The sequence below is a fragment of the Opitutus sp. ER46 genome (assembly GCF_003054705.1).
Lineage (GTDB): Bacteria > Verrucomicrobiota > Verrucomicrobiia > Opitutales > Opitutaceae > ER46.
In genome coordinates this window covers 57,672-288,357 of sequence record NZ_QAYX01000019.1, presented here as the reverse complement: position 1 = coordinate 288,357, position 230,686 = coordinate 57,672, and the positions used below count along the sequence as shown (strand labels likewise).

Genomic DNA, 230,686 nt, shown 5'->3' with positions numbered 1-230,686 from the left:
GGTGATGAACTACTACATGTTCCGCATGGCGGCCGGTTCGAAATACCCGGCCTCCTATGTGGCTTTCAACGCGTCGGTGATCTACACGAGCTACATGCTGTTCGGCATGATCAGCGGGATTTGCCAGGAGTGGCTCGGGTATCCGCTCCTCTTTATCCTGAGCATCGTGGTTTCCCTGCCGGCGTTCGCCGCGATCCCATTCCTGAATTACGCGCTTGATGAGCGGAAGGAATAGGGCGCCGTGCCGCTCGCGGTGGCTGGTGGGTGGCCGGCGCCAGGGACGCTGGTCCCTTTCGGGGACCGGGAAGTTGCATTTGAGCGGAACGGTCGCCGCGGTTCGTCTCTCGCCCGCTTCAGAGTCGGGCGAGATCCCGCCCGCGCCAAAACGTCCGATCCCCTCGGAGCACCCCTTACGTCATGACCAGCCCATCGCACCCCAATCACCGCGGCCTCGCGCTCAACTCCCGTTTCACGGTTCCCGCCATCGCGCTTCTGGCCGCGCTGGCCGGTACGCCGTCGATCGCGCAGATGGCTCCGACTCCCGCTCGGACGAGCGAGCCTGATGAGACCATCGTGCTTTCGGAGTTCACAGTCCGGGCGGACGCACCCGACAGCTACACGGCGTCCGAGACCATCACGGGTTCCCGCGTGGCGGAGAAGATCATGAACCTGCCGTATACGGTGAACGTGCTGACGGCCGAGTTCATCGAGGATTTCGGCTTCTTCGATTTCGATGACGACTTCGCGTACACGAGCTCGTTCGGCGGTTACGATTCCGGCGGCGGCAGCGCAAACGTCCGCGGCCTCGCGGTCGGCAAATCGCTCCGGAATGGCTTTATGCGCATCGGCGTGGTGGATCGCGGTAACGTCGATCGCATCGAGGTCATCAAGGGGCCTTCCGCCGCGGTCTACGGCGAGGCCTTGCCCTCCGGCCTGATCAATATCGTGACCAAGAAGCCGAAGCTGCGGCCGGGGTACCGACTCTCGGTCACCGGCGGCACCAACGACCTGGCCCGCGTTGACGTGGACGCCACGGGCCGCCTGGGCAAGTCGGGCAAGACTGCCTATCTGCTGAACGGCTCGTTCTACGAGACGGGTTACGACCAGCCGTATGCGAAGATGCGGACGAAGATGCTGTCGGGCGCGATCTCGCACAAATTCCGGCCGACGACCACGCTGCTGCTCGAGTACGAGTTCATTGACCGGCACAACAACCCGATCGCGTTCGTGCCCGTCGCGCGACGCACGGTGGGCGGCAACTATCATGGGCGACTCGCGACCGAGATTGCAGGTTTCAACTGGTACGGTCCCGCGGAATCGACCGATCGCTCGGTGCGGACGCTCACCGGCACGTTCGAGCACAAGATCAGCGACGTCTGGTCGCTGCGGATGTCGGGCAACTGCTTCAACCGAAACGTCGTGGGCGTCTCCAACAACGTCACCGGCGGCGTGTCGCCGCATTACCAGATCGACGGCACCAATGCCGGGAAACTCATCGATCGGCTGCCGGCCTACGGCATCTCCATCGAGGATGGCGCCGGCTTCCAGGCCGACGTGGCGGCGCGGTACTGGCTCGCGAATCACCGGATCGAGAACCGCACGCTGCTCACCTTTGATTTTTCCACGTACTCGCGGCAGAACCCGCAATGGCGGGCGGCGGCGGGTACGGCGCTCACGGCGTCCGGCTTCGCCCGCATCATGGATCCGAAGAACCCGGTGTATTTCTGGCCGAGCCCGCAGGATTTTCCGGCGCTGTATCCGCTGTATCGCTGGGACAACAACCGGACGGACATCTACGGCCTCTTCCTCCGGCATCAGACGGCGTTCTGGAAGGGCCGCGCGATCGTGGTTGGCGGCGTGCGTTACGACCTGGTGAAAGAGGATCTCCGCCGGGAGACCGAGCAGCGCAAAGGCACGGGTCCGCTGAGCACGCTGGTGCGCGACCAGGACCACTACACGCCGAATATCGGGGTGAATGTGGGCGTCACCAAGAACGTGCGCGCCTATGTGAACTACGCGAAGTCGTTTTTCGTGAATTCGCAGAGCAACACGGCGCCGCAGGCCGGCGACGAGGTCGATGCGGTGAACGAGACCGGCTTTGGCTGGGACTACGGCATCAAGGGCGGATTCTTTGAGGAGAAACTCTCCTTCACGCTCGGCGGTTTCTACATCGTCCGGGAGAACATCAAGGTCACTGACGAGAACGGCGACTCGCGCCGGGTCGGTTCGATCCTCTCCCGCGGGGTTGAGCTCGATGCCAACTGGAACATCGGCATGGGCTTTAGCGCGCTGTTTGGCGGCGGCTACAACAAGGCCGTCTATACGGAAGCCGGCCGTGATCTCGATCTCGTGGGCCGGCAGATGGCCAGTGTGCCCGAAGAGAGCGCCTACCTGGCGCTGCGGAAGACCTGGTCGAGCGGTTGGCTCAAGGGCCTGAAGGCCAACCTGGGGGTGACGTACACGGGCGAGACCCATCCGTTCCCGGACCGCGGTGGCATCCTCACCAAGCTACCTGATGGCTCGCAGGTCACGATCAGCCATAGCGGTTACCGTGACATCCTCATTCCGGCCTACTACTCGACGCGCGCCGGCGTTTCCTATTCGTGGCGGCCAAAACGCTCCAAGTGGACGCACAGCGTGGCGGTGAACGCGACGAACCTCCTGGACGACGATGCAATCCTGCGGAGTCGCCGGGTGATGGAGTCGTTTGGGGCGTCGATCACGTACACGGTGAAGTACTAGAAGAGAAGGCTGAAGGCCGGAGGACGGAAGCCAGAAGCCAGAAGCCAGAAACCGGAAGGCGGAGGACGGAAGTCAGATGCCGGAGGTCAGAGGCCAGAGGCCAGAAGTCAGAAGTCAGATGTCAGAAGCCGGAAGTCAGGTGACGGCGGTCGTATCAAGGGGACGGACGCGATGGAGCGGTTGGTGGCGACGGGCAGCCACACGGATACGCCGGTATGACGCCAGTGGTCGCAGCGGCGACCGGACCTTTGTCCTGCTTTCTCTCCGACATTCACCCTCTATCACCATCACTCTCATGATCCCGCGTTCTCTTCTCCGACTATTGGTCGGACTGATTGGTGTCGTTGGCTTGGGCACCATCGTGGCCGCCGCGCGTGGTGTGCCTACGACGGTGCCGCGGGAGCGGATGCAGGCGGTATATGAGGAGCTGAAGACGCCCTACAAATGGGGGCCGGTGCTGAATGGGCCGAATGGAACCCGGGTCGATAACCCGCGCGTGTTCCGGGCGAAGGACACCTGGTACATGACCTACAACCATGTGGAGGGATCAGGTGGCTATGAAGGTTGGCTCGCCACCAGTGACGACCTCGTGCGTTGGACGCTGCGTGGGCGGATCCTGGCAAAGGGCAGCGGCGGATGGGACACCGGAAGCGTGGGTGTGTACCTCGGGTTGCAGTCACTTGACGTCGATCGCGCCTACCTGCCCGAGACGTTCGAGGGGCGGTATTGGCTGTCGTACATCGGCGGGCGCAAGGACGGTTTCGAAGCTTACCCGCTGAACATCGGGCTGGCGTCAACGGACGATCCGGCCCGCGTGGACGGCTGGCGTCGGCTGCCGGAAAACCCGATCCTGGCGGTGGACAATCCCGACGTCGGCTGGTGGGAAAACCGCGTCCAGTTCGCGAGTCAGCTGGTGCGCGACCCGGCCCGTAAACTCGGCTATGAGTTTCTGCTGTTCTACAACGCGAAAGGGCGGCGGGATAACGTGGAGCGAATCGGAGTGGCGGGTTCGCATGACCTGCGCCATTGGCAGCGACCGCTGCGCGACCCAATCGTGGCCGGCGATCCAGACTTCCGCATCAGCGGGGATCCCCAGCTGCTCCAGATGGGCGACCTGTACGTGCTCCTGTACTTCCGCGGCGTGCCGGCGCAGGAGGAGGTGGGCGATCACGAGACGTTTGCCTGCTCCTACGACCTGGTGCACTGGACGCCGTGGACGGGAACGGGGCTGACGCGGGTGCGGGAACCCTGGGAGGGGCGGTCGGCCGCGCACAAGCCATGGGTGTTTCGCTGGCAGGGCGTGGTGTACCACTTCTTCAATTACACGCATGTGATCGACAAGAAGCCGTATGGCGGCATCGGCCTCGCGACCTCGCGGTTCATCGGGAAGAGCTACCAGTGCGAGGAACTGGAGATCGACCGCGCGGATGGCGGCTATGTTGTCGTGCCCGGGATGAAGCTGGCCGGGTATCGCGGCGTGGAGTTCCGCGGCCGCCAGGCCGGAGACGCGATCCGCTTCGTCGTCGAGGTGCCGGAGGCGGGCGAGTACGACCTGCGACTTGGCCTGCTGGCCGAAGGCAATGGTCCCCGTTTTCGTGCCCTCCTAGACGACGCGCCGCTCGGGGGCGTGCTCCAGCCGGCATCGGAGCCGACGATGCGCACCGAGTGTGGACTCGGGGTGGCGAAGCTGGATCGGGCTGGTGCGCACCGGCTGACGCTCGTGCTTGAAGACGACGCGCTGAGGTCGGGTGGCGGATACCTGGTGCTCGACAGCATCGAGTGCAGGAAACGCTGAGGACGGCGCGGGAGGCCGGAAGCCGGAGGCCGGAAACGGGGGACGCAGGACGGAGGCCGGAAGCCGGAAGCCGGAGCCCGGATGCCGGAAACTGGGGGACGGAGGCCTGAAGCAAGACCGGACCGGTCAAGGGTGAAACCGGCAACTGAAGTTCGGAGGCTGGGACGGAAGGCGAGGTGTAACCACGAATGAACACGAAGGGACACGAATGAAGAATGGGGCCAGTCAACGGGGCATAGGGTTTAGGTCTTGCTGGATGCTCAGCGTGATGGCACTGGGAGCGGTCGTCGGGTGGGCGGGACCGGCGAAGGCACCCCCGGTGGGCTCGATCAACACGCAGATCGTGAATCTCTGGCCGGACGGGAGCCCGAACAATCCCGAGGACGGGCCGCGTCCGGCGATGGAGATGTTCCTGCCGTTCGTCGACGGGCAGGACGCGACGATCGTGATCCTGCCGGGCGGCGGGTATGGGAGCCTGAGCCCGTACGAGCGGCTCTTCGCGGAGTATTTCCGCGGGCTCGGCTACCGCGCGGCGGTGGTGCGGTACCGCGTGGCGCCGCATCGGTATCCGGCGCCGTACGCCGATGCGGCGCGGGCGATCCGGCTGTTGCGCCAGGGCAGGTCGCCGGAGTTCGCCGCGGCGCGGAAGCTGATCCTGATGGGCGGGAGTGCGGGAGGCCACCTGGCGGCGCTGGTGGCGACGCGCCCGGAGCTGTACCGGGATCCTGGTGACGACCTCGCGATGAAGGTGTCGGCGCGACCGGATCGGCTGGTCCTGGCCTATCCGGTGATCTCCGCGGTGGAGAACTTCGCGTCGCCGTTGTCGTTTTCGCGGCTGCTGGGCGACAACCCGCCCGGGGACCTGTGCGAGGCGGTTTCGCCGGAGCGGCACGTGACGGCGGAGAACCCGCCGGTATTCCTCTTCCACGCGGCGGACGATCGGCAGGCGTCCGTTGAGAACAGCCTGCTCTTTGCGCGCGCGTGTTGGCGGGCGGGAGTGCCGGCGGAGCTGCACGTGTTTCCGCGGGGTGGGCACGGCCGGTTGTTTGCCTACGGGCCGGACGTGAGCGGGCGCTGGCGGGAACTGCTCCAGCAGTGGCTGGCGCAGGAGCTGCGTTAGCTCGTCACGGATGGCGAGGCGGGCGGACCGACGGAAGCGCCGCGCACGAAGTCGGGCATGATTCGCACCTCGAAGCGTTCGGCGTGGCCCTGACTCTGGATGCGTTTGATTGCCTGGTGCAGCGCGGCGGCGAACTTGACCGGGCGGATAGCGTAGCGCGTCGGGACCGGATGGAGGTGGGAAAGAAACGGCTCTTCGTCGCGGGAGATGAGCGAGACCTCGTGCGGCACCCGGCGACCCTGCTGGGCGAGGGCGCTCAGCACGGTGAGATAGGAGAAGGAGTTGGAGAGCAGGAACCCGGTGGGCGGCGTGGGCAGCGCCTGGAGCCGGCGGAGTTCCCGCATGACGGCGGCGGGACCCTTGGCGGGCCGGCAGATCAGCGGGGCGGCGGCATCGGCAGAGGTGGCGACGCCCTCGCGGAAACCGCGCTCGCTGTTGTCGTCACCCGCATGGCCGGCCTGTTCGAGGAACAGGGCGAGCCGGCGGTGGCCCTGGCGCAGGAAGGTGAGGGCGGCGTGGCGGCAGAGGGCGTGGTGGTCGATGTCGACGCTCGGCAGCGCGATGCCGGCGTGGGCGGAGCCGGCCACGACAGCGGGCACGCGGTTCTGTTCGAACCATTGCTGGAGGGTGCGGTGGGACCGGGCGAGGATCCAGCAGCGGGCGGGGTGGGAGTCGACGAGGCGGCGAAGGGAGCGCCCGGCGCGGGAACCGAAGAATTTCGACCCGACGATCACCTCGAGGGGCGTGCCGCTCTCATGCAGGAGGGCCATGAGGTGGTTGACCCAGAGGACGGTAAATGGGCGCGCGCCCTCGAGCGGCTCGGGCAGCAGCAGCGCGACTTTGGGCGCGGGCGGGCGCGGGGCGGCCCGGTCCGGCTGGGCGAGGGTGCTGGCACGGCTGCGCGCGGTGTGCACGAGCCCCGCGCTGCGGAGCAAGGCCAGTGCACGTCGGATCGTCTTGCGACTCACGTTGAGCCGCTCGGCGAGCTGGCGCTCGCCGGGGAGGGAACGCCCCCAGGTCCCGGCCTCGATCTCGCCGCGGAGCACGTCGGCGACCTGCATGGCAATGGATTGGAACGCGGGCACGGCGGCGGAGCCTCGCGCCGGAGCGGGATTTGGCAACGCCGGATCGAGTGGTCACCTCCGGGGACCAGGAGGCGAGCATTGGCCCGGGGACCGGCCGGCCGTTTCGTCGCGGCGCTGCGCTGACGGCTTCGCGAATCCACCCCGTTGGTGGGAACGCGCGGGCCGCGGGAGCACTGCCCATGACCGCCCTTTCGCCTCAGAACCACGCGCTGGCCAAGCTGCGGGCCAACGAGCCGGTGAAGCTGTATGTGACCGGCAACTTCGCCACGCCACGGCACATCGATTTCATCTGCCGCTCCGGCGTCTTCGACGCCATCTGGCTCGATCTCGAGCACTTCGACCTGAGCACGCAGGACGTGGCGGTGTTGAACCTCGTGGCGCGGGCATTTCCCGTGACGATGATCGCGCGCTTCAAGGCGGCGGACTACCAGACCGTGATGCGGATCCTGGAGACAGGCGTGGGCGGGATCATGTGCTCGATGGTGAACAGCGCGGAGGAGGCGCGACAAATCGTGCAGTGGGCGAAGTTCAACAACCCGAATCCCGCTCCGGGAGAGGTGACTGGCGCACGCGGCTGGAACGGCGGCAACATCGATGGGGCGTACGCGACGCTGCCGGCGCTGGAGTACATCCGGCACCAGAACACGCAGACGATGATCATCTGCCAGATCGAGACCGAGGCCGCGGTGGCGGAGGCGGCGGCGATCGCGGCGGTGCCTGGCGTGGATGGGCTTTTCTTCGGCCCCGGCGACTATTCGGTGGCGGTTGGGCGGCCGGGGCAGATCGACCACGAGCTGGTGCGCGCCGGCATGGCCAGAGTCGCTGAGGCGGCGGCGGCAGCCGGCAAGTGGTGGGGAACGGTGGCGGTGGGTCCGGCGATGTGGGAGCGCGTGCGCGGACTGGGCGCGCGGCTGATTTCGCCCGGCGGCGACATCAAGGTCATGCAGTACGGCATCCGCGAACTGGCGAAGACCTTCGGCGGCGTGCCGGCGGTCTCGACGACCCCGCCGCCCGCACCTGGCGGCGCGCGGCTGGGCTACTGAGCGAACGGAGTCGCGACGATGGAAACCCTGACGGCGGATGTGGCGGTGATTGGCGGAGGCGTGGGCGGCTGCGCCGCCGCGCTTGCGGTGGCCGAGGCCGGGCGCACCGTGGTCCTCACCGAGGAGACGGCGTGGATTGGCGGCCAGTTCACTTCGCAGGCGGTGCCGCCGGATGAGCACGGCTGGATTGAGCGCTTTGGCTGCACGCGCAATTACCGGCGGTTCCGGGAAGGCGTGCGGGCGTACTATCGGGAGCACTACCCACTGACGCCGGAGGCCCGGGAAAATCCGCGGCTCAATCCGGGCAACGGTTGGGTTTCTCCGCTGTGCCATGAGCCGCGGGTCGCGCTGGCGGTGCTGGAGGCGATGCTGGCGCCGCATGTCTCCAGCGGGCGCGTGCGGGTGCTGCGTCACCACCGGCCGATCGCCGTGCGCGGCGCCGGTGCCGACCGGATCGAAGCGGTGGTGTTGCGGGCGGGACGCAGCGGTCGGGAGACCGTGGTGCGGGCACCCTATTTTCTGGATGCGACGGAGAATGGCGACCTGCTGCCGCTGGCGCAGGTGGAGTACGTCACGGGTGCCGAGGCGCGTGCGCAGACGGGAGAGCCAAGCGCGCCGGAGGAGGCGGCCCCGCGCAACGTCCAGGCGTTCTCGATGTGCTTCGTGCTCGAGGAGCATCGCGGCGAGGACCACGTCATCCCGGCGCCGGAACGCTATGATTTCTGGCGGACGTATGTGCCGCGGCTGTCACCGGCGTGGCCGGGGCCGCTGCTCGGTTGGGCGGGACTGAACCCGAGGACGATGCAGCTGATGCGGTACAACTTTGACCCGCATCAGGAGAAGCCGGGGCTGTTCTCGGGACTCTGGGCGTTTCGGCGCATCATCGACCGCGCGCAGTTCGAGGCCGGGGCGTACGCGAGCGACGTGTGCCTGGTGAACTGGCCGATGATCGACTATCTCGAAGGCGACCTACTCAGCGTCGACGACGCCACCCGGGCGGCGCGGATTTGGGATGCGAAGCAACTGAGTCTTTCGATGGTGCGCTGGCTGCAAACGGAGGCTCCGCGTCCGGATGGCGGCGCGGGTTGGCCGGGGTTGCGGTTGCGGCCGGACCTGCTCGGGACTGATGATGGGCTGGCGATGGCGCCGTATATTCGCGAGGCGCGGCGCATTCGTGCCGTGAAGACGATTGTGGAGCAGGACGTGTCGGCCCGTTTTCGGCCCGGCGAGACACTGGCGGAGCGATACCCGGACTCGGTGGGCATCGGTTACTATCGCATCGACCTGCACCCATCGACCGGCGGCGACAACTACATCGACGTGCCCTCGCTGCCGTTCCGGATCCCGCTGGGGGCGTTGATTCCGGTGCGGGTGGATAACGTGCTGCCGGCGGCGAAGAATATTGGCACCACGCACCTCACCAACGGCTGCTATCGGCTGCACCCGGTGGAGTGGAACATCGGCGAGGCGGCGGGGGCGCTTTGCGCGTACTGCCTGGAGCGGGGGCTGACTCCGAGAGCGGTGCAGGCTGATGCCGAACGCACGCGGGCGTTCCAGGTCCACCTTGAGGCGCGGGGCGTGGAACTGGTGTGGCCTGAGGACGTGAATCTCGACGACGGCGATCCGCATGCGCATGCGCGATGAGGATTGGAAACGCGGGGCAGGCGTCCGTGCCGGCCTGATGCCGTGACTTCGTTTTCGGCGTCAGGCTGCCCTCTTCGCGCCGCGCGAGTCGCCGGCGGCGGTCTGGCCATGGTGCTCTTCCTCTTTATGCTGCCGTCTACGTTCTCCTCGTCGCCCGAGCTTCTGGTGCCTCATCTGACCTGGCGGGAGATGGCGCCCTTGCCCGACCCGGTGGGGCGCAAAGGCATGTATGCGGGCGTGACGGGCGGGCAGTTGGTGTTGGCGGGCGGGTCCAATTTCCCCGTCGCACCCCGTGCAGGGGGAATGAAGACCTTTTACCGCAGCGGGTTCGTGCGTCCCGTCGGCGGCGCTGATCAATGGAGCTACGTGAGCGACCTGCTGCCGGTGGCGGCAGGTGAAGGCGCGACGGTGCAGACCGAGGCGGGCGTGGTCTGCCTCGGGGGGCACAACGGCACGACGCCGATCGCCGACGTCCGGCTGCTGACGTGGAACCCGGCAGAGGGACGGTGCGCGGTGCGCGTGTTGCCCCGGCTGCGGGTCGCGGTGGCGAACGCGGCTGCGGTGCTGGCGCGGGGTTGGATCTACGTGGCGGGGGGCGAATCGGCGCATGGCACCCTGGCGACGCTTTGGCGGTTGAATCTGGCGAATGCGCTCGTTGACCCGGCTGTGGTGTGGGAGTCGCGCACCGGCTGGCCGGGCTTGCCACGGCACGGTTGCTTCCTGGCGGCGGTGACGACGCCGCTTGGCGAACGGCTCGTCCTCGGCGGTGGCATCGCCGGTCCGGCCCGAAAGCAGGCGGACTACCTGCGGGACGTGTATCAGTATGATCCGGACGAAGACGCATGGACGCGGGCGACGGTGCTTCCGCGCGGTGCCGTGCTCGGCGCGGTGGTGCCAATGACACCGGACCGATTCCTGCTCCTGGGGGGATCGGACGGACACGATTTCGAACGCATCAAAGAACTGGGGGAGCGGTACCGGTTGCCGAGTGAGATCCTGGCGTACGACAGCGGCACCGACCGCTGGACGCGGGCGGGCGAGATGCCGCTCGGCGTGGTGGGAGCCAGCGTAGCGGAGATCCCGACAGGATGGGTGATCGCCGGTGGCGAGTACTCGCCCGGTCGGCGAACGCAGCGCGTTTTCGAACTGCGTCTCGTAGGAAAGTGATCCGGAGACGAGGCCGGCGATGAGGGCAGCGGGAAGGGGCGCCGAGCAACGAACGGACCGAGCCGACGGACGAGACGGCTTTGCGGCGGCTGGCTCCAGTTCGAGGCCTTAGCCTACTGACGCTGGAGCATGACCGCGTCGGCGATGAGAGGGCCGGATTCCGCGCGGCGGAGGACGATCTCAAGGGTCCCGTTGGCCTCGACCGGCACGGTTGCGAGGTAGCGCCACGTGGCGGTCTCCTTCACGAGGCGAATGGACTCGCTGTGGCGGACTTCGCGGCCGACGCGGATGTCGACGGTGGCCTCAGCGGCGTCCGCCACGGCGGGCCAGCGGAGGAATACCTCATAGTTGCCGCCGCTCAGATTTGTGGCCGACCACGTCGCCTCGGCGGTGGCGGCGGTGGCCTCATGATGGTGGCGGCCATACGCGCCGGGCGCGCCGGCGACCTCACGCCACTCGCCGGAGGTTCGAAAACCGGCATCACCGTCATCGATGACGATGGTCGGCGCGGCGGCGCCGGTGGCCCACTCGACATTGAAGCGGGCAAGGTACACGCGGTCGCCCATGAAGTCCGAGCCGTCGGCGCCGTAGATGCAGTAGATGTTGCCCTCGGAGTCGCGGGTCAGGTCGGAGTAGGTGGCTTGCCCGCGCTGCAGGAGCTTGGGCGCGCCCCAAGTGCGGCCGCCGTCACGACTCACGGCGATGGCGAGATCCTGCCGCTGCTGGGCCGATTTGGCGTCGCTGGAAGGGAAGGAATAGAGGTGGCACGTATCGCTGAAGCGCAGCAGCCCGCCATCGCAGACCGTGCCGCGGAGGTCCTCCTGCGTGACCCACGCGGACCAGCGACTGCCGGAAGGCGTGCCCTCGGTGCGCGCGCGGAGCTGGTTATTGCCGGCCGCCTGACGCGCCATCAGGTAGAGCGAGCCGTCGACGCGTTCGGCGAGCCGGGCCTCGTTGGTGCCGCGGCCGGGAACGATCGGAGGCTCGCCGGCGATTTCCCAGCCATTGGGGGTGAGGCGAAGGACGTCGTTGCCGTAGCCGCGCTTCGTGGGCGGCAACGCGACTTGGCCACGGTGATGAAAACCGATCAGCACCATGCCCCGGTGAGGTGGCTTCAGCTTCTTGATCCCGTGGCCGATGCTCGAGTGCTGCGTCCAACCGTGCGGGTTGCCGTCCCAGAGCGAGGTGATTTCGGTCCGCTCGCTCCACGTGAGCCCGTTGTCGGTCGTGGTGCGGTAGTACACGCGCCCGATATCGGTGTTCACCGTGTACGCGTAGAACAGATACGTGGTGAGCCCGTCGGTGACGAAGGTGGGGTTGCTCCAGCTGTGGTGGTCGTCGCGACCCTCGATGACGACGTCATCGGACCAGGTGCGACCGTGGTCCGTGCTGCGCTTGAGGAGAAGATCCTTCTCACCGGCATCGGCGCCGGCGACGCGCGCCTCGCAGCCGACGAGGATCGTATCATCCCAGGTTACGCCGATGCCGTACACGAAGTGGGACGTGTAGCCCTTATCCTTGCGGTCCCAGAGGACGGTTTTGGTGCACTCCGGGGCGGCCAGCAGAGCGATGGGGGCGAGGCAGACGGCGACCGCGAGGGGCGGCCAGCGGCGAAGGAGAAAAGAGGGCAACGAAGAGCCAAGACGCATGGTCGGAAAGGGGCTGGTGGGGAAATGACTGAAAAACTGAGGAGCTTAAGGGCTGAAGCTGAGGCCGCGAGGTGGGAGCGGTGTAGGGCGGGGCGGGGAAGAGAGTGCGTAAGGCCGCTGGTCTGGGTCGTGGAAGAGAGATGTGCTGGTATCTGGGAGGGACCACCGGACGCCGCGGCGGAAGGACTGAAAGGCTGAAGGGCGGAAGGGCTGAAGGGCGGGAAGGCTGACGCCGGGGGAGGAAAACCGAGGGACCGCTGGCGGGGCGAAGTGTCTTTCTCTTACTCTTCCTCTTTCTCTTTCTCTCCGTTTTGAGCGGGGAGGCCACGGGGACGGACTGGGACGGAGGGGGGGAGAAAGAGGAAGAGGAAGAGTAAGAGAAAGATTTTTCCGGTCTCCGGGGGGGACCGGAACGCGGTCCTTTCCCGAAGTGGTCACGTGCGTTGGCTGGGGCCGGCACGTGAACGTGCCGGCGGTTCGCGGGAAGTCCGCGGCGCCCACTGACACAACCCCAGTCCGTGATCATGACCTCCAAACGTCCCCTCCTCCTGCTCGCTGCGCTCCTCGCGGCGGAGCTGTCGGCCCAGACTGCGCCCACCTCCCCCACACCCACTGCGGCGGAGGAGCCGGTCGTGCTTTCGCCCTTTCTGATTCGCAGCGAGCGTGACCGCGGCTACGGCGCGACGACCTCGCTGGGCGCTTCGCGCGTGGCGCTGGACATGAGCAACATCCCGGCGTCGGTCGTCAGCCTCAACGAACAGCTCTTCGCGGACATTGGCGCGGTGGACGCGCTGGAAGTGCTGCCGTACGCGTCGGGCGTGCAGCGCGTGTCCAACGGCGCGCCCGGGCAGGAGGCGTTCTCGCTGCGCGGGTTCGCGATCACGGGACTGCGGATTCGCGACGGGCTGCCGGAGGTGATCGAGGGCGTGGATCAGCCGTACGACGAGTCCTCGGTCTATGAGCGCGTGGAGATTCTGAAAGGTCCGGCCGGCACGCTGTACGGCACGACGAGTATGGGCGGCATCGTGAATAAGATCAGCAAGTGGCCGCGGTTCAAAACCCGGCACCAGATCGAGCTCCAGGCGCAGTCGTACGACGAGTTCTACCGCGCGATGGTGGATTCGACCGGGCCGCTGACGGAGAACACGGCGTATCGGGCGGTGATCTCGGAGCGTACCGGCACGCGCTACTACGCGAAAGGTGATGCGCCGAACGACTTCACCAACCTGCTGCTGGCGTTCACGCATCGCTTCGGGCGCGGGCGGCAAGGGAAGGTCTGGACGCGGCTGCAGTACCTGAGGGTGGAACTCGATACCGAGGCGGGGCCGCAGTACGCGACGGGCTATCTTGATCCGCTGCAACCGACGCGGGTGCCGGTGGTGAGCAATCCGAAGTTTGCGGTGCCGGTCGACGCGAACCTGTATCCAGAGGACGATGTTTCGATCGCGAACGTCCGAGCGGCGGAGGCGGGTTACGAGCAGACGTGGGCGGGGCCGTTGAGCGGCCAGTGGACCCTCCGAGTGGTGGGCCGCTACAGCAAGGGACGCGGCGACAAGAGCCCGTCCTTCGCGGCGGCGCGGCCCGTGCCGATCGCCGCGAACGGCGCGATCGTCACGTACGTGAACGCCGCCGGGAAAGTGGTGAACGGCGACTCCCGGTACATAGGGGCCGACGATCCACGTGTCGCAGATTGGCGGGCCACGATGACCGTGCGGGACTTCGCCGGGTTCAACTCGGGCGGCGGGGCGTTCGTCGATCTGGTGGGCGATTTCGCGACAGGATTCCTGAAGCACAAGCTCGTCCTGAACGCCCAGCTGACGAAGAGCGCGCGCGAGCGGGCCTTTTACTTCTGGGACGTGCCCAACGCGGCGAACACGAGCGCGCTGGCGAACTCGTTCTCGATGGTGAATCCCGATTACGCGGGTTTCAGCGTGGCGCAGGTGAAGGCGACGATGCCGATGAAGTTCAATGCCTTCAACGGGCACACGGAGAGCAAGGGCTTCGCGGCGGGGTTCCAGGACAACATCAGCCTGTGGGACGAGCGACTCGTCGGGGTGGTGGGGGCGCGTTTCGACAACGTCCGCGCGACGAGCTCCGCGTTTGACGCGACGCGCAGCATCGCGGAGCGGCGGTTTGTGAAGGACGCCGCGAGCGAGCGGACCGTTTCGAACCACGACTGGACCTTCAAGTATGGCTTGGTCGGCAAGCCGCTGCCGGGCGTGAGTGTGTTCGCGCAGCTCGCCGAGACTTACATCCCGATCAACTCGGCGGATGCGACCGGCCGGAAGCATCCGAACCAGGACGGCGAGATTCAGGAAGTGGGCGTGAAGCTCGATCTGCTCGGCAACCGGCTCGTCGCGACGGCGTCGGTGTTCAAGATGGAGCTCACAAACGTGCTGATCTCGGTGCCGAATCCACCAGAACTTGGCGGCGGCATGGTGACGGTGCCGGCCGGCACACAGAACACCGACGGTTGGGAGATGGATCTCGCTTACGAGCCGGTGAAGGGCCTGAACCTGCTGCTGGCGTACAGCGACATCACCTCGACGAATGAGGCGGGGAACAGCTTTCGCGGCGTGGCGATCGATCCGACCTGGTCGGCGTTCGCGAAGTACCGCTTCGATCGTGGACCCTTGGCGGGGGTGTTCGTGGGCGGCGGCTGGAAGCACTACGGCCGCTCGGCGGGCGACCCGACGAACACCTTCTATCTCGACCGCGCGAATACGTTCGACGCGTTCGTGGGCTACGGGCGGCCCCGTTGGAGCGTTCAGGTGAATGTGTACAACGTCACCAACGCCGACGACGTGATCTCCACCGTGGGCGATACGGCGATGTTTCGTCCGCTGGAGCGGATGTACCGGATGACGTTTCGGTACACGTTCTGATCAGCGCCATCACGGCACGCCTTTCTGCCCACCGCATCATGTTTGCCCGCATCCTTGCCGAGTGCCGTCGCGCCGCCGATCGTGCGACCGCCCGAAGGGATCGATCCTCCTTATGAGCATTACCGACAACGCCATCGCCGTCGCCGACGCCAAGCACCGCGTGCTCGCCCGCGGCTGGAACACCTGGGACACCCGCAGCGTGCTGCGGCATGTGCACCTGCCCGACGGACTGGCGCTGAGCCTTGGGTTCGCGGCACTGGACAAGCTGGTCTGGCTCGAGCAGGCGCAGTTCGGGCGTCAGACGGCGGGGCGGACGCCGGGCACGAAGCTCACGAGCACGGACAAGACGCTGCCGATCGCCAACACGATCGAGGTGCTGCCGGGGATCCGGGCGTATGACGGTAGCTACACCTCGTTGGAGGTGAACCTGCGGGGCGCGCGCTATCGCGTCGAAACCGCGGCCAACGGGGAGGACTGGATGGCGCTGGTGACGCCGCTGCAGGACGAGCCCTGGACGCGGGTGCTGACGGTGCACGTCGGCTTTGTCTGGAACCGCCCCGGCCACGCCATGCGCGACAGCGAGCGGCGGATCACGGCGCAGGCGCCGGAGCGGACCGCGGCCGTGCACGCGATCGGCGAAACGATCGAAGAGCCGAACCTGCCGGCGATGACGCCCTATCTGGCGCTGCGGTTGAGTGGGCCGGTGGCGGTGTGCGTGGGGCAGTCGTTGTCCCTCGCCGAGGTGCGCCGCCGAATCGGCGCGGCGCGTGCGACGGTGGAGCAGCTGCACGCGAGCTACGGGGCGTTGAAAGACGGGCATGAGGCAATGCAGAGCAGCCTCGCCTGGAACATCATTTATGAGCCGAAGCACCGGCGCGTGTTGTGCACCGTGGCGCGGGACTGGAACTGTCTACGCGGCGGGTACGCGGTGTTTTGCTGGGACACGTTTTTCACCTCGTGGATGATCGCGCAGGACAATCCGGCGCTCGGGTACGCCTGCATGCTCGAGGCGTTTCGCGAGCTGATCGACGACGCGTTCGTCTCAAACGTCGTGCAGGGGACAGGGCGGCAGGCACGGGACCGATCGCAGCCGCCGGTGGGCGCGATGTGCGTGCTGGGCATGTATCGGAATCGGCCCGACGCCGAGGCGCTGGCGGCGGCGTGGGGACCCTTGCTGGCGTGGAACCGCTGGTGGCACCGGGCACGGCGGAACCCGCGCGGCTCGCTCTCGCTGGGCTCGAATCCCTTCAAACCGCGCGCGGGAGATCCGGCGGAGTTCGTGCAGCCGAACACGGCGGCGGGCGCGGCCCTGGAGGCGCTCGACAATTCGCCCATGTACGACCAGGCGCCGTTCGATGAGACGACGCACCTGATGCAAATCGAGGATGTGGGGCTCAATGCGCTCTACGTGGCGGACTGCGAGGCGTTGGCGGAGATTGGGACGATCCTCGGCCATGGCGATGAAGCGGCGAAATTGCGGGAGCGGGCGAAAGAGTACGGCGCGCGGCTGCAGGAGCTGTGGCACGCGGAGCAGGGGATCTACCTCAATCGCCGGCTCGACACGGGCGCGTGGAGCACGCGGCACTCACCGACGTCGTTCTATCCCCTGTACGCCGGGGTCGCGACGCCGGCACAGGCGGAGGAGCTGGTGAGGAAGCATCTGCTGAATCCGGAGGAGTATGCCGGCGAGTGGATGATCCCGGCGGCGCCGCGGAACGATCCAACCTTTAGCGAGCAGTTGTACATGCGGGGGCGCATCTGGCCGCCGCTGAACTTCCTGGTTTACCTCGGACTGAAGCGCTACGGCCAGGACGAGGCGCGAAAGCGTGTCGTGGAGAAATCGCTGGCGCTGCTCACGCGCGCCTGGCGCGAGCACCGCGTGGCGCCGGAGAATTTCTCGGCGATTGACGGCTCGGGTGGGCTTGGGGCGCACACGCATCCGCTGCTGACGTGGAGCGGGCTGCTGGCGTTCATCAGCATGATCGAGGATGGGAGGGTGACGGCGCCGCTCGGGCGGCTAATGCAGAAGGCAGAATGAAGAATGTGGAATGACGGGGGCGCGGTCAGGAGGTCGCGTCCCCAGGGGAGGGTGTGGGCGGCGAGGTGGGGCGTCCGCCGAGGAGGAGATGAAGCGGAGCGGAGGAGGAAGACAGACAGATGCGAGAACGAGAACGATCTAGAGAACGAGAACGATGCTGAGTTTCTCAAGCCCCCGAGAGAAAGAGGAAGAGTAGGAGTAAGAGAAAGAGCCCAAAAAAGGCCGCCCCGGTTAAGGGGGCGGCCGAAAAGAGCCTATAGCTTAGCGCTTACTGCTTGCTGCTCAGCTCGCGCTCACTTCTTCAGCGCGGACATCACCTGCTCGGTGAGTTTCTGGACCATGCTCTCGAGCTCGGCGTTGGTCATGGTGTCGACCGAGGCGGCTTTGCCGGCGGGCGTGGCGCAGGCCTGCGGGCGGTCGCCGATCTGGTCCCACGGATCGCAGTCGCAGAGCTGGGCGGCCTTGAGGCCATGGCGGGCGTCGGGAAGGCCCATCTTCTCCTTCATGTCGAGGAGCTTCTTGACCTCGTCCGGCGGGATGGTGGTGCGCTTCGTCGGGAGCTGCGCGGCGACCCAGAGCGTACGGCAGTAGGAGTCGGTGATCTCCATCTTGAAGTACGCGTCCTCGACGGAGGTGCCCCAGGTGATCACGCCGTGGTTGCCCATGAGGATGGCCTGATGCTTGGGCGCCAGCTTGCCGAGGATCTCGCTCATCTGCGGGCTGCCGGGCGTCTTGTACTCGGCGACCGGGATGGTGCCGACGAAGACCTCGACCTCAGGGATGAGGCACTGCGGCGGCTCGATGCCGGCCATGGCGAAGGCGGTGGCGTGGATCGGGTGCGCGTGCACGACGGAGGCCGCGGCCGGGACCATCTTGTAGATGCCCAAGTGGGACATGATTTCGCTCGTGCGGCGCCACTTGCCGTTGCCGGCGACCTGGTTGCCGTCGATGTCCACGAGGCAGATCATCTCCGGCTTCATGAAGCCCTTGGAGACGAGCGTCGGCGTGCAGAGGAAGTAGTCGCCGAGACGGGCGGAGAGATTGCCGCCGTTGGCGTCGTTGTAGTCGCGCTGCCAGCAACGCCGGCCCATCTCGCAGATCTCCTCCTTGAGCCGCTTGGCCTCGGGGGAGTTGAAGAGCGCCTGGACGTCGACCTTGCCGCCGGAGTAGGCGGGCGTGGCGGCGGGGGCCGCGGCGGCCTCGGACTTCGCCGGGGCGGCGGGCGCGGCGCCGGTCGGGACGGAGGCATTGGCGTCGAACACGACCTTGATGCCGGCCTCGATCAGGACATCGCGGGCGCCGGGCGTCAGGCGGATGTCACGGTTGAAGCGGAACTCCCGGGCGCCGGTCCTCACGAACGCGGCGGCGTCATTTTGAGCGAAGAGTTTCATGGAGCGTTAAAGTTGGGTGTTGGAGCTGGAGGAGGCGTTCAGACCGCGTGCGGGTCCTCGGCCTGGTAGAAAATGTCGTCGAGAATGGCGGCCACGTAGGCGTCGCAGGGCGTGGGTCGGTCGAAGGGGCGCGTCGCCTCGGTGCTTTCGCTGAGGGCGACCTTGTCACCGGGGGCGGCGCCGAGATCGTCGTAGGCCACGATCGAGTACTCGTGGTCTTTGCCGGTGGCGCCGGTCTTGGCGCTCCACGGCAGCACCACGAGCAGTCGCTCGCCCCGGAGCGAGTGGTGGCGGACGGAGAGGGTGACGCGGCCGATGACGTTGGCGATGCGCATGGTCAGGAGGCCTTGGCCGGGGCGGGGTCGACGATGCCCATGACCCACCAGCGGGTGGGGCTGCGCGGGTTCTCGAGGTACTCGCGCACCCAGCTGCCGTCGGAGCAGATCAGGACCTTCTGGTGGATGCCGGCGCCGTGCGGATCGAGGACGATCTGCGGGCTGCCATCGGGCTTGTCCTCCAAGTCCACGGGCTGCGCGATCAGCAGGCGGCAACGCTCGAGGCTCGGGTGTTTCACCGTCGAGGTCACATAGCCGCGGATACGAGCGAGGCGCATGCGGAGTTACAGGTTGGAAGGTTGGAAAGTTACCGGTGAGGAGTTACAGGTTGGAAGGTTGGAAAGTGGCAGGTTGCGGAGACACGGATCGGGAGCCTGCAACGTGTGAACCTTCAAACCTGCAACTTGGAACTCCGGTTAATACAAGTTGAGTCCTTCCACCATGACGCACCGGCGGGAGCGGGTGAAGGTCATGGGGGTGGTGACGCCCTCGCCGGTCGGCGTGGCGATCGAGTAGGAGAGGAAGCCTTCGCCGCCGAGGCCGAGGCCGGTCATCGACGGGCCGTTCTTGATGAAGAGGGTCGTGTCGGCCGCCTGGGCGAACTTGGTGAGGTTGCTGATGTTCTGGCTATGCATGATCGCCGTGTGGCGATAGCCGTGCTCGGCCTTGATGGAGGCGGCGATGGCGGCATCGACGTCCTTCACGCGGACGATCGGAAGGAAGGGCATCATTTGCTCTTCCTGGACGAACACGTGGTTTTCCTCGGTTTCGCCGAAGAGGAGCTGGGTGGCCGGGGCGACATCGAGGCCGATGGCCTTGGCGAGGACGGCGGCGTCGCGGCCGACGAGGTCGCGGTTGACCGGAAGGTGGCCGCAGGTCGTGGCGCTCTTCCCCTCGGGGATGCTGAACGCCTTCTTGGCGAGGGCGTCGATCTGCTGGGAGTTGAGCTGGACGGCGCCGGCGCGCTTGAGGGCGGCGATGAAGGCGTCGGCCACGGAGGCGACGACGAACACTTCCTTTTCGCCGATGCAGAGCAGGTTGTTGTCGTAGGCGGCGCCCTGGATGATGCAGCGGGCGGCGCGATCGAGGTCGGCGGTCTCATCGACGACGACGGGCGGGTTGCCCGGGCCGGCGCAGACGGCGCGCTTGCCGGTCTTCATGGCGGCGGCGACGACGGCGGGGCCGCCGGTGACGCAGAGGAGCTTCACGTCGGAGCTCTTGCAGAGGATGTCGAAGGTCTGGAGCGTCGGCTTGGTGACCGTGGTGAGGAGGTCGGGAATGCCGGTCTCCTGGTAGATGGCCTGGTTGTAGGCGCGGATGGCGACGGCGGCGACCTGGCAGGCGGCGGGGTGCGTGTTGTAGACGACGGCGTTGCCGGCGGCGATCATGTTGATCGCGTTGCCGGTGAGCGTCGGGACGCTGTGCGTGGCCGGCGTGATGGCGCCGATGACGCCCCACGGGGCGAAGTCGATGACGGTGAGGCCGAAGTCGCCGCTGAAGGCGGTGCGCTCGAGCATTTCGACGCCGGGGACGAGGTCGGCGCAGATGCGGAGCTTTTCGATCTTGGCGGACAGGGCGCCGATCTTGGTCTCGGCGAACTCGAGTTCGCCCCAGGCCTTGGCGTTCTGGGCGCACATCCGGCGGATGGCGCCGATGGCCTTCTTGCGGGCGGTGACGCCGTCCTCGCGCAGCTTGAGGAAGGACTTCTGGGCGGCGGCGATGGCGTCCTCCATTTTCTCATAGACGCCGAAGCCGCTCTCGCCGTTCTGCACGACAGCCTGCTGCTGTTGGAGACGGGTGAGGACCTCGCTGACGACGCGGGCGATAAGTTGTTGTTGGTCGACCATGGCGGTGGAGGGGGGCGCGGGTATTCAGGCCGCGCGGGTGAGTGAAAAAAAGGCGGCGCTCAGTGCGCGCGGTAGACGATCTGCTTGTTCACATCGACGGTATCGACGATGCCGATGACGACGGCGTCGAGCGGGGTGTCCTTGTCCTTGGCGCCGAGGCGCGCGGAGGACCCCTGGGCGATGAGCACGATGTCGCCCTCGCCGGAGCCGAGCTCATCGACGGCCACGAGCGTGCTGTTGCCGCTCTTGAACTGCTGCGGGTTGGCCGGATCGACGAGAAGCGGCCGCACGAAGAGAAACTTCGAGCCCGTCATCTTCTCGGTCTTCTTGGTGGCGACGACGGTGCCTTCGACGCGGGCGAGGATCATGGGTTGAAAAAGGCTGAAGGAAGAAAAGGCTGAAGACCGAAGGCGGAAGGGCTGAAGGGCTGAGAGGCCGTGGCGGCGAGATCAGGTTCGGGTTCGGCTCTTCGGGACTTTGAAGCACGCTGCGCGCGACGGCCGGGACGCGGAGCGCGGCCCGGGCCGGGGGGGGAAGTCGGCCGCAGGCGGGCTGCGGCCGGACGAGTTATTTCTTCGCGACGGGGGCCTTCGGCAGCACGGTGGCCAGCTCGTTGTGCGGGCGGGCGATCACGCTGACGGAGACGACTTCGCCGAGGGACTGGGCGGCGGTGCGGCCAGCCTCAGTGGCGGCCTTGACGGCGGCGACGTCGCCGGTGACCACGACGGTCACCATGGCGTTGCCGACCTGCGTCATGGGCCCGACGAGCTCGACGTTGGCGGACTTGAGCATGGCGTCGGTCGCCTCGACGAGAGCGATGAGGCCGCGGGTTTCGATCATTCCGATGGCTTGTTGCATGGAGGTACTAGTTTGGAAGTGAGGAGTGAGAGTGAAAGTGAGAGTGGAAAAGGACTGAGGGCGTGAGTGGGACGGGAGACGGAAGAAAGGGAGTGAGGGAAAAAGGCGGGCTAGAGTTTGCCGTGGAGTTTGGCCCAGGCGTTGCGGGCGATGACGATCTCCTCGTTGGTCGGCACGACCCAGACCTCGATCTTCGAGTCGGGCGTGGAGATGCGCGTCTCGGTCGCGTGGGTGGCGGCGTTGAGTTTCGCGTCGAGCTTGAGGCCGCAGAAATCGAGGTTGGCGCAGACGGATTCGCGGAGTTCGGTACGGTTTTCGCCGATGCCGGCGGTGAAGATGATGGCGTCGGCGCCGTTGAGCGTGACGAGGAACCGGCCGATGTAGCCGCGGATCGCGTTGGTGAAGACGGCGAGGGCGGTGCGGGCGTTCTCGTTGCCCTGGGCGGCGGCCTCGACGAGGTCGCGAACGTCACCGGTGGGCAGGCCGGACATACCCTTGAGGCCGGCGTTGGAGGAAAGCTGTTTCTCAACTTCGCCGAGTCCCAGACCGAGGTCCTTGGCGAGATAGAGGGCGGCGAAGACGTCGAAGTCGCCGACGCGATTGCTCTGCGGCAGGCCGCTCTGCGGGGTCATGCCCCAGCTGGAGTCAACCGCGTAGCCGTGGCGCACGGCGCAAATGGAGGAGCTGCCGCCGAGGTGGCAGGAAATCAGGCGCAGGTCGGCGCGGCCCTTGATCTCGGCGAGACGCTCGGTGACGTAGCGGTGGCTGGCGCCGTGGAAGCCGTAGCGGCGGATGCCGAGCCGGTTTTGCCAGTCCAGCGGCACGGGGAACCGGGTGCTCTCGACAGGCAGGCGGTCGTAGAAGGCGGTCTCGAACGTTCCGATACAGGGCAGCTCCGGGTAGAGCTGGCGGAAGGAGCGGACCGCGTTGACGTACGGAGGGTTGTGGGCGGGGAAGAGCGTGTAGAGCGCTTCCATCGCGGCGAGGACCCGGTCGTCGAGGACCTGGGTGCCGGAGATACCCTGCGCCATAACGGGCTTGAAGCCGACGGCGGCGAGGTCGCGGAAGCTGCCGATGACGCCCTCCTTCAGGGCGGATTCAAAATGGGCGATGGCCGCGCCGTAGTCGGCGAAACGCGTGGTTCCGCTGACCGGCGCGCGGCCGGTGATCTCGAGTTTCCACGGACTCTCGCTGGCGCCGATCCGTTCGGCGCCGCCTTTGGCCAGCAGCTGCTCACCCGGCATGTCGAACAAGCGGAACTTGAACGACGTGCTGCCGATATTGGCGACGAGAACCTTACCCATGAGTGGAGGTATTCGAGAGTCGGCCGCGCGCCTGTCCGGAACGCCGATCACGCGGGCGGCGCTCCCGAAGGAGGTTGCCGCTCGTGGGCCGGCGCGACGGAAAGTCGCGGACGAGGCGGATTATTTCCCGGCGGGCGCGGCGGCCTTGCCGAGGAACTTGCCGAGCGAGGCGAGATCCTCGTGCGGGCGCGGGATGACGTGCACGGCGACGACCTCGCCGATCGAGGCGGCGGCGGTGGCGCCGGCTTCGGTGGCGGCCTTCACGGCGGCGACGTCGCCGCGGATGAAGGTGGCGACATTGCCGGAGCCGACCTTTTCCCAGCCGATCAACTCGACGTTGGCGGCCTTGAGCATGGCATCGGTCGCTTCGAACTGCGCGACGAGGCCTTTGGTTTCAACCATTCCGAGGGCTTGTCCAGGCATGGAGAGTATTTTTGAGAGTTACGTTGAAGGGTGGCGCGTCGTTCAGGGCGCGAAGAACTCGACCAGGCCGGCGGCCGGGCGAGCGATGACGTGGGCGGCAACGAGGTTGCCGACGCGCTGCGCGGCTTCCTTGCCGGCGTCGACGGCCGCTTTCACGCTGCCGACGTCGCCTTTCACGATGGTGGTGACGAGCGCCCCGCCGATCTGGATGTTACGCACCAGAGTCACGTTGGCCGCTTTCACCATGGCGTCGCTGGCCTCGACGAGGCCGACGTAGCCGCGGGTTTCAATCAGTCCGATGGCTTCACTCATGGGTTATCGATGTTGAGTTGATGGTTGAGAATGAGGGCTGGAGGCCCGGGGGAGGAGAGGGGATCAGGCCTTCGGGTTGCGGATCAGTTCGCAACGGCGGGCGTGCGCAAGGTCGCAGGCGTTGGCCTCGTCGGTGTCGATGTGCACCTCGAGTTTAAAGGTGGGGTCGACGCGCACGAGCATGTCGTCGAACCGCGTCGTGCACTTCTCGGCCTCGACGACCATGGTCATGTACTCGCCAGCCTTCACGCCGTAGAACGCGGCATCCTTGGGCGACATGTGCACGTGGCGCGCGGCGCGGATGATGCCCTCCTTCATTTCGACGACGCCCTTGGGGCCGATGACCACGCCGCCGGTCGTGCCCTTGATGTCACCGGAGGAGCGCACCGGCACGGGCAGGCCGAGGTAGACGGAGTCGGTGTAGGCCAGCTCGATCTGGGTGAGGTTGCGGCACGGGCCAAGGATGCGGAGCTGCGGGATGATGCGGTCGCGCGGGCCAACGAGCGTGACGGTGGCGGTGGAGGCGAACTGGCCTTCCTGATACAGCCACTTGTGCACCTGCAGCTGGTAGCCTTTGCCGAAAAGGATCTCGAGGTTCTCCTGCGTCACGTGCATGTGGCGCGCCGAACTGTTTACCACCAGCGTGGGCGGCTGCGTGGCCGCCTGAAACTCGCGGCCAATCTGCGTGAACAACGTCTGACGGACGAGGGACTCGACCAGGGAGCGGCTCAGGGCAGGAGCGGACATGGAGCGTGAGGGTGGCTAAGATTTAAATGACGGAGTTCCGTCATAAAAGGGAGGTGGGGAGCGTCAAGCTCGAACTCTCATCCGGTTCATCGTCGTCGCTTGCGGCGGGCGCGGTTGCAGCGGCGGAGGTGCGGGCGAGAACTTGGGCGGCGATACGATTGGCGTCCGCCAAATCGGCCGGGATACCCACCGAGGAGAGGGTTGCGGCGGAGGTGTCGGTGAGGAGCCCCGAGAGGGCGTCCCAGCCGCAGAAGAACTGCGGGGCGGAGCGGCCGAGCTTGCTGGCGTCGAGGAGGGCGATGGTGGTGCGGGCGCGAGCGGCGACGGCGCGTTGGAGGGCGACGACGGCGGCGTCGGAGTTCCAAAGTCCCTCGCGGGTCATGCCCTCGGCGCTGAGGAAGGCGATGTCGAAGGTCCACTGTTCCGCCGCGCGGCAGGCGGCCTCACCGAGGAGGACGGACTGGCGGCGGAGGAACTGTCCGCCCAGGAGGTGAACATCGAGGCCATCGACCTCGGAGAGGAGGTCAGCGACGGGCAGGTTGCCGGTGACGCACGTGAGCGGCCGGATGGGGGACTGGCGCAGGGCCTCGGTGAGCGCGAAGACGGTGGTGCCGTTGTCGAAGAAGACGGTCATCTCCGGCCGGAGGAGGGCGAGCGACTGACGGGCGATCCCGTGCTTCGCCTCGGTGGCGACATTGCGGCGCTGACGGAAGGACGGGAAGCGGAGGTTGAAGTCAGCCAGCGCACCGCCGTAGGTGCGGGTGACGAGGTGGCGTTCCTCAAGGTGCGCGAGGTCGCGGCGCATGGTGGCCTCCGATACGCCGAACTCCTTGCATAAATCCGCCAGCACAATGTAGCGGTGCCGTTGCAGCAACTCGGCGAGACGGCGCCGGCGGGCATCAACGATATGACGGGGCACACGCATGCCCCGCTGATATGACTTAAATGCGCAGGTTCAATCATAAATTCGTTTTCGCCGGAACGGCGAAAACGAATTCTAGGGGGCAGGCGCGCGGCCGCTGGCGCGGGGGGCGGGATGCTGACGCTAAGGGTACCGTCGGGGCGCCGCGCGGAAGCGGGGGCGCGGATGGAGGCGGAGGGCAGGGATACGGTGGAAACGGAAGGGGGGAGGCGGCCGCGAGACTACCGGGGGAGGGAGCGGAGGCGGGAGTAGAGGGCGGCGAGTCTCGGCATGGGGAGGGTGGCGGCTTCGGCGCGGCGGAGGGGTTCGCCCCAGATGGCCTCGACCTCGACTTCGCGGCCGGCGCGAAAGTCGACGAGGCTGGAGGGCTGGTAGGCGCCCATGGGCGGGGTGACGTCGAACTGCTGCCGGAGAAAAGCGTCGGGAATGGAGTAGCCGAGCGCGGTGCCGGCCCGCTGGACCTCGTGCATGAGGGCGCGCACCTCGGCGGCGAAGGCGGGATCGGCGCAGAGGACGTCGGTCGTGACGTTGTTGGCGACGGCGAGGCCGTTGAACGGGATGTTCCAGACGAGTTTCCGCCAGCGGGCCTCGAGGAGGTTGTCGACGACCTGCATCGTGACCCCGGCGGCGGTGAACTGGGCGGCGAGCGCGTGGGTGCGCGCGGCGGCGGGTCGGTCGAGTTCGCCCAGGGTGATGGAGCCGGGGTGATAGCACGTGACCTCGCCGGGGCCAGTGCGAGTGGAGGCAATGAAGGCGAGACCGCCGACGACGCGCTCGCGCCCGAAGAGCGAGGCGAGGTACTCGTCGGAGCCGAGTCCGTTCTGGAGGGTAAGGATCGTGGTCGATGCGCCCAGGAGCGGCGGGAGCAGTTCGGCGAGGTGGGTGTTGGCGGTCGACTTGAGTGTGACGAGGACAAGGTCGACGGGCCCGATTTCGGCGGTGGTACCGAAGACAGCGGCCGGACGCAGTTCGAGGGTGCCGTCCTTCTCATGGATCACCATGCTGCCGCGCGCGCGCACCGCCGGGAGGTCGGAACGCAGGAGGAAGCGCACGTTGGCGCCGGCGCGGCCGAGCCGGGTACCATAGTAGGTACCCAGTGCCCCGGAACCGACGACGGCGATGGAAGGAAAGGCGAGTGGCATCCGAAAGTGAAAGTGAGAGTGAGAGTGGCCGGAGGAGTGAAGGTGAGAGTGAGGGTGAAAGTGGGACAGATGAGGCTGGGGGCGGCGGGTCTTGCTCTCCATCCGACGAGCCGCGCTCACTGGCCGCCGAAGAGGTGACGGAAGTTGGACTCGAGTTGCTCGGCCAGGGAGGCGACGGAGCACTGACGAAGTTGGGCAAGGCCTTCGTAAACAGCGCCAATGTTCGCCGGGTGATTGATGGTGCTGCCGTCGGCGAGGCCCGGCAAGGTGTGGGTGCAATGGTCGGCAGGAAGTGGCATGGCGGGCGCGTCGGTCTCGGCCAGGAGACGGTCGGCCGGGAGTTCGGCAAAGACGGCGCGGCGCGCGGCCTGACGTTCCGCGAGGAAGGAGCCGTTGAAGGAGAAGTAGGCGCCAGCGGCGGCGAACTCGTCGGCGAGTTCGGGGGAGCCGCCGTAGGCGTGCAGGAGGAAGCCGCGCTCGGGCATGAACCCGTCGCGGACGATCTCCGCGAGGGCACCCCAGGCGTCGAGGCAATGGATGGTCACCGGGCGATCGAGCCGGGCGGCGAGGTCGAGTTGCCAATGCAGCGCGTCGACCTGCTCGTCGAGCGAGGCGCGCCGGAGGCCGGCGAGCCTGGGATCGTCCGGGCGGGCGCGATTGAGAATCCAGCGGTCGAGTCCGATCTCGCCGATCGCGGCGTGGGGCGCGGCGAGGAGGCGGGCCTCGAGGGCTTCGCGCCATTCAGGCGTGGCGTTGCCGACGTTCCACGGGTGCAGCCCATAGCTTGGGCGGACGAACGCGTGCGCTCTGGCGAGCGCGGCGACATCGGCCCAGTCGCCCTCGCAGGTGCCGTTCACGACGGCGGCGTGCAACGGCAGGGCAGCGAGGTCGGCGAGCACCTGTTCGCGATGAGGTGCGAGCCACGCATCCTGCAGGTGATTATGAGCGTCGACGAACGCGGGCACGGGGAGCGGGACGTAGTTACCGAGCTCAGACCGGGTGTTCCTTCGTAGCCGGAGCGGGGGAGTTATACTTAGCGGCGAACTCGCGGATGGTTCGGCGCGCCGCGGCCAGACCGTTGCGGCGGGTCGGTGACAGATTGCGCGTGATGCCAAGGGGTTCCAATGGATCGGGGTCGACCGCGAGAATCTCGGCCGGGGTGAAGCCGCTGTAGAACTCGCACAGGAAGGCGACGAGCCCGCGGACGATGGGAGACTCGGCTTCGCAGCGGTAGAAGCAGCGCCCGTCGCGGACTTCGCCGACGAGCCAGACGAGCGAAACGCAGCCGGTCACCCGATGGGCGTCGATGCGCGCATCCGCCGGAAGACCAGGTAACTTGCGTGCGCGGTCGACGAGCAGGGCGAGTCGCTCCTGGGGGTCGTCGATCACAGAGAGGTCGTCCACCATCTGCTTCAGTTTCCGGGTGAGAGGCACGGCCGGACCGTAGGGGCGCAACACCCCACCGGCAAGAGCGACACGCATGGACGCGGGTGCTGTCGATGCTCCTTCAGCAGGAGGCGGAACGCGCCGTTATCGGCGCTGAGCACCAACCACGGATGGCCATGAACGACAATTTCCTGATTCCACTGACCGGGTTTGAACTGCCCCCGGACTATCCGTGGCGCGTCGGGTTCGTCGGCCTCGTCAACGAGCAACTGCGGCGCTTGCGGGCGACCGGGTACTTCGTGCCGTCGCGGTTCTTCGGCTACTATTTTCAGGGCAACAACCCGATCGGCGTGAGCGGCAACTGGACGGTTTCGCTGGAGCCGACGCAGCCGGTCGCGCTGCTGCCGGAGATGGTCGGGCAGTACACCGGCGGCAAGTTCAGCATCAGCAGTACCGGCCGCGCGATCGTGCCAGACTACATGTTGGTGCACGACCGGCTGGATGGCGCATGCTGGCTGTGGAGTTTCACGGAAGGCCTGCAATTCGTCGAAGCCGTGGAGCCGACGAATGAGGACGGCGGCTGGGACAACGCCGAGCAGTCGAAGCACTTCTAAGCACCCTGCGGACTGCGACCACAAGCACCCTGCGGACTGCGTCCACAGGCTGCTAGGCAAACTGGCTGCGCCAGTTTGGGACGTGGCGGGGGAACCAAGGCACGAGCACCGCTGGCGCGGCTGAGGCCAAAGTGAGCGGGAACGAATGTCGTCCTGAATCGACGGATGGATGGGTGGTGTGGAACCGCTGGACAGGTGCGCGTGCGGACAGGGTGGCACTGCGGGGAAGGGAGAACGGACAGCAGGCACCGGAGAACGATTTCGAGAACGAGAACGAGCGAAGGGCGGCTACGATATTCGGCGGTCACCCTCAATCCCTCAATCCCTCAATCCCTCAATCCCTCAATCCCTCAATCCCTCAATCCCTCGAGAGAAAGAGGAAGAGGAAGAGAAAGGAGTAAGCGGAGAGGGGCTGAAGGCCCCTCAAGACATCGGGACGGTCATGCGGGAATGGGCTTGGCCGGCGGGGCGGCGTTTGCAGTGTGCGGGCGAACCCCTCCTTCGCCCCATGCGTTCCCCCCTTGGCCTTGCGATGTTCGTTCTTGGTGTCGCGGCGGTTTCAGCCGCGGATTATCCCGTCCAGCCCGTGCCCTTCACGGAGGTCCGCCTTACGGGCGGGTTCTGGCAGCAGCGGCAGGAGGTAAACCGCACCGTGACGGTGCCGTTCGCGCTGCAGCAGTGCGAGGAGTCCGGGCGGCTGCGGAATTTCGATCTCGCGGCCGAGACGATGCGGCGCCGCGCGGCGGGCGAGAAGACCTTCCAGCACCAGCCACCGACGATCTATCCGTTCGACGACACCGACGTGTACAAGGCGATTGAAGGCGCGGCGTACGTGCTCAGCATGCAGCGCGACGCGGCGCTGGAGGCGAAGCTCGATGCTTGGATCGCGCGCGTCGGCGCGGCGCAGGAGCCGGACGGTTACCTGTATACGTTTCGGACGATGCATCCCGACTCGCCTGGGCACAAATGGGTCGGGGCGCAGCGCTGGGAGAAGGATCCGGAGCTGAGCCACGAACTCTACAACTGCGGCCACATGTACGAGGCGGCGGTGGCGTACTTCCAGGCGACCGGCAAGCGCACGTTCCTGGACATCGCGTTGAAGAACGCGGAGCTGCTCTGGCGGGACTTTGGCGACCGTCAGCGGCGGATCGCGCCGGGGCATCAGATCGTGGAAATGGGGCTCGTGAAGCTGTATCGGGTGACTGGTGACGCGCGCTGGCTGACGCTGGCGCAGATATTCCTCGAGGCGCGCGGGCCGACCGGGCCGGAGTACAACCAGCGGCATCTGCCGGTGGTCGACCAGACCACGGCCGTCGGGCATGCGGTGCGCGCGAACTACATGTACGCCGGGATGGCGGACGTTGCGGCGCTGACGGGCGACCAGCGCTACCTCAAAGCGATCACGAAGATCTGGGAGAACGTCGTGACCAGGAAGCTGTACCTGACCGGCGGCGCCGGGGCGCTGGCCAAGGGCGAGGCGTACGGGGCCGACTACGAGCTGCCGCACGACGGGTACAATGAGACCTGCGCGACGCTGGCGCTCATGATGTGGAATCACCGGATGTTCCTGCTGACGGGCGACGCCCGGTACATGGACGTATTCGAGCGCGCGGCGCACAACGGCTTCATCAGCGGCGTGTCGCTCTCGGGCGACCGGTTCTTCTATCCCAACCCGCTCGAGTACGACGGCGAGAAGCAGAACAACCACGGCCATGCCGGCCGGGCCCCGTGGTTTGGCTGCGCATGCTGCCCGCCGAACCTCATGCGCACGCTGGCCTCGCTCACCGGCAGTTTCTACGCGACGCGGGGGGCCGAACTCTTTGTGAACGTATATGCCGCGAGCGAGGGTACGGCGACGGTGGCGGGGACCAAGGTGACGCTCACGCAGGCGACGGACTATCCCTGGAACGGCGCGGTGAAACTGACCGTGGCGCCGGAAACTCCGGCGACCTTCACGCTGCGGCTGCGGGTGCCGGGCTGGGCGCAGGGCCAGCCGCAGCCATCGGACCTGTATGTGTACGCGGATACGCAGCCCGCGCCCACTTGGACCGTGCGCGTGGCGGGAGCGCCCGTGAAGCCCGAGTTGCAGAACGGCTACGTCACGGTGTCCCGCGAGTGGCGGGCCGGCGATGTCGTCGAACTGAATTTCCCGATGCCGGTGCACCGGGTGCGCGGCCATGAGAAAATTGCGGCCACGCAGGGCCGAGTGGCCTTCGAGCGCGGACCGATCGTGTATTGCGTGGAGGACGTCGACCGCGCGCATCCGCTGGAGGCGCTGGTCGTGCCGGCAACCGTCACGATGGCGCCGGAGTCACGGCCGAAGCTCCTCGGCGGCGTGACCGTGCTTACGCTCGACGGCGCCACGCAGCAGGGCCACCCGGTGGGCCCCCTCACGGCGATCCCGTACTTCGCCTGGAACAACCGCGGCCTCGCCCCGATGGCGGTCTGGCTGCGCACCGCCGCAGACCCGCGCTGACGGGCGGTGCCGGCGCGGCACTGCCTAGAACGCGATCCGGGGGTTGTTCTCGAGGTACTCGGCGATGGCGTCGGCGAAGGTTTCGCCGAACTCGGCGCGCTTCTTCTCGCCGATGCCGGGGATGCCCTCCATGGCGTCCACCGTCGTCGGGTAGGAGCGGGCCATGGCGCGCAGCGTGTTGTCGCCGAATACGATGTAGGCGGGCACGCCGCGCTCGTCGGCGAGTTCCTTGCGCACGCCGCGCAGCCGGTTGAACAGCAGCTCGTCGCATTCGATGTCGCCCTCGCGCCGGGTGGACACGCGCCGCGCCTTGGGCATGACCATGGGCTTGGTGAGCGTGATCGGCTCGCGCGTGCGCAGGACGTTCATGCCCTCGTCGGTGACGTCGAGCGTGGCGAACTCGCCCTCGGCGACGGCGACGTAGCCGAGGCGCAGGAGTTCGCGGCCGACGGCGGCCCACTGCGGCCGGGAGAGCTCGCCGCCGATGCCGTAAGTGGTGAGCCGGTCGTGCCCCCAGCGGCGGATCTTTTCGGTGTCGGCGCCGGTGAGCACCTCGATGAGGTGGTTCATGCCGACGGTGAACCCGCTATTCTGCCGGATGCGGTAGATGCAGGAGAGGAACTTCTGGGCGACGACCGTGCCGTCGTAGGTCTCGCGCGGCTCGAGGCAGTTGTCGCAGGCGCCGCAGTTATCCAACGGGAACGTCTCGCCGAAGTAGGCGAGCAGCTCGTGGCGGCGGCAGCCGGCGCTCTCGGCGTACTGCACCATCTGGCGCAACTGCGCGCGGGCGACCTTCTGCTCGGCCTCGGCGGTGATCTCGTCGATGAAGTGCGTCTGCTTCGCGATGTCGCCGCCGCTGAACAGCAGGAGGCAGTCGCCGGGCAACCCGTCGCGCCCGGCGCGGCCGGTCTCCTGGTAGTACCCCTCGATGTTCTTGGGCAGGTCGTGGTGGATGATCCAGCGGACGTTCGGCTTGTTGATGCCCATGCCGAACGCGATGGTCGCGCACACGATGCGGGTGTCATCGCGGAGGAACGCCTCCTGGTTGCGTGCGCGCTCGTCGGCGTCGAGGCCCGCATGATACGCCCGGGCGGCGAAGCCCCGGCCGGCGAGCGCCTCGGCCACGCGTTCGGTGGTGGCGCGGGTGGCGCAGTAGATGATGCCGCACTCGCTTTCGCGCTTCCGGACGAAGTCGATGATCTGCTTCAGCGGCTGGTCCTTGGGGACGACGCGGTAGGTGAGGTTGGGCCGGTTGAAGCTGGCGACGAAGATGGCCGGGTCACGGAGCTTCAGGTGGGTGACGATGTCGGCCCGGACGCGCTCGGTCGCGGTGGCGGTGAGGGCGATGACGGGGACGTCGGGCAGCTGCTGGCGCAGCCGGGCGATCTGGCGGTATTCGGGGCGGAAGTCGTGGCCCCACTCGGAGACGCAGTGCGCCTCGTCGATCGCGAGGCAGGAGACGTTCCACTTCTGCAGGTTCTCGGCCCAGCCCTCGAGCATCAAGCGCTCGGGCGCGACGTAGAGCAGCTTGAACTCGCCCCGATGGAGGCCGCGAAAACGCGCGCGGGACTCGTCGGCGTCGAGGGTGGAATTCATGAACGTGGCCGCGACGCCGCTGGCGCGCAGGGCGTCGACCTGGTCCTTCATAAGCGCGATCAGAGGCGAAACGACCACGGTGAGCCCGGGCCGCGCGAGGGCGGGCAGTTGGAAGCAGAGCGACTTGCCGCCGCCGGTGGGGAGCAGCGCGAACACGTCCCGGCCCGCGAGCGACGTTTCGCAGATTTCGCGCTGAAGCGGGCGAAAACTGCCGTAGCCGAAGGTGGACTTGAGCAACTGCTGGAGGGCGGGCACGAGGAGCGGTGGAGAAAGGCGGGAAGGAGGGCGGAGGCGAGGAGGATCGGAGGAAAGCGGAGAAGCCGGCAGCGAAAAGGATGAAATCAGGCCGGTCTTGCCAAAAGTCGTCCGTGTGGCGATGGAAGGACGTGCCCGTGAGACTCCCCCGGCCCCTCCGTGATTCGGCTTTGGTTGCGCTGGCTGCGCTGGCGCTGGCGACGGGCCGCGCGGAAGAGGAGGCGCCCCGGCCCTTTGTGGCGGTGGGGGCCACGAAGCAGGACGTGTTGCGTGTGTACGGCTGGCCGAGTGGCACGGCGGTGACGGGCACGCGCGAAATTCTCAATTACCCACAGGGCCAAGTTATTTTGGAGAACGGTCGCGTGGAGCGCGTCACCTTTTCGAAGGACGTTCCCTGGACACCCCCGCGACCGAAGCCGCCGCCCCCGACGGCGTCCACCCGCAAGCCGGGAGCCGCCGCGACGGAGCCCGCGGCCGCGGAGGCGGCGCCGGCGGCGCCGCCGCCCGAGGCCGCACCCGCGGCGGAGCCGGCGCCCATGCCGTCGGTCGTGGAACCGGTGAAGCCGCAGCCCGTTGAGCCCGCTGCCACGGTGGCGGCAGCGCCCGCGGTGAAGGCCGGCGCAAGGGGCGCGGACACGGGTGACACGGCAGTTTCCCCCGCGGCGCCAGCGCTGTGGAGCGCCTGGCAGTTGGTGGTCGCGGCGCTGGCCGTTGGGGCGCTCGCGGCGGCGCTGGTGTTGTTGTGGGTGTGGCGCAAGCCGCGGACGCGCAAGGCCAAGTCGACGCTCATCATCGCCGACCGGATCGATGCGGCGGCGGGCGGGATGCCCTCGATCGCGGAGATGCGCGACTGGCCGCGCGAGAAGTTGCGGGCGGTGGTGGCGGCGCTGGCCGAATCGGACGGCTATCTGGTGCACTTGCGGCCGCTCGGCGGGGACATGGATGTCGAGCTACGGCGGAAGCAGGAGGAGAAACCGCGCGTGCTGGTGTGTTGCCTGCCGGGGCGCGATCCGGTGCCGATGAGGCGGCTGCGAGACGTCTTTGGCAGTCTGGTGGCAGACGGCGTGGCGCAGGGCTGGGTGGTGGCCCCGGGCGGCTTTGGGCCGGAGGCGGCGGCCTATGCCGAGTCGCACCGGCTGGCGTTGGTGAACGGTGACGGGCTGCACGCGTTGATGCGCGAAGTGCCGCCGGTGCTGCTCCCGGCGGTGTTGGCGCGGACCTGACCGGGCGGCGCGATCGAGCCGGTGCGAGCGTTTCGCGGCGCGGGCTCAGGACCGGAGTCCGAGCCAGCCGGCGAGCTCGCGGAGTGCGCCCTGGGTGGAACAGCCGCGGCGGACCGAACGGGAGGCGACGACGAGTTTCCCGGCCGCCCGATCGGCTTTCGGTTCCACATGGCCGACCAGTTCGGTGCCGGCGAGAACGGGCAACGCGTAATGGCCGCGCACGCGCTTGGCCACGGGCGTGTAGGCTTCCCACGTGTAGTCGAAGTTCCAGAGGGCGGCGGTGACGCGGCGATCGTAGATGACGGGATCGAGCGGCGCGAGCAGGCGGACGGCGGACGCGGGCGTGGCCGCGCCGGGTTCGGCGTCGGGAGCACGGACCGCGGCATCGCAGGCCTGAAGCAGCGGGACATCGTCGCGCAGGCAGGCGAGGGACGGCAGGCCCGCGATGTGGACCTCTTGGACGAGGTCGTCGATGCCGCGGCGCTCGTCGCGTTTCAGCCAGGCGAGCCGGCGCTGGCGGAGCTTGAGCTCGGCCACCCAGCGGCTGGTGTCGGCCAGGGTGGCGGCGGGTTGGGCGAGCACCGCGGGCGGGAGGACGCGCTCGGGCAGATCGTAGAGGCGGCGCTGGTTGCGGCGGCGGCCGATGAGCACTCGGCCGTGAAAGAAGAGCTTCTGGAGCGTGCTTTTGACGAGCGAGGCCTTGCCCCAGACGGGGCGATGTGCGCGCCGATCGTCAGCGAAGTCTTCGCTGCTGAGCGGACCGCGGGCGGCGATTTCGGCGAGCAGTTGCGGGACGAGTTCGCGCTCGCGCGGGGTGAGGCGACCCGACCAGGCGCTGGTCAGCCGGGTGCGAGCCTGCATGGCGCCGAGGAGGTGGGGCCAGGCTTCGAGGGGAAAGGCGACGAGGATATTGGTGGTGGGGTGGTGGTGTTCGAAGGCGACCCGGGGCGGAGCATCGGGCGCGGGCGAGCGGGTGTCGGCCTCCGCTTCGCCGTGGAGGTGGCGCATGAGGTCGCCCTCGCGGTAGCCAGCGACGCGGGGGCGGAGGATGAGGTCGTGCATGCGCCCGCAGATGTTGAGCGGATCGATCTGCACGTAGCCAAGGTGGGTCAGGGCGGCGCCGACGCTCGCAAAGGGTTGGTCGAGTCCGGTCGCGTGCAGGACAAAACGCCGCGCACCGGCGACGGAGACCTTCAGGGCAGGAGGCGAGGACGGCGGGCGCTTGGCGTTGGCGGTGGTGGTGGCGCGGGGCGAAGTGGGAGCGCGGCGAGGCACGGGCGCGACTGAAGGCAAGGCGCGGGCGAAGCGGAAACAAAAAAGAGGCCGCGCCACATCGGGTGGCGCGGCCATGGGTGCCGGGAAATCTGCCTTGGCGAGATGTCGAAGCGCGGAGCGCGGGCTTCGGCGACGGCGTCAGGCGCTCGCGATTTCGAGGCGACCGTTGGACCGGTTGGGCTCGAACCAGTCGGCGGGCGCGGCGTCGGGGGCGAACTCCGGGCAGGCTTCGGCGAGGAGCGCGCGGAGATTGCCGCGGGCGCGGGCGATGCGGCTCTTGACGGTGCCCACGTTGATGCCGAGGGCCTGCGCGATCTCGTCGTAGGAACGATTGAGCAGGTTGCGCAGGGTGAGGATCTCGCGGTGGCGGGCGTCGAGTTTCTCCATGCAGACGGTGACCAGCTGGGCGAACTCGTCGGTGGCGGCCTCGCGCGCCGGGTTGGGCGCGCTGGTGGCCACGAGGTCGGCGAACGTTGCCTCGCTGTCGTCGCTCAGGGCGCAATCGAGGGAGAGCGTGGCGTGGCGGCGGCGGCGGAAAAAGTACCAGTACCGGTTGCGGGCGAGATTGACCGCGATGCGGTGCAGCCAGGTCGCGAGGGAGGAGTCGCCGCGGAAGCGGCCAAGGCCGCGGTGGGCGCGGATGAAGGTGTCCTGCGCGATCTCCTCGGCGTCGGCGCGATTGCGCAGGAGCGCGAGCGCGACGGAGAATATCTTCTCGCGATAGCGGTTCATGATTTCGACGAACGCTTCCTCGTCGCCGGCGTTGAAGCGTCGCACCAGCTCGGCATCGTATTCGGCTTCCTGTTGCGAGGCGGCGGCGCGGGCGGCGCGCTCCGAGGCACTGCGGTTGGTCTTGGGCGTGGGAAGGGGGGAGTACGTCATGGTATGGGTGGGTTGTGGGTAGCCGGATTTGAAGCTGGCCCCCATTAACCTCAGATCGTGCCAAGCGGTCGCGGGGAGACGTAAGCAGCGCGTCTAATGAGGTTTATATTTTCGTCCGGAATTCTCCCCATCGCCTGCTCGGGGAGTTGTTTCGTGCAGGCTGCGCGACGCCTGGCGGGCCGCCGTGCAAGATGCATCGCGACGGTGCGACGCGCGCAAAGGTGCGGCCGGGTGGCGCGCGGGTTGCTGAAGACGCGCCGTCGCACCTCACCCGCAGCGCTTCTGTTACGGGTGTGCGACGATGCGGGCGTGGGGGGAGGTAGTCCTTGACTGCGAAAATCCTCCCCGATTCGCTCGCATCCTACGTAAGTGCCGTCGGGTTCGCCGACACTCTACCGGAACCAAGCTACAACTACCTCACATGAAACGATCCTCGCATATTACGCGGGTGCTGGCGGCGCTGTTTGCGCTTAGCTTTGCATTCGCTTCTGCCGCGTTTGGCCAGGGCATCACGACTGCGGCCCTGAGCGGCTCGGTGTCGAATAAACAAGGGACGCCAGTGGCGGGTGCCACGGTGACCCTGGTGCACGAGCCGTCGAACACGACTGTGACGACGGTCACGCGTGCGAACGGCCTGTACGACTTCTCCGGTCTCCGCATCGGTGGTCCGTACACCGTGACGGCGAACGGCGAAGTGCGCCGCGACCTGTTCCTCGATCTGGGCCAGACGGCGGAAGTGAACTTCCCGCTGGATACCGAGATCGTGAAGATGCAGGCGTTCAGCGTCACCGGCGAGCGCGACACCGCGTTCGATTCGAACCGGATGGGCGCGGGCTCGAACTTCACCGACGAGCAGATCCAGAATCTCGCCTCGATGCGCAGCGACGTGCAGGACATCGCACGTCTCGACTCGCGCCTGCTGCTGACCTCGCTCGACCAGGGCGGCCAGCTGAGCGCGCAGGGCCAGAATTTCCGTTTCAACTCGTTCTTGATCGACGGCGTCGAAGCGAACGACCCGTTCGGCCTGAACAGCAACGGCGTGTCCTCGCTCCGCGGCCCGATCCCGCTGGAAGCGCTGCAGGCTCTCAACATCGAGCTGAATCCCTACGACGTCCGTCGCTCCGGTTTCACCGGCGCGCTGATGAACGCCGTGACCAAGAGCGGCACCAACCGGTACGAGGGTTCCGCCTACTATGAGTTCACCGACGACGGCATGCGCGCGAAGAATCCCCGCACCGGCGATAAGGAGTATTTCGAAGAGCGCCGTTGGGGCGTGACCGTAGGCGGCCCGATCCTCAAGAACCGCCTGTTCTTCTTCTTCAGCTATGACGACTTCCGCCGTGACTCCTCGGCTCCGGTCGCCGGCTTCAAGTTCAGCGCCGAGTCCCTCGCGCTGATCGACCAGGTGCTCGCGAAGGTGAAGTCGATGGGCTATGACGCAGGTTCCTTCGCCGGGGCGGAGAACATCGCGACGCAGAAGACCTACCTGGCCAAGATCGACTGGAACATCTCGAAGGAGCACCGCCTGAGCTTCACGTACCGCAAGAACGAGGGCACCACCCCGGTGTTCTCCGGTGTCACCAGCACCTCCGGCAGCTCGCTCAGCAACTACTGGTACGACACCCCGCGCACCACCGAGAGCTACACCGCCCAGCTGTTCAGCCAGTGGACTCCGGACTTCCGCACGGAGGTTTCGTGGAGCCGCAGCGACTACAATGCGTCGCCGAAGAATCGCGGCACGCCATTTCCGGCGGTCGGCATTGGCGATCTGACCGGCACGCGTACAGACACCGGCGCGGCGGCGACGGGTTACCTGAACTTCGGTACCGAGTTCTCCCGCCAGCTGAACGAGCTGAACACGAAGGAGATGATCTCGAAGATCACCGGCGAGTATTCGCTGGGAAATCACGTCATTGCCGCGGGTGCGGAGGTTAACTCGACCAAGTACGACAACCGCTTCCTCCAAGCCTACTACGGCAGCTATACCTTCCGCAGCACCAAGGCTTGGGGCACCACTCCGGCCCGCAGCTCGGTGGAAAACTTCCTCCTTGGCCTGCCGACGTCCTACACCGATGCGCAGCCGTTGGCTGGCTACACCATCGACAATGTCTTTGCCCGCTGGACCTACGATGCCTACGCGTTCCTGCTGCAGGACACCTGGCGGCCCACGCAGCGCCTGACTCTCACCGGCGGCCTGCGCTATGACATCCCGACCGTTGACCAGGCGCCGCCCTACAATGCGGCGTTCGATGCGGCGTTCGGCATTCGCAACGACTACACCATCGACGGCAACTCGACCCTGGCTCCCCGCCTTGGCTTCAACTATCGCGTGCCGGCGTCCCGCCGCACCGAAGTCCGCGGTGGCGTTGGCCTGTTCCAGGGCCGCAATCCGGCTGTCTGGCTGGCAAACGCCTACCAGAACGCTGGCACGGCCAGCTCGATCACGGTTAACGTGAATGGTCAGAACTCTAACGGCACGCTCCAGCCGACGCTGCAGTTCCAGCCTGATGTGACCAAGCAGCCGATCCCGGCGGGCACTGCGCCGACGCCAACGATCAACCTGACCGCCGACGGCTTCAAGATGCCCTCCATCTGGAAGGGCAACCTGGCCGTCGATCACGAGTTGCCGTTCTGGAATCTGGTCGCCACCGCCGAGGTGACCGCGACCCAGGTCGAGAAAGGCCTCTTCATCGACTTCCTGAACTACAAGGAAGCCGGGGTTGGCACGGTCATGCCCGACGGTCGTATCCGTTACGCCGGCACGATCACCCCGAACATCACGGGCACGCCCTCGACGAGCACCGGTGGCCGTCGCCGCGTTTCGACCTTCGCCGACGTGTATCGGATCAACAACACGAGCAAGGGTGAGTCGCACGACTTCACCCTCGCGCTGCGGCGCCCGATGAAGAACCACTGGGCCGCCAGCGTTGCCTGGACTCGCGGTCACGCGACCGAAGTCAGCCCGATGACCTCCTCGACGGCCGGCTCGCTCTACACGACCCGTGCCGTGTTCAACCCGAACGAGGAAGTTGCCTCCACCTCGAACACCAATGCCCGCGACAAGATCGTCGCGCAGTACACCCGCCAGTTCGACTTCTTCAAGATCAAGGACACCCGCACCACGCTGACCCTCGTCTATGAGGGCCGCACCGGCCACCCCTACAGCTGGGTGTTCAAGGGTGACGCCAACGGCGACGGCATCGCGGACAACGACCTGTTCTACATGCCGACGGGCCCGGATGACTCGAAGGTCACCTGGAAGAACACGGCCGAGCGCGACGCGTTCTTCGCGTTCGCCCAGACCTCGACGCTGAGCAAGTACTACGGCCAGGTCCTGTCGCGTAACAGCGAGAGCTCGCCCTGGACGCAGACGGTCGACCTGACCCTGCGGCAGCAGATCCCGGTGTTCCGCCGGGTCCGCGCCGAGGCGTACTTCCAGATCATGAACCTGTTCAACCTGCTCAACGACGAGTGGGGCCTGCTCGACGAAGTGCCGTTCACGTACAAGCGCCGCGTCGCCGGTACCGAGTACGACGCCGCCGCGAACAAGTACGTCTATTACTTCAACAGCAACACGCTCGATGGCGTGCCCACCGTCGCTGACGAGACCCAGGCGTCCCGCTGGCAGATCAAGGTCGGCATGCGGATCACGTTCTGATCTGAGCGTCCTGTGACTTGCGAGGCGGCTGCCCCCGGGCAGCCGCCTTTTTTGTTCCCGGAGGACGGCATTTCGGTTCACCTCACACCTTCCCGCCGCTGCCTCCTCCGCTGTGAACGCCCCCGCTCCGCATGCTGGTTCCGTTTCGTCCCGCGCCCTCTGGGCGGCGGGCGCAGGCCTGGTGCTGGCGTTGCTCGCGGCGTACCACAATGCGTTCACGACGCCCTTTGTGTTCGATGACGTGCCGAGCATCGTCGAGAACACGACCCTCCGGCGACTCTGGCCGCTGACCGACGTCGTCTGGCCGCAACAGCCCGGTGGGCTCACCACGAGCGGCCGCCCGCTGGTGAATCTCTCGTTCGCGGTGAATCACGCGATCAGCGGGAACGAGGTCTGGAGCTATCACCTCGCGAACTTCCTAATTCACGCTGGGGCCACGCTTGCTCTGTTCGGACTCGTGCGGCGAACGCTGGCGCGACGCGGCGACCCCGCGGCCCTGACGGTTAGCTTCCTGGTCGCCGGGCTCTGGGGGCTGCATCCGCTGCAGACAGAGTCGGTGACGTACATCGTCCAGCGGGCGGAGGCGCTCGCGGGCCTGGGCGTGCTGCTGACCCTGTACTGCTTCGTCCGGGCCGTGGACGGCGCGGCGGCAGGTGGGTCGCCCGCGTGGCGCCGCGGTTGGGCCGTGGGCGCGGTGATCGCCTGCGCCGGCGCGATGGCCAGCAAGGAGGTGGCGGTCGCGACTCCACTGCTGGTTTTGCTCTACGACCGGACCTTTGTCGCGGGGAGCTTCGGCGCGGCGTGGCGCGCGCGGCGGGGGTTCTATCTCGGGCTGGCTGCGACGTGGGTGCTGCTGGCGGTGCTGGTCGCGGGCACGAGTGGCCGAGGGGGAACGGCAGGCTTCACGGCACTCGTGACGCCATGGGCGTATGCCCTGACCCAGTGTGAGGCGATCGTGCGGTACCTCTGGCTGGCGGTCTGGCCGCAGGGGCTGACCTTCGATTACGGGACAGGGACGGTGCAGTCCCTGGGGGCGGTGCTCCCACAGACGCTGTTCCTCGTGCTCGTGATTGCGGCGACGGTGGTCGCGCTCAAGCGCGCGCCGGTCCTTGGCTTTCTCGGCGCATGGTTCTTCGCGCTGCTGGCGCCGAGCTCGAGCTTCGTGCCCGTGGTGACGCAGACGGCGGCAGAACATCGGATGTATCTCCCGCTGGCGGCGGTTGTCGCATTGGTGGTGATCGCGGCGCTGCGGCGTTGGCCGCGGGCGGCGCGTTGGCCGCTGGCCGCGCTGATGCTGGCTGCCGTGGCCGCGACGGCGGCGCGCAACCAGGACTACACCAGCGAAGCGAGCCTTTGGGCCGATACTGTGGCGAAGCGGCCGGGCAATCCGCGGGCGCACAACAATCTCGGCCAGGCGAGGTATCGGGAAGGCCGGCGTGCGGAGGCGGAGGCCTGTTACCGCCGGGCGCTCGCGCTGAAGCCGGATTATCCCGAGCCCCACTACAATCTCGGGGTGGCCTTTGCCGATCGCGGCGCGGTGGACGAGGCGATCCAAGCCTACGAGACGGCGCTGCGCCTCCTGCCGGCGTACCCCGAAGCGGAGAATAATCTCGGCAACGCGTTGGCCAAGCGCAGCGACCTGACCGGGGCGCTGAAGCACTACGAGGCGGCGCTGCGGCTGAAGCCGGACTTTGCCGAGGCGCAGAACAACGTGGGCAACGCGCTTCTCGGGCTGGGCCGGCCGGCGGACGCGCTGCCGTACCTGCAGCGCGCGCGGGAGCTCCGGCCGGGGTACGCGGAAGCTTCCTATAACCTGGGCAATGCGTGCGCGGCGCTGGGCGACATGCCCGGAGCATTGGCGCAGTACCGGGAGGCGCTCGCGCTCAATCCGAAGTACCTCGATGCCCATGTGAACGCCGGCAACGCGCTGCTCTCGCTCGGGCAGCCGGCGAATGCGGCGCGGGAGTACGAGACGGCGCTGACGATCGACCCGGCACGCTGGGAGGCGCGGCAGAACCTTGGATTGGTGCTGGTTGAACTCGGCCGCTTTGACGATGCCGTGCCGCCGCTCGAGGCGGCGGTCCGTGCGACGCCAACGGCGGCCGACGCGCGGCGCGCCCTCGGTTTTTCGCTGTTGCGACTCGGGCGCGCGGCGGAGGCGATTCCGCACTACGAGGCGTACCTGCGGCTGGTGCCCGGCGACGCCGAAGCGCAGGCGGAACTCGCGCAGGCGCGGGCGCTGCGGCGCTGACGCGCGATCGGGCTTCGGCCCGCGCCGGCACTGCGGTCAACGGCCGAGAATCTGCCGGACCTGGTCGAGGTGGCGTTTCGCCTCCGGGTAGTCCGGGGAGAGTCGCAGCGCGGCCTCGAACTCGCGTTCGGCGTCCCGCCAGCGCTCGAGCTGGGCGTACGCGGCGCCGAGGTTATGGTGGGCGGCGGCGTCGTCCGGCGTCAGCCGCAGGCAGGCAATGTAGTGTTCGATCGCGGCGGGAAGCCGTCCCGCTTCGAGCAGGGCATTGCCGAGCTTGAAATGCGCGCCGGCGTGGGTGGGCTCCTGCTGGAGGACGGCCTCGAAGCAGGCGATGGCCTCGGTTTGGCGATCGAGCGTGGCGAACGCTTCGCCGAGTCCAAAGCGGGCGGAGACCAGGCGCGGATTACGTTCCACCAGAGCCTGAAACGCGGCCGCCGCGCGCTCCGGCTGTCCGGCAAGGAGCAGGGCGGTGGCCTGCATCACGCGGGTGTCGACGTCGTCCGGACGGAGCCTGAGCGCCGCGGCGTAATCGGCGAGCGCCGCCTGCGGCTGGCCCAGGCGGAGCCGGACGGCGCCCAGGTTGAAATGCACGTCGGCGTTGTCCGGCTGGAGTTGCCGGCTGCGCTCGAGCTCCGCGCGTGCCTCCGGGAGGCGTCCGCTGCGGAGGAGGGCGATGCCGAAGTTGTAGCGAAACTGGGCATCATCGGGTTTCAGCCGCACCGCGGCGGCGTAGTGGGCGAGCGCGGCCTCGCCGCGACCGGTCGCGCCCAGCGCGATCGCGAGATTGTTGTGGGTGTTGGCCTCGGTCGGCTTTAGCCGCAGCGAGTACTCGTACTGGAGAATGGCCTCCGCGTGCCGGCCGCGGCGGGCGAGCGCGAGACCGTAGTTATAGTGGTACCACGACTCCTGCGGATTGAGACGGACGGCCTCGGCGCGGTGCTGCATCTCCTGCTCGGGTTGGCCGGTGTTGGCGTACGCCTCCGCGAGCCAGTCGTGCGCGCGGGCGTTGCCCGGACGCTTGGCGACGGTGTCCTGCCACAGCGCGAGATCACTGCGGTAGTCGTGATTGCGCACGTGGGTGAGCAGCGCGGCGGCAACAACGGCGCCGGCGAGCGCGAGCTGGCCGGCTTTGCCACCGAGCCGGGCGACCGCGGCGACGAGCACTGCAAGCAGGGCGGCGAGCGGCAGGTACGTGCGGTGCTCGACGATCATCTGCAGTGTGCCGGGAGTCAGGGAGCTGGGGGCGAGGACGGCGAAGAAGCACGCGCCGCAGAAGCCGACGGCGGGGACCTTGCGCCACGCGACCGCGATGGCGCCCACGAGGGCGAGCACCAGCAGCGCATAAGGCAGCAGCTCGGTGGTGCGCGCGACCCAGAAAGTGCCGTATTCGAAGACGAGCGGGTAAGGCCAGAGGCCGAGCGCGAGGTAGCGCGTCACGGCCTGGAACTGCGTGAGGCCGTAGGCCCACCACGGCACGCCGGTGCCGAAGCCCGCGGTGCCGCCGCGGTTGGCGCCGGTGCTGAGGACGAGCCAGGCGAGCAGCAGCCAGGTGGCGGCCAGGGCGGCGTAGTACCCGCGCCGCCGGGCGAGCGCGGCCCGCCAACTGCCGACGACGAAGGTGCGATCGAAGAGCAGGACGACGAGGGGCGCCGTGGCCATGACCTCCTTGGTGGCCATGCCGAGGACGCAGGCGGCCACACTGACGCCGAGCCAGCCACGGGCGGCGCGCGGCGACGACACGCCTGAATCCGCAATCGTCCCGCGCGCGAATGCGTAGAGCGTGAGGAGGTAGAAGAACCCCATCAGTGACTCGGCGCGCTGGACGGTGTACGTGATCGCCTGTGTCTGCAGCGGGTGGAGCGTCCACAGCGCGGCCGTCAGGAACGCGACGGTGGCGGCGTCGCGCCGCGGGAATGGCGCAATGACGTCCCCCGGGCGCGGGCGCAGGAGCGTACGGCGGACGAGGCCGAAGAGCAGGAGGCCGGCGCCGGTGTGGATGAGCACGTTGGCCAGGTGGTAACTCCACGGGGCGGTACCGCTGACGGCGTAGTTGAGCGCGAACGAGAGATTCAGGACAGGGCGGCCGCTGACGGTGAGGCCGCCGTTGGCCTGCGGGGCGAGCACCTGGCCGAGGTCATCGAGTCGGCGGATCGTCGGGTTCTGCGGGATGGCCAGCAGGTCGTCGAAGACGAACGGCGCGTGGAGGGTGTTGGCGTAAGCCAGGAGCGTCGCCACGACCAGCAGCGCGCCGGCGACCCACGGGCGGGAGGGCAGGGCGAGCAGGCGGAACGCGGGCGGTCGCGAGGACATCACGGCGACGGGGTGGAGCGCTGGAGCACGGCGCGCAGGCGGGCGAGGTTGATCCGGGCGGCCTCGAAATCGGGTTTGAGCCGAAGGCACTCCTCGTAGTGGGCGACGGCATCGGCGGTCTGGCCGAGGTGTGCCAGAATGTTGGCCGTCTCGGCGTGGGCCGCGGCATCGTCGGGCGTGAGCTCCAGCACGCGGCGGAACTCACGCAAGGCGTCCTGCGGCCGCCCGAGGCCGATGAGCGTGATGCCGAGGTTGAACCGCGCGTCGTGATGGCGTGGATCGAGTGCGAGCGCGGCGGAGTAGTCGCGGACGGCGGCGGCGTAATCGCGGCGGGCGTAGTGGGCGTTGCCGCGATTGAAGAGCGGGTCGGGAAATTCCGGCGCGAGTTCGGCCGCCTGCGTGTGCCGTTCGATGGCCTCGTCGAGGCGGCCGACTTGCGCGAGCGCGCTGCCGTAGTTGGTGAGGATGTCGGCGGAACGTGGGCGCGCGCGCAGCGCGAGTTCGAAGTGGGGCAGGGCGTCGCGGCTGCGGCCGACCTGCATGAGCGCGTTGCCGAGATTGTTGTGGGCGTCGGGGTAATCGGGCTGGAGCTGGAGGGCGGTTTCGAAATGCGCGGTGGCCTCCATCACGGCGCCGGCGGGCAGGAGGACGCCGCCGAGATTGTTGTGGGCGCGGGGATTGGCGGGCGCGCTGGCGACGGTGTCGCGCCAGATGGAGGTGGCACTCTGGTACACCTCGTTGCGCCGCCACGTAAGGCTCCCGCCAAGCACGGCGACCGCGAGCAGGACGGCGAGTCCGAGCCGGCCGAGCCAGGCGGAGGCGACCAGGGCGACGCCGGTGAGCACGGCGGCGAGCGGCAGGTACATCCGGTGCTCCGCCATCGTCTGTGACGCCACCGGCACGAAGCTGGAACTCGGGGCGAGGAGAAGCAGGAAGGCGAGGCCGAGGAGTCCGGCCAAGCGCCCGCGCCAAGCGGCGAGAATGGTGGCGATCGCGCCGGCAGTGAGCAGGAAGAACGGTGGCCAGACCTCGGCAAAACCGCTGGCGAGCCGGGTGCCGTAGTCGAACACGAGCGGCGACGGCCAGAAGACCAGCCGCAGGTAGTGGGGAATGGCTCCGGCCTGCGTCAGGAGGTACGACCAGATGGAGACGTCGGTGCCAAGGCCGGCGGTGCCGCCGCGGTTGCCGGTGCCGAGGACCAGCAGCGCGACGACGATCCAGCTCGCGGCCAACGCGGCGTAGTACCAACGCCGCTGGCGCAGCGCGGAGGCGAAGCCGCCGGCGCCGACAGCCCGGTCGAGGAGCATCACGAGCACGGGGGCGACGGCGGCGGTCTCCTTCGTGAGGACACCCAGCACCGTGGCGGCGGCGCTGGCGGCGAGCCACGCGGCGGGGCGTCGGCTGGTCAGGGCACGCACGAACGCGTAAAGCGTGAGCAGGATGAACGTGGCGGCCAGCGACTCGGCCCGTTGGGCGAGGTAGGTGACGGACTCGGTCTGGAGCGGATGCAGGGCCCAGAGCGCGGTGATCGTCGTGGCGAGCAAGCGCGGGTGCGCGCAGCGGTTCTGCGCGAGCCGGCCGACGAGGCCGAACAGCAGCAGCGCGCTGCCGACGTGCACGGCGAGGTTGACCGCGTGATAGCTCCAGACGGCGGACCCGCTGAGCGCGTAGTTCAGCGCGAACGTGAGGTTGAGCAAGGGGCGCCCGCCGACCGTGGCGCCCAGGGCGGAAGGGGGCTGGAGCACCTGGCCGAGCTGGCCGAGGTGGCGGATGGTCGGGTTGCGGACGATCGCCAGCAGGTCGTCGAAGAGGAACGGGACGGTGAAGGAATTGGCGTACGCGGCGACGATGGCCGCGCCCAGGAGCAAGGCGGGGACGACGACGCGCCAGCGGGAGGCCGATGGGGCGGAGTCGGGACGGACCATGCGCGGCAACCGGGACGACGCGGCTACAGCAGCGAGCCCTGTTCACCGCCGGCGAGCGGCTTGAGTCCGACGGCGGCGTACCCCTTGGCGGTGAGGACGCGGCCCTGCGGCGTGCGCTGCAGGTACCCCTCCTGAATGAGGAAGGGCTCGTGCACCTCCTCGAGGGTTTCGGCCTCCTCGCCGACGGCGACGGCGATCGTGCTCATGCCGACCGGTCCGCCGCGGTAGTTTTCGGCCATGGCACGCAGCATGCGCTTGTCCATCTCGTCGAGCCCGGACGCGTCGATCTCGAGCAGCTCGAGGGCGCGGGCGGCGACGGGCTGGGTGATGGCGCCCTGGGCGCGTTCCTGGGCGTAGTCGCGGACGAAATTGATGAGGTTGTTGGCGACGCGCGGGGTGCCGCGGGAGCGCGAGGCGATTTCCTCGGCGCCGCCGGCATCGACGGGGACCTTGAGGAGGGCGCAGCTGCGCTGGACGATGCCCATGAGCGTCGGACGGTCGTAGTAATCGAGCCGTGTCTGGAGGGTAAAACGCGAGCGCAGCGGCGCGGTGAGGAGACCGGCGCGCGTGGTGGCGCCGACGAGGGTGAACCGCGGGATGCTGAGCCGCACGCTGCGCGCGTTGGGCCCCTGGTCGATCATGATATCGAGCCGGAAGTCCTCCATGGCGGAGTAGAGGTACTCCTCGACGGTCTTCGGGATGCGGTGGATCTCGTCGATGAACAGGATGTCGCCCTCCTCGAGATTCGTGAGCAGGCCCGCGAGGTCGCCGGCCTTCTCGACGACGGGGCCGGAGGTGACGCGGACGTTCTTGCCGAGCTCGTGGCCGAGGATGAAGGCGAGCGTGGTCTTGCCGAGGCCCGGGGGCCCGGAGAGCAGGATGTGGTTGAGGGCGTCGCCGCGGCGCTTGGCGGCGCCGACCATGACCTGCAGCCGCTCGATGGTCTTGGGCTGGCCGGCGAAGTCGCCAAACGTGAGCGGCCGGAGGGCGGCCTCGGCGGGCGACACGGGGGCCGCGAGCGCGTTGGTGATGTAGCCGAGCCCGGTCGCGGAGGGCGAAGGGACTCCGGACTCAGGTTTCGAAGGGCGGTTATCTTTCTTCACTGCGGCAGGCGAAAAGTTGGCGGGAAGGTCCGGGAGCCGCGACGGCGGTTCGGGCCGGCGGGAGGTGGGGAGCATCGGGAGCGCCCCGCGGTTCCGCAACCCGCATTCCGGGAGCGTGGGCTAGTCCTTCCACTCGACCTCGGCGCCGAGGGAGCGGAGGTTTTCGACGAAATGCGGATGGGCGCGCTTGATGGTGTCGGCCGTGCGGACGACGGAGCGGCCGGGAATGCTGGCGGCGACCATGTAGAGGCCGACGGCGGCGCGGATGATGTAGGGGGCGTCGACCGTGGTCGGGCGCAGCGGCCGGTCGCCGAAAACGATGATGCGGTGCGGGTCACTGACGACGACATGGGCGCCAAATTTCGCGAGTTCAGGCATCCAGGTGAAACCGCCCTCGTACACTTTGTTCCAGAACTGGATGGCGCCGCGGGCGCGCACGGAGAGCGCGATCATGCACGGCAGCAGGTCGACGGGAAAGTAGGGCCACGGCGCGGCCTCGATCTTGGGCAGGAGGTTGCTGGTGAACGGCGGCTCGATGACGAGCTCCTGGTTGGCGCGGACGATGGCGGTGTCGCCGCGGTGCTCGACCTTGACGCCCAGTTTTTCGAACTGCCGGGTGATGAGATCGAAGTGGTGCGGGAGGGAGTGGCGGACCTTGACTTCGCCGCCGGTGATGGCGCCGAGGGCGAGGAAGGTGACGACCTCGTGGTAGTCGGTGGCGATGCGGAATTCGCCGCCGCAGAGGCGCGACACGCCTTGGACGGTGAGCTTGCTGGTGCCGACGCCGTCGATCTTCGCGCCCATGCCGAGGAGCACGGCGCAGAGGTCCTGGACGTGCGGCTCGCTGGCGGCGTTGATGAGGACGGACTCACCCTCGGCGAGGGCGGCGGCCATGAGGAAATTTTCGGTGGCGGTGACCGACATGTAGTCCGGCCAGTGGCGGGCGCCGCGGAAGGCGCGCGGCAGGCGCATCGTGAGTTCGCCGTTGCGGGAGATCTTCGCGCCGAGTTTGGCCAGGATCTCGAGGTGGGGATCCAGTTCCCGAATCCCGAGCGAGCAGCCCTTGGCGTTGGCGGGGATGGTGATCTTCCGCATGCGCTGCAGGAGCGGGGCGAACAGGAGGACGGCGGAGCGCATGCCGGCGGGCAGTTCGCCGCGGAGCCGGGCCGGGTTGAACGAGGAATGATCGATCTCCATCGTGCCGGTCGCCTTGTCCCACGCGATGTGGGAGCCCTGCTCGGTGAGGAAGGCGACGAGCTTGTCGACGTCGGTGATGGCCGGGACGTTGCGCAAGGTGACCTTCTCGTCGGTGAGAAGGGACGCGCACAGGATCGGCAGCATCGAGTTCTTGTTGCCCGACGGCGTGACCGTTCCGGAGAGCGGTTTGCCGCCGTTGACGATGAGATCGGACATGGACGGGAGAGAGGCTTAAGGCTGAAGGCGCTGCGCGGGCGGAAGAGTGCCGCGCGAAGCGCGCATGCGCACGTTTCACCGCGGCGGAGGAACGTTCAATCCCGAAGCGTGCGCGCACAAAAAAGGCGTCCGCGGAAAGCGGACGCCTTGAAAGCTGTGGGAGGAGGACGGCTCAGATGGCGCCGCCGCCCTGCTGGCCCTCGGGACGCGGATCGCGATCGCCCTGGAAGCGACCCCGGCCGCCGCGACGACGGCGACGACGACGCGGGCCGAAGTCACCTTCGCCGCGCGGCTCGCCACCCTCGCGATCGCCCTGGCCCTCGGGACGAGGACCACGGTTGTCGCCCTGGTAGCCACCCTGATAACCACCCTGGTAGCCGCCACCGTGACCCCGACCACGACCACCGCGGTGGCGATGGCGCTGGCCCTGATCACCCTCGCGGCGCGGCTCGTCGCTGCGACCGGAAGACGGCGTGGGCTCGGCGGGCTTCTCGCCGCCGAACAGGCCCTTCAGCCAGCCCACGAAACCGCCGGACTTCTTTTCCGGCTGGGGCTCGGGGCGACGTTCCTGGGCCTCCTGAGGCTGGCGCGCTTCGAAGCTGCGACCATCGCGACGCTCGCGCGGCTCGCGGTTCTCGCGATTCTCGCGGGGCTCACGACCTTCACGCGGTTCGCGACCCTCGCGGGGTTCACGACCTTCGCGGAAGTCACGGCCGCCTTCGCGAAAATCGCGACCACGACCACGACGTTCGCGGTCGGGCTGGAAGGTGGGACGCTCCTCGCGCCGGTTCTCGGCGGCGGGTTCGCCCTCGGGCGTGGCTTCCCAACGCACGGCAGCGCGCTTGGTCTCTTGGGGAGGAAGAATCTTCAGCTCGGGCTTCTCGTCGGACTCGGGCTCCGTCGGTGTGACGGAAGCCGCGGGCGTTTCCGCGGCCGGAGCCACGGGAGCCTCGGCGACCGGAGCGGGCGCGGGCGCCTCGCTCGGAGCGGGCGTGGTCGCGACAGGCGCGGCAGGAGCGGGAGCGGGGGCGGCCTGCGGGGCAGGCTCGTTGGCACGGGGCGTATTCACCGAAGTTTCTCCGGTGAACGGGTTCTTGTACTCAGTCTGCGGGACGATGACCTCGATGGAGGTCGGCTTGTAGCCCTCGGGAGCGGCAGACGAGGCGGAGGGCGAGGACGTGGCCGGGCGCTTGCCGCGGGCAAGGCCGGAGCCCCGCGTTTTGCCGAACGATCCGAACCCTGGCGCAGCGCTGGCCGGAGCGGCCGCGGCGTCGGTGTTCTCCGCTTTCACCGGCGCCTCGGCGGGCGCGGGGGCGGGTAAGTCGGCCGCGCCCGAAGCGGGCTCGCCTGACTTTTCGTTATCTGACATGTGTTTATGTGTTTTGAAGGCGCTCATCCTGCGGCGCAGGAGAGCAACCGGTTGGTTGTACACTCGGAGCGCGGGGGCGCTCGACGCGTGCATGAAGGCCTCACGATCGTGGCGGATGACGCCTGGAGCAACTGAATTTTCCGCCAGCCGGGCCCGCAGCTCTTGGGCGAAATCTCATAGTCCTCTTAATTGCAACAAGATGCGAGGACGGCGCGCTGTGTGATCGCGGTGGCGCTTGGGGATGCGGGCTTCGAGGCGGCCAGAACCTCTCGCTTGCCAGCGCCCGGGCGGGGACGTCAGCCTCCGGCGCCATGGACAAGCTCGAAGAAATCTTCCGGATGCAGGATGCGCTTAACCGTCGGATCGGCGTGAACCTGCCGCCGGCCTCCGAGGAGGAAAAGGCGAAGTGGATTCTGAACTACACGCGGGCGCTGCAGCAAGAGACGGCCGAGCTGATCGACAGCGTGCCCTGGAAGTGGTGGGCGAAGTACCAGAAGTTCGACGAACAGAACGCGAAGGTCGAGGTGGTTGACCTGTTCCACTTTCTCGTCTCGCTCGCGCAGACGCTCGGGATGTCAGCTGACGATGTGTACCAGGCCTACCTGAAGAAGAACGCGGTGAATCACGCGCGTCAGGATTCCGGGTACGTCCAGAAGGACGCCTCGGATTCGAAGCACATTTGACCTCGGCTGAGGGCGCCGGCGACGCGAACGGGCCGCCGGTTCGCCGCAGAGCGCGGCGGGCTCAGCGAGAAACGACGAACGCGGCGGTGACGTCGACGGCGACGGCGCCGTTCTCGACGATCGAGGCCTTGAGCTTGAGCTTGGCCTTGCCGTAACGGTCGAGGGCGTCGCGAAATTCGGCGATGGCCGCCTGGGCGGGACGCTCGCAGATGGCCCGCAGGTCGCCGAGGACGGGACGGCGGTACGCCGCCTTGCTCTCCTTCACGACGATGCTCCAGCTCGCCTTCTCGGCGCCCTTTTCGCTCTTCATCAATTCCCACATGACGCCGTAGCCGGCGAGGGTGGCGAGGGACACGAGGCTGCCGCCAAACGCGGTGTTCAGCGAATTCTTGTTCTGCTCCTTGGGGGCATGGAGCACCAGCGAACGGTCGTCGCTCAGCTCCACGCCCACGCCCATCGCCTTGGCGAGGGGGATCATCTCGTGCAGGAAGAGCTCCAGCGCTGGAACCTGGACCGATTTCATGATTGGGCCGGCAATTTGGTTGTTTTTCCAGCGCGCGTCAAAGCCTCTGGGGCACGCTGCGTAATTTTCGCCCATTGGCGTTTAGTTTTGCGGCGCCGTGCCGACGCCGGGCAGGCGCCAAGAGACCTGGAGCCGGATCCACCCTCGGATCAGCCGCTTAGGTCGGGTGCGTCTGTTCCGGGAGACAAAAACCCGTGCCCCCGGGGAGGGGCACGGGTCGAAGAAATCAGCAGCGGCGGCAGATTACTTGGCGGTGTCCTTTGCCGGCATGGTGCCGGCCATGACGCGCACCATGCGGTCGGGGTGCAGGTACTTGCGGATGGCTCCGTTGACCTGCTCGAGGGTGAGGGCCTCGATGCGGCGCGGGTATTCGTCGACCCATTCGGGGCCGTAGCCGCGCTGCAACGCGTTGAGGAGCACGGCGGCGAGGCCGCCGGTAGTGGAGAGCGTGACCTTGTACGTGCCGGTGAGCGTCACCTTGAAGTTCTTGAGCTCGTCGGCGGTGATGCCCTCGGCGTGGAACTTCCGCAGCTCGCGCTCGGTGGACGACGCGCCCTGGGCGAGGAGCGTCGGGCCAAACGTGCCTTCGATGTACCAGGAGCCGTCGGCAAACGTATCGTTGGCCAGGCGTGCGCCGATGCCGTAGGTGAGGCCTTCCTTGTTGCGGATCGTATCCAGCAGGCGGGCACTGAAGAAGCCGCTGCCGAGGACGGAGGTGGCGAAGTTGAGCGCCGGGTAGTCCGGGTCGGCGTAGCGCAGCGTGGAGGGCTGGCCGATGACGTAGGTCACGCTGGTCTTGCCGGGCATGGCGACAACCTGTTCGCCGGCGGAGACTGGCAGCGAGGCTTTCGCCATGGCGGGGAGTGCCTTGCCGCCCTGCCAGCCAGTGAAACCTTTCGTGAGGGTCTGGTCGACGGTGGCGTCATCGACGTCGCCGACGAGGACGATGCGGAAGGCGGCCGGACCGTAGTTGGCGGCGTGGAAGGCCTTCACCTGATCGAGGGTGGCAGCCTCGACGGCGGCGAGGTACGCGGCGGCCTCGGCCGGACGATTCGGGTGACCCGCGGGGAAGATCGCGCGTTCGAACGCGAGCTCGGCGCGGAAGTTGGTGTCCTCGAGCGCGCGCTTGTAGCGGCCGACGAGCTGCTTCTTCAGTTTGGCGAACTCGTCCGCGTCGAAGCGCGGCGTGCGCAGTTGTTCGGCGAGGAGCCCGAGCACGAGCGGCAGGTCCTGGCGCAGGCACTTGCCCGCAAAGTTCAGGGTGTGCGTGCCGGTGCTGAAGCTGAGGGTCGCGCCGGCCTGTTCGAGCAGTGCGGCGAGCGCGAACTTGTCGTGCGCGGCGGTGCCCTTGTCGAGCATCGCGGCGGTGAGGTCGGCGATGGCGGGATTCTCGGGCGGGTTGAACACATCGCCGCCGCTGAGCGCGCCGCGGATCGTCACGACATCGCGGATACTGGTCGGCAGCGTGAGCACGTCGAGGCCGGCCACCTGGCGCCGGTGCACGCGCGGGGCGATGGCGGCGGACTCGCCCGCGGCGCCGGCGGCGGCGCCCGCCTCCGCCCGCGCGAAACGGGCCGGATCGGTCGCGGCGGTGGTGGCGGGATCGCGGTAGAAGACCGGGTGTCGGGGCGCGCGGGCGGGCACCACGGTCGCCGGCGTGGCGGCGGCGGTGTCGCCCCCGCGGCGGCGGCCCACGGCGGCGGCGGCTTCGCCGGGCAGCGGGATGAACCAGCCGGTTGTGCTCTGGTCTTCGTTGAGGTACTTCTTCGCGACGCGGAGGACGTCGGCGGCGGTGACGGTCTTGATGCGCTCGGGGCCGCGGACGTAGTACGTCCAGTCGCCGATGGCGATGCACTCGTTGATCTCGCCGGCGATGGCGAACGAGCCGTCGCGGCGGTAGGCGACGCTGGCGAGGATCTGGTTGACGGCGCGGCTGACCTCCTCGGCGGTGACGCCTTCGGTCTTCACGCGGGCGATCTCGGCGAGGAGCGTCTGCTCGACCTTCTCGTGCGTGACGCCGGGCGCGAGGAGCGCGTTGAGCGTGAAAAGGTTGGGGTCGGCGAAAAAGCCCTTGGCGGCGCTGGCGTGGATGGCGAGGTTGCGATCGATGAGGGCGCGGTAGAGGCGGCTGGATTTGCCGTCGCCGAGGATCGTCGCGAGCACGTCGAGCGGCTCCTGGTCGTCGTCGAGGCTGCGCGGGGCCTTGAAGGCGATCTCGATGGCGCCGACCTCACCAGGCCGGCGGACGGATACGCGGCGGGCGCCGGTTTGCGGCGGCTCCTCGGTGTAGACCGTCGGAATGGGATGCGGGGAGCGCGGGATGGCGCCGAAGTACTGCTGAACGAGCGCGAGCGCCTGGGCGGGCTGGAAGTCGCCGATCACCGTCACGGTGGCGTTGTTCGGCCAGTAGAACGTGTCGTAGAACTCGCGCAGCTTCCCGATCGAGACCTTTTCGATGTCGGAGCGCCAGCCGATGGTGGAGTGGTGGTAGGGGTGGGCGAGGAACGCGGCGGCCATGACCTCCTTGTCGAGGGCCTCGGACGGATCGTTTTCGCCGCGCTCAAACTCGTTGCGCACCACTGTCATCTCCGGCTGCCGGTCCTCGTCGCGGAGGAGCAGGCCGCGCATGCGGTCGGCCTCCATCTGCACGGCGAGTTCGAGCTGGTTGCTGGGCAGGTTCTCGTAGTAGTTCGTGCGGTCGAGCCAGGTGCTGGCGTTGTTGATGCCGCCGACGCGGTCCATCATCGTATCGAAGCTCTTGCCGATGCCGGCGTGGAAGTTCCGGCTGCCCTTGAACATCAGGTGCTCGAGGATGTGGGTGGCACCGGTGGTGCCGGTGACCTCATTGCGGGAGCCCACGCGGAAGGTGACCATGAACGTGAGCACCGGGGCGGAGTGATCCTCCAGGAGCAGCACGCCGAGGCCGTTGGCATCGAGCGTGTACTCGGCGATGCCGCCGACGGTCTTGACCGCGGTGTAGCCCGCGATGGGGGTGGGAGTGGACCCGGCCGCAAACGTCGGCAGGGCCAGCAACCCGAGGGACAGCAAGGCAAGGAGTCGTTTCATAGGACGCGGAGTGGAAGTCGGGCAGCATGCGCAGATTCGAGAGGAGCGCCAAGCCGGTTGCGACGAATGGCGAAACCGGCGGGACGAATGGTGGGACGCCGAAGTCGCCCAGCGCCGGATCCCCCGCGCCCGGAAAACCTGACAAACTGACGTTCCCTGCCCCCTCGTATGTAAGAATGTGACGCGGTGACGCCCTGACCCCGTCCCGGGAAGATGGGGTCAGGGCGTCACCACGTCACATGATACTTCGAAGCGCGTCCGGGGGCAGGCCGTCAGTTGGCGAGGTCCGCAAAGGGGCGGCGCAGCCGGGTGTACGTTCTGTTGGACGTCCGGCATTGGCCATGCATGGTTGCGCGACCATGCAGTCCCTTGCCCCGCGTATCCGGGTGGCTCTGGCCACCGCATTCCTGGCCTGCGCCGGCCTCGCCTCGGCCGCCGACGCCGCTCCGGCGCCGTCCCGCGCCCTCCAGCTCGAGGACATGTTTCGCTTCCGGCGGGTGTCCGATCCCCAGGTCTCGCCCGATGGCCGCCAGGTGGTGTTTGTCGTCACCGAAGTGGTGAAGGAGGAGAACCGGACGAATGCCGATCTCTGGCTGGTGGCGGCCGACGGTTCCGGCACGCCGCGCAAGCTGACCCACTCGCCGAAGCACGACCGCAATCCCCGCTGGTCGCCGGACGGCCGCTGGATCGCGTTTGAGTCGACCCGCGATGGCACGCCACAGATCTTCCTGCTCCCCGTCGCCGGCGGCGAACCGCGCAAGGTGACCACGCTGTTCACTGGCGCGTCGCAGCCGCGCTGGTCGCCGGACGGGCGCACACTGGCGTTCGTGTCGTCGGTTTATCCCGAGTTTTCCAGCCGACCCTTTGCCGAGTCGGACCGGCTCAACCGCGAGAAGGGCGAGGCGCAGGAGAAGAGCAAAGTGAAGGCGCGAGTCGTGGACCAGCTGCTGTTCCGGCACTGGGACAGCTGGGTGGAGGGCCAGCGGCAGCATGTGTTTGTCGTGGCGGTGAATGCCGACGGCGCCGCCATCGGCCAGCCACGGGATGTCACGCCCGGCGAGAACGACGGCGTGCCGAATTCGATGACCTTCAGCGAAGGCGACGACTTTGTGTTCTCGCCCGACGGCAAAGAGATCGTGACCGCGCTGCCGCCGCTGCCGACGCGCGAGCAGGCGTGGACGACGAACTACGACGTCTGGTCGATCAATCTCACGACCGGGGAACGGCGGAACCTGACGGAGGGCAACCGGGCCGCGGACAACGCGCCCCGCTTCTCGCCGGACGGCCGCTATCTCGCTTACCGGGCGCAGGCGGTGCCGGGCTTCGAGGCGGATCGCTGGCAAATCTGGGTGCTCGATCGCACCAACGGCCAGCGCCGCAGCCTCACCGCGAACTGGGATCGCTCGGTCGGCAACTTCTGCTGGACGCCGAACGGCGCGGCGTTGCTCGTCGAGGCGGAGGAACAGGCCATCGGGCCGATCTTTCGCGTCGACGTGACCAGCGGCGCGGTGGCGCCGGTTGTCACGGGCGGCGTGAACACGGGCATGTCGCTCGCGGCCGACGGCCGCTGGTTCGCGTTTCTCCACCAGGAGATGACGCAGCCGCCGGAAGTGGCGCGGCTCGACCTGGGCCAGACCGTGGCGAAGCCGCTCACACAGATGAACGCCGCGCTGCTCGAGCCGATCGCGTTCACGCCGCCAGAATCCGTCACGGTGCAGGGCGCGGGCGGCACGCCGGTCCAGATGTGGATCGTGAAGCCGCCGCACTTTGACCCGGCACGGAAGTATCCCCTTGTGTTCTGGGTGCACGGCGGACCGCAGGGCGCGTGGACGAACGCCTGGTCGACGCGCTGGAATGCGCAAATCTGGGCGGCGCAGGGCTACGTGCTCGCGCTGCCGAATCCGCGCGGCAGCACCGGCTTCGGCCAGCAGTTCACCAACGAGATTTCGCGCGACTGGGGTGGCAAGGTCTTCGAGGACCTGAAGGCGTGCCTCACGTTCATGCAGCAGCAGTCGTACATCGACGCGACGCGCATGGCCGCGGCCGGCGCGAGCTACGGCGGCTTCATGATGAACTATTTCCAGGGCCACCTCCCGGGCGTGTTTCGCTGCATCGTGAACCACGATGGCGTGTACAACTTCAACACCATGTACACGACGACCGACGAGCTGTGGTTCGACGAGTATGAGCACGGGCTGCCCTGGACGGATCCCGAGTTTGAAAAATTCTCGCCGCACCGCTTTGCCGCCGCTTGGTCGACGCCGATGCTGGTCGTGCATGGCGAGCTGGATTTCCGCTGCCCGGTGTCGGAAGGCCTCGCCGCCTTCACGACGCTGCAGCGCAAGGGTGTGCGCTCGAAGCTCCTGCTCTTCCCGGACGAAGGTCACTGGGTGCTGAAGCCGCAGAACAGCGAACTCTGGCACAAGACGGTCTTCAGCTGGCTCGGCGACTACCTGAAAACGAACTGAGATCGGTGCGCGCGGGCGGCCGAAGTGCGGTCGCCCCACGGGGCGTCAATCGGTCTCGCGCCGCCGCTTCGGCGGCGGTCGCGTCTTGGTCTCGCCGCTGCCCTCGTGCCGTGCAGGCCCGACCGTGTCGGCGGCGAACGCCCCGCGCTGGCCGAGTGGGCGGGGCGCGCCCTCGGTGGTGTCCTTCACGGTCTGGCGTTCCATCTCCGCGTTGAGCTCGGCGCCGAGTAGGACCACGTATGCCGAGAGGTACGTCCACAGCAGGAAGACCACGATCGCGCCGAGCGAGCCGTAGGTTTTGTCGTAGCTGCCGAAGCGCGAAACGTAGACAGAGAAGCCAGCCGAGCCGGCGATCCAGAGCAGGCTGGCGACGACGGCGCCCCAGCTCACCCAGGCCCAGCGGGCTTCGTCGCGGCTCGGGGCATAGCGGTAGAGCACGGCAAGCATGGCGGTGAAGCCGACCACCAGCAACGGCCAGCGGGCCCAGTTGAGCACTTGGTCGAGGGCGGGGCCGAGGCTGAGGTTCTCAAGCAGCGCGGGGAGGACGGCGACGAGCGCGAGCGCGATGACGCCGGCGGCGATGGCGCACGCGGTGAGCAGCAGGGCGATCGCGTTCAGCCGGAAGAAGCCGCGCTTCTCCTCCTCGCCGTACGCGATGTTGAGGCCTTGGATGACGGCCTTTGTGGCTTTCGCGCTGCTATAGAGCGCGACCAGGACGCCGACGATGGCGCTCAGGCTGGCAACTTCGGCGTTGGCGGTGATCCGACTTAATTGGTCTTCGAGTACCGGGAGAATCTCGCGCGGCACGACGCCGGCGAGCGCGTTGACCTGGTCGCGCACCTGACCGGGGTCGGAGATGAGCCCGTAGATGCCGATCAACGCGGCCAGCGCGGGGGTGACCGCGACAAACGCGTAGAACGCCACGCCCGCCGCGACAATCGACAGGTTGTCGCTCGCGATCTGCCGCTTGGTGCGGACGAGAATGTCGAGCCAGCCGCGGTGCGGCACCTCGTGCGGCTCCTCCGCCTCGCGGCCGTGACCGGCTTCGTGCGGGGCCGGGGGATACACATTGCGCTTGCGATCTGCGGGGCGGGGCATGGCGACGAAAAGGGAGGCGGCCGGTCCCACGCCGCGGGGACCGGCCGCCGCGACCTACATGCCCGGTCGCGTGAGCGAAGGATCGGCGGCTCCGCCCATCACCGTACCCGGCGTGCCGGCCATGCCCGTATCGGCCGGCAGGGGCGTGCTCGTCGGGGCGGCGGGCGTGGCGCCGTTTTCCTTTTTGCGCTCGGTGGCGAGGCCCTGGGCTTCGGCCTCGTCGCGGGCGGCAGTGGTGGCGGCGGACGCCGCGGCGCGCACGACATGGCGGCCTTTCTCGACGGCTTCCCGGCCGGCGTCGCGGGTTCGGCTCTTGAGCCGATCCATCGTGGTGCCGGCGAGCCGGTTCACGGGCGCGGGCGTCGGCAGCGCGAGGCCGATGAGCATGCCGGCGGCGAGGCAGCCCAGCCCCACGCCCAGCGGGTGTTCGTCGACAGCCTCGGCGACGCGGTCGCGCGAGCGTTCGTACACCTCACGGGTGTGTTCGCGCGCGTCCTGGCCGAGTTCGCCCATGCGTTCGCGGGCGGACTCGAACTTGCTGCGGGCGCCCTCGCTCAGGTCGGACCATTTCTGCTTCAACTGCTCTTTCGCGCCGGCGGCCTTCTCGCCGACGGTGTCGCGCAGGTGTTGAAAACGGGATTCGTCGCCTTCTTCGCCCGTCGATGCGAAGGACTCGCCGCCGGTGGGATAGTGGATGGGGCGATCGAAGTGCGTGTCGGGGTCGAAACGCTCGTTTTCGTCGGAGGAGAGGTCGGCGTCTTCGCGCCGGCCGCGGCTGATTGAGTACGCCAGCCAGGCGGCCCCGGCGGTCATCAGAAGGATGGGGAGTGGGTTCTTTTTCACGGTGTCTACAACGGCGTGCGAGGCTGTGCCGGCCGACTTGGCGATCATCTCGCGGACTTGCGCGCCGCTGGCGCTGGCGTCGCCGCCACGGAAGAAGCCGATGATTTCGTCGAGCAGATGGCGCCCCTGGAAACGCTCGGTGAGCGCGTCCATGGTGTCATCCATGCGCTGGCGGGTGAGCTCGATGTCGGAGCGGAGGGCGTCGACCTCGCGGTTGGGATTGGGATTCATGCGGAGTGGGGAAGTTTGCTTTGGGCCCAGTCCTTGTCCTCGCGGAGGGACTGGAGCGTCTCGCGGGGGGCAATCTGATCGGCGGCCAAGGCGCGTCGGGCGCGGGCGACAAGGCTCCAGCCGATGAGGGCCACCGCGGCGCCGATGGCGGCGGGGGCGAGCCATTCCGCCAGGTCGGGGTCCAGCCCGGCGCGAACGAGCAGCGAACTGCCGAGCAGGCCGAGGCCGATGAGCAACACGATGAGTCCGGCGTAGGCGACGAAGCCACCGATGGCCATCTGGACCGTGTGCTGGCCGACGCTACTGGCATTCTGCTTGAGCTCGGCCTTGGCGAGAGCGACCTCCTGGCGGAGCAGGGTCGTGGTGTCGTCGCGCAGTTCCCGCAGGAGCGCGGGCAGGCTGTTGGGGTGAGGCATGTCCGGGGTCATCACGCTTCCCGTTATGCGCCGCTGGGGAAGGCGGGTTCGCTGACGGAGAGCGCTTCGCTTCCGCGGGCGTTGCCGGCTTCCCTGCCGGTGAGTTCGTCGGTGGCGGAGCGTGGCGGGCGGGCCTTGATCAGGTTGCCCACGACGAAGCCGCCGAGGAAGAGCCCGCCGAAGAAGGCGACCGGGTGCCGCCGGGCGAAGTCCTCGACGTCCATCCGCAGCTCGCCGAGATCGCGCTCGCGCAGGTAGTCGGAGAAGCGCTCGACGCGATCGGCGAGCTGGTGGGTGGCCCAGGCGATGTTGGGGTCTTGTTCCTCGAACGCCTTGGCGGATTCGTGCATGGCGGCGCCATAGCCGCCGAGCCGGCTGGCGGTGTCCTGCCGGGACTGGTCGGCGACGCGCTGGGCCTCGGCCTTGGCGCGGGCGGCGGTTTCGCTGGCGGCGGATTTCACGCTGGCGGCGGTGGAACTGAGCTTCTGCTTGGTCTGGCCCAGCACACCGGGTTCGCCGCCGCCGGGAGTCTCGTCGCCGAGCGGCGAGTGGGGAGTCTGCCGAAGAATGAGTGGATTCATGGGTCTCGGGTCGCGGTCGTAATTCGTTCCTCTGCTGGCGACCGGACAGACAGGCACGACCCGGTTCGGAGCGCCGGCGGGACGAAGAAAAACGGCGGACCTCGGCGTCCGCTCGGACCCGATACGCGGGGCCGGGAAAGTCCTGGGCGCGGTCAGTGATGTGCGCCGTGCAGGCGCGAGGGGCGGAACGGACGGCTCAGGTCTCGCCCTGCGCCTGGCGCTGGCGGGACACGCGGTGGAGCTGCCAGGAGTTCCACACATTGTGCCAGACGACGTAGCAGGTGGGCCCGAGCGCGATGAGCGGGCTGGCGTAGGCAAGCGCGAGGTAGATCGTGAACGTGGTGTTCTTCTGACCGAGCGCCTGGCTGGCCTCGCGGCGGAATGCGCGGCCGCCGATGAGGTAGCCGAGCCCGAAGTTGGCGGCGCAGATCGCGAGGGTGATGCCGGCGATGCGCAGGAGCACGTGCAGAGGAGTGTCGACGGAGCGGATGAACGCGGAGGCGTTGGCGCAGATCAGGAAGAGCGCGAGCACCCACATGCCGAAGGAGAACGTGCGGAGCTTGGCAGGCCACTCGGTGGCGCGGGGATGGACGCGGCGCACGATCCAGCCGGCGAGCATGGGGCCGAAGACAACGAGGCCGACGCTGCCGAGCACGTTGCCGAAGACCTCGGGCGTGGCCTGGCCGAGCACGATGGGCAGGAAGACCGGGAGGAGGGCGGCGATGATGACGTTGGTGAGGAGGAAGGCGGCGACGACGTAGTCGACCTTGCCGCGCAGGAAACTGATGACGACCGGAGCCGCGGTGGCGGTGGGGGTGATGCCGGCGAAGAAGGCCGCGAGGGCGACATCACGACCGCCGACGAGCCCGCCGGCATACCAGCCGGCGAAGCCGAGCGCGATATTGGTGAGCAACAGGACGGCGTGACTGCGGTGGACGGCCTCGCGCGTGAGGCGCGTCTGCAGGAACACGAGGAAGAGCATCCCCATGACCAGCCAGCGGATGGCCCACGATGCGACGTGGGCCTGCGGCAGCAGTGCGCCAAGGAGCATGGCGGCCAGGAGGGCGGCGGTACGGGAGAGTCCGGACTTCACAACTGAACACGGGAGCAGTTGTGCCGCGGAAAGTGAAAGGGAAACTGAAAGTGAGAGTGAGGGTGAAAGTGAGCAGGTTTCGCTGAAGCGAAAGCTGAAGGAGGAGCGGACGGGGTTAGTGGCGGGGGGCGACGGGGTCGGCGGCGGGCGCGGAGCTGGCGCCGGTTGAGCCGCCGAGCGAGACCCCGGTGTCGGACGGAGTCGGTTTCGGGGCATCGGCGAACAGGCCGACGCTGAGCGATTCGCCGTAAGGAAACCCGGCGACCCCGGCGAAGCGGGAGCGCGGGTCATCGAGCGGCGGGGTTGCATCGTGGGGAGCGAGCTTGGTCCAGTCGGTCGCGTGGCGCGGGTGCATGGCCACCTCGGTGGAGTCGAGGGTCAGCATGCCAAGCGTGAGGCCGACGCGGAGATTCCGGTGGGTGTGCGCGGCCCAGGCGGAGCGCCAGTCGAAGTAGGGCGGCGGGCGTGAGGTGCGGACGAAAAAGTGGCCGACGAGCTTGTAGGAGAGGCGGTTGGTTTCGCGGGCGTTCTTGCGGAGGTCGAGCAGGTCGTACTCGGTGCCATTGACGCGGGCGCGGACCCAGGCGTGCTCCTTCCAGTACGAAGCCTCGAAGCGCCACGGGATACCGAGCGAGGCAAGGAGGTGGGCGGCGAACACGGCCCGGCCGTCGCAGTCGTCGCGGAGGTACGCCCAGCCGCCGGCGCGCCGGCGGGCGATCATCTCGTCGAGCGAGGCGTGGAAGTCCTCCACCTGGTAGATCCGCTGGTCGTCGTCGTAGTCGACGAGCAGGTGGGTGACGTCGTTGACGATCGCCAGCTGCTGCAGCGGGTCCGTGGTGATCGCGCGGATCGCGGCGGCGACGGGGAGAATCGCGGGATGGTCGGCGCGGACCTCGCGGTACATCTCGTGCCGGAAGTACGAGAGGCTGTGGCGATCTGGGACGGGCGGCGCGGACAAGTCGCCGGCGGGTGCGGCGAAGGATACCACCATCAGGATGGTGTAGAGAAACGCCCCCGCGAAACGGCGGAAGGACGCCTGCGAGTCAGAGATCCGCCGCTGCGCTGTATCCACAGCGCTCTACATCGGGGTCGGGGATTTCCCGATCCAGAGAAAATTGGGGCTCTGGATACGCGCCCGGCGAAGGCGTTGTGCGGCGGGGAATTCAGCGAGAAAAAAACCGCCACCCGGCCGGCGACGGGCGACAGAAACGAGAGACGTTGGGGCGAACGCCGCGGGGCGAAGTGGCTTAGCGCCCGCGCCGCAGGCGATTGCGTTGGGCGCGACGGGTGGGCGGGCGCCGGCGGTCACGCGTCACGTCGCGCAGGTTGAGAATCAGCTTTTCGGCGGCGTTCGACGGTACGTTGCTCATGCCCGCCAAGATACCCGGCGGCGGGACCGGCCAAAATCGGGCGGCGTTCCCAACCGTCGCTGGGAACTGGCCTGAGGGGGGAGGCGAAAAGGCCGACGCCGGGAGACGTCAGGAATGCTCGACCAGATCGAGGAGCCGGCGGAGTTCCGGGCGGAGATTGCGCAACTCGTGCACGTGGGCGGCGGAGAGCCGGCGGATGAGGGTTTCGCCGCGGGCGGTGACCCGCACCTCGCTGCGGCGGCGGTCGGTGGTCGAGACCCGCCGGCGGACGAGCCCGCGTTTGGCGAGTCGGTCGACGAGGCCGACGGCGCTGTGATGCTTGAGCATCAGGCGTTCGGCGAGTTCGCCGACGGTGGCGAAGTCGCGCCCGGGGAAGCCTTTGATGGCGAGCAGGGCCTGGTGCTGCTGAGGCGGGATACCGGCGCCGCGGGCGGCGTCCTGGCTGAAGCGCAGGAAGCGCCGGAGGGCGTAGCGCCAGGCGGCGAGCGTCTCGTAGTGATGCTTGGTGATGGCGGAAGGGCGCCGGAGCATGGGGGGAACAGAGCAGGGCCCGGGCCAGCGGCATCCATCCCGGTGCGATGGAACGAAATGCCGGGGGCGGGTGGGTGCCTACGCTGGCCGGCGCGCATCAGGAACGCGAGGATTTGGTGGCGCGCCGGCGTCGGGTGGCGGCGGCCTTGCGGGCGGAGGCGGAACGTTGGGCGGGGGACCGCCGGCGGGCGGCCTGGCGGGCCTGGCGTGAGAGGGCGGAGCGCGACGCGGTGGAGGTCGGCTCGCGGCGCAAGGCCTTGGTGGTGGCCTGCGAGCGTCGGCGCGACGGAGAGTGGCGCGTGCCCGACCGGGCTTGGGCGGCGTCGTGCCGGGCCTTGCGGCGCGTCGCGGCGGATGTCCGGCCGCGGCGAGGCGGAGGGAGTTTTACGCCGGCGCGGCGCGCTTCGGAGAGACCGATGGCGATGGCCTGTTTGGTGGAACGGGCGCCGTGGCGGCCGGCGCGGATGTTGTCGATCTGTTCGCGGACGAATTCGCCGGCCTGGGTGGAGGCCGACTTACCCTGGCGGGCGTCGCGGTGGGCACGTTCGACGGTGGCTTTCTTGGGCATGGTTTTCTCCTCCGGTTGGGTTGCCGCCGCAGCCGCGGTGCCGGCGTGAGCGTCCCTCTGCGAGGGCGGCCGGTGGGTGGGCGCAATGGCCCACCGTGTTGGCGGACCGGAGTTTGTTCCAGGCAGCTATCGCTGCGCGATAGCTGAAGGGGGGGAAAAGTCGCGATCGCCGGACGATAGCGAGGGGCGAGGCGGCTGCGAAATCGGGGAGCGACCCTCCGGCTCTTTCTCTTACTCCTACTCTTACTCCTGCTCTTACTCTTTCTCTCGCACTGTTGCCGGTCGCGGGGGGGGCGACCAGGAGGTGCGTTTTGAGAGTAAGAGAAAGAGGAAGAGTAAGAGAAAGAGGGGCCGCCCTCATTCCCTCGCCGCCGCGCCGTCGGCGGCGGCGTCGAGGCCGCGGCGCTGGAGGAGCGGCTTTACCGAGGGTTCGCGGCCGGCGAAGCTCTGATAGAGCGTCTTGGCCTCGGCGCTGCCGCCGCGGGAGAGAACGGTCTGGCGGAGGTGATCGCCGTTGGCGCGGGTGAGGCCGCCGTTGGCCTTGAACCACTCGACGGCGTCGGCATCGAGGACCTCGGCCCAGATGTACGAGTAGTAGCCGGCGGAGTAGCCGTTGCGGAAGACGTGGACGAAATAGGCGCTGCGGTAGCGCGGCGGGACGGGCGCAAAATCGACGCCGGCCTTGCGGAGGGCTTCGGCCTCGAAGGCGAGGACGCCGTCGGCGTTGGGCACCTGGGCGGGCGTGAGCTGGTGCCAGGCCTGGTCGAGGAGCGAGGCGGCAAGGTACTCGGTGGTCTTGTAGCCCTGGTTAAACTTCTGGGTGGCGAGCAGCTTCTCGAGCAGCGCGGCGGGCATGGGCTCACCGGTCTGGTAGTGCTTCGCGTAGTGCTTCACGACCTCGGGCCAGGTGGCCCACATCTCGTTCACCTGGGACGGGAACTCGACGAAGTCGCGCGGCACCTGCGTGCCGGCAAAGCGCGGGTAGCGCACGTCGGAGAACATGCCGTGGAGGGCGTGGCCGAACTCGTGAAACATCGTGGTCACCTCGTCGAAGGTGAGCAGGGTCGGTTGGCCGTCGGCGGGCTTCGGCACGTTGAGGTGGTTGGCGATGACGGGCTTGGTGCCGAGGAGGCCGGACTGGCTCATGTAGGCGTTCATCCAGGCGCCACCCCGCTTGGAGGCGCGGGCGTAGTAATCGGCGAGGAAGATCGCGAGTTGGGAGCCGTCGGCATTGAAGACGTCGAACACGCGCACGGTGGGCTCATAGACCGGGAGATCGTGGCGCTCCTTGAAGGTGAGGCCGTAGAGCTTGTTAGCGGCGTAGAACAGGCCGTCGGTGAGCACGCGGTTCATCTCGAGGTACGGCTTGAGCTGGGACTCATCCATCTTGTACCGGGCCTGGCGGACCTTCTCGGAGTAGAAATCCCAGTCCCAGGATGCGACTTTGAAGCCGCCCTTGTCGGCGTCGATGAGGGCCTGGATGTCGGCGGCCTCGCGGCGGGCGTTGGCGACAGCGGGGACGGCGAGATCGCTGAGGAGCTTGTTCACGGTGGCCACGGAGCCCGCGGTCTGCTCGGCGAGGGCGAAGTCGGCGTAGGTCTGGAAGCCGAGGAGCTGGGAGCGTTCGGCGCGGAGCCGGGCGATCTGCGAGATGATGGCGCGATTGTCGAATTCACCGCCGCGGCTGCAGCGGGCGAGGGAGGCTTCCTGGATTTTCTGGCGCAGGGCGCGATTCTCGAGGGAGCCGACGGGCGGCTGACCGGTGGTGTTGACGAGATTGATGACGTACTGGCCGGGCTTCTTGGCGGCCTTGGCGGCGGCTTCGGTGGCGGCGATCTCGGCGGCGGACATGCCGGCGAGCTGGGCCTTGTCGGTGACGATGATGGCGCCGGCGTTGCTCTCCTTCTGGACGTTTTGGGCGAACGTCGTCTCGAGGGCGGCCAGCTCCTGGTTCATCTGGCGGAGCTTCTCCTTGTCCGGCTCGGCCAGCTTGGCGCCGGCGCGGACGAAGTCCTTGTAGTAGCGGTCGACGAGGCGGGCGGACTCGGCGTCGAGGTTGAGCTTGGGCAGCTGCTGGTAGATCGCGTCGATGCGCGTGAAGAGCCTGGCGTTGAGCCGGATCGCGTCGCCATGGGCGGCGAGCTTGGGTGCCATGGTCTTTTCGACGGCGCGCAGCTCGTCGTTGGCGTGGGCGCCGACGAGGTTGCCGAAGGTGCGGGACACGCGGCCGAAGTCCTGGCCGGAGCGTTCCAGGGCGACGATCGTGTTCTCGAACGTTGGGGCCTCGGGGCTGTTGGCGATGGCGTCGATGGTCCGCAGGTGCTCGGCCATGGTGATCTCGTACGCCGGCAGGAAATGCTCCGGCTTGATCCGGTCGAACTGCGGGTACTCGAACGGCAGCGGGCTGCGGGTGAGCAGCGGGTTGTCGCCGGAGGAAGCGGCGCGGGCGCCGGGGGCGACGATGAAGGCGGCCAGCAGGCAGGCCGCGAGAACACCAGTGGAAAGAGCGGCAGGCGCGAGGAGCAGCCGCGGCGCGGAGAGGGCAACGGGGACGAACATAAGAGCCGCCCACACTGCCTTGTCATAATGCCTTGGCAAGGCGCGGGTGGGGCGGGCGACCTCCCTGGGGAACGCCCGCGGTGCGGGGCGGCTCAGGGCACCGACGCGGGGGTGGCGGCGGGGGCGGTGGCGGGGAACATCTCCGCGACCATTTGGCGCAGGAACGACGGATAGACCGGCTTGAAGAGGACGCGATCAACGTGGAGGCGCTCGTATTCGACGGCGACGGAAGGATCGAGCTCCGAGCTGAAAACCACGACGCGGGACTTGACGTCGAGCTGGCGCAGGTTGCCGACGAACGTGAGGCCATTCATGCGCGGCATGTGATGATCGGTGATGATCAGGTCGTACGCGGCGGTGCCGGAGGATAGCGTTTCGATGGCAGCAAGCCCGTCGACGGCGCAGTCGACGGTGTGGCCCTGGCGGGCGAAAACGAGGCGGACCAACTCGCGGAGCTCCGGCACGTCGTCGACGTAGAGAATGCGCAGCCGGGCGGAGGGGCGAGTGGCAGTGGGAGGAGTGAGCATTGCGGTCAGAGTGAGGGTATCACCTTACGACGCCTGCGGATATCGCGGGTTCACCTGATTGGGCGCTAAAAAAACATCAATTGCCGGTGCGGCGCGGGCGCGGGCGGCGAGGCGGGATTAGCGCCGACAAAGAAACTGCCTCGCGGTGGCCGGCGATGCGGGGTGACGAGTCCTCATCGATTCAGCGCGGCCATCGACTGCGCGTTGTAGCGATCCCCCGCGGCGGCGCCGACGGGCAGGATGGCATCGATTTCACTCAACTCCTCCGCGGTGAGCGTCACGCGCTCTGCGGCCAGATTCTCCTCGAGGTACGCCACGCGCTTCGTGCCGGGGATCGGCACGATGTCCTCGCCTTGGGCGAGCACCCACCCGAGCGCGAGCTGGCTGGGCGTGACTCCCTTGCGGCCGGCGAGCTGGTGGATCTTGGCCACGAGATCGAGGTTCTTCTGGAAGTTCGCGCCTTGGAAACGGGGCGAGTGGCGGCGGTAGTCGTCGGCCGGCAGATCATCGATCGACTTGAAGCGCCCGGTGAGAAAGCCGCGGCCGAGCGGACTGTAGGCGACGAAGCCGATGCCGAGTTCGCGGATGGTGGGCAGGATATCGAGTTCGACGTCGCGGCTCCACAGCGAGTATTCGGTCTGCAGCGCGGCGATGGCGTGAACCTGGGCGGCCCGGCGGATCGTGGCGGGCGCGGCCTCGGAGAGGCCGAGGTAGCGGACCTTGCCGGCGCGGACGAGTTCGGCCATCGCGCCGACGGTATCCTCGATGGGAACCTTGGGGTCGACGCGGTGCTGGTAGTAGAGGTCGATGACGTCGACCTTGAGGCGGCGGAGGCTGGCATCGCAGCACTCGCGGACGTACTCCGGATCGCCGCGCAGGCCGAGGAATTCTCCGTTGGGGCCGCGGACGTTGCCGAACTTGGTGGCGAGCACGACACGCATGCGGCGGCCGGCGATGGCCTTGCCGACGAGTTCCTCGTTGCGGCCGCTGCCGTACATGTCGGCGGTGTCGAGCAGGTTGCCGCCCTCGTCGAGGTAGCGGTGGATCACGCGGATGGACTCCTGTTCGTCCATCTGGCTGGGATCGTAGAACTCGCTCATGCCCATGCAGCCGAGGCCGATCTCGGACACTTCGGGTCCGTTTGAGCCGAGCCGACGGGTGCGCCAGGGGGTGCTGGTGGGTGACGTCATGCGCCGGAATAAGGCCGGCGCCGCCGGAACTTCAAGTGGAGGACAGGGAAAGTTCAGCCCACCTTGGCGTCCAGCGCGGCCAGGGCGGAGGCATGAGTGCGGGCGGCCTCGTCGGCGTTGCTGGCGGTGCAGTGGAGGTCGTGGATGCGGCCGTCGATCAGGCCATAGATCCAGCCATGGATGGTGAGCGGCTGGCCCCGGCCCCAGGCGTCGCGCACGATCGTGGTGCGGCAGACGTTGGCGACCTGCTCGATGACATTGAGCTCGCAGAGCCGGTCGGCGCGGGCGTTGCCATCGCCGCGGACGCATTCGAGGCGACGCTCGTGCTTGTGGCAGACGTCCTCGACGTGCTGGAGCCAGTTGTCGGCCAGGCCGACGCGCTCGCGCTGAAGGGCGGCGTTGACGCCGCTGCAGCCATAGTGGCCGGTGACGATGATGTGGCGCACCTTGAGCACATCGACGGCGAACTGGATGACGGAGAGGCAGTTCAGGTCGGTGTGCACCACCACGTTGGCGATGTTGCGGTGGACAAAAAGTTCTCCGGGCAGGAGACCGACGATCTCATTGGCTGGCACGCGGCTGTCGGCGCAACCGATCCAGAGGTAGGCGGGTTTCTGCTGCTGGGAGAGCTCGGAGAAGAAGCCGGGATGCTTCTTCTGGATGGCTTCGGCCCAGGCGCGGTTCTTGGCAAACAGGTGCTCGAGGGTGGGCATGTGGGTCAGTGTGGGCCCGGAAACATTGCGGCCTTGATCGGCAGGTCAATGGCGAGGCTTGGGCCCGGAAGCAGGGAGCCCGTGTGGTGGAGCGACCATCGCCGGGCGGCGGCCAATACTCGCAGCGCCGAGCGTGGCCGGGATTGGTGTTACGATCCGATCACGCTCGGCGCTTTGAGGGGGTCCCCGGAATGAGGCAGGAAACCCGCCGGCGCGCACGTCCGGAAAATACCGGAATTCCAGTATTCGTTGACCGGCAGGCGGCCAATGAAGCCGGCCGCCGGGAAGTGGGGCGGGCTATTCCGATCGCAATGCCTCCATGGGCGGCACCCGGGCGGCGCGCAGCGCCGGGATGAAGCACGCGAGGAGGGCGACAACGGTGAGCACGACCATCGTGGCGGCAAAGACGAGCGGCTGATCGGGCCGCACGCCGAACAGGAGGCTGTCCATGGTCCGACCGCTCCACCAGGCCCCGAGGCCGCCGAGCGCGGCGCCACCGAGCACAAGCTTCGCGCCCAGCGCGAGGAACTGGCCGCGGATGTCGGCGGGGCGCGCGCCGAGCGCCATGCGGACGCCGATCTCGCGCCGTCGCTGGCTGACGGAGTAGGCAAGGACACCGTAGAGGCCGACGGTAACGAGCAGGAGCGCGAGCCCTGCGAACAGCACCGCGAGGAGGAGGGGGGAGCGGCGTTGCTGGAGGCTGTCGTCGATGCGGGTGGACATCGATTTCAGGTTGGCGAGCGGCAGGTCGCCATCGAGCCGGAGGACGGTGGCGCGAAGGGCGGGCGCGAGGGACTCGGCGGCCATCGCGGTGCGCAGGGCGAGGGAGACCTCGCGACTCGCGTAAAGCGAGTACGGCAGGTAGATCGCGCCGGGCGTGCGCGGGTCGGCGAGGTCGTTCTGCTTGATGGCCCCGACGACGCCCACGACAACGTACGGCTCGTCCTTGGCCTCGGGCACGCCGTTCCAGATGCGGCCGCCGAGCGCGCCGCCCTTGGGCCAGTAGCGGCGGGCGACGTCCTCATCGATGACGCACACGCGCGACTTGCGCGTGCTGTCCTCTCGGCTGAGCAGCCGGCCCTCGCGGAGGGGGATGCCGAGCGCGGCAAAATAGTCGCCGGTCACGCCGCCCATGTAGTGCGAGCGGATGGAGTCGCCCGGCGCGGGGGTGTAGCCCTCGACCGTGACGGCGTTGGAGTCGGAGTCGTTGCTGAACGGAAGCATGCTGCTGAAGCCGACGGCGGAGACGCCGGGCAGGTTGCCCAGCTCCTGCCCCAGCCGCTCGAAGAAGGCGTTGCGTTGCGCGGCGTCGGCGTAGCGGATGCGCGGGAGGGAGACCCGGGCGGTGAGGACGTTTTCCGGTTGGAAGCCCGGGTTGACGGCGCTGACGCGGGCGAAGCTGATGCCGAGCAGGCCGGCGTTGACGAGGAGCACGAAGGCGAGCGCGAACTGGGCGACGATCAGCGCGTGGCGCAGGCGGTGCGTGGCGCGGGAGGTCGTGCCGCCGCGCGACTCGACCGACAGCGCGGTGGCGAGGTTGTGGTGCCGGGTGTGCCACAGCACGGGAGCGGCGAGCAGGAGACCGAGCAGCAGGGCGGTGCCCAGGGCGACGACGCAGACGAGCGGGTCGAGACCGAAGTCGCCGGACCGGGGCAGCTGGTCGAGTCCGAGGGCGTTGAAGGCGCGCAGCGCAACCCAGCCGATGCCCAGTCCCAGCACGCCGCCGGCGAGCGCCAGCACGACAGTCTCGGCGACGATCTGGCGGGTGAGCTGCAGGCCGGTCGCGCCGAGGACCTGGCGAACGGACAATTCCTTCATGCGCGCGGTGGCGCGGACGAGGAGGAGGTTGGTGAGGTTGACGACGCCGATGACGAGCAGGAGGAACACGCCGGCCTGGAGCAGCAGGACCATCGTGCGGGTGTTGGCGATGTGGTCCTCGTGGAGGCTGAGCACCTGGACGTGAAAGCCGGCATCGGTGACCAACTTGGCATAGGGATCCTGCGCGAGGGCGGCGCGGTGGTGGGCGTCGAGCTGCGCCTGGGCGACGGCGATCGAGGCGTCGGGCTTCAGCCGCGCGATCATGGCCATGTTGTTGCTGTGCCGCCGATCGGGCTTCCGCTCGGCCTCGGAGAAGACGATGGGCGTCCAGAGCTGGGTGTGGCGCGAGAGATACTCGAAGCCCCGCGGCATCACGCCGACGACGGTGCACAGGGTGCCGCCATCGAGGCGGAGCGTGCGGCCGATGACGCCGGGATCGGCGGCGAACCGTTCGCGCCAGAGTCCGTCGCTGAGGATGACGACGTTGCTATTGCCCTCGGTGCCTTCCTTTTCGGAGAACGCGCGGCCGAGCGCGGGTTTGACGCCGAGGACGCTGAAGAACGCCGGCGTGATGCTCATGGTGTCGATCTGCTCAGGCGAACCGGCGTCGCCGATGGTCCGGGCGGTGTCGCGGTAGGCGGCAACCTCGGCGAACGCGGCGATGTTTTGGCGCGTCTCGAGAAAGTGGGGGACGGAGGCCCCGGCGCGGTCGACCCCGGCCTTGGGGTAGCAGTTGTAGACGATCACCAGCTGGTCAGGCTGGGGAAACGGCAACGGGCGGAGGAGGACGGCGTTGACGATCGCAAAGAGCGCGACGTTGGCGCCGAGGCAGAGGGCAAACGTGAGGAGGGCGGTGAGGGTGAAACCGCGATCACGGCGGAGCGCCCGGACGCCGTGGCGAACGTCCGCAATGAGGGGGTGGGAGAATGTGGGCATGCGCGCTCAGTACCCGGCGAGGTGCGGCGAAGTTACAGGAATTTCCGGCGGCGGGGAGGAGGGCGGCAGAGGGGAGCGAAAGACGCCCTTTGGGAGTGAAAGCGGGGAGCCGCTGACAAGCAGGACGGCAGAAATCTTTCTCTTTCTCATACTCCTACTCTTTCTCTCAACCCGGCGCAGGGCGCGAAGCGTCCCGAGGCGCGGGCGATGGCGAAAGTGAGAGTCAGCAGGTACCGTCCATTGACGCTTGGCGGATCGCGGTCTGATTGGCCCGGGCGGGACGGCTTCACGAGAACGAGAACGAGGGAAGGCGGGAAGTCTTCGCTTCACCTTTTGAGCGAGGGACGTATCAACTTCTGCCTGACTCCTCTTATGCGACTGATCGGATGTGCCCTCATTCTGGCTGCGGCGATGACTTGCCATGGGGAGGAGGGCGCGACGGAGGAGGCCGCGGCGGAGGCGCAGGCGGTCGAGGAGGTGCCGCTGCCGATGCCCGCGAATGTGTTTGAGGCGCAGGTCGAACTGCATCGGCGGGGGTTCTCCTGCGGCTCGATCGACGGTGTGCCAGGGGCGCAGACGGCGGGAGCGTTGCGGGCGTTTCAGCGTTCGGCGGGGCTCCGGCCGACCGGGTTGCTCGACACCCGCACGCGCGAGGCGCTGCGCATGGCGACGGTGGCGCTGAAGGAACATGAGGTTTCGCCGGTCGATCTCGGCGGACTCGAGCCGGTGCCAAAGACGTGGTTGGAAAAATCGGAGCGGGAGCGCCTGGGGTATGCCACGGTGCTGGAGGCGCTCGGCGAGCGCTATCACGCGAATCCGAAGATCCTGCAGCAGCTCAACCCCGACGTGGACTGGGCCGGAATGTTGCCGGGGGCGGTCCTGACGGTCCCGGCGGCGGACGAAGTCGTCGTTGCCGGTGAGCCGGCGGAGATCGTGATCGGGCTCAGCGAGCGTGAACTCGAGGTGCTCGATGCGGGCGGCCGCGTGATCGCGCACTTTCCGGTGAGCATCGCGAAGATGGCGGAGAAGCGGCCGGTGGGGGAGCTGCACGTCACGGTCGTGATTCCGAACCCGGACTACACCTTCAATCCCGCGGTGTTTCCGGAGTCGGCCGAAGCGCGGAGCTTGGGACGCAAACTGATCCTGCCTCCGGGGCCCAATAATCCGGTCGGGCTGGCGTGGGTCGGGCTGGATCGTCCTGGTTACGGCATGCACGGCACGCCGGAGCCGGAGCAGGTGGGCCGGACGGAATCGCACGGCTGCTTCCGGCTGGCGAACTGGGACGCGGTGACGCTCCTGCGGCTCGTGCGCGTCGGGATGAAAGTGGTCGTCGTGCCATAGTCGCGCTCGACCGGGCGGCGCGCGTGAGCGAATCGCCCGCGCCCCTCTTGTGCGGCGGTGGTCGCGCCGCGAAAACCGCAGCTCAGACCGTGAGGACGATCTTGCCGACGTGGGCGCTGCTTTCCATGAGCCGGTGGGCGGCGGCGGCTTCGGCGAGCGGGAAGGTCTTGCACACGTTGGCGCGGAATTTCCCGGCGGTGAGCAGCGGCCAGATGTGGTGCTCCACGTCGGCGGCGAGCGAGGCCTTGTAGGCGTTCTCGCGGGCGCGGAGCGTGCTGCCGGTGATGGTGAGGCGGCGCGACATGACCTGGTGGGCGCTGAACTCGGCCTTGCCGCCCTTCATGGCGTTGATGAACACGAGCCGGCCTTCGGGTCGCAGCAGGCGCAGGTTCTTCGCCGTGTATTCACCGCCGATCATGTCGAGGATCACGTCGACGCCCTGGTCCTTGAGGACGGTTTCGAAATCCTCGGTGCGGTAGTTGATGGCGCGGACGGCGCCCGCGGCTTCGCAGGCGCGGCACTTTTCATCGCTGCCGGCCGTGGCGAACGCGCGGGCGTTGAACGCGCGCGCGAGCTGGAGCGCGGCCATGCCGATGCCGCTGGTGCCGCCGTGGACGAGGAAGGACTCGCCGGGTTGCAGGCGGCCGCGTTGAAAGACATTGCTCCAGACGGTGAAGAGGGCCTCGGGCAGCGCGGCGGCGTCACTGAAACTCCACCCGGCCGGTACGGGCAGGCAGCTCCCGGCGTCGATCACCACCTGCTCGGCGTAACCGCCGCCGGCGAGGAGCGCGCATACGGCGTCGCCCTGCCGCCAGCGCTTCACCTCGTCGCCGCAAGCTTCGACCACGCCCGAGACCTCGAGGCCCGGGATGTCGGGCACGACGCCGGCCGGCGCGGGGTATTTTCCGTCGCGCTGGATCAGGTCGGCGCGATTGACGCCGGCGGCTTTGACGCGGATGAGGACATCCTTCGGGCCGACGGCGGGCGTCGGGCGTTCAGCGAGGGTCAGCACCTCGGCCGGACCAGGTTGGGGGATGACGACGGCTTTCATGGAGGCCGGAAACGTAGTGGTCGGCCGAGCGAGCGCCACACTGAATCAGGGAGTGAGGGAATGAGGGAGTGGGGGAATGAGGGAGTGAGGGAATGAGGGAGTGGGGGAATGAGGGAGTGGGGGAATGAGGGGACGGGCCTTCGGAGTGAAAGTGAGGGTCAGAGTGAAAGTGGCCCAGAGCCCTGCGGCCTCGTGAGCGTGGAAGTATGTCGCGAGCTGTGGGGGCGGGTTGCCTTCGAGGTCTTTCTCTTACTCGTACTCTTTCTCTTTCTCTCGGAGTCCGGGGGCGGGGGGGCAGGGTGGTTTTTGAGGCCACGGTTTGAGAGAAAGAGTAAGAGGAAGAGTAAGAGAAAGAGAGGGGTGGGTGACCCGGCCCCGAGGTTGCGGGAAAGGGGGTGGGTCGGGTAGAGACGCGGGCTGCCACCCATGAAGAAACCCACCCGCGATGAACGTTGGCGGATGTGCACGCGAAAACGCCGGTATCGCACGCAGGCGGATGCGTTGGACGCTGCACGCCTTCTAGGGCTGGAACGCCAGCGCAAGGCCTACCTGTGTCCGGTCTGCGGCCACTGGCATCTGGCGTCGGGGTGAAGCGCTTCCGCGGAGCGCGCATCCGCGAATTTTTCGCCGGCGCGACGCGCCATTTACGCAACCCTGGCAGGCGTTTCCCGCTTGGAATTCGCCACTTGGAAAGAGGGACAGCCTGTATTCCGGCCGCTTATTCCAGAACGGCACAATCGCGGTATGCTACGGTCACACTCGGACGATCCACCAAAGACCATGCAGAACAAATTCCTACCGGTGCTTGTTGTCGCCGCGCTGCTTACGCCCGCGGCCCACGCGCAGGAAGCGACCTCTTCCACCGGTGCTCCGGCTCAGGTGGCACAGCCCACCTATGCGGCACCCGGACAGGCCAACATTGCCCAGCCTGCGCCCATGACGCAGGTCGCGCCGACGCCCAACGAGGTCATCTATTCTCCCCGTCTCCCCTCGGTCGCCGAGCTGACAAATGTGGCGGCGGCGCAAGGGCTCTCGATCGAGCAGATCAACCAGACCGCGACGCAAATCACGGTGGTCCACAAGAACGCGAGCGGTCAGCTGACGACGGTGGCCTACCAGCTTCTGCCGACGGCCGCGCCGCAGGTGGCGACGCAGCAGACGGTGGTGGTGCCCGCTCCGGCTCCGACGGTGATTTACCAGAGCGCGCCGCGCACCGTGATCTACGAGAGCTACGATCCGTTCCCGCCGAGCTATTACTATCCGCCGGTGTCGTTGAACTTCGGCTTCGGCTACTATCGGGGCTGGGGCGGTCACCATCACCACTGGCACGGCCGCTGAGGTCGGCCTTCCATCTTTAACGAACATGAGAAAACAGATCCTCATCGCCTCGGCGATTGGCCTCACGACGCTGCTTACGGGCTGCGTCGGCACGGGACCTAATACCCAGGAAGGTGCGGTCACCGGAGGCGCGCTTGGCGCGATCGCTGGTGCCATCATCGGTCACAACAGCGGCAGCGGAAACACCCTGGGTGGCGCGCTGATCGGCGGCGCCGCCGGGGCGCTGGCGGGTGGCACGCTCGGCAACGCCGCCGACCACGAGAACGGCACGGTTTATGGCAGCCGTACGGCGGCGCCGGCACAGACGTCTTACACGGTGGTGCAGCAGATGCCTCCGCCAATGCCGCCGCCACCCGCGGTGCAGGAGGTTGTGACGCCCTCGCCGGCGGCGAACGCCGTCTGGATTCCGGGCTACTGGACCTATGACGGCCGGGCCTATTCGTGGATTCCGAGCCATTGGGAAATCCCGCCGGCAAACAGCAGCACGCACGTGGCGGCGCACTGGGAGAACCAGGGCAACGGCTACTTCTTCGTGCCCGCTTACTGGCGGTAATTTTCGCGGAGGCGAAAACCCTCCCTGGTGAGACGATAACGCGCGCTGGTTCCGTTTCTCGGAATCAGCGCGTTTTCGTTTGCGTCGCCACCGGCGCGGCGGCGGCGGCATCGGCAGCGGCGCGCGCGGTGTAGCCGCGCAGGAAGCGAATCGCGCCGCGTCGCTCGAGGTGGTCGGTGTCGACGAGCAGCTCGTAGCCAAAACGCGAGTACGGCGGCAGCGCCTCCTGGCCGCGGGCGCGGAGGACGAGTTCGCCCGACGCGGTCCAGCCCAAGGCGACGACGGAGGTCGGCGCCTGGGCCAGATAGGACGAAAAGACGCCTTCGAGCGCCTCCAGCGTCGGGATCGGTGCAGAGGGCTTTGGATCGTCCATCCGCAGCAGCAGGACGTCGGACCAGTTGCTGCCCGTGAACACCGTGATGGCGGCGCGACTGCCGTCCGGCGACCAGAGTACCTCGAGCGCCTTTCTGATTTGGAAGATCGGGCGTCCCTCGGGGCGGCGTTCGTCGCGCAGGAACACCACATAATCCATCGCGGCGCTCCCGGCAGCGGCGAGGTGATACAGCGTCCGGCGCGAATCGAGCGACGCACACTCTTCGACGGACGGGAACGCCGCGCGTGGCGTCTGCACGAGCCGCGGCTCGCGGTACGTCCCTGGAATGATGGTGTGGCAGCCGGCGGGGAAGAACTCGCTGACCTCGAGCCGGAGAAGGCCCATGCGCATCCCGCTGGGGGGCGGCAGCGGTTTCGCCGGCGTGAGCGGGATCCCGATCGTGGCGACCGGAGCCGGCGCCAACGGTGCGGGTGGTTTTGCGGGTTCTGTGGCACAGGCGCCGAGCAGCAACGCGGCCGCTGCCAGCGTGGCAAGCGCGAGGCGCGTTCGTGTCACTTCACTGCGGGCCGGTTGCGCGGGAAGCGGCGTGGGCGGGATTGCGCGGGCGAAGGGGCGACGCGAATCCGCGGCGGAGGCGGAGGTCGGAGTCATTGAGGGGCTGGCGCGTGGCTGACGGCGCGGGGGCTTAGTTGGGGCCGGAACCGGTTGGGGCGAGGGGAGCCCGCGCAGATCTACATGCCGGAAGCAACGCGTCCGCGCAACCCGTTCTTCGCGGTCGCGCGCGGGCTGAAGAACTCGCTGCAGCGATTCCTGCAGTTACAGCCACACCCAGATCTGGCCGTCGCGGATCTCGGTCTTGAACGTGCGCAGCGCGACCTTGGCGGGGCCGTGCGTGGGCTCGCCGGTGCGGACGTCGAAACGCGAGCGATGCCAGGGGCAGGTGATCTCGCAGCCCGTGAGTTGGCCCTCGGAGAGCGGGCCGAAGCGGTGCGTGCAGAACTCCTGAAACGCGTACACGGCGCCGTCGACGCGGGCGACGGTGGCGATGATGCCGTTGTGGCTCACGCGCAGGGTCTCGCCCTCGCGCAGATCGGCGTCGCGCGCGACGGGCAGAGGAGACTCGGTGCCCTTGCGGACGATCGTCGTTTCCGGGAGTCGCGTGCGGCGGCGGTGTCGCCCCACGCCGACTCCGTCGTCGTACACGAGCGTACCGCCGAGGTAGCCGGAGTAACCGAGCACGCCCAGGCCGATCAGCGCCACCACGAGCGGCGCGGCGGGCGTGCGGGCGGCGTCGAGCGCGCTGTAGCGTAGGCCGGCACTTGCGGCGAACAGCCCGACGGCCACCAAGTTGAGAACCAGATGGGTGGTGGCGGTCTTCTTGGCGGGATGGTCGTCGCGGATGTCGGTGTAATCGACGAAGCCGAAGACGGCGGCGAGCAGCGCGGTGCCGAGACCTACGAGGAGCGCAATGAAGGCGGCGGAGACGAGCGGGACGCTGCGCGTGTCGGCGATCCAGCTGGCGACGTCGAGCAGCACCGCGAGCGGAAACAGCGCGATGGGCAGGTGCACGAGCGCCGGGTGGAGCGGACTGCGCAGGGGCTTGCCCTCGAGGACGTCTTTGAGCGCGGGCATGGCGGCGGGCTACTTGGACTCCGGCAGGCGCGCGCCACCGGCCTCGGCCTGGCGGCGCCACTTGGCTTTCGACTGCCGCGCGACGCTGATGCCGTGGTCGAAGACCATCAACGAACCTAGATACCCGCTGAGGACCACGAGCACGGCGCCGGCGGTGGAGGTCGCAAGGATGGGCGGAGTGATCGGGTGCGGGGTCGACAGGGCGGTCCAGCGGAGCCCGAAATTGGCCGCCCACAAAATCGCGGCGAGGAGGTTGAGGGCCAGGTGGTACAGCCCGAGTTTCCAGGCCGGCTTCTCCTTCTTGATGGACGACCAGTCCGCGACGCCGGTTGGCACGGCCAGGAGGGCGCCGACGAGGCCGGTGCCCACGCAGAAGATCGCCAACAGCGGGATGACGCTATCGCGCGCTGCGTCGCGGCCGACGTAGTCGAGAATGGCGGCGACGATCCAGAGACCGATCGGCACGTGGACGATCGCGGGGTGGAGCGGGTGTCCGAGCCATTTGCCTTGCAGCAGTTCGACGGGTTTCACGGGGACCGGGGGGGACGTCCACCGACAGAGTCCAAAACCGTCAGGAGGTTCCTTGTCGCGGGGCGCGGTGGAACGGCGAAGGCGCCGGGTTGCCGGAGGTTAGGGGGCGGGCGGTACGGGTTGGCCGAGCAACTGCGGCGCCTCGGCGGGTTCGGTCTTGGGCGTGCTCTCCACGGGCGTGATCGGAATGCGCGGGCGCCATTGCAGCCACTCCTTCTCCGGATCCTCGTGAAGCACGTACTCGGTGCCCTCGAGGGCGGGCGGGGCGAGTTCGCCGTCGGGCGTGCCGAGGCTGACGCCGCCGAGGAGAAGCGACTGGAGCGTGGTGGACTTCACCTCGGCGCCGGTGAAGCCGAGTCGGAACGAGATGCCGCCGACGTTCCAGAACTGCGAGTTGGTGCGCACGAGGTCGACGTACGGCGTGTAGATCCGGACGCGGATCAGGGCCGCGGTGGCGTCGCTGGCCAGGCGCGTGGTTTCGACGAGGCCGATCTTCACGCCCCGGAAGTACACGGGCGCGCCGGGCCTGAGTCCGCCGAGACGGTTGGCGCGCAGCACGAAGGCGCGGCCCGACTCCGGATCGTCGATGGCGGGGGGACGGTCGAGGCCGCGGAAATGCGTGGCGGATTTCCCAGTGCCGGGGCGGACCTGGAGCCGCACGCCGGATACGAGGGTTTCGAGGCCGCGGATTCCGGCGAAGCTGACCTCCGGGTGGACAATCCAAAACTCGGAGCCGGTGCGGGCAACGGCGGCGCCGGTTTTGGTGAGCCGTACGTCGAGGATGACGCCGCTGAGGTCGTCCTTGAGGCGGACAGCCGTGACGACGCCGATGGCGACGCCCTTGTGTTCCAGTTCAGTCTTGCCGGCCTCGACGCCGGCACCGCGGGAGAACTCGATGGTGATCGTTGGACCGTGGTCGCGGAACTGGCGAAGCAGCATCCATCCGGCGACGGCGAGAGCGACGAGCGGCACGACCCAGACGAGCGGAAGCGCGGGCCGGCGGGAAAGGCGAGGAGCGGGCGGGGACGTGGGAGCGGGGGCCGGGGCGGTGGGGCTCATGGGCGCTCCTTTTGCGGCTGGGGCGCGTCGTCCCAGAGCGAGCGCGGGTCGAACGCATCGGTCGCGAGCATGGTGAGCACGACGGCGGCGGCGAAGGCCAGCGAACCGGCGTGGGGCTGGATGTGCGCCAGGAGGCCGAACTGCACGGCGCCGCAGAGGAACGCGACGAGGAAGACGTCGAGCATCGACCACCGGCCGATGAAATCGAGGACCGCGTAGAGGCGGGTGAGGGCGCGGCGGCGCGCGGGGGCGGGGTGGCGCCGGGCGGCGAGCAGGAGCGTGGCGATGCCGGCAATCTTGAGCATGGGCACCAGGATGCTCGCGGCGAAGACGATGGCGGCGATCGCCCAGGAGCCGTCCTCGCAGAGTCCGACGATGCCGGACATGATGGTGTCGGTGCGCGAGCGGCCGGGAATGATCGTAGTGAAGACCGGGAGCACGTTGGCCGGGACGAGCATGATCGTGGCGGCGAGCGTGAACGCGGCGGCGCGCGCGTGATCGCGCCGGTGGATGCGCGCGGGGCGGGCGGGTGGGGCGTTCATGTGCGGGCGCCCTCCATGCGCCGCCAGGCGAGCAACATCGCCCAGCTCATGCCCGCATAGCACCACAGGCCGGGGCCCGGCCGCACCTGCACAACGGCGCCGATCTTCACGAAGGCGACGAGGATCGCCAGAATCTGGACCTCGGGCATGGACCAGCGCTGCAGGGCGGCGACGAACCCGGCGGAGAGGACGCCGACACGACCGCTGGGCCGGGGGCGCGCGGCGCTGACGAGCATCAGGAGCGAAGCCAGGACGGTGCACGGCACGACCACGCCGCAGAGGGCGACCCAGACCGAGAGGAGAGGCATGCCGTTGTGCCAGAGCGCGGTGATGCCGGACCACACGTAGCTGGCGTGCTCGGCACCGAATTTGTCGACGGTGACGAGCGGAAGCCGGAGCGCGGGCACCGCGAAGATCAGTGCGGTGATCGTCAGGGCCAGGGCGGCTTGGGGTTGCGGCGGACGGGCGGCCAAGCGGCTGCCGCAGCGGACACACAACGCGCGCTCGCCGGGGCGAAGATGCACCGCGCGGTGGGCGCAGCCACAGACGCGGCAGGAGAGCGGGGTGGGGAGAGAACCTTCCATGGGCGACACGCCCGGGTTGTCACCCGGACGTGCCGCCCAGCGACCAATCGCCGCTGGGTGGGTTCCTTGCGAAAGCGCAGCCGTCGCCGGGGCGACAGGCTCGCCTGGCGAGCGCGGCCGGCCGCACCTCACTCAGGACATCGCGGGACTCTCGTCGGGCGCGGAGGCGTCGGCCATGCCGGAGGAGCTGATCTCGCCGAGGAGGAAGTTGCAGCGTTCCTGGCAGTGGCGGCAGGTCTCGGCGCAGACGCGGCAGTGGTCGTGCATGTCGGCGTGGCGCTCGCATTCCTCGGCGCAAAGCTGGCAGGCGAGGATGCACGCGTGGAGCTGGGCGTGGACGAGCTCGTTGGGCGTCTCGGTCTGGCGGGTGAGGACGCGGGCGGCGGCGTTGCAGACGTCGGCGCAGTCGAGGTTGGTACTGATGCAGCGGCGGAGCCGGTCGAGATGCTCGGGTTCGCCGAGGCAGGCGTCCGCGCACGCGGTGCACGTGGCGGCGCAGGACTCGAGGGCATCGAGGGCGTCGACGTAATCGGAAGTATGTTGGAACTCGCCGCGGGGATGGCGGCGCAGCATCAGGTCGATGGTTTTCATAAAGGGAGATGCGATGAGGTTGCCCGACTCTATGCTCCGGGGAGAGGTCGTGCCATGGGGTCGGGTGCAGCCGCGGGCATGGGAAAAGTGCCGCGGGGCGGAGACCCGGGGGGCGGCCGCGCTCGCTGGTGGTGACGCGGAACGGCCTGGAGATCGTCCATGCGACGGGGCCGAAGGGACTGCGCAGTACGGGTCGATTATCGAGATAACACGCCAAATCTGGCGTGTTACCGGCGATAACGCGCCAGATTTGGCGTGTTATTTCGATTTGGCCCCGCGCGGGCATGTAGTCAGGGCTGCGGCCGAGACGCTAGATATTGAACGAGCTGGAGCTGCGCGGCGGGCCCATGCGACCGATGGGCCGGAGCTCGCGCTCGATCCGGGAGTTCAGGGCGGGATCAGTGTCCGGATCGGTGTTGGCCATGTCGGCCGGGATCGGATCGCGGGCGGCCGGTTGGGCGGGCGGAGCACCGGCGAGCTGGCGTTCGGCTTCGAGCCAGATGTCGATGTCGCTGCCCTCGGGGCAACCCCGCTCGCGCCAGAGCTCGTGGGCGAGGGCGGCGATTTGTTCGTGGGTGGGTGGTTTGATGCCCGTGCCGGGCGGGGAGCTTCGCGGTTTCATACGCCAACCTACGACCGCGCGGGTGCTCCCGCCATCGGGCCGGCGCGGAACGTACGCTCCGGGTTCGTTCCTCCGCCGGGCTGCGCTTTTGCGCCGGGGAGTGTCCGCCGTCGCCGCATGCGGGAATGGGAAGTGGCTCGCTGGTGGCGCCCGCTTCGTTGCGGTACCCTGGCTCGTGAGGCTGGCCGTTGGCCGACGTCCGAGGCGCCTCCGTGCCGTCCCAACCTTCCGGGCCGCGGTATCACGAACCCACGTCAGTCGAGCACCAGAACGCCATGTCACAACGCGACCAGATCATTGCCTGCTGGAAGCGACGGGCGCGCGGTCGTGACGCGCAAAAACAAAAACCAGGCAGCGTCGGCCGGAAACAGGATGGGCGGGGCGGGGGTGAGCCATGCCCATCCTGACTGCGGTCGGACTGCCTGGCGTTGGGCCGGAACGGGAAGACCAAGAACCCGTGTCGGCCAAAACCAGACGGTTCGTGGACAACGCGCCACGAGGCCGTCGGTTGTGTCAGGGGGCGGAACTCGCCAGCGGCATGGGAGCCGGGACGGGTTCGCCAGAAATCATGCGGTATTTCTCAGGCGGGATCTTGATCCGGTGGCCGGAATCGAGGTCGGTGAAGATGTGCCAGTGGGGGTCGTGGACATCATGTACGGCCACATCCATGCGGTGTCCGGTTTCGTAGGTGTATTCTTCAAAAGCAAAGCCGTGGTCCTCGTGGAGCACGGCTTCGCCGAGTTCGCCGCTGTGCGGCTCGGTGATTTCGATTTTCCAGGTCGTCATCATGGGTTTTGGGGGGAGGAAAATATGACGAGTAGCGCTGGAGCGGACGCGGACGCGTGCGCAGCGGCGAGACTGGGGCTGACTAGTGCATTGGAGTGGTTCCGGTTTAGGCCACGGAGGCGTTCACTTCTCGACGGCGACGGGACCGTTGCGCTTGGCCCGTTCGGCGAGGATTTTCTGAACGTACTCCGCCGGTACTTCGGCGTAATGACTGAATTCTTCGGCGTGGCGTCCGCGACCGCTGGTGAGCGAGCGGACGACCGTGCTGTAGTGGTACAGATCCTTCTGCGGCACCTTGGCGCGGATGATCTGGAAATGGCCGTCGCTCTCGACGCCCATGATCTGGCCGCGGCGGGAGGAGAGATCACCGAGCACGGCGCCCACGAAGTCCTCGGGCACGGTCACGGCCACGGTGTAGATGGGCTCGAGCAGACACGGGCTGGCGGCCTGGAAGGCCTCCTTGAAGGCGTGGTAGCCGGCGACCTGGAAGGCGATATCCTTTGAGTCCACCGGGTGCATCTTGCCGTCGTAGAACTCGGCTTTGACGTCGGTGACGCGGAAGCCGGCGTAGATGCCCTCCTTGCAGGCGGTCTGGACGCCCTTCTCGACGGAGGGGACGAACACGCGATCGACGTTGGTGCCGACGAGGGACTGCTTGAATTCGACGCCGGTGTCGCGGGGACCTGGTTCGACGCGCAGCCACACTTCGGCGAACTGGCCCGCACCACCGGTCTGCTTCTTGTGCCGGTAGCGGGAGTCGCCGCGGCCGCGAATGGTTTCGCGATAGGGAATATGCGGTTCCTCCAGGTCGACGGTGACGCCGAAGCGGCGGGCGAGGCGTTCGACGATGACCTGCAGATGGATTTCGCCCTGGCCGGAGACGATGGTCTGGTGCACCTCCTCGTCGACGCGGTAGTGGAAGGTCGGGTCTTCCTGATGGAGCGTGGCGAGACCCACGGCGAGCTTGTCCTCATCGCCCTTTGAACGCAGGCGGAGGGCGGCGTGGATGTTGGGCCGTGGGTATTCGACCTTGGGCAGCACGACCTGGTACTTCGGCGCGCAGAGGGTGTCGCCGGTGTGGGTGTCGCGCAGCTTGACGGCGGCGCCGAGGTCGCCGGCGCGGAGGAGGGGAACCGGGATGCGCTCGCGCCCATTGAGGAGGTAGAGCTGGCCGACGCGCTCGCTGAGATCGCGGGTGGTGTTGCGAAGCTCGTCGCCTGACTTGAGGGTGCCCGAGAACAGCCGGAACAGCGACAGCTCGCCGACGCCGGGCTCGTTCATCGTCTTGAACACATACACGACCGGCTCGGGCTGCGAAAGCTGCACCGAGCCGGCTACTCCACTCGCATCTTTGGCTGGCACCTCGGCACGATCGAGTGGCGAGGAGCCGTATTTTGCCATGAAGTCCATCAGGCGGGCTACGCCGACGTTGGTCTCGGCGGACACCGCGAAGAGGGGGACGAAAACCTGGTTTTGGATGGTCTTGTGCAGGCCGGCCCGTAGCTCCTCCTCCGCCAGGACGCCTTTCTCGAAGAACTTCTCCATCAGGCTGTCGTCCGATTCGGCGACGAACTCGATGAGCTCGCGATGGAGCTGTTCGACGCGTTCGGAAAGGGCGCCGGGTGGTGTCTCCGTGTACTTGCCGGTGCCACCGGGAGTGTACGTCACGAGCTCGTTGCGCAGGACGTCGAGCGTGTGGCTGAAGCCGGGCCCGACGTTGAGCGGGATCGTCATCGGGAACACGTTCTTGCCAAAGTGGGCGCGGGTATCGGCGACGATGTCGTCGAAGCTGACGTTGGGCTTATCGAGCCCGTTGATCACGACGATCTTCGGCAGGCCAAAATGGGTGGCGTAGTCCCAGGAGGCGTCGGTGCCGATGCCGATGCCATGGGCGGCGTTGATCACGATCACGGCGAAGTCGCCGACGCGCATCGCACCGAGACCTTCGCTGATGAAGTCGGTGTAGCCCGGGCAATCGAGGATGTTGAACTTCTTCTCCATCCATTCCGTGTGGAGGAGCGAGGCATGCACCGAAATCTGGTGCTTGCGCTCGCTATCGTGATAGTCGGAAACCGTGGTGCCGGCGGCGATTGAGCCCATCCGGCCGATGCGTCCCGAACAGGCCATCATGGCCTCGGCGAGCATCGTCTTTCCGGCGGACGCATGGCCCAGCACAGCGAAGTTTCTCAGGTCTGAAGAGGCGTAGTCTTTCATGAACCGAGTCTCTGGGTTAGAGAACCGCGATTAGGGGGAGGGTTTCGCGGCGAGGGGGTTAACTTGGCGTACTTTATTCGACAATGCAGACGACGCCTCCGCGTCGTTTGCGCGTTTGCAGGCGGATTTTGCTCAAAATCTTCCAAAAGCCAACTGTCACCTACCGATCGTCCAGACGCGGTGGAAGTTGGCTGACGTGGAGTTGCCTGGCGCCGCCCGAAAGAGGCCCCGCGCAACGGTGGCGCGCAATTTCTGCGCCGGGCGGAACGTGGTCCGAGGTGCTGGGTCGGTGCAGCGCGCATGGAGAACGCGACGCCTGACAACACCGCCCACCCGCCTCGTCCCGAACTTGCCCGCGAACAGATCGCCGAACGCGCCCGCCGACTCTGGATGGAGCGCGGGAGCCCGGGAGGGCGGGATCTCGAACACTGGCTCGACGCCGAACGGCAGCTCCGGGACGAGTTTGCCCAGCGTGAACGCACCCCCAGGTCGGCTCCGCCCGCGAAACCGCGCCACATGGACCTGAACGAGGCAGAGAAACGGCTCGACGGCCTGGTCGAACCGAAACCCAACCCGGCCCGGCGCACGCCGGCTGGCGAGAACCTCTGACCCGCTCGCTTCCATGAAAACCATTCACGTGGCGGAAATGATGGCGCAGGGCGGCCGGGATGGGACCGTCGAGGCGCCGGACGGCGATTTCCGGGTGCAACTAGCGACCGACGGCCAGCCGGGCAGCGTCACCCCGGAGCACCTGTTCGCGGGCGCCTACGGTGCCTGTTATCTTGGCGCGCTGGAGAACGCCGCGCGCAAGGCCCATGTCGAACTGAAAGGAGTGACACTGGTTGCGAGGGCACACCTTGAGGAAGACGACCGAGGGGGGTATAGTCTCAGCGTCGAGCTGCGTGCCGCCATGCCGGGTGTGAAGGAAGCGGAGGCGCAGCATATCATGAACCTCGCCCACCAGACGTGCCCGTACTCCAAGGCCGTCCGCGGCAACATCAACGTCACCCTGTCATTCGACTAAATCATGAGCGAACACTACTTCGTCACGGCGGATAACGGCCACCTGCGGGTCTACCTCGAACGCAACGAACCAGGACAACGGATGCCGGGGCTGCAGCAGGTTGAAGCGATGGACTTCCCGGCGGGGCGGCAGAGCTACAATGCTCGCGATACCGCGATGGCCGGTCGCTTCCAGGGATCGAAGCACCAGGCGGCGGCAACGGGCGCCCCGGGCGCAGCCGTCGCGCGCACCGGCATGTCCATCGACGAGCGGCTGCCGATGCAGCGCGAAGAGAACCGCCGCCGGGTGCGGGATGTGGCCGCGGAGATCGAGGCGTTCTTTGCCTCGCGCGGCGGCGCGACGTGGGACTTCGCCGGCGCCCCCGAGTTCAGAAGCGCGGTGGTGGAGCAGTTGTCGCCGAAGGTTCGCACGCAGTTGCGGCGCACCATCAGCAAGGACCTGGTCAACCAGCCGGCCGAGGACGTCCGGGCGCACTTTGTCGAGGCCGCGGGCCGACATTGAGCCGGGCCCGACTGGCGGTCACAGAATTCAAATCGGCGTCCGCCTTCACTGCGAGGGCGGATGCCTGGCGTACGGATGCCGGGACAAGGGGTAACATGAAGATCGTGGTCAACGCCTTTGCGTCGGGGGGTGTGATTCCCGCGCAGTACTCGAAACGGGGCGGCAATCGCAGCCCGGGCATGGCGTTCGCGGACGTGCCCCGCGGGGCGGTGAGCTTGGTGCTGATCGTGGATGATCCCGACGCGCCGAGCGGACTCTTCACGCATTGGGTGGTCTACGACATCGATCCACGGGTCACGCGGGTCGACGAGAACACCGTGCCGACGCACGGCCGACAGGGGAGGAACAGTTGGGGCGACACGCGGTACGGGGGGCCCCAGCCGCCCGACCGCGAACACCGCTACTTCTTCCGTCTCCATGCCCTGGACCAGCGTGTGGACCGGGAGCCTGGGATTGACCGGGCGCAACTGGAGCGCGCGATGGAGGGGCATGTGATCGCCGAGGCCGAGTACATGGGCCGCTACGCCCCGCACACGAGCGAAGTTGTCTGAGCCTTAGCGGTAAAACGCGTGGCGGCCGATCGTAGTGGTGCGGGCCAGGGAACGCGTCCAGGTCGTGCGTTCGCCGGTGCGGGTGTAGTGGGTGGCGCCGCCGGTTGGGTCGTGCCACTTGGGTCCCGCGGCCTCATCCACGATCCGCAGCGCGACGGGCCACATGCGATCGCGCTGGGCGCGGGCGACCAGCCGGCGGAGCGACTCGCGTCCCGAGGTGACGCTGTTGAGGGCGCTGAACTGCTTTCCCTTCATCACGGTGGGCACGAAGAGCTCGGGTAACTCGCGCGCGCGGTTGCGGATGACGGACATCACGGCGCGCATGCCGAAGTCGCCCTGGGAGGCGGCCTCGAGAATGAGGCACGCGGCGATGGTCTGCCGATCGGCGTCGCTGAGTTCGTACTTCGGGATCGAAACGAGGATGGATGGGGCGGCGATACTGGAGGGGCGGGTTGGTGAAAACGTCTGCGGCGTCTCCGGCGGAACGATATACGGGATGGCGCCGGCGTGCAGACAGCTCACGCCTCCCAGCGCCAGCAGCGGCGCGAGGTACAGGCAGGTCGCTGTCCGTCGTAGGTTCACAACCGACGACTTTCGCACGGGGCTGGTGGACTGGATATGGGGTTGGCAACGGGACCGGGGGTAGGTGGACCCACCGGGGGCGCCTCGGGGTGACTGCGGACCACGGCGTGAGGACGCCGGAGCGTCCGTGGAATCCGCGCGCCGAACGAAGGGCCCCGGGCTAGGTCAGCGGGAGAATGTCACTGCGTTCGCGACTCCATCGATCCTGGGGCGAATTGAAGCACGGCAAGCCGGGGCGCCGCTTCCAGGACCGCTTTGAACGCAACCGACGTGAGGGCGGCCGGAGCATGGGCAAACGCGTGCTGAAGATCGTGGCGGCGGTGGCGTTGCTGTTGCTCGGCTTGGTTGAGGTGTTGTTTCCGGGGCCGGCGGTTCTGTTCATCGTCGCGGGCGGGGCGTTGCTGGCCGGCGAGTCGAAGACGATCGCCCGGCTGATGGACGCGCTGGAGGTGCGGGGGCGGCGGATCTGGCGGTTGGCCCGTGATCACTGGCGCGCGGCGTCGCCGGGATCGCGTGGCGCGGTGGTCTCGCTGGTGGCGGCGATGGCGGCCGTCAGCGGATTCCTGGTCTATCGCGCGTTGGCCGGCTGACCCTCGGGAGATGCCACGGCGGACGGTTTGGCGCCGGCCGTGCAGGAAAGGAGGCGGCCGTCAGTGACATCGAAACGCAACGTGGACCCCGTGAGCGACTCCACGACCAGTTCGGCGGCGGTTTCTGCCACGATCTTGGCGCAGGGCGGCTCGCTGGCGGGCCATTCGGCCAGCCAGAGCAGGCGGAAATCGGAGTCGACGCTGTAAAGGTTGGTGACCCCTGGAAGGAGCCCGTACGGATGTTCGCGCACGTAGATGCGGTCGGAGCCGTGATGGAATTCCATGACGGCGGTGGCGAGCGGCGCATGCTTGGCCAGCGCGTTGCCTCGCAGGCTGAGCCGGCAGAGCATTCCGTCGATTACAGCGATGGGGTGCGGATTGGTCACGAAAACTGGACCGTCCAAGGCAACAGCTCGCCGGAGTCGGAGCAAGGCCGAAGGGGAATGCTGAAAGCTGAAGACTGAAAGCTGAACGGGACGAAGAAGAGGGGACGGAGTCAGGCGCAGCGCCGATTTCCGTCTCGATTAGGCGGCAGCGCTCGTGAATCATGGCCGCGCCATGTCCGCCATCGACGAAGGCATTGTCCGCGAGTATTTTGAACAAAACGGCTTCCTGGTCCGGCAGGCGCGGAAGTATCAGGTGCAGGCCCGCCGCAAGGCGGCCGACGAGGAGATCGATCTCATCGTGTACAACCCGGCGTGGCAGCGCGGCGCCCGCAAACCGGATTTCTTCCTCTTCTCGAACGAGCTCGCCTACGTCCACAAGGCGGTGATCTCGGTGAAGCCGTGGCATACCGGCGTCTTCACGCCGGCGGTGCTCAAGGGCAGCCCGGAGGTCTTCCGGTTTCTCGAGGACACGGTGGTGAAACAGGTCGCGCGGTTTTTCCCGGCGGATACGCCGGAGGACCCGGCGGGCGATCTGACCAAGATTCTGGTGTTGCCCAGCCTGCCGACCGCGGAGCCGTTCCGGTCGCAGAGTGTGGAGATGCTGAAGACGCGCGGCGTCGATGCGATCATCTCGTTTCGCGCCATGCTGCTGGACCTGATCGAGAAGATTGAGATCAACCAGAACTACGCGAAGAGCGACACCCTGCAGGTGATGCGCATCTTGAAGAACTACGACCTCCTGAAAGATACGCAGCTGGATCTTCCGGGCGCGCGCGATCTGGGCGGGCGCAAAGGTCGGTGAGCCGCGAGGATTTGCTTTGGCGTCCCGGCATTTGGTGTGTGGGATCCCCGCCCCATGATTCATCCGACAGCCATCGTTGAACCCGGCGCGCAGCTTGGCGCCGAGTGCGAGATCATGGCGCATGCGATCATCACGCGGCACGCGGTGCTTGGCGATCGCGTCGTCGTGCATCCCTTTGCGGTGATTGGCGGTGATCCGCAGTATCTCGGCTTCAATCGGGCGCTTCCGACCTACGTGCGCATTGGGGCGGGGACGGTGATCCGGGAGCACGTGACAGTGAACCGCTCGATCTACGAGGGCAAAGCCACGCAGATCGGCGAGGAGTGTTTTCTCATGGCCTCGAGCCACGTCGCGCACGATTGCGCCGTGGGTCGCAAGGTCGTGCTGGCCAACGCCGCCCTGCTGGCGGGGCATGCGCAGGTGGGCGACTTCACGTTTGTGGGGGGCGCGGCGGCGATGCACCAGTTCTGCCGCATCGGCGAGGGCGTGATGGTCGCGGGGCACGCGGCGATCACGCGCGACGTGCCGCACTACACGATGGTGGCGGAGCGCGACGATATCATCGGGTTCAATGTCGTCGGCCTGAAGCGTCGCGGGTTCAGCCGGGCGGCGATCGCGGAGCTCAAGGCCGCGTTCCACGACGTGTATTTTACCCCGGGCAACATCCGCACCGTGGCTGCGGAGCGACTGGCGTCGGGCGCCTTTCAGTCCGTCGAGGCGCGGCGTTTCCTGGAGTTCTTCGCGGGCGGCAAACGTGGCTTCGCCCGCGCGCGGCGGGCCGGCTGCCCGGAAGGGGAGGAGTCGGCCTGAGCGGCGTGCTTCCTTTCTCCGGCGCGTTCGCGGTCTCCGCCCCATGGTCCCGCTTTCCTTCTTTCTCCGCCGCCCGTCCGGGCGGTAATCCCCAAACCTCCTGCCCAGCTCCGGTCGGTGCCTTCACCCCCGCCGCCGGCTGCATCCGGGCGCAACCAACATGTCTCCCAAACTCGCATTCACCTGCGGCGATCCGGCCGGCATTGGTCCCGAAGTCATCGCGGCGTGGCTGGCCACGCATCCGGATGAAGCCGCGGACGTGGCGCTGATCGGGCCCGCGTCGTGGCTGGAAAAACTGGATACACCGGCGACGAAGGTGCCGGTCGGGTTGGAGGGCTTCGTGGCGACGCCGGGCAAGCCGAGCGGTGAAGGCGCGCTCGTTGCGTGGGCGGCGCTCGAGCGCGCGGCGAGCGGCTGCCGCGAGGGCGAGTTCTCCGGGACGGTAACGGGCCCCGTGAGCAAGGAGTGGCTGGCACGCATCGGGTACAGTTTCCCGGGCCAGACGGAATTTTTCGCCGCGCGCTGGGGCGGTGAGCCGGTGATGGCGTTCTGCGGCGGCCGGCTCCGCGTGGTGCTCGCGACCTGGCACGTGCCGCTGCATCACGTGCCGCGGCTGCTCGGCCCGCACCTGCTGCACCGGACGGTTGCCGCCGCGGATGAACTGGCGCGCGTGTTTGCGCCGCCCGCGTCGGCGCTGCCGCCGCTGCGTTCGCAGCCCGAATGGGCGCAGGCCGGCGCCATCCTGACGCCGCCGCGCATCGGGGTCTGCGGACTGAACCCGCACGCCGGCGAGGCGGGCCTCCTCGGCACGGAGGAGCGTGACCTGATCAATCCCGCACTGGACCATTTGCGTCCGACGTTCCCGGGGCTGTCGCGCTGCGAGCCGGGCGACACGCTCTTCGCGCGACAACTGCGCGGCGAATTCGATGTGGTGATCGCGTTGTATCACGACCAGGGCCTCGCGCCGCTGAAGACGGTCGAGTTCGACGAGGCCGTGAACGTCACCCTCGGCCTGGCGCACGTGCGCACGAGCCCGGATCACGGCACCGCGTTCGGGATCGCCGGCAAAGGCGAGGCGCGGCCGACGAGTTTTGCCAACGCGGTCCAGGTTGCGCGCCGGCTGATTGCGACGCGCGCGGCGCGACGCTCCGCGTGATGGCTTCGCGGCGGAGCCGGGCGGGGCGCACCGCGCGTCAGCGCCGCCATTGCCTTTCGGAAAAACCGCTGCTCCTTGCGGGCGCCCACCTGCTGCCTTGATTGACGCGAACACCATGTCCGATTCCGCCCTCCTTCCCGCTGCCGCCGCGACTCCGTCCACCCCTCCGCTCCCGGAAGGCGTGCGACTGGGCAACGAGAACCTGATCCAATTGACCGAGGCCGCAGGCATCAAGGCGCGTGCCCTCATCGCGCGGGAGAACCAGGGCAACCACCTGCGCATCGCGATCACCGGCGGTGGCTGCAACGGGCTCAGCTACAAGATGAAGTTCGTGCCCGAGCCCCGCCGCGGAGACCTTGTCGTGCTTACGGCCGGCGTGTCCGTCCTGGTGGATAGCAAGAGTGCTTTGTACCTGAAGGGCACACACTTGGATTACTCCAACGCGATGATTGGCGGCGGGTTCAAGTTCACCAATCCCAATGCCAAGGCGAGCTGCTCCTGTGGTGAGAGCTTCAGCGTCTGAAGCCCCGGAACCCCGCCGCTTTGTTGCCCGGGTGTTGGGCCATCGGAATTCAGGACTGGGAAAATCCTAATGCCTAAAGAGTTGCAAAGCCTTCGGTCCTGAGGATCGTTTGGTCCCGCAACTTCCTTAACCCCGCAATTCTTCGTCGCCTCCTCCAGGTCCGCCCTGCAAAAACCTCCTTGCTCCCGTCTAGTTTACCGGCGAGAAGCCAACCCGACACCGATACCACAGCGAACTCTCATTGATGGCTACTTCGTTTCCCTCCGCCGGCGGCAACCGCCCTGGCCATTTCCAGCGTCGTAATACCGACCCGTTCGCGGCGATCCGCCGCAACCATCGTATCAAGGTTCCCCAGGTGCGTGTGATTTCCCCCGAGGGTAAGCAGCTCGGGATCATGGACACGCCGAAAGCCATCAATCTTGCCCTCGAGGTCGGCCTTGACCTGGTCGAGTTCGCGCCCAACGCGAACCCGCCGGTGTGCCGCATCATCGATTTCGGCAAGTACGTGTACGAGGAGCAGAAGAAGCACTCACACGCGAAGGCGACCGGCTCGAAGATCAAGGAAATCGAGTTTACCGCGCGCATCGAGCAGCACGACTACGAGACCAAGCTCCGCCACGGCGAGCAGTTCCTGAGCAACGGCAACAAGGTGAAGATGCGCCTCAAGTTCCGCGGTCGCGAAATGGCGCACACCGAAATCGGCTTCAACGTCATGAAGCGCGCCGTCGCCGACCTCGCCGGCATGGGCACCGCGGACTCCGAGCCGAAGCTCATCGGGCGCAACATCAATGTCATGCTGACGCCGCTCCCGGTGAACAAGCGCAAGCCCAAGTTCTTCCGCCCTGGCGTCGACGAGGAAGTCGAAGAGGACGAGCCGATTCGCGACACCGAGGACAACGAGACGTCCGGTTCGCAGCCGACCGCCTGAGGTTTCGCCGCCATGGCTTCGGCGGCTTTTCGTGGCCTCGTGCTGCTCGCGCTTGCCTGCGCGAGCTCCGTGCGACTGGACGCGGAAAACGCCTCCAGCCGCGTGGCCCCGGCCCGGCCCGGGACATCCGTCGATCTGCGCACGATCAGCGGCGCCACGGTCCGTCTTGGCGGCACCGACTACGTGCGGCTTGACCAGGCTGCGGCGCGCCTCGGCCTGAAGGTCGCCGCCAGCGAGCGCGGGCGCGTGCTGACCCTGACCGGGGCGGGCACGTCCGCCGTGATCGAAGCGGATACGCGTGATATCCAGGTCAATGGGCTGCGCGTGTTTCTCGGCAATCCGAGCGCGCTCTCGCGCGGCAAGCTGTACGTCAGCCGCATCGATTTCGAACGCTGCCTCGCGCCCCTGCTGCGGCCGGGCGTGGGCGTGCCCCGGCTGCGTCCGCCGAAGGTGATCGCCCTCGATCCCGGGCATGGCGGTCGCGACCACGGCAAGGTCAACGACGCGCTCAAGGTGAACGAGAAGTCGCTGACGCTCGACACCGCGCGCCGCCTGAAACAGCTGCTCGAGGCCGACGGCTATCGCGTCGTGCTCACGCGGGACGACGACCGCTTCCTGGAACTCCCGGACCGGCCCGCGGCGGCGAGCGCGGCCGGCGCCGACCTGTTCATCAGCATTCACTACAATGCGCTGGACCGCGACCGGCGGACCTCGGGCGTCGAGATCTTCACCTTCGCGCCGCAGCACCAGCGTTCCACGCAGGCGTGGATGCCGGGAGAAAAGGACGATACCGAGCGGCAACCGGAGCCGGGCAATGTCTACGACTACTGGAACGCGATGCTCGCACACGCGCTGCACCGCCCGTTCGTGCGCGACCTCAAGGCCTCGGACCGCGGCAAGAAGCTGATGCACGCGGGCGTGCTGCGCTCGTTGCGCTGCCCGGGCGCGCTCGTCGAGTGCGGCTTCCTCTCGAGCGATGTCGAGGCGCGCAAGATCGCAACCCCCGCGTACCGCCAGCAGATCGCCGAGGCTTTGCGCGCCGGCGTGCGCGCGTACGCCGACCAGCTCAACCGGATTTCCCAAGGCCCAACCAAAACCTCCGCGCGCTCCGGCGCGTCCCACTCATCATGAACAAACTCCGTTCGTTGCTGCTTGCCGCTGGTCTGGCGGCGCTGCTCACCCCCGCCGTGCAGGCGTGGGACTATGAAGGCCACCGTCTGATCAACGGCGTGGCGCTCGCGTCCCTCCCCAAGGACTTTCCCGCTTTCGTCCGCGCCCCGGCCAATACCGAGCGCATCCTTTTCCTGGCCGGCGAGCCCGATCGCTGGCGCAATGCGGCCGATGACCTGCCGCTGCAGCAGGTGAACGGCACGAATCACTATCTCGACTACGAGCAGTTGGCCGAAGCCGGGCTGGACCCGGCGAAGGTGCCGTCGTTCCGCTACGACTTCGTCACGACGTTCGCCGCGGCGCGGGCCAAGAACATCGCCCACTTCGAACCGATCGATCCGAAGCGAAACAAGGAGCACTCGCAGGAGTGGCCGGGCTTCGCGCCCTGGCAGGCCACCGAGATGTTCGGCCAGCTCCGTTCCGCGTTCTCCTACCTGCGCGCCTACGAGGAGCGCGGCACGCCCGAGGAGGTTGCCCAGGCCCAGGCCAACATCCTCTACATCATGGGCGTCATGGGCCACTATGTCGGCGACTGCTCGCAGCCGCTGCACGCCACCGCGCATCACCACGGCTGGGTCGGCCCGAATCCCAAGGGCTACACGACGTGGCGCGGGATCCACTCCTGGATGGACGGCGGATTCCTGGCCAAGGCGGGGATCAAGCTGACGGACCTGCTCCCGCAGGTGGAGACGTCGCTGCCCATTTCGCTGGCGCCCCGCGAGGACGGCCGCGACCCGATGTTCGTGAAGTTCATGGAGTACGTCACCGCGCAGAACGCGCAGGTCGAGCCGCTCTATGCGCTCGAGAAAGCCGGCAAGCTCGGCCACCACGAGCAGCCGATCACTGACGAGGGCCGCCGTTTCGTCACCGGCCAGCTCGTCGTCGGCGGGGAAATGCTCGGCGCGATGTGGGCGACCGCCTGGAAGACCGCCGCGCCGGATACGTACCTGCTGAACTATCTCGCGAATCGCAAAGCGCGTGCCCAGGGCCTGCGTCCGCCGCCCGAATCGCCGCTGCCCGCGAAGTCCGCGAAGTAACGCGGGCTAGGTCGCGTCCGGTCCGCTCGCGGTTGAGGCGCGGGCGCTGGCGCGGTACTGGATGACCCGGACCTTCTCCGTGGTCACGAGACCGCCGCTCATCATCGGCTCGAGCACGGGGAGGAACGCGTTGATCTTCGCCTCCTCGTCGACGATCTCGATGACGAGGGGCAGGTCGACGGAGAGCCGCAGGATCTTGCTGGTGTGCAGCCGGCTCGAGCGGCCGAATCCGATCGGGCCGCGCAGCACGGTGGCGCCGGCCAGGTGCTGGGCGCGCGCCTTCAGCACGATCGCCTCATGCAGCGGGTGGCCTTCGTAGCGGTCGGATTCACCGATGAAGATGCGCAGCAGGACGGATTCGGCGGGGAGTTCCATGTTAGCCTTTCAACTGGTTGATCGCTTGCGCGCAGAGATAACCGAGCCAGACGGCGACGAGGCAGATGACGACGGAGGCGACGGTGTAGCTGCCGGCGCGAAACCATTCGCCCTCCTGCGCGAGGTTGAGGGTTTGCAGGCTGAAGGAGGAAAACGTCGTGTAGCCGCCGCAGACGCCCGTCATGAAGAAGTGTCGCGTGGTGCTGCTGGCGAACACGCGCCCCTCGGGCGCCGTCAGCGTGGCGAAGAACCCGATGACGAAGGAGCCGGTCACGTTGATGAGCAGTGTGCCCCACGGAAACGTCTCGCCGAGCTGGTTCGAAACGAGGCCGTTGAGCCAGAAGCGAGTGACGCTGCCGAGCGCGCCGCCGAGGGCGATGACGAGATAGAGGAGCATGCGGGCCGGTCGAAGCGAAGCCGGGCGGACGTGGCTTGGCAACGGGACAGTGGGGTATCGGCGACGCTGCGGGCCGCGCGGTTCGGCGGCGGACCGGGCGCGGTCTGCGGGCACAAAAAAGGCGCGCCGGAAAGGCGCGCCGAGAGTGAGGAGGTGGGGCCGGGTGGAGGCGCTGCGCCTGCCGCTGGTGCCCGACCTCAGATCTTTTCCACGATCTTGTCGGCGAGGCCGTAGTCGATCGCTTCCTTCGCGTTCAGGTAGAAATCGCGATCGGTGTCCTGGTTGATCCGCTCGAGCGGCTGGCCGGACGAAGTCGCGAGGATCTGGTTCAGCTCGAGCCGGAGTTTCTCCATTTCCTTGGCCTGAATGTTGATGTCGGTCGCGGGGCCGACCATGCGGCCGGAGATCAGCGGCTGGTGGATGAGCACCCGCGAGTGCGGGTACAGGTATCGCCGGCCCTTGGAGGCGCCGCAGAGCAGGATGGATCCCATCGACGCGGCCATGCCGGTGACCACCACGTTGATCGGCGACGAGATGAGCTTCATCGTGTCGAAGATCGCCATACCCGCGGTGATCGAGCCGCCCGGGGAGTTGATGTAGAAGGTGATGTCCTTTCCCGGGGCGACGGACTCAAGATAGAGCAGCTTCTCGGTCAGGTCCTTGGCGGTCTCGTCGGTGACGGCGCCCCAGAGGAAGATTTTCCGCTGCTCGAGGAACTTGCGCTGGATGAGCATCGCGACGGGCGCGTTCTTCTTCACCAGGAGTTCGTCCTGGCTCTCGTCGTCATCATCGTCGTCATCGGAACGAGGGACGGGCGCCGACAGGCCGGGCTGAAGATTGTCGAAATGCATAGGCCGGGAACGTTGCGAGCGGCCTGCCATTTGGCAAGCCGCCGCGGGCGAGGCGCGAATCGCGGGCAGGCCGCGAATCGCGGGTAAGGTTTAGGGAGTAAGGTGTAAGGGACTTGTTCCAGGCTGCGACGCCCTCGCGGACGGGAAGATGAGGGCCGGGACGAATGGCACCGCCAAGGGCCCAGGGGGGGCAGGACTCGCCGGCGAGACGGCGGGTCTCGAGGGCGGCCTGAGGCTGCGGCTACTTTGCCGGCGCGGCTTTCGCGTTCCAGACGGAGAGCGCGTTGGCGCTGCCTTGGGCGCGCACGCCATTGTCGCTCAGAATCTCCTCCGTGGCGGCGATGCAGTCGTTGCGGGGGAGGACGATGGCTTCGCTCATGCGGCCGGCGAACTCGATGGTGATGTAGTCCTCCTGGGCGTCGCGGAGGAGTTCGACCAGGTGTGGGAGATTCTTCACGTGCTTGCCGTTGACGGTGTCGATGACGCGCCCGATCGGGGTGTTGTAGCCCTTGGCGAGCTTGTGGGGAAAGAAGGGCGAGGCGACGACCACCAGGGCTTCGCCGGGGAAGGCGGGCTGGTCGCCGCGGCGGGTGAGAATGGGGCTGGCCATGGCGCTGAACGCTCGCATGACGGTCACGGCGTTGCTGCCGCCCATGCTGTTCGCGAAGTCGGCGGTCAGCGTGGAGAAGACGAACGGGCCATAAACGAAATAGTCGGGATAGGCCCCGTCGAGGTTCTCCATCAGGGAGGGGCGATCGTTGAAGACCGGGAGCTGGATCTCCACGGGCTTGCCGGCGCGAACCACCGTGAGCGGCACTTTGCCGTCCTTCGCGTACTTCTGGACGAGATACTGGAATCGCACGCGCAGGTTCGAGCCGATCTTCACCATGCCCTGGTTGTCGACCGGCGTGTCGCCGATGCGCGTGATGACGTCCCATTTCTTCAACGGGTAGCCCGGATCGGCGAGGTAGGGCTCGTGCACCATGATGCCCTCGACCTCCTTGCCGAGCTTGAGGTAGCCCGCGAGCGCGGGGTTCTCCATGTCCTGGAGTTCGTCGTACATGGCGGGTTTGCCGTCGTACTTGCCGTCGGCGACGTCGGCCAGGAACAGGTTAATCTCCTCGTTGGGGATGATGTAGCCGATGTTCTGCGCGCCGCTCAGGTTGCTGAAGGCGAGGCCGATCATCTTGTCGCCCGAGATCGCCGGCCCGCCGCTGTTGCCGCGGTTGATGGCGGCGTCGATCTGGATCCGGAGCCCGGATACGGGCGGGTGGTAGCCGGCCCATTCGATGCGGGAGACGATGCCCTTGGTGATCGAGAGGCTGGTGCCACCGGCGGGGTAGCCGTATGCCATCACCGGCACCTTGATGTCGGGCAGCGTGTTGGCGCGTGCGATCGGAGGCCGGGTGTCGAAGAAGCTCTCGTCCTCGAGCTTGAGCACGGCGAGGTCGATGCCGGGCGCGATGGTCTCGATCGTGGCGGAGATCTTGTCTCCGGCCTGGTTGCCCTGCACTTGGACCTGGCTGGCGTAGAGCACAACGTGGGCGTTGGTGAGGATACGCTTGCCCTCGATGATGACGCCGCTGCCGGTGACCTCACTGGGGGGTGATTTCGACCAGGGACGATACAGGTCGGGCCGGCGCATCGTGGCGAAGATCTTCACGACCGCGTTCTCGATCGCGTCGACCTTGGGGTCGGTGGGCGCGGGGTTCGCGGTGACCGGGCCGGCGGTGGGATCGGGCGCCGGGGGCGTGGCCGCCTCATCGGCGGCAAAGGTGGAAGTCGCTGCGACCAAGCCGACGGCCAACGCAAACAGCGGGGCGCGGCGCAGGAAGGACGGGATGCACGGGGGTAGGCGCATGGTGCGGCAAGGCAATGAAGCGCCGGGCCGGAACGCCAGAGCCATTTTACCCTGCGGCGCCGCGGCGGATGCTGGATTTGCGGTACGTGCCCGGCGCGGCTGGCGGCGCCCCGGGACGGTCAGCCGCGGATCTGGCCGGTACCCTCGATCAGGAACTTGTGCGAGCAGAGTTCGCGCAGGCCCATCGGACCGCGGGCGTGCAGCCGATCGGTGCTGATGCCAATCTCGGCGCCGTAGCCGAACTCGAAGCCGTCGGTGAAGCGCGTGCTCGCGTTCCAGTAAACCGTGGCGCTGTCGACCGCGGCGAGGAATTGCCGCGCCGTCGGCTCGTCGCGCGTCACGATCGCGTCACTGTGGTTGGAGCTGTCGCGGTTGATGATCGCGATCGCGGTCGGGCAGGAGTCCACCACGCGCACCGCGATGACATAATCGAGAAACTCGGTCTGATAGTCGGCCTCGGTGGCGGGCACGGTCGGGATATCGGCGGCGGCGAAGATGGCGGCGCTGGCGGCATCGCAGCGCAGCTCGACCTTGCGGGCGCGCAGCGCGCGGCCGACGGCGGGCAGGAACGTCGGGGCGATGTCGCGATGGACGAGGAGCTGCTCGGCGGCGTTGCACACGCTCGGCTTGGAGGTCTTGGCGTTGACCACGATTGCCTCGGCCATGGCGGCATCGGCCTGGGCATCGACGTACACGAAGCACACGCCCTTGTAGTGCTTGATGACGGGAATGGTGGAGTTCTGCGCCACGAAGCGGATGAGGCTCTCGCCGCCGCGCGGGATGATGCAGTGGATGAGGGTGTCGAGCTTGAGGAGGGTCGTGAGCGCCGCGCGGTCGGTCGTGGGCACCAGCTGCACGGCATCGGCGGGCAGGCCGGAGTCGGCGAGCGCCTTTGCGATCAGGGCGGCGAGGGCGGTGTTGGTGTGGAAGCACTCCTTGCCGCCGCGGAGGATGGCGGCGTTGCCGCTCTTGAGGCAGAGCACGGCGCAGTCGACGGTCACGTTGGGCCGAGCCTCGTAGATGATGCCGATCACGCCGATCGGGACGCGGACCTTGCGGATGTGCAGGCCGTTCGGGCGGGTGATGTCTTCGAGCAGTTCACCGACGGGGTCGGGCAGGGCCACGACCTCGCGCACCGACGCGGCGAGATGCTGCAGCCGCTTCGCGTCGAGCGTGAGCCGGTCGCGCGCGGCGGCGTTGAGCGCCTGGGCTTCGGGGGAGGCGAGATCCCGCTGGTTAGCGAGCAGCAGTTCACCGTGCGCGGCGTCGATCAGGTCGGCGAGTCGGGCGAGGGCGACGTCCTTGCGCGCCGACGGGGTCGTCGCCAAAGCGTAGGACGCCGCGCGGGCGCGTTGGGCAAGCGAGGTGACGAGTTCGGCGATGGCGGCGGACATGGGAGGCGAAACTTGCCTGCAGAAACCCGCGGTGACAAGGCCGCGGCGCCGCGGATGACGCGGAGCTTGTCGTTCGCGTTTGCGTAATGGTTCTCGGTCTCGGGTGTTTACGCCGCCGCCCGGGCTCACTCGAAGAACCGGCTGCGGTTGAGCTTCCAGATGGAGAAGGCCATGACGCCGGCGGCCATCGCGGCGAGGATGCCGATCTTGGGCAGGATCTCGAGGAGCGGGCGGCCGGCCCAGAGGACGTCGGCAAAGCCCTCCACCGACCAGTACACGAGCGTCAGCTTGCTGATCGACTGGATGGTGTCGGGCATGAAGCTGACCGGAAACCAGGCGCCGCCGATGGCGCTCATCGAGATCACGAGGAACGTCGCGATGCCGGAGGCGGCTGGCGCGCTCGGGGCGACCGCGGCGACGAAGAGGCCGAAGGCGGAGCAGGCGGCGGCGGCGCTGAGCGCGACGGCAAACAGCGCGCCGGCGTGCCCGAGCAGGTCGAGGCCGAAGAAGATGCGGCCGGCGACGAACATCGCGCCGATCTGCACCAGCCCGAGCGCGATCCCGAAGAGGAACCGCGCCCACACGATGTGCGCCGGACGCACGGGAGAGGAGAGGAGCCGCTGGAAGACGCCCGTGCGCCGCTCCTCGAAGAGCGAGTTGGCCGCGCCACTCACGGCGAAGAGCAGGAACATGACCGCGTAGCCGCCGACCATGCGCGCCGCCATCGGGTTCTTCACCTCCAAGCCGGCGACCTGCTCCTTCTCGAAGCGGACGAGCTGGGAAAACACGTCCTTGGCCTTGTCGCCGGTCGCCGCCGTCGCGCCGTTGGCTGGTTCGGCCGCGGTGCCGAAGACGTCGCCCGCCTCGATCCGCTTGAGGACCGCGGCACGTTCGGTGCCGAAGGCGGAGGAGACGGCCGAGGCGATCGCGCCGTTGAACGCCTCCTGGCGCTCCGCGCCGAGGAAGCTCCGGGCGCGCCGCTGCAGCGAGCTGCCCAGGAGCTGGGGCACATTCGAGAACACCGTCTTCTGCAGGACGCCGTTCACCATCTGGGATTCGATTTCGTTGCGCGGATTGGTGAGGAACCGCAGGTGCACGCCGAGTGCGTCGTCGCGCAGGAGATCGGCCGGGATGATCAGGGCGTGGCGGTAGGCGTTGTCCCGGAGCGCGGTGCGGATCGCCGCCTCGGTCAACAGCTGCTCGACGCCTTGGGCGTCGCGCTGCGTGGTGATGACGCGGAACGTCTTCTCCGCCTGCAGCGCGGCGACAAGTTTCACCGCGGCGGGCTCGGGGCTCAGGTTGAGGACGGCCAGGGTGATGCCGGTGGGGCCGGACTCCTTGCCGTACAGGCCGAAGACGTGGCCGAAGAGGTAGATCAGCACGACGGGAACGACGAACGTGATGACGATCGCGGCGCGGGCGCGGCGGAAGCTCAGGAGGGCCTGGCGGAAGAGGACGAAGGTCGGGGACATGGCGGGTCAGTTGTCGCGGAGGTTGCGGCCGGTGAGGTGGAGGAACACCGCCTCGAGCGAGGGACGGCGGGTGACGAACAGTCGCGGCGAAAGCCCGAGCGACTCGGTCAACGCGAAGAAGGCCGAGAGCCGGTAATCGGCGCGGGGCCGGAAATGATAGCTGCCGTTTTCGCGGCCCAGCGTGCCGTGGGTGCCCAACTGGCCCACCAGCGCGGCGGTGGCGTCGCCGGCGGGGAACGAAATCTCGTCCTCATAGGGGAGCTGGTTGAGCAGCTCGCCGACGGTGCCGAGCGCGAGGATGCGGCCATGGTCGATCACGCCGACGCGCGAGCAAAGCCGCTCGGCCTCCTCCATGTAGTGCGTCGAGTACACGATGGTGACGCCGGCGCGGTTGAGCTGCTGCAGGTATTCGAAGATCGCGTTCCGCGACTGCGGGTCGACGCCGACGGTGGGTTCGTCGCACAGCAGGAGCTTCGGCCGGTGGAGGAGGGCGGCGACGAGGTTCAGCCGGCGCTGCATGCCGCCCGAGAACTCCTTCACGATCGACTTGCGCCGATCGCTGAGCTGGACCGCCGCGAAGGCCTCGTCGAGTCGCGCGCGCAGATCCGCGCCGCGGAGCCCCTGCAGTTCGCCGAAGATCCGGAGGTTTTCCTCTGCGGTGAGATCCGGGTACAGGGCGAGGTTCTGCGGCACGAGCCCGAGCTGGCCCCGCAACTCCGGGCGGGGCGTCAGCGGCTGCCCGTCGATGATAACCGTGCCCTGGTCGGGCCGGCGCAGGCCGGAGGCGAGGGACATCAGCGTGGACTTGCCGGCGCCGTTGGGGCCGAGGAGGCCGAAGAATTCGCCAGGATGAATCTCGAGCGAGACGTCATCAAGCGCGACGAGCGGGCCATACCGGCGGGTGACGGCCTGGAGCTGGAGCAGCGGGGTGGAGGACATGGGAAGGAAGGTGGATGGAACGCCGCCATCGTACGCCATCCGGCGGGGGGCGGTCTATCGGCGGGAAGTCACCGCGCGGCCATGGTCGGCACCATGACTTTCTTCCTATCGCCGGATTTGAGCCGGCCTGCTAGGCTGGCGCCGATGCTTGAGACCGCCGGCTTCAAACACCGCCACACGGGCACCCTCTACGGGGCGTTCGCCACCGCGACCGTCGTTCTGACGTGCTATGGCGGCTTCTTCGCGCAGCAGCGCTACTACACCTCGGAGTGGATGGTGCCGGTGGTCTTCGCGCTCGGCGCGATCCACGTGGCGGTCGCCATCCTGATCGGGTGGGAACGGCCGGATGCGTCGAAGGCGTACTACGTGGCCTACTACACGTTCCAATGCGCGCTGCTCACCGCTATCCTGTTCCTGAGCCCGAGCCGGGGCTTCATGGCGATCGTGGTGCTGCCCACGGTGAGCCAGGCGATGTTCGAGCTGCGCCTCGGCTACGCGCTGCTGCTCGCCGGCTATCTTTTCGCCGCGTGTGCCGCCGTGTGGGTCGTGCCGTACGGCTGGACGGCGGCAGGGACGGCGATCATCAACTACGCCACCGCTTTCGTCTTCACGATCGTGTTCTCGCTCATCTCGCGCCAGGCGCTGCTGGCCCGGAAGCGCGAAACGCAATTGCGCGAGGAGGTGGAGGCGGCCAACCGGCAGCTGCGCGCTTACGCCTCGCAGGCGGAGGAACTGGCGACCACCCGCGAGCGCAACCGCCTCGCCCGGGAGATCCACGACGGCGTCGGTCATTACCTGACCGTGATCAAAACCCAGCTCGACGCCGCGGCGGCGCTCCTGCCCGCGCAGCCCGATCGGGCGCGCGAGACCGTCGTCAAGGCCGCGCGCCTCGCCGCGGAGTCGCTCGACGATGTTCGCCGGTCGGTCGGCGCGCTGCGCACCGATGCGACGCGTCCGGCGCTGGTGGCCTCGCTGCAGGGGCTGGCGCAGGATGCCGGCTTGCCGGTAACCCTGCGCGTGGAGGGCGAGGTGCGGACGCTGCCGCCGGCGGCGGAACACGCGCTATTTCGCACGGCGCAGGAAGGATTGACCAACGTGCGGAAGCACGCACGGGGCGCGTCGCGCGTCGAGGTGGTGCTCGATTTCCGGCCGGCGGGCCGGGTGACGCTCTCGGTTCGTGACGACGGTCCCGGCCTGCCGCCCGGCGCCGCGCCCGCGGCGGGCTTTGGGCTGCGCGGAATCCGCGAGCGCGTGGAGCTTCTCGGCGGGATGGCCCGCGTGGAAAACGGCTCGACCGGCGGCTGTACGCTGAGCATCGAGGTGCCCGTATGAAGAAGCTGCGCATCCTGCTCGTCGACGACCAGTCGCTGTTCCGGGAGGCACTGCGGACGCTGCTCTGCCTCCAGCCTGACTTCGAGGTCGTGGCGGAGGCGGAGAACGGTGAGCGGGCGCTCGCCCTGGCGCAGGCGCATCGTCCGGACGTGGTCCTGATGGACCTGCGCATGCCGGTGCTGGGCGGAGTGGAGGCGACGCGTCGCTTGCTCGCGACGATGCCCACCGCGCGGGTGGTCGTGCTGACGACGTTCGAGGAGGATGAGGAGATTTTTGCGGCGATGCGGGCGGGGGCGCTGGGCTACCTGCTGAAGGCGTGTTCGGCGGAGCGCCTGTGCGGGGCGGTGCGCGCGGCGGCGCAGGGCACCTCGGTTCTGGAGCCGTCGGTCGCGGCGCGGCTGATGGCGGGACTCGCGCCGGCGGCGGCGACGCGGCCAGCGCCCGCACCGGTGGCGCTGCCCGACCCGTTGTCGGAGCGCGAGCATGACGTGCTGCGGCTATTGGCGGCCGGCTGCAGCAACAAGGAAATCGGCGCGCGGCTGAACATCGCGGAAGGCACGGTGAAGAACCACATGACGAACGTGCTCGGCAAACTCGGCGCACTCGACCGCACGCAGGCCGCGCTCAAGGCCCGCGAATTGGGGCTGGTCTGAGCAGGGTATTCGCGGTCTGTCTTTGCGACGAAGTCACTGGCGCCTTTGGCTGGTGACGAAGGAGGCCAGGCGGCTTCATCCAACAATTCTGAACCGTTTCGGGTGCTGAACGGACTTATCTGTGTTGTGTACCCCTTGCCTGAACAAATCGCCGATCAGCTGCTGGTGATGGATGCCCAGGCTGGGTGCTACGCCGCGTTGGAACAGCTGATCGCTCGGTGGCAAAAGCCTCTCTGGGGTCATGCCTTTCGTCTGACCGGTCGGTCTGACGCGGCGTGGGATATTTCCCAGGATAGCTGGCTGGATATCGTGCGCGGACTCGCACGCCTGAAGGAAGCCGACAGGTTCGGCGCGTGGGCTCACCGGATCGTGCGCAACAACGCGAGCGATTGGGTTCGGCACCACGCGTCGCGGGTCGCAGCCGAGGGCCAAGCTGAATTGGAGGCGCGCGGATCGACCGTCGAACCGGCGCAATTTGAGGTCGCGGTCGATGTGCACTGCATTCTGCGCTGCCTGTCCACCCCTTCCCAGGATGTTTTGAGTCTGTACTATCTCAAGGGCTGCGGGTTGGCGGAAATTGCCGAGGCGCTCGGCAAACCTGAGGGTACCGTGAAATCGCGACTGCACACCGCGCGCGCTGAATTTCGGAGAACCTGGGAGTCGTTTAGCAGTGTGCACGCGGCAACTCGGCCCGAAACCAGAAAGGAACCGACAACATGAACGACAAGACGGTCGAAAAGATCATCGAGGACAGCTACGATGAATCGAAGGAGGAGGGCCTGCGGTCCATCGTGCGGGACTTTTACTCCCGAAAGCTCCTGGCGAGCGTGGTCGCGGCATGGACGGTGGCCGCCTTCTGCATCGCCGTAGCCGTGTTCAGCGGCGTGCAGTTTCTCAGGATGGACGAAACCAAGTGGCAGATCATGTACGCGGCGCTGTTTGTCGTGAGTGCACACGGGCTTGATGTGGTGAAGATTTTCGCCTGGCAGCTTGCCCATCGGCAGAACCTCAAGCGGGACATCAAGCGGCTGGAGCTGAGGATTGCGGAGTTGAGCGCGGCATTGAAGAAGTGATTCAATAATCGCCTGGGAAGCCCTTTCGTAACCAGGCTCGCCACGAGGAGCTCCGGCCTCGTAACTGCATTGTTGATGCCGCTGCACAAATCCAAGGATCCGCTTCACGGGATCACCCTCGAGAAACTGCTCACCGAGCTGGTGGCCAAGTTGGGCTGGGAGGGACTGGCCTACCGGATCGACATCCGCTGCTTTCGGTTCGACCCGAGCATCAAGTCCAGCCTGATTTTCCTCCGAAAGACGCCCTGGGCCCGCGCCAAGGTCGAGCAGCTCTACGTTTCAGTTTTCGCTGCCGCGAAAACTGAAAATGGGGAAGGCGGGAAGGTGGACGGGGAGGCGTAGCGAGAACCGGGAGGATGGGAGGGCTCGAACGTGAGCGAGAGAGAGGGGGCTTTCGAGAACCAGCGGGATTCGGGCTTACCCGCAGGCGTGGCGGCTTTGAATCACCGCAAACGCTTCCGCTTTCACTCTCACTCCTGAGGTTACCTTCCCGTCCGCCCCCTCACTCCCTCATTCCTTCACTCCCTTATCCCCTCGCCTGAGGTCACGCCCGCGGGCGTGACCTCAGGCGTGACTTTCGTCGGATGTGGCGGGTTGGGGCGACCTGCTAGGGTGGGTGCGTTCTCCTGCACCACTCATGAACGGCCTTTTCGACGATCTCACCGCTGCCCTCCGTCACCTGCGCAGGGCGCCGGCGTTCTCGCTCCTCGCGATCGCGATGCTCGCGCTGGGGATCGGCGCGAATGTCGCGATCTTCTCGATCTTCCAGTCGATCGTCCTCCGGCCCCTGCCTTATCCGCAGCCGGAGCGGCTCGTGGGCTTCAAATCGCTCAATGCCGCCAAGGCGCTCACGCAGCCTGCTCTGTCGCTTTCGGATTTCCGCGATCTGCGCGGCCGGGTGCAGTCGTATAGCGCGCTGGCTGCCTTTCGGCCCGATTTCGTCGGCTATGCGCCGGCTGGCGCGGACCCAGTTCAACTCGTCTGCGGCCGCGTCACGGAGGAGTTCCTCGCCGCGTTCGGCGTCACGCCGCGAATCGGCCGCCCTTTCCAGGCGGGCGAGTTCAGCTACGATGGCGCGCGCGTGGCCATCCTGAGTCACGCGGCCTGGCAAAGGCACTTTGCCGGCGACCCGGCGGCGGTCGGCCGCACCGCGGTGTTCGATGGCGAGGCGGTCACGATCATTGGCGTGATGCCGGAGGATTTTCGGGAACCCGAGTTTGCCGACGTATGGCTGCCGTTTCCGGCGGAGGCGCCGGAGAACCTGGCGCGGGATTCGCGTTTCTGGACGACGGTCGGGCGCCTCAAGCCCGGCGTGAGCGTCGCGGCGGCGCAGGCGGAAGCCACGGCGATCGCGGCGGCGCTGGCGCGGGAGTATCCGGCGACGAATCGGGGCTGGGGCATGGCGGTGCAGCCGCTGCTGGAGCTGCGCGTAGGCGGGCTGCGGGCGTCGCTGCTGCTGCTGCTGGGCGCGGTCGGTCTCGTGCTGCTGATCGCGTGCGTGAACCTCGCCAACCTGATGCTGGCGCGCGGCGTAAGCCGGGTGCAGGAGTTGGCGGTGCGGCTGGCGATCGGGGCGACCCCGGCGCGGCTTGCCCGGGCGGTGCTGCTCGAGAGCGTGCTGCTGGCGCTGGCCGGCGGCACGGCCGGCGTGGCGCTGGCGATGACGGCGCTGCCGGCGCTCGCGGCGCGGTTGCCGGCGGGACTCGTGCCGCGTTCGCATGCGATCGCGGTGGACGGCGCGGCGCTGGGTTTCGCGGTGGCGGTGTCGGTCGTGACCGGGCTGGTGTTTGGCGTGCTGCCGGCGTGGCAAGTTTGGCGGGCCGACGTGAACCACCTGATCAAGGCGGGTGGCGGGCGGGGCGGTTCGAACCGATTCGCGCACCGGGTGCAGGGCGCGTTGATCGTGGGGCAGGTCGCGCTGACCGTGGTGGTCCTGGCCGGCGCGGGGTTGTTGTTGCGGAGCCTGCTCTCGCTGCAGCGCACGGCGCCGGGCTTTGCGGCGGAGAACGTCGTCACGCTTCGTATCTCGCCGCCGCCGGCGCGGTGGCAGGACTTCCGCGAACTCGCCGACTACTACGAACGCGTGTTGGCGGAGTTGCGGCGCGAGCCGGGCGTGGAGGGCGTGGACCTCAACTGCAGCGCGCCCTTCAGCGGGATCACGCTGAGCTACCCCTTCTGGGTGCAGGGGCGGCCGGTGGAGGACGGCAACGCGGACGAAGCCGTGTTCAACTCGGTCGGCGTGGACTATCTTCGCGTGCTGCGGATCCCGCTGGTGCGCGGGCGCGGGTTTGAGCCGCGGGATAATGCCACCGGCGCGGCGGGCACCTCGGTGCCGCCGGTTTGCCTCGTCAATGTGAGCCTGGCGCGGCGGCTCTTCGGCGACGCCGACCCGATCGGCCAGCGGATTCGCACGGTGCCGTGGCTGACCAATGGCTATCGCGAAATCGTCGGCGTCGTGGCCGACGTGAAGCAGACCGGCGCGGCGGAGCCGCCGGGCGCCCAGGTGTACGTGCCGTTCCGGCAGTCGCCCTGGTTCTTTGCGACGCTGCTCGTGCGCACGCGGACCGCGACCGCGGCGGCGTTGCAGGCGGCGGTGCGGCGGGCGGACCCGACGCTGACGATGAGCGTGAGCAGCATGGAGGACGCGATCGCGGCGTCGGCCACGCAGCCGCGGCTGCGGGCGTGGTTGTTCGGGTGTTTCGCCGTGATCGCGCTCGGGCTCTCGGCCTTTGGCATCTACGCGAGCATGGCGTTCACGGTCGGGCAGCGGACGCGTGAGATTGGCGTGCGCCTGGCGCTGGGCGCCTCGCCGGGTGGAATCCTGGCCTGGGTGCTGGGGCGGGCGGGGCGGCTGGCGCTGGTCGGCGTGAGTTGCGGGCTCGTCGCGGCGCTCGCGACCACGCGGCTCCTGCGGGCGGCGCTCTACGGCGTCACGCCCACGGATCCCACGGTCCTGATCCTGCTGGTTTTCGGGTTGCCGCTGGTCGTGCTGGCGGCGGCGTTTGGGCCGGCGTGGCGGGCGGCGCGGTTGGAACCAACCCGCGCGCTGCAGGCCGAATAGAGACTTCGCTCCTTTCCACCATGAATCGCATACCACTGTTCTCTGTCGCCGCCGCGTTTATCGCGGCGCTGTTCGCGGGCGCGCCCGACGCGTCCGCCTCAATCGATGCCGCCCGCGAAGCGTTCCAGAAGCGGGATCTGCCCCGGGCCGCGGCGCTGCTGGAGCCGCTGACCGCCGAAGGCACGACCGATGCGGCCGCTTGCCACCTCGCGAGCCAGGTCTGGCTCGAGCAGAAGGACAGCGCCCGGGCGGTGACGCTGGCGCAGAAGGCGGTGACGCTGGATGGGGGCAACGCCGAGTACTTCACGCAACTGGGCCTGGCGCTGAGCCGACGGATCAACGAGGTCGGCTTCATGCAGAAGGCGGCGATGTCGGGGAAGCTCCGCAAGGCCTTTGAGCGGGCGGTTGAGTTGGACCCCAAGAACCTGACCGCGTTGATCGGACTCACGCGGTATTACGTGAACGCGCCGGAGATCGCCGGCGGCAGCCTGGAAAAGGCGAAGGCGTGCGCCGAGAAGCTCGTGGCGCTCGATGCGTTCGTGGGGAACATGGAACTCGGCTCGATCGCGGAGAAGCAGGAGCAACCCGAGGTGGCGTTGAACCACTATCAGGCCGCGGCGGAACTGAAGCCGGACCACGTTGGCGCGCTGGCCCGTTGTGGGCGCGTGCTTGGCCGGCTGGGCCGGACCGAGGAGGCGCGGGCGCGCTTCGAAGCCGCGCTCAAACTCGACCCCAACAACGAAGGCGTGAAGCGCGCCCAGGCAGCGCTGCGCCCCGCCAAGTAGGGCCACCGGCGGGACGCCCGCAGCCGTTCTGTGACGCTGTGACGCCCTAACCCCGCCTCAAAATGTGACGCGGTGACGCCCTGACCCCGTTTCGGGGGCGATGGGGTCAGGGCGTCACAGCGTCACATTCCTGAGATGGGGCATCGCACAACGGGGGGCGCGGGCTTGGGGGCCGAGCGGGGAGGGCGTTCGATGGGAGGGATTGGGGCCGGTTGATGACTCCTGCATTCCCGTTCACCTCTTTGTCGCGGCTTGCGCGTCTTAGGCGTTGAATGCTGTCTCTGAACTCTTCCTTCCCCATGCGCCTGGTGCCTTCCTGCGTCGCGGTTCTCGCCATCCTCCTTGCCCCACTGGCCCTTATCGCGGCCCCGGACACTCCACCGGCCGCTCCGGCGCCGGCCCGCATTGATCGGCAGGCGCTCGTGACGCGGCACAACCCGCACGTCACCACCGTCGACCCGTGGGCCTCGCTTTCCGTCGGCAACGGGCAGTTCGCATTCACGGCTGACGTCACCGGGCTCCAGACGTTCACCGCCTACTACCTCGAGCACGGCATCACGACCGAGAGCGAGGCGCGTTGGCTCTGGCACGAGAATCCGAATCCCCAGGGCTACAAGCTCTCCGACGCCAACCGGCTGTTCACCGCCTATGGCCGCACGCTCGGCTATCCGACGAAATCGAGCGGGCCGGCGTCGGAGTGGCTGCGCCAGAACCCGCACATCCTCCCGTTGCCGCAACTCGCGCTCGACCTGGCGCGCGAGGGGGGGGCACCGCTCGCGCCGACGGAGCTATCCAACATCGACCAGACGCTCGACCTGTGGACCGGGACTGTGACCAGCCGCTACACGCTCGCCGGCGCGCCGGTCGTGGTGAAGGTGGCCTGCGATCCGCAACGCGACGCGCTGGCCGTGTGCATCGAATCCCCGCTCGTGGCCTCCGGGCGGCTCGGCGTGAAGCTCGCAATCCCGCGGGGGTACGATCTGCGCACCAAGAACAACCCGCCGCTGGACTGGTCGGCGCCGGAGTCGCACGTCACGCGCGTCCTGGTGCACACCAGCCGCCGCCTGGCGCTGGAACACGTCCGCGATACCACCCGCTACACGATCGCACTGGCAACGACGGCAGACGCCACCTTCGAGCCGGCCGGCGCGCACTCCTTCCGGATCGGCGCGACGGGCGCCGAGACGCGGCTTGAATTCACGATCGGCTACGCGCCGGGCGAACCCCTGGCGCTGCCGGCGCCCGCGGAGGTATTCACGGCGAGCGCAGCCCACTGGCCGTCCTTCTGGCGGAGCGGCGGCGCGATCGACTTTACCGGCAGCACCGACCCGCGGGCGGCGGAGCTCGAACGCCGGCTGGTGCTGTCGCAGTACCTCACGGCCATCCAATTTGCCGGTGATTTCCCGCCCCAGGAGACCGGCCTCACGATCAACACGTGGTACGGCAAGCATCACACCGAGATGATCTGGTGGCACGCGGCGCACTTTGCGCTGTGGGGGCGCGATTCGTTCCTCGTTCGGAACCTCGACTGGTACGTCCGCTCCCTGCCGGTGGCGCGGGCGGTCGCCAAGGAACGTGGCCTGCGCGGCGCGCGTTGGCCGAAGATGATCGGACCCGACGGACGGGAGAGCCCGGGCGGCAACCCGCTCATCGTTTGGAACCAGCCGCACCCGATTCACCTCGCGGAGCTCCTTTACCGGAACAACCCCTCGCCCGCGCTGCTGGCGCGCTACCGCGAACTTGTGCAGGAGTCGGCCGACGCGATGGCGTCGATGCTGCACTGGGATGCCTCCCGCCGCTGCTACCAGCTCGGGCCGCCGCTGTGGATTGCGCAGGAGATCTACGACCAGGCCACCAGCATGAATCCGACCTACGAGTTGAGCTACTGGTCGTGGGGCCTGCAGACCGCGCAGAAATGGCGGGAGCGCCTGGGCCAGCCGCGCAACGCCGAATGGGATCGCATGATCAAGCACCTCGCGCCGTTGCCCCAGAAGGACGGCAAGTACGTGGCGATCGAGTCGACGCCAGACACCTGGGACAACAAGGACAGCCGGCATGATCACCCCTCATTCCTGATGGCGCTGGGGCAGCTGCCGGGTGACGGCGTGGACCGTGCGACGATGGCGCGGACGCTGGACGCGGTGCTCGCGCACTGGGACTGGGAGACGAAGATCTGGGGCTGGGACTATCCGATGATCGCGATGACGGCGGCGCGGCTGGGCGAGCCGCAGAAGGCGGTCGACGTGCTCCTGAAGAGCGACAGCCCGAACAACCTCTACACGCCGAACGGCCATTGCCGACAACGCGGCGACCTTCCGGTATATCTGCCCGGCAACGGCGCTCTCCTCGCGGCGGCCGCCATGATGGCCGCGGGGTGGGACGGTGCGCCGACCCAGGACGCGCCCGGCTTCCCGCGCGACGGCACCTGGGTCGTCCGGCACGAAGGCCTACGTCCACTGCCCTGACCGGCGGTGCCGGCGGGCTTGCCCGGGAGCCTGTTTTTACCACGTTGCGGGGCGGCGCCAGCGGCGTCGCCCGGAGCGAGTTTCGCGCGGAACGATCCCGGAATCGGACCGTCTTGCGAACGCTCGCTCGCCGGGCTGGACCAACCCGGCAAACCTCCAACCCTCCTTATGATGAAAACACCCCACGTCTGTGCGCTGCTTGCCGCCGCCGCGCTGTTTCTCCCCTCGCTGCAGGCCGAAGGCCCTTTCCGCAATCGCGACAACAAGAGCACGAACGACAGCGGTGAACCCGGCTACCCGGTGCCGTACCAGTTGCCGACGGTCCAGGAAGTGACGGACACCCTCGCGCGCATCCGGGATTTCATGAATGCGTCGGTGGGGACGCGGATCGTGGACAGCAAGACCGGCCAGGAGATCACGGACCTGACGAACCCGGTGGAGACGGCCTCGATGGAGCGCGGACCGGACAATTTCAGCCCGCTGGCGTATGAGATGGGCGTGGTGCACGCCGGCATGCTGCGGGCGACGGAGGTGACCGGTGACCCGAAGTTCGCGGAATTCACGCGCAAGCAGATGGAGTTCATCGGGCGGGCGCGGCCCTACTTTGCGAAGGTCGCGGAGAAGTACGGCGTGGATCGAAACGGGATGCGCCCGGTGCTGCAGCCGCGGTCGCTCGATGACAGTGGCTCGATGTGCGCGGCGTTGATTCGCGCGCGGATGGCGAAAGTCGGTCCCGACTTAAAGCCCCTGATCGACCTCTGGAGCGATTACATCGCGACCAAGCAGTTCCGGCTCGAGGACGGCACGCTGGCGCGGCAACGGCCGCAGGCGGCGTCACTCTGGTCGGATGATTTCTACATGAGCATCCCCGCGCTGGCGGAGATGGGCCGCCTGACCGGCGAGCGGAAGTGGTTCGATGATGCCGTGAAGCAGGTGATCCAGATGTCGGCGCGGGAGTTCAACCCGACGCTCGGCCTCTACACCCACGGCTGGAACGCGAACAATCCGGACGCGCCGCAGTTCTACTGGGGCCGGGCGAACGGCTGGGCGGTGCTGGCGATGTGCGACCTGCTCGACGTGCTGCCGAAGGATCATCCCGGCTATCCGCGCGTGATGGCGCAGCTCAAAGCGGTGCTGCACGGCGTGGCGCAGTACCAGGGTGGCATGGGCCTGTGGCACCAGATGCTCGACCGGAACGACTCGTATCTGGAGACCTCCGCCTCGGCGATGTTTGTGTATGGCATCGCGCACGCGGTGAATGAAGGCTGGATCAGCCCGACGACCTACGGCTCGATTGCTCAGGCCGGCTGGGTCGGCCTGACCACGCGCGTGAACGACAAGGGCCAGGTCGAAGGCACGTGCGTCGGCACCACCTTCGCGAGCGATCACATCTATTACTACAACCGCCCGGCCAGCGTGCGCGCGCTCCACGGCTACGGTCCGACGCTCCTCGCCGGCATCGAGATCATCCGGATGCTGAAGAACCCGGCCTTCACGATCGAAGTGAAGCTCCGCACGTACCACTACGTGCCGAAGGACGGGAAAACGAACTATCACGAGCACCAATGAAGGGAGTGAGGGAATGAAGGAGTGAGGACATGAGGGGCGGAAAGTGAGAGTGAAGGTGAACTCGTGAATCTCTTGGGCGTCCCGGTGTCCGAAGTGCTGCCCCTGCTCTCTCCCTCGAGCCTTCTCGACCGGCGGCGCCGGCCGATGGCGAGAACTGGACCCGAAAGGGCGACACTTTGAGAACGATCCTGTTGCTGGTTACCCTTGCGTTCGTCGCGATCGCGGAGGCGGCGGTGCCGCCGGGGTTGATGGATTTCTCGTCAGCCGGTTACCGCGGCGGCGGCGTGCCGCTGCCGCACGTGCCGGCACGCTTCGCGGTGGGGCCCTCGGGCGGGGATGACACCCGCGCGATCCAGGCGGCACTCGACGCGGCGGGACGGCTGCCGCTGGACGCGGCCGGGTGGCGCGGAGCCGTCGTGCTGCGACCGGGAACGTATCGCGTGGGCGGGCAACTGCGGCTCGCGGCGTCGGGGGTGGTGTTGCGCGGGGAACGCGCGACGCTGGTGGCCACCGGCGATGACCGCCGCACCCTGATCCAGGTCGGCGGGCGCAATGATCGCGGGCTGGGACGGCTGGTGCCGGTGCGGGGCAATGTCGCCGTCGGCACGACCGAGATCCCGGTGGAAACCGCGGCGGGCTTTGCGGTCGGTCAGCGCGTCCTGGTGCGGCGACCCAGCACGGCGGAGTGGATCGCGGCGCTGGGCATGACGAACTTCCCGGGACCGGGGCAGTACAAGGATGCGCGGCTCGATTGGGTGCCCGGTTCGCGGGACATCGAGTGGGAACGGACGATCGTGGCGGTCGACGCGGCGAACCGGACGCTGACGCTCGACGCGCCGCTCACGACGGCCCTCGAGGAGAAATTTGGCGGCGGCGCGGTGCACGTGCTGACCTGGCCCGGGCGAGTGCGGCAGGTGGGCGTCGAGTTTCTCGACTGTATCAGCGAAACGGACGCGACCAACCCGCAGGATGAAGAGCATGCGTGGATGGCGGTGGCGCTGGACGACGCGGAGGACGCGTGGGTGCGCGATGTGACCGCGCGGCGATTCGTGCTGTCCGCCGTGTGGATTGGCCAGCGGGCCCGGGCGGTCACCGTGCAGGATTGTGCCTATGCCGAACCGGTGGCGGAGGAGGCGGCTTGGCGGCGCGTGAGCTTTTACGTGGGCGGCCAGCAGGCGCTGGTGCAGCGATGCACGGCGGCCGGCGGCCGGCGGGATTTCGCGGCGGGACACTGCGCGGCAGGGCCGATCGTTTTCCTCGACTGCACGGCGGTGGAGGCGCGGGCGGACGCGGGACCGTTCGAGAGCTGGGCGAGCGGTGTGCTGTACGATCGCGTGTCGATCGCCGGGGCAGGGCTGGGCCTGATGAACCTCGGCGTGAAGACGCAGGGAGCGGGCTGGAACGCGGCGAACTGCGTCGTCTGGAACAGCGCCGCGGCGGGCAAGATTTGGATCGAGAATCCACCGGGTGCGGAGAACCAGGCCTTTGTCGACGCGGCCACGCCCTCGCTGTATCGCGCGCAGCTTGAATCGCGCGCCGGGCGTGACGCCCTGACCGCGCTGGCGCGCAGCGAGGCGCCGCAGGAGCTGGCGGAAATCGCGGCCGCGCCGGCGCCCGGGCCGGCACCGCGGCGCGAGCAGCATCCAATCGAAGTCCGCGGCGGGTATTTTGTCGTGGATGGCCGCGCGCTCTTCGGCGGTTCGCTGGGCAGTGCGCTGTGGAAGGGCCAATTGCCGCTGGGCCGCGAGACCGGCACGAGTCCGACGCGCTGGGCGCCGGGGCGGACCGGGCCGGGGTTGACGGAGGACCTTGCGGCGTTGACCGAGCGGATGCGTGCGCAGCGGGCGGCGATCTACTGGGCGTTTCCCGGACTCTGGTACGACCGGCGGCGCGACGATCACTCGATCGCGCTGCGCGAGGACGCGGATGTCTGGGCGCCGTTTGCGGAGATGCCATGGGCGCGGAGCGGCCGGGGTCGAAACGCGATGCAGCTGAGCAAGTACGACCTCACGCGCTTCAATCCCTGGTACTTCCGCCGCCTGCGCGAACTGGCCGACGAATGCGCCGCGCGCGGCCTGCTGCTGGCGTATCAGGTTTACGACAACCACAACGTGCAGGAGGCGGCGGCGCACTGGACGGACTTCCCTTGGCGGCCGTTGAACTGCGTGCAGGAGGTCGGGTTCCCGGAGCCGCCGGCGTACGAGAACGCCGGCCAGAACCGGCATCACATCGCCGACGCATTCTACGATTCAACGCATCCCGTTCGGCGTGACCTGCACGAGCGGTACATCCGTCACACGCTCGACGTGCTCGGCGCCGCGCCGAACGTGCTGGTCACGCTCGGGTACCAGTTCGCGGGGCCGCTGGAGTTCCAGCGGTTCTTCCTCGATACCGTCGCCGCCTGGCAGCGGGAGCACGGTTGCCGCGTGTACGTGGCGTTGCAGACGAGCAAGGCGGTGACCGATGCGATCCTGGCCGACCCGGCGCGGGCGGCGCTCGTGGACGTGATCGACCTGCGCTACTGGCAGTACCTGCCGGATGGGCAGCTCTTCGCCCCGGACGGGCAGGGGAAGCTGGCATTTCGGGAATTGCGGACGGCAGCGTTTGGGCGCGACGCCCTGCTCCGCAGCCGGCCCGAGTTGGTGTACCGCCAGGTCCGCGAGTACCGCGACCGGTATCCCGGCAAGGCGATCATCTGCGGGCACGCGGGCTTTGGATCGATTCCCGTGCTGATGGCGGGCGGAGCGGCGGCGGTGGTCGCCGAGTCCACGCTGCCGCGCGACGGCGCCAAGCGCGACGAGGCGGCGCTGCTGGCATTTGTCGCCGAGCACCTCGCGACGGCGTTGCCGGAGCTGAAGCCGATGGACGATCTGGCGGAGAACGCGTGGGTGCTGGCAGGGGAGAAACGAGGCGTGCTGCTGTATGCGTCGGAGGCCGCGCCGACCATCAGGCTGAAACGTGCGCTGCCGGCGGGGACGCGCGAGGGGCTTTGGTTCAACCCGGAGGACGGCACAGTGCGGCCGGCGCGGGTGGAGGCTGGCGCGACGACGATCGCCATGCCTACGGCCGGTTCCTGGCTTCTCTGGCTGCCGCGGTAGGCGGCGGGCCGGGCGGTCAGTCCCGGCGTAACTGACGACCAGGGATGAGAATAGGGATCCGGGTAGTTACCGCGCTTGCTTGTGGCTGGGTGTGTCCCTTCGGTGGACACGCTTCAGCTCTCCGGTCTCCCCAACCGTGACGTCCGTTCCTTTGTCCCCCGCCAGTGGGTTTCAGCACTGCGCGTGTTCGACTCGTGGACTCCGTTTTTACCAACGGATGCTCTGGCTCGCCGTCGGCGCAGTGGTGGCGGTGGGTTACGCCATCGTCTTGCGGGCGTGCGGTGGAAACCACGCGGCCGTGTTGGGCTATGCGGGCTACCTCTTGTTGCGGGTTTTTGTCCCGGGGGTCGTGCTGCTCAACCTGGTGCTGCGGCGTCCGGTGGGACTGGATACGGCGATCGCATTGGGCGTCCCCACCGGCTTTGCGCTCGAGATCGCGACCTTCCTGGGCCTGTCGGCGCTGGGCGTGCGCAACCTGGAGCCGCTGGTGCCCTGTTTCTGGCTCATGCTGGGGGCGAACCTGTGGCTCTGGCGGCGGGCGGGGCCGCTGGCGGTGGCCAATCTGGGCGAGCGACCGGGACGCGTGCTGGCGCTGGGGCTGCTTGGCTTGGCGTTCATCGTGTCCACCGCGAGCCAGATGTACGCGGAGGCGGCGCTGGTGGACGGCGTGCCGGCGCGGACGGTGTTTCACGACTGGATGTACCTCATCAGCCGGGCCGGGGCGATTAAGGGCGGGTGGCCGCTCGAGGATCCGAGCATGGCGGGGACGCCGTTGCAGTATCACTACTTCATGCTCGTGCACGTCGCGGCGGCGGCGAAGGCGACGGGCATCGAGCTCTCGCTGCTGCTCCTGCGGCTGGCGGTGCTGCCGCTGGGCTTTGTCCTGATCACGCAGGCGTACGTGCTCGGGTGCCGGCTTTCGCACCGGATATCCGGCGGGGTGGTGGCGGGGCTCCTGGCGGTCGGCGTGACGGAGTTTTCCTTCTCGGGCGACGTGCTCAACCCGGTGTTCCTGGGGCTGTTTGACCGCTGGCTGTTCCAGAGTCCGACCTTCCTCTTTGGGATGGTCTTCTTCGGCGCGCTTACGCTGGCGGTGGCCAACGAGTTTGGGACGCCGGCGCCGCACGGGCGGCGGCGACTCGCCTGGATCGCGTTGCTGGCGGCGGCGGCCACGGGTGCGAAAGGCACGGTGGTGCCGCTGATCCTGACGGCGCTGGCGTGCCTGATCGCGTTGCGGTGGTGGCGTGATCGCGCGCTGCCGCGCAGGAAGCTCGTGGTGTGGGCGGCGGTCGCCGGGAGCTTCGCCCTCGTGTACGGCAGCACGATGGCGGCGTGGGGTTCGGGGGAGGCGGCGTTTGAGCCGCTGAGCACGATGAATCTGTCGACGTTCTGGACGGCGCATTTTCCGCTCTGGCAGCGGGAACTGGCGGCGTGGGTCTCCGGTTCGCCGGGGTACTGGTGCGCGGCGCTGGCGTGCGCGACGGTGGTGCTTGCGGGTACGGAGGGCGTGCGGCTGCTCGCGCTGCCGTTCCTGCTGCGGCGCAGCTGGCATCGCGATGCGCCGCTCGCGTGCTGGCTTGGACTGCTAGCGATGGTGTGCTGCGGCAGCGGGCTGCTGCTGCACCTGAACAGCTACAGCGAACTCTACATCCTGCTGCCCATGCGGCTGCCGCTGGCGGTGTTGAGCGCCGCCTGCCTGGTGGCGCTGTTCGAGCACCTGGCCGCGTTCCTGCGCTCCTGGCGGGGAAAGGTCGTGGCGGAGCGCGGTTGGCGGGCGGTTGCCGGATGGGCGCACGCCCGGCGCGTGGTGGTGGCGTGCGGCGTGGTCGTCGTCTGCGGCGGGGGCGGAACCCTGCTCGTCGGACAACTCGACACGTGGGTCATGCGCAACCGGCCGGGTTTCGCGCGTTGGCTGCAGGAGCCTCGAACGATTGACGCCAACCTCGTGCCGCTACGGGAGGCGATGCGCTGGATTCGCGGACACACCGAAGCCGATGCGCTCATCCTGGCGAATGCGTTCACCCCGGAAAATTTCCGCGAAACCGGCGCCCGGGCGGCGGACCAGACCGCCCTCGGCACCTACTATTACTACTCGGCGCTGTCCGAACGCCGCTTCTGGGTCGAGGGGCCGACGTACCTGGTGGACCCGTTCGAGGCCTGGCGCCGGATGCGGCTGGCGGGCGATGTCTTTTACCGCGGCGTCTTCCCCTCGGATCCCGCGTTCTGCCGGGCGCCGTGCTATCAATTGATCGATCGCAGCCTCGCGGACGGCGCGCGGCCGCACCCGCGGAGCGTCAGGGTTTTTGCGAACCAGCGTTTTGAGATCTTCCGTCTGCCCCGTCCGCCGATGCGGCTGGCCGCGCATGATCCTCGTCCGGGGACGGGGATACGCTGAAACCGCGGTTGGCGGACGTGTCGGCCGCGCCGGTCGTGGGGGCTTCGAACTGGGCGTCGTCGAGCGGCGCGACGAAGGCGACGGATTTCACGACGAAGCGCGCCTCCGGGCCGTGCTTGATGAGGAACGGGACGACCACGCCTTCGGTGAAGCGGTAGTCGCGCAATTCAAACGGGCCGATGCGGCGCACCCGTTGGGTGGCGCGATAGAACAGCAGGGGCGGAAAATCCCGCCGCGTCCGATGCTTCACCCACACGAGCTGGTCGGGCCCCTGGGTGAACTCCGAGCACACCGCATCGGCGAGGGCGCTGCGCCAGGGATATTGGGTGTGCGGCAGGAAGGCGAAAGCCAGCAGCCCCCAGCGCCGCGTTTCGCCGGGTGACATCGCCGCAACGGCGCCGTCCTGGTCAACCCAGCCGGCGCCGCGGACGTCGCGACCATAGCGGCGGCTCGCGTCGCCCGGGCCGCGGGTGGCGAGCAGGAAGGCGCCGGAGGTGCGCGCGCGGAACTCGAAGGAGGCCTCCTGGCCGCGGAGGGAAAACGTGCCGGTGACGACCACGGAGTCGATGCCGGCCAGCGCCGCCTCGCCGCCCACGACCTTGAGGTGGGCGGCAAAGAGCGCCGTCGCGTTGAGGGGCGATGCCGCCGACGGCTCCGCGAGCAGGCGGGATGCGGCCAGCAGCGCGAGCAGCAGGGAAAGACGACGTGCGAGTTGAAGCATAGGGAACGCGTCGCGCCGCGACGCGCGAGGCCGCGCGCACCGCGGCCAAGACAGAATGGGGATTGAGGAATGCAGAATGAAAGCTGAATGTTCAGGCGGGTGGACCGGGACGGCGGCGCCGATCCGTCGGATCAGCCCGAGGGATCGGCTTTGGGGCCACCCGGCGCCGGGGGCGGCGGCTCGTTTGACCGGAGGAATCGGTCCGGGTAAGGTCCGCCGTGATGAGCGACTTCCTGGAAGCGGACAAAGTGGTGGCGGGGCATGCGGCGCTGGAACGCCTGCGGGCGTCGATGCGCCAGACGATCCGCGGCAAGGACGACGTGATCGAGCAGGTGCTCGTTTGCCTGGTGGCGGGCGGCCACGTGTTGATCGAGGACCTGCCCGGCGTGGGCAAGACCACGCTGGCGTACTCGCTGGCGCGCTCGATGGACGCGGCGTTCTCGCGCATCCAGTTCACGAGCGACCTGCTGCCGAGCGACGTGACTGGCGTGGCGATCTACGACGAGGCGGTGAAGGAGTTCGTGTTCAAGCAGGGACCGGTGTTCGCGAACATCGTGCTGGCGGACGAAATCAACCGGGCGACGCCGAAGACGCAGTCGGCGCTGCTGGAGGTGATGGATCGGGCGCGGGTGACGATTGACGGCGAGCCGCACGCGGTGGGAGCGCCGTTCATGGTGTTCGCGACCCAGAACCCGGTGGACTACGAAGGGACATTTCCGCTGCCCGAGAGCCAGCTGGACCGGTTTCTGATGCGGCTGGCGATGGGGTATCCGGCGGCCGGGGACGAACTGGAAATCCTGCGGACAGCGCGCGGCGGCTACGACGCGATCGCGATCAACCCGGTGGTGACGCGGACGGAGATGCTGCAGCTCCAGGCGCTGGTGCCGGGCGTGTTTGTGGAGGACAGCGTGTTGGAGTACGTGCTGAAGCTCGTGGCGGCGACGCGCACGGAGACGGAGTTTCGCGCCGGCGTGAGCGTGCGGGGCGGAGTGGCGTTGCGGACGGCGGCGCAGGCGAGGGCGCTGCTGCAGCGGCGGGACTTCGTGCTGCCAGAGGACGTTTCCGCGCTGGTGGTGCCGGTGTTCGCGCACCGGCTGGCGCTGGCGCGGCAGACCAGCGACGCGCTCGAGGAGCGCGGGGCGGTGGCGGCGGGGTTGAAGCGCATCGTGGCGGCGGTGCCGGTGCCGAGCTGACGGTGGGCGAACCCGTGGAACGTTGAAACCGGCACGTCGAGATGAAGTCCGGCAGAGGAGGCGGTTCACCTGGAACGCGCTGCTCTGGGCGCTGATCTTCCCGAACCGCGCGCACCGGATCGTGCCTTCGGTGACGGGCGTGGTGCTGATTGCGTTGTCGCTCGGCATCGGCATGGCGGCGTACAACTCCTCGAGCAACATCCTGTTCCTGACCCTGGCGCTGCTGCTGACCTGCCTGGTGTTGAGCGGGGTGCTGTCGTGGCTGAATTTCCGCGGGGTGAGCTGGGAGCTGCCGCCGGCGCCGGCGATGCGGGCGGGGCACGATGCGCTGGTCGCGCTGGAGCTGTACAACCGGAAGGCGTTCCTCCCGACGTACGGCCTGTGGTTCAACTTTCTGGCGCGGCCCCAGCGTCCACCGGAGGAGCAGCGGCCGGAGACGACGCTGATGGCGCGCAGCGGAGAGGTGCGGGCGGTGTTTGAGCAGGCGCAGGCGGCGGAGCAGCGCGGGCGGGTGGCGCTGGCGGGGCGGCTGGATGCGCAAGCCGGGATGCGGCTGGAGTGGGGGCTGCGGCCGGCGCAACGCGGACGGCTGCGCATCGAGCTGGTGTCGGTCGGCTCGTTCTTCCCGTTCGGTTTCCTGCGGAAGGACATCGGGACCGCGCTGACGCTGGATGCGGTGGTCTGGCCGGCGCTGGTGGAGTACCGGCGGCATGCGCCGGCGGCGGTTTCGCGGCGGCCCGGCGAGGAGCGGGTGCGGCGACCCGGCACCGGCAACGACCTGATCGCGGTGCGACGGTACCAGGCGGGCGACTCGCACCGGCTGATCCACTGGAAGGCGAGCGCGCGGACGCGGCAGTTGCTGGTGCGGCAGTTCGCGGCGGAGACGACGCAGGGCCACACGGTGTGGCTGCGGACGGACGCGGAAACGTGGCCGCGGCCGGAGCAGTTCGAACTGCTGGTGGGTTTTGCGGCGACGTTGATCGAGGACCTCTTTCGGGAGAACCGGCTGCTCGCGGTGGCGATCAACGCGGAGCCGCCGCTGGCGGGCCAGCGGGTGCGCGACCTCGAGCAGATCCTGGACCGGCTGGCGGTACTGCAGCCAACCCCGGCGGCGCGGGCGGGAACGGTGCGTCCGATGGCCCCGCGGAACCTGCTGACCTTCGCGCCGGAGGGAAGTCGCGGCGTGGGGGCGCTGGTTGACGGGCAACGGGTGGCGTCGGCCTGACCATGACTCCGGCGCGTCCCAATCGCCCCCAGCTCACGCTGGATGAACTGCACCAATTGCGCTGGCTGCTTGGCGGGCTGCTGACGGTGGTGAGCGTGGGGACGGTGGTGTACATGGCGGTGGATGCGTGGCTGCTGATGGGGCTGACGGTGGCGGTGGCGGTCGTGACGACGCTACGGCCGAGCGTGCCGGCGCGGGTGCCGCGGCTGCTGCACGTGATGGCGTTCCCCTCGATCGCGGCGTTCTTCGCGCTCGATTTCTGGCTGACCTCCGAGCTGCTCCCGGCGCTGGTGCGGCTGGACATCCTGTTGCTGCTGTATCGCTCGCTCGGTTACCGGCAGAAGCGCGACGACCTGCAGGTGATCATGCTGGGTCTCTTCCTTGTCGTGGTGGCGGGGGTGCTGACGGTGTCGATCGGCTTCGCGCTGCAACTGCTGCTCTACACGGCGGGCGCGCTGGGCTGCCTGCTGCTCCTGACGCTGATCGAGAGCACGGGCGCGGCGGCGAAACCGGCGGGCGGCGAGCCGGCGCCGGCCCCGCCGGTGCCCCCGTGGGCGGTGCGGCCGCAATGGCGGCGGCTGCTGGGCCGGGTGGCGGCGGTGATGGAGTGGCGGGTGGTGGCGCTCGGGCTGGCGTTGTTCGGCGGCGTGATCGTGGGGGCGGCGCTGCTCTTCCTGCTCATCCCGCGGTTCCAACTGGAGAACGGGATGTTCCTCGACCGGTTCATCACGAAGAAGGCGCGTACGGGCTTCAGCGATACGATCCGGTTCGGCGAGGTGACGGAGATCCAGCAGGACACGAGCGTGGCGCTGCACATCGACGTGGCGGGGCCGGAGCAGATCCCGCTCGCGCCCTACTGGCGGATGCTGGTGCTGGACGACTACCGGGACGGGACCTTCCGGCTCTCGCCGGCGCTGCGGGCGCGGAGCTTTGGGGCGGTGCGCACGGGGACGACGGTGGCGTTTGGCCGCGGGGCGGCGACGGAGGCGCGGCGGTGGCGCGTGTACCTGGAGCCGGGCGTGAGCCGGTACCTGCCGCTGCTCGGGCGGTTTCGTGAGCTGCGATTTGCGGAGGCGCAGACGTACCAATGGGCGGCGGGGCCGGCGGTGGTGGCGCTGGCGAAGGACCCGGTGACGATGACGGCGTTTCAGGTGGAAGGCTTCGATGCGGCGCGGCGGCTCAATGACGACCCTGCGGGCTCTTATCTGGGACGGCCTTGGGCGGAGGGCGGGGCGGGGGCGGAGGATCGCGGAAAGCTGGAGCGTTTCCTGGCGACCGCGGGCGTGACGGCGGGGATGGCAGCGCCGCAGGTGGCGGAGCGGATCACCGCGGAGCTGCGGGCGCGGCACAGCTACACGCTTTCGCCGCGCGTGCCCGGAGGGCGGGGCGATCCGCTGGTGCGCTGGCTCGACTCGCGCGAGGCGGGGCACTGTGAACTGTTCGCAGGCGCGTGCGTGCTGCTGGCGCGGACGGCGGGGTATCCGGCGCGCGTGGTGACGGGGTTTCGAGGCGGCACGTGGAACGCGTTTTCGGAAAGCTTCACGGTGCGGAACTCGGATGCGCATGCCTGGGCGGAGATCTTCGATCCGGCGACGCGGGCGTGGCTGCGCGCGGATCCGTTGGAGCTGCCGACGAACGTGCGCGGCGAGGCGGCGGAGGCGGCGGGGCTGCTGGCGCGGCGCACGGACCGCAGTTGGGGGGCGCGGATGGAGAGCCTGCGGGTGTTCTGGTATCGCCGGGTGGTGAGCTTTGATGAACGGGCGCAGGTGCAGACGCTCAAGGTGGTGAAGGAAGTGGTGCAGGATTCGGCGGAGCGGCTGCGGCAGCGGCTGAACCGGAGCGCGCTGGCCTTCAAAGCCTGGCTGCGTTCGCCCTGGGACTGGCGCCGCGTGGGCGCGGCGGCGCTGGTGCTCGCGCTCGGCGGAGCGGTGGTCCTGGGCTGGCGGCGGCTGCGTTGGCGCTGGTTGCAATGGGCGTGGTGGCGGCCGCAGCATCGGGACGATCCGATCCGGCGCGAGGCGGGACGCTGGTTGCGGCGGCTGGCGGAGCGGCGTGGCGCAGGCGCGACCACGGATGTCTTGAGCGTGGTCGCGGATTTGCGGCGTCTGCGTTTTGGGCCGCGGGGAACGTGGCCGGTGCCGGAGCAGGTGTTCAGGCGCGCGCGGGCGGCGCGACGGACAACGACAGTTTGAGCGAAAAGACCGGAGCAGAACCGCGAAGGACGCGAAAGGGCCGCGAAAATCGGCGGAGGGGTGCGTCAGACTCGCAGTCGAATCGCGGCCGTCGGGCGCCTTGGATTTTCGCGTGAGTTCGCGTTGTTCGCGGTTTCATCTCCCCGCGATCGGTGCGTCCAGAGCCATGTACTCGCGAACCAAGCGGTGAGAACGCCCAGCCCTCGGCCACGAACTGCACGGTCCGTGCGATGAACCGCGAAAGGCGAAGAAGCGCGAAAATCCGCGGTCGACGGACGCTTGTGGCGCGTGCGTGCGCGGCGGCCGGGCACCGCGGGTTTTGGTGCCTCGGTTCGCGGCCGTTCGCGGTTCTTCTCTGACGCGCGAAAACCAAAGCTCCGCTCAACAAGCCTCTTCACGCGTTCATTTCTCCCGACGGAAAAGTGAAAGAAGTATCCGGACATTATCGCGGCAGTATCCGGACATTATGCGCGAGTATCTGGACATTATTTCGGAAGCATCTGTTTCCAGGGCGTTTATAATTGCAGCCATCGTCGCCTTCGGATCGTTCGTTCTCGCGGCGCGAACACGGAACGGGGCGAAGACGTGCGGCAGGGGCCGACGGGAATGGCGCGAAATCGCGCGCCCAAAAGGTGCGCGACGAGGAGCGATGGCCTCTTACTCGTACTCTTCCTCTTACTCTGCGTGAGACGGACCGATGGGGAGAAAGAGGAAGAGCAAGAGAATGAGAAAGAGGATTATGGGACGACCTGGGGGTGGAAGGGGGAGAGTGATGGGCCGGGCTTGGCGGCTTTCTTCTCGAAATATTTGCGGAGAATCATGCCGGCGACGGGGGCGGAGTTGCGGCCGCCGCCGTATTCCTCGCCGAGGTTCTCGCCCTCGATTGCGACGGCGACGGCGATCTGCGGGTTCTCGACCGGGGCGAAGCAGATGAACCAGGCGACGTTCATCTTGCCCTTGTACTCGCCGTTCTCGACCACGTCCTTCTGCGCGGTGCCGGTCTTGCCGGCGACGCGGATGCCCGGGACGAGGTTCATCTCGGTGATGACCTTGCCGGTGCCGGTGATGGTGCAGCCCTCCATGCCGTGGTGGAGTGCGACCAGTTGCTGGCGGGTGAGCCCGATCGACTCGGTGCGCTGGCGGGGACGATTCGGGTCGTGAAGGAGTGTCGGGTGGGTGAGGACCTCGCCGCGGGCGACCGAGGCGGTGAAGCAGGCCATGCCGAGCGGCGTCTCGAGCACGAAGCCCTGGCCGATGGCCATGTTGGCGGTGTCGCCCGGGTACCAGCGTTCGTCGAAGCGCTTCTTCTTCCAGGCCGCGTCGGGGATGAGCATGCGCTTCGTCTCGTTGGGCAGCTCGATTCCGGTGGGATCATCGAGCCCGAAGCGGCGGGCCTCGGCGGCGACGCCGTCGGCGGTGGCGAGTTCGGCGGCCTTGTAGAAGAAGATATCGCAGCTCTGAGCAACGGCGTCGGGCAGGAGGATGTGCCCGTGGCGCTCGCGGCCGTTGTAGCAGGGGAAGAGTCGGTTGCCGACCTTGAGGTAGGCCTGGCAGTCGACGATGGGCTCGTCGGGTGAGACGCCGCCGCGGCGCATGGCGGCGATGGACGTGAGAATCTTGAAGGTGGAGCCCGGCGGGAGCGCGGCGATGACGGCGTAGTTGTTCCAAGCGTTGCGCGCGGTGATCTTCTCGTCGACGTAGGCCTTGGTGGCGCGCGGCGAGAACTGCGCGAGGTCGTAGTCGGGCTTGCTGGCGAGGGCGAGGACCTCGCCAGTGGCGACATCGATGGCGACGGCGGCGCCGGTGCGGTCGTCGCCGATGGCCTCCTCGGCGGTGAGCTGGAGGTCGAGATCGAGGGAGGTGATGAGGTCCTTGCCGCGTTTCGGCGCGAGCTGGGCGAGGGGCGGGTTGATGCGGAAACCGGCCTGGTCGACGCGGAAGATGGAACCGCCGGAGGTGCCCTGGAGGACATCCTCAAACTGCTTCTCGAGGCCATCCTTCCCGATGGCGCCCTTCATGGCAAAGGTGCTCAGGTCCTCGCCGGGGAGATCGGAGTCGTCGGCGTCCTCGTTGGCACGGACATAGCCGAGGGTGTGGGCGGCGAGGGAGTTGAACGGATAGTAGCGGGCACTCGAGGAGTAGACCTGGACGGGGCCGTTGACGGGGAGGGCCTCGAGGAGCTTGGCGTAGTCTTCGTTGGAGAGGTTATCGAGGAGCGTGTAGGGGAGGAGGAGGCTGCTGCGGAAGTGGCGCTGGACCTTCTGCGGGTCGATCTTCGCGTCGGGCCCCTCGGGATCGCGTTTGAGGATGGCGATGACTTTGTCGAGGTACTCCTGGGTGAGCGAGATGCGGGCGAGGAACTCGATCTGGCGGGCGGAGGGGATGTCCTTGTCGTTCAGCTTGCGGTAATTCGCGCGGATCTTGCGCTGCTGCTCGAGGAGGCGGGGGCGGAGTTCGTCGACGTGGAGGACGGCGGAGAAGACGGGTCGGTTGCCGACGAGGAGGTTGCCGTTGCGATCGTAGATGTTACCGCGCGGGCCGGGGATGACGACGCGCCGGAGGGTCTGCTGGCGCTCCTTGTTGCTGTATTCGTCGGCCTTGAGGAGCTGCTTGTAAGCGAGGCCGCCGGCGAGCGTGAGCAGGAGCGCGGCGACGACGAAGTAGAAGAAGACGATGCGCGGGTTATAGCCCTTGTGGGACTCGAGCAGGCTGCCCGAGTGCTCGGCGAGGTTGACGTCCGACGAGGCCATGGCGACCGGATGCGCTCAGGCGAACGTGGGGCGTTCGCGGCGGGCGAGGACGAGGGCGCGGGCCTGCAGGGCGAAGAACCAGGGCGTCGCGGCGACGAGGAAGAGTTGGGACGCGATGAGGTCGACGAAGAGCCGCGGCCAGGCGGCGGCGGCGCCGGGGGTGCGGATGAAGGCGACGAACGTGAACACGAGGAAGAGGGCGAGATTGGCGATGACGGTGATGGCGATGCGCGAGAGCGTGTCCTGCTGCGGCACGCGTTCGCGGACGCGGTACACGAAGACATGCGTCAGCCCGAACAGTATGAAGTGGGTGCCGAAGGCAACCGGGGTGGTGGCGTCGAACACGAGGCCGTTGGCGAGGGACGCGAGGAGGCCGGAGGTGAGCGGCTGGGTGAGCGCGGCGAAGGTGACGAAGAGGGCGCCGGCGAAAAGGTAGACGTGGAGGGGGGCCAGCGAGTGGTTGAGCTGGGTGACGACGGTCCAGAGCACGAGCCCGCAGGCGAAGAGGACGAGGATCCGGCGCATGGCTACGGGTTGGCGAGCGGGACGAGGACGGTAACCTCGGTGAGGGCGCCGAGGCGTTCGTCGAGCTGGACGATGCCGGACTGGAACATGCCGTCGTTGCCGAGAGTGAGGCCGGTGACCTTGCCGATGATGAGGCCGGGCGGGAAGACGCCGCCCAAGCCGGAGGTGACGAGGCGCTTGGGGGCCTTGGGGGTGATGTTGATGTCGAGCGGCACGAACTCGAGGATGCCGCGCGGCGGAGCGAAGGAGGCGTTGTTGCCGCCCTGGAAGCTGATGGGGCGGGAGTCGCCCTCGATGACGCCGGCGAGGCGCAGCGTGGGGCTGCTGATGAGCTCGACGGTGGCGGTGGTGGCGTGGACGGCGCGGACGCGGCCGACGACGCCACCGCTGAAGATGACCGGGGCGTCGACCGGGATGCCGAAGTTGCGGCCCTTGCGGATCTCGATCTGCTGCCACCAGGCGGAGAATTCGCGGCGGGCGACGCGGGCGTGCTCGTAGCGGTATTGGTTGAGGGCGGGGAGGCGGAAGAGGCCCTCGAGGCGGGCAATCTCGGCCTGGAGTTCGGAGTTCTGCTGGACCGCGAGCTCGTAGGTCGCGTTGGTGCGGGCGAGGTCGCGACCGGCCTCGATGAGCTGGGACTTCGTGTGCAGGCGGAGGGACCAGTAGCCCTGGAGATCGCGGGCGTAGGAGACGGCGACCATGATGGGCGCGGTGAGCTCGAAGAAGCTCGCCCGGGTGAACGACTTGATGCCGACCGGCAGCAGCAGCCACACGAGGACCATCACCCCGAAGGTGGCGAAGGGCTTGGTTTGGACGAAGCGGAAGAAAGGCACAGGGGGAAAGCAACGGCGGCGGGCGGGCGGGAGGCAAGGGCGCTCCGCACGCCTCGCACCCGCAGCCGGTCACCTCGTGCTTCGCGCGGGGGCGCGCCGCGTGGCACTCAGGCGTTCTGCATCAGCCAGGAAAGGTCGTTGAGCACCGCGCCCGTGCCGTTTGCGACGGCGGAGAGGGGATCATCGGAGACGGTGACCGGCAGACCGGTCTTCTCGCTGAGGAGGCGGTCGATGCCGCGGATCAGCGCGCCGCCGCCAGCCATCACGAAGCCGCGGTCGACGAGGTCGGCGGAGAGTTCGGGTGGGCAGCGTTCGAGCGTGACGCGCACGGCGTCGACGATCGCGGCCACGGTGTCGGCGAGGGCCTCGCGGATCTCCTGGGACGTGATGTGGATTGTCTTCGGCAGGCCGGCCACGGAGTCGCGGCCCTTGACCTCCATCGTGAGCTCCTCCTCGAGCGGGTAGGCGGAGCCGATGCGCATCTTGATCTCTTCCGCGGTGCGCTCACCGATGAGGAGATTATAGGCGCGCTTCATGTAGTTGATGATCGCGCTGTCGAGTTCGTCGCCGGCGACGCGGATCGATTTCGAGAAGACGATGCCGTTGAGGGAAATGATCGCGATCTCGGTGGTGCCACCACCGATGTCGACGATCATGTTGGCCGCGGGCTCGTCGATCGGGAGGCCGACGCCGATCGCGGCGGCCATGGGCTCGGGAATCGTGATGACGTCGCGCGCGCCGGCGTGCATGGCGGATTCCTTCACGGCCCGCTTTTCGACCTCGGTGATGCCCGAGGGGATGGCGATGACAACGCGGGGCGGGGCGCGGAAAGAGCTGCTCGAGACCTTGCGAATGAAGTAGCGCAGCATCGCCTCGGTGACATCGAAGTCGGCGATCACGCCGTCCTTCATCGGGCGGATGGCGGTGATGTTGCCGGGGGTGCGGCCAAGCATGCGTTTCGCCTCATCGCCGACGGCCCGGACCTTGCGCGTGGTGGTGTCCAGCGCGACGACCGACGGCTCGCGCAGGACGATGCCCTTGTCCTTGACGTAAACGAGCGTGTTGGCGGTGCCGAGGTCGATGCCGATGTCGTTCGAAAAGTAGCCGAGGATATTGGCCATGATTGAGGTCTGAGCGGAGAGCGCGGTGGCGGCGTTGCCGCCGACGGAAACGAATCGGCGCCGCCACAGGGTGTCAACGAGGGAAAAGCCGGGAAAATGCCCCGGGGGCGAGGTTTGCGGCGCGCGGGTCGCGCGGGCGCCGGACGCGGCCCGTTGGAACGCGGAAAGGGGGATTGGTTGCATCGCCGGCCACGGAAAAATCCCGGGAGGGCGGCGAGGGCCGGAGGTTTTCGCTGGGCGCGCGGCGGAGGAGGGCCAAGGCTGCGGGCGCCTCTCCCGCAAGCATGCACGGTTTTCACTTCATCCAGGACCTTGCCGTCATCCTCGCCGTTGGCGGCGTGGTGGGCTGGGTGTGCCAGCGACTGGGGTTGTCGGTGGTGCTTGGATACCTGGTGGCGGGCATGGTGGTGGGGCCGTACACGCCGCCGATCTCCCTGGTGTCGGACCCGGGGCGGATCGAGACGCTGGCGCAGATCGGCCTGGTGTTCCTGATGTTCTCCATTGGCTTGCGCCTGAGCGTCCGAAAGCTGCGCCGGCTGGGATTATCGCTGATGCTGGCGACGTTGGCGGGGGCGCTGGTGGTCTTCTATTTTTCGCGGGTGCTGGGCGGGGTGCTGGACTGGAGCGGGGCGCAGGGGCTGTTCCTGGCGGCCATGCTGATGGTGTCGTCCTCGGCGATCATCAGCCGCATCCTGCAGGAGACAGGGGCGACGCACGAGCGGTCGGGGCAGCTCGCGATGGGGGTGGCGGTGATCGAGGACGTGGTGGCGGTGGTGATGCTGACGCTGCTCAACTCGCTGGTGGGGCTGGACCGGAGCCCGGGTACCCAGATTGCCAGTACGGTACTGCTGCTGGGGGCGTTTGTCGTGCTGGCCGGCATCGGCGGGCTGCTGCTGGTCCCGTGGCTGTTGCGGCGGATGAGCATCGCGGCGGACGAGGAGCTGCAGACGATCGGCATCGCCGCGCTGCTGTTTGGGCTGGCGGTGATCGCGCAGGGGGCGGGGTACTCGCTCGCGCTGGGGGCGTTCCTGCTCGGGACGATCGTCGCGGAGACGATGCACCGGCAGCAGGTGGAGCGGATTTTCGAGGGGATGCGCGACGTGTTCAGCGCGGTGTTCTTCGTGGCGATCGGCCTGCAGATCGATGCCCGCGAAGTGTGGGCGCAGATCGGGACGGTGGTGGGGCTCGGGTTGTTCGCGGTGGTGGTGCGCGCGCTGGCGGTGAGCTTTGGCCTGACGCTGATCGGCACGCCGGCGAAGGACGCGGCGCGGACGGGGCTGCGGGCGACGCCGATCGGCGAGTTCTCCTTCATCATCGCGCAACTGGGCGTGGCGGCGGCGCTGGTGCCGCGGAGCTTCTACCCGCTGGCGGTCGGCATCTCGCTGGTCACGACGCTGGTGGCGCCGGTGCTGTCGCGGCACTCGGAGGCGATCGTGGATTTCGGGCTCAAGCGGGAGCCGCGCTGGCTGCGCGACTGGCTGGCGGCCTATCGCGGGTGGCTCGAGCGCCTGCGCGAGCGCCGGCGCCGCAACCTGGTGTGGCAGCTCTCGCGGAAGCGCGTGGCGCAGGTGGGCATCGGCGCGCTGTTCGTCACGGGCGTCGTGGTGTTTTCCGGCGAGCTGTTGAAGCTGGTCGAGCGCTGGGTGGGGCCGGACTGGCTGTTCCCGCACGACGTGGAGATTGGCTTCTGGACGGGACTCGTGGCGCTCTCGATCGCGCCGCTGGTGGCCATCTGGCGAAACCTCTCGGCAATGGCGATGTTGTACGCGGAGCTGTCGACGCGGGGGCATCCGCACGGGCGGAAGTGGCGGCCGGTGGTGGAGACCGCGTGGAAGGCCGCCGCGGCGATCGGCATGGGGTTGTGGCTCTTTTCGATCGTGCCGGTGGGCGTGACGACGCGCTGGCTGCTGCTGTTCAGCGGCGTGCTGGCGCTGGTCGCGGTTCTCGTGCTGCGGCGCAAGCTCATCTACTGGCACAGCGAGATGGAGGTGGAGATCCTGAACGCGATCGACACGGACCCGCGGCGCATGTCGACCGTGGCGACGCCCTGGCTGCAGCCGCATGGGGACTGGAACCTGCAGATGCTCGAGTGCACCCTGCCGGACCTCGCGGACTGCCAGGGGCGGAGTATCGCGGAGCTCGACCTGCGCGCGCAGTACGGCTGCTCCGTGGTGGGGGTGGAGCGGCAGGGGTTCATGATCCCGCTGCCACCGCCGGACACGGTGCTGTATCCGCGTGACAAGGTCCTGCTGCTGGGCACGGCGGAGCAGGTGAAGGCGGGGCAGGCGTGTCTGGTGACCGTGTCGGGCGCGCGTGGAGCCGATTCGGTTTTCGAGGAAGTCAGCCTCGAGGTGATGTCGGTGCCGGCATGGAGTCCGGCGGTGGACCAGGCGCTCGGCGCGCTCCTGCCGGCCCAGACCTTCGGGGTGCAGATCGCGGGCCTGCGGCGCGGCGGGTTGCGAATCCTGAACCCCGCGGCGCAGGAGGTGTTGCGGGCGGGCGACGAGATCCTCGTGTTGGGGACGGCGCTGCAGAACGCGGATTTCCGGACGTGGCTGCAGGTGCAGGACGACGGCGACGGGCGGGCGGAGGGGGATGGGGCGGGCGGGCCGCAGGCGGCGCCGTAGGCGATCGTGACCGGCGGGAGGCGCTTGGAGCGCGGGCAACAAAAAGCGCGCTCCGGGATGGGAGCGCGCGGGGAAAAAGGGACTGGGCGGACCTTACTTCTGGTTCGAAGTGGTCGTGCTCTCGGTCTTCTTGGCTTCGGCCTGCGGGGCCGCGGGCTTCACCTCGTCGTCGTCGCGGGAGGCCTTCTTGAATTCCTTGATGGACTGGCCGAGACCCTTGGCGAGGCCCGGGAGCTTCGCGCCTCCGAACAGAAGGAGGACGATCGCGAGTATGAGCAACAGCTCCATCGAGCCGAAGGCGAACGCACCTAGAATCAGCGTGGAGAGGGTCATGGTTGGGGGAACGTAGGCTCAGGCGGAGGCCTGTAAAGCGGGAAAGGCAGATTGGCGGGGCAGGTGACGATGGTGGCGGGGCCGTTTTGAATACGAAGTGGTCGTGGGTTGCGGCAGGGTGGCGGGGCGAAGCTTCAGGGCAGAAAAAAGCCCGATCGGTGAGATCGGGCTGAAGCGGTGAGCTCAGAGCTTCGGGGCCGGGAAACCGAGGCCGCCGGGAAGGCTGCCGGGCAGCGTCCGCAGCGGAGTGGGCGGCGTCGGCGGCATGGGCATGCCGGAGGCGCCGGGCGGCCGCGCGGTGGCCGCGACCTTGAGCAGGTTCTGGGCGTTGTCGATCTGCTCGGCGTCGAAGAAACCGTGGAGCTGGCGGATGCGCGTCGGGTGGCGCATCTTGCGCAGGGCCTTGGCCTCGATCTGGCGGATACGTTCGCGCGTGACCTTGAACTGCTTGCCGACCTCCTCGAGCGTGCGGCTGTAGCCGTCGATCAGGCCGAAGCGCAGCGAAAGCACGCGGCGCTCGCGCTCGGTGAGCGTGTCGAGCACGTCGATGATCTTTTCGCGCAGGAGGGAGTACGCCGTCATGTCGTACGGGTTCTCCGCGGACTTGTCCTCGATGAAGTCGCCGAAGCTGGTGTCGTCGCCGTCGCCGACCGGGGACTGCAGGGAGATCGGCTGCTGCGCCATCTTCATGATCTGCTGCACGCGTTCGACCGGCAGGTTCATCTCGTCGGCCACCTCCTCAGGCGTGGGCTCGTGGCCGTATTCCTGGAGGAGCTGCTTCTGCACCTGCATGACCTTGTTCAAGGTCTCGATCATGTGCACCGGGATGCGGATGGTGCGGGCCTGGTCGGCGATCGAGCGGGTGATGGCCTGGCGGATCCACCACGTGGCGTACGTGGAGAACTTGTAGCCGCGGCGGTACTCGAACTTCTCGACCGCCTTCATGAGGCCCATGTTGCCCTCCTGGATCAGGTCGAGGAAGGATAGGCCGCGATTGGTGTATTTCTTCGCGATCGAGATCACGAGGCGAAGGTTGGCCTCGACCATCTCGGTCTTGGCTTTGTGCGCCTCGCGGACGTGAACCATGGTCTGGCTGACGACATTGAGGAGCGCTTCGGGCGAGAGGCGCTGCTGGGCCTCGATCTGTTTGAGGCGGGCGTGGACGGCCTTCGTGTCGATTGACGCGTCCTTCTTGGTCTTCGGATGCTTCGCGCGATCAAGCTGGTCGTTCAGCTGGTGAATCTCGTCGAGGGTCGGGCGCAGCTGCTCGAGGTATTCCTCGTAGACCTTCAGCTTGAAGTAGAACTTCGAGAAGTAGGAGCGGAGCACGTTCTCGCGCTTGTGGAACTTCGCGAGGATCTTCTTCTTCTCGGCCTCGTTCTTGGCCTTGAGGTACTCGTCCCACGCCTCGGCGACGCCGAGCTCGGCCTTCTGGGTGTTCTCAACGAGTTTCGGCAGGCCCTTGAAGTAGGCTTCGCGCGAATCGATTTTCTTATCGATGACGACGCGGTCGAAGCGCTCCTCACGGTTGAGCAGCTTGGCTCCGAGGGTGCCGATGTAGGCGCCGACGGCGGCGGCTTCGAAGAGCGCCTCCTGGGCCTTGAGCTCGGCCGTCTCGATGCGCTTCGAGATTTCGACTTCCTGTTCGCGGGTCAGCAGCGGGACCTGGCCCATCTGCTTGAGGTACATGCGGACCGGATCGTCGAGGATGTCGTTTTGCGACGAACGCGATTCCTCCTCCTCCGCTTCCTCCTGCCGCTGCTTGTAGTCTTCGACCTGGTCGGGCTCGAGAATCTCGATGTCCAGGTTCTGCAGGATCGAAAGGACGTTATCGATCTCCTCCTGGTTCTCGACGGACTCCGGTAGCGCTTCGTTAATGTCGTCAAAGGTCAGGTAGCCCTGTTCCTTCGAGAGCCGGATGAGTTGGCGGATCTTCTCGTTGATGCCGCCGGGCGGAATATCCGCACCGGGGACCGCGCCATCGGCTGGAGCGACGGCTGTTTTCTCGATCGCAGCCTCAACGGCTTCGGCCTGGGCCGAATCCGCGGCTGCGGGTTTAACTTTGCGCGACATGTTGTTGTGTAAAGGAATCCACGACCGAGGTGCGGGCAAGCCTCAGCCCGAGGTGGCCAGCACAAGTGGCTGGCGAAGCAGGCGTTGTATATCGGAACGTTCTTTCAGTAGTGAAATTGGGTCGAACTTACTGTCCGCCCCGCTGTTAGCCAGAGCAAGTTCTATTTGGCGCAGGCGGGGCTCGAGGGAGCGCGCCCGCAGTCGCCGCAGTCCCTCCTGAGCGATCTTTACCGGGTCTTCGATGGCAGGCGTCTCGAACAAAAGGCCGGCCACCAAACCCCGTTCCTCCTCTGTTTCAAGCAGCAGTTCCAGATGGTCACGGCCGGGCCACGAATGCTGCTCAAACTCACTGAGAAAGCGATTGAGGAGGCTGCCCTCGACGTGGCCGATGTCGACCCAATCGGGCTGGACGGCGTGACTGAGGGGCAGGCCGAGCGTTTCGAAGTGCAGGACCAGCATCAGGAGATCCCGCTCGGGAGTATGCGCGTTTGCTCCGTTAATCACTGGTGTTAAGTTCTTTGCATCATGGACGGGCTCGGCAGATGGGCGGGCTGCGGCTTGGCGGGCCAGCCGACCGAGATACGCTTGGAAGTCCTTGTACAGTGCGGGAAGCGGTACGCGCAAATGGGAGGCGGCTTCGGTTAGCGACGCATTGCGAACGACTTCGCTTTCTGAGGCTTGGATGATTTCGAAGACAGCCTGGGCGGAGCGTGCCTTGTGCTCGGGGGAGGCAGTCGCGGCGTCGGGGAGGGCGGCCCGGCAGGCGAACGTCATTGCTGTCTGGGCCTGCGCTTGCAGCGCGGCGTACGCCTCGATGCCGTGTTCCAGGAAGAGTAGGTCGGGATCGATTTTTTCGCTTCCGGCGAGCGTGAGGAAGCGGACCTCGAGCCCGGTTTTGAACGCGAGCGGAAGGAACCGCAGGGCGGCCTTCTGGCCCGCGCTGTCACTGTCGAAGAAGCACTCCACCTGCGCGTGGTAGCGTTTGAGCAGGATCAACTGGCTCTCGGTGATCGAGGTGCCCTGGGGGGCGACGGCGGATTTCAGTCCGACGCTCCAGCAGCGCAGCGCGTCGAGCTGGCCTTCGACCATGACGAAGGGGCGTCCTTCGCCGACGGCGGTGCGGGCGCGGTCGAGGTTGAAGAGCAGGTTGCCCTTCGTGAACACCGGGGTTTCCGGCGAGTTGACGTATTTGGCCTCGTGCGCGGGATCGTCCTCCGGCGTCAGGTCGGTCTGGCGGGCGGTGAAGGCCACGACGCGCGATTGGTGATCGCGGATCGGAATCATCAGCCGGCCGCGGAAGCGTGGACGGAGGGTGCCCAGCGTGATGACCGTGTCTTCGCGCAGGAAGAACAGGCCGCAGCGGCGGAGTGCTTCCTCGGAGTACTTGCGCCGCATGAGGACAGCACCAAGGCCACTGCCTTGCGGATCGACACCGCCGATCTTGAACTCGTTGGCGAGCTCCGGCGCAAAGCGCCGCTTCTCCGTCCAATACTGGCGAAAGAACTCTCCGCTGGAGTCGCGGGCGTGAAATACCTGATGGAAGTGTTCCGCAGCCTGTTCGTGGATATCGAAGATCTCCTGGCGCAGCGAGCGCTCCTCATTGGTTTGGCCGCCAGTGCCTTGCTCGTATTCGATGGCGACGCCGAACCGCTTGCCGAGCGCCTCGACGGCCTCGGTGAAAGTGAGCTGCTCCGTGTCGCGCACGAAAGTGATGATGTCGCCGGCCTTCCCGCAGCCGAAGCATTTGTAGAACCCCTTGTCCGGATCGACGTGAAAGGAGGGCGTCTTCTCCTGGTGGAAGGGGCAGAGCCCCTTGAGGCGATTGCCGCCGGCCTTGCGCAGTGAAACCACGCGCGACACGACGTCGGCGAGATTGACGCGAACCTTCAGGTCGCGCACGCAGCTCGGCTTGATAACGGGCATGGACGGTTTGCGGGTGGCTGGACGAGCCCCTCTATTAATAGGCGCAGCCCGAAACTGAAGAATCCACTTTCAAGCGCCACCCCGGACTGTCAAGTTCAGCGGCTTCCGACGAAACTTTCCGCCCGGTTGGGCGACTCAATCCCTTCCCATGCGCCTGTCTTTTCTCTCCTTCCTCGGTCTGGCCCTAGTGGCTGCCACCCTCCGTGCGGCCGCTCCGCAGCTGGCTCCCACGGGCGCGACATCCTCCAAGGCGCCGATCGAGCCGGTGTGGCAGGCCCGCCTGCCGAGCTTTTCAGAGGAGGATTACCACACCGAGGTGGAAGCGCTGTTCGAGGCCTATGAGAAGGCGTCAGGGCGCAAGCTGGTGCCGGGCCAGAAGAAGCGGGTCGGCCTGAAGGTCTATGCGGATTCGGGGCCGGGGATGGCCACGCCGGTTCCGCTGGTGAAGGCGGTGATTGCGGCGCTGAAGCGGCGCGGCTTTGAGCACCAGAACATCTTCCTCGTTGGCCTGAATGCGCTCCGTTTGCGGATGACCGGATATCTGCCGTCGCTCGTTTCGGGCCAGACGCCTTTCGCTGGCAACCCCGTGTACGTGCTTGAGTCGGGGCGCTTTTATGACCCGGTCTGGTTCTATGACTCGCCGCTCCCGCAGCGGTTCGATCCGGTGTTCGCGGCGAAGCAGACCGCCGACGTGGCGAACAGCACGACCAAGGATGAGGACCGCAAGAGCTTCCTCGCGACGCCGCTCTTCCTGGATGCGGACTTCTGGATCAACATGCCGGTGTACACCGATCACCCGACGCTCGGCGTGAACGGCGCGCTCGTGAACGCCACGCTGTGGAACGCCTCGAACACGGCGCGTTTCTTCCGCTCGCCGGCCAATGCGCCCGCGGCCGTGGCCGAGATGAGCGCCATTCCCGAACTGCGGGAAACATGGGTCTTCACCATCGCGAGCCTGCAGCACTACCAGTTCATCGGCGGGCCCTTTTTCAACTCGCTGTACACGGTGTCGGAGCCGGTGGTCTGGCTGAGCCGCGACCCCGTGATGATGGACGCGCTCATGCGCGATCGCATCAATGCCCATCGCCGCCAGTCGGGTTTCGAGCCGATCGACGAGGAAGTCCGCACGCTGGAGTTTGCGGAGACGCTCGGCGTGGGTTCCACGCGGACCAGTTCCGCGCGGATCATTCGCGTCGGGGACTGACGCGGGAAACGGCCCGGACGGGGCGGCGGCGGCGTCTCATCGCAGTGGCAATCAGGCCTTCCGGCTTTTCTTTATTGCCACCCTGTACTCTATTGTCGGTCTGTTAACCGCATGACCGCCTCAGCGTATCTTCCCTTCCTGATCCAGGTCGTCCTCGCCGCGGGCATCACCGGCGTGGTCGTGGGCGCGAGCCATTTTTTTGGGCAGCGCGCACGCAAGAACCGGATCAAGGACACGGCGTACGAATGCGGTCTGCCGGGGGAGGGGCTGGTCCACACGCGGTTCTCGGTGAAGTTCTATCTCACGGCCCTCCTGTTCATGCTCTTCGATCTGGAGATCGTGATCCTGATTCCGTGGACGTTCATCTACCGGGAGTTCCTCGCCCACAATATCGCGATCCTTGGCCCCATCCTCTTTTTCCTCGGGGTGCTCGTGCTGGGACTGTGGTACGAAGTGAAGAAAGGCGCGCTCCAGTGGGAGCGCTGATGCCGGAGTTGAAGGGTGCGAGCGGCATGCGAATGATGATGCGTTCCCGCTGCGCGATTCCAGGCGCCGCCGGTCGGCGGCGTGGTTGATGTGGATGGGCCCCTGGCCGACGATCTCTTCCCATGCGGCTCGAAAAAATCATCGCCCGGAACCGGATTATCGACCTGCGCGCCCTTGATCTTGAGGGGGCGCTGAAGGAGTTGCTGGACGTCTCCGTCGAGAAGTTTCCGGACCTGAAGCCCGAGTCGCTGCTGAAAGGGCTGCTCGCGCGCGAGAGCACGATGACCACCTACCTGGGCCTGGGCGTCGCGCTGCCGCACGTGCGGGTGAAGATGGCGCGCCGGTACGTGCTCGCCATCGGGCGGAGCCGCGTGGGCATCCGGCACGACGGCGCGCTCGCGGACGAGCGCGTGCATCTGATCTTCATGCTGATCGCGGGCGAGAACGCGCGCGATTACCTGCAGGTGCTCGCGGCGATCGCGCAGCAGGTGAAGGATCCCTCGCTCGTCGAGAGTCTCGTCAACGCGCCCGATGCCGAGGCGCTGCACGAGCGGCTGGTCGGTGGCTTTGGCGGCCTGCGCGCCGTGCAGGCGCAACAGAACCGGGTGAACCGGCTCATGTTTCGCGAAGCCGAGCGCGTCGCGGAGGGAACGGACTGCAGCGGCATCATCGTCTTCGGCGACACCTTCATCGGCGGCATCCAGCCCGGGACGCTGCGCTCCAAGTTCAAGACGATCCTCGTGACGCGGACGGCGATCGAGCCCACGGAGGAGGAGAAGCAGTTCACCGAGACGATCCAGGTGCGCTCGTTCTCGAACCAGCGGCTGGCGCAACTGCGCAGTTCTATCCTGGTGGCGCTGACGCGCGGCGTGGTGACGTTTACCGACCGAATCTGCTGCATTGGCGGGATCACCGGGAGCAACCAGTTCGACACGCTTGTGGTCGTGGATATTGAGCGCGAATTTCAGACGCTGCTCACCGGCTCGACGGCCGACCTGCTGCCCGAGGATGTGAAACCGGAAGTGCTGGAGCGCGTGATCGCCGTAGCGACGGAGCTGGCGGTCGAAGGCCGCGAAGGCCGCCCGGTCGGCTGCCTGTTTGTGGTCGGTGATACGGAGAAGGTGGAGAAGCTGACCAAGCCCCTCGTGTTGAATCCGTTCTTCGGCTACAAGGAGGAGGACCGGAACATTCTGAATCCGTTCATGGATGAGACCGTGAAGGAGTTCTCGTCGATCGACGGCAGCTTCGTGATTCGGGGCGACGGGGTGGTGGAGGCGGCGGGCAGCCTGATTCAGGCGACCGACAGCAGCCACGTGCTGCCGAGCGGGCTGGGCAGCCGCCACGCGGCGGCCGCCGCGATCAGCGTAGCCGCGAATTGCATCTCGATCGTGGTTTCGTCCAGCACCGGGCAGGTGACCTTGTTCCGCCGGGGCGTGATGGTTCCCCTGACCGAGAAACGTCGCTGATTGAGGCAGGGTGGGGCAGTGGTGGGGCCTCGGAAACCGCCATTCTTCTGGCTTGCACCCGGCGAAGGCCACCGTTTCCTCTGACCCCTCAACCCATTTCGATCATGCAAGAACAAGTCATCCTGGAGTGCACGGAAGCGCGCAAAGAGGGCAAACCGGTTTCGCGTTACCTCACCAAGCGCAACAAAAAGACCGTCACGGAGCGGATTGAGAAGAAGAAGTACAACCCGCACCTGAAGCGCCACACGCTTCATCGCGAGATCAAGTAAGCGCCATCACGCGCCGCCGCAGTACGTTGCGGCCAAAACAAAAGCCGGGCGTGTGCCCGGCTTTTTGCATTTAGCTCGCCTTCTTTTCGTTACCGGCGGGCGGGAAGGGCATCGTCGTGCCGCTGCCGCCTTGCTGCTGGTGCTGCTGCTGGCGGCGCGCGGCGCGCCAGCTTTCGCGGTGCTTGCGAATCCAGTCCAAGAGGGCGCGTTCGAAGCCGATGTCGTAACCCAAGCGCTCTGACTCCAGCCATTTGTGTTTCAAGATCTCCTCCCGCTCCGCCAGGAATTCCTGGTACAGGCTGGATTGTTTCACGAACTCCCGTGAGGTCGAAGGCTCTTGAACTGGAGAACTCATGCGTGCAGCGCTGACAGAGAATGAGACCGACGCCGTCGGACCTGTCAATCCCCCCAATGTTGCTCAACTGTCACATGCGCCGGTTTGATCGTTCTAGTTGCGACAGTAATGACGTCGCCAAGCTTTGAAACACGGCTCCGGCGGGCGATTGGGGGGCGCTGACGACGATCGGTTCACCACTGTCTCCACCGGCGCGGATCTCCGGAATCAGCGGGACTTGGCCAAGCAGTGACGTGCCCAGTTTTTCCGCGACGGCCACGCCGCCGCCGGAGCCAAACACGTGATGTCTGTTGCCGGCGGGATCGACGAAGTAACTCATGTTCTCCGCGACGCCGAGGAGCGGGACGTTCACCTTCTGGAACATCAGGCCACCTTTCCGCGCCACGTTGGTGGCCGCGGGTTGGGGCGTCGTCACCAACACCGCGCCGTCGAGTGGCAGCGTCTGCACGAGGGAGAGTTGCGCGTCGCCGGTGCCGGGCGGCAGGTCAACGAGGAGCACGTCCAGTTCGCCCCATTTCACGTTCTGCACGAACTGCTGCACGGTCTTCATGATCATCGGGCCGCGCCACACGACGGGGGTGTTGTCGTCCACCAGGAAGCCCATGCTCATGACCTTCACGCCATGCCGCTCCATCGGGATGAGCATGGCGTCCTGCCCTTCGCCCTCGACCATCGGGCGGCCCTGCAGGCCCATCATCAACGGCACGCTGGGCCCGTAGATATCGCAGTCCATCAAGCCGACGCGCCCCGGGCGGCCCTGCGCGGTGAGGGATTGCGCCAGCGCGCACGCGAGGTTGACCGCGAAGGTGCTCTTGCCGACGCCGCCCTTGCCGGAGGCGATCGCCACCGCGTGACGAATGCTCTTCGGCGCCGCCGACGCGTTGCCGGCGACATTGCCGGTGGCGCCCCCACCGGGAGCCACGGGGGCCTTCGGCGCGGCGACGGAAATCTCCACCAGTACATCTTTGACGGCGGGCAACGCGCGCAGCGCTTTCTCCACCTCCTGCTTGAGCTGCAGCGGCACCTTTTGATCGGTGGTCGTCAATGCGAGCGAGACTTTGACCGTACCGTCGAAGAATCCGGCGGAGCGGACCAGTCCGAAGGAGACGATATCACGGCTGAAGCCGGGATATTTCACGTGTTTCAACTGTTCCTTGATCTGTTCGGTGGTCACGAGAGGCGGAGATTGTGAGCAATTAAGGGTTGTTATGCGTCGCGCGCGCGCAAATAGAAATGCCGGACGCGCGCCGCGTCATTCCAATCACTTTCTGCCATGCGCACTCTCCTCCGGTACTGCTTATTCCTCCCGTTTTTGGCTGCTGCCGTGTTCGCGGCGGCGCCGGTCCGCAAGCTCGGCGTCGTCGATGTCGCCGTCGACAAGGACGCGATTGCCGTCCGCGTTTCGTCGAACAACCCGGAGCTGAACTCGCTCGCGATCATCGCGTTTCGGTCGCACGGCCGGTACATCGTGCGAGCGACCGACTACTCGTACGACCTGCGTTTCACGCACCTCGGTGGCAACCAGGTGAAGCTCGACATCCTGCGCGGCCGCGAGAACGCGATTGCCTTCTCCGAGACGGTGAGCGGCACCTCGCCGCGCAATGCGCTGCTCCGCGCGGCGGATATCGCGGTGGGCAAGACCAATGGCCTTGGGCTGCGGGGTTTCTTTACGGCGCGGCTCGCCTTTGTGGGTGAGGGCAGCGGCAAGAAGGAGATCTATGTTTCCGACCTATTTATGGGGGAGGCCAAGCGCGTCACCAACGACCGCGCGCTGGTCCTTTCGCCGCGCTGGTCGCCCGACGGTTCCCGCCTCGTGTACACGAGCTACTTCCAGTCGGGCTTCCCGGACATCTACATGATCAACATGCGCTCGTTCGACCGCTCGATCTACGCGCGCTTCAAGGGTACGAACAGCGGCGCCCGCTTCAGCCCGAACGGCCAGCAGATCGCGATGGTGCTTTCGAGCTCCGGCACGCCGGAAATCTGGGTCGGCGGCGCACAGGGCGGTCTGCCGGTGCGGCGGACGCGGTCCGACGCCGTTAAATCGTCGCCGTGCTGGTCGCCGGACGGCGCGCAACTTGTCTTTGCCATGGAGCCCGGCCCGCAGCTTTATGTGATGCCCGCCGCCGGCGGCACGCCGCGCCGGCTGGCGACCGGGTATCGCTACACCGCGGAACCCGACTGGAGCCGCGCCAAGCCCAACCTGATCGCCTGCACGGTCCGCGAGGGCAGCCGCTTCCAGGTGGCGGTGTATGACAGCAGCAAGGGCTCGGCGCAGATCGTCTCGCAGGCGGCGTTTGACGGCATCGAGCCGAGCTGGCTCGCCGACGGCCGGCATCTGCTCTACACCGCGCGCGACCGCACCACGAGCGTCCTCTGTATCCTGGATACGGAGACGGGCCGGAGCACGCCGATCACCACCAACAGCGGCCCGATCGGCAGTGCGATGCAGGCCAGCGTGCTGAACGCCAACTGAGCGTCGCGGCCCACGCTGCGTCCGCCTCGGCAACAAGAAGGCCGCACCCGAAAGGTGCGGCCAAATTGTTTCCCGGCGACCCAAGCGCCGGAGGAGAGGCGAGGCTTAGCCGAGGGCGGCCTGGTAGTTCTTCTCGGCCGCGTCCCAGTCCACGACGTTCCACCAGGCCGTGATGTAGTCGGGGCGGCGGTTCTGGTAGTTCAGGTAGTAGGCGTGCTCCCAGACATCGAGGCCGATGACGGGCTTGCCCTCGAGGCCGGCGACGGCCTTCCCCATGAGTGGGCTGTCCTGGTTGGCGGTCGAGCCGATTGCCAGCTTCTTGTCGCTGGTCACGACGAGCCACGCCCAGCCGGAGCCGAACCGGGTGGCGGCGGCCTTGGCGAACTCCTCCTTGAATTTGTCGAACGAACCCCAGGTGGCGTTGATGGCCTCAGCCAGCTTGCCCTTGGGCGCGCCGCCCTTGCCGGGCCCCATGATCTTCCAAAAGAAGGAATGGTTGCTGTGGCCACCGGCGTTGTTGCGGATCACGCCGCGGATCGCCTCGGGCACCTTGCTGAGGTCGGAGATGAGCGTGTTGACGTCGATCCCGCCGAGCGAGGGCTGGTCCTTCAGGGCGTTGTTGGCGTTCGTGACGTACGCGTTGTGGTGCTTGCCGTGATGGATCTCCATCGTCTTCGCGTCGATGTGCGGCTCGAGGGCGTTGGACGGGTATGGGAGTGGCGGAAGTTCGAAGGCCATGGTGTGAGTTGATTTCGATTTTAGCCCCTAGTGGGAGGGGGCAACTAATGCACTGGTGGGCGTTTACGTCAAACGCCGCCGCCGTTTACCCCCTCATCCTCGTTCTGGCGTTTGAGTCGGAAAAAAGCCTGCAGAAGGTCACGGCACTCGCGTTCGAGCACCCCGCCGACGGTGAGCTCGACGTGGTGATTCACGCGGGGGAGGTCGTTCACGTTGGTGGCGCCGCCGAGGCAGCCCATCTTGGGATCGGGGACGGCGTAACAGACGCGGCGGACCCGCGACATCAGCGTGGCGCCGGAGCACATCGGGCAAGGCTCCTTGGTGACGTACAGGGTGGCGCCTTCCAGCCGCCAATCACCGAGCCGGCTGGCGGCCTGGGTGATGGCCAGCATCTCGGCGTGAGCGGTCGGATCGTGGGCGGATTCGACCGTATTGTGCGCCGCCGCGATCACCTCGCCGCCCAGCTCGATGACCGCGCCGATCGGGACCTCGTCCTTGCGCCAGGCGTCGATGGCCTGGTTGTACGCGAGGGTCATGAAGAACAGGTCGTCACGCACCAGTTGGGACGGAAACCGCTTCTCAAACGGGCAGGGAGGCGGCGTGGCGGGCGAGGAGGGCGGGTTCATCCGGGCAGAGTGAAACCTTGACTAAGCGACCGAAAATCTGACTTACAAGTGGCTTTTGACCCCCGACCTTATGACCATGCACCCGACCGTACGCGAAATCCGCGTTAATTATGGCTGACGGCAACGCGATTGAAGTGGAAGGGAAGGTCGTGGCGGTTCTGCCGGGCACGATGTTCAAGGTGCAGCTGGCGAACGGACACGTGGTGCTGGCGCACATTTCGGGAAAGTTGAGGAAGAACTTCATCAAGATCGCCGCTGGCGACACGGTGAAGATGGAGATGAGCCCTTACGATCTGGAGAAGGCGCGCATCACTTTCCGCATGAAGGAAAGCACGCCGCCCCCGCCGCCGATGATGCGGCGCCGGTACTGATCGATTTCCGCTCGTTGGCGCTGGATCGCGTGGGTTTGGCGGTTGGCATTTGTCCGCCGCAGCGTCATTGACCTGCGCTCACGATGGGGCGTCCGAAGAAATCAATCGATCCCGCGGCGCCGGCTAAGCCGCCGGCAAATGCATTCGCGGACGACATCGATGCTTTCCTGGCCTTCATCAGCCTCGAGCGCGGCTTGGCGAAGAACACGATCGTCAGCTATGCCGACGACTTGAAGCAGGCGGCGGCGTTTCTCGCGCGCCAGGGCGTGGCGGATTGGCGAAGTGTCACGGCGGCCCAGGCCGAAGCGTGGATTCACTCGCTGAGTGCCGGGCGCTATTCGGTCGCGAGCCTTTCCCGCAAGCTCAGCGCGCTGCGGATGTTCGCCCGGTTCCTGGTGCGCGAACGGTTCCGGGCGGATGATTTCACCGCTCTGCTCAGCGGCCCGAAACTCAACCGCAAGCTGCCGTCGACCTTGTCTGAGGACGAGATGGCGCGGTTGCTCGCAGCCGCGCATGGCGGCGATCCGCGTTCGCTGCGTGATCGCGCGCTGCTGGAGCTGTTCTACTCAAGCGGGCTCCGGGTCTCGGAGTTGGCGGGGCTTACGATCCAGCAGATCGATCTCGAGAACGGTTTCATCCGTGTCTTCGGCAAGGGCTCGAAGGAGCGGGTGGTGCCGGTCGGAGCCAAGGCCCGGGAGGCAGTCCTGACGTATCTCACTTCCGGCCGGCCGCATCTCGTGAAGCCGCGCACCGGCAGCCAGCTCTTCCTCAACAACCGCGGCACAAAGCTTTCGCGCATGGGCCTTTGGCTGATCGTGCAGCAGTACGTGAAGCGTGCCGGCATCACCAAGAAGGTGAAACCTCACTCCTTGCGGCATTCGTTCGCCACGCACCTGCTGACGGGTGGTGCCGATCTGCGGGCCATTCAGGAGATGCTCGGCCACGCCAGCATCTCGACCACGCAGATTTACACCGCTGTCGAGCCCCAGCGGCTGCTGTCCCAGCACGCCAAGTTTCACCCGCGCAACAAGGAGGCGTAAGGCGCGGACGCAGGCGTCCCGGCGCGCGCGAGGTTACTTCTGGCCCGCCCGCTTCAAGGCGCTGTCGAGGTCCGACTTGGAGACTTCTTTGGGTTGCTGGCTGCCCCACGTCCAACTGGCCGACTGGCTGGAGCCCTCGCCGGTGGTGCGGGTGCCGTAACGACGCGTCGCCTCGCTTTCGGCCAGCGTGCGGGCCTCCTCCTTGGAGTATTTGCCCGCGGACGTCAGTTCGTCGGTGCGGCGCGTCACATAACTGTCGTAGGCCGTGGCATTACTGATCCGGGTGTCAGCCGCGGGAGTGCCGCGTCGGCCATTGCTGGCGCACCCGGCACTGAGCAACACGATGCCAGCGAGGAGAAAAATTGCGTGTCGATGCATGGCGGGAAGGAAGTGGCTTCAATTCAGCTGGAGGCGGCCCTTCGCTCAACGTCAGGCTGGCCGAACGGTTAGGCGCGCGAGGCAGGTGGCTGATGTGCGTGACAACAGGGTATTAGCCAAAGCATCCGCAAAAAACGCGCTGAGGTTCGGATTGCGATGCGCCGATGTATGTGGAGCCTAATCTGTCCCCATGACCGAGACGAGTTTCGTAACCCCCAGCCAGACCGTTGATATCCACCTTCCCGACGGCCGAACGCTGCGTGGCCCGCGCGGAGCAACCGCTGCCACGCTGCTGGCTCCGCTGAAGGATAGCACGCCCGCGCCGATCGTGGCCGTCGTGATCAATGGCGAGCTCTGTGAGCTGACGCGGACGATCGAACTCGAATGCCGGGTTCGCCCCGTGACCATGGCTGAGGTCGATGGCGCCCGCATCTACCGCCGCTCGCTGACCTTCCTGCTGGAGGCGGCGTTCATGAACCTGTTCCCTGCCACCGAGCTCTACATCGAGCACTCGCTGGCGTCGGGCGGCTACTTCTGCGAGGTCCGGAAGCGTCCGCGTCTGATCGAGACCGAGATCGAACAGCTTGAGGCGGAGATGCGCCGGCTGATCGAACTCGACCTGCCGCTGGTCCGCGTGGAGGTCCCGGTGGGCGAGGCCATCAGCCTCTTCGAGAAGCAGAACCAATTGGACAAGGTCCGGCTGATGAAGCACCGGCGGAAGCAGACGACGGCCCTCTACAAGCTCGGCAACTGCGTCGACGACCGCCATGGCTTCATGGTGCCCTCGACGGGCTACCTGAGCTGCTTCGATCTCACGGTCATGAACGGTGGCTTCGTGCTGCGTTACCCTCGCCAGCACGCGCCGGACACCCTGACCCCGCTGGCGAGCAACCCCAAGCTGCTGGGCGCGTTCCGGCAGTACGGCGCGTGGCTCGAGAAGCTCGGCATCGGCAGCGTGGGGGCCCTCGACGACGCCATCCAGGCCGGCCGCAGCCGCGAACTCATCCTGGTTTCCGAGGCGCTCCACGAGCAGACGATTGCCGATATCGCGCGGCAGATCTCCGAGCGTCGCGACCAGGCTCGCCTCGTCCTCATTTCGGGCCCGTCGTCGTCGGGCAAGACTACGTTCTCGCGCCGGCTGGCGGTGCAGCTGCTGACCTACGGCCTGGCCCCGTTTGCCCTGGAGCTGGACAACTACTTCGTAAACCGCGAGGAGACCCCGCGCGACGCGAACGGCCAGCTCGACTACGAGACCATCGACGCGCTGCGGTTGTCGCAGCTCGGCGAGCACCTCGAGCGCCTGCTCAAGGGCGACGAGGTCCAGCTCCCCAAGTACAGCTTCCAGGAGGGGCGGCAGTACCCCGGCGAAACCGTCAAGCTGCGCGCCGGCCAGCTGATCATCCTCGAGGGCATCCACGGCCTGAACCCGCGGCTCATCCCGCCGACGCTCGCCGCGCAGTCGTTCCAGATCTACGCCTCCGCGCTCACGCAGCTGAATCTCGACCGGCACAACCGGATCTCCACGACCGACACCCGGCTCATCCGCCGCATCGTGCGCGACGCGCGCGACCGCGGGTATAATGCCGCCGACACCATCGGCCGGTGGGAATCGGTGCGCCGCGGCGAGAAGCTGCACATCTTCCCCTACCAGGAGAACGCGCACGTGATGTTCAACTCCGCGCTGGCCTACGAGCTCTCCGTCCTGCGCCCGATCGCCGAGCCGCTCCTGCGGCAGGTTGAGCCGGGCACGGCCGAGTACGTCGAGGCTCGCCGGCTGCTCGCGTTCCTGGAGTGGTTCTCGCCGATCGCCACCGAGTGGGTGCCGGACAATTCCATCCTCCGCGAGTTCATCGGCGACTCGATTCTGAAGGACTTCCGCGTCTGGGGCGCGTGAGCGCGGGCACCCGCGGGCGCGACCTTTTGCGGCGACTGTGGGTCAGTTTCGAGTGACCTCGGGACGACCGCCGGCGTCGCCAACTGATTTGACGGAACTCTGCGCCGATCCCAAGCTTCCAAGCCGTGGGTCCTGCTCCAGCGCCGGGTCCTGCCCGGGCGGGGTTGCCCTTTACCGTCAAAACCAACCGCCATGAACATTCGCCCCCTGCTGCCCCTTGTCCTCGCCGGTGCCCTCGTCGCATTGGCGGGTTGTGCCACGGAATCCAATCGTCCGCTTGAAACCGCCCAGGTGCAGGCCGCGGCGCGCCCGTATGCCGGGCCGAAGGGGATGGTGGCGGTGGGCAAGTTCGACAACCGGTCGAACTTCATGCGCGGGATCTTCTCCGACGGCGTGGACCGGCTGGGCAGCCAGGCGAAGACGATTCTGGTCACTCACCTGCAGGACTCGGGTCGGTTTGCCGTGCTTGATCGCGAGAACCTCGACGAGATCAAGCGGGAGGCTCAGCTCTCCGGCCAGGCCGCGACCGTGAAGGGCGCTGAGTTTACCATCACGGGCGACATCACCGAGTTCGGGCGCAAGGAGGTCGGTGACGAGCAGCTCTTCGGCATCGTGGGGCAGGGCAAGAAGCAGGTCGCCTACGCCAAGGTGAGCATCTACGTCGTCGATGTCGCCACCTCGCAGGTCGTCACCTCCGTGCAGGGCGCGGGTGAGTACGTGCTGAGCAACCGCGAGGTGCTCGGGTTTGGCGGCACCGCGGGCTATGACTCCACCCTCAACGGCAAGGTGCTCGACCTGGCGATCCGTCAGGCGATCGACGCGTTGGTGGTGAAGTTTGAAAACGGCGGCTGGAAGAAATGAACCCGCTCATCCGCTGCGGCACCTTCGTGCTGCTGCTTGCCTTGGTTGGCTGCCAGACCGCGCGACCGCTGTACTACTGGGGCCGCTACGAGACCTCCATTTATCAGGGCTACAGCGCGCCGCAGAAGGCCTCCCCGGAACGCCAGATCGAGCTGATGCTCGAGGATGAACAGAAGGCGGCCGCCGCCAACCTGCCGGTTCATCCGGGCTTCCACGCGCATCTCGGTTATCTCTACGAGCAGGTCGGCAAGTCGGACCTCGCCCGGAAGGAGTTTGAGGCGGAAAAGCGGCTCTTCCCGGAATCGGCGCAGTTAATGGATCGGTTGCTGAACCAGAAACCTCCGACCCCGGCAAAGTCATGAAGCGACTCGCGCTTGTCCTGGGGCCGCTGGTCGGCCTGTTCCTGGCCGGCTGCCAGACGGTCGCCCCGAAAGACTACACGGCCTTTCGTCAGAGCCGGCCGGCCTCGATCCTCGTGCTCCCGCCGATCAACGCGTCGAGCGACGTGCGCGCGACCTATAGCGTGTACACCGCGATGACGCGGCCGATCAGCGAACTCGGCTATTACGTGTTCCCGCTCGTGGTCGTGGACCAGATGATGAAGGAGAATGGCCTCACCATGCCGGCCGACATGCACCAAGCCCCGCCGGCCAAGCTGCGCGAGGTGTTCGGGGCCGATGCGGCGCTGTACGTCACGGTTCAGGAATATGGCAGCAAGTACATGCTCGTCGTGGCCGACACCTTTGTCCGCGCCCGGGCAGTGCTGGTCGACCTGCGTACCGGCACGACCCTGTGGGAGGGCTCGGTGTACGCCCAAGCCGGCGGCCAGTCCGGCCTGCTGGAAGCGCTCGTGACGCAGGTGCTGAACAAGCTCACCGACCAGGCCCACATGGTCGCGACTGTCGCCTGCTACCAACTGGTGACCCCGCCGGGGCCTCCGGGGCAGGGGCTGCTGCGCGGACCGCGGCACCCCGAGTACGGCAAGGACTAAGCCGCCGCCAACATCCACTGTGCGTTGGCGGCGATGCGTCGTCCCGCCTGACGTGGCGTGGCGAATCCCGGCGCGTTCGCGGCGGTGTCACCGTATGTCGCCGGCCAAAGCTGTGCGGCCATGTTGGCGGCGGAAAGCGGCGGGCGATTCGCCCGTCACCTTTTTGAACACGCGACTGAAGTAGGCGCGGTCGGGGAAGCCGGTGTCGGCGGCGATCGCCTCGATGGTGGCGTCGGTGTGGAGCAGCCGGCGGGCCGCCTCGCGGACGCGGATTTCGCTCACGTAGCGCGCGGGCGAGGTGTCGAAGTGGCGTTTGAACGCGCGATTGAAACCGGCGACGCTCAACCCGGCGCGGCGCGCGAGGGCGGGTGCGGCGAGCGGGGTTGCGAGGTTGGCTTCAATGTAGTCGTGCACCCGGCGCAGCTTCTCCGGCAGCGGCGGCTGCCACGGCAGTTCGGGCCGCGATAGCACCACGTGCAGCAACGCCAGGCTGTGGCGTCGGATCGCTTCGGTTGGATCCCAGTGGGCGTCTGCGGCGATCAGGGCCTCCAAGTCCCGAATCAGACACAACTCCGTGTCGCGCGGGGCGAGCAGGACCGGGAGTGATTGCTGCGGGTGGAGCTTCCGGGCGAAGCTGAACGCGAGCCAGAACGTTGGCACGGGGTTGCCACCGAGGCAGTGGAAGAGGCAATGCGGGGGCACCAGCACGATCCGATCCGGCGTGAGCTCGATCATCTGGTCGCCGAAGAGCACGCAGTGTCCGCGACGGTGGTTGCGGTAGAGCCGCCAGAACGGGCTGAACACCCCGGGAAAGTTCCAGTCGCCGTTGTCGGCCACGAAGCCTGCCTCGTGCAACGTCAGTCCGCTCCGGCCGGGCTTCACGTCGAGTGGGTCGAACTCGATGCCCACGCCCGAAAAGGGCTGGTCGTACGCCCCGCGGTTGATCCGGCCTGGTAGCGGAAAGGACATAACTTTGGCACAATCGGGCATAGCGATTTTGGGCGTCAATCGCGTATCCTGCGGCTTTCGCCCCGCCGGCTCGCCCGGCCTTTACCCCCTCCTCCCGCCCCGTCCTCTCCCGAGGCCTTCGCCCATGAGCATGTTCAACACGGTCGGCAAGAGCGCGGCCCAGTCCGGCCGCAAGCCCAACACCCTGCGCAAACTCGAGCGCGTGAACCGGGCGCTGCGCCACGAGCAGCCCGATCGCGTGCCGATCAGCGACTTCTTCTGGGGCGGCTTCACCCGCCGCTGGCGCGCGGAGCTCGGCCTCCCGGCCGACGCGAATCCGTACTACCATTACGACCTCGATCTGATCACGACCGTGCCGAACATGGACCCGTGGATCCGGCCCTTCGAAACGATCCAGGAGTCGGCGGAGGAAGTGACCGTGCGGACCGGTTTCGGGGCGATCATGCACAAGCACTTTTCCTTCCCGATGCCGGAGATGCGGGCGTGGGATCTCGACACGTTCGAGAAGCTGCAGCAGGCGACTTTCGACCGGCCCGATGACCCGCGCCGCTTCTTCGCCGCCGGCGACAACCAGATCGCCGGCGTGGGCGACGGCTTTGAGCGCAACTCGCCGGCCTGGATCGACACCGTGAAGTCGCTGTGGCCCGACCTGCCGGTGTACGGCAGCATGATCGAGGTCAGCGAGTGCCTGACCCGGCTCATCGGGCAGCAGAATGCGCTGATGTGGATGGGCGAGTACCCCGAGGAAATGGGGGAGGTAATCAACCGGCTGGGCGCGTATTACCTGGCGATGGCCGAGGCCGAACTGGCGGCGGGCAAGGGCTACCTCGACGGCTTTGTTATCTGGGGCGACGTCGCGTACCGGAAGAGCACCTTCATGTCGCCGACCTACTGGCGCACCTATTTCAAACCCTGGGTGGCCAAGATCGCCGCCGCCGCGCACGCCCACGGGCTGCCGGTGATCTACCACGGCTGCGGCAACGTGAAGGCGATCTTCGCGGACTACATCGAGATGGGCATCGACGGCTACAATCCGCTCGAGGCCAAGGCCGGCATGGACGTGGTCGAGCTCCGCCGGCAGTACGGCCACCAGATCGCGTTCTGCGGCAACAGCGACGTGCAGGTCTGGGAGACGGGAGACCGCGCGGCGATCCGGCGCGAGGTGCTCCGGAAACTCAACGCGGCGAAAGGCGGCGGGATGATCTTCATGAGCGACCACTCGGTCAGCAGCGGCGTCTCCGGCGCGACTTACGACTACATCGTCAAGCTCGTGCGCGAGCACGGCCAGTATCCACTCAAGCTGGACGAGTACGACGAGGTCCTTTGAGCCCGCCGCCCAACTGAACGACCTACCCCGTGAACAATCCCGTCGTTTCCAATCCCCTGCTCGGCGTGGCGCTGCATGCGGTCGGCGCCACGTTTGCCGCAACCTGCTACACCCCGGAGAAGCGCATCCGCGGCTGGTCCTGGCAGAGCTACTGGCTGACGCAGGCGGCGTTCTGCTGGTTCATCCTGCCGCTGGTGGTGGCGTGGCTGACCATTCCCGAGCTCGGGGCCGTGCTGCGCGAGGCGCCGACGAGCGCGATGCGCAACGCCTTCCTGCTGGGCGCCGCGTACGGCATCGGCGGCACCGCCTTCGGCATTTCCATCCGCTACATCGGCTTCTCGCTCACCTACGCGATCGCGGTCGGGCTCTCGAGCGTGCTGGGCACGCTGATCCCGCCGTTGGTGAAGGGTACGCTCTTCACCACGCTGAGCCGACCCGGGGCGGAGTGGATCGTGGCGGGCATCCTGGTCGGCATCGTCGGTATCGCGGGCACGGGCATCGCCGGCCGGCTGAAGGAGAAGGATCTCACCGCGGCATCGGCCCGCGGCTCCTTCTCGCTCGGCAAGGGCCTCGCGCTCTCGCTCCTGGCGGGCGTGCTCTCGGCGGTGTACGGGTTTGCGCTCGAGGCGGGCGATCCGATTGCGGACGTGGCTACGGCGCATGGCGCCGGCGTGTGGCGCGGCAACGTGGTGTACGTCTTTTCCAATACGGGCGCGTTTCTCACGACCGCCCTCTATTGCCTGTTCCTGCACGTGCGCCAGGGCACGCTGCGCGAAGTCGTGGCGCTGCCGGCGACGGCGCCGGCGGGCGCGCGGCTCTCCGTCAATTGGGGGCTCGCGGTGCTCACGGGCACGTTCTGGTACGGCCAGTTCTTCTTCTACAATCTCGGGCACGTGCGGATGGGCCACTACAAGTTCACCAGCTGGGCCATCCACATGATCATGCTGGTCCTGATCAGCAACGTGGTCGGGATCGTCCTGCGCGAATGGCGCAACTGCCGCCGCCTCACGGACCAGACGATCGCCGCCGCGCTCGTCATCCTGGTTGGCGCCGTCCTGCTCCTGACCTATGGCAATTACGTCGGTGACCTCGCGGCCGCCATCCACTAGGAGATCCCTTATGAAACGCTATGGCTCGGTCATCCGGCTGCACCCGGAGAAGGTGGAGGAATACAAACGCCTGCATGCGGCCGTGTGGCCCGATGTGCTGCGCATGATCAGCGCGTGCAACATCCGCAACTACTCGATCTACCTCCGGAAGCTCGATGACGGGCAGCCGGTCCTGTTCTCGTACTTCGAGTACGTCGGCACCGACTACGCCGCCGACATGGCCAAGATGGCCGCCGACCCGACCACCCAGCGCTGGTGGAGCGTCTGCATCCCCTGCCAGCATCCGCTCGAGACTCGCGCCGCGGGCGAGTGGTGGGCCGGCATGGAGGAGGTCTTCCACTGGGACGGCGCAGCGTCACGCGCGTGACGTTTCGCCGTAAGCGACGCGCGGCGCCGGTCACGCGGCGGTGAGCGGCGGGACGCGGATGAGGCGGACGGCGACAAGGAGCGCGGCCAGAAGCAACGCGGCGATGAACAGCGCGACGCCGGGCCAGCCGGCGAGGTGCCACCAGTAGCCGCCGAGCGTGCCGGCGATGCTGCCACCGAGATAGTAGGCGAGGAGGTAGAGCGAGGATGCCTGTCCTCGGGCCTGGCGGGCGCGGCGGCCGATCCAACTGCTGGCGACCGAGTGGGCGCCGAAAAAGCCAAAGGTGAAGATCAACATCCCGAGGAGCACGACCGGCAACGGCCGCGCGAGCGTCACCAGCACGCCGGCGAGCATCGTCGCGGTGACGACCCACAGCACGCGCCGCCGGCCGAGCTTGTCCGCCAACGCGCCCACGCGCGCCGAGCTGTACATGCCGATCAGATACACGGCGGAGATGCAGCCGACGATCGCCTGGCTCAGGAGGTACGGGGGCGCCAGCAGGCGGTAACTGATGTAGTTGAAGAGGGTGACGAAGCCGCCCATCAGCAGGAAGCCCTCGGCGAACAGCCACGGCAACGCGCCGTCGCGCAGGTGGAGCGCAAAGCCGGCGCGCAGATGGGCCCAGTGCAGCGGCGTGGGCCGGAAATGGCGGGAGGCGGGCGCGAGCCGGGCGAAAAGCAGCGCGGCGATGAGCCCCAGTCCGCCCAGCACGCCAAGGGCGACGCGCCAGGAAACGAAGTCGACGATCACGCCGACGATCAGGCGGCCGAGCATCCCGCCCAGCGCGTTGCCGCTGATGTACAGGCCCATCGACCAGCCGAGAACCTCCGGATGGATCTCCTCGCTGAGGTACGTCATCGCCACCGCCACGAGTCCGCTGAGGGAGAGCCCGATGATCGCGCGCATGAACAGCACGCCGTGCCACGTTGGCATCACCGCGCTGCCCAGGGTGCCGAGGGCCGAGCCGAACAACGCGATCATCATGACGGGCCGGCGCCCCACGGCGTCCGAGAGCGGTCCGGTGAGGATCAGCCCGCCGGCGAGGAGCCCGGTGGAGATGGACAGCACGAGGCTGCTCGAGGCGGCATGCAGCGAGAACTCCCGCGCGAAGATCGGCATCAGCGGCTGCACGGCGTAGAGCAGCGCAAACGTAGCGAAACCCGCCGCGAGCATGGCGAACGCAATCCGCCGAAACGCGGGCGTGCCCTTGCGGATGCGCTCGGGCGCGGCGCGTTCGCAAGGCGTGCCGCCACCGCTTTCGGCCGCGAGCAGCGCCTCGGCCGGCGGCAGGATGCGCGGCTCCGGAAGGCGTTCGGGTTGAGGCCGTGTGTCAGGCATGGGCGCAGGATCGTGCGTTTGGTCTGAGTTGTCCACCGGCCGCCCGCCGCAGGCCGCGCGGCCGCTCGGCCGCGGTGGGCTGGGCGAGACGTTCCGCGCCGCCGTCAAACGACGCGGTGCCCCGGGGCGGGCGAGAGTCCGCCCGTGGTACTACCCGCACGGCCGGCGCGACTTAGCCCACCCACCGGCGGGCGTTGTAGAACAGCTGCATCCAGGGCGAATCCTCGCCCCAGTCCGCCGGATGCCAGCTCATGGTGACGCTGCGGAAGACGCGCTCCGGGTGCGGCATCATGATCATGGCGCGCCCGGTGGCGGTCGTGAGGGCGGTGATGCCGAAAGGCGAGCTGTTGGGATTCAGTGGATACACCTCGGTGGGCTGGTGGTGGCTGTCCACGTACCGCGCCGCGACCAGGCCCGATGCGTTGCAGCGCTGCGCCGCGGCAGCGTCCTTGAACTCCGCATACCCCTCGCCATGGGCGACGGCGATCGGGATGACCGAGCCCTCCATGCCGGTGAAGAACACGCTCGGGCTCGACTCGATCTGCAGGGAGACGAACCGCGCCTCGTAGCGTTCGGACTTGTTCTGGACGAAGTGCGGCCACTGCTCGGCGCCCGGGATAATGGAGTGCAGGTTGCTCATCATCTGGCAGCCGTTGCACACGCCGAGGGCGAAGGCGTCCTCGCGGGCGAAGAAGGCGCTGAATTCCGCGCGGGCGCGCTCGTGGAACAGGATGCTCTTGGCCCAGCCCTCGCCGGCGCCGAGCACGTCGCCGTAGCTGAACCCACCGCAGGCCGCGAGGCCGCGGAAATCGCGCAGGGAAATCCGGCCCGCCAGGACGTCGGTCATGTGCACGTCGACCGCGCGGAAGCCGGCGCGGGTAAAGGCCGCGGCCATCTCGACCTCGCCGTTGACACCCTGCTCGCGCAGGATGGCGACGGCGGGACGCGCACGGCGGGTGCGGGCCAGCGCCACATGACTGGCATCGAGGGCGCTGCCGGGCGCGGGCGCGTTTTCGCCTGCGGCGTCGCTGGCGAGCTTCGCCGCGAGGTCCGAGCGGGTCGCCTGCACATCGAACGTGAGCACGGGCGTGATCCCGCGGTGCTGCGGGTCGAGCTTGAGGCGGTATTCCTGCTCGGCGCACGCGGGGTTGTCGCGGCGGAGGGAAATCTGCCGGGTGACATCGGACCAGATCGCGCGCAGCGCGGCCAGCGGTTCGTTCAGGAAGACCTTGCCCGTGCGGCGGACGCGGAACGTCTGGTCGCCGTTGAGTTGACCGATGCGCGTGACGCGGGCCTTCAGGCCGTGCTGGCGGAGGACGCCGTGGACGGCGTCGAGGTCGTCGTTGCGCACCTGAATGACGGCGCCGAGTTCCTCGGCGAAGAGGACGGGGAAAGCATCGACGCCCGGGGCGAGTTCGAGGTCCACCCCCACGTTGCCGGCGAAGGCCATCTCGAGCGCGGTGACGAGGAGACCGCCATCGGAGCGGTCGTGGTAGGCGAGAATCTTCTGGTCGCGGCCGAGCTGCTGAATCGCGTTCCAGAAGCCTTTTAGTTCGGCGGCGTGGTCGACGTCGGGCGTCTCCGCGCCGATCTGCGAATACACCTGCGCGAGGATGGAGCCGCCGAGGCGATTCCGGCCGCGGCCGAGGTCGATGAGCAGGAGGACGGAGTCGGCGGCCGAGCCGTCGGTCTGCAACTGGGGCGTGAGCGTGCGGCGGACGTCGGCGCACGGGGCGAAGGCGGAGACGATGAGGGAGACGGGGGCGGTGATGCGCTTCTGGCCCTCGGTGTCGGACCACACCGTGCTCATACTCATGGAATCCTTGCCCACCGGAATGGTGATTCCGAGCTGCGGGCAGAGCTCCATGCCGACGGCGTGGACGGCAGCGTAGAGATCGGCGGCGTCGCCGGGGACGGCGGGCGCGGCCATCCAGTTGGCGGAGAGGTTGACCTTGCCGAGATCGCCGATCTGGGCGGCGGCGAGATTGGTGAGCGCTTCGCCGACGGCGAGGCGGGCGGAGGCGGCGGCGTTGTTGACGGCGACCGGGGTACGCTCGCCCATGGCCATGGCCTCGCCGGTGTACACGTCGTACGCGGCGGCGGTGACGCCGCAGTCGGCGACGGGAACCTGCCAGGGACCGACCATCTGGTCGCGGCAGATCAGGCCGCCGAGGGTGCGGTCGCCGATGGAGATGAGGAACGTCTTGTCGGCGACGGCGGGGTGGGCGAGGACGCGGCGGGCGGCCTCGAGCACGGTGACGGATTCCGGGAGTGTAAGCGGGAACTGCGGGCGGCGCAGTGACTGCTCGCGGCGGTGCATGCGCGGCGGCTTCCCGAGGAGAACCTCGAGCGGCATGTCGATCGGCGTGTTTTTGAAATGCGGGTCCTCGAGGACGAGCCGCTTTTCCTCCGTAGCCTCGCCGACGATGGCGAACGGGCAGCGCTCGCGGGCGCAGAGCGCGGCGAAGGCGTCGATGCGGTCGGCCGGAACGGCGAGCACGTAGCGTTCCTGCGACTCGTTGCACCAGATCTCGAGCGGGGTCATGCCCGGCTCGTCGTTCGGCACCTTGCGCAGGTTGAAACGACCGCCGCGGCCGCCGTCGTTGACGAGCTCGGGGAGGGCGTTCGAGAGCCCGCCCGCGCCGACGTCATGGATGAAGGCGATGGGGTTGTCGGCGCCGAGGGCCCAGCAGCGGTCGATGACCTCCTGGCAGCGGCGTTCCATCTCGGGATTGTCGCGCTGCACGCTGGCGAAATCGAGGTCCTCGTTGCCGTGGCCGCTGGCAATGGAGCTGGCGGCGCCGCCGCCGAGGCCGATGAGCATCGCCGGGCCGCCGAGGACGACGAGCTTGTCGCCCGGTCTGATCTCACCCTTGCGAATATGCTCGGCGCGGATGTTGCCGAGGCCGCCGGCGAGCATGATGGGCTTGTGATAGCCGCGCAGCTCGGACGTGCCGCCGGAAGCGGACGGCGCGGCGGGAACCTTGGCCTCGAAGGTGCGGAAGTAGCCGTTGATGTTGGGCCGGCCGAACTCGTTGTTGAACGCGGCGCCGCCGAGCGGGCCGTCGATCATGATGTCGAGGGCGGAGACGATGCGGTTCGGCTTGCCGTGGTCCTTTTCCCAAGGCTGCACGGCGCCGGGAATCCGGAGATTGGAGACGGTGAAGCCGGTGAGGCCGGCCTTGGGCTTGCCGCCGCAGCCGGTGGCGCCCTCGTCGCGGATTTCGCCGCCGGAGCCGGTGGCGGCGCCGGGGAACGGCGAGATGGCGGTGGGGTGGTTGTGCGTCTCCACCTTGCACAGGATGTGGATGTCCTCCTCGTGTGCGGCGTAGTCGCCCGTCTTGGGGTCGACGAAGAACCGGCCACCGCGGGAGCCGACGAGAACGGCGGCATTGTCCTTGTACGCGGAGAGGATGCCGTCCTGGTGCAGCTGGTACGTGTTCTTGATCATCTGGAACAGCGAGCGGTCCCGCGCCTCGCCGTCGATTTCCCAGGTGGCGTTGAAGATCTTGTGCCGGCAGTGCTCGGAGTTGGCCTGCGCGAACATCATCAGCTCGACGTCGTTCGGGTCGCGGCCGAGGCCGGTGAACGCTTTCACGAGGTAGTCGATCTCGTCGTCGGCCAGCGCCAGCCCGAGCGTCTGGTTGGCGGCGACCAGGGCGGTGCGGCCTTGCGCGAGCACGGGAACGGTGGTCAGCGGGCGAGGCGCCTCGTGCTGGAAGAGCACCGCCGCGCTTTCGAGGTCGTTGAAGATCGCCTGGGTCATGCGGTCGTGCAGTCGGGCGGCGGTGGCGGCGCGCTGCACGGTGGTCAGGCGGCTGGACCCGGGGTCTACGACATACGCGATGACCCGCTCGATCCGCTTCACCTGGGCGACGCCGCAGATGTGGGCGATATCGGTCGCCTTCGAGGACCACGGGGAAATCGTGCCGGGGCGCGGGGCGACCACCTGCAGCCAGCCGGTCACCGGCTTGGCTTCGCGGCTCGGGCCGTACGTGAGGATCTTTTCGAGGACCTCGCGCTCCGCGGCGGACAGCTCTCCCGTGGTCTCGACCAGGTGCACGAACTCGGCGCTGAGGCCGGCGGCTGGGACGCCGGCGGACGTCAGGTCCTGGAGCAGTTTCTGGAGGCGAAACGGGGAGAGGGCAGGTGAGCCGCGGAGGATCAGCATGGCAGGAAGGAATGACGCTCAACAACAAGCCGGGGGTGGTCAAGGGGGCTGGCGGAGGGCGATGGGGGCGCCGGGTCTGGCGGTCGGGCGCGAAGGAGAAAAACGCCGGGCGAACTGCGTCATAAACCGAGCCTTGGGGCGTGCCCTAGGGGCGACGCGCGCCACCGGCTTGCGTGTGCCCGCAACCTGTTGCGGCGAAGACGGCTTGGGCCGGACCCGAGGATGAAAGCGCCGCGGCGGCTCGCGTTTCGTGATGCTGGGAGGGCGATTTACATGACGTGAAGAAGCCGGCCGAGAAAAGCCGTTGACCATTCCCGCCCGCGCCCCGAAATCACCGCCTTTTCAGCGTGTTGCCCGACGATTTCCGACTTCCTGCCGCGCCTTCCCGACCTCAACCGAGCCGGTCCGGCCGGCCTGCGGGTGTTGCTGAGACTGGAATCGGACATTCCCTCGAGGACTGGCCTACCAACATGAGCGACGAAATGATGGACGAGGTGGTGGAGCGACGGGATTCCCTCCTGACGCACGAATGCGGCATCGCGATGGTGCGCCTGCTGAAGCCGTTGAGCTACTACCAGGAGAAGTATGGCTCGGCGCTTTGGGGGTTTACGCAGCTGTTCCTGCTCATGGAGAAGCAGCACAACCGCGGCCAGGACGGAGCGGGCGTGGCCTGTGTGAAATTCGACATGCCTCCCGGCGATCCGTACATGTTCCGGGAGCGCAATACCGAGCCCAACCCGCTCGATCGCGTTTTCGGCCAGCTGCTTGGCCGCTTCAAGGATCTGGTCTCCCGGGGCGAAGTGCATCCGGAGTTTCCGGACACGGTGAAGCAGCACTTTGATTTCGGCGCGGAGCTCTACCTCGGCCATCTCCGCTACGGTACGAGCGGCGGCTATGGCGTCAGTGCGTGCCACCCCTATTTCCGGCGCAGCTCGTGGCCGACGCGCAACCTGGCGCTCTGCGGCAATTTCAACCTCACGAACACGCGGGAGCTGAACAACAGCCTGATTGCGATCGGGCAGCACCCGATCTTCGCGTCGGACACGCAGGCGGTGTTGGAGAAAGTCGGCTTCTTCCTCGATGAGGAGCATGAGGACATCTACCGGTTCCTGCGCACGCGCGGACTCTCCGGCGAGGAGATTTCCCGGCGGATCAGCGAGGATCTCGACCTGACGCGCGTCATCACCCGCGCCTCGAAAAAGTGGGATGGTGGCTACGCCATCGCGGGCCTGATCGGCAACGGCGACGCCTTTGTGGCGCGGGATCCCTCGGGAATCCGGCCGGCCTTCTATTTCCAGAACGACGAAGTGGTCGCGGTGGCCTCGGAGCGGGCGCCGCTGATGACGGTGTTCGATCTGCAGGTGCCGCAGGTGAAGGAGATCCCGCCGGGCAACGTGCTCGTGATCAAGAAGCGCGGCACATTGAGCGTGGCGCCCTTCACGGCGCCGATGCCGCGGTCCTCGTGTTCCTTCGAGCGGATCTATTTCTCGCGCGGCAACGACATCGACATCTACCAGGAGCGGAAGGCGCTCGGCGGCGGCCTCGCCGACCAGGTGATCAAGGCCATCGACCACGATTGGGCGCACACCGTCTTCAACTTCATCCCCAACACCGCCGAGGTGGCCTACTACGGCCTCATGTCGACGCTGCGCGAGCGCCGGCGCGACGAGGTGAAGAAGGCGATCATGGACGCGAGCCGGCAAGGCACGCTGACCGAGGCGATGGTTGACGACCTGATCCTGCGCAACTGGCCGCGCGGCGAGAAGGTGGTCAGCAAGGATATCAAGCTGCGGACGTTCATCGGGCAGGAGAGCCTGCGCAATCAGCTTGCCAGCCACGTCTACGACATCACCTACGGGTCGGTGCAGCCGGGTGACAACCTCGTGTGCGTGGACGACTCGATCGTGCGCGGCACCACGCTGCGGCGCTCGATCCTGCGCATCCTGGCGCGGCTCAACCCGCGCAAGATTGTGATCGTCTCGACGGCGCCGCAGATCCGCTACCCGGACTGCTACGGCATCGACATGTCGGAGCTCGGCAAATTCATCGCCTTCGAAGCCGCGGTGGAGCTGTTGCGCGAACGCGGGCAGGCGAGCCTCCTCGAGGAAGTGTACCGCGCCTGCGCCGACGAGATCGCGCGGGGCGGGACGGTGAATCAGGTCCGCAAGATCTACGAGCCGTTCACGCCGGAGGAGATCTCGCGGAAGATCGTGGATCGCGTCCGCCCGACCGGCATCGAATGGAAGGGCGAAATCGAGATCATCTTCCAGACGATCGAGAACCTGCATGCCGCGCTGCCGAATCACACTGGCGATTGGTATTTCACGGGCAAATACCCGACCCCCGGCGGCTACCGCGTGGTGAACCAGGCGTACGTGAACTATTACGAGAAGCACGAGGGCCGGGCGTACTGATCATGGCGCGAACCCCGAACGAGCCGGTGTTGCCGACGATTCTGACCGTGCGCGGTCGGAAAGTCGTCAGTGACGCCGATCTCGCCCGGTTGTACGGCGTCCCGACGAAGCGGCTGAACGAGGCGGTGCGACGCAACCGGGCGCGTTTCCCCGACGATTTCGCGTTTGCCCTGACGGCGGAGGAGTTCGCGGGTTTGAGGTCGCAATTTGCGACCGCAAAGGGACGCGGTGGACGGCGGACGATTCCGCAGGTATTCACGGAGCACGGCGCGCTGATGGCCGCGTCGGTGCTGAACAGCCGGAAGGCGGTGCAGATGAGCATCTACCTCGTGCGGGCGTTCGTGCAGATGCGCGACGAGATGCTCACGTCCTCCCGCATCCTGAAGCGCCTGGCCGAGATCGACCGCCGGCTGATCGAGCACGATTCCGTTCTGCGCGAGATCATCGATCGGCTCCAGCCGCTGCTCGACGCCCCCGAGGCCGAGGAGCCGGTGAAGCCGAAGATCGGCTTTCATCCCGGAAACCGCTAATTCCTCCCGCGTCCACTTCCATGTCCCTCAGCTACGAGTCCTCCGGTGTTCGTTACGACCAGCTTGATGCGTTCAAGCGTGCCTGCCAGCAGGCGGCGCGCACCACCGCGGGAGCGCTGGCGGCGCACGGCTATGCGGAGCCGGCGACGACCCGCGGCGAGAGCGCGTACCTGATCGAGGCGGCCGACCATTTCCTGGCCCATGTCGAGGAGGGCCTCGGCACGAAGAACCTCGTGGCGGATGCGGTGTATGCCGCGACGGGCAAGTGTTTCTATCGCGAAGTCGCGATCGATACCGTGGCCACGATCGTCAACGACCTGATTACCTGCGGGGCGCTTCCAATCTCGGTCGCGATGCATGCGGCGGTGGGCGACTCCGGCTGGTTTGCGGACGCGACCCGCACCCGAGCGCTGGTGGACGGCTTTGCGGAAGGCTGTCGCACCGCCGGCGCGGTGTGGGGCGGCGGTGAGACGCCGACCCTTGGCGGCGTCGTGGAGCCGAAGGCCATCGTGCTGGCGGGTTCGGCCATCGGCCGGATCAGTCCGAAGCACTTGCGCATCGTCGGCGACGTGAAGGACGGCGACGGCATCATCTTCCTGGCGAGTTCCGGCGTGCAGACAAACGGGCTGTCCCTCTGCCGCAAGATGGCCGGGCAACTCCGCGACGGCTTTCAGACCCCGATTGGGCATGGCGACGCGCGCACATTTGGCGAAGCGCTGCTGGCGCCGTCGGTCATCTACGTCGCGTTCGTGCGCGAGTGCCAGCGGCGGGGTATCAAGCTGAACTACGTCGCGCACGTGACCGGTCACGGCTGGCGCAAGCTTATGCGTCTGGACGAGGCTTTCGTGTACGAGATCACGCAGCCGCGGCCCGCGCCGGCGTTGTTCCAGTTCATGATGGAGGCGGGCCCGATCGCGCAGCGCGAAGCGTACGCCACCTTCAACATGGGCATCGGCTTTGCCGCCTATGTCGCGCCGGAGAACGTCGAGGCGACGCTCGCCGCCGCCAAGGCCACGGGTTACGACGCCTGGCTGGCCGGCCGCGTGCGCAAGGAAGGCAGCCGCAAGGCGGTCGTCGTGCCGGCGCTCGATCTCACGTTCGAAGGCGACACGCTGAAGCTGCGCTGAACGGCGGGGACAAGAAAAAGGGGCGGGCCTCCGCGCGCATCCGATTGCAGGAAATGGCGGTGTTTGCCGCCAAGCTTACGCGGCGCCGGCGGAAGGTACCGCAGACGCGGCGAGGCTGTTGAGGTACTCCTCAATATTGGTGTAGCCGTCCTGATCCCGGTCGCCGTTGCCATCGGCGGCTGCGGCGGGATCGAGGCCATGAGCGACTTCCCAATCGTCGGGCATGCCGTCCTGGTCGGAGTCTTTCGGGGCGGGAAGGGAAATGAGTTCCGGCCAGCCGCCAACGTCGGCCTGCGAATCGATGATCCGGCCGGTGCGCTCGCGGACATGGGCGACAAGACGCGCGTCAACGGCATCGCGCTTCGGGCGCGTGGCGCCGACGTCGGCGAGGACCCGCTGGAGCGCTTCGACAGCCGGCCAGGTGGTAACCGCGGCGGCGGGGAACGGGTCGTCCTTCAGGAACACCTGGCGCACGCCGTCCAACTCGAGGGCCTGGAAGAAGCCGCGGTTGTCGGCGGTGCGGGCGGCGTCACCTTCGAAGACGTTGTCGCGAATGTAGAACTGGAGGTTGGACTTGTCGCCGATACTGATCGGCGTCTTCGCCTTTGAGTCCGGGCCGCGGCGAATGTAGTTGCCGACATAGTTCACGCGGAGATTGCCCTGTGTGAGTCCGGTGCCAGTGCCGCCGTAGTTGTAGATCACGTTGTTCCGGACGTCGAAGGTGGGAAACGGCGGCTTGCCATAGTTGTCGCCGAGGCGCGGGTTGCGGGCGTTGTTATGGATCCAGAGATTGTGGTGCCACGAGATGGCGCCGTTCGCTCGGGAGAGGGAGCCAAAGCCGTGCGACCCCTTGTGGTGGGTGCTGGCGTTGAGCGACTCGCCGATCAGGCACCATTGGACGGTGCAGTCCTGCACGTCGCCGGAGAGCGAGAGGCATTCGTCGACGGACCAGGTGGCGGAACAGTGGTCGATGATCGAGTTGCGTGCGCCGTGGACGAAATCGATGCAGTCCGACTCGCGGCCGCTTTCGGACCCAAGCCGGCTGCGCAGGAAGCGCACCACGACGTCATGCGTCGCGATCATGAGGGTATCGTCGCGCAGGCAGATGCCGTCCCCGGGCGCGGTCTGGCCGGCGATGGTCAGGAACGGTTCGCGCACGGTGATGGGTTTGCGGAGCGCGATCGTGCCGGAAACGCGGAAGACGACGATGCGCGGGCCCGCGGCTTCACACGCCGCGCGCAGGCTGCCCGGGCCGGAGTCATTCAGATTGGTGACGAAGAGGACGCGTCCACCGCGACCGCCCGGCGTCTTGGCGCCAAATCCCTCCGCGCCGGGAAAGGCGGGCATGGCTGGCGCCGACGCCGGTGCGGCGGTGGCGAGAGTCGCGGCGACAAGGAAGGGGAGCGGGGCGAGCCAGGAAGTGAGGCGGGACATGGGAAACGCAGACGAGGTACCGAGGGAATAACGCATGAGCTGCCGCGACGTTGCGCGGCCCGACGCGCCGGTGCGAGTCGCCCCGCCGGACGCAATTGCGGGCTTCGCCGGCCACGGGGGCCCAAAAAGCGAGGCGCGTCTTGATCTGACTCAACGACGGCGGTCATGACGTCGAGAACCTGCATCTGCAGCAGGTCCCTATGCGGTAGGCGTTTGCGAGCAGGGGACCTCTGGCTGGCGGGCACTACGCCCTGCTGAGGGTTTTTCTCCAGCGCAAGCGTCCCTGCGCCGATTACGAAGCAAACCACTTTCCCTAGACTTACCCCTGGAGTCCGTCCGGGGCCATGCACCATGACCCTCCGAACCCAACTTCTCGTCGCTTTCGGCATCGTCGCCGCCATTCCGCTCGTGGGCGGCGCGATAGGCATTTTTGCGCAGAGCGTCGCGACGCATCGGGCGGCAGAGCTTGTCGCCGCCGGCGAGAGAAGCCAGGAGGCGGCGGCGCGGATGGCTGACATGCAGCTGCAGTTCAAGACCGAGGTGCAGGAATGGAAGAATGTGCTGATCCGGGGCCACGAGCGCGCGGCCTACGAGCGGCATTTCGCGGCGTTTCGGGAGCAGCAAAAGCTCGTGGCCGGAGCGTTGCGGGAACTACCCGATCGCCTGGCCCCATTGGGCATCGAGGCCTCACGGATTGAGGCCCTGCACGCGGGTGTGACGGCGCTGGACCGCCGCTATGAAGAGGCGCTGGCGCAGTTTCGGATGGGGGATCCGACCACCTCTCTCGTGGTTGACCGGGCGGTGGCGGGAGCGGATCGCGAACTCGCACGGCAGCTTGACGCGCTGCAGACGGAGCTGGCCGAACGTACGTTGAAGCACCAGGCGGCGGGACTGGCGGCGCTCGAGCGCACGCACACGCTGCTCGAGCGTATCATGCTCGTGGGCACGCTGCTGGGCGTCGTCATCGGCGTGTATTTCGGCTGGCTGACCAGCAATGCCGTCGTGCGGCACCTGCGGGAGGTCACGGGGCGCATGCAGCATCGCACGCTGGGTGTGGCCTCCGCAGCCAACCAGGTTTCCGGCTCGAGCACGCGGGTCGCCGCAACGTCGGCGGAACAGGCGCGCACCGTCGAGTCGAGCAGCGGGGTCATCAACCAGGTGAGCGTCCGGGTGAAGGAGAATGCCGAGCGGGCGCGGGAAGCGCGGGACGTCTCGCTGACGAGTCGCAAGGCGGCGGAGGCGAGCGCGGGGGAGATTGCGGAGCTGCAGACGGCGATGCATGCGAGCGTCGAGGCCGCCGGCAACATCACGAAAATCATCAAGTCGATCGACGAGATCGCATTCCAGACGAACCTCCTGGCGCTGAATGCGGCGGTCGAAGCCGCCCGCGCGGGCGAGGCGGGTGCGGGCTTCGCGGTGGTCGCGGAGGAGGTGCGCAATCTCGCCCAACGTTCGGCCCAGGCGGCGAAGGAAACCGCGGGGAAGATCGAGGATGCGTCGGAGAAGAGCACCCGTGGGGCGGAACTCGCCAACCGCGTGGGCGCTTCGCTCAAGCACGTGCTGGAGAACACCCAGAAGGTTGATGGCCTCATCGGCGAGATCGCCGAGGCCTCGGCCCAGCAGGCGAGCGGACTGGAGGAGGTGGTCGCGTCGATCGAGCAGATCGACCGGCTGACGCAGTCCAACGCGAGCACGGCGGAAGAAACCGCGGCCGCGGCGCACGCGCTCGACGAGGAGGCCACCCAGCTTCAGCAGGAGCTTACGGCGTTGCTCAAGGGACGAGACGCGGCCGGCGCACCGGCGAAGACGGAGGCGGCGACCGCCACCCCGGCCGGGACCGCAACACGCCGGACGGCGGCCGTGCGTTCGCGCAAAGAACTCCAGGAAGCGTAGATCGAAGCCCCGGGGCGCAGCGTCCCGGACGACCGACGGCGGCTTGTCAGTCGCCCGGGAGCGTTCGTTAATCGGGCAACCATGCAGACCATTCTTTACTGGGTTCGCCACGCGCAGAGCCTGCCGTTGCCGACTGTGACCGACGAGGAGCGCACGCTGTCGCCCCGCGGCTACGAGCAGGCAAAGGAAATGGTGCCGGTGCTGCAGGCGCTCGGCGCGGACCGGATCTACACGAGCCCGTTTCGGCGCTGCCGGGAGACGTTGCAGCCTTTCGCCGCCGCGGCCCGCTTGCCCCTGCTCGAGCACGCGGGGCTGCGCGAGCGCTGCTTCGGCACGGCGTGGATCGACGATTTCCGCGACATCTGGCGGCAATCCTGGGCGGACTTCAGCTACGCGGTGCCGGGAGGGGAGAACTCGCTGGTGTGTCGCGACCGCGTCGCCGCGGCGGCAGCGGAGCTGGTGCGCCGGCATCCGGGAGAGACCCTCGTGCTGGGGTCGCACGGCAATGCGATCGCGCTCTTCCTGAGCAGCATCACTCCCGGATACGGCATCGAGGCGGCAGGGGCCGTTCGTACGCCGGACCTCCTCCGCGTGGTGCACGACGGGCAGCGGTTCACGTGGGACCAAAGCTTCGTCCCGGGGGCGGCGTTTGACGCCATCGCGACCGACTTCCGGCTCACCCCGGGAATCAAGGCCTGATCTTGGTGACGCGGCACCCGCGCCGCAGCCTCAGGCGCTGAACGCGGCGCGCGCGTCGCGCAGGAACGCCGCGAGCTCGTCGTCGCGCGTGGCCCAGGAGCACATGAGCCGGTAGCCGTGTTCGCCGATGAATCGGTAGAAATGCCAGCCGGCGTGTTCGAGCGCGGTGACGACTTTCGGGGGCAGTTCGATGAAAACGGCGTTCACCTCGACCGGGGCGATGAGCCGTCCTCCGAGCGACTGGAGCCCGGCGGCCAGCGCCTGGGCCTGGCGGTTGGCGTGCGCGGCGTGCCGCAGCCAGGCGCCGTCGCGCAGCACCGCGACCCATTGCGCCGTGGCGAAGCGGAGCTTGGAAGCGAGTTGGCCCGATTGCTTGACGCGGTACTCGAAATCGCGGGCGAGCGCCGGGTCGAAGAAGACGATGGCCTCGGTCGTGAGCAGGCCGTTCTTGGTGCCGCCAAAGCAGAGGACGTCCACGCCGGCGCGCCAGGTCAGGTCGGCGGGCGAGTGTCCCTTCGCGCCCAGGGCCGCGGCCGCGTTGGCGAAGCGGGCGCCGTCCATCTGGACGACGAGGCCGCGGGCGTGCGCGGCGGCGCACAGCGCGTGGAGCTCGGCCGGGGTGTAGCACGTGCCAAGTTCGGTCGACTGCGTGAGCGACAGCACGCGGAGCCTCGGATAATGCACGCCGTGCCCGCGGGAGAACACGGGCTCGATGTCGGCCGGCCGGAGCTTGGCGTGGGGGGCGGCGAGGGGCAGGAGCTTGCTGCCGCCGGTGAAAAACTCGGGCGCGCCGCACTCGTCGGTGTCGATGTGGGCGAGCTCATGGCAGATCACCGCCTCGTGGCGCTGGCAGAGGCCGGCGAGGGTGACGGCGTTGGACGCGGTGCCGTTGAACACGAAGAAGACGGAGCACGGCGTTTCGAATATCTGGCTGAAAAGCCGGCGCGCCTCCGCGGTGTGCCCGTCCTCGCCGTAGCTGGGCTCGGTGGCGGCATTGATCGCGTTGATGGCGGCGAGGGCCTCCGGGCAGATCCCGGCGGTGTTATCGCTGGCGAACGTGTAGTGGGCGGCTGGCGACATGGCGCCGAGTGTTTGGGGGCAAGGGCGCGCCGGCAAAGTCTTTTGCGGCGCTGCGTCGGACCTGCCGTCGTCGGTGGCGGGCGGTATTTCGTGTTGGCATTGCGGTCCCGGGCGGGTTTTCTGCTCGCGCACGCGAGATGAATCCAGCGGATGTTAACCTCTACCTGGTCGGCTTCATGGGCACCGGCAAGAGTACCGTTGGCCGTGCGGTGGCGCAGCGCCTGGGGTTCAACCTGCTGGACAGCGACCACGAGATCGAACGCCTGCAGGGACGCACGATCACCGACATCTTTGCGCGCGACGGAGAGGCGGCGTTTCGGGAGATGGAACGGGCGTTTGTCGCGGCCGGCCACCCCGGCGAGCGGACCGTCGTGGCTTGCGGCGGTGGCCTCGTGGTGCAGCCCGGCATGCTGGAACAGCTTGAGGCCCGCGGGGTGGTGGTCTGCCTGCATGCCTCGATCGAGACGATTCTCGAGCGGACGGGCCGGCATCGGACGAGGCCCCTGCTGGCGGTCGAAAATCCCGATGAGCGCGTGCGCACGTTGTACGCGCAGCGCGAGCCGATCTACAACCGGTGCGGCACGGTGATCCTCACGGACATGCGCCCGCTGCACGATGTCGTCGGCCACGTGATCCGGGCGTGGCGGCGGGACGCGCATGACTTTGTGCGCGTGCATGCCTGAGGCGGGGAGTGGACGGCGGGCGGATTTGCGGCTCCATTGCTCGGCGTGAGCATGCCTGACCTCGTTTCCGCCGCCTCCCGACAAGCGCGGTTGCGCGCGCGGCTGCACGAACTGGGGTTCGATGCGGTGCGCTTTGCGCAGCTCGAGGCGGGACCGGCTCCCCCCGTCCCGGGCGGGCTGGCGGAGTGGCTGGCGGCGGGGATGCACGCGGACATGCACTGGATGGAGCGTTCGCTGGACAAGCGGCTCGATCCGGGACTCGTGCTGTCGGGCGCGCGGAGCATGATCCTGCTCGGCGTGAGCTACTGGCACGGGCAACTCGCGACGCCGACGGGAGGTGCCGATGCGCCCCGCTGGGCGCGGTATGCGCTGCATGAGGATTATCACGACACGATGAAGCCGGCGCTGGTCGCGGCGGGGCGTGCCATCGAGGCGTTGTACGGCGTGGAGGCGACAGACTACCGCTACTACGTCGACACCGGCCCGGTGATCGAGCGTGGCTGGGCGGCGCGCGCGGGCCTCGGTTTCGTGGGCAAGAACGCCATGCTCATCGCGCCGCGCGACCACGGGAACTGGCTGATTCTGGCGGCGATCCTGACCCGGCTGGACTTCGTGCCGGACGAGCCCTTGCGGAAACCCGCCGCGCGGGCCGATGCCGCGACAGAGACGGCATCCGCGCGGCCGCCCGTGGGACTGCTTTGCGGAAAATGCACCCGATGCCTGGACGCGTGTCCGACGCGGGCGTTTGCGGCGCCGGGCGTGGTGGATGCGCGCCGTTGCGTGTCGTATCAGACAATCGAAAACAAGGGCGTGATTCCCCGCGAGTTGCGGGCCGGCATCGGCCAGCGGATCTATGGGTGCGATCTGTGCCTGGAGGTTTGCCCGTGGAACCGTTTTGCCCGCGAAGGTCGGCGGCTGTTGCTAGCGGCGCGCCACGACCTGGCGGCGTTGACGCTGGAGGATCTCCTGGCGCTCACCCCGGAGCGTTTTGCGGAGGTTTTCCGCCGGACGCCCATCAAGCGGCTAAAGCTGGCCGGGCTCCTGCGGAATGCCTGCGTGGTGGCGGGAAACAGCGGCGATCGATTGCTGCTGCCGCAGTTGCTCAACCTCGCGGTGGCGCATCCGCTGCCGCTTGTACGGGCCCATGCCGTCTGGGCGGTGAGGCAGCTGGGTGGGGGCGACGCCTTGGTCGCGGCGCGTGCGAAGGAGACGGACCCGCTGGTGCTCGCGGAGTACGACGCGTGCCGCCCGGCTCCGGGCGGGGCGTGACGGTGGTCAGGTGGTCGCGGACCGGTCGGCGGCGGCAAAGCCCGCGTCGAAGACGGCAATCACCTGAGGGGGCGGCCGGACGACCTTGCCCTCGCGGTCGATGAACGTGTGCACCGTGTGACCGGTCGCGAGCAGTTCATCGCCACGCTTCACCTCATACTCCAGGCGGATACGCAGCATCGGCTTCTCGCGCATCGTGGTGACGATCGTGATCACGTCGTCGTACTTCGCGGGACGGCGGTACTTCACGTTCACCTCGAGCACGGGCAGGAGAAAACCCTGGGCCTCGAGATCGCGGTACGGCAGCCCGAGGTCCTTCATCAGGGTCGTGCGTCCGACCTCAAACCACGGCAGGTAGCTGCCGTGGTACACGACGCCCATCATGTCCGTTTCGGCGTAGCGGACGGTAATCTCAGCCCTGGACTGGATCATATGACGGCGTCCTCTGGACTGAAGAGGGCGGCGGCCGATTGCTTCCAGCAGTTGCGCTGGGCGAAGGCGCGGCCGGAATCGCCGAGGCGACGTCGCAGATCCGGGTCGTGAATGAGTTTCTCGAAAGCGGCTGCCAGTTGCACGGGCCGGTGCGGCGGCACCAGCAGGCCCGTGACGCCATCGACCACAGCTTCGGACACGCCGCCGACATCATGGGCGACGACGGGCAGGCCGTGGGCGGCGGCTTCGATGTAGACGAGCCCGAAGCCCTCGATGCTCGTCTCGAGGTTGACGCTGGTCATCGCAAAGATGTCGGCGCGTTCGTAAACGTCCGAGAGTTCGTCGTCGGGAATGTTGCCGAAGAAACGGACCGTGAGGTCGGGCCGTTTGGCAGCGGCCTCGCGGAGGGCGGCTTCGTAGCCATTGCGGCTTTGACCGCCCACGATCCAGTACTCGAGCTTGGCACGGGTGGCGGCCGGCAGCAGCTGGAGCGCCTGAAGCGTCTCGAGCTGTCCTTTGCGCGGGTGCAGGCGCCCTACCGTCAGGACAACGGTTTTGTCCTTGCGGGCGGTGCGCCGGGGCGGAACGACCGCGAAGTCGGAGCGGAGCGCGCCCGGGGTGAGGAATATCTTCTCCCGGGCTTCCGGGAAGTGAGACAGGAGGAGGTCGCGGGTGAAGTGGGTGAGGGTGCTGATCCGGGTGGCGTGCTGGATCAGCCGCCGCGCGAGGGCACGGCGTACCGGGCTGCTCGTGAACTTGAGAATCTCGGAGCCGTGAAAGGTGAGCACCAGCCGGTGAGGGCGAAACGCGTGGAAAAACTGCAGCAGCATCATGGCCAGCATCGGGCCTGGCTCCGGCAGGTAGACCGTCGCATGCCTAAGGTCGCGGCGGCGCCGGATCAACTCGCGCGCGAGCTGGATCTGGCAGCCGAGATCATGCGAGCCCTTCAAGGGCAGACGGCGCAGCTGGAAGGGCCAGTCTTCCTTGGCGGCCTGCTCGGGCGCAGATTGGGCCCAGACTTCGACGTTGTACCCCAACTTGGCCGTGGCTCGGGCGATCTCCTCCGTGAACGTGGCGATGCCCCCGCGCTTCGGATAGAATTCGTGGGTGATCAGGAAGACAGGCCGTTGGTCGTCGGTGCACGAGGCACTCATATGTAGCGTTGGGCCCGGAGCGGCGCACGGGCCGACGGACAAGGGCGGAAGATTAGGAAGGCGGTGGCGGTGGTGGCAAGAGCCTGCTGGCAACTCGCAAATTTCTGACAATCTCGTGCGGGTCGCTGACTGGCAACGGGGTGTGGAACTACTCTCCGTTGGGGCTGACCATCCAGGGCCCGGGGCAAGAAATGATTTTACTTTCCCACCCTCGGTAACATACAAAGTCCAAACAATGTCAGACGCAGCCGTCCCTCCCGCCTCGGGCTCGAACAAGTCGTTTTCGGCGCCCGTAAAGCCGTTCGCCCCTGAGGACGAAGCTACGCTCCGCGAAGCACTTAAGCGATGCTCCCCCTCGACCTTCGAGGCGGCCGTGCAGTTTCGTAAATCTGGCAATGCTGACCATGTGCCGGCGGTGGTCATCGGGGTGATCGAGCGATTCGTGGAACCAGAGCTGCGCACCAAGCTGAAAGACGGCGACGACGACCTGCGCCTGATCGAAGATCTCGGCATCGATTCGCTGACGATGATGGAGATCGTGATCCTCGTGGAAGACGTCCTCCAGATGTCGATCAACAACGATGAGCTGCGGAATCTCCGTACAGTTGGCGATGTTAAGACATTTATCGACTGCAAGATCCGCGGGCTTCCACTGCCGAAGCCCACGAAGTTCCTGCCGATCGAGGCCATCGGCGCGGTCATGCCGATCCAGCCGCCCTTCCTTTTCCTCAACGAAGCGTCGGTGAGCTCGGCGGCGGCGAACGCCAAATACAAGATCACCGGCCAGGAGTTTTTCCTCCAGGGGCATTTCAAGGACAACCCCGTTATGCCAGCTTCGATCATGCTCGAGGCGCTGGGCCAGCTCGCGGTGCTGTATTTGCTCGAAGGACACGTGCCGGATGCCGGCAAGGTCGTTAATCCCGCGCAGATTTTCTTCACCGGCTGCGAAGGCGTGCGTGCCCATCGCCAGTGCCGCCCGGGCGACATCCTCACGCTTTCGATCAAGCCGAAGCGCAATAAACTGCCGCTCGCGACCTTCGAGGGTTCGATTCGTGTCGGCCAGGAAAAGGCCGTGATCGTCGAAGAGATTTCGTTGCTGTTCGGGTACGCCGACGCGACCAACGCGCCCGTGCCGATCAGCGCCGTCGGTCAATCCGAGCCGATCGCGACGCCCGATACCCCGGCCGCCGCCGCCGCCGTCGCGACCGAACCGCTGCGCGCTGCCGCCAACGCCTGAGTCTCCTTTGTTCCGACGCCGTCAGGAGCAACCTGGCGGCGTTTTTGTGGCTGCCGGGGTCGACGCGATATGCGCGCGTTCCGCCTCGCGCGTTGACCGCGGTGGGGGAACCACCTTCACTCGCTCCCCTGACGTCGGCCCGCCGGCCGGCGGGTCCTTTCTACCTCAAGCATGCCCAGAGTCTTTATCACCGGCCTCGGTTTCGTGACGAGCATCGGCAACGATGCCGCAACTGTCTCGCGCAACCTCCGCGAACTCCGTCACGGTTTTGAGCTCTACCCGCCGTTCCAGAAGCCGGACATCCCGGTGAAGGTTGTGGGCACCATCAAGGAGTTCACGACGGATTCGACCGACCCGGAGGACTGGACGTTTCCCGCGCGCTACAAGATCAAGCGCGAGCTGCTGCGCTCGATGGCGCCCAACGGCTTGTTCGCGCATTGCGCCCTCCTCCAGGCGATCGAGGACGCGAAGCTGGGCGAGGCAGACATCTCCAACCCCGACACCGGCCTCTACGCCGCGTCGGGCGGCTCGCCGTATCTCACGCACTACCATCACGAGCGGCTGGTGAAACATGGCGTCATGCGTTGTTCGCCGCTCGGGATCGTCGCGTCGATTGTCGGCACGCTGAATTTCAATCTCGTCGCCGCTTTCAAGATCCTCGGCGCGTCCTGCGGCTTCTCCTCGGCCTGTGCCTCGTCGGCGCACGCGCTGGGTTTCGCCTTCGATGAGCTCTCGCTCGGGCGCCAGAAGCGCATGTTCGTCGTTGGGGCGGAGGATGGTAACGTTGACGCGATCCTGCCGTTTGCCGGCATGCGCACGCTTTCGCCCCAAGCCGATCCCAATCTCGCGTCGCGTCCCTTTGACGCCGCCCGTGACGGCTTCGTGGGCACCGGCGGTGCCACCGTCCTGGTGCTTGAGACCGAGGAGGAAGTCGCGCGTCGCGGCGTGACGCCCTATGCCGAGTTCCTGGGCTGGGGGCAGGCTTCGGACGGCTATAACGTCGCGATCTCGCATCCCGAGGGAAGTGGTTCGGCTGCCGCCATGACGCAGGCCCTGCGGGCAGCGCGCGTGGAGGCGGGCCAGATCGACTACGTCAACGCGCACGCGACCTCGACGCTGATCGGCGATATTTCGGAGGCGAAGGCCCTGCGGGCGGTATTCCCGGCGGCCGCGCAGAAGCCGTACGTCAGCAGCACCAAGGCCCTCACAGGCCACGGGTTGTCGCTGGCCGGCGCGATGGAATCGGCGTTCTGCGCATTGGCGATGCGCGAGGGATTCATCCCGGGCAACGCCCATCTCAAACAGCTCGAGCCGCAGTGCGCGGGCATCAACGTGCCGACCGAGACGATCAACACCGCACCGACTTACGTCATGAAGAACAGCAGCGGCTTCGGTGGCGCGAATGTGGCGCTCGTGTTCAAGCGCGTCGGCTGACGTCATCCCGCCGTCCTCGTCCCGGGTGCGGTGACTCCCGCCCCGGCGCCTTTCTTTCCACACCCGTGTCCTCGCGACTCTCTGATTTGTACCGCACCGCGTTCGTGACCGGTGCGAGCACGGGGCTGGGAATGGCGTTTGCCGAAATGCTCCTGGGTGAAGGCGTGGAAGTCTGGGGCACGTCGCGCGATGCGACGCGGCTGGCCGACCTTCTGGCCCGCTACCCGGGCCGTTTTCACGCGGTGGCGCTTGATCTGCGCGACGGCGCGACCGCCGAGCGGGCCATGACCGTCGCGAATCAGGCGGCGGCTGGCTTTGACGTCATCATCAACAACGCGGGCTACGGCGTGTTTGGCGAGTTTGCCGCCACCGACTTTGCCGTCTGGCAGGAGCAACTCGAGGTGATGCTCGTGCACACCGCGCGGCTCGCGCATGCGGGGCTGCGGTGCCTGCAGTCCCCGGCACGCGGCGGCCGCCCCGCGGCGCTGGTCAACATCGCCTCGCTCGCGGCGGAATTCCCGCTGCCGTTCCAGGCCGGCTACAACATGTGCAAGGCCGGCATCACCGCGCTCAACCAGAGCCTCATGATGGAGTGCGAGGGCAGCCCCGTCGTGGTGCTCGACGTGCGCCCGGGGGATTACCGCACCGATTTTGAAGGCTCCGTGCTGCGGCCCGGGCAGCCCTGGACCAAGCCCGCGATGAACCGGGCCTGGGCCGCCTTTGCCGAGATGATGCAGAGCGGCCCGGCTCCCGCCCACGCCGCGGCGGGGCTCCGACGCGCCCTGGCCCGGCGCAGGAGCGGCACCGTCCGGATCGGCCGGTTCTTTCAGGCCGTGATCGCGCCGTTCCTCGCCCGCTTCGGTTCACTGGCGCTCAGTCGGCGCGTGCAGGCCCGCTACTTCCATCTTTCCTGATGCCCAAGCTTCGCATCCTCGTCCTCACGTCCAGCACCGGCGGCGGCCACGACGCCCGCGCCGAGGCGTTCGCGGAGTGGTGTTTCCAACTTTACCGGCACGACGTCGACGTGCGGATCGAGCAGATGCTGGAGGAGTCGTCGGTGGTGAATCGCACCGGCGTGAACATGTACAACTCGATCCAGCGGAATGCTCCCTGGGCGCACAACGTGTTCTATGCCGCAGTCGAGGTCCTCAGTTATCTCAACTCTCACCACGTTACGTTCGGCAACAAGTACTACGTGAAGGTGCTGGAGGAGTATCGTCCGCATCTCGTCTTCAGCGTCCACGACTGCCTGAATCGCGGCTACTTCCAGACCGCCCGCAAGATCCTCGGCCCCGATCGGGTCCGCTGTGCCACGTACTGCGGTGAGTTCTCCGGCGGCTGGGGTTACTCGCGCAACTGGATCGAGCCGACGGTCGACATGTACTTCTCGCGCACGCGCACGGCGAACGACTACGCGATCAAGAAGGGTATTGCGCCGGAGAAGACCCGCGTCCGGGGCTACCTCATGCTGCCGCGCTCACACATCGAGGTGCTGGGCCCTGCGGACCGCCGCGTGTACCGCAGCAAGCGGCTGGGCCTCGATCCCGACCTATTCACCGTGTTCCTCGCGACGGGCGGCAACGGCGCCAACAACCACCGCGACCTCCTGCCGGCGCTCGTGAAATACGCCGACCGCGTGCAGGCCATCGTCATCTGCGGCCGCAACAAGCAGACGTACAATGAGCTCGTGCACTGGCGCACCGTGCATCCCGAGTTCAACTGCCATATCGAGGGGTACTCCGAGACGGTTCACCTCCTGATGCAGGCGAGCGATGCGATCGTCACGCGCGGCGGCACCACGACGTGCGCCAAGGCGCTGCATTTCCAGTGTCCGATCATCTTCAACGCCTTCGGCGGCATCATGCCGCAGGAGGAGCTCACCTGGAAATTCTTCCGCAACGGCGCCGCCTCGGAGAAGATCGAGCGGGCCGAGGACTTCGCCCGCATCATCGATCGCTGGATGGAAGATGCCGCCGTCTATGCGGGTGTGCGCGAGAACTTCCTGAAGCTGCGTTACGAGGAGGATCCGACCATTCTCATCGATGAACTGGTGACGCTCGCCAACGAAGTCGCCGGCGTGAAGGTGCGCCGCCAGCCCTGGCCGCGTCCGAACGGCAACGGCAAGGCGCTGCAGGCGATCCTCTCGGGCAGCTAGGCCCTTCTTTCGGGCGGCCGCGCGGTGCCGCCAGTTTCGGATTTCCTGCCGCTGGCCGTTGCCCCTACGTTTCCGGGACATTGTCCACTTCCGCGCCCGTCATCGCCTATCTCTTCACCACGTTTCCCGCGAACACGGAGACCTTCCTGCAGCGCGAGATCACCGCGATGCGCGCGTTGGGCGTGAACCTGCGGGTGTATTCGCTGTGGGGAGGCGGCGGCAGTTTTCGCGGGGTGCCGGTCGCGAGTTTCAACAAGTGGCGGCTGCTGACTCTGTTCTGGTTGATCCCGATCGAGGGCTGGCGCCGGCCGGACGTGCTGAAACAACTGCTCCGGGGCCTGTTCACCCGTCGGGCTCCCTCCTGGCTCAACTTCTGGGAGAACATGCTGGGCGCGGGCTTCGCCTGTATCTACGCGCGCGAGTTCAGGCGCAACCCGCCGACGCTTGTCCACGCGGCCTGGGGTGGGGCGCCCGCCACCGCCGCCTGGCTGTTGTGGCGGATCGATGGCCATCGCTTCAGCGCGGCGGCCCACGCGTATGACATCTATGAACACGGCGGCGACTGGTGGCTCATGGACAAGCTCGAACACGCCGCCTTCGTCCACACTTCGACCGAGATGGGCCGCGGCGCGCTGGTGGAGCGGGGACTGCCGCCCGAGCGCGTGGTGTGCATCCGGCGCGGGCTCGACCAGATTGCGCCGCTGAAGCCTTTGCGCGCCTCGCGTTCCCCCCTGCACCTCGTGAGCGTCGCGCGTCTCGTGGAGAAAAAGGGACTCGACCGCCAGCTCCGCATTTATGCCGCGCTGGCGGCGGCTGGAGTCGAGTTCGAAGCCCGCATCGTCGGCGACGGACCGCTCCGCGCGGGCCTGGAGAAACTTGCAGGCGAGCTCGGCGTCGGCGCCCGGGTGGCCTTCACCGGGCATCTGCCGCAGCATGAAGTCTGGAACCAGCTCGCCTGGGCCGACGCCCTGTTGCACACCGGCGTCATCGCCCCGAGCGGCGACCGCGACGGCCTGCCCAACGTAATCCCGGAGGCGATGTCCGTCGGCGCCGTCGTGATCACCTCGCCCGCGGCGGCGACGACGGAAGCGATCACGCACCGCGTTAACGGCGTCGTCGCGCCCGTCGAGGCGCCGGCGGAGTGGGTGGAGGCGTTGCGCCGGCTGTCGCTCGACGACGCGTGGGCCGAAGGCCTGCGGGCCGAGGCGCGCCGCTGGGTCGAGGAAAACTTCGACGCGCATCGGAATGCGCGCCGGTTGCTCACGGAATTTCACAAGGTGACTGGCACATGATCCACCTCGACCGTACCAAGGCCGGACCTGCCGCGCCCCGCTCGGGCTTGACCCGGGTGGCGGCACGACTGGCGGCGGCTTTGGGCGACGACGCGCTGGCGGTGCGCTGGCCCGAGGAACCGGCCGCCGCGCAACGTGAGGACTGGCTGCTCACGACGGAGCTGTTTTCGGAGGCGGAGCGCCCGGGCGTGTCGCGCTTCCTCGCGGAGCGTCCCTGTCGCTGTGCCGCCCTCTTCCATGACGCGATTCCGCTGCGGCACCCGCACATCACCTGGCCGCAGAGCGTCGCGCGTCACCCGGGTTACATGAAGCTCCTCGCCCAGTTCGACCGGGTGTGGGCGGTCTCCCGGGCGAGTCGGGATGACCTGCTGGGCTTCTGGCGCTGGCAGGGGCTCGAGTCCGTTCCGCCGGTGGAGGTGCTGGCGCTGGGCGCGGATTTTGGTGCCGGCCCGAGGATCACCACACGCGTTATCGCTCCCTCGCCGCCGCGGCTGCTGGCGGTGGGCATCGTGGAGCCGCGCAAGAACCAGGGACTGTTGCTCGACGCGTGCGAACCCCTGTGGCGCGAGGGCTTGCGGTTCGAACTGCACCTCGTCGGGCGCGTGAATCCGCATTTCGGTCCGCCCCTGCTCGCCCGGATCAAGGACGCGGCGCGTCGTCGTCCCGGGGCCGTGCAGTATTACGCCGCGGTGGACGATGCCATGCTGACGGAGCTCTACGCGAGCGCCCGGGCCACGCTGTTCCCGACGATCGCCGAAGGCTGCGGACTTCCTCTTCTCGAGTCGCTCTGGCATGGCGTGCCGTGCGTGTGCAGCGACCTGCCGGTGTTGCGTGAGAACGCGGACGGCGGTGGCTGCCTGCCGGTGCAGGTGACCGATGTGGCCGCGTGGACGGCGGCGCTGCGGCGAGTCCTGTTGGACGAACCGCTGGTGCGGCGGCTCACGAACGAGGCGACGACGCGCTTCCTGCCGACCTGGGCGGAGGCCGCCGCGACGCTTCGCGGCGCCCTGATGGGCGGCGCGCGGAGCTAGAGCTTCTTGACCGCGTAGGCCAGGGCCTCGGCGACCTTCTCCAGCTGCTCATCGGTGTGCATGGCCGAGACGGCGGTGCGGATAAGGTCCTTGCCGGCGGGGACGGCGGGAGCGATCGACATGACGGTGAACACGCCCTTTTCGAGGAGCGCGCGCCAGAAGGGATAAACGCGTTCCTTCGAACCGAGCACGATCGGAATCGCCGGGGTTTCGCTCTCCCAGGTGTCGAGACCCAGGCCCTTGAGGATCGCTTTGTACTTCCGGGTGTTGGCCCAGAGCTTCTCGAGATGCTGCGGCTCGGTGCGCATCACCTCGAGCGCGGCCTGCGCGGCGGCGGCCTGTCCCGGACTGATCGCGGCGGAGAAAGTCGTCTGCTTGGAGTTGGTGCGGAGGTACTCGATGACGTCCTTCGAGCCAGACACGAAACCGCCGACGCTTGCGAGCGACTTGGACATGCTGCCGCACAGGACATCGACCTTGTCGTTCATCGCGAAGTGATCGACGGTGCCGCGGCCCTGCCGGCCCAGCACGCCGAACCCATGCGCGTCGTCGAGCACGGTGAAGCAGCCGTTTTCCTCGGCAATCTCGGTGAGCTCGGGCAGCCGGGCGATGTGGCCCTCCATCGAGTACACGCCCTCGATCACGAGCAGCTTCGGCGCGTCGGTGGCCGTGGCGGCGATCACCTGCCGCAGGTCCTCGGGGTTGTTGTGCGAGAACCGCTCGACGGTTGCGACCGACAGCCGGATGCCATCCCAGAGGCAGGAGTGAAGGTTCTTGTCCGCAAAGATGACGTCGCCCTTCTGGGCAAACGCCGCCACCGACGACATGCAGGAGAGATATCCGGCGGCGTGGACGTGGCAGGCCTCGCGGCCCAGAAATTCGGCGAGCTTTTCCTCGAGTTCGATGTGGTACGCGCGCGAGCCGTTGGAGATGCGGGCGCCGTTGGTGCTCGTGCCCCAGCGGGTGACGGCGGCGCGGGAGGCTTCGACGACCTTCGGATGGTACGAGAGCCCAAGGTAATCGTTGCTGGAGAGCATGATGACGTCTTTGCCATCCAGGCTCACGATCGTGCCCTTCTGGGCATCCATGGTGTGGTAGTACGGCGCGTACCGAAGCCGCATCTTCGTGGCGTAGTCGTCCCGACAACGCGTCAACACCGCCTTTTTATTCTTACTGAAGAAGGACAACGCCATGTGCCGTGATCGTTGAGTCTCCCTTTTGTGCTTGGCAAGCACCCTGTCGGGAGGCGCGGTTGCCCGCGCGGACGGTCGTCAGGCGCGACGGCGGGGCGCGACTTCGTGCTCCATCCAGCCGATCAGGTCGGTGGCGTAATCAGACCAGCGGCGGAAGGAGCGCGCGCGGGCCTCCGCGCCCAACCGGTCGCGGGCGACGCGATCGCGGACCAGCGTGCCCATTGCCGTCGCCAGGCTGGAGGCATCGACTTGGTCCAGCGGCACGCAGCCACCGCCCCGGGCGGACTCCGCCAAGGCGCCGCGGTTCAGGCAGACGCACGGTCGGCCATGCGCGAGGCTTTCGAGCACGGGGAGGCCGAACCCCTCCATGATCGAGGGGTAAACGGTGAACGCGCAGGTTGCGTATGCGGCAGAGAGGGCCTCGTCGTCCGCGTTGGCATCATGCCGGAGCGGCCGGCCCGCCGCCTGCAGCGCGCGCAAACGCGCCAAGGCGGGACCAGCGGTCTCGGGGCGCGGGAGGCCCACGAGTTGCAGCTCGAAATCGACGCCCTCTGCCCAGAGGCGCTCCGCCGCCTCGAGCAAGGCGAGATGATTCTTCCGGCCCTCGATGCTGCCGACACACAGGACGACCGGACGGCCGGCCGCCGATGGAGGCGTGGGGCGGAGTGGCAGCTCGACGGCGAGCGGCAGCGTTTGCACCACCGGCATGCGCTCGACGCCCAGCCAGCGCCAGTAGTCGACCAGCGTGGCGCGCGAGTCCTCGGAGACGGCCGCGATCCCGTCGAACGCGAGGAGCTCCTGCAGGTAGGCGGGAAACCGCGCCACCGTCTTGACGGGCGTGAATTCGGGCAGCTTCAGCGGAATGCCGTCATGAAAGAGTGCGACGCAGGGACCGCTCGTCGCCGCGCGGAGCGCCGGAAAGCTCGCCGCCACCGTCGGCGAGAAGAGCTCCGGCACAATCACGCCGGCGGAGGCGGGCAGCCGGGGCGCGCCGCGGCGATCCCACCAGAGCCGCGCCAGGCGCCCGCGCAGACGCGCGGACCACGGCCAGTTGGCGCCACGCGTGCGGGCCGGCTCCGTGGCGGCGAGATTGGCCTGTTCCCAAGGTTCCAACGTGCGCCAAGTCCCGCGCCAGGGGTCGTGGGTCACCGCCACCGCCGCACCCTCCAGCGCCGCGGCGAGTGAACGCGCGACGCGTTGGATCCCGGTGCGCGCCCGCGTGTGGCTCGTGTGTGACAGGTCGAGGAGGTAGGGCGCGGCCATGACGGCTATCGGTCTGACACGGCGACCCGGAGGTCATAAAGCGCAAACCCGAGTTCGCGGGCGTGGGCGTCGGCGCTTTCCCGCACCAAGGGTTCGGGGGAGGTGAACTCGAGCACGGTGCGTGCTCCCGTGATGTGCACGGCGAGAATGTGGTCGCGGCGTTGGGTGCCCACGGCGAAGCGCTGCAGTTCCCGGCCGTCCTGCCGCACGATGACGGTGCGCGGCGCGAGGCTGCGGGCGCCAAATTCCAGGCGCAGCGGGACGGCGCGGTTGCGGGGCCAGCTCTCGAACTCGAGGATGGCGCGCTCCTGGCTCCAGTTCCAATGATGGCGCCGCGTCTCTTCGCGGCCGAACCAGCCGCCGCCCAGGCGGGCCACGGCGGCGAGCGGACCGGAGTGCGCGGCCGCCAGTTCGCGCGCGTCGTGGGGGACGTCGCGCAGGGCCAGGAGCCCGGACGGCACGGTGAGGTTGCCGAGGATGAGCCAGAGCAGGGCGGCGCGGCGGCGGCTGGCGAGGACGTTGAACGCGAGCGTGAGTGGGAGCAGCACGCGCGGGGCAGCGCCTGGGAAACCTTCCCAGACCGCGACGCCGAGGACGGTCATGAGGACGGCGTAGATCGCGCCCAGTCGCCACCAGCGTTCATGCGGCTGACGATGAAAGACGAAGAATGCCGCCTGGACGACCAGTGCGGCGGTCGTGAGGAGCGTCGTGACGGTAAGCCACAGGTCGGGGATGCGCGTGAAGGCGCTGACTGCTTCCCGTCCCTTCGCCGCGAGCCCGAAGAGTGGCCAGGCGAAGTTGCGCCAGCCGGTGTCGCTGGGCCCGAGCTGTGCGCGCACGTAGAGCAACCACGCGGCGAGGGGAAGTACCACCGCCATGCCGCGGACCAGGTTCTTCCAGGAAAACCACGGCGCCTTCATGAGGCCGGCGACCGCCAGGAGGCCGGTTTCGCGACTCAAGGCCGCGGAGGCGACACTCATGAGGGCGGTGACTTTGTGCCCGCGTTCGGCGGCGAGGAGCGCGAGGGCAACGATCGTGGTGGCGATCAGGTCGGTGAGCGCGAAGCGCACGCTGCAGAGGGCGCCGGCAGAAAAGAGCAGCCCGGCCCACGCCACGAATCCGCGTCCGTCGCGCACCCCGATCGCCTTCCACGCGAGCAGCGCCAGCAGAAGCCACGCGGCGACATTGAGTAGCGGATAGATCACGATGATCGCTGCTGGTTTGGTGCCCGCCAGGATCCAGGCGGCGGCCGAGGGCAGGATGCGGCGCGCGCGATACGCCGGGTTGTCCAACGCCGTGGCGAACTGCGGATCGCGCAGCGTCGGATCCAACGCGAGCTGGGCGTAGTACATCCCGTCGTAGGGCCCGGTGTCGCGATAGACGTACACCGGGTGCTCGCGAAAGGCCGTGAGCTTCACGTCATCGTTCGAGGCGTCGAGCTGGATGAAGGCGGTGAAGCCGTACACCGGATGCCAGAACCGGGTGACGAGCACCAGGAATCCGACCACGGCGAGCAGCGCGAGGCCCGCGAGCCATCGGTCGCGACGACGCTGGGCGAGAGCAGCCATGAATCAGGAGCCGGCGGGAGCAGGCGGCGACCATTGCCAGATGGTCACGTCGCGCACTTGCCCGATCTGCTGCCACCGGCCCGTCGGGAGGTGGGAGGAGAATACCTGGTGCTCCTCCAGTTCGAAAGGATGGAGCACCGCGTAGAGCGGACGCTTCTGCGCGGCCAGGGCGGACGCGAGCTGGGCGAAGGACTTGGCGTCGAGCTGGTCCCAGCGGACGAAGGTGAAGTCCGTGTAGTAGTAGATCGCGCCGGTGTTCTGCATCGCCGCGATGACGGCGTTGGCCGGCAGGTTCTGCCGGAGCCAGTCGGTCGTGAGGGCGTACACCTTCTCGCCCGAGGCGGCATGCAGTGTCACCCACTTTTCGTTCCAGTAGGTGTTCCAACCGAAGGCGGCAGCGAGGATGAGGCAGGCGAGAACGGTGCGGGCGCGGCAACTGCAGCGCGCGGCGAGGAAGGTCTGCCCGACCAACAGGGCGCCGATGATGAAGGCGGGGGCGGCCGGAAGGATGAAGCGCAGGTACCACCACGTCTCGTGCGTGCACGGATACGCGGCGTAGAAACCGGCGAAAACCAGGGCCCAGGCGAGCAGCACCGCGGTCTGGCGGGGCATCCGGCGCGCAAGGAGGGGGAGGGCCAGGAAACCCACCACGAACGGGGTGAACACCACGGGCAGCATGCGCGCATAGTGCCAGAGCGTGGGCACGATGACGGTGCGATCGAGACCGGCGTCGCTGCCGTAGCCGGTCGTGAAGTAGCTGCCATACGCGGCGTGCGTGTGCAGAAGGAAGAACACGCCGCCCGGGATTCCACCGACAATGAAGGCCGCCCACCGGCGCCAGGAGAGCCCCAGCGTGAGGGCAACCGGCAGCAGCGCGAGGGCGTTGGTCGGCCGCATCAGCACCGCCATGGCGAATGCCGCGCCGGCGCCGAACGCCCAGGGCGTGCGCGCGCGACTGCGCCACGCCGCAAGGAGGGTGGCGGTGGTCCAGACCAGCGCGGGCACGTCACTCATGGCCTGCACCGCCATGAAGAGGTACAACGGCCCCCCGGCGACGATCACGGCGGCGATGGCCGCCCCGCGTCGCTCGAGTCCGAACGCGCGGGCCATGCCATAGGTGAGAAGCACGCCCGCCATCGCATGCAGCCAAAGTACGACGTCACCGGCGCGGTTCCACCCCACGACTTGGGCGGCGGCGAGGATCCAGAGCGGCAACCCGGTCGGGTAGGTTGGCACCAGCATTTGGTGGTCGGCCGCGACCTTGAACCCGAGCGGGACGTAAGCCCAGGCGCCATTCTGGGGCCGGAATCCCTCGACCGTGCGCGGCTCGACCCGCACGTGCCCCTCCGCCAGCGCGCGGCTGTGGTTGAGGTAGCCGGAAGAGTCGGCGCCGCCGGCGACCGCGCCAATGTGCTGCGCCAGCAGGAGACCAAAGACCGCCAGCGCCGCCGCGATCAGCCACCGCCGGATGCGCTGCCGTCGTGCGCGGGCGGGCGGGGAAGTGGGAGAGGTGGCAGGGAGGTCCGAATCCATTCTTGCGTTACCAAAAACCAGACAGTGGGCTTTTCAGATTCGTGGCCAGTCTCAATCTCCTGCGTGTCCGCCTCGCCAGATTTCTTCGGTTGCTGCCGCATGCCGCGGCGGCGGGGCTGTTCCTGCTGATCCTGGTCCAATTCTACCTGCCGGGGCAGGGGTTCACCGCGCTGATCAAGTTCGGCGCTGACGAAGCGCCACGCTACCTGCCCGAACTGCGGGCGATGAATTTCTACGCCGAGCGCGATTCCCATGGCTACGACGCGCAGTACTACGCGCAGATCGCCATGCACCCGCAGCTCAACCACCCGGCGCTGCGCGACGCGGTGGACAGCCTGCCGTATCGCGCGCGGCGGATCCTCTTCTGTTGGACGGCGTACGGTCTGGGGCTCGGCCAACCGGAATGGGTGCTCCACGTGTTCGCGGTGCAGAACATCCTCTGCTGGCTGGTCCTCGGGTGGGTCCTGCTGCGGTGGTTTCCGCCGCATGGCCCGCAAAATTTTCTCCGCTGGTTCGCGGTCATGTTCTCCTTCGGGCTGGTCGTCAGCGTCCGCGACTCGCTGATGGATGGCCCCAGCCTGCTGTTGATCGCGCTCGGCGTGCTGCTGCTGGAGGCCGGACGGACGTGGTGGTCCGCGCTGTTGCTGGGCGTGGCGGGCCTGGGCAAGGAGACCAACCTCATCGCGGGGGCGGCGTTTGCGCCAGACAACTGGCTCGACCGCGCCGCCTGGCGGGGCGCCGTTATGCGCGGCCTCCTGGTGGTCGCGCCGTTGTTCCTCTGGCTGCTGTTCCTGCAGGTGCGACTCGGGGCGGCGGGTGATCTTGGCGCGCGCAACTTCGACTGGCCGTTCTTCGGCTACCTCGGCAAATGGCGCGAGACGCTGCAACCGTTTCTCGGGGAAGGCAGCCGGGAAATCGGCCGCGGCAACGCCTGCGTGATGATCGCCCTCACCGTGCAGTGGCTGTTCTTCGCCCTCCGCCCGCGCTGGCAGAGCGTGTGGTGGCGCATCGGCGCGGGCTACGCCGCGCTGCTGGTCGTGCTCGGTGAGGCCGTATGGGAAGGCTACCTCGGCGCCTCCCCGCGTGTGCTCCTGCCGATGACGCTCGCATTCAACCTGACCGTGCCGCGGACGTGGCGCTGGTGGCCGGTCCTGCTGCTCGGCAACCTCCTGGTCTGGCCCTCGGTGGATACGATGTCCTCGCCGCCAGGCACGGTGGATACGCGCATCAACGGACCGCGCCTCCTGCGCGTGACCGAGGATGGCCGCGAACTCGCGGCGCAGTTCGACGCCGGCGAGTGGTATCCGCATGAACGTTCGTACTTCGATTATTGGCGGTGGTCGCGCGGACCGGCACACGTGGTGGTGCAGAATCCGCACCCATATCCGGTCTTCGCCGACGTGAGCCTCCGCCTGAAGAGCAGCGATGAGCGTCACGTGACGCTGCGCGCCGGCGAGCGCACTCTCTGGTCGGGGCCGACGGCGCAACCGGTGGAACTCGCGTTCCCCAACGTGCGGCTGGAACCCGGCGATAACGTTTGGTTTTTCGACACGGACCGCCCGCCGGCAGCGCCGCCGAATGGGGACACACGCCTGATCGCGTTTCGCGTGTGCGACCTGGTGATCAAGCTGACCGGGCCGCTGCCCCCGCCGGGCCAGGTCGCGCCGAGGCCGTAACGGGCCGGCGGGGACGCTCAGTCCTTCCAGAGGACCACGAGTCCCTGGCGGCGGGTCTTGAAGAAATACCGGATCAGCCGGAAGAGGCTGAGCAACTTGCGGCCGCGGAGGTCCCACGGGCCGCGGGCTTCCGTATACGAGGGCCGGTACACCGCGCGCAGATGGAACCAAGGCCACGGCAGCACCTGGGTGCGGGTGAAGCCGGCGGCGCGGGCGTGGCGGAGAATCGTGCGCGGGGGCATGTCCTTCTCGTGCACGCCGTACTCCGCCACCATCTGGCGCGAGGTGGGCGTCTGGCTATGCCCCTCGCCCGGCTCGATGCATAACACGACGCCGCCGGGGGCTAGCGCGGCATGCGCGGCGCGGAGCGCGGCGACCTCGGACTCGGCGTGGTGCAGGGCGTCGTGAAACAGGACGGCCTGCACCGGCGACGCCACCCGCACCTCCTCGTAGTCGGCGAGCACGTAGGTGACGTTGGCGAGCCCGCGTTCCTGCTGCAGTTGTTCCGCCATCTGGATTGCGTCCGGCGAGATGTCGAAGCCGATCACGTCGTACCCGCGTTGTGCGAAGAGCTGGCCCAGCCAACCCGTGCCGCAGCCGAATTCGGCGATGCGGGCGGGCGGCGGCGGCAACAGGGCCATCATGGCGGTGACGTTCGCGAGGTATTCGAGGGCGTGCGCGTCGGAGAACGGCTTGCGCATCGCGTGCTCGCGCCCCTGGGGACCGATCCGCGCGAAGTACTCGCGCTCGCCTTGTTTCGGGTCGGACAGGTTGGGGGTGGAGAACGCGGGCATGGGAGAGGGGAGCAGGGCCAAATCAATGCCGGGTTCCACCCAAATTTCCACTCGGGCGGGGAGAAGCCTTTCCGCGGCAGAGTGGGGCCGGTTGCCTCGCGCGGGTCCTAGAAGGCAGCGATACACTCCAGGCGCCGACGATACCGCGCGCCGATCACCGCCGGGGCGAAGCGCGATTCCATGGTCTCCCGCGCCGCCGCGCCGAGCCGGGCCGCCAGCGCGCGATCGGCAAACAGCGTGCGCATGTGGTCCGCCGCGTGGGTCACGTCGGGTTCCGCCCAGGTCGAACCCTTGGCGTACGGACCATGGTTCTGTTCGAGCGTGACCAGCCGGACGCGCACCGGGCAGCCGTTCTCCGGCGTCACAAACTCGGCAGTGGCGGACCAGTCGGTGCTGATGACCGGTTTGCCGAGGAACATGCTCTCGGCCACGGAGAGCCCAAAGCCCTCGGACCGGTGCAGCGAAACAAAGCAGTCGCATGCCGCCTCGAGGGCGTACACGTCGGCGCGGGACATCGTCTCCGTCAGCAGCACGGTGCCGGGCAGGTCGTGCACGCTTTGCTGCAGGGCCGCGAAGTCCGCGGGGTTGCCCGCGACGTTCTGAACCTTGATGACGAGCGCGGCCCCGCGGCCCGCGAGGCCCGACTCGCGAAAGGCCGAGATCACGGCACGGGGGTTCTTGCGCGCGGCGTAGGAGTTCAGGTCGAAAAGCGTGAGGAACAGGTATGTGTCCGCGGGCAGCCCCAGTGCCGCGCGGAGTTGCGCCATGCTGCTGGCCGGGCGGGCAAAGCCGATGGCGTGCGGCATCGTGAGCACCGGCACCGGCGCTTTCAGCGCCACCGCCGCGGTCGTGAAGTCGCTCGGGCACCAGATCTCGTCGAAGTAGTCGAAACTGGCCGTCCACGCGTCGGGAAACTCCGGCAGTTCCCAGGCGAAGTAGCCGATGTTGTACTTGCCGGCGCGGAAGCCGCGCCCGTGGTGATGGTCGAGGTCGCGTGCCGCCGGCGGGTCGACGTGGACGACGTTCACGTCGTGCGGATTGTCCTCCTGCAGCCGCGGCGTGTAGGTGTCGTCGCCGAGCCGGTTCTTGCAGTTGAGCTTGAGCGGCACCAGCGCGGTGGGGATCGCCGCGGCATCGGCGGCGCGGACCATGCAGCGGGCCGATTCGCCGAGGCCGAGGTCGGCGGTGAGAAAACCGGCGATATTAAGCCCGAGCCGGGCGTGTCGGCGGGCGAACGCCGCCACGAACGGGGCGTCGCGCTGCGAGAAATCGAAGATCCGCTCGCCCGCGGCGGTTGTGATCGCGGTGACACGGAGCTGCCGGTTCTTCAGCTGGGGTCGGTAGTGCTGCAGGGCGCCGAGCCCGGTGACGCGGCCGGCCCACGCGAGAAAGTTGGTGCGCCCCACGCCGCGCAGGCGGAAGTGGAGTGTGATCGCAGCGGCCGCAGCGCCGGTCGGGACCGGGATGCGCATCTCCCACGCGCCGGCCTGCAAGGGGGTGACGCGTCCCACGCGGCGGCCGTCGAGGGAGACCTCGAGCGCCGGCGAAACGCGCTCGCTGCCCCGCGCCTCGGGGTGAGGGCGAAACTCGCCGCGCACGATGAGCTGCGTGACCTCACCGAGCGGCGGCAGCCGCACCGAAGCTGCCTCGCGAATCCACGCCGAGGCCTGGTCGAAGTCGTCGAAGAAGAGTCCCGAGTAGTGCGAGAAGCGCCGACTATAGGCGCCACCCGCGGGAGGCGTGCGCGAGGCAGAACACATGCAGGAGCCGCCGAGCGAAGGCGCCGACGGCGAACTTGGCAACGGGGGAGTTGAGGGTGAGTGAAAGTGAGAGTGACAGTGGGGGAGCAGGGATTGGTGAGCCGACTCAATCCCTGCGGCGGAAACGGGCAGGACACGGAGGGCAGAGATCGGAGGAGGGGCACGGAGTGAAGATCCGGCGGCTTTTCCTCCGTGTCCTCATCCGGCCTCAGTGCGCTCTGTGACGGAACGAGAACGAGAACGAGAACGAGGGCGGCTACGAGAACCGGAGGCGGACCTCAATCCCTCAATCCCTCAATCCCTCAATCCCTCAATCCCTCAATCCCTCGAGAGAAAGAGGAAGAGAAAGACTTGGACTGCCACTTTCACTTTCACTCTCACTTTCACTCCGGCGGCGCCTGCCGCCGGAATTGAGGGTTGCGGCGAATCGCGGCGGGCGTTTTCAAAGAAGGACACCCCTGGCTGCTGGTCCCAGCTTCTGTTGCGAAATCCCTGGCCTAACTTCCTTGCTGCTGCATTAGCGGCGCGCTGGCGCGTCGTCCTGCTGGTTTGCGTCACCACGCTGGTATGGATGGCGCAGTACGACCGCTGGACGCCGGCGAGCTGGCAGTTGCCGACGGAATATCGCGGTGACTCCCTGGAAATCCTCGCGCGCATCAAGGCGGCCGCCGAAGGCGACACCGTGCCGTTGCGGCCGCAGGTGATCTCCCGGCTCGGCGCGCCGTTCGGGGCCAACTGGAGTCCGTACCCCTCGTCCGATCTGATGCTGCTGTGGGTGCTGGGGCGCGTCGCTCGCGTGATCGGAGTGTACCCCGCCGCGAACCTGGCGCTCCTGCTCGGCAGTCTCACCGCGGCCTTGTCCTTCTACGGCTGCGCGCGCTGGCTGCGGGCGCGGTGGGAGTGGGCGCTGGCGGGGGCGCTGTTGTTCGCCTTCACCTACCAGTCCTTTCACCGCGGGCTGAACCATCTCTTCTTCGTCTACACCTGGATGGTGCCGCTCACGTTGTTGAGCGCCGGCCTGGTGGCGACGAGCCGGCGCCTGCGCCTGCGCGGCGCCACCGGGGTGTTCTGTGTTGGCGTCGCCGCGGTCATCGGCATCGGCAACCCGTATGCGTTGTTCCTGTACCTCCAGCTTGTCGGCTGGGCGGTCGTCGGGCAGCTGCTCGGTGTGCGCCGCCGGGAGAACATCGTAACCGGCGTGGTGGCCATCGTGGTGGCCATCGCCGCCTTCTTTGTCGTCGAGTCCCATGTCTGGCTGTTCACGGCGGACACGGCGGCGGCACCGCCGATCGTGCGCAACTACGGCGGTACCGAACGATACGCGCTGAAACCCATCGAGCTGTTCATGCCGCCGGCGACCCATCGCTGGGAACCGCTCGCGTTCTTTGGTCAGCGGTACGCGCGGTGGTCCGACTGGCGGTCGGGCGAGTCGTTCGCCCCCTATCTCGGGCTCGTCGGCATGGCCGCGTTCATCTGGCTGGCGGTGGTATCGTTTCGCGCGGTGCTGCGGCGCGAGCGCCTGCCGGGCGTTGCCTTGCCGGCCGCGTGGGTCCTGGCGTTCGCGTCGGTCGGCGGCGTCACCAACATCCTGGCCTTTTTCGCGGGGTTGAACGTCTTTCGCGCGACCAACCGCTTCAGCATCTTCATCTCCGCGCTGGTGCTCCTTTTCCTCGTCACGCGGATCAGCACCTGGTGGCACCAACGCTCCCGGTGGTGGAGCATTGGGCTCGCGGGCCTGGTCGCGGCGTTCGGCCTCTACGACCAACTGCCCCCGCCGGCGCCGGACGCGAAGAAGGTGCGGATCGCCGAGCGGGTCGCGTCGGATCTGGAGATTGGCCAGAAGCTGGAGCGGCAACTGCCGGCGCACGCGATGGTGTTCCAGTTGCCGGTGCTGGGTTTTCCCGAGGTGGTGCCGCCATTCCAGCTCACCGACTACGAATTTTTCCGCCCCTATCTCGGCACCGACACGATGCGGTTCACGTATGGCAGTCTCAAGGGTCGCAGCCGTGGCCGCTGGCAGCGCGACACCGCGGCCCTGCCGACGGGGGAAATGGTGCGCGAGTTGGAGAGCTATGGCTTCGCCGCGCTGTACATCAACCGTCGCGGGTTCCCGGACCGGGCGGAACACCTGCTGGCGGAATTGACCGCCGCCGGCCGCACGCGCCGGATCGAGGGCCGGCTCGGCGAGCAGGTGATCGTCTTCCTCGAACCGGCGGCCAGCCCGAAGCTGCCGCTCGCGCGGGCCTTCACGTTTGGCCGGGGCTGGCACGAATCGCGGCCCGGCGAACCGCGCTGGGCGTACGGGCCCGCGACCATGTCGTTCTTCAACCCGCTTCCGCGCGCGCTCCGGTGTGAGGTGCGTTTTGCCCTGCGCGCGCTGGGGGATCGCCAGGTGGACATCACCTTGAACAACCGGGTGAAGATCGAGCTCACCCTCAATGAAAAGCGGCGGGAGCTCGTGGTGCCGATGACGCTCGAGCCCGGGGTCAACCACCTCGACGTCAGCTCGCGCCAGCCTCCCGTCCGCATGAGCAACGAACGCGACCAGTTGCGCTGCTTCGCCGTGTACGAGGCGAGCGTGCACCCGACCGACGACGCGCCGCCGGGCGTCCTCGCGGCGCGATAGGAACCGGATCGACGCCGGTTCTCGGCGTCGTAGGCTGCCGCCCCGTTGCTGATTCATGGACCCGAGCGAGTACCGCAAACTGGCCGACGTTGAAGACCGCATGTGGTACTTCCGGGCGCTGCATGCGCACGTGGAGCGCGAGTTGGCCGGCGCGCGCGCCGGCGAGGAGCTGAACGTGCTCGATGCTGGCTGCGGCACCGGCGGATTGATCCGGCGGCTGGCGGCGCGGCATCCGCGCTGGGGCTGGAAGGGCGTCGATCTTTCCCCGCTGGCGCGTGACCTGGCGCAGGCTCGGCTGCGCGAGGCGGGGCTTGGTTTTGAGCTGGCGCTGGCGTCGGTGACGGCGCTGCCGTGGGCTGACGCGAGTTTTGACGCGGTGGTGTCGGCCGACGTGCTGTATCACGTCGACGACGACAATGCCGCGTTGCGGGAGTTCTTCCGCGTCCTGCGTCCGGGTGGGCGCGTGATCGTGAACGTCCCGGCCTATGCCTGGCTCTGGTCGTACCACGACGTCGCGGTGCATTCGCGGCGGCGCTATCACCGCGCGCAGGTGTTGCGGCAACTGCAGGACGCCGGGTTCGCGGCACCCCGCGCGACCTACTGGAACACCGTGCCGTTTCCGCTGGTGGTGGTGCGCCGCAAACTCCTGCCGCCGCCGCGGGCGGGCAGCGACGTGCAGCTTTATCCCGCACCGGTGGAGCGGGCCTTTGATGTGGCGATGGCCATGGAACGCGTCTGGCTGCGGCGGGTGGGCCGGCTCCCGTTCGGGGTTTCGGTGCTCGCCGTGGCGGAGAAGCCGGCGCTTTGAGTGAGGATCCGGCCCCGCCTCGGCTGGAAACGGCCGTGCCTCGCCACGGCGGGGAGAACTCCGGCGGTGTGGTTGGATTAGAGAATGCACTGGCGTTGCGGGCGGACCCGGCAAACGTTTCGGCGCTGCGTCCATGATGTTTCTCGCCGTTGCCGTCGCGCTCCTGTTCCACGTCTGTTTCTGGGGACTGGGTGCGGCCATGCTGTTGATGCCCCGGCGCTGGGATCGCTTCTGGCCCATGCTGGTGATCCCGGCGGGCCTCGCGCTGCAGTCGCTCGTCGTCTGGCTTGGCGCCTATGCCGGACTCCCGGGGACGAACAGCTATGCGTGGCCGGCGGAGATCCTGCCAGCGTTTTTGCTCGGGCTTGGACTGCGGCGGCTCGGGATTCGGCGCGCGCGGGTCGACGTCACGCGCTTCGGGCTCGTGTACCTGATCACCCTCGGCGTGCTCCTGCTCCTGCTGCTGCCGCTCGGGTTCGGCGCGCGGGGGCTGACGACGATCTCGCTGGGGAGTTGCGATGCGGCGGACTACGCGGCCGGCGCGCGGGTGTTCCAGGAGTTCGCGCGCGGCGACCGCGCCGGGTTTCTGGGCCTCACGGAAGTCGTGCGCGTGATGTCGGCCGACAACTTTGCCGACTTCTGGCTGCGGTTGAACCACTTCACGCCCTCGGCGCTGATGGCGTTGAACGGCACCATCCTTGACTGCGGGCCGCATGAGATCGTCGGCGTGCTGACGCTGGTCGTGCTGGCGGGCACGGTGCCGGTGGTGTTCTGGGTCGCGCGGGCGATGTTCCGGTACAGCGGGGTGGCGAGCCTGGTCATCGCCGGGCTGTACGGGATCAGCCCGATCACGTGGTACTCGGTGGCGCACGTCTCGCCCGCGCCGCAGTTGGCGGCCATCGGCATCGCCTTGCTCAGTTGGGCGGGCTTTGCGCTGTGGAACGGTCGGCTGACCTGGCGGACGGGGTGGGCGCTGGCCGGAGTGCTCGCGGTGGCGTACGCCCTCCTGCTCGGGAGCTACAATTTCATCCTGCTCGTCGCGCTGGTGCCTGCGGTGGCCTACGCCGGCGGGTGGACCTTGCGGCAGGGGTGCTGGGCGCGGCTGGCGCGCTGGGCGGTGATCATGCTCGCGCCGCTCCTGGCCTGCGGGCTGGTCTTTTGGGGCCGGGTCAGCGGTCTCGTGGAGCGGTTCCTGCTTTTCCAGACGTACGACTTTGGGTGGCGGATTCCAGCGCTCGGCCCGGAAGGCTGGCTCGGCATGGTGCGCGGCGGCAGCCTCCTGCCGTGGCCTTGGTTTGGCGTGCGCTGGCTGCTGGGCGTGGCGGTGATCACGGCGCTGAGCTGGGGAGTCGCGCGGTCGCTGCGCGAGCGGCGCTGGCGCGTCTGGCTCGTCCTGGCCACGACGCTCCCGGTCCTGCTCGGGTACGCTTTCCTGGAAGTCCGCGGCGTGCTGCGCGGGACCAACGCGAGCTACGACGCCTTCAAGCTCTTCACCGTCTTCTATCCGCTGCTGCTCTGCGGCTTCTGCTGGTGGATCACGCTGCGTTGGAGCATGCGGCTCTTCGACTGGATCGCCGTTGCCTCCTTCGCCGGCGTCGTTGTGACGCTCAACCTCGTTGGATGCGCGATGTCGGTTTACCACCTCTGGCGCGCGCCGCTGCGCGTGGACGGCGAACTCCGGCAGCTCCGCCGGATCGAGGCGATGCCCGACGTGGCGTCGGTCAACCTGCTGATCCCCGACATGTGGTCACGGCTCTGGGCGAACGCGTTTCTCCTGCAAAAGCCGCAGTACTTTCTCACGCACACCTACGAAGGCCGGCTCAACACGTCCTTGCGCGGCGAGTGGGACCTTTCCTCCGAGGTGGTGCGGGTCCAGCCCGGGCCAGCCGCGGCGCGCCGGGTGACGCCGCACTACTGGCTCACCGACACTCGCGCGCCGGGCTTCGTGCGCGTGTTGCCGGAGCGGGGTTGGCATGCCTTGGAGACGCTGCCGGGCGGGGAGCGGTGGCGTTGGACGGCGCCGGAGGCGACCTTGCGGGTGCAGAATCCGCAGTCGCATCCCGTCGCCCTGCGCCTCGAACTCGACGGGCGCGGCGAAGGCGCCGTCGACCTCGGCGTGGCGCTCGCCGGAGGGCCGGGGCCAACCTTCGTGCGCGTGCCGGGCGAACGCGGACGCGTGCCACTGCCGGCGGTCACGGTGCCTCCGGGCGAATCGGTCCTGGTCCTGCGGACGCGGGCCGCGGGTGGGGCGGCGGTCGCGCCGGCGGATGACCGCGCGCTCGGCGTGTGCGTGTTTGCGCTCGTGCTGGAGCCGGCGCGCTGAACGTGCGCCGCCGCGGTTGCCGCGGGGGCGGTCAAACTGCCCGCTCGCGCAGGCTGCCGGGTGGCCGCCTAATTTTTCGGGTTGGCGCACAGGGGCCGGGGACTGTTTCCTCGAGCCCGGATGCCAGCCCCTCTGAACTTCCGCCGTGCGTACGCCGGCAAACGAGTCCTCATCACCGGTGGATTGGGGTTCATCGGTTCGAACCTTGCGCGGCGCCTCGTGGCGTTGGGCGCTGAGGTGAGCGTCGTCGACAGCCTCGTGCCCGAGTACGGCGGCAACCGGCGCAACCTCGACGGCGTGGCCGGCCGGATCCAGGTGCACGTGGCCGACGTGCGCGACTGGCCGAAACTGCCGAAGCTCGTCGCCGGGCAGGACTATCTTTTCAACCTCGCGGGGCAGACGAGCCACATGGACTCGATGACCGACCCGCAGACCGACCTGGACATCAACTGCCGGGCGCAACTGGCGATTCTCGAGGCGTGCCGGCTCCATAATCCGCAGATCCGGATCGTCTTCGCCAGCACACGGCAGATCTACGGCCGTCCTGATTACCTGCCGGTCGACGAGGAGCACCCACTGCGGCCCGTCGACGTGAACGGCATCAACAAGATCGCGGGGGAGTCGTTTCACCTCCTGTATTCGCGCGTGCACGGCATCCGGGCGACGGCATTGCGGCTGACGAACACGATCGGTCCGCGCATGCGCATCAAGGATGCGCGCCAGACCTTCGTCGGCGTGTGGATCCGGCGGCTGCTCGAGGGCGAGCCGATCGAGGTGTGGGGCGGGGAGCAGTTGCGCGACTTCACCTACGTCGATGACGCGGTGGAGGCGTTCCTGTTGGCCGCGGCGAACCCGAAGGCAGAGGGCCGCGTGTTCAATCTCGGCGGGCCGCCGCCAGTCACGCTCGAGGCGCTCGCCCAGCTCATCGTCACGGCGAATGGCGGCGGCGTGTACGTCGTGCGCGAGTTCCCTCGCGACCGGCGCAAGATCGATATCGGCGACTACTACGCGGACGACCGCCTGATCGGTCGCGTGCTCGGATGGAAGCCGCGGACCGACCTGCGCACCGCTCTCGCCCGGACCCTGGCGTACTATCGCCGCGAACTCCGGCACTATCTCTGAGCGGCCCGGGCCGTGCGCGCGGCGTGTCCGCCAATCGGTTGCGCCGCCGCGGCCATTTTCCGGCTTCCGAATTCGGACGGGATGAGCCATCTCTGAGCCTCCCCCGGATGCCCACCCCCGCTCTCAGCTTCGTCGTTCCCCTCTACTTCAGCGCCGAAACCATCCGGGAGGTGGTGGCGCAGATCGAGGCGCTCGAAGTCGAAGGCGGGCACGAGATCATCCTCGTGAACGACGGTAGCACCGACGCGACAAGCACGGTGTGCCGCGAGCTGGTCCGCGACGCGCGGGTGCCAATCACGCTGGTCGAGCACGCACGGAATTTCGGCGAGCACAACGCGGTGCTCACCGGCTGGCGCCACGCCCGCGGTGCCCACATCGTGAATCTTGACGACGATGGCCAGAATCCGCCGGCCGAGGCCGTGCGGCTTTGGGCGCACGCGAAGGCCACGGGGCTGGATGTCGTGTTCGGCCACTACGAGGAGAAGCAGCACGCCGCCTGGCGGAACCTCGGGAGCTGGTTCACCAACCGGGTCACCGACTGGGCGCTGGACAAGCCGCGCGGCTTTTACCTCTCGAGCTTCCGGTGCGTGAGCGCGTTCGCGGCGAAGCAGGTCATCAAGTACGCGGGCCCGTACCCCTACATCGACGGCCTGCTGCTGCAGGTGACGCAGCGGATCGGGTCGATGACGGTGCGGCACGAGGTGCGCCAGGCCGGCACGAGCACGTACACCCTGCGGCGGCTGGTGCGGCTCTGGCTCAGCGCGTGGATCAATTTTTCGGTCGCGCCCCTGCGCGTGGCGACGGTCCTTGGCTTCCTCGTCGCCGTCCTCGGCATCGCCGCTCTCGCGGTGGTCGGCTGGCTGTGGTGGAACGACCGCGGGCCGAGCTACGGCTGGGGCTGGCTGATGGCCGGCATGCTGATCTTCTCCGGCACCCAACTCGTGCTCCTCGGCATCATCGGCGAGTACATCGGCCGGATGTTTTTGGCGATCAACCAGCGCCCCCAGGCCGTGGAGCGGGAGGTCGTGACGTCGGCGCCGAGCGCCCGTTGAGGGGACGGCGGAGATCCCGACGCTATCGCGGGCCGGATTCCGGGGCGGAGATCTGCGCCAGCAGCGCGCGCCAGCGCACGAACTCGAGGTCGAGTGCGGCGTTGAGCGAGGCGATTGCCTCGGGGGGCGGGGTGCGGCTCAGGCCGACGGCGTGCAGCCAGGCACGACGGACGAACGTGGCGTCGCGCGCGCGGGGTTCGGCGTGTCGGGCGGCAAGGTACTCGCGGCACCATGCGCGGGTGGCGCATGCGACGAAGTCGGCGCCCCACCGGCGGGCGAGCCGCTCGGAGTTGGCCTCGTCGCGCAGCTTGCGGCCGGGCGAGGCGCTCACGTGGTGCCGGACGACGCTGCGCAACGCGACCGCGTTGAGGCGGCCCGCGGCGCGTGCGCGGAAGCAGAGGTCGACGTCCTCGCCGCCGTTGACGTAGCCCGTATCGAAGCCGCCGAGCTCGCGCCACAGCGAGGCGTCGACCAGGACGCAGGCGGCGGTGACCGCCGGCACGTGACGGACCGGCGCGAACCCACGCGACCAGCGCGACGGCGCGCGACGGTCATGCTCCGGCTTGGCCTTCAGGTTGAAAACGATGCCGGCGTGGTCGACGGCACCGGTGCGGGCGTCGACCTGGACGTTGCCCACGAGGCCGGCGCGGCGGCCGAGGGAATGCTGGGCGGCGAGCATCGGCTCGAGCCAGCGCGGTTGCAGCACCAGGTCGTTGTTGAGCAGGACGAGGTTCCGGCCGCGGGCCTCGGTGGCGGCGCGGTTGTTCGTGGCGGCAAAACCCAGATTGCGCTCGTTCAGCAGCATCCGGAAGGGCGGTTCACGGAGCGAGGCCAGCCAGGCGCGAGTGCCGTCGGTGCTGCCGTCGTCGATGAGGATGATCTCGTGCGCGAGTCTGGCCGGCAGCGTGGCGCGCAGGCTCTCCACCATCGCCTGGCTGAGCGCCAGATTGTTGAAGAGCGGAACGATGCAGCTCAGGTCCAGCGTGGCTCCCGGGGCGGGGGCACGCTCCGCGCCAGCAGGGGAGGCGGGAGGTGGCATGGACGTGGCTCGGCGGCAGTGCGCGAATCGCGGACGGCGCGCTATTCCTTCTCCTCTGCGATGCGGCGGAGGTAGGCGCCGTAGCTGGATTTGCCGAGGCGGGCGATGTTGGCGTCAAGCGTGGCGCGATCGATCCAGCCCTGCCGCCAGGCGATCTCCTCAAGGCACGCGATCTTCAGGCCCTGGCGGCTCTCGATGACGCTCACGAACTGGCCCGCATCGAGCAGCGACTCGTGCGTCCCGGTGTCGAGCCACGCCGTGCCGCGCCCGAGGATCTCGACGTGCAGCCGGCCGGCTTCGAGGTAGAGGCGGTTGAGGTCGGTGATCTCGAGCTCGCCGCGCTTCGAGGGCTTCAGCCGGCGGGAGAACGCCACGACGTCGCGGTCGTAGAAATAGATGCCGGGGATGGCGTAGTTGGATTTCGGTTGCGCCGGCTTCTCCTCGAGCGAGAGCACGCGGCCGTCCGGCGCGAACTCGACGACGCCGTAGCTCTTGGGATCGGCGACGTGGTAACCGAAGATTGTCGCCCCCTCCTGCCGCGCCGCCGCGTGGCCGAGCGACTTCACGAGGTCGTGGCCGTAGAAGAGATTGTCACCCAGCACGAGCGCCGCGGGCTCGTGCTTCAGGAAGCCGACCTCCTCGGCGATGTGAAACGCCTGGGCGAGTCCCTCGGGCTTGGGCTGCGCGGCGTAGCTCAGCTTGAGGCCGAGATTTTCGCCGGTGCCCAGCAGGCGCTCGAACAGTGGCAGATCCTGCGGCGTGGAGATGACGAGCACCTCGCGGATGCCGGCGAGCATCAGGACCGACAGCGGGTAGTACACCATTGGTTTGTCGTACACCGGCATCAGCTGCTTGCTCACGGCGATCGTCAGCGGGTACAGGCGCGTGCCCGAGCCGCCGGCGAGGATGATTCCGCGACGCGGGGCGGTGCTGGGGGAGGTAGGCTGAGAGGTGGTCGCGGGATCGGATAGCATAGCGAAGCTGGAGGGTCGCGGAATGGGTAAGGATTAAGGTGTAGAGTTTTAGGTCCGAACCGGAGGGACGGCAGGGGGCGAACTCAGGAACCCTGGAGGCTGCGGATCAGCGCGTAAAGCTTCGCGCCGATCCTCCGTACGTCCGCGCGCAGCGCCTCGGCGCGGTCGGGATTCATATAGCCGAGGTCGGCGGCGAGATAGAGCTGGTTGCGGGTCTCGCCCGCCGAGCCCTTTGCGTACCCGAGGAACTGAACAAACTCAGATGCGTGCAGCCGCTCTGAACCCTCGGCGATATTGCTAGAGATAGAGCACGCGGCCCGAGTGATCTGGTCCCGGAACCCGAAATCGCGGCACGCCGCCAACTCGCGATAGACGTCCGTCGCGAGTCTCCGCGCCAACTGCCAGACCTCCAATTCCTCAAATGACCGGTATGCCATGGGTAATCTTGGTCCGAAACCTTACACCTTAGGCCTTACAGATCACCGCGCATCGGCGCAGCCGATCAGGCGACGCCAAGGCGCTCGCGGGCGTAGGAACGCGCGGTGATCTCCGCGGCCCAGGCGCGGTGATTCAGGTACCAGTCGACGGTTTTCTCGATGCCGCTGGCGAAGGATTCTTTCGGGGCCCAGCCGAGCTCGCGCTGGAGCTTCGCGCAATCGATCGAATAGCGGCGGTCGTGGCCGGGGCGGTCGGCCACGTGCGTGATCTGGGTGGTGTAGCTCTGGCCGTCGGCGCGCGGGGACTTGCGGTCGAGCAGCGCGCAGATGCGCTGCACGATCTCGATGTTCGGCTGCTCGTTGAGCCCGCCGATGTTGTAGGTCTCGCCCACGCGGCCCTGGCGCAGCACGAGCCAGATGGCGGCGGCGTGGTCCTCGACGTAGAGCCAGTCGCGGATCTGCTGGCCATCGCCGTACACCGGCAGCGGTTTGCCCTCGAGGGCGTTGAGGATCATCAGCGGGATCAGCTTCTCGGGAAAGTGGTACGGCCCGTAGTTGTTCGAGCAGTTCGTCGTCAGCGTCGGCAGGTGAAACGTGTGCTGGTACGAGCGGACCAGGTGATCGCTTGCGGCCTTGGACGCCGCGTACGGCGAGTTGGGCGCGAACGGCGTCTCCTCGGTGAAGGCCGGATCCTTGGGCCCCAGCGTGCCGTAGACCTCGTCGGTCGAGACGTGCAGGAAGCGGAACGCGTCCTTCTTGGCGGTGGGCAGCTTGGTCCAGTAGAGCCGCGTGGCATTCAGGAGGCGCAGCGTGCCGACGACGTTGGTCTGGACGAACGGTTCGGGCGAATCGATGGAGCGATCGACGTGCGACTCGGCCGCGAAGTTCACGACGGCGTCGATCTGGTGCTCGGCGAGGAGCCGGCTGACGAGCTCGGTGTCGCCGATGCTGCCGTGGGCGAAGACGTACCGCGGATCCGACGCGAGATCCGCCAGGTTGGCGGGGTTGCCGGCGTACGTCAGCGCGTCGAGGTTGACGATCCGCGTGACCGCGGACCCGCGTTCGAGCAACCGCTGACGAATGAAGTTCGACCCAATAAACCCACATCCACCGGTGACGAGAAGTTGCATGTTGAAGAGGGGAAACCGCGAAAGGCGCGAAAGGACGCGAAAATCAGGGGTGGGTGAGCACGAGACGCTCCCACTGAAGTTGAGGGTATGCCCCGAAGTTCACCAGCAGGGCAAGCTGCAGCTTTGCGACCTTGAGGTAGTTGAGCACCTGGGCTCGGTGTTCATCGGCCAGCGTCCTCACCGCTTTCAGCTCGACCAGGATCTTGCCGAAACAAACGAGGTTGGGAGTAAAGCTGTGCCGCAGCGGCTGCCCCCGGTGGGTGATCTGAAAGTTGCGCTGGGCTTCGTAAGGCACGGCGCTGTGCTCAAGCTCGATCTCCAGTGAGTCCTGATACACCGCCTCTGCGAAGCCGTGTCCCTTTTCTCGATAGACCGCGAAACACGCACCGATGATCTGGTATGCTTCCTCGCGGTACAGGAGCGGGTCGGGCATGATTTTCGCGTCGTTTCGCGCCTTTCGCGGTTCCTGTCTGGAAACTAGTCAGGGAGTCGCCTGCCAGTTGCGGAGGGCGGCGGAAACGGCATCGCGGACGGGGGTGAGGGAGATGCCGGCGCGGGCGAGCTTGGTGGAGTCCATCACGCAGTTGGAGCGCGGGGTCTTCGCGGCGACGTGCATGAACTCGTCCTCGCTCTTGAAGAAGACGAAGTCCTTGCGGCTGACGCCGCTTTGGCGAATCAGCTCGACCACCTCGTGCGTGGTGATGGCGCCGGGGTTGGTCACGTTGTACGTGCCGAACGGAATGCGCTTCTCCCAGCAGGCAAAGGTGGCGGCGACGAACTCCTCGAGCTGCGAAATCGAATTGGTGGCCTCAAGCAGCTTCGGGTAGCGCAGGAGCTTCGTCAGGTAGTTGCGCGGATTGTCGATGGCGTTGAACGGGATCCGCAGCCGCCAGACGTACACCTGCGGCTTGCCGGCGAGGACCTCCTCACCGAGCGCCTTGGTGCCGCTGTAGAAGGAGCAGTGGTTGGTGCGGAACGTGAAGTTCGGCGTGTCCTCCTCGGTGAACCCGGAGCCGTCGGGCCGTGCGCCGCTGTAGATGCAGCCAGAGGAAACATGGCCCCACGGCACGCCCGCCTCGGCGCAGGCCTCGGCGATCGTGCCCGGGAGGACGGCGTTACCGAACAGGCACTCGGCCTTGTGCAGCTCGCAGGCGTCGACGTTGGGTTTGCCCGTGTAGCCGGCGGCATTGATCAGAAACTCCGGCCGGTCGCGGCGCAGCGCCTCCACCAGTGTCGCGCGCTGGGTGTAGTCGAGCTCCGCGCGGCGGAGATTACGAAAGGGGATTCCCTTGCGCTGCAGGAGCGCCTGGTAGGCCTGGCCGACGTATCCGGAACCTCCGAGCAGGTAGATCATTGAAAGGATAGGCGTTGAGTAAGGAAGGAGCGGAAAAGGGAAAGCATCGAGTCAACTGGCGGGCGTGCCCGGAACAAGGGCATTCTGAGCCGCGCCCACGGGCGAGCACCGCGCTACTCGCGCCGACGCTCAACGGACGGCGGTGGTCGGAGGCAGCGGGGCGGCGACGGCCTTGCGCCGGTAATCGCCGCGGCTGAAGTACTTCTCGAGCCACACGTAGGCGCAGATGAAGAAGTACCGGCTGCCCATCTCCTTGATCTTCAACTTCGCGACGCCGTACTTGCGGTTGCGCCAGGAGATCGGAGTGACGGTGAAGGAGTAGCCGCGGACGATCGCCTTGAGCGGGATCTCGACGGTGAGGTTGAAATGCGGGGCCAGGTAGGGGCGGCAGCCATCGATCACGGTGCGCCGATAGGCCTTGAAGGCGTTGGTCGTGTCGTTGAGCGGAATGTGAAAGCCGACGCGCACCAGAAAGTTGGCGAGCCGGTTCACGAACAGCTTCACCCGCGGGTAATCGATCACGCGCCCGCCCGGGACGAAGCGGCTGCCGAAGGCGCAGTCGTAGCCCTCGTTGAGCAATCGCCAGTATTTGACGGCGTCCGCGGGGTCGTCGGAGGCGTCGGCCATCATGATCACGACGGCATCCCCCTGGCTGTGGTCGAGGCCGAAGACGACGGCGCGGCCGAAGCCGTTTTCGCCCGTGTTGCGGACGGGCGCGAGGGTGGGGATCGTTTTTTTCAGGTCCTGCAGCACGGCCCAGGTGCGGTCCTTGCTGCCGTCGTCCACCACGACGATCTCGTGGGGGATGCCCGCGGCGGTGAAGGCGCGGTGAATGTCACCGAGCGTGGCGGGGAGGGACTCCTCCTCGTCGCGTGCGGGGATGACGACGGAGAACAGGTTGAGCAGGGGCGCGGCGGACATGCGGATCAGAGCGGTGCGGAAAGATCGAGCCAGCCGGGGTGCTGGCGGGCATGGGCGGCAATCTCGTCGAGGATGGCGGCCGTGGGTGTCGCCGGCTGCCATTTCCAGAGCTGGCGGGCCTTGGCGGAGTCGAGGACCATCCACGGAATGTCGAAAACGCGCGGGGTGGCGTCGGCACCGACGGTGTGCGGACCGAGGTGGGCGGCGCACCAATCGCTGAGCTGCCGCAGGGACGTGGCGGACGCGATGCCGCCGGAGAAATTGGCGATGCGGTCGGCGGCCGCGAGTTTCGGCGCGGCGAGCTGTTGATCCAGGACGGGCAGCAAGTCGCGCGGGTGCAGGCAGTCGCGCACCTGGTGACCGGTGCCGCCGAAGCCGATGTAGCGGAGCGGGCGGCGCTGGAGCCAGCTGTTGATCCAGTAGGCGAAAATGCCCTGGTCCGGGCGGCCAAACTGGCCGGCGCCGGCGAGGACGCCGCAGCGGTTGATGAAGACCGGCAGCCCGAAGGTCTCGCCGTATTCGAGGGCGAGCGCCTCGCTGGCAAGCTTGGTTGCGCCGTAGAGCGAAATGGGGGCCTGGGTGGAGAATCCCTCGCTGACCCCCTCGGCGGACACACCCGGCGGCAGGGCGGCGCCGGGGCGCGGCCGAAACGCGCCGCCCTGCGCCTCGATCGGGAGGTTCGCGAGCGGCGCGATGGCGTAGACGCGGCTGGTGCTGAGGAGGACGAACCCCGCGCGGTGCGCCTTGCAGAACTCAAGCATGTTCACCGTGCCGACGAGGTTGTGCTCGACGAGCTGGCGCGAACTCGTGCGCCCGTCGACGCCGGCGAGCACGCTCGGGTTGGCCGCGGCGTCGATGACCCAGTCGACGGGCGGGGTGGACTCGAGATCGCTGGCGGCGCGGAGATCGGCGTGGAGCAGTCTGACGCCGAGCCGCTTCAGCTCTTCGCGGTTCGCCTCGCTGCCGGGACGGATGAAGTTGTCGAGGCCGACGAGTTGGTGACCGCGGCCGGATTCAACGAATGCGCGGGCCAGGGTACTGCCGACGAAACCACAAACGCCGGTGATGAGGATGCGCATTGGGGGGACAATGGGAGTTTTCGCGGGAGCGGAAAGGGTGTTTTTGCCGGCGAACGAGGGCGCCCTCCGAGCGATCGCGGGAGGCGATGCGACGGTTTGCGACGCGCGCGAGCACCCGGCACGCGGCGTGGCGGCGGCTCAGCGCTCAGCCACCCGAAGGGGTGCCGGTCGGAGCCGGGGCGGCAGGCTGGCCGGGGGCGGGCGCGACGGGAATCGGGGCGTTGGCCGTGGCCGTCGGAGTCGCCCCGGCGGTTGAGGACGTCTCCGTCGACTGACCGGCGGCGGCCTTGCGGCGGGCCTCCTCGTAGGCGCGGCGCTGGGCCATGCCGATCTCGAGCAGGTCGCTCACGAGCATGCGCGCCTCCTCCTCCTGGCGGGCCTGGGAAAGCTGGCTGACCGGCGGCGGAGGCGGCAGTGCGGTGGCGGGAGCCTGCGGCGCAGGAAGCGCCGCGGCGCCTACTGGGGCCCCTGTGGCCGGCGCCGCGGCCACGGCCGCGCTGCGCAAGGCGAGGGTCTTCTCCACGCCGTTGTGGCGGACAACCACCTGGTTGTGAGCCTCATCATACCTGAGGACGGTGACGCCTCCCGCGGTGGCGCCGGTCGCGACCCAGAAGCTGCGGCGCTGTTGCGTGTCGTACAGGTTGATCATCGCCTTCTTGCCCACCGTGGTCACGCCGGCGAACTCGAGTCCCTCGACGCTCGCCACGGCGCGCGTCCCCTTGCTCTGGTTGAAGGGCGACTCCTGGGGCGCTTGAGCCGAGGCGAAGCTGGCCGCCACGAGGCAAACCGCGACCGAGCAAAGGATACGGGGAACGGTGGACATGGGTTGGGAGACGATGGTCGGCCCGGAAAGCTACGTCAAATGTGCCGGGCCTTCCCCCCGGACAACCGCGGCAGTCGGGAGTGCCCGGCGACCCGCCCGCCGCGCCCGGGTTCACGCGGCGCGGCGACGCGGTGGCGGGGACCTTACAGCTTGAGGTTGCCGAGCAACTGCTTCGTCAGGAACGCAGTCTGCATGGCCCCGAGATCCTTGATGCCCTTCTGGGCGAGGGCGACGAGGGCGTCGAGCTGGGTCTGGGAGAAGGTGGATTCCTCGCCGCTGCCCTGGACTTCGACGAACTGGCCGCGGCCGGTCATGACGATGTTGAAGTCAACCTCGGCGTCCTTGTCCTCGATGTAATTCAGGTCGAGCAGTTCGCGTCCGCCGCACAGGCCGACGCTGACCGCGGCGACGGAATCGGAGATCGGGTTTTCGGCGAGCCGCTTTTCGTCGAGCAGCTTCTGGATGGCGAGACGGGCCGCCAGGTAGGCGCCCGTGATCGAGGCGGTGCGCGTCCCGCCGTCGGCCTGCAGGACGTCGCAGTCGATCCAGAGCGTGTTCTGGCCCAGCTTCTGGAGGTCGATGACGGCGCGGAGCGAGCGGCCGATGAGGCGCTGGATCTCGATCGTGCGGCCGTCGATCTTGCCGCGCGTGCTGTCGCGCTGCTTCCGGTCGAGCGTCGAGTAAGGGAGCATCGAGTATTCCGCGGTCAGCCAGCCGCCCGGGACCTTCTGCTGCTTCATCCAGAGCGGGACGTTGGGCTCGACCATCACCGCGCAGATCACGCGGGTGTTGCCGAACGAAGCCAGCACGGAGCCGGTGGCGTTGGGCGCGATGTTGGGCTCAAAATGGATGGGCCGGAGTTGGGACGGCTGACGGCCGTCCACGCGCGCGGGGAGGTTGGACATGAAGACGAAGTGTCGGCCGGGGCCGGGGGCGACGCCAAACAAAAACTCAACCCGGCGAGCGCTCCTCGCGGTCGACCGGTTTGATCTTGGTCGGCGCGGGTGCGTTGGCCTGGGTGGTCATGAACGCGATCAGGCGGTCGTTGAAATCGCGCGCCGGATCGTGGCCCATCTTCTTCAACGCGAGGGTAAGCGCGGCGACCTCGACGAGGCGGGCGATGTCGCGGCCGGGGCGGACGTAGAGCTCGATGTGCGGCAGCTTGATGCCGAGGATCTCGTAGAAATTCTCCTCGAGGCCGGTGCGCTCTTCGACGACGTCGGGCGTCCATTCCTTCAGCGACACCACCATGTCGATGCGCTTCTCGAGGCGGACCGATTTGATGCCGAACATTTCGCTGACGTTGATGATGCCGATGCCGCGGCACTCCATGTAGCCGCGATTGAGCGGGCGGCTCGAGGCCATGAGCTCACGCTCGTCGAGCAGCTTGATGACGGTGAGGTCGTCCGAGACGAGCGAGTGGCCGCGCTCGATGAGGGCCAGGGCGCACTCGCTTTTGCCGACGCCGGAGTCGCCGCGGAGCATGACGCCGACGCCCTTGATATCGAGGGTGGTGGCGTGCTCGGTGCCGGCCGGAGCGAACTCGTTGTCGATCGCGAGCGTCGCCAGGTTGATCCAGTTCATCGTGATCATGGGCGTGCGCATGATCGGCAGCTTCATCTCGGCGGCGACGGCGAGCATCGGATGCGTCGGATTGTAATTCCGCGTGAGGACGATGCAGGGGATGCCACGGCGAACCATCTGGTCGAGAATCTGGACCTGCTGCTGCTGCGTGAGCGTCTTCATGTAGGTCATCTCGGCGGCGCCGAGGACCTGGATGCGCTTGTTCGCGAAATATTTGAAGAACCCGGTGAGCGCGAGGGCGGGACGGTTGATGCTGCCCTCGTGGATGAGCCGGTGCATGCCCGGCTCGCCGGTCACCAGCTCGAGCTTCAGCTTTTCCTTATACGATTCGAAGAAGTGGGCGACCGTGATGCCGTGGATCGATTTTTGCATGGGTTTCGGCAGGGGTTCGAAGCCGCCACGAAGCGGTGGCGCGCGCGGGGAGCGAAGAGGGGCGGGCGGGCGGCCTAGAGGTTGAAGCTTTCGCCGAGGTAGAACTTCCGGGCTTGTTCGTCGCGGATGAGGAAGTCGCCGGTGCCCTCGGTGAGCACCTTGCCCTGGTGAATGAGGTAGGCGCGGTCGACGATGCGGAGCGTCTCGCGGACGTTGTGGTCGGTGACGACGACGCCGATGCCGCGGGACTTCAGCTGGAGGATCATCTTCTGCACCTCGGCGACGGAGATGGGGTCGATCGCCGCGAAGGGCTCATCCATGAGGAGGAACTTCGGCTGGGCGACCAGGGCGCGGGCGATCTCCAGCCGGCGCCGTTCGCCGCCGGAGAGCGTGTAGGCCTTCTGGCGGGTGACGTGCGTGAGGTGGAGCTCCGAAAGGTGGGCCTCGACGCGGGCGCGGCGCTCGCGCTTCGGCACGCCGATGGCCTCGACGATCGCGAGGATGTTCTCCTCGACCGTGAGCTTGCGGAAGACGGAGGCCTCCTGCGGCAGGTAGCCGATGCCGCGGCGGGCGCGCTCGTGCATCCGCAGCGGCGTGATGTCCTGGCCGTCGAGCGCGACGCGGCCGGCGGTGGCGCCGATCAGGCCGACGATCATGTAGAACGTCGTGGTCTTGCCGGCGCCGTTGGGCCCGAGGAGCCCGACAATCTCGCCGGCGCGGAACGTGAGGTTCACGCCGTTCACGACGGTGCGCTGGCCAAAGGTTTTGACCAGGTCCGAGGTGTGGATTTCCGAGACGACGGGCTGGCTCATTTCTGCGGCGTCGGCGCCTTCCCGGCGTTGTTGGTGTCGGCGGCCTTCTTCTTCTCGGGCGCCTTGTCGTAGCCGAGGTCCTTCAGCGGCGGGAGCGTGATGCGGGTGTGGCCCTGGATGGACGCGCGACGTTCGCCGCGGTGGAGTTCCATCACGGGGCCATCGGCGACGTAGGAGCCATCAAGCGTGCGGATGCGCGGGTTGCCGGTGAGGACGACCTTGTCGTCGCCGGGGAACACCTCGGCGCGTTCGCAGGTGGCCTCGCGGTCGTTCTGCAGGATGCGCACGTGGCCGGTGGCGACGAGCGACTTGAACTTCTCCTGGGTGCCGAAGGTGGCCTTGGTGTCGCCGGTGCGCGGGGCGACGACGACGAGCTGGTCGCACATCAGCTTCATGTTGGTGGCGGTCACCACCACGTTCTGGCGAAACGTGAACGTGGTCTCCACCTCGGTGCTGACCATGTCGGACCGGTCGGCCTCGATGACGGTCGGCGTGGTCGGGGCGTCGGCGGCGCGGAGGACCGACCCGGCGAGAAGGGCGGAGATAAACAGGCCGGAGGCGCGGAGGAACCGGTTCATTTCAGGATGTCGTTCAATTGGGCTTGGAAGGTAACGCGCACGTCGCGGGCGATGGAAACCTTTTTGGTCCCGCCGATCATCTCGAAGGTCCAGTCGCGGCCGAGGACCTCGATGTCGTCGTGGATCAGCCGCACGGTGTCCTTGCCGGTCGCCCGGTTGGTGCGGGGAAAGAAGGAGGCCTGCGGGCTCAGGAGGACGGATTCGACGCGCTCGCTGGCATCACCGCTGAACGCGACGGCGCTGAAGCCGGTGACGTCGATCTGGTCCTTGCTGATGACGCGGGCCAGGGAGCCGCGGAGCGTGAGCTGTCGGTAACCTTCCTTGTCGGTGAAAATCGGGAGCGTCCACCCCACGGCCGGGCCGGCCTCGATCGCGGCAGCGTTGGCCGGGGCCGACTTCGGGCTCGCGGCCGGCGGCGTCGCGCCAAAGGCCACGGCGCTCGCCAGCGCCGCCAGGCCCGGGAGAAGGAGGCGTGGCGTCATTTCCGGTTGGTCTGTGCGCGCTGCTGGCGGTTCCCCACTCGGGGCAACCGGGCGGTCAGGATGTGATCGCACACCTCGCGCACTGCGCCCAGCCCGGCCGGGCGCTGGGTGAGATACGTGGCCGCTTCCTGCGCCGCGGGCATCGCGCCGGGAGGGGCAATGCCGACACCGGCCCACGCGATCGCGGGCGCGTCAATCACATCATCGCCCATGTAGGCGCAGTTCGCCGCCTTGAGCCCGAGTTCGTCCGCCAATTCGAGCAGCGCGGTGAGCTTGTCGGTGCGGCCCTGCATCAGGAACGGAATCTCAAGCTCCCGGGCGCGGCGGGTGGTGGCCTTCGACGGACGCCCGCTGATCCACGCCACGGCCACGCCGGCGCGCCCGAGCTGGCGCAGGCCCATGCCATCAAGAATGGAGAACGACTTTGCCTCGGTGCCGTCGGAAGAGATCAGGACGGTCCCGTCGGTGAGCACGCCATCGACATCCATCGCGAACAGGCGGACGCGCGCCCAATCGGCGCGGGCAGGCGCCGCGGCGGCGGAGCGGGAGGCGGAGCGTTTCGGGGAGGCCATGGACTTCGGTTCGCTCTTGGTGGCTGAAGTTGGGCAATCCGCAATCGTGAAGGCGCCGGGCGCTTACTGCATCCAGGCGGCGATGCGCTCGACGATCGCGTCCTTAGTCGGCCGGTAAACGGCCTCCAGTTCGGGCGCGAACGGAACCGGGAGGTCGAGGGCGGCGATGCGGAGCGGGGCGGCCTTGAGCGCGCTGAAATGCTGCTCGGTGAGGCGGGCGACGAGTTCGGCGCCGAAGCCGTGGGTGCGGCGGCCCTCGTGGAGGACGATGAGCCGGCCGGTCCGGGCGAGCGACGCCTCGATCGCGTCGAGCCGCAGGGGCGACAGCGCGCGCAGGTCGAAGAGGTCGAAGGCGAGCTCGTATTCCTCGCGCAGGTACGCGGCGGCGTCGGTCGCGACATGGACCATCTCGCCGTAGGTGACGAAGGTCGCGTAGTCGCCGCGCGCCACCTGGCGGGGTTGCCAGACCTCGCGGTAGGCGGGATCCCAGGCGACAGTGGCCTTGCCGCGGCGGTAGAGGCCCTTGTGCTCGAAGAGCAGCACGGGGTTGTTGTCCTCGTAGGCGGCGAGCAGGGCGTTGAAGGCGTCCTGCGGCGTGCTTGGGTACAGCGCCTTGAGCCCCGGCATGGCCAGGAAGAACGATTCGAGTTCCTGGGAGTGGAACGAACCGAAGGTGAGTCCGCCGCCGGCGGGCAGGCGGAAGACGAGCGGGCAGGACGCGCCGGAGCGGAAGTGCATCGTCGCGGCATTCTGCGTGATCTGCGTCGTCGCCTCGGTGGAGAAGTCGGCGAACTGGAATTCCTCGATCGGGCGGTGGCCGTTCAACGCGAGTCCGATCGCGTAGCCGGTGCAGGCGCTCTCGGCCAGGGGCGTGTTGAACACGCGGGGGCGGCCGAACTCCTTGAGCAGGCCGTCCGTCACCTTGAACGCGCCGCCGTAGGTGCCGATGTCCTGGCCCATGACGAGCGATTCGGGGCGCTCGGTGAGGATCTTGCGCAGGCCGAGATTGACCGCCTGGGCGAGGTTCAACTGGGCGGGCTCGGCCGGCGTGGGCTGCCAGGGCAGCAGCGCCGACTCCGGCGCGAAAAGGTCGGCCTCCATGTTGCCGGGCGTCGGCCGCGGCGTGCCGAGCGCGACCTGCACGCAGGCTTCGAGATGGGCGTTGAGTTCCGCTTCGAGCGCCTCGACGCGGGCCGCGCCGACGGCCGCGACCACGCGCGCGCGCAGCTTGGGCAGCGGGTCCCGCGCGAAGAAGCCGTCACTCTCGCCGGGCAGAAGGTAATCGCAGGTGTCGTAGGCCGCGTGGCCGCGGAGCCGCAGCGTGTGCGCCTCGATCAGCACGGGGCGGGAGGTCGCGCGGACCTTTTCGATCGTGGCGGCGAGCGTGCACGCCCAGGCCTCGGGGTCGGTCGCGTCGGCGGCGAAACCCTCGATGCCGTAGCCGGCGGCGCGGCGCCACAGCTCGGTGCCGGCGGCGAACTGCTCGCAAACGGGCGTCGAGTACGCGTAGCCGTTATTCTCGATCACGAACACCACCGGCAGCGACAGCAGCGAGGCGAGGTTGAGCGTCTCGTGGATGTCGCCCGTGCTCGAACCGCCGTCGCCGAAGAGCGCGAAACCCACGGCCTTCCGGCCCTGGCGGCGCTGGGAATCCGTCGCGCCCGCGACGTTGGAGAGCATCGTGCCGAGGTGGCTGATCATCGGCAGCGAGCGGTGCGCGGGATCGCCGTGGTGGATGTTGCCCTCGCGCGCCTTGGTCGGGCTGCCCGCGTTGGCGAAATACTGGTTGAGGTGCTCGCAGAGGTGGCCGCTCCAGATCAGGTGGCCGCCGAGGTCGCGGTGCGTGAAGGAGACGACGTCGGTGGCCTTGTCGGCGAGGAGCGCCAGCGGGACGATCAGGCCCTCGTTGCCCTGCCCGCCGGTGACGGTGCCGCGGATCAGGCCCTGGCGGAACAGCTCGAGAATCCGGTTATCGGCCGCCCGCGACAGGTGCATCCAGGCATAGATCTTCAGGAGGGCTTCGGCACGCTGGGTCTCAAGCTCGGCCGCGGTCAGGGAACGCGCGGCGAGGACGGTGGGAGAGGATGGGAAGGCCATGAACGGGCGCCACGCTGAGGACCCACGGCAGGCCGGGCAAGCCGCCTGTGCGGGCAGGCGCAAACGACCGGCGACGGCGCGGCCGCCGCCGGTATTTCGGTCACAGATTCAGCTCGTAAATCTCGATCAGCGCGTTGCCGGACGGACTGTTGTCGCCGCCGTTGTCGTTGCCCGAAGCCATCGCGGTGTACTGGCCGGGAGCGAGCGTCACGAGCATCGAGGACTCCCGGCGATTGCCCGCGTTCTCCAGATCGAAGGCGAAGGCGTACGCGGCCGCCGCCGCCGCCTTCAGAGAGGGCTGGGTGGCGGACGGCGAATCCCAGTCATCGGTTTCGCGGATCAGGGTGTCGCCGCTGCCGTCGTCGTTGTGCCGGTAGAGCTTCAGGTACGGATCGTACAGGGTGTCGGTCACACCGAGTTTCGATGCGAGGGTCGGCCCCGCGAGCCGGATCAGGTAGGTGCGGGGCGCGGTGCCGCTGACGACGAAGCCGGCGACCATCACGTTGTTGCCGGTGCTGACGTAGCCGCGCGTGGACAGGTTGTAGAACCGACTGGAGGTGGCGGTCTTGGTCGTGTCGGCATCGTAGGCTTCGAAGAGGACGGTGCCCAAGCCGCTGCTCGGGCTGGTGGCCACGGCGGTGTAGGCGCCGGGCGGCAGAGAAACCAGCAGCACGGCGTCGCGGGAGCCTTCCTGCAGCGGGAACCCGTACACTTGGCCGGTGGTGGTCCGGATCTCGGCGGCGTTGGCGGCCTGACTCCAGATCGCCGTGCTCGTGGCGAGGATCGCGCCGGTGGTCTGGTTGACGAGGGTGAGCTTGGGATCGCTCAGCGGATTGGAGATGCCAAATCGCGGGTCGGCGAGGGTGGGCCCGACGGCCCGAAGCAGGATCCGCTTGTTGTCGGTGCCGGAGATCACGAACCCGACGGTCAGCGGGTTGGTGGCGGAGCCGTTGAGCGCGCGGGTGGAAAGGTTGAACAGGCAGGTGTTCTTATCGAGGGTGACCGGCGTGACGGCGACGTTCACGGCGTTGCTGTTTACGGTGCCGTTGGGCGTCTGGATTTGGACGTAGTAGCTGCCGGCATCGAGGAGTTGCAGGGTGCCGAAGCTGAGCGTGCCGGTGTTTACGGTGAACAGGGGCTCGTACGCCGACGCGCCCGAGGCCTTGAAGTACCAACGGTAGTTGAGGAACAGCGATTTCTCGGGCGGGGTGGTGCTGCCGTTGAGGCCGAAGGTAAGGGCGACGGAGCTGCCGACGGCGCCGCTTTGGGCGGTCGGCTGAAGCGTGATGTTGGAGGCGGGCAGCGCGGAGGCGGCGGGATAGAGGTAGTTGGCGCCGCTGCGGTCGTCGGTCTGCAGCCCGGCGACATTGCTCACCGTGCTGTTCATCAGAGCCGTCACGTTCTGGTTGGCCTGGTCGGGATGATCGAGGCCGATGACGTGGCCGAGCTCGTGCAGGAGCACCCGGCGGAAATCGAGCGGGTTGGAGCGGATCACGCCGGAGTAGGAGTTCCATGTCCGGTTCTTGTTAATGATCAGGTCGGCTTCGGTGATCTGGGGCGTGGGCAGGCCGTAGTCGTCGTAGTAGTTCACGAGTGTTACGCCCAGCGTGGTGCTGTCGAACGCATCACCATAGATCGTGGTGGCGAACAGCACGCTGTTGATGCCGTCGTACATCTCCGCGGCGGACGAGGTGGACGTCGTGCTGGTCAGCTGGCTCCGGATCATCTCGGCGTTCCAGGCGGCGAGCGACTGCTGGGCGATCGTGTTCCAACTGGTGGAGCCATCCTGCAGCGGCATGGTCACCGCCGGCGCGGTGGCGTCGAGTTGCAGGCGCATCGGGATCGAGCCGTTCTTCCAGGAACCGCCAAGCGAGGTGTAGGCGTAAACGTCGACCGCGCCGGCGAGACCGGCGAAGAGCGCCGCGGCGAGGCTCGCGGACCGGAGGGAAGAGGAGAGGGCGCTCATTTCTGGGAGGCGGTCTGGGAGTTGGAGACGGCGGCGATGATGCGGGACTCGAAGTCCTCGCGCGTCATGGCCGCGCTGGAGGAGAGGGCGGCGGTGCTGTGATCGAGCGGGGCGGCGATCTCGGCGGTCGAGGCCAGTGGCGCGTGGTTCTCGCGCGCGACGTGTTCGACCTTGGTGGCGGGATCGGTCTCGAGCCGGTACCGACCGTGGCCGGCGGCGATGAGCGGGCAGATCACACGGCCGTTGTCGCCGACGAAGACGATCTCGCGGTCACCGACACTGAACGTCGGCATGCCGACGACCTTGAGCGTGCGCCGGCCGACCTTGCCGCCGAGGAACTGGAGCGTCACCTCGTCCTCGGTCGTGCCCTTGAGCGTCCGCTCCACCTTGAACGTGACGTAGGTCTTGATCGCGGTGCCCTGGGACGTCTCGACGGTCTTGGCCTCGACTTTCGTGACCACGCCGCGGACGACGACGTTGGCCTTGGCGACCAGTTCGTCGAACGTGGGGGGGACGACCGTGAGCGCGTGGGCGGCGCCTGCGGCCAGAACCAGGACGGAAGCGGCGAGCAGTCGCCGCACGGCAAGGATAGGGAAACGCATGGAGGGTGAGACGTGAAAATTCAGGACGAGTCGCGGCGATAATTTCCCGCCGGCCGTGATTCGCAATACGATTGCTGGGCCACTTGGCCGTACCCTTGACACTCCGGCGGTCCCGCGGTTATTGGCCTGCCCCCGTATGCAAACGGCGCTCGAACAACCGGTGCTCGTTTTGAACCGCCTATGGCAGGCGGTGAACGTGATTGGCGCCCGGCGCGCCTTTGCCCTGTTGGCCCGGGGGCACGCTCAAGTTGTTCACCACCACGAAGATGATTTTCGTACGTTCTCGATGCTGGATTGGATCGATTTCTCGGTCCACAACCCGCCGGTCGAGCAGATGGAGATGGTGCGGACGCCCACGCGGACGATCCGGCTGCCGCGCGTGATCCTGCTGACGTTTTTCGACAAGCTGCCGTGCAAGGAACTGAAGCTCACGCGCAACAACGTCTTCGAGCGCGACAAGAACACCTGCCAGTACTGCGCCCGCGTGCTGCCGCGCGAGGAGCTCAACCTCGATCACGTGATCCCGCGCGACAACGGCGGGAAGACGACGTGGGAGAATATCGTCTGCTCGTGCGTGAAGTGTAACACCCGCAAGGCCAACCGGCTGCCGCACGAGGCCGGCATGCGCCTGATCCGCAAGCCCCAGCGCCCGAAGTGGCGCCCCGTCATCTCCCTCGTCCTCGGCAACCAGCAGCACGAGGTGTGGAAGGACTTCCTCGACGTCGCCTACTGGAACGTGGAACTGGAGGAGTGACCGGCGGCGGCGCGGACGCGCCGCCGGAGTCCCAGGTTAGGAGGTTACAGGTTAGGAGGTTCCAGGTTGGAAGGTTCCGGGGCGGAGACCTCGTGTCGTGGCAGTGAGCCATCGTTCATTCACGAAGTCGTTCTCGCTCTCTCACCCCGAGCGCGCGACCAGCGGGCCGCGGCGTCGACCAATCGTCGGGCACCGCGAGAAACGCGCCAACCTAGTCGGATGGCGCGGGCGAGCGCCGCAGGAGCCCCTGGTCCGGACAACGAGGGCAGGAGGCTGCAATTATAATCACCCTGTGGTGAGGCGCTTGGAATAATGTCCAGATACTCGGCGGAATAATGTCCGGATACTCCGGAATAATGTCCGGATACTGGCGGCGCGACGCGGCCAGGAGCGACCGGGCCGAAGCCCCGGCGGCGGGGAGAAAGAGGAAGAGGATGAGAAAGAGTAAGACCGCGCCGGCCACTTGGGCCGGCTTAGTCGACCTTCACGTCGACCATCAGGTCGGACGCGATCTTCTCCAGGTCGGCGCGCACGGCGGACATCTTGGCGGTGGGCGGGACGAACACAGTCGCCTTGGCGCGGAAGAGAGTGCCGCCGTCCATCGGCGCGTTGACGCGCTCGGAGGCGAGTTCCTCGACGTTGAGTCCGTGGGCGGCGAAGACGCCGGACACGCTGCGCAGAATGCCGGGGCGGTCGTGACCGACGATCTCGACGTGGACGAGGGGGCGATCAACGGGAGCGGTCGTGGCGCCGCCTTCGGCGTGCATGATCACGCGCAGGCCGTCGACTTCGAGGGTGCGGAGCGCGTTCACCAGCTCGTCGCGGCGGTCGGTGGAGACCTCAACGCGCAGGATGCCGGCGAATTGTCCGCCGAGCCGGCACATCCGGCTCTCGAGCCAGTTGCCGCCGTGATCGGCGACGCGCGTGGCCACCATCTGCACCAAGCCGGGCCGGTCGGCCCCGATCACCGTCATCACGAGGGTTGCGAGCATGCCGCGAAGCTGATCAGCCCCCTGCCGCTCCGCAACCCGGTAGTTGGCCTCCGCGGCGACCACCGCACACGACGCCCCCACGGAACTCCCGCGAACCCCCTCAAGGGTGATCTCCCAACCCATCTTTCTCGTTCTCCCCATCCGCAAAAATCCGTGCCGTTAGAACCGCGAACGCTCGCGAACCGAGCCGCGAAAATCCGCGGTCCTCGGCCACGCGCACGCATTCTCTCCTTCCTCCCGCCCACCGCAGATTCTCGCACCCCTTCGCGCCTTTCGCGGTGCTCCTGCTGGTGTCCGCAATGCACCCCGAAACGCGGAAGAGGCTTAGCCACGAATGCACACGAATGAACACGAAGGAAGACCGCTGACGAGGTGGCGGATAGGGATGCCTGGTCATTCGTGTCCATTGGTGTCCATTCGTGGTTAATCCCCCCCTTCTGGTAAGCCGGTGTCGCCGCCCCGTCATCCCGCCCCTCGAAATCGCCGGAAGAAAGAACCGCGAACGGCCGCGAACCGAGCCCGCGAAAACCCGCGGTCCTCTGCCACCGCTCACGCATTCCCATCTCGCTCCCGCCGACCGCAGATTTTCGCGCCCCTTCGCGCCTTTCGCGGTGCTCCTTCTGCTGTCGACCGCAATGCACCCCGAAACGCGGAAGTAGTACAGCCACGGATGAAACAGGTGATCGGCGTCGGGGTAGCGGTCCGATGATTCGTGTCCCCTCGAGTCCATTAGTGGTTACTCCCCTTCTGAAAAGCCGGTGTTGCCGCACCACCGTGCCGATCCGCAAGATTGTCGGAGAGAAACCGCGAACGCCCGCGAACCGAGCCCGCGAAGACACCAGGTGGTCGACGCTGCGCGGCGTCTGCACCACTCGCGATCGCCTGCCCCTGATTTTCGCGCCCCTTCGCGTCTTTCGCGGTCCGCCTTCTTCTTCCGCGGTTCTTCTTCCGCGGTCTTCCTCAGTGGTGTTGGCGGACCACCACGAGCAGGATCATGCCGAGGAAGATATCACCGAGGCCGGTCAGAATGCGCATCGGGAGGGGCAGCCGGGGCAGCGCGGTGAGCACCACGATGCCGGCGGCGATGAGGACGAAGCTGAGGACGATCAGCGTCCGCCGCTGCCGAATACGTCTGCGGGCGAGCTCCGCGTCGGCAGCCGGCGCGGGGGAGGGCGAGGGTGGGGTGGAAGGAGAGGCGGTCATTTGGCGAGCGGCAGCGTGATCCGCATGGTTGTGCCGGCGGGACCGGTGTCGTGCAGCGCGATGTCGCCGTGGTGCGAGGCCAGGATGCGCTTGGCGATGCCCAGGCCCAGACCGGTCCCGTCGGGCCGCCCGGAGAGGAACGAGTCGAAGATCCGGTCGCGGATCGCCTCGGGCACGCCGCGCCCCGTATCGACGATGTCGATGCGGGCGAGCTTCGTCCCCGCGCGCTCCTCGGGCCCGACACGGATCGTGATCGAGCCGCCCTCGGGCATGGCGTGCGTCGCGTTCAGGAGCAGGTTGAGCAGCACCTGCTGGATCTGGCCCTTGTGGGCGTCGACGAAGAGCGGGCGGGCGGGCGGCTCGAAGCGCAGCGCGACCTTGCTCTGCGCCAGCTTGAGCCGGACGAGCACAAGCGTGTCGCCGATGATGTCGGTGAGGGAGACGCGCGCGTGGAGGCTGGAGGGCGCCTGGGCAAAGTTGAGCACGCGGCCGACGATCGCCTCGAGCTGGTCGAGCTTTTCGCTGATCACGCGCATGTCGGTGTGGCGCGGGTCGCCGGGGGCGAAGTCCAGACCGAGGCCGCCGTGGAGCAGCTTGAGCACGGTGAGCGGATTGCGGATCTCGTGCGCGATCTCCGCCGCGAGCAGCCCGAGCGTGGTGAGGCGCTCGTTCTTGCGCAGCACGTCCTCGCTCTCGAACACGCGCGCGTAGAGGCGCGCGTTCTGCAGCGCTACCGCGCCGAGGCTGGCGAGCGCGGCGCTCAGGCGCTTGTCGTCGTTGTCGAAGCGCCGGATCCGGTCGGTGAACACCACGATCACGCCGAGCACTTCGCCCTCGAACAGCATCGGCGTGATCAGCGCCGAGGTCAGCGTGGCGTCGGGCGGCAGGTCGGCGAGTTCGCGGAAGTCCGGCGTCTGCACATCGGCAAACGTCACCGCGCGGCGCGTGTGGATCGCGGCCGCCACCATGCAGGAGTCGAGCGGCAGCGGCGTCGTGGACAACGTCAGCGCGCGCGGTCCGCTCCACGCGGCGAGCCGGACGGTGTCGGCGGTGGCGTCGTACAGGTGCAGTGCGCAGGCGCAGCCGCAGAGCATGTCGCGCGCCTCGCGGGCGAGGGTGTCGAAGAGCTCCTGCTGCTCGAGCTTGGTGACAAGTGACTGGCCGGCCGAGATGAGGGACTCGAGCTGGCGCGCCTTGCCCTGGAGGTGGCGAACCTGCCAGAGGCGTTGCAGCACGCGTGCAGCCTCACCGGCCAGCTGCACCAGCGCGGTGAGGTCGCCGGGCGCAAAGCCGTCGACCTGGTTGCTCTCGAGATCGACCACGCCCACCACGCCGTCCTCGTCGAGCATCGGCGCCGCCATCTCGCAACACGTCGCGGCGCGGACCGCGATGTAGCGCGGCTCCGTGGCGACGTTGCGCACGAGCAGCGGGCGGCGATTGAGCACGCACCAGCCGGTGACGCCGTGGCCGAGCTTCAGGCCCGGAAGGTCGCGGGGGGCGGCGCCTCCCACCTGCACCTCGGTTTCGAGCCGGCCGGTGTCGGGGCTGATGAGGGCGATCGACCCGGCATCGGCGCGGAACAGGGTGACGAAAAGATCAAGCAGCTCGCGCAGCGCAAACTCGGGGTCGTCGGTGCGGGCGGCCAGCGAGGCGATCTGGTACAGCGCCGGGAGCACGCGGGGATCGGCGCTGGCGGGCGGCGGCGGAGCGCCGGTGGGCGAGGAGGTGGGAGTGGGCGGCCGGTTGTGGTCCACGGCCCGGAGTTATGCGAGCCGGCCGAGCCTTGGCCAACGCGAAAGTCGTGCCCGGGAGCGCGGGACCTAGCGGACCGGCTTCGCGTCAATCAACAGCCGCCACTCCGCGTCGTTGAGCGGAAACGGCTGCGGCACGTACTCGGCGCGGTTGATCGCGACTGCCGCCGGGCGCGGATCGTCGCGCCGTACGAGATAGAAGCGCGCGGTGCGAAACCACCCGGCGGGATGCACCTCCGAGAAGGGGTGCGCGACATCGGGCGGATAGTCGGCCGTGGAGGCATGGCGCGGCACTTCATCGATGCGGAAATCGACCGACGAGCCACGGATGTAGGCGCCGAAGCCGGCGAGATCGCCCGAGCCTTTGCCTTCGTGCCGCGCGTAATAGGGGTACAGGTGCCAGCCCACGAAACCGAAGGGCGCGTGGGAAAGCTCATCGGGGCGCATCCACCCGGCGCGCAACGCGCGTTCGAGCACCACGCCCGCCGCCGCGCGTTCGTCGATGGCTTGCTTGGTCTTGCTGGTGACGACCACCGCGCTGATGACCAGGGCGCCGAGCGTCGCCAGGGCGGCCGCTCGCGCCCAACGGGGCGTGGCGTTCGCGCGGTCGTGGAGCCCGGAATGGGCGACGACTCCGGCGACCGCGAAGAGCACCGCATCGATGAGGTAGTAGTCCCAGAGCTGCGCCTTCACGCTGGCCAGCCCGGCGGCCGCGAGCGCCGCGCCGGCGAAGCGGAACTCCAGCCGCGGGGCGGCGACCGCCCAGCCGAGCGCACCGAGCGCAACCAGCGCCCGGAGAAAGGGCGTCGCGCCGCCGTGGTCGAAAAGCGGGTGCTCGAACGAGAGCCCGCTCGCGTTCCCGACCAGCGGCAAGGTTCCCAGCAGGATCAATCCGACGATGACCCCCGCCCCCCGCTCCAGGCGCGTTCGCTGCCGCGTCAGGCGTTGCCCCGCGAGCCACAAGACGAGCCCTGCGATGCCCGTGCCCACGCCCATCACCCAGAATGCCGTCAATAGATGGCTGACGAGCAGGCTGAGCGTCACGGCACCCAGAATGTGGTCGGTGATCGCGCGCTGTGCCGTGGTGACGTGGGCGTACCGTGTCACGCCCCACCACCACGCCGCGCCGAGCGCCAGCACGACGAGTGCGGACGCGAAGCCTGGCCGGCCTTTTCGGCCAACGGCGCGGCCGGCGACCTCCAGCATTGGAAACACGAGCCAGACGATCGCGCTTTGGCGACTCCCCAGGGCCACCGCGAAGGCGATGAAGAAGCCGAGCCACGCGCGCCGGGCCGCGTACGCGATCGTCGCCAGGAGCGCCGGCAGGTAGATGACCATCGCCGTGAACTCCGCCTGCTTCCACAGCGCGGTCGGGAAAGTCAGGATCGCCAGCGCGATGCCGACAGCCAGCGGGGTGGATCGCGTGGCGTGCTGGACGAAGCGGGCGGCGAAGAAGCCCGATGCGACTGCCGCCGCGACCTGCAGGCCCTGCACGGCAAAGGTGAAACTGCCGGTCAGCCGGTATAGCGCGGCCGCCGCGCCGGTGAGTGACAGGGCCCAGGGTTCGAGGAACTCGTCGGTCCAGATCCGCCCGCGCTGGAGCGTTTCTACGATCGAGCGCAGGTACGCGAAGTCATCGTTGAGCGCGACCACCCCCTGCGGCAGGTACGCGAACAGGAACGCGCCGAACAATGCCGCCGTGCCCAGGCATGCCCAGGGCCAAGTGCGGGAATTCGGGGCGGCGATCATGCCGCCCGTTCAGCCAGACGCTTGGCTGCGGTCAAACGTAAACCCCGGCCATATCAGCATGAATCGTCCAACGCAGCGCGGAGCGCGACCGCGCTGCGCCGGTCGCCGCCCTGCCGGCTTAGCGGCCGCCTGCCTTGGCTGGCGCCACGGTCTTGGGCGCGGTTGCGCCCGTCGCCGTCGCCCCTTTTGCCGCGCCAGCGGCTTCGGCCGGCGTGTCCGCGGCGGCCGGCGTGATGATCTCCTTCAGCGCGTCGCGCAGCGCATGCAGCCGGCGTTCGTCCTCCACGGGGGCGTCGTTCACGTCCTCGATGTAGAAGGTGTCGATCGCCATGCCGCGCTCGGTGCCGATGCGGGCGAAGGTGATGTCGAAGCTGTGATCGGAGATCGTCTTCGCCAGGCGGAACAGCAGGCCGATCTGATCCCGCGCCTGCACCTCGACGATCGTCCGTTGCATCGAGAGCTCGTGGTAAACCTCCACGGTCGGAGGAAACGAGCTCTGCAGCGCGTCGTGGTTGGCGGCGGTGGAAAGGTAGCGGGTGGACGCCAGGCGCTTCGCCTGCGCAAGGATCTCCGGCAGGAGATCGCGGTTGGCCACCAGCGCCTCCTCGATCGTCTTGGCGAACTTCTCCTGGGCGACGGCGCTCTGCACCGGACCGCGGCCGGGCTCGACGACGTAGAATGTGTCGATCGCGATGTGGTCGGTGCGCGAGATGACCTTCGCGCCGAGAATGCTCAAACCGGCGACGCTGAACGCGCCCGCGAGTTTGTAGAAGAGGCCGGCGCGGTCCCAGGTGACGACGTTGACCACGGTCAGGGAGCGGTTGAGGTCGTCGTTCCACTCGATGATCGGACGCAGCGAACCGACCGAGTCCGCTGAGGTGATCGACTGCAGCAGGCGGTTCACCATCTGGATGTGCACCGCGATTTCGGCCGGGTCGGTCTGCACGAAGTACCGGTCGGGCAGCAGGCTGAAATGGGCGTTGATCTCGTCCGCGCTGATCCCGGGGATCTTCTTCGTGATGAGTTCCTGTTGGGTCATTTTCTTCTTCTCCTGCATCGAGGCGTCGACGGCCTGGCCGTGCTTCAGACGCTCGAACGTCGATCGGTAGAGGGTGGTGTGCAGCGTGTCCTTGTAGCTGTTCCACAGGTCGACGGAAGTCGCCCGGGCGTCACAGAACGTGTGCACGTAGAGGTGGCGGAGGTGTTCCGCGGTACCGACGAGGTCGGCGAAAGCAATGGCAGTCTGGGGGTCATCGACGTCCCGCTTCTGCCAGAATCGTGCCATCGCGAGATGATTTTTGATGACGAAAGCGATGAGTTCACGGTGCTCCGGCGCGACCCCGAGCCGCTCGAGAATGGGCAGGGAAATCCTGACGCCCGCGTCGGCATGGCCCCGGATGCCCTCGGCCTTGCCGATGTCGTGCAATAGGAGCGTCAGATAGAGCAGGGAGGCGTCCTCCGTCTCGTGCAGCGCAGCGCGATACTTCAGCGTGATCGGCTCGGCCTCGGTGTAGATGCGGTCGAGTTCGCGGATCGCGTTCAACGTGTGCACGTCGGCCGTGTACCGGTGATAGAACTCGTGCTGGACGAGGCACGTAAGCCCGTCGAACTCGGGAATGAACCGGGCGAGCACGCCGAGCTCGTGCATCTTCGAGACCACGGGAAACACGGCGCCGCGCTCCGACAGGATGGCGCGGAAGGAGAGGTTGGCGTCGGGCGAGTGGACGACCTCGCGGGTGAGCAGGGGCAGGGAGGAGCGGATGAGCTCGGCGAGGTGAAACTCGAGCGGGGCCTCGAGCTGCTGGCTGTGGCGGAACACCCGCAGCAGGCGGATGGGGTCCTCGCGGAAGACCTCGGGCTTTTCGGCGACCAGTTCGCGGCCGCGCAGGACGAACCCGTCGAGGCGCTTGGTCTTCTGGAAACGGGAGGCGAGGAGGGACTCGCGGAACGAGCGGCCGGCGGCGGCGTTGGCGTTGCGGCCGATGCTTAGCGCGAGCCGGTCCTCGACGAGCTTGGAAACGCGATAAATGGTCTGCGCGGACTTATAGTAGTCCTGCATGAAATGCTCCACGCGCACGAGCCGCTCGGCGTCGTTGTAGGCGAGCCGCTCCGCGAGCATCACCTGCTGGTCCAGACTCATCATGTCGGTCGCGCGGTTGGACATGAAGTGCAGCTCGTTGCGGACGCGGAGCAGGAAGTCGTACGCGCGGCGGAAGGCGGCGAGGTCGTCGACGCGAAGGTAGTTCTGCGCGGCGAGCTCGTTGATGGAGGTGATGTCGAGCTTCACCCGGGCCATCCACACGGCGTTCTGGTAATCGCGCAGGCCGCCGACGCCGTTCTTGATATCGGGCTCCTGGTTGAAAACCGTGTTGGCGAACTTGGCGCGGCGCGCGGCCTGGTCGTCGAGACGGGACTCGATGTAGCCCTTGGGATCCTCGCTGATGTAGTAGCTGCGGTACGCCTGAGAGAACGTGGCGTAAACCTTCTCGGAGCCGGCGATGAACCGCGCCTCGAGCAGCGCGGTCTTGGTCTGGATATCCTTCCGCGCCTCGGCGAACGCGTCGTCGATGGTGCGCGTCGAATGGCCGACCTTCAGGCCGCAATCCCAGAGGACGTAGAGGATCTCGTTGGTAAGGTGCTCCTGGAGCGGCTTCGCCTCCTCGACCGGGGTCTTGGTGGGAAACAGGAACATCACGTCGACGTCGCTCCACGGCGACAGCTCGCCGCGGCCGTAGCCGCCCAGCGCGACGAGGGCGACCGGGGTGGGGACGCTGTCCGGCAGCCGGGCGTAGGACTTGATCGCGTAGTTGAAGAGGCTGCGCAGGAGCTCGTCGATGGTCGCGGCGCGTTCGTGGCAGATCTGCAGCCCTGAGCCGCCGGCCTCGTGACGGCTGCGCAGCGCGGCCGTCTCGGTCTTGAGAAACTCCTTGCAGGCAGCGAGACGCGTGGCGACGGCGACGTCGCCGTCGAACCTCAGGTGTTCGCTGGCATGCTGGTGGATATCGGCGGACATGGGGGAACGCGCGAGTGAACGGTATTCCCCGCCCCGCGCAAACCACGAAATCGCCGGGGGGGGCGACTGGGGGTCCTGGCAGCCCAGGCCCCCAAATCTTTCTCGTTCTCTTTCTCTTTCTCGTTCTCTCAATCCGCCCCATCCGTCGTCGCGGCAACGGCCGCCGCCGCCGACCCGTGACCTCCGCTACCTGAAGCCCACGCGTCCCCCCCCCGGCCGCCCGCCGTCCCCCGCGTTCACCCGCTCCATCCTCCTTCTGTCTGCCCTGACTCGGTTCCTTGCCGCGCAGGAACGCCACCCGCTGGACCGCCCGCATACGACCTCCCGTGCACGACCCCAGGGCAGGAGGCTGCAATTATAATTCAGCGATCATCAGCGAGTAGCGATAATGTCCAGATACTCGTCGGAATAATGTCCAGATACTGGGGGATAATGTCCGGATTCTGGCGAGAGCGCCCACTGTCCCCCCCCCCGCGGTTCGTATGGCCGCGCCGGGCGGCGCAGTCGGTCTGAGAGAACGAGAAAGAGAAAGATTTTGGGGCGGCCCCCCGCCGTCTCCGCCCGCCCCTCCGCCCCGCTCACTTTCATTTTCACCCTCACTTTTTCTTCCCCTTTTCCGCCCTTGCTTCCCCGGGCGGCGGCCGGTTTTCTCCCGCGTTTAACTTTTCGCAAAGACCATGGCCGAGATCAGCAAGAGCTACGAACCGCGTGAGGTGGAAAAGAAATGGTACGCCGCTTGGCAGGCAGGCGGCCAGTTTGCCGGCCGCGTCGAGCCGGGCCGTGAGCCGTACTCGATCGTCATCCCGCCGCCGAATGTCACCGGCGTGCTCACCATGGGCCACGTCCTGAACAACACGTTGCAGGACATCCTTATCCGTCGCGCCCGCCTCGAAGGCAAATCCGCGCTCTGGATCCCCGGGACCGACCACGCCGGCATCGCCACGCAGACCGTCGTCGAGCGCGAACTGCGCAAGCAGAAGAAGACCCGTCACGATTTCGGCCGCGAGAAGTTCCTCGAGAAGGTCTGGGACTGGCGCGCCGAAAAGGGCGGCATCATCCTCGAGCAGCTCCGCCGGCTCGGCGCCTCCTGCGACTGGGATCGCACCCAGTTCACGATGGACCCGCACTACTCGAAGGCCGTCCTCTCGGTCTTCGTCGACCTCTTCCGCAAGGGCCACATCTACCGCGGCAAGCGCATGGTGAACTGGTGCCCCGTCTCGCTCACCGCGTTGAGCGACGAGGAGGTCATCATGAAGCCCGCCAACGGCGTCATGTACCGCGTGCGCTACGAGCGCGTCGACGCCCCCGGCACCTTCATCGAGGTCAAGACCACGCGCCCCGAGACCATTCCGGGCGACGTCGCCATCGCGGTGCACCCGTCTGATCCGCGTTACGCCGGCTGGGTGGGCAAGAAGGTCCGCCGCCCGATCGGGCCCGCCGCCGAGATTCCGATCATCGCCGATACCGCCGTCGATATGGAGTTCGGCACCGGCGCGCTGAAGATCACCCCGGCGCACGACAAGGCCGACTTCGAGGTCGGCGGCCGCCACGGGCTCGAGGCGATCGATGTCCTCCACGCCAACGGCGTGCTCAACGAACTCGCCGGGCCGGAACTCGCCGGACTCGAGCGTTTCGCCGGCCGCAAGAAGGCGGGCGAGTTGCTCAAGGCCTGCGGCGCCCTCGTCGCCGAGGAGCCCTACGCCAACAACGTCGGCTACTCCGAACGCGCCGACGTGCCGATCGAGCCGCGTCTCACCTGGCAGTGGTGGCTCCGCTACCCGCGCGTCGAGGAGGCCAAGGCCGCCGTGCGCGACGGCCACATCAAGTTTCACCCCGAGCGCTGGAGCAAGGTGTACCTCCACTGGCTCGAGAACATCCAGGACTGGTGCATCAGCCGCCAGCTCTGGTGGGGCCACCGCATCCCGGTTTGGTATCGAAAAGGCTTGGACAAGGAGTCGCTCACCGAGGCCGATCTCAAGGATCCGACCAAGGTGCACGTTTCCCTCGAAGGCCCCGCCGACCCGGAGAACTGGGTGCAGGAGGCCGACGTCCTCGACACCTGGGCGTCCTCCTGGCTCTGGCCGTTTGCCACCATGGGCTGGCCCGACCAGGCCGCAATGAAGCAGGCCGGTCTCGAGTACTTCTACCCGACGACCACCCTGGTCACCGGTCCCGACATCATCTTCTTCTGGGTCGCGCGCATGATCATGGCCGGCTTGGAGTACATGAATCCGGGCGAGCCGATCGAGCGCCGCATCCCGTTCAAGAACGTCTATTTCACCGGCATCATCCGCGACAACCAGGGCCGCAAGATGTCGAAGTCGCTCGGCAACTCGCCCGACCCTCTGACGCTGATCGACAAGTACGGCGCCGACGGCCTGCGCTTCGGCATCATCTCGATCGCGCCCCAGGGGCAGGACATCCGGTTCCAGGAGGACCGCATCGAGTCCGGCAAGAACTTCTGCAACAAGCTGTGGAACGCATGCCGGTTCCGGCAGATCAGCGGCGAGGCGGGCGACAACCGCACGCTCAACGCGATCCTCGCGCGGCTCGAGCCCGCGAAGTTCGACGCCGACGACCACGCGATCCTCGATCGCATGCTCTCCGCCACGCGTGAGGTGAACCGCTGCTTCGCCGAGTTCGAGTTCAGCGCGGCCGTCCAGACCCTGTACGGGTTTTTCTGGAATGACTTCTGCGACTGGTACGTCGAGGTTTCGAAGTCGAAGCTCCAGTCTCCGGATACGAAGGCCAACTGCCTCGCGATCCAGGACCTCGTGTTGCGCCAGACGCTCCTGCTGTTGCATCCGTTCATCCCGTTCATCACCGAAGAGCTCTGGCACCTGCTGGGCTACGGCGAGGAGGGCAAGTTCATCGAGGAGGCGCGGCTGGAGAATGCGTCCCAGGTGGCGACCAGCGCGCACGGCCGGGGTCTTGTCCTTGATCGCGCCGCCGTGGCCGCCGTCGAGAAGCTCAAGGCGTTCGTCTCCCAGGCGCGCGCCCTCAAGGCCGAGCATAATCTCGCGAGCCGCCGCGACGTGAAACTCATGGTCACCGCGGCCAACGCCGACTGGACGACCATCGAGGCGAATCTCGCGAGCCTCACCCGCATGGCCGGCGCCGCCGAGATCACGCGCCGCGCGGCCGTCGAGGGCGCTCCCGCCATCGTCACGCCGCTCGGCACGGTCTATCTCGACCTGGCGAGCACCGTCGACGTGGGCGCCGAAAAGCAGCGCCTCAAGAAGGAGCTCGACCAGATCACCAAACACATCGCCGGCACCGAGGCGCGGTTGGCCAACAAGGCCTTCACCGACAAGGCGCCCCCCGCCGTGATCGCCGGCGCCCAGAAGCAGCTCGCCGAACAGCAGGCCAAACGCACCGAACTCGAGCGCCTGCTCAAGGCGCTGGGCTGACCCGCCCGCAGGCGCCGACCGCGCCTGCGCCGGAGGCCAGATGGCAGATGTCGGAGGTCAGATGTCAGAGGCCGGGTGATCCGACCGATCGGACCGATCCGACTGATCGGACTGATCTGCCGGATCACGCCACTCGGCTGCTCCCCGGCGCGCCGCACCTGCTGTCAAAAATATCCAAGTTTCGGTCGAAGATTTCCATGCTCGGGGCTTGCCGCGTACTTCCGTAACCCCCTAGGTTCGCCGCCCACTTGCATGAAAAAAGCGCTCATCACTGGAATCACGGGTCAGGACGGATCGTACCTGGCTGAACTGTTGCTGGCCAAGGGCTACGAGGTTCATGGAGTCATCCGGCGTGCGTCCACGTTCAACACGGCCCGCATCGACCACCTTTACCGCGACCCGCACGTCAACGGCGTCCGGCTGTTCCTCCACTACGGCGACCTGGCGGACTCGGTCCAGATGGTGAAGCTGCTCTACGAGCTCCAGCCCGACGAGGTGTACAACCTCGGCGCCCAGTCGCACGTGCGCGTTTCCTTCGACATTCCGGAATACACCGGCGACGTCGACGGGCTCGGCGCCCAGCGCATCCTCGAGGCGATCCGCGAAGCCGGCCTCGTGAAGAAGGTCCGCTATTACCAGGCGTCCTCCTCGGAGATGTTCGGCAAGGTCCAGCAGGTGCCGCAGACGGAGACCACGCCGTTCTGGCCGCGCTCCCCGTACGGTTGCGCCAAGGTTTACGCGTACTGGCTGACCGTGAATTACCGTGAGAGCTACGCGCTGCATGCGTCGAACGGCATCCTCTTCAACCACGAGAGCCCGCGCCGCGGTGAGACGTTCGTCACCCGCAAGATCACGCGTGCCGCAACCCGCATCAAGGTCGGCCTCCAGGACTCGCTCTACCTCGGCAACCTTGATGCCCAGCGCGACTGGGGCTACGCCAAGGAGTACGTCGAGATGATGTGGCTGATGCTGCAGCAGGACAAACCGGACGACTACGTCGTGGCCACGAACGAGACGCACAGCGTGCGCGAGTTCTGCCAGGAGGCGTTCGGCCACCTCGGGCTCGATTGGGAGAAGTACGTGAAGTACGACAACCGCTACGAGCGCCCCGCCGAGGTCGAGTTGCTCATCGGCAACCCCGACAAGGCCCGTCGCCAGCTCGGCTGGGAGCCCAAGGTCCGTTTCAAGGAACTTGTGAAGCTCATGGTCGACCACGACTACGAACTCGCCCAGCACGAGGCACGGGTCGCCGCGCTCCCGCGCGACAACGCCACCGTGGGCGCCTGAGACGCAGCGCGATGAAACTCTTCATTGCTGGCCACAACGGGATGGTCGGTTCGGCGCTCGTGCGCCGCTTCCAGCAGGAGCCGGGCGTCACGCTCCTCCTGCGCCGCCACCGCGAGCTCGACCTGCTGAACCAGGCCGCCGTCGAGGCGTTTTACGCCGCCGAGAAACCCGATGTGGCGATCATCGCCGCGGCGAAGGTCGGCGGCATCCACGCCAACGCGACCTATCCGGCCGAGTTCCTCTACGAGAACCTCGCCATCGCGGCCAACACCGTGCACGGCGCCTACCGGCAAGGCGTGAAGCGCCTGCTGTTCCTCGGCAGCTCCTGCATCTATCCGAAGCTCGCTCCGCAGCCGATCCAGGAGACCGCCCTGCTCACCAGCGCGCTCGAGCCGACCAACGAGGCGTACGCGATCGCGAAGATCGCCGGCCTCAAGCTCTGCCAGTTCTACCGGCAGCAGCACGGCGTCCTGTTTCACTCGGCGATGCCGACCAACCTGTATGGGCCGGGTGACAACTACCACCCGCAGAATTCGCATGTGCTGCCGGCGCTCATCCGCCGCTTCCACGAGGCGAAGCTGGCGCACCAGCCCGAAGTTCTGGCCTGGGGCACCGGTTCGCCGATGCGCGAGTTCCTGCACGTCGACGACCTCGCCGACGCCTGCGCCTTTCTGCTCCGCGCGGACAACCCGCCGGACTGGATCAACGTGGGCACCGGGACCGACGTGACCATCCGCGAGCTGACCGAGCTCGTGGCCGAGGTGGTCGATTACCGCGGCCGGATCGTCTGGGATCCCAGCAAACCTGACGGCACGCCCCGCAAGCTCCTCGACGTGTCGCGGCTGGCCAAGCTCGGCTGGCGCGCCCGCATCGGCCTGCGCGAGGGCGTCGCCGCCACCTACCAGAGCTTCCTCGCGGAGCAAAAGCAGGGCGCGCTGCGGGTCTGAGCATCACGTTGCGCCAGCCGGGGTAACGTCCGGCCGGCGCCCGGGGCGGGAGAGGGCGGCGGGGCGGCTTCCGAAGCGGAATTCACCCTCAAGCCGGGCCGTTTTCGGGTCGTTTAACAGGGTAATATGCCCGCACCTGCTCAGCGCGCCGCGGAGGCTGCGCCTATTTCTCCAGCCGGAACCGCTGGCGATGGCACCCCTGTGTCCGCGCCGGCCTCTGCCAACCCAGGCGACGCGGCCCTGCCGGTCGTGGGCGCCGTGTGGCGGGAAAAGTACGCCATCGTGGAAGCGCTCGCGGCTGCCCCGGGCAGCCAGAGCTGGAAGGCGACGTGCGTGGACGGCGGCCAGCCGGTCGTGCTGCGCGCGTTCAAGCCGGCCGAGCCGGAGATTCGCGCCCAGGTGTGGTCCAAACTCGGCGGCATCGATTCGCCGCACGTGCAGCATCCGCGCGATGCCCAGCGCGCCGGCGAGTGGCGCATCGAAGTGGCCGACGCCCCGCGCGGCCTGCCGATCCCGGCGTGGCGCGCCGCCCGTCCGGCGGTCGACGCCGACACCGTCAAGGCGATCGTCGTGCAGCTCACCGAGGCGCTTGCGGCGATGCATGCGTTTGAACTCGTCCACCTCGGGCTGAGCCCCGCGGCGGTCCATGTCTTCGAGCACGATGGCAACGTGGAGTGCATGATCGCCGGGCTCGACAACCTGACCACGTTCGACCGCAAGGAGTCGGTACCCGCGCCGGCCAACCCGCTGTATGCCCCGCCGGAGACGCTTGGCCTCAACCTGCACGTGCCCGGCCCCGGGCTGTGCGCGTGGGACTGGTGGTCGCTTGGCCGCGTGGTGCAGGAAATCGTCCTCGGCCATCACATCGTCCAGGACCTGCCCGATCTCGTGAAGGATTCGCGCGCCGGTGATCCGCTCGCGCGCGCCGAGACGCTGTTGCACGAAGCCGAGGCCAAGGGCCCGCGTGCCGGCGCCGTGGAGAAGATGGCCGGACTTGATCCGCAATTGCAGGTGCTCCTGCGCGGACTGCTGACGAGTGCCAAGGATGCGCGCTGGACGGGCGACAATGTCGACCGCTGGGTGCGCGGGCAGTCGGTGAAGGAGTTTTACGACACGCCGCGCGCCGAGACCCACTTCCGCTGGCGGGGCCGCCCCTGCACCGTGCCCGAGATCGCGGCGATCCTGCAGTCCGCGGAGCATTGGGCGGAGAATTCCGTGCAGCTCTTTGAGGCCACCACGCCCGGCACGCTCGCACATTTCCTGCGCTGGTCCACGACGCAGTCGCTCGCGCACGAGAGCCTGATCTCCTCGCTCGAGCTCGGGGACTCGCTGCCGCTGAAGCTCTCCTCGCCGGCGGCGCGCCGCGAGGCCGTCACGATGGTTGCGCTCGTGGTGCTTTCCGCGGGGAAGCTCATCTGGCGGGGTCGTCCCTTCGAGCCGGCCACGGTGCCGGCGATGCTCACGGAGCTCGGCGAGGCCGACGGGCTCATGGTGCTGCGCGCGCTCACCACACGCTCAATCGCGCTGCAGATCGAGCGCATCGACCAGGCGGCCGGCCGCCTGCTGGCGGAACTCGGCCGCGTGACCGCCGACGTGGAGTCCGCGTGCCGGCGTCACGGCTGGCTGGCGCAGAACGACGTCGCGGCGAACGCCCGGCTGTTCCGGCTCGCACTCGAGCCGCTGCCGAACCTGAAGGCGACGCGCGACGAGCTGGCGAAGACGTTCGCGGGCTCGGATCACGCGGCGGTCGAAAAGCTGTTCAAGCTGCCGAACCCCGGCCGTGCGGAACTCGTGTTGCTCGCGTGGGGCGCATCGATTCCCGAGGTCCTGAAGTTCTACACCCACGAAGAGGCGGCGCGCCGGCGGGCAAAGCAGCTGCGGGACCGCGGCGTGGAGCTCACGCAGGCGCTCGCGTGGCTGCAGTTTGAGCGCGCGCTGCAGACCGGACGCATTGTCTTTGGCGGGTGGGGTTGGTTCCTGCTCGCGTGGCTGCTGCTGGGCGTGGTGGCCGCGGTGCTCTGGCCCGGCGTCATGGGTGTCGCCCTCGCGTTCGTGCCGCTGGTCGCCGCGCTCGCGTTGCGCTTTGCCGGCACGCCGCAGATCCGGCGCTCGCTGCAGGCCACGATCGCCGGCGCCCATTGGAGCTGGCGCGATGGCCCGAAGCGCTGCCGCCGTGAGCTGCGGGTGGCGGGTTCAGGCAAGAGCGGTGACGAACTCGAGACGGAGTTGGCCAAGGTGAAGGACGAGCTCAAGGCGCTGGCTGACGTGAAGCCCACGCCCGAGCCGTTGCCGGCGTTGCCGAGTTTCCGCCGCGTGCAGATCGTCGGCGTCGTCGCCTGGGTGCTGTTCGTGGCCGGCCTCGGTGGCGCGGGTTGGCGCTATCAGGCGCATCGCCCGACGCTGAAGGAGATCAAGGCTGCTTGGGCGCCCGTGCCGGCGAAGCCGGAAGCGAAGCCCGTCGTGGCCGCTGGCGCGAAGGAGGAGGAGAAGGAGACCAAGATTTCCTGGCCGTACCGCAACACTGGCGACACGACCGAAGTGCCGGTCCGTGCGACGCAGTCGGCGACCTCTGCGCAGGTGGAGTTTGCCGTGAGCCGTGGCCGCGACATCGTCGCGCCGTATCGTCCGGATACCATCAACACGCTGGTCGTCCTGCCCGTGCCGGACGGCGACAACATCAGCGTGATGCTCTTCGATGGAAAGCGCGGCGAGCTGGCGAACCAGAACGTCTTCCGCCTCGAGTTCCGCCCGCTCCCCCGCACCTGGGTCGAGGTGAACGGCAGGAAGGGTGTTTATCTGGATCACTAGTCCTCCAAGAAAGCGTTCTCGTTCTCCAACCCCGTCCGTCAGCCGGCCGGGTCGGTTCG

194 protein-coding genes (1 of these 194 running past the window's edge) are annotated in these 230,686 nt (G+C 67.7%); 85 read left to right on the top strand and 109 right to left on the bottom strand.

Annotated elements, in window-relative coordinates; translation table 11 throughout:
- From DB354_RS06255 to DB354_RS06240, 4 genes are all read left to right on the top strand, one after another.
- Positions 1-235, top strand: partial view of an MFS transporter gene (locus DB354_RS06255; protein ID WP_107834585.1) — the final stretch only. It extends 1,136 nt beyond the left edge of the window; only the last 235 of its 1,371 coding nucleotides appear in the window; the start codon falls outside the window, past its left edge; its stop codon occupies positions 233-235.
- Positions 236-417: 182 nt separating this feature from the next.
- Positions 418-2,742, top strand: a complete 2,325-nt coding sequence (locus tag DB354_RS06250) for a TonB-dependent receptor (protein WP_107834584.1) — start codon at positions 418-420, stop codon at positions 2,740-2,742.
- 295 nt (positions 2,743-3,037) lie between these two features.
- Entirely contained in the window at positions 3,038-4,537 is a 1,500-nt protein-coding gene (locus tag DB354_RS06245; RefSeq protein ID WP_146180132.1) for a hypothetical protein, read from the top strand.
- Positions 4,538-4,793: 256 nt separating this feature from the next.
- Positions 4,794-5,657, top strand: coding sequence for an alpha/beta hydrolase (locus DB354_RS06240; RefSeq protein ID WP_158277391.1), 864 nt, complete (start codon positions 4,794-4,796; stop codon positions 5,655-5,657).
- Here the strand turns inward: DB354_RS06240 and DB354_RS06235 are convergent.
- Positions 5,654-6,742 carry a substrate-binding domain-containing protein gene (locus tag DB354_RS06235; protein ID WP_146180131.1) on the bottom strand — a complete coding sequence of 363 codons (1,089 nt, stop codon included), beginning with the start codon at positions 6,740-6,742 and terminating at the stop codon, positions 5,654-5,656. The genes DB354_RS06240 and DB354_RS06235 overlap by 4 nt on opposite strands.
- A 179-nt stretch (positions 6,743-6,921) precedes the next feature.
- Between DB354_RS06235 and DB354_RS06230 the strand changes: the two genes are divergently transcribed.
- From DB354_RS06230 to DB354_RS06220, 3 genes are all read left to right on the top strand, one after another.
- Complete coding sequence (locus DB354_RS06230; RefSeq protein ID WP_107834580.1) at positions 6,922-7,785, top strand: aldolase/citrate lyase family protein; 864 nt, start codon at positions 6,922-6,924, stop codon at positions 7,783-7,785.
- A gap of 18 nt (positions 7,786-7,803) precedes the next feature.
- Positions 7,804-9,429, top strand: coding sequence for an FAD-dependent oxidoreductase (locus tag DB354_RS06225; protein ID WP_199226803.1), 1,626 nt, complete (start codon positions 7,804-7,806; stop codon positions 9,427-9,429).
- 126 nt (positions 9,430-9,555) lie between these two features.
- On the top strand, positions 9,556-10,596 hold the full coding sequence (locus DB354_RS06220; RefSeq protein WP_146180130.1) for a hypothetical protein: 1,041 nt from the start codon (positions 9,556-9,558) through the stop codon (positions 10,594-10,596).
- Between the two features lie 113 nt (positions 10,597-10,709).
- On the opposite strand, the gene DB354_RS06215 is transcribed toward DB354_RS06220, so the two are convergent.
- The gene (locus DB354_RS06215; protein WP_107834578.1) at positions 10,710-12,245 is read right to left on the bottom strand and encodes an exo-alpha-sialidase; all 1,536 of its coding nucleotides are present in this window, start codon (positions 12,243-12,245) and stop codon (positions 10,710-10,712) included.
- A gap of 524 nt (positions 12,246-12,769) precedes the next feature.
- On the opposite strand from DB354_RS06215, the gene DB354_RS06210 reads away from it, so the two are divergent.
- Both DB354_RS06210 and DB354_RS22235 read left to right on the top strand, forming a co-directional pair.
- Positions 12,770-15,130, top strand: a complete 2,361-nt coding sequence (locus tag DB354_RS06210; protein WP_107834577.1) for a TonB-dependent receptor plug domain-containing protein — start codon at positions 12,770-12,772, stop codon at positions 15,128-15,130.
- Between the two features lie 112 nt (positions 15,131-15,242).
- Complete coding sequence (locus tag DB354_RS22235; RefSeq protein ID WP_107834576.1) at positions 15,243-17,168, top strand: trehalase family glycosidase; 1,926 nt, start codon at positions 15,243-15,245, stop codon at positions 17,166-17,168.
- Between the two features lie 293 nt (positions 17,169-17,461).
- On the opposite strand, the gene DB354_RS06200 is transcribed toward DB354_RS22235, so the two are convergent.
- The 14 genes from DB354_RS06200 to DB354_RS06135 all read right to left on the bottom strand — a co-directional run bounded on the left by DB354_RS06200 (position 17,462) and on the right by DB354_RS06135 (position 27,931).
- Complete coding sequence (locus DB354_RS06200; RefSeq protein ID WP_107834575.1) at positions 17,462-18,559, bottom strand: class II aldolase/adducin family protein; 1,098 nt, start codon at positions 18,557-18,559, stop codon at positions 17,462-17,464.
- Positions 18,560-18,597: 38 nt separating this feature from the next.
- Positions 18,598-18,894 carry a EutN/CcmL family microcompartment protein gene (locus DB354_RS06195; RefSeq protein WP_107834574.1) on the bottom strand — a complete coding sequence of 99 codons (297 nt, stop codon included), beginning with the start codon at positions 18,892-18,894 and terminating at the stop codon, positions 18,598-18,600.
- A 2-nt stretch (positions 18,895-18,896) separates the two neighbouring features.
- Complete coding sequence (locus DB354_RS06190) at positions 18,897-19,172, bottom strand: EutN/CcmL family microcompartment protein (RefSeq protein ID WP_107834573.1); 276 nt, start codon at positions 19,170-19,172, stop codon at positions 18,897-18,899.
- A gap of 138 nt (positions 19,173-19,310) precedes the next feature.
- The gene (locus DB354_RS06185; protein WP_107834572.1) at positions 19,311-20,741 is read right to left on the bottom strand and encodes an aldehyde dehydrogenase family protein; all 1,431 of its coding nucleotides are present in this window, start codon (positions 20,739-20,741) and stop codon (positions 19,311-19,313) included.
- A 59-nt stretch (positions 20,742-20,800) separates the two neighbouring features.
- The gene (locus DB354_RS06180) at positions 20,801-21,109 is read right to left on the bottom strand and encodes a EutN/CcmL family microcompartment protein (RefSeq protein ID WP_107834571.1); all 309 of its coding nucleotides are present in this window, start codon (positions 21,107-21,109) and stop codon (positions 20,801-20,803) included.
- Positions 21,110-21,308: 199 nt separating this feature from the next.
- Positions 21,309-21,599, bottom strand: coding sequence for a BMC domain-containing protein (locus tag DB354_RS06175; RefSeq protein ID WP_107834570.1), 291 nt, complete (start codon positions 21,597-21,599; stop codon positions 21,309-21,311).
- Between the two features lie 110 nt (positions 21,600-21,709).
- Positions 21,710-22,903, bottom strand: a complete 1,194-nt coding sequence (locus DB354_RS06170) for an acetate/propionate family kinase (protein WP_107834569.1) — start codon at positions 22,901-22,903, stop codon at positions 21,710-21,712.
- Positions 22,904-23,023: 120 nt separating this feature from the next.
- Positions 23,024-23,326: a BMC domain-containing protein gene (locus DB354_RS06165; protein WP_107834568.1), complete on the bottom strand. Its 303-nt coding sequence runs from the start codon at positions 23,324-23,326 to the stop codon at positions 23,024-23,026.
- Positions 23,327-23,368: 42 nt separating this feature from the next.
- Positions 23,369-23,638 carry a BMC domain-containing protein gene (locus DB354_RS06160; protein WP_107834567.1) on the bottom strand — a complete coding sequence of 90 codons (270 nt, stop codon included), beginning with the start codon at positions 23,636-23,638 and terminating at the stop codon, positions 23,369-23,371.
- Between the two features lie 63 nt (positions 23,639-23,701).
- Positions 23,702-24,385, bottom strand: a complete 684-nt coding sequence (gene pduL, locus DB354_RS06155; protein WP_107834566.1) for a phosphate propanoyltransferase — start codon at positions 24,383-24,385, stop codon at positions 23,702-23,704.
- A 40-nt stretch (positions 24,386-24,425) separates the two neighbouring features.
- Positions 24,426-25,310 (bottom strand): DeoR/GlpR family DNA-binding transcription regulator, encoded by an 885-nt coding sequence (locus DB354_RS06150; protein WP_107834565.1) that lies wholly within the window; start codon positions 25,308-25,310, stop codon positions 24,426-24,428.
- 218 nt (positions 25,311-25,528) lie between these two features.
- Entirely contained in the window at positions 25,529-26,449 is a 921-nt protein-coding gene (locus DB354_RS06145; RefSeq protein ID WP_107834564.1) for a 2-dehydropantoate 2-reductase, read from the bottom strand.
- Between the two features lie 116 nt (positions 26,450-26,565).
- On the bottom strand, positions 26,566-27,414 hold the full coding sequence (locus DB354_RS06140; protein ID WP_107834563.1) for a TatD family hydrolase: 849 nt from the start codon (positions 27,412-27,414) through the stop codon (positions 26,566-26,568).
- A gap of 25 nt (positions 27,415-27,439) precedes the next feature.
- A complete protein-coding gene (locus DB354_RS06135) occupies positions 27,440-27,931 on the bottom strand; it encodes a SufE family protein (protein WP_107834562.1) in 492 nt (163 codons plus the stop codon).
- Positions 27,932-28,011: 80 nt separating this feature from the next.
- On the opposite strand from DB354_RS06135, the gene DB354_RS06130 reads away from it, so the two are divergent.
- Complete coding sequence (locus tag DB354_RS06130; protein ID WP_146180129.1) at positions 28,012-28,449, top strand: hypothetical protein; 438 nt, start codon at positions 28,012-28,014, stop codon at positions 28,447-28,449.
- A gap of 508 nt (positions 28,450-28,957) precedes the next feature.
- On the top strand, positions 28,958-30,925 hold the full coding sequence (locus tag DB354_RS06125; protein ID WP_107834560.1) for a glycoside hydrolase family 127 protein: 1,968 nt from the start codon (positions 28,958-28,960) through the stop codon (positions 30,923-30,925).
- Between the two features lie 24 nt (positions 30,926-30,949).
- Here the strand turns inward: DB354_RS06125 and recQ are convergent, their stop codons facing one another.
- A complete protein-coding gene (recQ, locus tag DB354_RS06120; RefSeq protein WP_107834559.1) occupies positions 30,950-32,776 on the bottom strand; it encodes a DNA helicase RecQ in 1,827 nt (608 codons plus the stop codon).
- A gap of 170 nt (positions 32,777-32,946) precedes the next feature.
- Between recQ and DB354_RS06115 the strand changes: the two genes are divergently transcribed.
- Positions 32,947-33,999 carry a restriction endonuclease gene (locus DB354_RS06115; protein ID WP_107834558.1) on the top strand — a complete coding sequence of 351 codons (1,053 nt, stop codon included), beginning with the start codon at positions 32,947-32,949 and terminating at the stop codon, positions 33,997-33,999.
- Positions 34,000-34,044: 45 nt separating this feature from the next.
- Here the strand turns inward: DB354_RS06115 and DB354_RS06110 are convergent, their stop codons facing one another.
- Both DB354_RS06110 and DB354_RS06105 read right to left on the bottom strand, forming a co-directional pair.
- Positions 34,045-35,274, bottom strand: coding sequence for a crosslink repair DNA glycosylase YcaQ family protein (locus DB354_RS06110; RefSeq protein ID WP_233256569.1), 1,230 nt, complete (start codon positions 35,272-35,274; stop codon positions 34,045-34,047).
- Positions 35,275-35,412: 138 nt separating this feature from the next.
- The gene (locus DB354_RS06105; protein WP_107834556.1) at positions 35,413-36,156 is read right to left on the bottom strand and encodes a sigma-70 family RNA polymerase sigma factor; all 744 of its coding nucleotides are present in this window, start codon (positions 36,154-36,156) and stop codon (positions 35,413-35,415) included.
- Between the two features lie 421 nt (positions 36,157-36,577).
- Between DB354_RS06105 and DB354_RS06100 the strand changes: the two genes are divergently transcribed.
- Together DB354_RS06100 and DB354_RS06095 are read left to right on the top strand one after the other, a co-directional pair.
- Positions 36,578-39,814 carry a carboxypeptidase regulatory-like domain-containing protein gene (locus tag DB354_RS06100; protein WP_158277390.1) on the top strand — a complete coding sequence of 1,079 codons (3,237 nt, stop codon included), beginning with the start codon at positions 36,578-36,580 and terminating at the stop codon, positions 39,812-39,814.
- A gap of 112 nt (positions 39,815-39,926) precedes the next feature.
- On the top strand, positions 39,927-42,065 hold the full coding sequence (locus DB354_RS06095) for a tetratricopeptide repeat protein (protein WP_146180127.1): 2,139 nt from the start codon (positions 39,927-39,929) through the stop codon (positions 42,063-42,065).
- 36 nt (positions 42,066-42,101) lie between these two features.
- Here DB354_RS06095 and DB354_RS06090 read toward each other — a convergent pair whose 3' ends face one another.
- The 5 genes from DB354_RS06090 to DB354_RS06070 form a co-directional block, all read right to left on the bottom strand.
- Positions 42,102-44,375 carry a tetratricopeptide repeat protein gene (locus tag DB354_RS06090; protein ID WP_107834553.1) on the bottom strand — a complete coding sequence of 758 codons (2,274 nt, stop codon included), beginning with the start codon at positions 44,373-44,375 and terminating at the stop codon, positions 42,102-42,104.
- Entirely contained in the window at positions 44,375-46,300 is a 1,926-nt protein-coding gene (locus DB354_RS06085; RefSeq protein WP_107834552.1) for a tetratricopeptide repeat protein, read from the bottom strand. The genes DB354_RS06090 and DB354_RS06085 overlap by 1 nt, the downstream gene beginning before the upstream one ends.
- 23 nt (positions 46,301-46,323) lie before the next feature.
- Complete coding sequence (ruvB, locus tag DB354_RS06080) at positions 46,324-47,331, bottom strand: Holliday junction branch migration DNA helicase RuvB (protein WP_343205557.1); 1,008 nt, start codon at positions 47,329-47,331, stop codon at positions 46,324-46,326.
- A 192-nt stretch (positions 47,332-47,523) separates the two neighbouring features.
- Entirely contained in the window at positions 47,524-48,816 is a 1,293-nt protein-coding gene (locus DB354_RS06075) for a UDP-N-acetylglucosamine 1-carboxyvinyltransferase (protein ID WP_107834550.1), read from the bottom strand.
- A 172-nt stretch (positions 48,817-48,988) separates the two neighbouring features.
- Entirely contained in the window at positions 48,989-50,185 is a 1,197-nt protein-coding gene (locus tag DB354_RS06070) for a translation initiation factor IF-2 (protein ID WP_107834549.1), read from the bottom strand.
- Between the two features lie 311 nt (positions 50,186-50,496).
- Here DB354_RS06070 and DB354_RS06065 point away from each other — a divergent pair, with 311 nt between their 5' ends.
- Positions 50,497-50,868 (top strand): dUTPase, encoded by a 372-nt coding sequence (locus tag DB354_RS06065; RefSeq protein WP_107834548.1) that lies wholly within the window; start codon positions 50,497-50,499, stop codon positions 50,866-50,868.
- Between the two features lie 61 nt (positions 50,869-50,929).
- Here DB354_RS06065 and DB354_RS06060 read toward each other — a convergent pair whose 3' ends face one another.
- Together DB354_RS06060 and DB354_RS06055 are read right to left on the bottom strand one after the other, a co-directional pair.
- A complete protein-coding gene (locus DB354_RS06060) occupies positions 50,930-51,391 on the bottom strand; it encodes a YiiD C-terminal domain-containing protein (protein ID WP_158277389.1) in 462 nt (153 codons plus the stop codon).
- A 243-nt stretch (positions 51,392-51,634) separates the two neighbouring features.
- Entirely contained in the window at positions 51,635-54,457 is a 2,823-nt protein-coding gene (locus tag DB354_RS06055; RefSeq protein WP_107834546.1) for a pitrilysin family protein, read from the bottom strand.
- A 359-nt stretch (positions 54,458-54,816) separates the two neighbouring features.
- Between DB354_RS06055 and DB354_RS06050 the strand changes: the two genes are divergently transcribed.
- The gene (locus DB354_RS06050; protein WP_158277388.1) at positions 54,817-56,925 is read left to right on the top strand and encodes a S9 family peptidase; all 2,109 of its coding nucleotides are present in this window, start codon (positions 54,817-54,819) and stop codon (positions 56,923-56,925) included.
- A gap of 45 nt (positions 56,926-56,970) precedes the next feature.
- Here DB354_RS06050 and DB354_RS06045 read toward each other — a convergent pair whose 3' ends face one another.
- The 14 genes from DB354_RS06045 to DB354_RS05985 form a co-directional block, all read right to left on the bottom strand.
- On the bottom strand, positions 56,971-58,023 hold the full coding sequence (locus DB354_RS06045) for a YihY/virulence factor BrkB family protein (RefSeq protein WP_107834544.1): 1,053 nt from the start codon (positions 58,021-58,023) through the stop codon (positions 56,971-56,973).
- 54 nt (positions 58,024-58,077) lie between these two features.
- Positions 58,078-59,097: a DUF3618 domain-containing protein gene (locus DB354_RS06040; RefSeq protein ID WP_107834543.1), complete on the bottom strand. Its 1,020-nt coding sequence runs from the start codon at positions 59,095-59,097 to the stop codon at positions 58,078-58,080.
- Positions 59,094-59,513: a phage holin family protein gene (locus tag DB354_RS06035; protein ID WP_158277387.1), complete on the bottom strand. Its 420-nt coding sequence runs from the start codon at positions 59,511-59,513 to the stop codon at positions 59,094-59,096. The genes DB354_RS06040 and DB354_RS06035 overlap by 4 nt, the downstream gene beginning before the upstream one ends.
- 23 nt (positions 59,514-59,536) lie before the next feature.
- On the bottom strand, positions 59,537-60,094 hold the full coding sequence (locus DB354_RS06030) for a hypothetical protein (protein ID WP_107834541.1): 558 nt from the start codon (positions 60,092-60,094) through the stop codon (positions 59,537-59,539).
- A 196-nt stretch (positions 60,095-60,290) separates the two neighbouring features.
- Positions 60,291-61,187 (bottom strand): hypothetical protein, encoded by an 897-nt coding sequence (locus DB354_RS06025; RefSeq protein ID WP_107834540.1) that lies wholly within the window; start codon positions 61,185-61,187, stop codon positions 60,291-60,293.
- A gap of 115 nt (positions 61,188-61,302) precedes the next feature.
- Positions 61,303-62,259, bottom strand: coding sequence for a hypothetical protein (locus tag DB354_RS06020; protein ID WP_107834539.1), 957 nt, complete (start codon positions 62,257-62,259; stop codon positions 61,303-61,305).
- A 175-nt stretch (positions 62,260-62,434) separates the two neighbouring features.
- Complete coding sequence (locus DB354_RS22810) at positions 62,435-62,557, bottom strand: hypothetical protein (protein WP_255420714.1); 123 nt, start codon at positions 62,555-62,557, stop codon at positions 62,435-62,437.
- A 108-nt stretch (positions 62,558-62,665) separates the two neighbouring features.
- Positions 62,666-63,088, bottom strand: a complete 423-nt coding sequence (locus DB354_RS06015) for a MarR family transcriptional regulator (RefSeq protein ID WP_107834538.1) — start codon at positions 63,086-63,088, stop codon at positions 62,666-62,668.
- Between the two features lie 97 nt (positions 63,089-63,185).
- On the bottom strand, positions 63,186-63,656 hold the full coding sequence (locus DB354_RS06010) for a DUF6496 domain-containing protein (protein ID WP_107834537.1): 471 nt from the start codon (positions 63,654-63,656) through the stop codon (positions 63,186-63,188).
- A gap of 357 nt (positions 63,657-64,013) precedes the next feature.
- Positions 64,014-66,215, bottom strand: coding sequence for a M3 family metallopeptidase (locus DB354_RS06005; protein ID WP_107834536.1), 2,202 nt, complete (start codon positions 66,213-66,215; stop codon positions 64,014-64,016).
- A 92-nt stretch (positions 66,216-66,307) separates the two neighbouring features.
- A complete protein-coding gene (locus DB354_RS06000) occupies positions 66,308-66,742 on the bottom strand; it encodes a response regulator (RefSeq protein ID WP_107834535.1) in 435 nt (144 codons plus the stop codon).
- 173 nt (positions 66,743-66,915) lie between these two features.
- Positions 66,916-67,932, bottom strand: a complete 1,017-nt coding sequence (locus DB354_RS05995) for an aldo/keto reductase (RefSeq protein ID WP_107834534.1) — start codon at positions 67,930-67,932, stop codon at positions 66,916-66,918.
- Positions 67,933-67,985: 53 nt separating this feature from the next.
- Positions 67,986-68,645, bottom strand: coding sequence for a carbonate dehydratase (can, locus tag DB354_RS05990; protein WP_107834533.1), 660 nt, complete (start codon positions 68,643-68,645; stop codon positions 67,986-67,988).
- Positions 68,646-68,942: 297 nt separating this feature from the next.
- Positions 68,943-71,399: an ABC transporter permease gene (locus DB354_RS05985; protein WP_107834532.1), complete on the bottom strand. Its 2,457-nt coding sequence runs from the start codon at positions 71,397-71,399 to the stop codon at positions 68,943-68,945.
- A gap of 372 nt (positions 71,400-71,771) precedes the next feature.
- On the opposite strand from DB354_RS05985, the gene DB354_RS05980 reads away from it, so the two are divergent.
- Entirely contained in the window at positions 71,772-72,740 is a 969-nt protein-coding gene (locus tag DB354_RS05980) for a L,D-transpeptidase (RefSeq protein WP_107834531.1), read from the top strand.
- A gap of 82 nt (positions 72,741-72,822) precedes the next feature.
- Here DB354_RS05980 and DB354_RS05975 read toward each other — a convergent pair whose 3' ends face one another.
- Positions 72,823-73,791, bottom strand: coding sequence for an NAD(P)H-quinone oxidoreductase (locus DB354_RS05975; protein WP_107834530.1), 969 nt, complete (start codon positions 73,789-73,791; stop codon positions 72,823-72,825).
- Positions 73,792-74,217: 426 nt separating this feature from the next.
- Here DB354_RS05975 and DB354_RS22230 point away from each other — a divergent pair, with 426 nt between their 5' ends.
- The 3 genes from DB354_RS22230 to DB354_RS05965 all read left to right on the top strand — a co-directional run bounded on the left by DB354_RS22230 (position 74,218) and on the right by DB354_RS05965 (position 75,682).
- On the top strand, positions 74,218-74,382 hold the full coding sequence (locus tag DB354_RS22230; protein ID WP_158277386.1) for a hypothetical protein: 165 nt from the start codon (positions 74,218-74,220) through the stop codon (positions 74,380-74,382).
- A 189-nt stretch (positions 74,383-74,571) separates the two neighbouring features.
- Positions 74,572-75,129, top strand: coding sequence for a hypothetical protein (locus tag DB354_RS05970; RefSeq protein ID WP_146180126.1), 558 nt, complete (start codon positions 74,572-74,574; stop codon positions 75,127-75,129).
- A 25-nt stretch (positions 75,130-75,154) separates the two neighbouring features.
- Positions 75,155-75,682: a YXWGXW repeat-containing protein gene (locus tag DB354_RS05965; RefSeq protein WP_107834528.1), complete on the top strand. Its 528-nt coding sequence runs from the start codon at positions 75,155-75,157 to the stop codon at positions 75,680-75,682.
- Between the two features lie 64 nt (positions 75,683-75,746).
- Here DB354_RS05965 and DB354_RS05960 read toward each other — a convergent pair whose 3' ends face one another.
- From DB354_RS05960 to DB354_RS05915, 10 genes are all read right to left on the bottom strand, one after another.
- Positions 75,747-76,667: a hypothetical protein gene (locus tag DB354_RS05960; RefSeq protein WP_233256567.1), complete on the bottom strand. Its 921-nt coding sequence runs from the start codon at positions 76,665-76,667 to the stop codon at positions 75,747-75,749.
- Positions 76,668-76,832: 165 nt separating this feature from the next.
- On the bottom strand, positions 76,833-77,648 hold the full coding sequence (locus DB354_RS05955; protein ID WP_107834526.1) for a DUF2231 domain-containing protein: 816 nt from the start codon (positions 77,646-77,648) through the stop codon (positions 76,833-76,835).
- Between the two features lie 9 nt (positions 77,649-77,657).
- Entirely contained in the window at positions 77,658-78,179 is a 522-nt protein-coding gene (locus tag DB354_RS05950) for a DUF2231 domain-containing protein (RefSeq protein WP_107834525.1), read from the bottom strand.
- A gap of 99 nt (positions 78,180-78,278) precedes the next feature.
- Positions 78,279-79,238, bottom strand: coding sequence for an MlaD family protein (locus tag DB354_RS05945; RefSeq protein ID WP_107834524.1), 960 nt, complete (start codon positions 79,236-79,238; stop codon positions 78,279-78,281).
- Positions 79,235-79,780, bottom strand: coding sequence for a paraquat-inducible protein A (locus tag DB354_RS05940; RefSeq protein ID WP_107834523.1), 546 nt, complete (start codon positions 79,778-79,780; stop codon positions 79,235-79,237). Before DB354_RS05940 ends, DB354_RS05945 begins: the two co-directional genes overlap by 4 nt.
- Positions 79,777-80,364 (bottom strand): paraquat-inducible protein A, encoded by a 588-nt coding sequence (locus tag DB354_RS05935; RefSeq protein WP_146180125.1) that lies wholly within the window; start codon positions 80,362-80,364, stop codon positions 79,777-79,779. Before DB354_RS05935 ends, DB354_RS05940 begins: the two co-directional genes overlap by 4 nt.
- 132 nt (positions 80,365-80,496) lie before the next feature.
- Positions 80,497-80,955, bottom strand: a complete 459-nt coding sequence (locus DB354_RS05930; RefSeq protein ID WP_107834521.1) for a four-helix bundle copper-binding protein — start codon at positions 80,953-80,955, stop codon at positions 80,497-80,499.
- A gap of 310 nt (positions 80,956-81,265) precedes the next feature.
- Positions 81,266-81,577, bottom strand: coding sequence for a DUF2934 domain-containing protein (locus DB354_RS05925; RefSeq protein WP_107834520.1), 312 nt, complete (start codon positions 81,575-81,577; stop codon positions 81,266-81,268).
- A gap of 513 nt (positions 81,578-82,090) precedes the next feature.
- Positions 82,091-82,366: a hypothetical protein gene (locus DB354_RS05920; protein ID WP_107834519.1), complete on the bottom strand. Its 276-nt coding sequence runs from the start codon at positions 82,364-82,366 to the stop codon at positions 82,091-82,093.
- Positions 82,367-82,486: 120 nt separating this feature from the next.
- Positions 82,487-84,577, bottom strand: a complete 2,091-nt coding sequence (locus tag DB354_RS05915; RefSeq protein WP_107834518.1) for an elongation factor G — start codon at positions 84,575-84,577, stop codon at positions 82,487-82,489.
- A gap of 300 nt (positions 84,578-84,877) precedes the next feature.
- Between DB354_RS05915 and DB354_RS05910 the strand changes: the two genes are divergently transcribed.
- The 4 genes from DB354_RS05910 (at position 84,878) to DB354_RS05895 (ending at position 86,653) form a co-directional block, all read left to right on the top strand.
- Complete coding sequence (locus tag DB354_RS05910; RefSeq protein WP_107834517.1) at positions 84,878-85,186, top strand: DUF2934 domain-containing protein; 309 nt, start codon at positions 84,878-84,880, stop codon at positions 85,184-85,186.
- Positions 85,187-85,199: 13 nt separating this feature from the next.
- Positions 85,200-85,601, top strand: a complete 402-nt coding sequence (locus DB354_RS05905) for an Ohr family peroxiredoxin (RefSeq protein ID WP_107834516.1) — start codon at positions 85,200-85,202, stop codon at positions 85,599-85,601.
- A 3-nt stretch (positions 85,602-85,604) separates the two neighbouring features.
- A complete protein-coding gene (locus DB354_RS05900; RefSeq protein ID WP_107834515.1) occupies positions 85,605-86,102 on the top strand; it encodes a host attachment protein in 498 nt (165 codons plus the stop codon).
- Positions 86,103-86,197: 95 nt separating this feature from the next.
- Positions 86,198-86,653, top strand: coding sequence for a YbhB/YbcL family Raf kinase inhibitor-like protein (locus tag DB354_RS05895; RefSeq protein ID WP_107834514.1), 456 nt, complete (start codon positions 86,198-86,200; stop codon positions 86,651-86,653).
- A 3-nt stretch (positions 86,654-86,656) separates the two neighbouring features.
- Here DB354_RS05895 and DB354_RS05890 read toward each other — a convergent pair whose 3' ends face one another.
- Positions 86,657-87,235, bottom strand: coding sequence for a cell wall hydrolase (locus tag DB354_RS05890; protein WP_107834513.1), 579 nt, complete (start codon positions 87,233-87,235; stop codon positions 86,657-86,659).
- A 176-nt stretch (positions 87,236-87,411) separates the two neighbouring features.
- Here DB354_RS05890 and DB354_RS05885 point away from each other — a divergent pair, with 176 nt between their 5' ends.
- The gene (locus DB354_RS05885) at positions 87,412-87,825 is read left to right on the top strand and encodes a hypothetical protein (RefSeq protein ID WP_107834512.1); all 414 of its coding nucleotides are present in this window, start codon (positions 87,412-87,414) and stop codon (positions 87,823-87,825) included.
- On the opposite strand, the gene DB354_RS05880 is transcribed toward DB354_RS05885, so the two are convergent.
- Positions 87,804-88,211: a hypothetical protein gene (locus DB354_RS05880; protein ID WP_146180124.1), complete on the bottom strand. Its 408-nt coding sequence runs from the start codon at positions 88,209-88,211 to the stop codon at positions 87,804-87,806. The two genes, DB354_RS05885 and DB354_RS05880, sit on opposite strands and share 22 nt — an antisense overlap.
- A 172-nt stretch (positions 88,212-88,383) precedes the next feature.
- On the opposite strand from DB354_RS05880, the gene DB354_RS05875 reads away from it, so the two are divergent.
- The 7 genes from DB354_RS05875 to DB354_RS05845 all read left to right on the top strand — a co-directional run bounded on the left by DB354_RS05875 (position 88,384) and on the right by DB354_RS05845 (position 94,637).
- Complete coding sequence (locus DB354_RS05875; RefSeq protein WP_107834689.1) at positions 88,384-89,013, top strand: hypothetical protein; 630 nt, start codon at positions 88,384-88,386, stop codon at positions 89,011-89,013.
- A 54-nt stretch (positions 89,014-89,067) separates the two neighbouring features.
- The gene (lpxA, locus tag DB354_RS05870; protein WP_107834510.1) at positions 89,068-89,823 is read left to right on the top strand and encodes an acyl-ACP--UDP-N-acetylglucosamine O-acyltransferase; all 756 of its coding nucleotides are present in this window, start codon (positions 89,068-89,070) and stop codon (positions 89,821-89,823) included.
- Between the two features lie 160 nt (positions 89,824-89,983).
- Entirely contained in the window at positions 89,984-90,979 is a 996-nt protein-coding gene (locus DB354_RS05865; RefSeq protein WP_107834509.1) for a 4-hydroxythreonine-4-phosphate dehydrogenase PdxA, read from the top strand.
- A gap of 115 nt (positions 90,980-91,094) precedes the next feature.
- The gene (locus DB354_RS05860; protein WP_107834508.1) at positions 91,095-91,502 is read left to right on the top strand and encodes an iron-sulfur cluster assembly accessory protein; all 408 of its coding nucleotides are present in this window, start codon (positions 91,095-91,097) and stop codon (positions 91,500-91,502) included.
- Between the two features lie 244 nt (positions 91,503-91,746).
- Positions 91,747-92,430 (top strand): translation initiation factor IF-3, encoded by a 684-nt coding sequence (infC, locus tag DB354_RS05855; RefSeq protein WP_107834507.1) that lies wholly within the window; start codon positions 91,747-91,749, stop codon positions 92,428-92,430.
- Between the two features lie 12 nt (positions 92,431-92,442).
- Complete coding sequence (locus DB354_RS05850; RefSeq protein WP_107834506.1) at positions 92,443-93,561, top strand: N-acetylmuramoyl-L-alanine amidase; 1,119 nt, start codon at positions 92,443-92,445, stop codon at positions 93,559-93,561.
- Complete coding sequence (locus tag DB354_RS05845; protein WP_107834505.1) at positions 93,558-94,637, top strand: hypothetical protein; 1,080 nt, start codon at positions 93,558-93,560, stop codon at positions 94,635-94,637. The genes DB354_RS05850 and DB354_RS05845 overlap by 4 nt, the downstream gene beginning before the upstream one ends.
- 6 nt (positions 94,638-94,643) lie before the next feature.
- Here DB354_RS05845 and DB354_RS05840 read toward each other — a convergent pair whose 3' ends face one another.
- The 7 genes from DB354_RS05840 to DB354_RS21920 form a co-directional block, all read right to left on the bottom strand.
- Entirely contained in the window at positions 94,644-95,012 is a 369-nt protein-coding gene (locus DB354_RS05840; protein ID WP_107834504.1) for a DUF190 domain-containing protein, read from the bottom strand.
- 1 nt (position 95,013) lies between these two features.
- Positions 95,014-95,409, bottom strand: coding sequence for a fluoride efflux transporter CrcB (gene crcB / locus DB354_RS05835; RefSeq protein ID WP_107834503.1), 396 nt, complete (start codon positions 95,407-95,409; stop codon positions 95,014-95,016).
- 197 nt (positions 95,410-95,606) lie between these two features.
- Positions 95,607-96,260, bottom strand: a complete 654-nt coding sequence (locus DB354_RS05830) for an ATP-dependent Clp protease proteolytic subunit (protein WP_107834502.1) — start codon at positions 96,258-96,260, stop codon at positions 95,607-95,609.
- Between the two features lie 241 nt (positions 96,261-96,501).
- On the bottom strand, positions 96,502-98,121 hold the full coding sequence (locus DB354_RS05825; protein WP_107834501.1) for a S1C family serine protease: 1,620 nt from the start codon (positions 98,119-98,121) through the stop codon (positions 96,502-96,504).
- A 119-nt stretch (positions 98,122-98,240) separates the two neighbouring features.
- Positions 98,241-99,515 carry a glutamate-5-semialdehyde dehydrogenase gene (locus DB354_RS05820; protein ID WP_107834500.1) on the bottom strand — a complete coding sequence of 425 codons (1,275 nt, stop codon included), beginning with the start codon at positions 99,513-99,515 and terminating at the stop codon, positions 98,241-98,243.
- A gap of 125 nt (positions 99,516-99,640) precedes the next feature.
- The gene (locus tag DB354_RS05815) at positions 99,641-100,987 is read right to left on the bottom strand and encodes an ABC transporter permease (protein WP_107834499.1); all 1,347 of its coding nucleotides are present in this window, start codon (positions 100,985-100,987) and stop codon (positions 99,641-99,643) included.
- Positions 100,988-100,993: 6 nt separating this feature from the next.
- Positions 100,994-101,926 (bottom strand): ABC transporter ATP-binding protein, encoded by a 933-nt coding sequence (locus DB354_RS21920; protein WP_146180123.1) that lies wholly within the window; start codon positions 101,924-101,926, stop codon positions 100,994-100,996.
- A 144-nt stretch (positions 101,927-102,070) separates the two neighbouring features.
- Here DB354_RS21920 and DB354_RS05810 point away from each other — a divergent pair, with 144 nt between their 5' ends.
- The 11 genes from DB354_RS05810 (at position 102,071) to DB354_RS05760 (ending at position 118,357) form a co-directional block, all read left to right on the top strand.
- On the top strand, positions 102,071-103,258 hold the full coding sequence (locus tag DB354_RS05810; protein WP_158277384.1) for a sensor histidine kinase: 1,188 nt from the start codon (positions 102,071-102,073) through the stop codon (positions 103,256-103,258).
- Positions 103,255-103,911, top strand: coding sequence for a response regulator transcription factor (locus tag DB354_RS05805; protein WP_107834497.1), 657 nt, complete (start codon positions 103,255-103,257; stop codon positions 103,909-103,911). The genes DB354_RS05810 and DB354_RS05805 overlap by 4 nt, the downstream gene beginning before the upstream one ends.
- Before the next feature lie 135 nt (positions 103,912-104,046).
- Entirely contained in the window at positions 104,047-104,631 is a 585-nt protein-coding gene (locus DB354_RS05800) for a sigma-70 family RNA polymerase sigma factor (protein ID WP_146180121.1), read from the top strand.
- A complete protein-coding gene (locus DB354_RS05795; protein WP_107834495.1) occupies positions 104,628-104,984 on the top strand; it encodes a DUF6768 family protein in 357 nt (118 codons plus the stop codon). The genes DB354_RS05800 and DB354_RS05795 overlap by 4 nt, the downstream gene beginning before the upstream one ends.
- Before the next feature lie 75 nt (positions 104,985-105,059).
- A complete protein-coding gene (locus DB354_RS05790) occupies positions 105,060-105,326 on the top strand; it encodes a VF530 family protein (protein WP_107834494.1) in 267 nt (88 codons plus the stop codon).
- A 295-nt stretch (positions 105,327-105,621) separates the two neighbouring features.
- Entirely contained in the window at positions 105,622-108,045 is a 2,424-nt protein-coding gene (locus DB354_RS05785; RefSeq protein WP_107834493.1) for an ABC transporter permease, read from the top strand.
- A gap of 20 nt (positions 108,046-108,065) precedes the next feature.
- Entirely contained in the window at positions 108,066-108,830 is a 765-nt protein-coding gene (locus DB354_RS05780; RefSeq protein WP_107834492.1) for a tetratricopeptide repeat protein, read from the top strand.
- A 299-nt stretch (positions 108,831-109,129) separates the two neighbouring features.
- A complete protein-coding gene (locus DB354_RS05775; protein ID WP_107834491.1) occupies positions 109,130-111,295 on the top strand; it encodes a hypothetical protein in 2,166 nt (721 codons plus the stop codon).
- A gap of 171 nt (positions 111,296-111,466) precedes the next feature.
- Complete coding sequence (locus DB354_RS05770; RefSeq protein WP_107834688.1) at positions 111,467-112,864, top strand: glycoside hydrolase family 88 protein; 1,398 nt, start codon at positions 111,467-111,469, stop codon at positions 112,862-112,864.
- Positions 112,865-113,040: 176 nt separating this feature from the next.
- On the top strand, positions 113,041-115,962 hold the full coding sequence (locus tag DB354_RS05765) for a DUF6298 domain-containing protein (protein ID WP_146180120.1): 2,922 nt from the start codon (positions 113,041-113,043) through the stop codon (positions 115,960-115,962).
- A gap of 217 nt (positions 115,963-116,179) precedes the next feature.
- Positions 116,180-118,357 carry a hypothetical protein gene (locus tag DB354_RS05760; RefSeq protein ID WP_107834489.1) on the top strand — a complete coding sequence of 726 codons (2,178 nt, stop codon included), beginning with the start codon at positions 116,180-116,182 and terminating at the stop codon, positions 118,355-118,357.
- Here the strand turns inward: DB354_RS05760 and DB354_RS05755 are convergent.
- A complete protein-coding gene (locus DB354_RS05755; protein WP_107834488.1) occupies positions 118,257-119,078 on the bottom strand; it encodes a hypothetical protein in 822 nt (273 codons plus the stop codon). The genes DB354_RS05760 and DB354_RS05755 overlap by 101 nt on opposite strands.
- A 221-nt stretch (positions 119,079-119,299) precedes the next feature.
- On the opposite strand from DB354_RS05755, the gene DB354_RS05750 reads away from it, so the two are divergent.
- The 3 genes from DB354_RS05750 to DB354_RS05740 are packed head-to-tail and all read left to right on the top strand — an operon-like array spanning position 119,300 to position 123,688.
- Positions 119,300-120,271 (top strand): MoxR family ATPase, encoded by a 972-nt coding sequence (locus tag DB354_RS05750; protein WP_107834487.1) that lies wholly within the window; start codon positions 119,300-119,302, stop codon positions 120,269-120,271.
- Between the two features lie 22 nt (positions 120,272-120,293).
- Positions 120,294-121,496, top strand: coding sequence for a DUF58 domain-containing protein (locus tag DB354_RS22880; RefSeq protein ID WP_146180119.1), 1,203 nt, complete (start codon positions 120,294-120,296; stop codon positions 121,494-121,496).
- 2 nt (positions 121,497-121,498) lie between these two features.
- Complete coding sequence (locus DB354_RS05740; protein WP_107834485.1) at positions 121,499-123,688, top strand: DUF3488 and transglutaminase-like domain-containing protein; 2,190 nt, start codon at positions 121,499-121,501, stop codon at positions 123,686-123,688.
- A 737-nt stretch (positions 123,689-124,425) separates the two neighbouring features.
- Here the strand turns inward: DB354_RS05740 and DB354_RS05735 are convergent.
- The 4 genes from DB354_RS05735 to DB354_RS05720 all read right to left on the bottom strand — a co-directional run bounded on the left by DB354_RS05735 (position 124,426) and on the right by DB354_RS05720 (position 128,917).
- Complete coding sequence (locus DB354_RS05735) at positions 124,426-126,438, bottom strand: penicillin-binding transpeptidase domain-containing protein (protein ID WP_107834484.1); 2,013 nt, start codon at positions 126,436-126,438, stop codon at positions 124,426-124,428.
- Positions 126,439-126,453: 15 nt separating this feature from the next.
- Positions 126,454-126,963, bottom strand: coding sequence for a hypothetical protein (locus DB354_RS05730; RefSeq protein ID WP_107834483.1), 510 nt, complete (start codon positions 126,961-126,963; stop codon positions 126,454-126,456).
- A 2-nt stretch (positions 126,964-126,965) separates the two neighbouring features.
- On the bottom strand, positions 126,966-127,796 hold the full coding sequence (gene mreC / locus DB354_RS05725; protein WP_233256566.1) for a rod shape-determining protein MreC: 831 nt from the start codon (positions 127,794-127,796) through the stop codon (positions 126,966-126,968).
- A 107-nt stretch (positions 127,797-127,903) separates the two neighbouring features.
- A complete protein-coding gene (locus DB354_RS05720) occupies positions 127,904-128,917 on the bottom strand; it encodes a rod shape-determining protein (RefSeq protein WP_199226802.1) in 1,014 nt (337 codons plus the stop codon).
- 284 nt (positions 128,918-129,201) lie between these two features.
- On the opposite strand from DB354_RS05720, the gene DB354_RS05715 reads away from it, so the two are divergent.
- On the top strand, positions 129,202-131,544 hold the full coding sequence (locus DB354_RS05715) for a cation:proton antiporter (protein WP_107834482.1): 2,343 nt from the start codon (positions 129,202-129,204) through the stop codon (positions 131,542-131,544).
- 93 nt (positions 131,545-131,637) lie between these two features.
- Here DB354_RS05715 and tatA read toward each other — a convergent pair whose 3' ends face one another.
- The 3 genes from tatA to dnaG all read right to left on the bottom strand — a co-directional run bounded on the left by tatA (position 131,638) and on the right by dnaG (position 135,873).
- A complete protein-coding gene (gene tatA / locus DB354_RS05710) occupies positions 131,638-131,877 on the bottom strand; it encodes a twin-arginine translocase TatA/TatE family subunit (protein ID WP_107834481.1) in 240 nt (79 codons plus the stop codon).
- A 183-nt stretch (positions 131,878-132,060) separates the two neighbouring features.
- Positions 132,061-133,950 carry an RNA polymerase sigma factor RpoD gene (rpoD, locus tag DB354_RS22875; protein ID WP_107834480.1) on the bottom strand — a complete coding sequence of 630 codons (1,890 nt, stop codon included), beginning with the start codon at positions 133,948-133,950 and terminating at the stop codon, positions 132,061-132,063.
- 42 nt (positions 133,951-133,992) lie between these two features.
- Complete coding sequence (gene dnaG / locus DB354_RS05700; protein ID WP_107834479.1) at positions 133,993-135,873, bottom strand: DNA primase; 1,881 nt, start codon at positions 135,871-135,873, stop codon at positions 133,993-133,995.
- 148 nt (positions 135,874-136,021) lie between these two features.
- Between dnaG and DB354_RS05695 the strand changes: the two genes are divergently transcribed.
- The 4 genes from DB354_RS05695 (at position 136,022) to rpmG (ending at position 139,298) form a co-directional block, all read left to right on the top strand.
- Positions 136,022-137,077 (top strand): DUF362 domain-containing protein, encoded by a 1,056-nt coding sequence (locus tag DB354_RS05695; RefSeq protein ID WP_107834478.1) that lies wholly within the window; start codon positions 136,022-136,024, stop codon positions 137,075-137,077.
- A 111-nt stretch (positions 137,078-137,188) separates the two neighbouring features.
- Positions 137,189-137,563 (top strand): NADH-quinone oxidoreductase subunit A, encoded by a 375-nt coding sequence (locus DB354_RS05690; RefSeq protein WP_107834477.1) that lies wholly within the window; start codon positions 137,189-137,191, stop codon positions 137,561-137,563.
- 122 nt (positions 137,564-137,685) lie between these two features.
- Positions 137,686-139,029: a PTS sugar transporter subunit IIA gene (locus tag DB354_RS05685; RefSeq protein ID WP_107834476.1), complete on the top strand. Its 1,344-nt coding sequence runs from the start codon at positions 137,686-137,688 to the stop codon at positions 139,027-139,029.
- 104 nt (positions 139,030-139,133) lie between these two features.
- On the top strand, positions 139,134-139,298 hold the full coding sequence (gene rpmG / locus DB354_RS05680) for a 50S ribosomal protein L33 (protein WP_107834475.1): 165 nt from the start codon (positions 139,134-139,136) through the stop codon (positions 139,296-139,298).
- 70 nt (positions 139,299-139,368) lie between these two features.
- Here the strand turns inward: rpmG and DB354_RS05675 are convergent, their stop codons facing one another.
- Together DB354_RS05675 and DB354_RS05670 are read right to left on the bottom strand one after the other, a co-directional pair.
- On the bottom strand, positions 139,369-139,611 hold the full coding sequence (locus DB354_RS05675) for a DUF4032 domain-containing protein (RefSeq protein WP_233256565.1): 243 nt from the start codon (positions 139,609-139,611) through the stop codon (positions 139,369-139,371).
- 112 nt (positions 139,612-139,723) lie between these two features.
- A complete protein-coding gene (locus DB354_RS05670; RefSeq protein WP_107834473.1) occupies positions 139,724-140,827 on the bottom strand; it encodes an Mrp/NBP35 family ATP-binding protein in 1,104 nt (367 codons plus the stop codon).
- Between the two features lie 99 nt (positions 140,828-140,926).
- On the opposite strand from DB354_RS05670, the gene DB354_RS05665 reads away from it, so the two are divergent.
- Positions 140,927-142,129 (top strand): PD40 domain-containing protein, encoded by a 1,203-nt coding sequence (locus DB354_RS05665; protein ID WP_107834472.1) that lies wholly within the window; start codon positions 140,927-140,929, stop codon positions 142,127-142,129.
- Between the two features lie 105 nt (positions 142,130-142,234).
- Here the strand turns inward: DB354_RS05665 and DB354_RS05660 are convergent, their stop codons facing one another.
- Entirely contained in the window at positions 142,235-142,867 is a 633-nt protein-coding gene (locus DB354_RS05660) for a superoxide dismutase (protein ID WP_107834471.1), read from the bottom strand.
- Between the two features lie 68 nt (positions 142,868-142,935).
- Positions 142,936-143,493: a nucleoside deaminase gene (locus DB354_RS05655; protein WP_107834470.1), complete on the bottom strand. Its 558-nt coding sequence runs from the start codon at positions 143,491-143,493 to the stop codon at positions 142,936-142,938.
- Positions 143,494-143,603: 110 nt separating this feature from the next.
- Here DB354_RS05655 and infA point away from each other — a divergent pair, with 110 nt between their 5' ends.
- Together infA and xerD are read left to right on the top strand one after the other, a co-directional pair.
- Complete coding sequence (infA, locus tag DB354_RS05650; protein WP_107834469.1) at positions 143,604-143,864, top strand: translation initiation factor IF-1; 261 nt, start codon at positions 143,604-143,606, stop codon at positions 143,862-143,864.
- Positions 143,865-143,947: 83 nt separating this feature from the next.
- Positions 143,948-144,904, top strand: coding sequence for a site-specific tyrosine recombinase XerD (gene xerD, locus DB354_RS05645; protein ID WP_107834468.1), 957 nt, complete (start codon positions 143,948-143,950; stop codon positions 144,902-144,904).
- 33 nt (positions 144,905-144,937) lie between these two features.
- On the opposite strand, the gene DB354_RS05640 is transcribed toward xerD, so the two are convergent.
- Complete coding sequence (locus DB354_RS05640; RefSeq protein WP_107834467.1) at positions 144,938-145,282, bottom strand: hypothetical protein; 345 nt, start codon at positions 145,280-145,282, stop codon at positions 144,938-144,940.
- A 190-nt stretch (positions 145,283-145,472) separates the two neighbouring features.
- Here DB354_RS05640 and DB354_RS05635 point away from each other — a divergent pair, with 190 nt between their 5' ends.
- From DB354_RS05635 to DB354_RS05620, 4 genes are all read left to right on the top strand, one after another.
- On the top strand, positions 145,473-147,176 hold the full coding sequence (locus DB354_RS05635) for a nucleoside kinase (protein WP_107834466.1): 1,704 nt from the start codon (positions 145,473-145,475) through the stop codon (positions 147,174-147,176).
- Positions 147,177-147,368: 192 nt separating this feature from the next.
- Positions 147,369-148,037: a CsgG/HfaB family protein gene (locus DB354_RS05630; protein WP_107834465.1), complete on the top strand. Its 669-nt coding sequence runs from the start codon at positions 147,369-147,371 to the stop codon at positions 148,035-148,037.
- Complete coding sequence (locus DB354_RS05625) at positions 148,034-148,399, top strand: DUF4810 domain-containing protein (protein WP_107834464.1); 366 nt, start codon at positions 148,034-148,036, stop codon at positions 148,397-148,399. The genes DB354_RS05630 and DB354_RS05625 overlap by 4 nt, the downstream gene beginning before the upstream one ends.
- Entirely contained in the window at positions 148,396-149,028 is a 633-nt protein-coding gene (locus tag DB354_RS05620) for a GNA1162 family protein (protein ID WP_107834463.1), read from the top strand. Before DB354_RS05625 ends, DB354_RS05620 begins: the two co-directional genes overlap by 4 nt.
- Before the next feature lie 87 nt (positions 149,029-149,115).
- On the opposite strand, the gene DB354_RS05615 is transcribed toward DB354_RS05620, so the two are convergent.
- Positions 149,116-149,997, bottom strand: coding sequence for an AraC family transcriptional regulator (locus tag DB354_RS05615; RefSeq protein WP_158277383.1), 882 nt, complete (start codon positions 149,995-149,997; stop codon positions 149,116-149,118).
- 124 nt (positions 149,998-150,121) lie between these two features.
- Here DB354_RS05615 and DB354_RS05610 point away from each other — a divergent pair, with 124 nt between their 5' ends.
- From DB354_RS05610 to DB354_RS05600, 3 genes are read left to right on the top strand one after another with little or no spacing between them, the layout of a single operon-like run.
- Positions 150,122-151,324, top strand: a complete 1,203-nt coding sequence (locus DB354_RS05610; RefSeq protein ID WP_158277382.1) for a uroporphyrinogen decarboxylase family protein — start codon at positions 150,122-150,124, stop codon at positions 151,322-151,324.
- Between the two features lie 29 nt (positions 151,325-151,353).
- Positions 151,354-152,433, top strand: coding sequence for an L-rhamnose/proton symporter RhaT (locus DB354_RS05605; protein ID WP_107834460.1), 1,080 nt, complete (start codon positions 151,354-151,356; stop codon positions 152,431-152,433).
- Between the two features lie 10 nt (positions 152,434-152,443).
- Complete coding sequence (locus DB354_RS05600; protein WP_107834459.1) at positions 152,444-152,800, top strand: L-rhamnose mutarotase; 357 nt, start codon at positions 152,444-152,446, stop codon at positions 152,798-152,800.
- Between the two features lie 30 nt (positions 152,801-152,830).
- Here the strand turns inward: DB354_RS05600 and DB354_RS05595 are convergent, their stop codons facing one another.
- Together DB354_RS05595 and purL are read right to left on the bottom strand one after the other, a co-directional pair.
- Positions 152,831-154,138, bottom strand: a complete 1,308-nt coding sequence (locus DB354_RS05595; RefSeq protein ID WP_107834458.1) for an MFS transporter — start codon at positions 154,136-154,138, stop codon at positions 152,831-152,833.
- A 172-nt stretch (positions 154,139-154,310) separates the two neighbouring features.
- Complete coding sequence (gene purL, locus DB354_RS05590) at positions 154,311-158,309, bottom strand: phosphoribosylformylglycinamidine synthase (protein WP_107834457.1); 3,999 nt, start codon at positions 158,307-158,309, stop codon at positions 154,311-154,313.
- A 470-nt stretch (positions 158,310-158,779) separates the two neighbouring features.
- Between purL and DB354_RS05585 the strand changes: the two genes are divergently transcribed.
- The 3 genes from DB354_RS05585 to DB354_RS05575 are packed head-to-tail and all read left to right on the top strand — an operon-like array spanning position 158,780 to position 162,380.
- Positions 158,780-160,723: an amidophosphoribosyltransferase gene (locus DB354_RS05585; RefSeq protein ID WP_233256564.1), complete on the top strand. Its 1,944-nt coding sequence runs from the start codon at positions 158,780-158,782 to the stop codon at positions 160,721-160,723.
- 2 nt (positions 160,724-160,725) lie between these two features.
- The gene (locus tag DB354_RS05580; RefSeq protein WP_107834456.1) at positions 160,726-161,253 is read left to right on the top strand and encodes an ORF6N domain-containing protein; all 528 of its coding nucleotides are present in this window, start codon (positions 160,726-160,728) and stop codon (positions 161,251-161,253) included.
- Between the two features lie 20 nt (positions 161,254-161,273).
- Positions 161,274-162,380 (top strand): AIR synthase-related protein, encoded by a 1,107-nt coding sequence (locus DB354_RS05575; RefSeq protein ID WP_107834455.1) that lies wholly within the window; start codon positions 161,274-161,276, stop codon positions 162,378-162,380.
- A gap of 75 nt (positions 162,381-162,455) precedes the next feature.
- Here DB354_RS05575 and DB354_RS05570 read toward each other — a convergent pair whose 3' ends face one another.
- Entirely contained in the window at positions 162,456-163,814 is a 1,359-nt protein-coding gene (locus tag DB354_RS05570) for a pectate lyase (protein WP_107834454.1), read from the bottom strand.
- Positions 163,815-164,165: 351 nt separating this feature from the next.
- Between DB354_RS05570 and DB354_RS05565 the strand changes: the two genes are divergently transcribed.
- Complete coding sequence (locus DB354_RS05565) at positions 164,166-165,707, top strand: methyl-accepting chemotaxis protein (RefSeq protein WP_107834453.1); 1,542 nt, start codon at positions 164,166-164,168, stop codon at positions 165,705-165,707.
- 81 nt (positions 165,708-165,788) lie between these two features.
- Positions 165,789-166,406 carry a histidine phosphatase family protein gene (locus DB354_RS05560; RefSeq protein WP_107834452.1) on the top strand — a complete coding sequence of 206 codons (618 nt, stop codon included), beginning with the start codon at positions 165,789-165,791 and terminating at the stop codon, positions 166,404-166,406.
- A gap of 30 nt (positions 166,407-166,436) precedes the next feature.
- On the opposite strand, the gene DB354_RS05555 is transcribed toward DB354_RS05560, so the two are convergent.
- On the bottom strand, positions 166,437-167,486 hold the full coding sequence (locus DB354_RS05555; RefSeq protein WP_107834451.1) for a beta-eliminating lyase-related protein: 1,050 nt from the start codon (positions 167,484-167,486) through the stop codon (positions 166,437-166,439).
- 137 nt (positions 167,487-167,623) lie between these two features.
- On the opposite strand from DB354_RS05555, the gene DB354_RS05550 reads away from it, so the two are divergent.
- Both DB354_RS05550 and queG read left to right on the top strand, forming a co-directional pair.
- Positions 167,624-168,169, top strand: a complete 546-nt coding sequence (locus DB354_RS05550) for a shikimate kinase (RefSeq protein WP_107834450.1) — start codon at positions 167,624-167,626, stop codon at positions 168,167-168,169.
- 51 nt (positions 168,170-168,220) lie between these two features.
- Complete coding sequence (queG, locus tag DB354_RS05545; RefSeq protein WP_107834684.1) at positions 168,221-169,438, top strand: tRNA epoxyqueuosine(34) reductase QueG; 1,218 nt, start codon at positions 168,221-168,223, stop codon at positions 169,436-169,438.
- 6 nt (positions 169,439-169,444) lie between these two features.
- Here the strand turns inward: queG and DB354_RS05540 are convergent, their stop codons facing one another.
- Positions 169,445-169,870, bottom strand: a complete 426-nt coding sequence (locus DB354_RS05540) for a thioesterase family protein (protein WP_107834449.1) — start codon at positions 169,868-169,870, stop codon at positions 169,445-169,447.
- A complete protein-coding gene (locus DB354_RS05535; protein ID WP_107834448.1) occupies positions 169,867-171,024 on the bottom strand; it encodes a glycosyltransferase family 4 protein in 1,158 nt (385 codons plus the stop codon). Before DB354_RS05535 ends, DB354_RS05540 begins: the two co-directional genes overlap by 4 nt.
- 142 nt (positions 171,025-171,166) lie before the next feature.
- Here DB354_RS05535 and DB354_RS22605 point away from each other — a divergent pair, with 142 nt between their 5' ends.
- From DB354_RS22605 to DB354_RS05505, 6 genes are all read left to right on the top strand, one after another.
- A complete protein-coding gene (locus DB354_RS22605; RefSeq protein ID WP_233256563.1) occupies positions 171,167-172,261 on the top strand; it encodes a phosphopantetheine-binding protein in 1,095 nt (364 codons plus the stop codon).
- A 171-nt stretch (positions 172,262-172,432) separates the two neighbouring features.
- A complete protein-coding gene (locus tag DB354_RS05525) occupies positions 172,433-173,695 on the top strand; it encodes a beta-ketoacyl-[acyl-carrier-protein] synthase family protein (protein ID WP_107834447.1) in 1,263 nt (420 codons plus the stop codon).
- A gap of 65 nt (positions 173,696-173,760) precedes the next feature.
- The gene (locus DB354_RS05520; protein ID WP_233256562.1) at positions 173,761-174,609 is read left to right on the top strand and encodes an SDR family NAD(P)-dependent oxidoreductase; all 849 of its coding nucleotides are present in this window, start codon (positions 173,761-173,763) and stop codon (positions 174,607-174,609) included.
- Entirely contained in the window at positions 174,609-175,850 is a 1,242-nt protein-coding gene (locus DB354_RS05515; protein WP_107834446.1) for a glycosyltransferase, read from the top strand. Before DB354_RS05520 ends, DB354_RS05515 begins: the two co-directional genes overlap by 1 nt.
- A gap of 80 nt (positions 175,851-175,930) precedes the next feature.
- Complete coding sequence (locus tag DB354_RS05510; protein ID WP_107834445.1) at positions 175,931-177,142, top strand: glycosyltransferase family 4 protein; 1,212 nt, start codon at positions 175,931-175,933, stop codon at positions 177,140-177,142.
- A complete protein-coding gene (locus tag DB354_RS05505) occupies positions 177,139-178,173 on the top strand; it encodes a glycosyltransferase (RefSeq protein WP_107834444.1) in 1,035 nt (344 codons plus the stop codon). The genes DB354_RS05510 and DB354_RS05505 overlap by 4 nt, the downstream gene beginning before the upstream one ends.
- On the opposite strand, the gene DB354_RS05500 is transcribed toward DB354_RS05505, so the two are convergent.
- From DB354_RS05500 to DB354_RS05485, 4 genes are all read right to left on the bottom strand, one after another.
- Positions 178,170-179,366: an aminotransferase class I/II-fold pyridoxal phosphate-dependent enzyme gene (locus DB354_RS05500; protein WP_107834443.1), complete on the bottom strand. Its 1,197-nt coding sequence runs from the start codon at positions 179,364-179,366 to the stop codon at positions 178,170-178,172. The genes DB354_RS05505 and DB354_RS05500 overlap by 4 nt on opposite strands.
- Positions 179,367-179,444: 78 nt before the next feature.
- On the bottom strand, positions 179,445-180,629 hold the full coding sequence (locus tag DB354_RS05495; RefSeq protein ID WP_107834442.1) for a glycosyltransferase: 1,185 nt from the start codon (positions 180,627-180,629) through the stop codon (positions 179,445-179,447).
- Positions 180,630-180,634: 5 nt separating this feature from the next.
- A complete protein-coding gene (locus DB354_RS05490; protein WP_107834441.1) occupies positions 180,635-182,197 on the bottom strand; it encodes a hypothetical protein in 1,563 nt (520 codons plus the stop codon).
- 3 nt (positions 182,198-182,200) lie between these two features.
- Positions 182,201-183,730, bottom strand: a complete 1,530-nt coding sequence (locus DB354_RS05485; RefSeq protein ID WP_107834440.1) for a glycosyltransferase family 39 protein — start codon at positions 183,728-183,730, stop codon at positions 182,201-182,203.
- Positions 183,731-183,771: 41 nt separating this feature from the next.
- Between DB354_RS05485 and DB354_RS05480 the strand changes: the two genes are divergently transcribed.
- Entirely contained in the window at positions 183,772-185,406 is a 1,635-nt protein-coding gene (locus tag DB354_RS05480; RefSeq protein ID WP_146180118.1) for a hypothetical protein, read from the top strand.
- Between the two features lie 17 nt (positions 185,407-185,423).
- On the opposite strand, the gene DB354_RS05475 is transcribed toward DB354_RS05480, so the two are convergent.
- Together DB354_RS05475 and DB354_RS05470 are read right to left on the bottom strand one after the other, a co-directional pair.
- On the bottom strand, positions 185,424-186,200 hold the full coding sequence (locus tag DB354_RS05475; protein WP_107834438.1) for a class I SAM-dependent methyltransferase: 777 nt from the start codon (positions 186,198-186,200) through the stop codon (positions 185,424-185,426).
- 107 nt (positions 186,201-186,307) lie between these two features.
- Positions 186,308-187,960 (bottom strand): glycosyltransferase, encoded by a 1,653-nt coding sequence (locus DB354_RS05470; protein WP_107834437.1) that lies wholly within the window; start codon positions 187,958-187,960, stop codon positions 186,308-186,310.
- A gap of 481 nt (positions 187,961-188,441) precedes the next feature.
- On the opposite strand from DB354_RS05470, the gene DB354_RS05465 reads away from it, so the two are divergent.
- The 5 genes from DB354_RS05465 to DB354_RS05445 all read left to right on the top strand — a co-directional run bounded on the left by DB354_RS05465 (position 188,442) and on the right by DB354_RS05445 (position 195,891).
- On the top strand, positions 188,442-190,586 hold the full coding sequence (locus DB354_RS05465) for a hypothetical protein (protein ID WP_146180117.1): 2,145 nt from the start codon (positions 188,442-188,444) through the stop codon (positions 190,584-190,586).
- Positions 190,587-190,641: 55 nt separating this feature from the next.
- Entirely contained in the window at positions 190,642-191,394 is a 753-nt protein-coding gene (locus tag DB354_RS05460) for a class I SAM-dependent methyltransferase (RefSeq protein ID WP_107834435.1), read from the top strand.
- A 133-nt stretch (positions 191,395-191,527) separates the two neighbouring features.
- Entirely contained in the window at positions 191,528-193,717 is a 2,190-nt protein-coding gene (locus tag DB354_RS05455) for a hypothetical protein (RefSeq protein WP_107834434.1), read from the top strand.
- A gap of 120 nt (positions 193,718-193,837) precedes the next feature.
- Positions 193,838-194,839 carry an NAD-dependent epimerase/dehydratase family protein gene (locus tag DB354_RS05450; protein ID WP_107834433.1) on the top strand — a complete coding sequence of 334 codons (1,002 nt, stop codon included), beginning with the start codon at positions 193,838-193,840 and terminating at the stop codon, positions 194,837-194,839.
- 107 nt (positions 194,840-194,946) lie between these two features.
- Entirely contained in the window at positions 194,947-195,891 is a 945-nt protein-coding gene (locus DB354_RS05445) for a glycosyltransferase (protein ID WP_107834432.1), read from the top strand.
- Positions 195,892-195,913: 22 nt separating this feature from the next.
- On the opposite strand, the gene DB354_RS05440 is transcribed toward DB354_RS05445, so the two are convergent.
- The 18 genes from DB354_RS05440 to DB354_RS05355 all read right to left on the bottom strand — a co-directional run bounded on the left by DB354_RS05440 (position 195,914) and on the right by DB354_RS05355 (position 212,713).
- Positions 195,914-196,930, bottom strand: coding sequence for a glycosyltransferase (locus DB354_RS05440; protein ID WP_107834431.1), 1,017 nt, complete (start codon positions 196,928-196,930; stop codon positions 195,914-195,916).
- 41 nt (positions 196,931-196,971) lie between these two features.
- Entirely contained in the window at positions 196,972-197,904 is a 933-nt protein-coding gene (gene rfbA, locus DB354_RS05435) for a glucose-1-phosphate thymidylyltransferase RfbA (protein WP_107834430.1), read from the bottom strand.
- Positions 197,905-197,987: 83 nt separating this feature from the next.
- Entirely contained in the window at positions 197,988-198,341 is a 354-nt protein-coding gene (locus tag DB354_RS05430; RefSeq protein ID WP_107834429.1) for a four helix bundle protein, read from the bottom strand.
- 65 nt (positions 198,342-198,406) lie between these two features.
- Positions 198,407-199,471, bottom strand: coding sequence for a dTDP-glucose 4,6-dehydratase (rfbB, locus tag DB354_RS05425; protein ID WP_107834428.1), 1,065 nt, complete (start codon positions 199,469-199,471; stop codon positions 198,407-198,409).
- Positions 199,472-199,514: 43 nt separating this feature from the next.
- Entirely contained in the window at positions 199,515-199,904 is a 390-nt protein-coding gene (locus DB354_RS05420) for a GxxExxY protein (RefSeq protein ID WP_107834427.1), read from the bottom strand.
- 48 nt (positions 199,905-199,952) lie between these two features.
- On the bottom strand, positions 199,953-200,825 hold the full coding sequence (locus DB354_RS05415; protein ID WP_107834426.1) for a sugar nucleotide-binding protein: 873 nt from the start codon (positions 200,823-200,825) through the stop codon (positions 199,953-199,955).
- Positions 200,826-200,954: 129 nt separating this feature from the next.
- Positions 200,955-201,746, bottom strand: coding sequence for a glycosyltransferase family 2 protein (locus DB354_RS05410; RefSeq protein WP_107834425.1), 792 nt, complete (start codon positions 201,744-201,746; stop codon positions 200,955-200,957).
- Between the two features lie 5 nt (positions 201,747-201,751).
- Positions 201,752-202,825 (bottom strand): NAD-dependent epimerase/dehydratase family protein, encoded by a 1,074-nt coding sequence (locus DB354_RS05405; protein WP_107834424.1) that lies wholly within the window; start codon positions 202,823-202,825, stop codon positions 201,752-201,754.
- A gap of 145 nt (positions 202,826-202,970) precedes the next feature.
- Complete coding sequence (locus DB354_RS05400) at positions 202,971-203,648, bottom strand: hypothetical protein (RefSeq protein ID WP_107834423.1); 678 nt, start codon at positions 203,646-203,648, stop codon at positions 202,971-202,973.
- 143 nt (positions 203,649-203,791) lie between these two features.
- On the bottom strand, positions 203,792-204,553 hold the full coding sequence (rph, locus tag DB354_RS05395) for a ribonuclease PH (RefSeq protein ID WP_107834422.1): 762 nt from the start codon (positions 204,551-204,553) through the stop codon (positions 203,792-203,794).
- Positions 204,554-204,599: 46 nt separating this feature from the next.
- Entirely contained in the window at positions 204,600-205,604 is a 1,005-nt protein-coding gene (gene hprK, locus DB354_RS05390) for an HPr(Ser) kinase/phosphatase (RefSeq protein ID WP_107834421.1), read from the bottom strand.
- A 74-nt stretch (positions 205,605-205,678) separates the two neighbouring features.
- Positions 205,679-206,416 (bottom strand): LPS export ABC transporter ATP-binding protein, encoded by a 738-nt coding sequence (gene lptB, locus DB354_RS05385; RefSeq protein WP_107834420.1) that lies wholly within the window; start codon positions 206,414-206,416, stop codon positions 205,679-205,681.
- Entirely contained in the window at positions 206,413-206,994 is a 582-nt protein-coding gene (locus DB354_RS05380) for an LptA/OstA family protein (RefSeq protein ID WP_107834419.1), read from the bottom strand. Before DB354_RS05380 ends, lptB begins: the two co-directional genes overlap by 4 nt.
- Positions 206,991-207,476, bottom strand: coding sequence for a hypothetical protein (locus DB354_RS05375; RefSeq protein WP_107834418.1), 486 nt, complete (start codon positions 207,474-207,476; stop codon positions 206,991-206,993). Before DB354_RS05375 ends, DB354_RS05380 begins: the two co-directional genes overlap by 4 nt.
- Positions 207,473-208,048, bottom strand: a complete 576-nt coding sequence (locus DB354_RS05370; protein WP_107834417.1) for an HAD-IIIA family hydrolase — start codon at positions 208,046-208,048, stop codon at positions 207,473-207,475. Before DB354_RS05370 ends, DB354_RS05375 begins: the two co-directional genes overlap by 4 nt.
- Positions 208,049-208,111: 63 nt before the next feature.
- On the bottom strand, positions 208,112-210,145 hold the full coding sequence (locus tag DB354_RS05365; RefSeq protein ID WP_107834416.1) for an alpha-ketoacid dehydrogenase subunit alpha/beta: 2,034 nt from the start codon (positions 210,143-210,145) through the stop codon (positions 208,112-208,114).
- A 100-nt stretch (positions 210,146-210,245) separates the two neighbouring features.
- On the bottom strand, positions 210,246-212,111 hold the full coding sequence (locus DB354_RS05360; protein WP_107834415.1) for a matrixin family metalloprotease: 1,866 nt from the start codon (positions 212,109-212,111) through the stop codon (positions 210,246-210,248).
- A complete protein-coding gene (locus tag DB354_RS05355) occupies positions 212,108-212,713 on the bottom strand; it encodes a hypothetical protein (protein ID WP_107834414.1) in 606 nt (201 codons plus the stop codon). Before DB354_RS05355 ends, DB354_RS05360 begins: the two co-directional genes overlap by 4 nt.
- Positions 212,714-212,849: 136 nt before the next feature.
- Here DB354_RS05355 and DB354_RS05350 point away from each other — a divergent pair, with 136 nt between their 5' ends.
- Entirely contained in the window at positions 212,850-213,467 is a 618-nt protein-coding gene (locus DB354_RS05350; RefSeq protein WP_107834413.1) for an HNH endonuclease, read from the top strand.
- Between the two features lie 473 nt (positions 213,468-213,940).
- On the opposite strand, the gene DB354_RS05345 is transcribed toward DB354_RS05350, so the two are convergent.
- The 5 genes from DB354_RS05345 to glnD form a co-directional block, all read right to left on the bottom strand.
- Positions 213,941-214,459: an ACT domain-containing protein gene (locus DB354_RS05345; protein ID WP_107834681.1), complete on the bottom strand. Its 519-nt coding sequence runs from the start codon at positions 214,457-214,459 to the stop codon at positions 213,941-213,943.
- Positions 214,460-215,419: 960 nt separating this feature from the next.
- Positions 215,420-215,662 (bottom strand): hypothetical protein, encoded by a 243-nt coding sequence (locus DB354_RS05340; RefSeq protein ID WP_107834412.1) that lies wholly within the window; start codon positions 215,660-215,662, stop codon positions 215,420-215,422.
- Positions 215,659-217,416 (bottom strand): GAF domain-containing protein, encoded by a 1,758-nt coding sequence (locus tag DB354_RS05335; RefSeq protein WP_107834411.1) that lies wholly within the window; start codon positions 217,414-217,416, stop codon positions 215,659-215,661. Before DB354_RS05335 ends, DB354_RS05340 begins: the two co-directional genes overlap by 4 nt.
- A 66-nt stretch (positions 217,417-217,482) precedes the next feature.
- Positions 217,483-219,162, bottom strand: a complete 1,680-nt coding sequence (locus DB354_RS05330) for a hypothetical protein (RefSeq protein WP_107834410.1) — start codon at positions 219,160-219,162, stop codon at positions 217,483-217,485.
- 118 nt (positions 219,163-219,280) lie between these two features.
- Positions 219,281-222,175, bottom strand: a complete 2,895-nt coding sequence (gene glnD, locus DB354_RS05325) for a [protein-PII] uridylyltransferase (RefSeq protein ID WP_107834409.1) — start codon at positions 222,173-222,175, stop codon at positions 219,281-219,283.
- A 677-nt stretch (positions 222,176-222,852) separates the two neighbouring features.
- Here glnD and DB354_RS05320 point away from each other — a divergent pair.
- From DB354_RS05320 to DB354_RS05305, 4 genes are all read left to right on the top strand, one after another.
- Positions 222,853-225,585, top strand: coding sequence for a valine--tRNA ligase (locus tag DB354_RS05320; protein ID WP_107834408.1), 2,733 nt, complete (start codon positions 222,853-222,855; stop codon positions 225,583-225,585).
- 252 nt (positions 225,586-225,837) lie between these two features.
- The gene (gmd, locus tag DB354_RS05315) at positions 225,838-226,872 is read left to right on the top strand and encodes a GDP-mannose 4,6-dehydratase (protein WP_107834407.1); all 1,035 of its coding nucleotides are present in this window, start codon (positions 225,838-225,840) and stop codon (positions 226,870-226,872) included.
- Positions 226,873-226,883: 11 nt separating this feature from the next.
- On the top strand, positions 226,884-227,819 hold the full coding sequence (locus tag DB354_RS05310; protein WP_107834406.1) for a GDP-L-fucose synthase: 936 nt from the start codon (positions 226,884-226,886) through the stop codon (positions 227,817-227,819).
- Between the two features lie 201 nt (positions 227,820-228,020).
- Positions 228,021-230,627: a hypothetical protein gene (locus DB354_RS05305; protein ID WP_158277381.1), complete on the top strand. Its 2,607-nt coding sequence runs from the start codon at positions 228,021-228,023 to the stop codon at positions 230,625-230,627.
- The last annotated feature ends 59 nt before the right edge of the window (positions 230,628-230,686 follow it).

Excerpts from the sequence above, each read along its gene's own strand:
- DB354_RS06250 (WP_107834584.1), top strand. The coding sequence starts at position 418 with ATGACCAGCCCATCGCACCCCAATCACCGCGGCCTCGCGCTCAACTCC.
- DB354_RS06245 (WP_146180132.1), top strand. The coding sequence starts at position 3,038 with ATGATCCCGCGTTCTCTTCTCCGACTATTGGTCGGACTGATTGGTGTC.
- DB354_RS06240 (WP_158277391.1), top strand. The coding sequence starts at position 4,794 with ATGCTCAGCGTGATGGCACTGGGAGCGGTCGTCGGGTGGGCGGGACCG.
- DB354_RS06230 (WP_107834580.1), top strand. The coding sequence starts at position 6,922 with ATGACCGCCCTTTCGCCTCAGAACCACGCGCTGGCCAAGCTGCGGGCC.
- DB354_RS06225 (WP_199226803.1), top strand. The coding sequence starts at position 7,804 with ATGGAAACCCTGACGGCGGATGTGGCGGTGATTGGCGGAGGCGTGGGC.
- DB354_RS06220 (WP_146180130.1), top strand. The coding sequence starts at position 9,556 with ATGCTGCCGTCTACGTTCTCCTCGTCGCCCGAGCTTCTGGTGCCTCAT.
- DB354_RS06215 (WP_107834578.1), bottom strand. The coding sequence starts at position 12,245 with ATGCGTCTTGGCTCTTCGTTGCCCTCTTTTCTCCTTCGCCGCTGGCCG.
- DB354_RS06210 (WP_107834577.1), top strand. The coding sequence starts at position 12,770 with ATGACCTCCAAACGTCCCCTCCTCCTGCTCGCTGCGCTCCTCGCGGCG.
- DB354_RS22235 (WP_107834576.1), top strand. The coding sequence starts at position 15,243 with ATGAGCATTACCGACAACGCCATCGCCGTCGCCGACGCCAAGCACCGC.
- DB354_RS06200 (WP_107834575.1), bottom strand. The coding sequence starts at position 18,559 with ATGAAACTCTTCGCTCAAAATGACGCCGCCGCGTTCGTGAGGACCGGC.
- DB354_RS06195 (WP_107834574.1), bottom strand. The coding sequence starts at position 18,894 with ATGCGCATCGCCAACGTCATCGGCCGCGTCACCCTCTCCGTCCGCCAC.
- DB354_RS06190 (WP_107834573.1), bottom strand. The coding sequence starts at position 19,172 with ATGCGCCTCGCTCGTATCCGCGGCTATGTGACCTCGACGGTGAAACAC.
- DB354_RS06185 (WP_107834572.1), bottom strand. The coding sequence starts at position 20,741 with ATGGTCGACCAACAACAACTTATCGCCCGCGTCGTCAGCGAGGTCCTC.
- DB354_RS06180 (WP_107834571.1), bottom strand. The coding sequence starts at position 21,109 with ATGATCCTCGCCCGCGTCGAAGGCACCGTCGTCGCCACCAAGAAGACC.
- DB354_RS06175 (WP_107834570.1), bottom strand. The coding sequence starts at position 21,599 with ATGCAACAAGCCATCGGAATGATCGAAACCCGCGGCCTCATCGCTCTC.
- DB354_RS06170 (WP_107834569.1), bottom strand. The coding sequence starts at position 22,903 with ATGGGTAAGGTTCTCGTCGCCAATATCGGCAGCACGTCGTTCAAGTTC.
- DB354_RS06165 (WP_107834568.1), bottom strand. The coding sequence starts at position 23,326 with ATGCCTGGACAAGCCCTCGGAATGGTTGAAACCAAAGGCCTCGTCGCG.
- DB354_RS06160 (WP_107834567.1), bottom strand. The coding sequence starts at position 23,638 with ATGAGTGAAGCCATCGGACTGATTGAAACCCGCGGCTACGTCGGCCTC.
- pduL (WP_107834566.1), bottom strand. The coding sequence starts at position 24,385 with ATGTCCGCTCCTGCCCTGAGCCGCTCCCTGGTCGAGTCCCTCGTCCGT.
- DB354_RS06150 (WP_107834565.1), bottom strand. The coding sequence starts at position 25,310 with ATGCGTGTGCCCCGTCATATCGTTGATGCCCGCCGGCGCCGTCTCGCC.
- DB354_RS06145 (WP_107834564.1), bottom strand. The coding sequence starts at position 26,449 with ATGCCACTCGCCTTTCCTTCCATCGCCGTCGTCGGTTCCGGGGCACTG.
- DB354_RS06135 (WP_107834562.1), bottom strand. The coding sequence starts at position 27,931 with ATGCGTGTCGCTCTTGCCGGTGGGGTGTTGCGCCCCTACGGTCCGGCC.
- DB354_RS06130 (WP_146180129.1), top strand. The coding sequence starts at position 28,012 with ATGAACGACAATTTCCTGATTCCACTGACCGGGTTTGAACTGCCCCCG.
- DB354_RS06125 (WP_107834560.1), top strand. The coding sequence starts at position 28,958 with ATGCGTTCCCCCCTTGGCCTTGCGATGTTCGTTCTTGGTGTCGCGGCG.
- DB354_RS06105 (WP_107834556.1), bottom strand. The coding sequence starts at position 36,156 with ATGACGTACTCCCCCCTTCCCACGCCCAAGACCAACCGCAGTGCCTCG.
- DB354_RS06100 (WP_158277390.1), top strand. The coding sequence starts at position 36,578 with ATGAAACGATCCTCGCATATTACGCGGGTGCTGGCGGCGCTGTTTGCG.
- DB354_RS06090 (WP_107834553.1), bottom strand. The coding sequence starts at position 44,375 with ATGTCCTCGCGACCGCCCGCGTTCCGCCTGCTCGCCCTGCCCTCCCGC.
- DB354_RS06085 (WP_107834552.1), bottom strand. The coding sequence starts at position 46,300 with ATGGTCCGTCCCGACTCCGCCCCATCGGCCTCCCGCTGGCGCGTCGTC.
- DB354_RS06075 (WP_107834550.1), bottom strand. The coding sequence starts at position 48,816 with ATGTCCGATCTCATCGTCAACGGCGGCAAACCGCTCTCCGGAACGGTC.
- DB354_RS06070 (WP_107834549.1), bottom strand. The coding sequence starts at position 50,185 with ATGTCAGATAACGAAAAGTCAGGCGAGCCCGCTTCGGGCGCGGCCGAC.
- DB354_RS06065 (WP_107834548.1), top strand. The coding sequence starts at position 50,497 with ATGGACAAGCTCGAAGAAATCTTCCGGATGCAGGATGCGCTTAACCGT.
- DB354_RS06060 (WP_158277389.1), bottom strand. The coding sequence starts at position 51,391 with ATGAAATCGGTCCAGGTTCCAGCGCTGGAGCTCTTCCTGCACGAGATG.
- DB354_RS06055 (WP_107834546.1), bottom strand. The coding sequence starts at position 54,457 with ATGAAACGACTCCTTGCCTTGCTGTCCCTCGGGTTGCTGGCCCTGCCG.
- DB354_RS06050 (WP_158277388.1), top strand. The coding sequence starts at position 54,817 with ATGCAGTCCCTTGCCCCGCGTATCCGGGTGGCTCTGGCCACCGCATTC.
- DB354_RS06045 (WP_107834544.1), bottom strand. The coding sequence starts at position 58,023 with ATGCCCCGCCCCGCAGATCGCAAGCGCAATGTGTATCCCCCGGCCCCG.
- DB354_RS06040 (WP_107834543.1), bottom strand. The coding sequence starts at position 59,097 with ATGAATCCCAATCCCAACCGCGAGGTCGACGCCCTCCGCTCCGACATC.
- DB354_RS06035 (WP_158277387.1), bottom strand. The coding sequence starts at position 59,513 with ATGCCTCACCCCAACAGCCTGCCCGCGCTCCTGCGGGAACTGCGCGAC.
- DB354_RS06030 (WP_107834541.1), bottom strand. The coding sequence starts at position 60,094 with ATGAATCCACTCATTCTTCGGCAGACTCCCCACTCGCCGCTCGGCGAC.
- DB354_RS22810 (WP_255420714.1), bottom strand. The coding sequence starts at position 62,557 with ATGAGCAACGTACCGTCGAACGCCGCCGAAAAGCTGATTCTCAACCTG.
- DB354_RS06015 (WP_107834538.1), bottom strand. The coding sequence starts at position 63,088 with ATGCTCCGGCGCCCTTCCGCCATCACCAAGCATCACTACGAGACGCTC.
- DB354_RS06010 (WP_107834537.1), bottom strand. The coding sequence starts at position 63,656 with ATGCCCAAGAAAGCCACCGTCGAACGTGCCCACCGCGACGCCCGCCAG.
- DB354_RS06005 (WP_107834536.1), bottom strand. The coding sequence starts at position 66,215 with ATGTTCGTCCCCGTTGCCCTCTCCGCGCCGCGGCTGCTCCTCGCGCCT.
- DB354_RS06000 (WP_107834535.1), bottom strand. The coding sequence starts at position 66,742 with ATGCTCACTCCTCCCACTGCCACTCGCCCCTCCGCCCGGCTGCGCATT.
- DB354_RS05995 (WP_107834534.1), bottom strand. The coding sequence starts at position 67,932 with ATGACGTCACCCACCAGCACCCCCTGGCGCACCCGTCGGCTCGGCTCA.
- can (WP_107834533.1), bottom strand. The coding sequence starts at position 68,645 with ATGCCCACCCTCGAGCACCTGTTTGCCAAGAACCGCGCCTGGGCCGAA.
- DB354_RS05985 (WP_107834532.1), bottom strand. The coding sequence starts at position 71,399 with ATGCCCACATTCTCCCACCCCCTCATTGCGGACGTTCGCCACGGCGTC.
- DB354_RS05980 (WP_107834531.1), top strand. The coding sequence starts at position 71,772 with ATGCGACTGATCGGATGTGCCCTCATTCTGGCTGCGGCGATGACTTGC.
- DB354_RS05975 (WP_107834530.1), bottom strand. The coding sequence starts at position 73,791 with ATGAAAGCCGTCGTCATCCCCCAACCTGGTCCGGCCGAGGTGCTGACC.
- DB354_RS22230 (WP_158277386.1), top strand. The coding sequence starts at position 74,218 with ATGAAGAAACCCACCCGCGATGAACGTTGGCGGATGTGCACGCGAAAA.
- DB354_RS05970 (WP_146180126.1), top strand. The coding sequence starts at position 74,572 with ATGCAGAACAAATTCCTACCGGTGCTTGTTGTCGCCGCGCTGCTTACG.
- DB354_RS05965 (WP_107834528.1), top strand. The coding sequence starts at position 75,155 with ATGAGAAAACAGATCCTCATCGCCTCGGCGATTGGCCTCACGACGCTG.
- DB354_RS05960 (WP_233256567.1), bottom strand. The coding sequence starts at position 76,667 with ATGACTCCGACCTCCGCCTCCGCCGCGGATTCGCGTCGCCCCTTCGCC.
- DB354_RS05955 (WP_107834526.1), bottom strand. The coding sequence starts at position 77,648 with ATGCCCGCGCTCAAAGACGTCCTCGAGGGCAAGCCCCTGCGCAGTCCG.
- DB354_RS05945 (WP_107834524.1), bottom strand. The coding sequence starts at position 79,238 with ATGAGCCCCACCGCCCCGGCCCCCGCTCCCACGTCCCCGCCCGCTCCT.
- DB354_RS05940 (WP_107834523.1), bottom strand. The coding sequence starts at position 79,780 with ATGAACGCCCCACCCGCCCGCCCCGCGCGCATCCACCGGCGCGATCAC.
- DB354_RS05935 (WP_146180125.1), bottom strand. The coding sequence starts at position 80,364 with ATGGAAGGTTCTCTCCCCACCCCGCTCTCCTGCCGCGTCTGTGGCTGC.
- DB354_RS05930 (WP_107834521.1), bottom strand. The coding sequence starts at position 80,955 with ATGAAAACCATCGACCTGATGCTGCGCCGCCATCCCCGCGGCGAGTTC.
- DB354_RS05925 (WP_107834520.1), bottom strand. The coding sequence starts at position 81,577 with ATGAAACCGCGAAGCTCCCCGCCCGGCACGGGCATCAAACCACCCACC.
- DB354_RS05920 (WP_107834519.1), bottom strand. The coding sequence starts at position 82,366 with ATGATGACGACCTGGAAAATCGAAATCACCGAGCCGCACAGCGGCGAA.
- DB354_RS05915 (WP_107834518.1), bottom strand. The coding sequence starts at position 84,577 with ATGAAAGACTACGCCTCTTCAGACCTGAGAAACTTCGCTGTGCTGGGC.
- DB354_RS05910 (WP_107834517.1), top strand. The coding sequence starts at position 84,878 with ATGGAGAACGCGACGCCTGACAACACCGCCCACCCGCCTCGTCCCGAA.
- DB354_RS05905 (WP_107834516.1), top strand. The coding sequence starts at position 85,200 with ATGAAAACCATTCACGTGGCGGAAATGATGGCGCAGGGCGGCCGGGAT.
- DB354_RS05900 (WP_107834515.1), top strand. The coding sequence starts at position 85,605 with ATGAGCGAACACTACTTCGTCACGGCGGATAACGGCCACCTGCGGGTC.
- DB354_RS05895 (WP_107834514.1), top strand. The coding sequence starts at position 86,198 with ATGAAGATCGTGGTCAACGCCTTTGCGTCGGGGGGTGTGATTCCCGCG.
- DB354_RS05885 (WP_107834512.1), top strand. The coding sequence starts at position 87,412 with ATGTCACTGCGTTCGCGACTCCATCGATCCTGGGGCGAATTGAAGCAC.
- DB354_RS05875 (WP_107834689.1), top strand. The coding sequence starts at position 88,384 with ATGTCCGCCATCGACGAAGGCATTGTCCGCGAGTATTTTGAACAAAAC.
- lpxA (WP_107834510.1), top strand. The coding sequence starts at position 89,068 with ATGATTCATCCGACAGCCATCGTTGAACCCGGCGCGCAGCTTGGCGCC.
- DB354_RS05865 (WP_107834509.1), top strand. The coding sequence starts at position 89,984 with ATGTCTCCCAAACTCGCATTCACCTGCGGCGATCCGGCCGGCATTGGT.
- DB354_RS05860 (WP_107834508.1), top strand. The coding sequence starts at position 91,095 with ATGTCCGATTCCGCCCTCCTTCCCGCTGCCGCCGCGACTCCGTCCACC.
- infC (WP_107834507.1), top strand. The coding sequence starts at position 91,747 with ATGGCTACTTCGTTTCCCTCCGCCGGCGGCAACCGCCCTGGCCATTTC.
- DB354_RS05850 (WP_107834506.1), top strand. The coding sequence starts at position 92,443 with ATGGCTTCGGCGGCTTTTCGTGGCCTCGTGCTGCTCGCGCTTGCCTGC.
- DB354_RS05845 (WP_107834505.1), top strand. The coding sequence starts at position 93,558 with ATGAACAAACTCCGTTCGTTGCTGCTTGCCGCTGGTCTGGCGGCGCTG.
- DB354_RS05840 (WP_107834504.1), bottom strand. The coding sequence starts at position 95,012 with ATGGAACTCCCCGCCGAATCCGTCCTGCTGCGCATCTTCATCGGTGAA.
- crcB (WP_107834503.1), bottom strand. The coding sequence starts at position 95,409 with ATGCTCCTCTATCTCGTCATCGCCCTCGGCGGCGCGCTCGGCAGCGTC.
- DB354_RS05830 (WP_107834502.1), bottom strand. The coding sequence starts at position 96,260 with ATGCATTTCGACAATCTTCAGCCCGGCCTGTCGGCGCCCGTCCCTCGT.
- DB354_RS05825 (WP_107834501.1), bottom strand. The coding sequence starts at position 98,121 with ATGCGCCTACCCCCGTGCATCCCGTCCTTCCTGCGCCGCGCCCCGCTG.
- DB354_RS05820 (WP_107834500.1), bottom strand. The coding sequence starts at position 99,515 with ATGTCCGCCGCCATCGCCGAACTCGTCACCTCGCTTGCCCAACGCGCC.
- DB354_RS05815 (WP_107834499.1), bottom strand. The coding sequence starts at position 100,987 with ATGTCCCCGACCTTCGTCCTCTTCCGCCAGGCCCTCCTGAGCTTCCGC.
- DB354_RS21920 (WP_146180123.1), bottom strand. The coding sequence starts at position 101,926 with ATGTCCTCCACCCCGCTGCTCCAGCTCCAGGCCGTCACCCGCCGGTAT.
- DB354_RS05810 (WP_158277384.1), top strand. The coding sequence starts at position 102,071 with ATGCTTGAGACCGCCGGCTTCAAACACCGCCACACGGGCACCCTCTAC.
- DB354_RS05805 (WP_107834497.1), top strand. The coding sequence starts at position 103,255 with ATGAAGAAGCTGCGCATCCTGCTCGTCGACGACCAGTCGCTGTTCCGG.
- DB354_RS05795 (WP_107834495.1), top strand. The coding sequence starts at position 104,628 with ATGAACGACAAGACGGTCGAAAAGATCATCGAGGACAGCTACGATGAA.
- DB354_RS05790 (WP_107834494.1), top strand. The coding sequence starts at position 105,060 with ATGCCGCTGCACAAATCCAAGGATCCGCTTCACGGGATCACCCTCGAG.
- DB354_RS05785 (WP_107834493.1), top strand. The coding sequence starts at position 105,622 with ATGAACGGCCTTTTCGACGATCTCACCGCTGCCCTCCGTCACCTGCGC.
- DB354_RS05780 (WP_107834492.1), top strand. The coding sequence starts at position 108,066 with ATGAATCGCATACCACTGTTCTCTGTCGCCGCCGCGTTTATCGCGGCG.
- DB354_RS05775 (WP_107834491.1), top strand. The coding sequence starts at position 109,130 with ATGCGCCTGGTGCCTTCCTGCGTCGCGGTTCTCGCCATCCTCCTTGCC.
- DB354_RS05770 (WP_107834688.1), top strand. The coding sequence starts at position 111,467 with ATGAAAACACCCCACGTCTGTGCGCTGCTTGCCGCCGCCGCGCTGTTT.
- DB354_RS05760 (WP_107834489.1), top strand. The coding sequence starts at position 116,180 with ATGCTCTGGCTCGCCGTCGGCGCAGTGGTGGCGGTGGGTTACGCCATC.
- DB354_RS05755 (WP_107834488.1), bottom strand. The coding sequence starts at position 119,078 with ATGCTTCAACTCGCACGTCGTCTTTCCCTGCTGCTCGCGCTGCTGGCC.
- DB354_RS05750 (WP_107834487.1), top strand. The coding sequence starts at position 119,300 with ATGAGCGACTTCCTGGAAGCGGACAAAGTGGTGGCGGGGCATGCGGCG.
- DB354_RS05740 (WP_107834485.1), top strand. The coding sequence starts at position 121,499 with ATGACTCCGGCGCGTCCCAATCGCCCCCAGCTCACGCTGGATGAACTG.
- DB354_RS05735 (WP_107834484.1), bottom strand. The coding sequence starts at position 126,438 with ATGGCCTCGTCGGACGTCAACCTCGCCGAGCACTCGGGCAGCCTGCTC.
- DB354_RS05730 (WP_107834483.1), bottom strand. The coding sequence starts at position 126,963 with ATGCGCCGGATCCTCGTCCTCTTCGCCTGCGGGCTCGTGCTCTGGACC.
- DB354_RS05720 (WP_199226802.1), bottom strand. The coding sequence starts at position 128,917 with ATGGCCAATATCCTCGGCTACTTTTCGAACGACATCGGCATCGACCTC.
- DB354_RS05715 (WP_107834482.1), top strand. The coding sequence starts at position 129,202 with ATGCACGGTTTTCACTTCATCCAGGACCTTGCCGTCATCCTCGCCGTT.
- tatA (WP_107834481.1), bottom strand. The coding sequence starts at position 131,877 with ATGACCCTCTCCACGCTGATTCTAGGTGCGTTCGCCTTCGGCTCGATG.
- rpoD (WP_107834480.1), bottom strand. The coding sequence starts at position 133,950 with ATGTCGCGCAAAGTTAAACCCGCAGCCGCGGATTCGGCCCAGGCCGAA.
- dnaG (WP_107834479.1), bottom strand. The coding sequence starts at position 135,873 with ATGCCCGTTATCAAGCCGAGCTGCGTGCGCGACCTGAAGGTTCGCGTC.
- DB354_RS05695 (WP_107834478.1), top strand. The coding sequence starts at position 136,022 with ATGCGCCTGTCTTTTCTCTCCTTCCTCGGTCTGGCCCTAGTGGCTGCC.
- DB354_RS05690 (WP_107834477.1), top strand. The coding sequence starts at position 137,189 with ATGACCGCCTCAGCGTATCTTCCCTTCCTGATCCAGGTCGTCCTCGCC.
- DB354_RS05685 (WP_107834476.1), top strand. The coding sequence starts at position 137,686 with ATGCGGCTCGAAAAAATCATCGCCCGGAACCGGATTATCGACCTGCGC.
- rpmG (WP_107834475.1), top strand. The coding sequence starts at position 139,134 with ATGCAAGAACAAGTCATCCTGGAGTGCACGGAAGCGCGCAAAGAGGGC.
- DB354_RS05665 (WP_107834472.1), top strand. The coding sequence starts at position 140,927 with ATGCGCACTCTCCTCCGGTACTGCTTATTCCTCCCGTTTTTGGCTGCT.
- DB354_RS05660 (WP_107834471.1), bottom strand. The coding sequence starts at position 142,867 with ATGGCCTTCGAACTTCCGCCACTCCCATACCCGTCCAACGCCCTCGAG.
- DB354_RS05655 (WP_107834470.1), bottom strand. The coding sequence starts at position 143,493 with ATGAACCCGCCCTCCTCGCCCGCCACGCCGCCTCCCTGCCCGTTTGAG.
- infA (WP_107834469.1), top strand. The coding sequence starts at position 143,604 with ATGGCTGACGGCAACGCGATTGAAGTGGAAGGGAAGGTCGTGGCGGTT.
- xerD (WP_107834468.1), top strand. The coding sequence starts at position 143,948 with ATGGGGCGTCCGAAGAAATCAATCGATCCCGCGGCGCCGGCTAAGCCG.
- DB354_RS05640 (WP_107834467.1), bottom strand. The coding sequence starts at position 145,282 with ATGCATCGACACGCAATTTTTCTCCTCGCTGGCATCGTGTTGCTCAGT.
- DB354_RS05635 (WP_107834466.1), top strand. The coding sequence starts at position 145,473 with ATGACCGAGACGAGTTTCGTAACCCCCAGCCAGACCGTTGATATCCAC.
- DB354_RS05630 (WP_107834465.1), top strand. The coding sequence starts at position 147,369 with ATGAACATTCGCCCCCTGCTGCCCCTTGTCCTCGCCGGTGCCCTCGTC.
- DB354_RS05625 (WP_107834464.1), top strand. The coding sequence starts at position 148,034 with ATGAACCCGCTCATCCGCTGCGGCACCTTCGTGCTGCTGCTTGCCTTG.
- DB354_RS05620 (WP_107834463.1), top strand. The coding sequence starts at position 148,396 with ATGAAGCGACTCGCGCTTGTCCTGGGGCCGCTGGTCGGCCTGTTCCTG.
- DB354_RS05615 (WP_158277383.1), bottom strand. The coding sequence starts at position 149,997 with ATGTCCTTTCCGCTACCAGGCCGGATCAACCGCGGGGCGTACGACCAG.
- DB354_RS05610 (WP_158277382.1), top strand. The coding sequence starts at position 150,122 with ATGAGCATGTTCAACACGGTCGGCAAGAGCGCGGCCCAGTCCGGCCGC.
- DB354_RS05600 (WP_107834459.1), top strand. The coding sequence starts at position 152,444 with ATGAAACGCTATGGCTCGGTCATCCGGCTGCACCCGGAGAAGGTGGAG.
- DB354_RS05595 (WP_107834458.1), bottom strand. The coding sequence starts at position 154,138 with ATGCCTGACACACGGCCTCAACCCGAACGCCTTCCGGAGCCGCGCATC.
- purL (WP_107834457.1), bottom strand. The coding sequence starts at position 158,309 with ATGCTGATCCTCCGCGGCTCACCTGCCCTCTCCCCGTTTCGCCTCCAG.
- DB354_RS05585 (WP_233256564.1), top strand. The coding sequence starts at position 158,780 with ATGAGCGACGAAATGATGGACGAGGTGGTGGAGCGACGGGATTCCCTC.
- DB354_RS05580 (WP_107834456.1), top strand. The coding sequence starts at position 160,726 with ATGGCGCGAACCCCGAACGAGCCGGTGTTGCCGACGATTCTGACCGTG.
- DB354_RS05575 (WP_107834455.1), top strand. The coding sequence starts at position 161,274 with ATGTCCCTCAGCTACGAGTCCTCCGGTGTTCGTTACGACCAGCTTGAT.
- DB354_RS05570 (WP_107834454.1), bottom strand. The coding sequence starts at position 163,814 with ATGTCCCGCCTCACTTCCTGGCTCGCCCCGCTCCCCTTCCTTGTCGCC.
- DB354_RS05565 (WP_107834453.1), top strand. The coding sequence starts at position 164,166 with ATGACCCTCCGAACCCAACTTCTCGTCGCTTTCGGCATCGTCGCCGCC.
- DB354_RS05560 (WP_107834452.1), top strand. The coding sequence starts at position 165,789 with ATGCAGACCATTCTTTACTGGGTTCGCCACGCGCAGAGCCTGCCGTTG.
- DB354_RS05555 (WP_107834451.1), bottom strand. The coding sequence starts at position 167,486 with ATGTCGCCAGCCGCCCACTACACGTTCGCCAGCGATAACACCGCCGGG.
- DB354_RS05550 (WP_107834450.1), top strand. The coding sequence starts at position 167,624 with ATGAATCCAGCGGATGTTAACCTCTACCTGGTCGGCTTCATGGGCACC.
- queG (WP_107834684.1), top strand. The coding sequence starts at position 168,221 with ATGCCTGACCTCGTTTCCGCCGCCTCCCGACAAGCGCGGTTGCGCGCG.
- DB354_RS05540 (WP_107834449.1), bottom strand. The coding sequence starts at position 169,870 with ATGATCCAGTCCAGGGCTGAGATTACCGTCCGCTACGCCGAAACGGAC.
- DB354_RS05535 (WP_107834448.1), bottom strand. The coding sequence starts at position 171,024 with ATGAGTGCCTCGTGCACCGACGACCAACGGCCTGTCTTCCTGATCACC.
- DB354_RS05525 (WP_107834447.1), top strand. The coding sequence starts at position 172,433 with ATGCCCAGAGTCTTTATCACCGGCCTCGGTTTCGTGACGAGCATCGGC.
- DB354_RS05515 (WP_107834446.1), top strand. The coding sequence starts at position 174,609 with ATGCCCAAGCTTCGCATCCTCGTCCTCACGTCCAGCACCGGCGGCGGC.
- DB354_RS05505 (WP_107834444.1), top strand. The coding sequence starts at position 177,139 with ATGATCCACCTCGACCGTACCAAGGCCGGACCTGCCGCGCCCCGCTCG.
- DB354_RS05500 (WP_107834443.1), bottom strand. The coding sequence starts at position 179,366 with ATGGCGTTGTCCTTCTTCAGTAAGAATAAAAAGGCGGTGTTGACGCGT.
- DB354_RS05495 (WP_107834442.1), bottom strand. The coding sequence starts at position 180,629 with ATGGCCGCGCCCTACCTCCTCGACCTGTCACACACGAGCCACACGCGG.
- DB354_RS05490 (WP_107834441.1), bottom strand. The coding sequence starts at position 182,197 with ATGGCTGCTCTCGCCCAGCGTCGTCGCGACCGATGGCTCGCGGGCCTC.
- DB354_RS05485 (WP_107834440.1), bottom strand. The coding sequence starts at position 183,730 with ATGGATTCGGACCTCCCTGCCACCTCTCCCACTTCCCCGCCCGCCCGC.
- DB354_RS05475 (WP_107834438.1), bottom strand. The coding sequence starts at position 186,200 with ATGCCCGCGTTCTCCACCCCCAACCTGTCCGACCCGAAACAAGGCGAG.
- DB354_RS05470 (WP_107834437.1), bottom strand. The coding sequence starts at position 187,960 with ATGTGTTCTGCCTCGCGCACGCCTCCCGCGGGTGGCGCCTATAGTCGG.
- DB354_RS05460 (WP_107834435.1), top strand. The coding sequence starts at position 190,642 with ATGGACCCGAGCGAGTACCGCAAACTGGCCGACGTTGAAGACCGCATG.
- DB354_RS05455 (WP_107834434.1), top strand. The coding sequence starts at position 191,528 with ATGATGTTTCTCGCCGTTGCCGTCGCGCTCCTGTTCCACGTCTGTTTC.
- DB354_RS05450 (WP_107834433.1), top strand. The coding sequence starts at position 193,838 with ATGCCAGCCCCTCTGAACTTCCGCCGTGCGTACGCCGGCAAACGAGTC.
- DB354_RS05445 (WP_107834432.1), top strand. The coding sequence starts at position 194,947 with ATGCCCACCCCCGCTCTCAGCTTCGTCGTTCCCCTCTACTTCAGCGCC.
- DB354_RS05440 (WP_107834431.1), bottom strand. The coding sequence starts at position 196,930 with ATGCCACCTCCCGCCTCCCCTGCTGGCGCGGAGCGTGCCCCCGCCCCG.
- rfbA (WP_107834430.1), bottom strand. The coding sequence starts at position 197,904 with ATGCTATCCGATCCCGCGACCACCTCTCAGCCTACCTCCCCCAGCACC.
- DB354_RS05430 (WP_107834429.1), bottom strand. The coding sequence starts at position 198,341 with ATGGCATACCGGTCATTTGAGGAATTGGAGGTCTGGCAGTTGGCGCGG.
- rfbB (WP_107834428.1), bottom strand. The coding sequence starts at position 199,471 with ATGCAACTTCTCGTCACCGGTGGATGTGGGTTTATTGGGTCGAACTTC.
- DB354_RS05420 (WP_107834427.1), bottom strand. The coding sequence starts at position 199,904 with ATGCCCGACCCGCTCCTGTACCGCGAGGAAGCATACCAGATCATCGGT.
- DB354_RS05415 (WP_107834426.1), bottom strand. The coding sequence starts at position 200,825 with ATGATCTACCTGCTCGGAGGTTCCGGATACGTCGGCCAGGCCTACCAG.
- DB354_RS05410 (WP_107834425.1), bottom strand. The coding sequence starts at position 201,746 with ATGTCCGCCGCGCCCCTGCTCAACCTGTTCTCCGTCGTCATCCCCGCA.
- DB354_RS05405 (WP_107834424.1), bottom strand. The coding sequence starts at position 202,825 with ATGCGCATCCTCATCACCGGCGTTTGTGGTTTCGTCGGCAGTACCCTG.
- DB354_RS05400 (WP_107834423.1), bottom strand. The coding sequence starts at position 203,648 with ATGTCCACCGTTCCCCGTATCCTTTGCTCGGTCGCGGTTTGCCTCGTG.
- rph (WP_107834422.1), bottom strand. The coding sequence starts at position 204,553 with ATGTCCAACCTCCCCGCGCGCGTGGACGGCCGTCAGCCGTCCCAACTC.
- hprK (WP_107834421.1), bottom strand. The coding sequence starts at position 205,604 with ATGCAAAAATCGATCCACGGCATCACGGTCGCCCACTTCTTCGAATCG.
- lptB (WP_107834420.1), bottom strand. The coding sequence starts at position 206,416 with ATGAGCCAGCCCGTCGTCTCGGAAATCCACACCTCGGACCTGGTCAAA.
- DB354_RS05380 (WP_107834419.1), bottom strand. The coding sequence starts at position 206,994 with ATGAACCGGTTCCTCCGCGCCTCCGGCCTGTTTATCTCCGCCCTTCTC.
- DB354_RS05375 (WP_107834418.1), bottom strand. The coding sequence starts at position 207,476 with ATGACGCCACGCCTCCTTCTCCCGGGCCTGGCGGCGCTGGCGAGCGCC.
- DB354_RS05370 (WP_107834417.1), bottom strand. The coding sequence starts at position 208,048 with ATGGCCTCCCCGAAACGCTCCGCCTCCCGCTCCGCCGCCGCGGCGCCT.
- DB354_RS05365 (WP_107834416.1), bottom strand. The coding sequence starts at position 210,145 with ATGGCCTTCCCATCCTCTCCCACCGTCCTCGCCGCGCGTTCCCTGACC.
- DB354_RS05360 (WP_107834415.1), bottom strand. The coding sequence starts at position 212,111 with ATGAGCGCCCTCTCCTCTTCCCTCCGGTCCGCGAGCCTCGCCGCGGCG.
- DB354_RS05355 (WP_107834414.1), bottom strand. The coding sequence starts at position 212,713 with ATGCGTTTCCCTATCCTTGCCGTGCGGCGACTGCTCGCCGCTTCCGTC.
- DB354_RS05350 (WP_107834413.1), top strand. The coding sequence starts at position 212,850 with ATGCAAACGGCGCTCGAACAACCGGTGCTCGTTTTGAACCGCCTATGG.
- DB354_RS05345 (WP_107834681.1), bottom strand. The coding sequence starts at position 214,459 with ATGCTCGCAACCCTCGTGATGACGGTGATCGGGGCCGACCGGCCCGGC.
- DB354_RS05340 (WP_107834412.1), bottom strand. The coding sequence starts at position 215,662 with ATGACCGCCTCTCCTTCCACCCCACCCTCGCCCTCCCCCGCGCCGGCT.
- DB354_RS05330 (WP_107834410.1), bottom strand. The coding sequence starts at position 219,162 with ATGATCGCCGCCCCGAATTCCCGCACTTGGCCCTGGGCATGCCTGGGC.
- glnD (WP_107834409.1), bottom strand. The coding sequence starts at position 222,175 with ATGTCCGCCGATATCCACCAGCATGCCAGCGAACACCTGAGGTTCGAC.
- DB354_RS05320 (WP_107834408.1), top strand. The coding sequence starts at position 222,853 with ATGGCCGAGATCAGCAAGAGCTACGAACCGCGTGAGGTGGAAAAGAAA.
- gmd (WP_107834407.1), top strand. The coding sequence starts at position 225,838 with ATGAAAAAAGCGCTCATCACTGGAATCACGGGTCAGGACGGATCGTAC.
- DB354_RS05310 (WP_107834406.1), top strand. The coding sequence starts at position 226,884 with ATGAAACTCTTCATTGCTGGCCACAACGGGATGGTCGGTTCGGCGCTC.